At 35.8% G+C, this 230,686-nt stretch carries 217 protein-coding genes, 1 tRNA gene and 1 other RNA gene (2 of these 219 running past the window's edge); 130 read left to right on the forward strand and 89 right to left on the reverse strand.

Translation table 11 applies throughout. The features are described 5' to 3' along the window. Positions 1 to 335, reverse strand: partial view of a Crp/Fnr family transcriptional regulator gene (locus WFH39_RS03845; RefSeq protein ID WP_336688879.1) — the 5' portion only. Its footprint begins 238 nt before the window's first position; 335 of the gene's 573 nt are visible here — the first part of the coding sequence; it begins with the start codon at positions 333 to 335; its stop codon lies off the left edge, out of view. 529 nt (positions 336 to 864) lie between these two features. Between WFH39_RS03845 and uvrA (WFH39_RS03850) the strand changes: the two genes are divergently transcribed. The 8 genes from uvrA (WFH39_RS03850) (at position 865) to WFH39_RS03885 (ending at position 9,404) form a co-directional block, all read left to right on the forward strand. After that, complete coding sequence (gene uvrA / locus WFH39_RS03850) at positions 865 to 3,696, forward strand: excinuclease ABC subunit UvrA (RefSeq protein WP_336688880.1); 2,832 nt, start codon at positions 865 to 867, stop codon at positions 3,694 to 3,696. A 77-nt stretch (positions 3,697 to 3,773) separates the two neighbouring features. Beyond that, a complete protein-coding gene (locus WFH39_RS03855) occupies positions 3,774 to 5,966 on the forward strand; it encodes a hypothetical protein (protein WP_336688881.1) in 2,193 nt (730 codons plus the stop codon). Next, the gene (locus WFH39_RS03860) at positions 5,959 to 6,876 is read left to right on the forward strand and encodes a hypothetical protein (RefSeq protein WP_336688882.1); all 918 of its coding nucleotides are present in this window, start codon (positions 5,959 to 5,961) and stop codon (positions 6,874 to 6,876) included. The genes WFH39_RS03855 and WFH39_RS03860 overlap by 8 nt, the downstream gene beginning before the upstream one ends. A gap of 204 nt (positions 6,877 to 7,080) precedes the next feature. After that, positions 7,081 to 7,485, forward strand: coding sequence for a hypothetical protein (locus tag WFH39_RS03865; RefSeq protein ID WP_336688883.1), 405 nt, complete (start codon positions 7,081 to 7,083; stop codon positions 7,483 to 7,485). A gap of 144 nt (positions 7,486 to 7,629) precedes the next feature. Next, positions 7,630 to 7,764 (forward strand): bacteriocin-like protein, encoded by a 135-nt coding sequence (locus tag WFH39_RS03870; RefSeq protein WP_336688884.1) that lies wholly within the window; start codon positions 7,630 to 7,632, stop codon positions 7,762 to 7,764. A gap of 238 nt (positions 7,765 to 8,002) precedes the next feature. Further along, entirely contained in the window at positions 8,003 to 8,515 is a 513-nt protein-coding gene (locus WFH39_RS03875; RefSeq protein WP_336688885.1) for a DUF421 domain-containing protein, read from the forward strand. A gap of 2 nt (positions 8,516 to 8,517) precedes the next feature. Then, the gene (locus WFH39_RS03880; protein WP_336688886.1) at positions 8,518 to 9,012 is read left to right on the forward strand and encodes a GNAT family N-acetyltransferase; all 495 of its coding nucleotides are present in this window, start codon (positions 8,518 to 8,520) and stop codon (positions 9,010 to 9,012) included. 107 nt (positions 9,013 to 9,119) lie between these two features. Beyond that, complete coding sequence (locus tag WFH39_RS03885) at positions 9,120 to 9,404, forward strand: hypothetical protein (protein ID WP_336688887.1); 285 nt, start codon at positions 9,120 to 9,122, stop codon at positions 9,402 to 9,404. 188 nt (positions 9,405 to 9,592) lie between these two features. Here WFH39_RS03885 and WFH39_RS03890 read toward each other — a convergent pair whose 3' ends face one another. Further along, positions 9,593 to 9,907 carry a DUF4286 family protein gene (locus WFH39_RS03890; RefSeq protein WP_336688888.1) on the reverse strand — a complete coding sequence of 105 codons (315 nt, stop codon included), beginning with the start codon at positions 9,905 to 9,907 and terminating at the stop codon, positions 9,593 to 9,595. Between the two features lie 147 nt (positions 9,908 to 10,054). Here WFH39_RS03890 and gyrA point away from each other — a divergent pair, with 147 nt between their 5' ends. The 6 genes from gyrA to WFH39_RS03920 all read left to right on the forward strand — a co-directional run bounded on the left by gyrA (position 10,055) and on the right by WFH39_RS03920 (position 17,137). Then, the gene (gene gyrA, locus WFH39_RS03895; protein ID WP_336688889.1) at positions 10,055 to 12,646 is read left to right on the forward strand and encodes a DNA gyrase subunit A; all 2,592 of its coding nucleotides are present in this window, start codon (positions 10,055 to 10,057) and stop codon (positions 12,644 to 12,646) included. Positions 12,647 to 12,674: 28 nt separating this feature from the next. Further along, entirely contained in the window at positions 12,675 to 13,712 is a 1,038-nt protein-coding gene (locus tag WFH39_RS03900) for a tetratricopeptide repeat protein (RefSeq protein WP_336688890.1), read from the forward strand. Between the two features lie 582 nt (positions 13,713 to 14,294). Next, a complete protein-coding gene (locus WFH39_RS03905; protein WP_076390536.1) occupies positions 14,295 to 15,131 on the forward strand; it encodes a 1,4-dihydroxy-2-naphthoyl-CoA synthase in 837 nt (278 codons plus the stop codon). Positions 15,132 to 15,203: 72 nt separating this feature from the next. Then, positions 15,204 to 16,133 (forward strand): 1,4-dihydroxy-2-naphthoate octaprenyltransferase, encoded by a 930-nt coding sequence (gene menA, locus WFH39_RS03910; protein WP_235130707.1) that lies wholly within the window; start codon positions 15,204 to 15,206, stop codon positions 16,131 to 16,133. A gap of 6 nt (positions 16,134 to 16,139) precedes the next feature. Beyond that, complete coding sequence (locus WFH39_RS03915) at positions 16,140 to 16,421, forward strand: hypothetical protein (protein WP_336688891.1); 282 nt, start codon at positions 16,140 to 16,142, stop codon at positions 16,419 to 16,421. A gap of 29 nt (positions 16,422 to 16,450) precedes the next feature. Next, positions 16,451 to 17,137 (forward strand): metal-dependent hydrolase, encoded by a 687-nt coding sequence (locus WFH39_RS03920; protein WP_336688892.1) that lies wholly within the window; start codon positions 16,451 to 16,453, stop codon positions 17,135 to 17,137. A 105-nt stretch (positions 17,138 to 17,242) separates the two neighbouring features. On the opposite strand, the gene ffs is transcribed toward WFH39_RS03920, so the two are convergent. Then, positions 17,243 to 17,340: signal recognition particle sRNA small type (gene ffs / locus WFH39_RS03925), an RNA gene on the reverse strand. A gap of 133 nt (positions 17,341 to 17,473) precedes the next feature. Here ffs and WFH39_RS03930 point away from each other — a divergent pair. The 13 genes from WFH39_RS03930 (at position 17,474) to WFH39_RS03990 (ending at position 28,820) form a co-directional block, all read left to right on the forward strand. After that, positions 17,474 to 18,073: a DUF4199 domain-containing protein gene (locus WFH39_RS03930; protein ID WP_336688893.1), complete on the forward strand. Its 600-nt coding sequence runs from the start codon at positions 17,474 to 17,476 to the stop codon at positions 18,071 to 18,073. Positions 18,074 to 18,090: 17 nt separating this feature from the next. After that, positions 18,091 to 19,041: a glycosyltransferase family 2 protein gene (locus WFH39_RS03935; RefSeq protein WP_087710282.1), complete on the forward strand. Its 951-nt coding sequence runs from the start codon at positions 18,091 to 18,093 to the stop codon at positions 19,039 to 19,041. Between the two features lie 30 nt (positions 19,042 to 19,071). Continuing rightward, a complete protein-coding gene (locus WFH39_RS03940; protein WP_336688894.1) occupies positions 19,072 to 19,800 on the forward strand; it encodes a DUF3667 domain-containing protein in 729 nt (242 codons plus the stop codon). Between the two features lie 6 nt (positions 19,801 to 19,806). After that, positions 19,807 to 20,508 carry a GIN domain-containing protein gene (locus tag WFH39_RS03945; protein WP_336688895.1) on the forward strand — a complete coding sequence of 234 codons (702 nt, stop codon included), beginning with the start codon at positions 19,807 to 19,809 and terminating at the stop codon, positions 20,506 to 20,508. An 8-nt stretch (positions 20,509 to 20,516) separates the two neighbouring features. Beyond that, positions 20,517 to 21,125 carry a hypothetical protein gene (locus tag WFH39_RS03950; RefSeq protein WP_336688896.1) on the forward strand — a complete coding sequence of 203 codons (609 nt, stop codon included), beginning with the start codon at positions 20,517 to 20,519 and terminating at the stop codon, positions 21,123 to 21,125. 166 nt (positions 21,126 to 21,291) lie between these two features. After that, positions 21,292 to 23,007, forward strand: coding sequence for a phospho-sugar mutase (locus WFH39_RS03955; RefSeq protein WP_336688897.1), 1,716 nt, complete (start codon positions 21,292 to 21,294; stop codon positions 23,005 to 23,007). 15 nt (positions 23,008 to 23,022) lie between these two features. Continuing rightward, positions 23,023 to 23,931, forward strand: a complete 909-nt coding sequence (locus WFH39_RS03960; protein WP_336688898.1) for a hypothetical protein — start codon at positions 23,023 to 23,025, stop codon at positions 23,929 to 23,931. Positions 23,932 to 23,951: 20 nt separating this feature from the next. Then, entirely contained in the window at positions 23,952 to 25,205 is a 1,254-nt protein-coding gene (locus tag WFH39_RS03965) for a pyridoxal phosphate-dependent aminotransferase (protein ID WP_116099159.1), read from the forward strand. A gap of 66 nt (positions 25,206 to 25,271) precedes the next feature. Beyond that, positions 25,272 to 25,856 carry a hypothetical protein gene (locus WFH39_RS03970; RefSeq protein ID WP_336688899.1) on the forward strand — a complete coding sequence of 195 codons (585 nt, stop codon included), beginning with the start codon at positions 25,272 to 25,274 and terminating at the stop codon, positions 25,854 to 25,856. A gap of 32 nt (positions 25,857 to 25,888) precedes the next feature. After that, entirely contained in the window at positions 25,889 to 26,611 is a 723-nt protein-coding gene (kdsB, locus tag WFH39_RS03975; RefSeq protein ID WP_336688900.1) for a 3-deoxy-manno-octulosonate cytidylyltransferase, read from the forward strand. 90 nt (positions 26,612 to 26,701) lie between these two features. Then, positions 26,702 to 27,364, forward strand: coding sequence for an outer membrane lipoprotein-sorting protein (locus WFH39_RS03980; RefSeq protein ID WP_235130720.1), 663 nt, complete (start codon positions 26,702 to 26,704; stop codon positions 27,362 to 27,364). 21 nt (positions 27,365 to 27,385) lie between these two features. After that, positions 27,386 to 27,964, forward strand: a complete 579-nt coding sequence (locus tag WFH39_RS03985; protein WP_336688901.1) for a glutathione peroxidase — start codon at positions 27,386 to 27,388, stop codon at positions 27,962 to 27,964. A 61-nt stretch (positions 27,965 to 28,025) separates the two neighbouring features. Continuing rightward, positions 28,026 to 28,820 (forward strand): tetratricopeptide repeat protein, encoded by a 795-nt coding sequence (locus WFH39_RS03990; RefSeq protein WP_336688902.1) that lies wholly within the window; start codon positions 28,026 to 28,028, stop codon positions 28,818 to 28,820. 76 nt (positions 28,821 to 28,896) lie between these two features. Here the strand turns inward: WFH39_RS03990 and WFH39_RS03995 are convergent, their stop codons facing one another. Further along, positions 28,897 to 29,553 (reverse strand): NAD(P)H-binding protein, encoded by a 657-nt coding sequence (locus WFH39_RS03995; RefSeq protein ID WP_336688903.1) that lies wholly within the window; start codon positions 29,551 to 29,553, stop codon positions 28,897 to 28,899. Between the two features lie 92 nt (positions 29,554 to 29,645). On the opposite strand from WFH39_RS03995, the gene WFH39_RS04000 reads away from it, so the two are divergent. Further along, the gene (locus WFH39_RS04000; RefSeq protein ID WP_185204611.1) at positions 29,646 to 29,999 is read left to right on the forward strand and encodes an MmcQ/YjbR family DNA-binding protein; all 354 of its coding nucleotides are present in this window, start codon (positions 29,646 to 29,648) and stop codon (positions 29,997 to 29,999) included. Here WFH39_RS04000 and WFH39_RS04005 read toward each other — a convergent pair. After that, a complete protein-coding gene (locus WFH39_RS04005) occupies positions 29,996 to 30,916 on the reverse strand; it encodes a bifunctional riboflavin kinase/FAD synthetase (RefSeq protein WP_336688904.1) in 921 nt (306 codons plus the stop codon). The genes WFH39_RS04000 and WFH39_RS04005 overlap by 4 nt on opposite strands. Before the next feature lie 204 nt (positions 30,917 to 31,120). Between WFH39_RS04005 and atpD the strand changes: the two genes are divergently transcribed. From atpD to WFH39_RS04020, 3 genes are all read left to right on the forward strand, one after another. Next, positions 31,121 to 32,629: a F0F1 ATP synthase subunit beta gene (gene atpD, locus WFH39_RS04010; RefSeq protein WP_116099167.1), complete on the forward strand. Its 1,509-nt coding sequence runs from the start codon at positions 31,121 to 31,123 to the stop codon at positions 32,627 to 32,629. Positions 32,630 to 32,684: 55 nt separating this feature from the next. After that, positions 32,685 to 32,966: a FoF1 ATP synthase subunit delta/epsilon gene (locus tag WFH39_RS04015; RefSeq protein ID WP_336688905.1), complete on the forward strand. Its 282-nt coding sequence runs from the start codon at positions 32,685 to 32,687 to the stop codon at positions 32,964 to 32,966. Positions 32,967 to 33,046: 80 nt separating this feature from the next. Next, positions 33,047 to 33,868, forward strand: coding sequence for a hypothetical protein (locus WFH39_RS04020; RefSeq protein WP_336688906.1), 822 nt, complete (start codon positions 33,047 to 33,049; stop codon positions 33,866 to 33,868). Positions 33,869 to 34,038: 170 nt separating this feature from the next. Here WFH39_RS04020 and WFH39_RS04025 read toward each other — a convergent pair whose 3' ends face one another. The 3 genes from WFH39_RS04025 to WFH39_RS04035 form a co-directional block, all read right to left on the reverse strand. After that, positions 34,039 to 36,231 carry a B12-binding domain-containing radical SAM protein gene (locus tag WFH39_RS04025; RefSeq protein ID WP_336688907.1) on the reverse strand — a complete coding sequence of 731 codons (2,193 nt, stop codon included), beginning with the start codon at positions 36,229 to 36,231 and terminating at the stop codon, positions 34,039 to 34,041. Between the two features lie 116 nt (positions 36,232 to 36,347). Next, positions 36,348 to 37,619, reverse strand: coding sequence for an aminotransferase class I/II-fold pyridoxal phosphate-dependent enzyme (locus WFH39_RS04030; protein WP_336689057.1), 1,272 nt, complete (start codon positions 37,617 to 37,619; stop codon positions 36,348 to 36,350). Between the two features lie 75 nt (positions 37,620 to 37,694). After that, positions 37,695 to 38,732: a PLP-dependent cysteine synthase family protein gene (locus WFH39_RS04035; RefSeq protein WP_214589824.1), complete on the reverse strand. Its 1,038-nt coding sequence runs from the start codon at positions 38,730 to 38,732 to the stop codon at positions 37,695 to 37,697. A gap of 222 nt (positions 38,733 to 38,954) precedes the next feature. Between WFH39_RS04035 and WFH39_RS04040 the strand changes: the two genes are divergently transcribed. The 18 genes from WFH39_RS04040 (at position 38,955) to WFH39_RS04125 (ending at position 56,147) form a co-directional block, all read left to right on the forward strand. Continuing rightward, positions 38,955 to 42,440, forward strand: coding sequence for a protein O-mannosyl-transferase family (locus tag WFH39_RS04040; protein ID WP_336688908.1), 3,486 nt, complete (start codon positions 38,955 to 38,957; stop codon positions 42,438 to 42,440). Positions 42,441 to 42,533: 93 nt separating this feature from the next. Continuing rightward, complete coding sequence (locus tag WFH39_RS04045) at positions 42,534 to 44,021, forward strand: hypothetical protein (RefSeq protein WP_336688909.1); 1,488 nt, start codon at positions 42,534 to 42,536, stop codon at positions 44,019 to 44,021. A gap of 112 nt (positions 44,022 to 44,133) precedes the next feature. Next, on the forward strand, positions 44,134 to 44,658 hold the full coding sequence (locus WFH39_RS04050; protein WP_336688910.1) for a DUF1697 domain-containing protein: 525 nt from the start codon (positions 44,134 to 44,136) through the stop codon (positions 44,656 to 44,658). Between the two features lie 399 nt (positions 44,659 to 45,057). Then, positions 45,058 to 45,690 (forward strand): hypothetical protein, encoded by a 633-nt coding sequence (locus tag WFH39_RS04055; protein ID WP_336688911.1) that lies wholly within the window; start codon positions 45,058 to 45,060, stop codon positions 45,688 to 45,690. Then, complete coding sequence (locus WFH39_RS04060) at positions 45,638 to 46,174, forward strand: YfiT family bacillithiol transferase (protein ID WP_214589817.1); 537 nt, start codon at positions 45,638 to 45,640, stop codon at positions 46,172 to 46,174. Before WFH39_RS04055 ends, WFH39_RS04060 begins: the two co-directional genes overlap by 53 nt. Next, complete coding sequence (locus WFH39_RS04065; protein ID WP_336688912.1) at positions 46,168 to 46,629, forward strand: DUF1569 domain-containing protein; 462 nt, start codon at positions 46,168 to 46,170, stop codon at positions 46,627 to 46,629. Before WFH39_RS04060 ends, WFH39_RS04065 begins: the two co-directional genes overlap by 7 nt. Continuing rightward, complete coding sequence (gene ytxJ, locus WFH39_RS04070) at positions 46,626 to 47,003, forward strand: bacillithiol system redox-active protein YtxJ (RefSeq protein WP_214589815.1); 378 nt, start codon at positions 46,626 to 46,628, stop codon at positions 47,001 to 47,003. The genes WFH39_RS04065 and ytxJ overlap by 4 nt, the downstream gene beginning before the upstream one ends. After that, a complete protein-coding gene (locus WFH39_RS04075) occupies positions 47,003 to 47,599 on the forward strand; it encodes a Crp/Fnr family transcriptional regulator (RefSeq protein ID WP_214589814.1) in 597 nt (198 codons plus the stop codon). The genes ytxJ and WFH39_RS04075 overlap by 1 nt, the downstream gene beginning before the upstream one ends. A gap of 242 nt (positions 47,600 to 47,841) precedes the next feature. Next, positions 47,842 to 48,078 (forward strand): hypothetical protein, encoded by a 237-nt coding sequence (locus WFH39_RS04080; protein WP_336688913.1) that lies wholly within the window; start codon positions 47,842 to 47,844, stop codon positions 48,076 to 48,078. A 230-nt stretch (positions 48,079 to 48,308) separates the two neighbouring features. After that, positions 48,309 to 48,905 carry a Crp/Fnr family transcriptional regulator gene (locus WFH39_RS04085; protein WP_336688914.1) on the forward strand — a complete coding sequence of 199 codons (597 nt, stop codon included), beginning with the start codon at positions 48,309 to 48,311 and terminating at the stop codon, positions 48,903 to 48,905. A gap of 52 nt (positions 48,906 to 48,957) precedes the next feature. Continuing rightward, entirely contained in the window at positions 48,958 to 49,572 is a 615-nt protein-coding gene (locus WFH39_RS04090) for a Crp/Fnr family transcriptional regulator (protein ID WP_235130737.1), read from the forward strand. A 199-nt stretch (positions 49,573 to 49,771) separates the two neighbouring features. Continuing rightward, a complete protein-coding gene (locus tag WFH39_RS04095; protein ID WP_214589811.1) occupies positions 49,772 to 50,587 on the forward strand; it encodes a KGG domain-containing protein in 816 nt (271 codons plus the stop codon). A gap of 80 nt (positions 50,588 to 50,667) precedes the next feature. Next, positions 50,668 to 51,297: a ferritin-like domain-containing protein gene (locus tag WFH39_RS04100; protein ID WP_214589810.1), complete on the forward strand. Its 630-nt coding sequence runs from the start codon at positions 50,668 to 50,670 to the stop codon at positions 51,295 to 51,297. Positions 51,298 to 51,354: 57 nt separating this feature from the next. Then, a complete protein-coding gene (locus tag WFH39_RS04105) occupies positions 51,355 to 51,672 on the forward strand; it encodes a hypothetical protein (RefSeq protein ID WP_336688915.1) in 318 nt (105 codons plus the stop codon). A 54-nt stretch (positions 51,673 to 51,726) separates the two neighbouring features. After that, complete coding sequence (locus tag WFH39_RS04110) at positions 51,727 to 53,862, forward strand: catalase (protein ID WP_336688916.1); 2,136 nt, start codon at positions 51,727 to 51,729, stop codon at positions 53,860 to 53,862. Between the two features lie 64 nt (positions 53,863 to 53,926). After that, positions 53,927 to 54,427 (forward strand): CinA family protein, encoded by a 501-nt coding sequence (locus WFH39_RS04115; protein WP_214589807.1) that lies wholly within the window; start codon positions 53,927 to 53,929, stop codon positions 54,425 to 54,427. Further along, a complete protein-coding gene (locus tag WFH39_RS04120) occupies positions 54,427 to 55,179 on the forward strand; it encodes an SDR family oxidoreductase (protein ID WP_336688917.1) in 753 nt (250 codons plus the stop codon). Before WFH39_RS04115 ends, WFH39_RS04120 begins: the two co-directional genes overlap by 1 nt. Before the next feature lie 176 nt (positions 55,180 to 55,355). Beyond that, positions 55,356 to 56,147, forward strand: a complete 792-nt coding sequence (locus WFH39_RS04125) for a phosphatase PAP2 family protein (protein WP_336688918.1) — start codon at positions 55,356 to 55,358, stop codon at positions 56,145 to 56,147. Positions 56,148 to 56,284: 137 nt separating this feature from the next. Here the strand turns inward: WFH39_RS04125 and WFH39_RS04130 are convergent, their stop codons facing one another. Together WFH39_RS04130 and WFH39_RS04135 are read right to left on the reverse strand one after the other, a co-directional pair. Then, the gene (locus WFH39_RS04130) at positions 56,285 to 56,794 is read right to left on the reverse strand and encodes a pyridoxamine 5'-phosphate oxidase family protein (RefSeq protein ID WP_336688919.1); all 510 of its coding nucleotides are present in this window, start codon (positions 56,792 to 56,794) and stop codon (positions 56,285 to 56,287) included. Positions 56,795 to 56,932: 138 nt separating this feature from the next. Beyond that, positions 56,933 to 57,850 (reverse strand): NAD(P)-dependent oxidoreductase, encoded by a 918-nt coding sequence (locus WFH39_RS04135; RefSeq protein ID WP_336688920.1) that lies wholly within the window; start codon positions 57,848 to 57,850, stop codon positions 56,933 to 56,935. A gap of 60 nt (positions 57,851 to 57,910) precedes the next feature. Here WFH39_RS04135 and WFH39_RS04140 point away from each other — a divergent pair, with 60 nt between their 5' ends. Both WFH39_RS04140 and WFH39_RS04145 read left to right on the forward strand, forming a co-directional pair. Next, positions 57,911 to 58,537, forward strand: coding sequence for a chloramphenicol acetyltransferase (locus WFH39_RS04140; protein ID WP_336688921.1), 627 nt, complete (start codon positions 57,911 to 57,913; stop codon positions 58,535 to 58,537). 560 nt (positions 58,538 to 59,097) lie between these two features. Continuing rightward, a complete protein-coding gene (locus WFH39_RS04145) occupies positions 59,098 to 59,439 on the forward strand; it encodes a helix-turn-helix transcriptional regulator (protein WP_214589802.1) in 342 nt (113 codons plus the stop codon). A 14-nt stretch (positions 59,440 to 59,453) separates the two neighbouring features. Here the strand turns inward: WFH39_RS04145 and WFH39_RS04150 are convergent, their stop codons facing one another. Next, on the reverse strand, positions 59,454 to 60,185 hold the full coding sequence (locus WFH39_RS04150; protein ID WP_336688922.1) for an MBL fold metallo-hydrolase: 732 nt from the start codon (positions 60,183 to 60,185) through the stop codon (positions 59,454 to 59,456). A gap of 155 nt (positions 60,186 to 60,340) precedes the next feature. Here WFH39_RS04150 and WFH39_RS04155 point away from each other — a divergent pair, with 155 nt between their 5' ends. From WFH39_RS04155 to WFH39_RS04165, 3 genes are read left to right on the forward strand one after another with little or no spacing between them, the layout of a single operon-like run. Beyond that, entirely contained in the window at positions 60,341 to 61,039 is a 699-nt protein-coding gene (locus WFH39_RS04155; protein ID WP_336688923.1) for a DsbA family oxidoreductase, read from the forward strand. A 10-nt stretch (positions 61,040 to 61,049) separates the two neighbouring features. Next, the gene (locus WFH39_RS04160) at positions 61,050 to 61,631 is read left to right on the forward strand and encodes a 5'-methylthioadenosine/S-adenosylhomocysteine nucleosidase family protein (protein ID WP_116099468.1); all 582 of its coding nucleotides are present in this window, start codon (positions 61,050 to 61,052) and stop codon (positions 61,629 to 61,631) included. A 2-nt stretch (positions 61,632 to 61,633) separates the two neighbouring features. After that, positions 61,634 to 62,155: a GNAT family N-acetyltransferase gene (locus tag WFH39_RS04165; protein ID WP_336688924.1), complete on the forward strand. Its 522-nt coding sequence runs from the start codon at positions 61,634 to 61,636 to the stop codon at positions 62,153 to 62,155. Positions 62,156 to 62,173: 18 nt separating this feature from the next. On the opposite strand, the gene pdeM is transcribed toward WFH39_RS04165, so the two are convergent. The 5 genes from pdeM to WFH39_RS04190 all read right to left on the reverse strand — a co-directional run bounded on the left by pdeM (position 62,174) and on the right by WFH39_RS04190 (position 70,508). Further along, positions 62,174 to 62,818, reverse strand: a complete 645-nt coding sequence (gene pdeM / locus WFH39_RS04170) for a ligase-associated DNA damage response endonuclease PdeM (RefSeq protein WP_336688925.1) — start codon at positions 62,816 to 62,818, stop codon at positions 62,174 to 62,176. A 135-nt stretch (positions 62,819 to 62,953) separates the two neighbouring features. Beyond that, complete coding sequence (locus WFH39_RS04175) at positions 62,954 to 65,401, reverse strand: ligase-associated DNA damage response DEXH box helicase (protein ID WP_336688926.1); 2,448 nt, start codon at positions 65,399 to 65,401, stop codon at positions 62,954 to 62,956. Between the two features lie 720 nt (positions 65,402 to 66,121). After that, positions 66,122 to 67,702 (reverse strand): ATP-dependent DNA ligase, encoded by a 1,581-nt coding sequence (locus tag WFH39_RS04180; RefSeq protein ID WP_336688927.1) that lies wholly within the window; start codon positions 67,700 to 67,702, stop codon positions 66,122 to 66,124. A gap of 246 nt (positions 67,703 to 67,948) precedes the next feature. After that, the gene (locus WFH39_RS04185; RefSeq protein WP_336688928.1) at positions 67,949 to 68,965 is read right to left on the reverse strand and encodes a ligase-associated DNA damage response exonuclease; all 1,017 of its coding nucleotides are present in this window, start codon (positions 68,963 to 68,965) and stop codon (positions 67,949 to 67,951) included. 58 nt (positions 68,966 to 69,023) lie between these two features. Continuing rightward, positions 69,024 to 70,508, reverse strand: coding sequence for an aminotransferase-like domain-containing protein (locus WFH39_RS04190; protein WP_336688929.1), 1,485 nt, complete (start codon positions 70,506 to 70,508; stop codon positions 69,024 to 69,026). Between the two features lie 65 nt (positions 70,509 to 70,573). Between WFH39_RS04190 and WFH39_RS04195 the strand changes: the two genes are divergently transcribed. The 5 genes from WFH39_RS04195 to bioA all read left to right on the forward strand — a co-directional run bounded on the left by WFH39_RS04195 (position 70,574) and on the right by bioA (position 76,115). After that, positions 70,574 to 71,200, forward strand: coding sequence for a hypothetical protein (locus WFH39_RS04195; protein WP_442891696.1), 627 nt, complete (start codon positions 70,574 to 70,576; stop codon positions 71,198 to 71,200). Then, on the forward strand, positions 71,190 to 72,299 hold the full coding sequence (locus WFH39_RS04200; RefSeq protein WP_336688930.1) for an aminotransferase class I/II-fold pyridoxal phosphate-dependent enzyme: 1,110 nt from the start codon (positions 71,190 to 71,192) through the stop codon (positions 72,297 to 72,299). Before WFH39_RS04195 ends, WFH39_RS04200 begins: the two co-directional genes overlap by 11 nt. A 96-nt stretch (positions 72,300 to 72,395) precedes the next feature. Further along, a complete protein-coding gene (gene bioD, locus WFH39_RS04205; RefSeq protein ID WP_336688931.1) occupies positions 72,396 to 73,046 on the forward strand; it encodes a dethiobiotin synthase in 651 nt (216 codons plus the stop codon). Next, positions 73,043 to 74,023 (forward strand): biotin synthase BioB, encoded by a 981-nt coding sequence (gene bioB, locus WFH39_RS04210; RefSeq protein WP_235130759.1) that lies wholly within the window; start codon positions 73,043 to 73,045, stop codon positions 74,021 to 74,023. Before bioD ends, bioB begins: the two co-directional genes overlap by 4 nt. A gap of 820 nt (positions 74,024 to 74,843) precedes the next feature. Continuing rightward, the gene (gene bioA, locus WFH39_RS04215; RefSeq protein ID WP_336688932.1) at positions 74,844 to 76,115 is read left to right on the forward strand and encodes an adenosylmethionine--8-amino-7-oxononanoate transaminase; all 1,272 of its coding nucleotides are present in this window, start codon (positions 74,844 to 74,846) and stop codon (positions 76,113 to 76,115) included. A gap of 6 nt (positions 76,116 to 76,121) precedes the next feature. On the opposite strand, the gene WFH39_RS04220 is transcribed toward bioA, so the two are convergent. Next, complete coding sequence (locus WFH39_RS04220; RefSeq protein WP_336688933.1) at positions 76,122 to 76,442, reverse strand: winged helix-turn-helix transcriptional regulator; 321 nt, start codon at positions 76,440 to 76,442, stop codon at positions 76,122 to 76,124. Positions 76,443 to 76,535: 93 nt separating this feature from the next. Here WFH39_RS04220 and WFH39_RS04225 point away from each other — a divergent pair, with 93 nt between their 5' ends. The 3 genes from WFH39_RS04225 to WFH39_RS04235 all read left to right on the forward strand — a co-directional run bounded on the left by WFH39_RS04225 (position 76,536) and on the right by WFH39_RS04235 (position 78,714). Then, a complete protein-coding gene (locus WFH39_RS04225; RefSeq protein ID WP_336688934.1) occupies positions 76,536 to 77,303 on the forward strand; it encodes an MBL fold metallo-hydrolase in 768 nt (255 codons plus the stop codon). Between the two features lie 58 nt (positions 77,304 to 77,361). After that, positions 77,362 to 77,898: a GNAT family N-acetyltransferase gene (locus WFH39_RS04230; protein ID WP_336688935.1), complete on the forward strand. Its 537-nt coding sequence runs from the start codon at positions 77,362 to 77,364 to the stop codon at positions 77,896 to 77,898. A 108-nt stretch (positions 77,899 to 78,006) separates the two neighbouring features. Then, positions 78,007 to 78,714, forward strand: coding sequence for a DUF421 domain-containing protein (locus tag WFH39_RS04235; RefSeq protein WP_336688936.1), 708 nt, complete (start codon positions 78,007 to 78,009; stop codon positions 78,712 to 78,714). 180 nt (positions 78,715 to 78,894) lie between these two features. On the opposite strand, the gene WFH39_RS04240 is transcribed toward WFH39_RS04235, so the two are convergent. Continuing rightward, entirely contained in the window at positions 78,895 to 79,746 is an 852-nt protein-coding gene (locus tag WFH39_RS04240; protein WP_336688937.1) for a helix-turn-helix domain-containing protein, read from the reverse strand. 514 nt (positions 79,747 to 80,260) lie between these two features. On the opposite strand from WFH39_RS04240, the gene WFH39_RS04245 reads away from it, so the two are divergent. Both WFH39_RS04245 and WFH39_RS04250 read left to right on the forward strand, forming a co-directional pair. Then, the gene (locus WFH39_RS04245; protein WP_336688938.1) at positions 80,261 to 80,794 is read left to right on the forward strand and encodes a carboxymuconolactone decarboxylase family protein; all 534 of its coding nucleotides are present in this window, start codon (positions 80,261 to 80,263) and stop codon (positions 80,792 to 80,794) included. Positions 80,795 to 80,943: 149 nt separating this feature from the next. After that, complete coding sequence (locus WFH39_RS04250; RefSeq protein WP_336688939.1) at positions 80,944 to 81,864, forward strand: DUF3078 domain-containing protein; 921 nt, start codon at positions 80,944 to 80,946, stop codon at positions 81,862 to 81,864. Between the two features lie 87 nt (positions 81,865 to 81,951). Here the strand turns inward: WFH39_RS04250 and WFH39_RS04255 are convergent, their stop codons facing one another. From WFH39_RS04255 to WFH39_RS04265, 3 genes are all read right to left on the reverse strand, one after another. Then, complete coding sequence (locus WFH39_RS04255) at positions 81,952 to 82,767, reverse strand: ferritin-like domain-containing protein (protein ID WP_076390205.1); 816 nt, start codon at positions 82,765 to 82,767, stop codon at positions 81,952 to 81,954. Between the two features lie 24 nt (positions 82,768 to 82,791). Then, the gene (locus WFH39_RS04260) at positions 82,792 to 83,499 is read right to left on the reverse strand and encodes a ferritin-like domain-containing protein (RefSeq protein ID WP_076390204.1); all 708 of its coding nucleotides are present in this window, start codon (positions 83,497 to 83,499) and stop codon (positions 82,792 to 82,794) included. Between the two features lie 101 nt (positions 83,500 to 83,600). After that, on the reverse strand, positions 83,601 to 84,170 hold the full coding sequence (locus WFH39_RS04265) for a fasciclin domain-containing protein (RefSeq protein WP_235130769.1): 570 nt from the start codon (positions 84,168 to 84,170) through the stop codon (positions 83,601 to 83,603). 247 nt (positions 84,171 to 84,417) lie between these two features. On the opposite strand from WFH39_RS04265, the gene WFH39_RS04270 reads away from it, so the two are divergent. Together WFH39_RS04270 and WFH39_RS04275 are read left to right on the forward strand one after the other, a co-directional pair. Next, entirely contained in the window at positions 84,418 to 84,984 is a 567-nt protein-coding gene (locus WFH39_RS04270; protein ID WP_336689059.1) for an RNA polymerase sigma factor, read from the forward strand. 1 nt (position 84,985) lies between these two features. Beyond that, complete coding sequence (locus WFH39_RS04275) at positions 84,986 to 85,798, forward strand: anti-sigma factor (protein WP_336688940.1); 813 nt, start codon at positions 84,986 to 84,988, stop codon at positions 85,796 to 85,798. A 78-nt stretch (positions 85,799 to 85,876) separates the two neighbouring features. Here the strand turns inward: WFH39_RS04275 and WFH39_RS04280 are convergent, their stop codons facing one another. Then, a complete protein-coding gene (locus WFH39_RS04280) occupies positions 85,877 to 87,721 on the reverse strand; it encodes a chloride channel protein (protein ID WP_336688941.1) in 1,845 nt (614 codons plus the stop codon). 67 nt (positions 87,722 to 87,788) lie between these two features. Next, positions 87,789 to 89,066 carry an NAD(P)/FAD-dependent oxidoreductase gene (locus tag WFH39_RS04285; protein ID WP_336688942.1) on the reverse strand — a complete coding sequence of 426 codons (1,278 nt, stop codon included), beginning with the start codon at positions 89,064 to 89,066 and terminating at the stop codon, positions 87,789 to 87,791. Positions 89,067 to 89,207: 141 nt separating this feature from the next. Between WFH39_RS04285 and WFH39_RS04290 the strand changes: the two genes are divergently transcribed. From WFH39_RS04290 to WFH39_RS04300, 3 genes are all read left to right on the forward strand, one after another. After that, on the forward strand, positions 89,208 to 90,197 hold the full coding sequence (locus WFH39_RS04290) for an aldo/keto reductase (RefSeq protein ID WP_336688943.1): 990 nt from the start codon (positions 89,208 to 89,210) through the stop codon (positions 90,195 to 90,197). A gap of 279 nt (positions 90,198 to 90,476) precedes the next feature. Further along, positions 90,477 to 93,662, forward strand: coding sequence for a TonB-dependent receptor (locus tag WFH39_RS04295; RefSeq protein ID WP_336688944.1), 3,186 nt, complete (start codon positions 90,477 to 90,479; stop codon positions 93,660 to 93,662). 161 nt (positions 93,663 to 93,823) lie between these two features. Beyond that, the gene (locus WFH39_RS04300; RefSeq protein WP_214589778.1) at positions 93,824 to 94,396 is read left to right on the forward strand and encodes an OmpH family outer membrane protein; all 573 of its coding nucleotides are present in this window, start codon (positions 93,824 to 93,826) and stop codon (positions 94,394 to 94,396) included. Between the two features lie 92 nt (positions 94,397 to 94,488). Here WFH39_RS04300 and WFH39_RS04305 read toward each other — a convergent pair whose 3' ends face one another. Both WFH39_RS04305 and WFH39_RS04310 read right to left on the reverse strand, forming a co-directional pair. Next, positions 94,489 to 94,659: a lmo0937 family membrane protein gene (locus tag WFH39_RS04305; RefSeq protein ID WP_214589777.1), complete on the reverse strand. Its 171-nt coding sequence runs from the start codon at positions 94,657 to 94,659 to the stop codon at positions 94,489 to 94,491. Positions 94,660 to 94,792: 133 nt separating this feature from the next. Continuing rightward, positions 94,793 to 95,590 (reverse strand): Cof-type HAD-IIB family hydrolase, encoded by a 798-nt coding sequence (locus tag WFH39_RS04310; RefSeq protein ID WP_235130777.1) that lies wholly within the window; start codon positions 95,588 to 95,590, stop codon positions 94,793 to 94,795. Between the two features lie 153 nt (positions 95,591 to 95,743). Here WFH39_RS04310 and WFH39_RS04315 point away from each other — a divergent pair, with 153 nt between their 5' ends. Next, entirely contained in the window at positions 95,744 to 96,199 is a 456-nt protein-coding gene (locus tag WFH39_RS04315) for a PA2169 family four-helix-bundle protein (RefSeq protein ID WP_214589775.1), read from the forward strand. Positions 96,200 to 96,894: 695 nt separating this feature from the next. Here WFH39_RS04315 and WFH39_RS04320 read toward each other — a convergent pair. Continuing rightward, entirely contained in the window at positions 96,895 to 97,575 is a 681-nt protein-coding gene (locus tag WFH39_RS04320; RefSeq protein WP_336688945.1) for an XRE family transcriptional regulator, read from the reverse strand. Between the two features lie 589 nt (positions 97,576 to 98,164). Between WFH39_RS04320 and WFH39_RS04325 the strand changes: the two genes are divergently transcribed. Beyond that, complete coding sequence (locus tag WFH39_RS04325) at positions 98,165 to 98,743, forward strand: YdeI/OmpD-associated family protein (RefSeq protein ID WP_336688946.1); 579 nt, start codon at positions 98,165 to 98,167, stop codon at positions 98,741 to 98,743. A gap of 142 nt (positions 98,744 to 98,885) precedes the next feature. Beyond that, on the forward strand, positions 98,886 to 99,389 hold the full coding sequence (locus tag WFH39_RS04330) for a hypothetical protein (RefSeq protein ID WP_336688947.1): 504 nt from the start codon (positions 98,886 to 98,888) through the stop codon (positions 99,387 to 99,389). A 45-nt stretch (positions 99,390 to 99,434) separates the two neighbouring features. On the opposite strand, the gene WFH39_RS04335 is transcribed toward WFH39_RS04330, so the two are convergent. Next, positions 99,435 to 100,466, reverse strand: coding sequence for a threonine aldolase family protein (locus WFH39_RS04335; protein ID WP_336688949.1), 1,032 nt, complete (start codon positions 100,464 to 100,466; stop codon positions 99,435 to 99,437). A gap of 84 nt (positions 100,467 to 100,550) precedes the next feature. On the opposite strand from WFH39_RS04335, the gene WFH39_RS04340 reads away from it, so the two are divergent. Beyond that, positions 100,551 to 101,204 (forward strand): metal-dependent transcriptional regulator, encoded by a 654-nt coding sequence (locus WFH39_RS04340; RefSeq protein ID WP_108410401.1) that lies wholly within the window; start codon positions 100,551 to 100,553, stop codon positions 101,202 to 101,204. A 558-nt stretch (positions 101,205 to 101,762) separates the two neighbouring features. On the opposite strand, the gene WFH39_RS04345 is transcribed toward WFH39_RS04340, so the two are convergent. The 4 genes from WFH39_RS04345 to WFH39_RS04360 all read right to left on the reverse strand — a co-directional run bounded on the left by WFH39_RS04345 (position 101,763) and on the right by WFH39_RS04360 (position 106,220). Next, entirely contained in the window at positions 101,763 to 102,941 is a 1,179-nt protein-coding gene (locus WFH39_RS04345) for an aminotransferase class V-fold PLP-dependent enzyme (RefSeq protein ID WP_336688950.1), read from the reverse strand. A gap of 141 nt (positions 102,942 to 103,082) precedes the next feature. Further along, positions 103,083 to 104,222 carry a hypothetical protein gene (locus WFH39_RS04350; RefSeq protein ID WP_336688951.1) on the reverse strand — a complete coding sequence of 380 codons (1,140 nt, stop codon included), beginning with the start codon at positions 104,220 to 104,222 and terminating at the stop codon, positions 103,083 to 103,085. A gap of 10 nt (positions 104,223 to 104,232) precedes the next feature. Beyond that, entirely contained in the window at positions 104,233 to 105,147 is a 915-nt protein-coding gene (locus WFH39_RS04355; RefSeq protein ID WP_087710225.1) for a TssN family type VI secretion system protein, read from the reverse strand. A 56-nt stretch (positions 105,148 to 105,203) separates the two neighbouring features. After that, complete coding sequence (locus WFH39_RS04360; RefSeq protein WP_336688952.1) at positions 105,204 to 106,220, reverse strand: type VI secretion system baseplate subunit TssG; 1,017 nt, start codon at positions 106,218 to 106,220, stop codon at positions 105,204 to 105,206. A 210-nt stretch (positions 106,221 to 106,430) separates the two neighbouring features. Between WFH39_RS04360 and WFH39_RS04365 the strand changes: the two genes are divergently transcribed. The 8 genes from WFH39_RS04365 to WFH39_RS04400 all read left to right on the forward strand — a co-directional run bounded on the left by WFH39_RS04365 (position 106,431) and on the right by WFH39_RS04400 (position 114,397). Further along, positions 106,431 to 107,222, forward strand: coding sequence for a S1/P1 nuclease (locus WFH39_RS04365; RefSeq protein WP_336688953.1), 792 nt, complete (start codon positions 106,431 to 106,433; stop codon positions 107,220 to 107,222). A gap of 391 nt (positions 107,223 to 107,613) precedes the next feature. Beyond that, positions 107,614 to 108,480: a sigma-70 family RNA polymerase sigma factor gene (locus tag WFH39_RS04370; RefSeq protein WP_027385416.1), complete on the forward strand. Its 867-nt coding sequence runs from the start codon at positions 107,614 to 107,616 to the stop codon at positions 108,478 to 108,480. 63 nt (positions 108,481 to 108,543) lie between these two features. Continuing rightward, the gene (locus tag WFH39_RS04375; RefSeq protein WP_235130786.1) at positions 108,544 to 108,783 is read left to right on the forward strand and encodes a hypothetical protein; all 240 of its coding nucleotides are present in this window, start codon (positions 108,544 to 108,546) and stop codon (positions 108,781 to 108,783) included. 308 nt (positions 108,784 to 109,091) lie between these two features. Next, positions 109,092 to 110,339 (forward strand): hypothetical protein, encoded by a 1,248-nt coding sequence (locus tag WFH39_RS04380; protein WP_235130787.1) that lies wholly within the window; start codon positions 109,092 to 109,094, stop codon positions 110,337 to 110,339. 300 nt (positions 110,340 to 110,639) lie between these two features. Continuing rightward, positions 110,640 to 111,863, forward strand: a complete 1,224-nt coding sequence (locus WFH39_RS04385; RefSeq protein ID WP_336688954.1) for a hypothetical protein — start codon at positions 110,640 to 110,642, stop codon at positions 111,861 to 111,863. Next, entirely contained in the window at positions 111,863 to 112,657 is a 795-nt protein-coding gene (locus tag WFH39_RS04390) for an alpha-ketoglutarate-dependent dioxygenase AlkB (RefSeq protein WP_336688955.1), read from the forward strand. The genes WFH39_RS04385 and WFH39_RS04390 overlap by 1 nt, the downstream gene beginning before the upstream one ends. A gap of 13 nt (positions 112,658 to 112,670) precedes the next feature. Further along, positions 112,671 to 113,279 carry a hypothetical protein gene (locus tag WFH39_RS04395; RefSeq protein ID WP_235130790.1) on the forward strand — a complete coding sequence of 203 codons (609 nt, stop codon included), beginning with the start codon at positions 112,671 to 112,673 and terminating at the stop codon, positions 113,277 to 113,279. Beyond that, the gene (locus WFH39_RS04400; protein ID WP_336688956.1) at positions 113,279 to 114,397 is read left to right on the forward strand and encodes an FAD-dependent monooxygenase; all 1,119 of its coding nucleotides are present in this window, start codon (positions 113,279 to 113,281) and stop codon (positions 114,395 to 114,397) included. Before WFH39_RS04395 ends, WFH39_RS04400 begins: the two co-directional genes overlap by 1 nt. 468 nt (positions 114,398 to 114,865) lie before the next feature. On the opposite strand, the gene WFH39_RS04405 is transcribed toward WFH39_RS04400, so the two are convergent. From WFH39_RS04405 to kdsA, 5 genes are all read right to left on the reverse strand, one after another. Continuing rightward, positions 114,866 to 117,655: a multicopper oxidase domain-containing protein gene (locus WFH39_RS04405; protein ID WP_336688957.1), complete on the reverse strand. Its 2,790-nt coding sequence runs from the start codon at positions 117,653 to 117,655 to the stop codon at positions 114,866 to 114,868. Positions 117,656 to 117,932: 277 nt separating this feature from the next. Further along, entirely contained in the window at positions 117,933 to 118,406 is a 474-nt protein-coding gene (locus WFH39_RS04410; protein ID WP_235130793.1) for a DUF3347 domain-containing protein, read from the reverse strand. Positions 118,407 to 118,515: 109 nt separating this feature from the next. Beyond that, on the reverse strand, positions 118,516 to 118,893 hold the full coding sequence (locus WFH39_RS04415) for an HYC_CC_PP family protein (protein WP_235130794.1): 378 nt from the start codon (positions 118,891 to 118,893) through the stop codon (positions 118,516 to 118,518). 106 nt (positions 118,894 to 118,999) lie between these two features. Beyond that, the gene (locus WFH39_RS04420; RefSeq protein ID WP_336688958.1) at positions 119,000 to 121,246 is read right to left on the reverse strand and encodes a TonB-dependent receptor plug domain-containing protein; all 2,247 of its coding nucleotides are present in this window, start codon (positions 121,244 to 121,246) and stop codon (positions 119,000 to 119,002) included. Between the two features lie 235 nt (positions 121,247 to 121,481). Further along, positions 121,482 to 122,291 carry a 3-deoxy-8-phosphooctulonate synthase gene (gene kdsA, locus WFH39_RS04425; protein ID WP_271247217.1) on the reverse strand — a complete coding sequence of 270 codons (810 nt, stop codon included), beginning with the start codon at positions 122,289 to 122,291 and terminating at the stop codon, positions 121,482 to 121,484. Positions 122,292 to 122,485: 194 nt separating this feature from the next. Here kdsA and pncA point away from each other — a divergent pair, with 194 nt between their 5' ends. Then, positions 122,486 to 123,091 (forward strand): bifunctional nicotinamidase/pyrazinamidase, encoded by a 606-nt coding sequence (pncA, locus tag WFH39_RS04430; RefSeq protein ID WP_336688959.1) that lies wholly within the window; start codon positions 122,486 to 122,488, stop codon positions 123,089 to 123,091. A gap of 587 nt (positions 123,092 to 123,678) precedes the next feature. Here pncA and WFH39_RS04435 read toward each other — a convergent pair. Continuing rightward, on the reverse strand, positions 123,679 to 124,635 hold the full coding sequence (locus WFH39_RS04435) for a pseudouridine synthase (protein WP_116099480.1): 957 nt from the start codon (positions 124,633 to 124,635) through the stop codon (positions 123,679 to 123,681). A 292-nt stretch (positions 124,636 to 124,927) separates the two neighbouring features. Here WFH39_RS04435 and aroB point away from each other — a divergent pair, with 292 nt between their 5' ends. The 4 genes from aroB to WFH39_RS04455 all read left to right on the forward strand — a co-directional run bounded on the left by aroB (position 124,928) and on the right by WFH39_RS04455 (position 128,596). Next, entirely contained in the window at positions 124,928 to 125,980 is a 1,053-nt protein-coding gene (gene aroB / locus WFH39_RS04440; RefSeq protein WP_336688961.1) for a 3-dehydroquinate synthase, read from the forward strand. A gap of 270 nt (positions 125,981 to 126,250) precedes the next feature. Next, the gene (locus WFH39_RS04445) at positions 126,251 to 126,934 is read left to right on the forward strand and encodes a porin family protein (protein ID WP_214589747.1); all 684 of its coding nucleotides are present in this window, start codon (positions 126,251 to 126,253) and stop codon (positions 126,932 to 126,934) included. Between the two features lie 247 nt (positions 126,935 to 127,181). Continuing rightward, complete coding sequence (locus WFH39_RS04450; RefSeq protein ID WP_336688962.1) at positions 127,182 to 127,898, forward strand: porin family protein; 717 nt, start codon at positions 127,182 to 127,184, stop codon at positions 127,896 to 127,898. Positions 127,899 to 128,017: 119 nt separating this feature from the next. Next, the gene (locus tag WFH39_RS04455) at positions 128,018 to 128,596 is read left to right on the forward strand and encodes a porin family protein (protein ID WP_336688963.1); all 579 of its coding nucleotides are present in this window, start codon (positions 128,018 to 128,020) and stop codon (positions 128,594 to 128,596) included. Positions 128,597 to 128,668: 72 nt separating this feature from the next. Here WFH39_RS04455 and purF read toward each other — a convergent pair whose 3' ends face one another. The 5 genes from purF to WFH39_RS04480 form a co-directional block, all read right to left on the reverse strand. Then, positions 128,669 to 130,168, reverse strand: coding sequence for an amidophosphoribosyltransferase (gene purF, locus WFH39_RS04460; protein WP_336688964.1), 1,500 nt, complete (start codon positions 130,166 to 130,168; stop codon positions 128,669 to 128,671). 121 nt (positions 130,169 to 130,289) lie between these two features. Further along, on the reverse strand, positions 130,290 to 131,009 hold the full coding sequence (purC, locus tag WFH39_RS04465) for a phosphoribosylaminoimidazolesuccinocarboxamide synthase (RefSeq protein WP_214589744.1): 720 nt from the start codon (positions 131,007 to 131,009) through the stop codon (positions 130,290 to 130,292). A 32-nt stretch (positions 131,010 to 131,041) separates the two neighbouring features. Beyond that, the gene (locus tag WFH39_RS04470; RefSeq protein ID WP_336688965.1) at positions 131,042 to 131,737 is read right to left on the reverse strand and encodes a DUF3307 domain-containing protein; all 696 of its coding nucleotides are present in this window, start codon (positions 131,735 to 131,737) and stop codon (positions 131,042 to 131,044) included. A 2-nt stretch (positions 131,738 to 131,739) separates the two neighbouring features. Then, the gene (locus WFH39_RS04475; RefSeq protein WP_336688966.1) at positions 131,740 to 132,345 is read right to left on the reverse strand and encodes a SatD family protein; all 606 of its coding nucleotides are present in this window, start codon (positions 132,343 to 132,345) and stop codon (positions 131,740 to 131,742) included. Positions 132,346 to 132,471: 126 nt separating this feature from the next. Further along, entirely contained in the window at positions 132,472 to 134,337 is a 1,866-nt protein-coding gene (locus WFH39_RS04480) for an endonuclease (protein WP_336688967.1), read from the reverse strand. Between the two features lie 191 nt (positions 134,338 to 134,528). On the opposite strand from WFH39_RS04480, the gene WFH39_RS04485 reads away from it, so the two are divergent. The 7 genes from WFH39_RS04485 to WFH39_RS04515 all read left to right on the forward strand — a co-directional run bounded on the left by WFH39_RS04485 (position 134,529) and on the right by WFH39_RS04515 (position 141,552). Then, positions 134,529 to 135,668 (forward strand): acyl-CoA dehydrogenase family protein, encoded by a 1,140-nt coding sequence (locus tag WFH39_RS04485; RefSeq protein ID WP_336688968.1) that lies wholly within the window; start codon positions 134,529 to 134,531, stop codon positions 135,666 to 135,668. A 35-nt stretch (positions 135,669 to 135,703) separates the two neighbouring features. Continuing rightward, complete coding sequence (locus WFH39_RS04490) at positions 135,704 to 136,201, forward strand: DinB family protein (protein ID WP_336688969.1); 498 nt, start codon at positions 135,704 to 135,706, stop codon at positions 136,199 to 136,201. A 205-nt stretch (positions 136,202 to 136,406) separates the two neighbouring features. Then, positions 136,407 to 139,337 (forward strand): reprolysin-like metallopeptidase, encoded by a 2,931-nt coding sequence (locus WFH39_RS04495; RefSeq protein WP_336688970.1) that lies wholly within the window; start codon positions 136,407 to 136,409, stop codon positions 139,335 to 139,337. A 370-nt stretch (positions 139,338 to 139,707) separates the two neighbouring features. Then, on the forward strand, positions 139,708 to 140,175 hold the full coding sequence (locus WFH39_RS04500; protein ID WP_087710124.1) for a nucleoside triphosphate pyrophosphohydrolase family protein: 468 nt from the start codon (positions 139,708 to 139,710) through the stop codon (positions 140,173 to 140,175). A gap of 1 nt (position 140,176) precedes the next feature. After that, positions 140,177 to 140,743: a TlpA family protein disulfide reductase gene (locus tag WFH39_RS04505; protein ID WP_336688971.1), complete on the forward strand. Its 567-nt coding sequence runs from the start codon at positions 140,177 to 140,179 to the stop codon at positions 140,741 to 140,743. A 3-nt stretch (positions 140,744 to 140,746) separates the two neighbouring features. Next, on the forward strand, positions 140,747 to 141,352 hold the full coding sequence (locus WFH39_RS04510) for a DUF4230 domain-containing protein (protein WP_336688972.1): 606 nt from the start codon (positions 140,747 to 140,749) through the stop codon (positions 141,350 to 141,352). An 11-nt stretch (positions 141,353 to 141,363) separates the two neighbouring features. Next, on the forward strand, positions 141,364 to 141,552 hold the full coding sequence (locus WFH39_RS04515) for a hypothetical protein (RefSeq protein WP_336688973.1): 189 nt from the start codon (positions 141,364 to 141,366) through the stop codon (positions 141,550 to 141,552). 435 nt (positions 141,553 to 141,987) lie between these two features. Here WFH39_RS04515 and leuB read toward each other — a convergent pair whose 3' ends face one another. The 4 genes from leuB to WFH39_RS04535 form a co-directional block, all read right to left on the reverse strand. Further along, positions 141,988 to 143,109, reverse strand: coding sequence for a 3-isopropylmalate dehydrogenase (gene leuB / locus WFH39_RS04520; protein ID WP_336688974.1), 1,122 nt, complete (start codon positions 143,107 to 143,109; stop codon positions 141,988 to 141,990). Next, positions 143,099 to 143,698: a 3-isopropylmalate dehydratase small subunit gene (gene leuD / locus WFH39_RS04525; protein WP_235130813.1), complete on the reverse strand. Its 600-nt coding sequence runs from the start codon at positions 143,696 to 143,698 to the stop codon at positions 143,099 to 143,101. Before leuD ends, leuB begins: the two co-directional genes overlap by 11 nt. Before the next feature lie 331 nt (positions 143,699 to 144,029). Further along, on the reverse strand, positions 144,030 to 145,409 hold the full coding sequence (gene leuC, locus WFH39_RS04530; protein ID WP_336688975.1) for a 3-isopropylmalate dehydratase large subunit: 1,380 nt from the start codon (positions 145,407 to 145,409) through the stop codon (positions 144,030 to 144,032). Between the two features lie 30 nt (positions 145,410 to 145,439). Further along, positions 145,440 to 146,603 carry a 2-isopropylmalate synthase gene (locus WFH39_RS04535; protein WP_336688976.1) on the reverse strand — a complete coding sequence of 388 codons (1,164 nt, stop codon included), beginning with the start codon at positions 146,601 to 146,603 and terminating at the stop codon, positions 145,440 to 145,442. A 147-nt stretch (positions 146,604 to 146,750) separates the two neighbouring features. Between WFH39_RS04535 and WFH39_RS04540 the strand changes: the two genes are divergently transcribed. From WFH39_RS04540 to WFH39_RS04585, 10 genes are all read left to right on the forward strand, one after another. Then, complete coding sequence (locus WFH39_RS04540; protein ID WP_336688977.1) at positions 146,751 to 148,301, forward strand: hypothetical protein; 1,551 nt, start codon at positions 146,751 to 146,753, stop codon at positions 148,299 to 148,301. Between the two features lie 155 nt (positions 148,302 to 148,456). After that, entirely contained in the window at positions 148,457 to 150,394 is a 1,938-nt protein-coding gene (thrS, locus tag WFH39_RS04545; protein ID WP_336688978.1) for a threonine--tRNA ligase, read from the forward strand. Positions 150,395 to 150,543: 149 nt separating this feature from the next. After that, on the forward strand, positions 150,544 to 151,044 hold the full coding sequence (gene infC / locus WFH39_RS04550) for a translation initiation factor IF-3 (RefSeq protein ID WP_175608770.1): 501 nt from the start codon (positions 150,544 to 150,546) through the stop codon (positions 151,042 to 151,044). Between the two features lie 252 nt (positions 151,045 to 151,296). After that, positions 151,297 to 152,118 carry an alpha/beta fold hydrolase gene (locus WFH39_RS04555; RefSeq protein WP_116099998.1) on the forward strand — a complete coding sequence of 274 codons (822 nt, stop codon included), beginning with the start codon at positions 151,297 to 151,299 and terminating at the stop codon, positions 152,116 to 152,118. Between the two features lie 765 nt (positions 152,119 to 152,883). Then, positions 152,884 to 153,081: a 50S ribosomal protein L35 gene (gene rpmI, locus WFH39_RS04560; RefSeq protein WP_076390550.1), complete on the forward strand. Its 198-nt coding sequence runs from the start codon at positions 152,884 to 152,886 to the stop codon at positions 153,079 to 153,081. Positions 153,082 to 153,201: 120 nt separating this feature from the next. Then, complete coding sequence (gene rplT / locus WFH39_RS04565; RefSeq protein WP_029293267.1) at positions 153,202 to 153,546, forward strand: 50S ribosomal protein L20; 345 nt, start codon at positions 153,202 to 153,204, stop codon at positions 153,544 to 153,546. A 104-nt stretch (positions 153,547 to 153,650) separates the two neighbouring features. Then, entirely contained in the window at positions 153,651 to 153,893 is a 243-nt protein-coding gene (locus WFH39_RS04570) for a hypothetical protein (RefSeq protein ID WP_336688979.1), read from the forward strand. Then, positions 153,887 to 154,825 (forward strand): M20/M25/M40 family metallo-hydrolase, encoded by a 939-nt coding sequence (locus tag WFH39_RS04575; RefSeq protein ID WP_336688980.1) that lies wholly within the window; start codon positions 153,887 to 153,889, stop codon positions 154,823 to 154,825. The genes WFH39_RS04570 and WFH39_RS04575 overlap by 7 nt, the downstream gene beginning before the upstream one ends. A gap of 98 nt (positions 154,826 to 154,923) precedes the next feature. Then, positions 154,924 to 156,099, forward strand: a complete 1,176-nt coding sequence (locus tag WFH39_RS04580; RefSeq protein ID WP_336688981.1) for a M28 family peptidase — start codon at positions 154,924 to 154,926, stop codon at positions 156,097 to 156,099. Positions 156,100 to 156,180: 81 nt separating this feature from the next. Further along, entirely contained in the window at positions 156,181 to 157,098 is a 918-nt protein-coding gene (locus WFH39_RS04585) for a M28 family metallopeptidase (protein WP_336688982.1), read from the forward strand. A 54-nt stretch (positions 157,099 to 157,152) separates the two neighbouring features. Here the strand turns inward: WFH39_RS04585 and WFH39_RS04590 are convergent, their stop codons facing one another. The 27 genes from WFH39_RS04590 to amaB all read right to left on the reverse strand — a co-directional run bounded on the left by WFH39_RS04590 (position 157,153) and on the right by amaB (position 183,065). Continuing rightward, positions 157,153 to 157,293, reverse strand: a complete 141-nt coding sequence (locus WFH39_RS04590; RefSeq protein ID WP_157967267.1) for a hypothetical protein — start codon at positions 157,291 to 157,293, stop codon at positions 157,153 to 157,155. Positions 157,294 to 157,486: 193 nt separating this feature from the next. Then, positions 157,487 to 158,074, reverse strand: a complete 588-nt coding sequence (gene hisIE / locus WFH39_RS04595) for a bifunctional phosphoribosyl-AMP cyclohydrolase/phosphoribosyl-ATP diphosphatase HisIE (RefSeq protein WP_336688983.1) — start codon at positions 158,072 to 158,074, stop codon at positions 157,487 to 157,489. After that, on the reverse strand, positions 158,071 to 158,823 hold the full coding sequence (hisF, locus tag WFH39_RS04600; protein ID WP_336688984.1) for an imidazole glycerol phosphate synthase subunit HisF: 753 nt from the start codon (positions 158,821 to 158,823) through the stop codon (positions 158,071 to 158,073). The genes hisIE and hisF overlap by 4 nt, the downstream gene beginning before the upstream one ends. Further along, complete coding sequence (gene hisA, locus WFH39_RS04605) at positions 158,816 to 159,538, reverse strand: 1-(5-phosphoribosyl)-5-[(5-phosphoribosylamino)methylideneamino]imidazole-4-carboxamide isomerase (protein WP_336688985.1); 723 nt, start codon at positions 159,536 to 159,538, stop codon at positions 158,816 to 158,818. Before hisA ends, hisF begins: the two co-directional genes overlap by 8 nt. Positions 159,539 to 159,546: 8 nt before the next feature. Continuing rightward, complete coding sequence (gene hisH / locus WFH39_RS04610) at positions 159,547 to 160,125, reverse strand: imidazole glycerol phosphate synthase subunit HisH (RefSeq protein ID WP_336688986.1); 579 nt, start codon at positions 160,123 to 160,125, stop codon at positions 159,547 to 159,549. Beyond that, positions 160,125 to 161,219, reverse strand: a complete 1,095-nt coding sequence (gene hisB, locus WFH39_RS04615) for a bifunctional histidinol-phosphatase/imidazoleglycerol-phosphate dehydratase HisB (RefSeq protein ID WP_336688987.1) — start codon at positions 161,217 to 161,219, stop codon at positions 160,125 to 160,127. Before hisB ends, hisH begins: the two co-directional genes overlap by 1 nt. A 65-nt stretch (positions 161,220 to 161,284) precedes the next feature. Next, a complete protein-coding gene (gene hisC / locus WFH39_RS04620) occupies positions 161,285 to 162,310 on the reverse strand; it encodes a histidinol-phosphate transaminase (protein WP_336688988.1) in 1,026 nt (341 codons plus the stop codon). Continuing rightward, positions 162,297 to 163,589 carry a histidinol dehydrogenase gene (gene hisD / locus WFH39_RS04625; RefSeq protein ID WP_336688989.1) on the reverse strand — a complete coding sequence of 431 codons (1,293 nt, stop codon included), beginning with the start codon at positions 163,587 to 163,589 and terminating at the stop codon, positions 162,297 to 162,299. Before hisD ends, hisC begins: the two co-directional genes overlap by 14 nt. A gap of 1 nt (position 163,590) precedes the next feature. Continuing rightward, positions 163,591 to 164,448 carry an ATP phosphoribosyltransferase gene (gene hisG / locus WFH39_RS04630; RefSeq protein ID WP_336688990.1) on the reverse strand — a complete coding sequence of 286 codons (858 nt, stop codon included), beginning with the start codon at positions 164,446 to 164,448 and terminating at the stop codon, positions 163,591 to 163,593. Positions 164,449 to 164,697: 249 nt separating this feature from the next. Continuing rightward, entirely contained in the window at positions 164,698 to 165,789 is a 1,092-nt protein-coding gene (locus tag WFH39_RS04635; protein WP_336688991.1) for a glycosyltransferase family 4 protein, read from the reverse strand. Next, positions 165,786 to 166,562 (reverse strand): polysaccharide deacetylase family protein, encoded by a 777-nt coding sequence (locus WFH39_RS04640; RefSeq protein WP_336688992.1) that lies wholly within the window; start codon positions 166,560 to 166,562, stop codon positions 165,786 to 165,788. The genes WFH39_RS04635 and WFH39_RS04640 overlap by 4 nt, the downstream gene beginning before the upstream one ends. Beyond that, positions 166,563 to 167,492, reverse strand: coding sequence for a glycosyltransferase family 2 protein (locus tag WFH39_RS04645; protein WP_235130833.1), 930 nt, complete (start codon positions 167,490 to 167,492; stop codon positions 166,563 to 166,565). Positions 167,493 to 167,494: 2 nt separating this feature from the next. Further along, positions 167,495 to 168,676 carry a glycosyltransferase family 87 protein gene (locus tag WFH39_RS04650; RefSeq protein WP_336688993.1) on the reverse strand — a complete coding sequence of 394 codons (1,182 nt, stop codon included), beginning with the start codon at positions 168,674 to 168,676 and terminating at the stop codon, positions 167,495 to 167,497. Between the two features lie 5 nt (positions 168,677 to 168,681). Continuing rightward, the gene (locus tag WFH39_RS04655; protein WP_336688994.1) at positions 168,682 to 169,278 is read right to left on the reverse strand and encodes a hypothetical protein; all 597 of its coding nucleotides are present in this window, start codon (positions 169,276 to 169,278) and stop codon (positions 168,682 to 168,684) included. 77 nt (positions 169,279 to 169,355) lie between these two features. Beyond that, on the reverse strand, positions 169,356 to 170,168 hold the full coding sequence (locus WFH39_RS04660) for a 2,3,4,5-tetrahydropyridine-2,6-dicarboxylate N-succinyltransferase (RefSeq protein WP_076390279.1): 813 nt from the start codon (positions 170,166 to 170,168) through the stop codon (positions 169,356 to 169,358). Between the two features lie 522 nt (positions 170,169 to 170,690). Continuing rightward, positions 170,691 to 171,257: a C40 family peptidase gene (locus WFH39_RS04665; RefSeq protein WP_442891698.1), complete on the reverse strand. Its 567-nt coding sequence runs from the start codon at positions 171,255 to 171,257 to the stop codon at positions 170,691 to 170,693. A 430-nt stretch (positions 171,258 to 171,687) separates the two neighbouring features. Beyond that, complete coding sequence (locus WFH39_RS04670; protein ID WP_235130837.1) at positions 171,688 to 172,065, reverse strand: hypothetical protein; 378 nt, start codon at positions 172,063 to 172,065, stop codon at positions 171,688 to 171,690. Between the two features lie 27 nt (positions 172,066 to 172,092). Continuing rightward, positions 172,093 to 172,166: transfer RNA gene (locus WFH39_RS04675), tRNA-Ala, on the reverse strand. A gap of 199 nt (positions 172,167 to 172,365) precedes the next feature. Further along, positions 172,366 to 173,781, reverse strand: coding sequence for a TolC family protein (locus WFH39_RS04680; RefSeq protein WP_336688996.1), 1,416 nt, complete (start codon positions 173,779 to 173,781; stop codon positions 172,366 to 172,368). Positions 173,782 to 173,865: 84 nt separating this feature from the next. After that, positions 173,866 to 177,012 carry an efflux RND transporter permease subunit gene (locus WFH39_RS04685; RefSeq protein WP_336688997.1) on the reverse strand — a complete coding sequence of 1,049 codons (3,147 nt, stop codon included), beginning with the start codon at positions 177,010 to 177,012 and terminating at the stop codon, positions 173,866 to 173,868. Next, positions 177,012 to 178,196, reverse strand: coding sequence for an efflux RND transporter periplasmic adaptor subunit (locus WFH39_RS04690; protein WP_336688998.1), 1,185 nt, complete (start codon positions 178,194 to 178,196; stop codon positions 177,012 to 177,014). The genes WFH39_RS04685 and WFH39_RS04690 overlap by 1 nt, the downstream gene beginning before the upstream one ends. A gap of 2 nt (positions 178,197 to 178,198) precedes the next feature. Beyond that, positions 178,199 to 178,651, reverse strand: coding sequence for a transcriptional regulator (locus WFH39_RS04695; RefSeq protein ID WP_214589709.1), 453 nt, complete (start codon positions 178,649 to 178,651; stop codon positions 178,199 to 178,201). Positions 178,652 to 178,768: 117 nt separating this feature from the next. Beyond that, a complete protein-coding gene (locus WFH39_RS04700) occupies positions 178,769 to 179,281 on the reverse strand; it encodes a GNAT family N-acetyltransferase (protein ID WP_336688999.1) in 513 nt (170 codons plus the stop codon). 56 nt (positions 179,282 to 179,337) lie between these two features. Continuing rightward, positions 179,338 to 179,529, reverse strand: coding sequence for a SemiSWEET family sugar transporter (locus WFH39_RS04705; RefSeq protein ID WP_336689060.1), 192 nt, complete (start codon positions 179,527 to 179,529; stop codon positions 179,338 to 179,340). 274 nt (positions 179,530 to 179,803) lie between these two features. Next, positions 179,804 to 180,031, reverse strand: coding sequence for a DUF2007 domain-containing protein (locus WFH39_RS04710; RefSeq protein WP_076390287.1), 228 nt, complete (start codon positions 180,029 to 180,031; stop codon positions 179,804 to 179,806). A gap of 62 nt (positions 180,032 to 180,093) precedes the next feature. Then, complete coding sequence (gene lat / locus WFH39_RS04715) at positions 180,094 to 181,419, reverse strand: L-lysine 6-transaminase (RefSeq protein ID WP_336689000.1); 1,326 nt, start codon at positions 181,417 to 181,419, stop codon at positions 180,094 to 180,096. A gap of 95 nt (positions 181,420 to 181,514) precedes the next feature. Continuing rightward, positions 181,515 to 183,065, reverse strand: a complete 1,551-nt coding sequence (amaB, locus tag WFH39_RS04720) for an L-piperidine-6-carboxylate dehydrogenase (protein ID WP_336689001.1) — start codon at positions 183,063 to 183,065, stop codon at positions 181,515 to 181,517. Positions 183,066 to 183,172: 107 nt separating this feature from the next. Between amaB and WFH39_RS04725 the strand changes: the two genes are divergently transcribed. Beyond that, on the forward strand, positions 183,173 to 183,400 hold the full coding sequence (locus WFH39_RS04725) for a hypothetical protein (protein WP_185204485.1): 228 nt from the start codon (positions 183,173 to 183,175) through the stop codon (positions 183,398 to 183,400). 81 nt (positions 183,401 to 183,481) lie between these two features. Here the strand turns inward: WFH39_RS04725 and WFH39_RS04730 are convergent, their stop codons facing one another. The 3 genes from WFH39_RS04730 to ccsA all read right to left on the reverse strand — a co-directional run bounded on the left by WFH39_RS04730 (position 183,482) and on the right by ccsA (position 188,393). Then, positions 183,482 to 183,670, reverse strand: a complete 189-nt coding sequence (locus WFH39_RS04730) for an Arc family DNA binding domain-containing protein (protein ID WP_076390291.1) — start codon at positions 183,668 to 183,670, stop codon at positions 183,482 to 183,484. Between the two features lie 266 nt (positions 183,671 to 183,936). Next, on the reverse strand, positions 183,937 to 184,803 hold the full coding sequence (locus WFH39_RS04735; protein WP_076390292.1) for an SPFH domain-containing protein: 867 nt from the start codon (positions 184,801 to 184,803) through the stop codon (positions 183,937 to 183,939). Positions 184,804 to 185,147: 344 nt separating this feature from the next. Continuing rightward, on the reverse strand, positions 185,148 to 188,393 hold the full coding sequence (ccsA, locus tag WFH39_RS04740; protein WP_336689002.1) for a cytochrome c biogenesis protein: 3,246 nt from the start codon (positions 188,391 to 188,393) through the stop codon (positions 185,148 to 185,150). 416 nt (positions 188,394 to 188,809) lie between these two features. Between ccsA and WFH39_RS04745 the strand changes: the two genes are divergently transcribed. The 5 genes from WFH39_RS04745 to WFH39_RS04765 all read left to right on the forward strand — a co-directional run bounded on the left by WFH39_RS04745 (position 188,810) and on the right by WFH39_RS04765 (position 195,723). After that, positions 188,810 to 191,383, forward strand: coding sequence for an FtsK/SpoIIIE family DNA translocase (locus tag WFH39_RS04745; protein WP_336689003.1), 2,574 nt, complete (start codon positions 188,810 to 188,812; stop codon positions 191,381 to 191,383). A 63-nt stretch (positions 191,384 to 191,446) separates the two neighbouring features. Next, on the forward strand, positions 191,447 to 192,094 hold the full coding sequence (locus WFH39_RS04750) for a LolA family protein (RefSeq protein WP_185204480.1): 648 nt from the start codon (positions 191,447 to 191,449) through the stop codon (positions 192,092 to 192,094). A 310-nt stretch (positions 192,095 to 192,404) separates the two neighbouring features. Further along, on the forward strand, positions 192,405 to 193,865 hold the full coding sequence (locus WFH39_RS04755) for an LptF/LptG family permease (protein WP_336689004.1): 1,461 nt from the start codon (positions 192,405 to 192,407) through the stop codon (positions 193,863 to 193,865). Positions 193,866 to 193,995: 130 nt separating this feature from the next. Next, positions 193,996 to 194,784 (forward strand): hypothetical protein, encoded by a 789-nt coding sequence (locus WFH39_RS04760; protein ID WP_235130847.1) that lies wholly within the window; start codon positions 193,996 to 193,998, stop codon positions 194,782 to 194,784. A gap of 300 nt (positions 194,785 to 195,084) precedes the next feature. Next, the gene (locus tag WFH39_RS04765; protein WP_336689005.1) at positions 195,085 to 195,723 is read left to right on the forward strand and encodes a hypothetical protein; all 639 of its coding nucleotides are present in this window, start codon (positions 195,085 to 195,087) and stop codon (positions 195,721 to 195,723) included. A 65-nt stretch (positions 195,724 to 195,788) separates the two neighbouring features. Here WFH39_RS04765 and frr read toward each other — a convergent pair whose 3' ends face one another. Together frr and pyrH are read right to left on the reverse strand one after the other, a co-directional pair. Beyond that, on the reverse strand, positions 195,789 to 196,343 hold the full coding sequence (frr, locus tag WFH39_RS04770) for a ribosome recycling factor (protein WP_214589699.1): 555 nt from the start codon (positions 196,341 to 196,343) through the stop codon (positions 195,789 to 195,791). Between the two features lie 105 nt (positions 196,344 to 196,448). Further along, the gene (gene pyrH / locus WFH39_RS04775) at positions 196,449 to 197,156 is read right to left on the reverse strand and encodes a UMP kinase (RefSeq protein WP_040999212.1); all 708 of its coding nucleotides are present in this window, start codon (positions 197,154 to 197,156) and stop codon (positions 196,449 to 196,451) included. 263 nt (positions 197,157 to 197,419) lie between these two features. On the opposite strand from pyrH, the gene porQ reads away from it, so the two are divergent. From porQ to WFH39_RS04800, 5 genes are all read left to right on the forward strand, one after another. Continuing rightward, positions 197,420 to 198,412 carry a type IX secretion system protein PorQ gene (gene porQ / locus WFH39_RS04780; RefSeq protein ID WP_336689006.1) on the forward strand — a complete coding sequence of 331 codons (993 nt, stop codon included), beginning with the start codon at positions 197,420 to 197,422 and terminating at the stop codon, positions 198,410 to 198,412. A 95-nt stretch (positions 198,413 to 198,507) separates the two neighbouring features. Beyond that, on the forward strand, positions 198,508 to 199,182 hold the full coding sequence (gene cmk, locus WFH39_RS04785) for a (d)CMP kinase (protein ID WP_336689007.1): 675 nt from the start codon (positions 198,508 to 198,510) through the stop codon (positions 199,180 to 199,182). Between the two features lie 95 nt (positions 199,183 to 199,277). Beyond that, positions 199,278 to 199,625, forward strand: coding sequence for a YtxH domain-containing protein (locus WFH39_RS04790; protein WP_214589697.1), 348 nt, complete (start codon positions 199,278 to 199,280; stop codon positions 199,623 to 199,625). A gap of 80 nt (positions 199,626 to 199,705) precedes the next feature. Next, positions 199,706 to 200,014 (forward strand): phage holin family protein, encoded by a 309-nt coding sequence (locus WFH39_RS04795; RefSeq protein WP_214589696.1) that lies wholly within the window; start codon positions 199,706 to 199,708, stop codon positions 200,012 to 200,014. Positions 200,015 to 200,017: 3 nt separating this feature from the next. Next, on the forward strand, positions 200,018 to 200,515 hold the full coding sequence (locus WFH39_RS04800; RefSeq protein WP_336689008.1) for a phosphoribosyl-ATP pyrophosphatase: 498 nt from the start codon (positions 200,018 to 200,020) through the stop codon (positions 200,513 to 200,515). A gap of 91 nt (positions 200,516 to 200,606) precedes the next feature. Here the strand turns inward: WFH39_RS04800 and WFH39_RS04805 are convergent, their stop codons facing one another. Continuing rightward, positions 200,607 to 201,338, reverse strand: coding sequence for a TrmH family RNA methyltransferase (locus tag WFH39_RS04805; protein ID WP_336689009.1), 732 nt, complete (start codon positions 201,336 to 201,338; stop codon positions 200,607 to 200,609). Between WFH39_RS04805 and tamL the strand changes: the two genes are divergently transcribed. Next, positions 201,324 to 203,921 (forward strand): translocation and assembly module lipoprotein TamL, encoded by a 2,598-nt coding sequence (gene tamL, locus WFH39_RS04810; RefSeq protein WP_336689010.1) that lies wholly within the window; start codon positions 201,324 to 201,326, stop codon positions 203,919 to 203,921. The genes WFH39_RS04805 and tamL overlap by 15 nt on opposite strands. 49 nt (positions 203,922 to 203,970) lie before the next feature. On the opposite strand, the gene WFH39_RS04815 is transcribed toward tamL, so the two are convergent. Both WFH39_RS04815 and WFH39_RS04820 read right to left on the reverse strand, forming a co-directional pair. Next, on the reverse strand, positions 203,971 to 204,588 hold the full coding sequence (locus WFH39_RS04815) for a SanA/YdcF family protein (protein WP_214589692.1): 618 nt from the start codon (positions 204,586 to 204,588) through the stop codon (positions 203,971 to 203,973). Then, complete coding sequence (locus WFH39_RS04820; RefSeq protein WP_336689011.1) at positions 204,585 to 205,709, reverse strand: ferredoxin--NADP reductase; 1,125 nt, start codon at positions 205,707 to 205,709, stop codon at positions 204,585 to 204,587. The genes WFH39_RS04815 and WFH39_RS04820 overlap by 4 nt, the downstream gene beginning before the upstream one ends. A gap of 33 nt (positions 205,710 to 205,742) precedes the next feature. Between WFH39_RS04820 and WFH39_RS04825 the strand changes: the two genes are divergently transcribed. From WFH39_RS04825 to WFH39_RS04885, 13 genes are all read left to right on the forward strand, one after another. Continuing rightward, entirely contained in the window at positions 205,743 to 206,297 is a 555-nt protein-coding gene (locus WFH39_RS04825; RefSeq protein WP_214589690.1) for a TlpA family protein disulfide reductase, read from the forward strand. A gap of 12 nt (positions 206,298 to 206,309) precedes the next feature. Continuing rightward, a complete protein-coding gene (locus tag WFH39_RS04830; RefSeq protein WP_336689012.1) occupies positions 206,310 to 207,281 on the forward strand; it encodes an iron ABC transporter permease in 972 nt (323 codons plus the stop codon). A gap of 427 nt (positions 207,282 to 207,708) precedes the next feature. Then, the gene (locus tag WFH39_RS04835; RefSeq protein WP_336689013.1) at positions 207,709 to 208,632 is read left to right on the forward strand and encodes an ABC transporter ATP-binding protein; all 924 of its coding nucleotides are present in this window, start codon (positions 207,709 to 207,711) and stop codon (positions 208,630 to 208,632) included. Between the two features lie 165 nt (positions 208,633 to 208,797). Next, positions 208,798 to 209,247, forward strand: coding sequence for a MarR family winged helix-turn-helix transcriptional regulator (locus WFH39_RS04840; protein WP_076390553.1), 450 nt, complete (start codon positions 208,798 to 208,800; stop codon positions 209,245 to 209,247). 149 nt (positions 209,248 to 209,396) lie between these two features. Beyond that, positions 209,397 to 211,790 carry a 3-hydroxyacyl-CoA dehydrogenase/enoyl-CoA hydratase family protein gene (locus tag WFH39_RS04845; protein ID WP_336689014.1) on the forward strand — a complete coding sequence of 798 codons (2,394 nt, stop codon included), beginning with the start codon at positions 209,397 to 209,399 and terminating at the stop codon, positions 211,788 to 211,790. A 47-nt stretch (positions 211,791 to 211,837) separates the two neighbouring features. Continuing rightward, entirely contained in the window at positions 211,838 to 212,191 is a 354-nt protein-coding gene (locus tag WFH39_RS04850; protein WP_302712940.1) for a four helix bundle protein, read from the forward strand. 45 nt (positions 212,192 to 212,236) lie between these two features. Then, entirely contained in the window at positions 212,237 to 213,415 is a 1,179-nt protein-coding gene (locus WFH39_RS04855) for a thiolase family protein (protein ID WP_076390314.1), read from the forward strand. A gap of 36 nt (positions 213,416 to 213,451) precedes the next feature. After that, a complete protein-coding gene (locus WFH39_RS04860) occupies positions 213,452 to 213,811 on the forward strand; it encodes a four helix bundle protein (RefSeq protein WP_336689015.1) in 360 nt (119 codons plus the stop codon). A gap of 44 nt (positions 213,812 to 213,855) precedes the next feature. Next, on the forward strand, positions 213,856 to 215,634 hold the full coding sequence (locus WFH39_RS04865; RefSeq protein WP_336689016.1) for an acyl-CoA dehydrogenase family protein: 1,779 nt from the start codon (positions 213,856 to 213,858) through the stop codon (positions 215,632 to 215,634). A gap of 164 nt (positions 215,635 to 215,798) precedes the next feature. Next, a complete protein-coding gene (locus tag WFH39_RS04870; protein WP_336689017.1) occupies positions 215,799 to 216,116 on the forward strand; it encodes a hypothetical protein in 318 nt (105 codons plus the stop codon). 21 nt (positions 216,117 to 216,137) lie between these two features. Continuing rightward, a complete protein-coding gene (locus WFH39_RS04875) occupies positions 216,138 to 216,470 on the forward strand; it encodes a YegP family protein (protein WP_214589681.1) in 333 nt (110 codons plus the stop codon). Between the two features lie 81 nt (positions 216,471 to 216,551). Next, the gene (locus WFH39_RS04880; RefSeq protein ID WP_235130864.1) at positions 216,552 to 216,998 is read left to right on the forward strand and encodes a phosphohydrolase; all 447 of its coding nucleotides are present in this window, start codon (positions 216,552 to 216,554) and stop codon (positions 216,996 to 216,998) included. 21 nt (positions 216,999 to 217,019) lie between these two features. Next, on the forward strand, positions 217,020 to 219,071 hold the full coding sequence (locus WFH39_RS04885) for a M48 family metalloprotease (RefSeq protein WP_336689018.1): 2,052 nt from the start codon (positions 217,020 to 217,022) through the stop codon (positions 219,069 to 219,071). Here the strand turns inward: WFH39_RS04885 and WFH39_RS04890 are convergent. From WFH39_RS04890 to WFH39_RS04905, 4 genes are all read right to left on the reverse strand, one after another. After that, on the reverse strand, positions 219,068 to 219,784 hold the full coding sequence (locus WFH39_RS04890; RefSeq protein ID WP_336689019.1) for a DUF2490 domain-containing protein: 717 nt from the start codon (positions 219,782 to 219,784) through the stop codon (positions 219,068 to 219,070). The genes WFH39_RS04885 and WFH39_RS04890 overlap by 4 nt on opposite strands. A gap of 74 nt (positions 219,785 to 219,858) precedes the next feature. Next, positions 219,859 to 221,670 (reverse strand): TonB-dependent receptor plug domain-containing protein, encoded by a 1,812-nt coding sequence (locus tag WFH39_RS04895; RefSeq protein ID WP_336689020.1) that lies wholly within the window; start codon positions 221,668 to 221,670, stop codon positions 219,859 to 219,861. A 272-nt stretch (positions 221,671 to 221,942) separates the two neighbouring features. Then, positions 221,943 to 222,164, reverse strand: coding sequence for a hypothetical protein (locus WFH39_RS04900; RefSeq protein ID WP_214589676.1), 222 nt, complete (start codon positions 222,162 to 222,164; stop codon positions 221,943 to 221,945). 214 nt (positions 222,165 to 222,378) lie between these two features. Further along, positions 222,379 to 223,305, reverse strand: coding sequence for an IS1595 family transposase (locus tag WFH39_RS04905; protein WP_336689021.1), 927 nt, complete (start codon positions 223,303 to 223,305; stop codon positions 222,379 to 222,381). Between the two features lie 333 nt (positions 223,306 to 223,638). On the opposite strand from WFH39_RS04905, the gene uvrA (WFH39_RS04910) reads away from it, so the two are divergent. Then, entirely contained in the window at positions 223,639 to 226,431 is a 2,793-nt protein-coding gene (gene uvrA / locus WFH39_RS04910) for an excinuclease ABC subunit UvrA (RefSeq protein ID WP_336689022.1), read from the forward strand. Positions 226,432 to 226,566: 135 nt separating this feature from the next. Here the strand turns inward: uvrA (WFH39_RS04910) and WFH39_RS04915 are convergent, their stop codons facing one another. After that, on the reverse strand, positions 226,567 to 227,202 hold the full coding sequence (locus WFH39_RS04915) for an NAD(P)-dependent oxidoreductase (RefSeq protein WP_336689023.1): 636 nt from the start codon (positions 227,200 to 227,202) through the stop codon (positions 226,567 to 226,569). 655 nt (positions 227,203 to 227,857) lie between these two features. Beyond that, the gene (locus WFH39_RS04920) at positions 227,858 to 228,775 is read right to left on the reverse strand and encodes a ClpXP adapter SpxH family protein (protein ID WP_336689061.1); all 918 of its coding nucleotides are present in this window, start codon (positions 228,773 to 228,775) and stop codon (positions 227,858 to 227,860) included. Positions 228,776 to 229,023: 248 nt separating this feature from the next. On the opposite strand from WFH39_RS04920, the gene WFH39_RS04925 reads away from it, so the two are divergent. Continuing rightward, the gene (locus WFH39_RS04925) at positions 229,024 to 229,392 is read left to right on the forward strand and encodes a winged helix-turn-helix transcriptional regulator (protein WP_076390327.1); all 369 of its coding nucleotides are present in this window, start codon (positions 229,024 to 229,026) and stop codon (positions 229,390 to 229,392) included. Positions 229,393 to 229,794: 402 nt separating this feature from the next. On the opposite strand, the gene WFH39_RS04930 is transcribed toward WFH39_RS04925, so the two are convergent. Together WFH39_RS04930 and WFH39_RS04935 are read right to left on the reverse strand one after the other, a co-directional pair. Further along, complete coding sequence (locus WFH39_RS04930; RefSeq protein ID WP_336689024.1) at positions 229,795 to 230,295, reverse strand: endonuclease V; 501 nt, start codon at positions 230,293 to 230,295, stop codon at positions 229,795 to 229,797. A gap of 64 nt (positions 230,296 to 230,359) precedes the next feature. Then, positions 230,360 to 230,686, reverse strand: partial view of a glyoxalase gene (locus WFH39_RS04935; RefSeq protein WP_336689025.1) — the 3' portion only. Its footprint extends 36 nt past the window's final position; 327 of the gene's 363 nt are visible here — the last part of the coding sequence; its start codon lies off the right edge, out of view — the gene reads right to left on this strand; its stop codon occupies positions 230,360 to 230,362.

Below are 230,686 nucleotides of genomic sequence, written 5' to 3' on the forward strand. Positions count from 1 at the left end.
TTATTTCTTCCTTCAAGGGTAAGACTTACCACTTCACCTTCTTTCAGGCATTCGATAAACATTTTGGAATTTTGCTGTTTAAAAAATCCTATATAATCGGACATCCACCAGTCTTTTTTGGCAAACTGAAGAATATGTTCTTTGCCGTTTTCATCAATATAAAACACCTTATAGATTCCGTCAAGAACAAGAAATTCATATTTAACTTCGTCTCCGTCATGAATCAGGAACTGATTTTTACGGACTTTTCTTAAAGTGAAAAAAGTTTTAACGTATTCAAATTCTTCGTCTGTAAGCGGTGTAATGGCTTCGATATGTTCTCGCAGTCGGTTCATGATAATGCTTTATCCGGTGTAAAAGTAATTAAAATTCTGAAGAATCTGCTTGACTTTCCAATACAGAAACTGCAAGTCTGTTTACACTTTTATTTAACCCCAAAATTTACAAAAGATCTACTAAATTTTTTATTTAAAGTTGATCATTATCAATGAAAAAGCTTACTATAGTTTTTAAAAATCTTTGATTTTCATTCTTTTGAGCGCTTTGATTATTACAGAAATTCGCTTTAACATGATCTTTTATCCTTTTTGCAGTTAATTCTGAAATTAATTTAAACAAGTTTTGCTTTAAAAAGACTGATCTTTTATTTTGAAAAAACGCAATTGTAATCAAAGATTCATGAAGAGTAAATTTTTTATGGTACAATTGTCATAATAATTTTCTAAAACCATTAAAAAAACAAATGGCTTCCGAATAATTTCGCATCATTTTTGTAAGGATAAACTAACACTTTTTAACACTGAAAATTGCCAAAATTTCCGTAATTTTGCACATCGTGATTTTCAGGTAAGATCACCCCGAATTATGAGTAAATCAACAGAATATATAGAAGTTTACGGCGCACGTGAACATAATCTTAAAAACATCAATGTAAAAATTCCACGCAACGAACTGGTCGTGATTACGGGACTTTCGGGAAGCGGAAAATCATCCTTGGCTTTTGATACGATTTTTGCGGAAGGACAGCGCCGGTATATCGAAACGTTTTCTGCGTATGCAAGACAGTTTCTGGGAGGTCTGGAGCGTCCCGATGTCGATAAAATTGAAGGACTGTCTCCTGTAATTGCTATCGAACAGAAAACCACCAACAAAAACCCGCGTTCTACGGTAGGAACCGTGACGGAACTGTACGATTTCCTTCGTCTTTTGTTTGCCAGAGTTTCCGATGCGTATTCTCAGACCACCGGAAAAAAACTGGTAAGCTATACCGAAGAACAAATCTTAGAAACCATCAAAGAAAATTATAAAGGTGAGAAAATCATGCTGATGGCGCCTGTTGTAAGATCCAGAAAAGGACATTATCACGAACTTTTTGTGCAGATGGCAAAAAAAGGATACGGACAGGCAAGAATTGACGGTGAACTGCAGGACATTGAATATGATCTGAAACTCGACCGTTATAAAACCCACGATATCGACATCGTCATCGACCGCTGGATTATCGGGGAATCTGCTTCCGAAGCGAGAATGGAAAAATCTCTTCGTACGGCGATGGAAATGGGAGAGGGACTGATCGGGATTCAGAAACTGGGAAGTAAAGACATCGAATATTTTTCTAAAAATTTAATGGATGCCGAAACCGGTCATTCACTGGCTTTGCCGGAACCGAATACGTTTTCTTTCAACTCTCCAAAAGGAAGCTGTCCGAGTTGTAAAGGTTTAGGAACCATCAAGAAAATCAATACCGATTATTTTGTTGAAAATCCGAAGTTATCCATCAATCAGGGAGGTTTATTGCCATTGGAAGATTTAAAGTCTAACAAATGGGTACTTTCTCAGATCAAAAATATTTTGGAAATTTTCGGATTGGGAATGGCAACTCCGATTCAGGATATTCCGGAAGAAGCGTTAGACTACATTTATAACGGCTGTCATAAAGAATTCAACAAAGATTTAAAATACGCCGGAATTACGAAAAAAATCAAGATCAGCTTTGACGGTCTGATTCCTTTCATGGAAGAAATTATCGAAGAAAGGGAATCTTACGAAGCGATTTTGCTGGAAAGACATTTTACTACGGAAGAAACCTGTCCGGAATGTAAAGGAACCCGTCTTCAGCCTTCAAGTTTAAGCTTTAAAATCGACGGAAAGAATATTGCGGAAGTTAATGCTTTAAGTTTAATTGATTTAAAGGACTGGCTTGCTGATGTTAAGGATAAATTTTCTGAGAAAAATGCCATCATTGCGCATGAAATTTTAAAGGAAATTGAAACCAGACTGCAATTCTTATTAGATGTCGGTTTGGATTATTTGAGTCTGAGCAGAAGTTCAAAAACGCTTTCGGGTGGAGAATCCCAGAGAATTCGTCTGGCTACACAGATTGGTTCTCAATTGGTGAATGTTCTCTATATTTTAGACGAGCCTTCGATTGGGTTGCACCAGAGAGACAATGAAAGATTGATTAATTCTTTAAAGAATCTTCGGGATATCGGAAATTCTGTTTTGGTGGTAGAGCATGATAAAGATATGATTCTGGAAGCCGATGAGGTTTTGGATATCGGTCCGAGAGCCGGGAAATTTGGTGGAGAAATTCTGTGGCAGGGAAAACCGAAAGACCTGGTAAAAGCAGATACGATTACGGCACAGTATATTAACGGAAAAAGAAAAATTGAAGTTCCTGCGGAAAGACGTAAAGGAAACGGAAAAAATATTGTTTTAAAAGGAGCAAGCGGAAATAACCTGAAAAACGTAACACTGGATATTCCTCTGGGAAAACTGGTCGTGGTTTCGGGGATTTCAGGAAGCGGAAAATCGTCGCTTATCAACGGAACATTGTATCCGATTTTAAATAAACATTTTTACAGAGCGGTTCAGGAACCTTTGCCGTACAAAAAAATTGAAGGTCTTGAACACATCGATAAAATCGTAGATGTAGACCAGACTCCGATCGGAAGAACACCGCGTTCGAATCCTGCAACCTACACGGGAATGTTTACCGACATCCGAAATCTGTTTGCGGAATTGCCGGAAAGTAAAATCCGTGGTTATAAACCGGGAAGATTTTCTTTCAATGTAAAAGGCGGAAGATGCGAAACTTGTCAGGGAGGCGGTTTGAAAGTGATTGAAATGAACTTTTTACCGGATGTGTACGTTCATTGCGAAACCTGCAACGGAAAGCGTTTCAACAGGGAAACTCTTGAAGTGCGCTACAAAGGAAAATCGATTTCTGATGTATTGGATATGACGATTGATGAAGCGGTGGAATTTTTCCAGCCGATTCCGAAGATCTTTGCGAAGGTGAAAACGCTGCAGGATGTAGGTTTAGGTTATATTACGTTGGGACAGCAGTCGACCACACTTTCGGGAGGAGAAGCGCAGCGCATCAAGTTAGCCACAGAACTGGCAAAAAGACAAACCGGAAACACGTTATATATTCTCGACGAACCCACAACAGGACTGCATTTTGAAGATGTAAAGATTTTGATGGATGCGATTAACCAGTTGGTGGAATTAGGAAATTCTTTCATCATCATCGAACATAATATGGATGTAATCAAATTAGCCGACCATATCATCGACGTTGGTCCGGAAGGCGGAAAACATGGCGGACAAATCGTTGCGCAGGGAACGCCCGAGGAAATTGTGAAGTCGAAGAAGAGTCTGACGGGGAAGTTTTTGAAGAGGGAACTGGAGTAAAATTATATAAATATCTTATGGAAAACCGCAATTTATGTTGCGGTTTTTTTATTTACTTTTGGGGAAAACGAATAACTATGAGCTTTAAATTATTAGCGATTAGACCTTTGGGTGGTTGTAATCCGAAATTTCTTAAGAATTTAGAAGAAAATTGGATTTATAAGTTTTATAATGATTATAAATTTATTCAAGACAATGACGGAAATGTTACTTCTATTGAATATGATGAAACTGTACCCCAAGAACTTTATTATCAAGGTGAAAAAGAAAACACCACTAAAATAAACATCTCTGCTATCGTAGGTAAAAACGGAAGTGGAAAAAGTGCTTTGGTGGAGTTGTTAGTTGCGAGTATTCTAAAGATTTCTCTTGATATTAAAGAAAACTTTATTAATAAAGATTCTTTTGCAGAACAGGGATATTTTGAAAGCATTGATAAAAGCATAAAAGAAGATTTGCAAAATATTGATGCTGAAATTTATTTTCTGCACAATTGTTTTTCTTGTTTTCTTCAAAATAATGAGCTTGAATGTTTCAGTACAAAGGAAAGCCCTACAAAAGAAAAAATAAAAATTAGAAAAGTAAAAATCCTGAATAGTAAAATTAAAGAGATTATTGATTTTGAAGAAAATAATGAAAAGACTTTTGATAAAAAAACAGTTATAGTTAGACAAAACCTTGCATCAGGAGATTTAGAAAATCAATTGAATATTCATAGAGAAGAATTTCATTTTTTACAAGACTTTTTCTACACAATGGTTATTAATTATTCTCATTATGGTTTTAATGCCAATGAAATGGGAGATTGGATTAATGGTGTTTTTCATAAAAATGATGGCTACCAATTACCAATTGTTATAAACCCAATGAGAACTGAAGGGATAATAGACATCAACCGAGAAAAAGAACTTACTACTTCTCGTTTTTTAGTTAATATCTTACAAGAAAATGGATTAAGAACTATTTCTAAAGAAAAGAAACTTTCTTATATAAAAATTGTTTCAAATTTAAAAAAAGCAAATCTGAAATTTGATAATTATGCTATTTCATTTACAGATGAAATAAAGCAACTTTTAACAAAAGAGATAGTTAAGCTATACAATTTTGAAAGCATTCCAGACTCAAGCGGGCGATTTTATGATGTAACAATGAATTACATTATGCTGAAATTATACAAAATGACTAAATATGAAATCTTTAAAGATTTTAAAAATTGTTTTTATAAACAGACTGGTGTAACACTAACAAAATCTGACAATAATCATCTGAAAAATAGAATAATAAAAATAAAAAACAAAGAATTTATTAATTATTTAAAAGTAGTAAGAGGGGTAAACAGCCACATTACTGAAAAATTCAGACAGGCTGTGAATTTTTTACGTTTAGACTATTTGGCAGATTACAATAATGAAAGTGAAATTTTTATAGAAATAGATGAATTGTTTCAAAAAATAAATTATAAATATCAAGCAATTAGATCTCAGGATAAGAATCCAGAACTTTGGGATAAAAGCTTTGGAACAGAATATTCTTTGCCTTCTTTTTTTGATGTTAATTTTTATTTTGAAAATAACCCAAATTCAGAAAACAACTTCAATAATTTAAGTTCAGGAGAGAGACAAAAAATATTTAGCATTCATTCGGTTATTTATCATTTAAGAAATTTAAAATCTGTAAATCAAGAAAATGAATTAGATAAAGAAAAAATATTTACCCAAATAAAATATCACAATTATAATATCATCTTCGATGAAATAGAATTGTACGCGCATCCAGAATTTCAAAGGAAATTTATTAATGATTTAATATATACTATTGATGCTTTAAAATTAGGATGGAAATATGAAATAAATCTACTCTTCATCACCCATTCTCCCTTTATTCTTTCAGATATTCCAAAGCAGAATGTATTGTTTTTGGAGATTGAAAGCGGAAAGGCAAAGCCAAAAGATTTTTCTAAAATGAACACTTTTGCCGCCAATATCCACGATCTATTAGCGGACAGCTTCTTTATTGGAGATGGTTTAATTGGTTATTTTGCGAAAAAGAAAATAAAGGAAACGATAAAATTTCTTAAAAAAGAAAAATCTGAAATTAATTCCAAAGAAGAAGTTAGAAAAATAATCAAATTGATTGATGAACCTTTTATGCGAGAAAAATTATTGGAAATGTATTATGAAGCTTTTGATGAAGAAAAGTTAAAGGAAGAAGAAATGACACGGTTAGAAGAATTGGCAAAAAAATATAATAAAAAAATTACAGATGCTTAAAATAAATCCAACTCAAAAAGCATTAGATTTCCACTATAAAAAAGTTTCTAAAATTTTAGATAAAATTGGTACGAAAGAAAAGACTGAAAAGGGAGTTAAATATAAATTATGTCAAAAATTATTGGATTTTATCAATGAGCAAAAAGATAAAATTATAAACAGTAAACCTAAAATTTTATATGAAGAAATAAATTCTGGATATAATAATCTAAATTTGAATGATGAAGAACGAAAAGCAGCTAAAGTTATATTTAAATACACTTATGAAGCTTATTTTCAAAAAAAATATGGTAAAGAGTTTTTGAATTTATTGGACATTGATACTTGTGTTTATTGCAACCTAAATTATACTTTGCAGTTTGATTTAGAAACAAACCACGCAAGAGCTCAATTAGATCATTGGTTTCCAAAAGAATCTTTTCCTATTTTGGCATTAAGTTTTTATAATTTAATTCCAAGTTGTGCGTCTTGTAATCATATTAAAGGTGCAGCAAAAGACTATGATTGGTTAAAGGCATTAGAGAATCAAAATCATCCTTATATCTCTAAAAATGATTTTACTTTCAGTTATGAATATGAAAACTTTAATAATTTTGCAATGAAAATTAAAGTTGAAAAGAATTCAAAATCAGAAAAAACGCTTGCTTTTAATAAAACAAAAGAAATCTACGATGCTCATTCTGAAAAAGAACTAAAAGATCTATTGGAGCTAAGATTAAAATATTCTGAAGATTATGTTGATACTTTAGTAAACAAAACATTTAAAGGGATTACTAATGAATCTGAGGTTTATAGAATGATATTTGGCATTGAAATAGAAGAAGAAAATTACCATAAAAGACCTTTTAGTAAGTTTAAAAGAGATATTATTCATAAATTATTATCTGTGGATTATAAGACAAAAGATTGAGTTTATGAAATAATTTTCGCTTCCAATATTAAATTTTCAAAAATTTTAAAATTTTATTCAACTGAAAATCAATATTTTAAATTTCAATGTTAACTCAATGTTAACTCAATGTTAACTCAATGTGAAATTATTGTAAATTATTTTATATATCTTTGGTAAAGAAACAGTAGATAAGTTTAATATAATATTTAAAACCAAAGAGTTATGAAAAATAAAATACAGATATTAATCACTTCATTTTTTGTTTGTGGATTTATCGGACTAATCAATACAGCAAAAGCACAAACATCTGCCAATAATACAATTGAAGAAATTCAGTTAAGCAGAAGTGAAACTTTTAACGATATAAGAAGCCGTTTAATGGAAAATTTTGATCTTTCGAATACGGATTACAAACAGGGAACTGTAAACTCTGTTGTAAAATTCGATATTTCCAAGAACGGTAAAATCGTAAATGTTCATTCGAATGGTGACTGCAAAAGTGTAAGTAAAGAGATTGAAACAGTTTTAAGCGAACTGGATTATAAAGTTGACCGTAAAAAATTAAATGAAAGTATGGTTGCCTACACTTATGTGATGCCTGTAACGGTAGAAATCAACAACAGATAATATTCATAAAATCTTTTATACCAAGCCATGCAAATTCTGTATGGCTTTTTTATTTTAAGTGTAAATAATGAAAATTTTAAATGTAAAGTTGTAATAATAATTAAAAATATTCGTTTTATATTTGAATCACAAAATTAAAACAATATGAAAAATTTAAAGAAACTAAGCAAAAAGGATCTGAAATCAGTGTATGGCGGACAGCCGAAACAATACTGTGTGTACTGTGAAAGACTCAACAAAGTTGTTTGCAGTGAAGTTCCGATTGCTCAATGTCCTTAACAAATTCAGACCGCTTTATTAAGGCGGTTTTTTTATGCTTCAAATATTTTTAATACAAAGTTCGCAACAGTTGTTTTAAAATTCCTGAAAATATTTTTTGTTCGCAAAGATACTTCGAAAAACTCGGCATAAACAATTCACTCATTAAATGATAGTTGAATTTATCTGAACTTTTTATTTCCAACTTCTCCAACGGACCGTAAAAATTTATACATTTGACAGTATAATAAAAACTGTTGTGAATCCCATTTTAGATGTCGTTCTGCGCTCTCTCTGTGTTTATCTTTTCATGGTGATCGGAATCCGTGTTTTCGGGAAAAATCAGCTTTCGCAGCTTAATGCGGGAGATGTAGTCTTACTGCTTTTAATTTCCAATGCTGTGCAGAATGCCATGGTAGGACAGGATACTTCGCTTCAGGGAGGACTGATTGCTGCTCTGGTTCTTTTTGCTGCTAATTTTACCTTAAAAAGATTCATGTTCAGAAGCCCTTCTTTTAAAAGTTTTATGGAAGAAGATCCCGTTATACTTATCAAAGATGGCATTGTTGACGAAAAAGCTTTAAATAAAGTAAAAATAACTTCGGATGAGCTGGAAGAAGCGGTAAGAGAACACGGTGTCGGAGGTTTCGATGAGGTAAGACTTGCCGTACTGGAGGTGGATGGAAATATCAGTGTGGTTTCTGAGGATAATAAAAGCAAACAGACGCATTATTCAAGAATTAAAAGAAAAAACAAACGAAAATATCATTAGCCATGAACTACGAGCTTAGAGAAATGCTTCCGAAAGATGAAGCCAGAGTTTTAGAAATTTTCAGACAGGGAATCGAAGGCGGAAAATCAACCTTCGAAACAACCGTTCCGACTGCCGAAGCATGGAATATGGATTATTATAACGACTGCCGATGGGTTTTGGAAAATGAAAGAAATGAAGTTGTTGGCTGGTGTGCGCTGAAGCCTGTAAGCAAAAGAGAAAGTTATAAAGGCGTTGCAGAAGTAAGTGTTTATTTTGATAATGAGTATCAGGGAAAAGGTTTAGGATCTGTTTTGCTGAAAAAGATGATTCTGGACAGTGAAGATCATGGGTTCTGGACATTGCAGGTGAACATATTTCCGGAAAATGAAGGTGCTTTGAAAGCACATCAGAAAAATGGTTTCAGAATCGTAGGAACGAGAAAGAAAATAGGAAAGCTGAATGGCGGGTGGAAAGATGTAATTATGCTTGAAAGAAGAAGCGAGGTAATATTTTAACATAAAAAGTAATAAACTTTCTTAAATATTTACATAAAAATAATAAAAACCGATTATTGGCATCCGGATTGTAATTTTTCATGATGTAATTTGAAAAATATATATTTATGAAGATGCTGACTAAAATTTTGGGAGTATTCCTGATCGTTTTTTCCTTTGTTTTGTACAGCGCCGCACCTTTGCAGAGAGGGCACGGTCACGGAAGAGGACATGGTTATGGACACGGTCCTAAAAAACATTATTACAAAGGTCCACACAGAACCGTAGTGTACCAAAGACCTCCGAAACGTTATTATAAAAAACATTATTACAGACCTGCAAGAAGGGTATATTATGCTCCAAGACCACAAAGAATATATCCGGCAAGACCTGTAGTAATTGTTAATTTATAAATAGAATATAAGCATTGAAGAATTTCAGTGCTTTTTTTGTTAGCTACATACAGATGTGGTTTCTGAATATCGATTTATAAATAATGAATTTTAATAATTTATTTACATACAAAAGGCTGTATCACTATTGGTACAGCCTTTTTATTTTATTAAATCTCGATCTTAATCTCAATCTCAACCTTCATAATTTAAAGCCTCAATTTCTTAGGATTCAGAAAAGTATTGAAAATCATAACTTCCTGTCCGAATTTTGCTTCAATTCTTTCCGCGATGTTCTCCATTTCGCTTTTAATGAAATCTTCTCTGAGCTCATCATTATCAAAAATAAGCAGAAGATTATAGTTTTTGCCTTCTTCAATATAATCACTGTGTACTTCAGAAAGGATATATTGATTAACGTCCATCAGATTTTCCGTCATTAAAACCAAAGTTTCATCCATGTAATTTTCCCAGACTTCAAGATTATTTTTAGTGCAGTGGAACGTTATGCTTAATATGCTCATATTTTATGAATTTTTAAGATTCTATAGATAAATTTTACCGCAAAAATCGGCAAATTTTTCGTAAATTAGCCCGTTAATAAAAATACAAAAAAAATAATTTTCAGACGTATAGCTAAGGGTCTGACTATCATTATAATAAAATTGTTTATGCAAAAAGAAGGAGAAAGACTGATTCCTATCAACATTGTTGATGAAATGAAGTCATCTTATATCGATTATTCGATGTCGGTTATCGTTTCCAGAGCGTTGCCGGATGTAAGAGATGGCTTGAAACCCGTTCATAGAAGAGTACTTTACGGTATGTATGGATTAGGGGTTTTTTCTAATCGAAAGTATTTAAAATCTGCGAGAATTGTTGGAGACGTTTTAGGTAAATATCACCCGCACGGAGACTCCTCTGTATACGATGCAATGGTAAGAATGGCTCAGGACTGGAGCTTGCGTTATCCGCAGGTAGACGGACAGGGGAACTTCGGTTCCATGGACGGAGATCCGCCTGCAGCAATGCGTTATACCGAGGCAAGACTTAAAAAAATCTCTGATGAGGTGCTTTCGGATCTGGACAAGGAAACGGTAGATTTTCAGAACAATTTCGACGACAGTTTACAGGAACCGACGGTTTTACCTTCAAAAATTCCGAATCTTTTAGTCAACGGAACTTCCGGTATCGCAGTAGGAATGGCTACGAATATGGCTCCGCACAATTTATCGGAAGCTGTAGATGCAATCTGCGCTTATATCGATAACAGAGAAATTACTATTGATGAACTGATGCAGCACATTATAGCTCCGGATTTTCCTACAGGGGGAATTATCTATGGATACGACGGCGTAAGAGATGCGTTCCATACTGGTCGCGGAAGAGTAGTTCTGAGAGCAAAAGTAGCTTTTGAAGAAATCGGAAACAGAAATGCAATCATCGTAAACGAAGTGCCTTATCAGGTAAACAAAGCGGAAATGATTGCAAGAACTGCGGAACTGGTAAAAGAAGAAAAAATTCCGGGAATCTACGAAATCAGAGACGAGTCAGACAGAAGAGGTCTTCGTATTGTTTATGAACTGAAAAATGATGCGATTCCGAATGTTGTCCTGAACTTACTTTATAAATATACAGCACTTCAAACCTCTTTTAGTGTAAACAATATTGCATTGGTTCACGGAAGACCGGAGCAGCTTAACCTGAAAGACATCATTCATCATTTCGTAGAGCACAGACATGAAGTAATCGTAAGAAGAACCCAGTTTGAGCTTAGAAAAGCTAAAGAAAGAGCGCACATTCTTGAAGGTTTCATGAAGGTGATCGGTTCTCAGGATTCTTTAGATAAAGCGATTTCAATCATCCGTCACTCTGCTAATCCGCAGGCTGCGAAAGAAGGATTGATCGAAGCTTTCGAGCTTTCTGAAATTCAGGCTCAGGCAATTCTTGATTTACGTCTTGCCCGTTTAACAGGAATGGAGCTTGACAAGATCCGTGATGAATATGATGCCATCATGAAAGAAATTGCAGATTTGGAAGATATTCTGGCAAACGAACCAAGAAGATTCCAGATCATCAAGGATGAATTAACTGAAGTTAAAGAAAAATACGGAGACGAAAGAAGAACCGAGATCGATTATTCAGGAGGAGAAATGTCTATCGAAGATATTATTCCGAATGAATCTGTGGTTCTTACCATTTCCCACGCAGGATACATTAAGAGAACTTCTTTGTCTGAATACAAAATCCAGAGCAGAGGCGGTGTAGGAAACAAAGCGGCAACAACAAGAGATGCAGACTTCCTGGAATATATTGTTTCGGCAACCAACCACCAATATATGCTCTTCTTTACCGAAAAAGGAAGATGTTACTGGTTAAGAGTATTTGAAATTCCGGAAGGCTCCAAAACAGCAAAAGGAAGAGCAGTACAAAACCTTATTAACATTGAACCGGACGATAAGATCAAAGCTTACATCAGAACCAATAACTTAAAAGATTCTGAATATGTAAACCAGATGAGCGTTGTGATGGTAACGAAAAACGGAACCATTAAGAAAACTTCGCTGGAAGCATATTCAAGACCAAGAGTAAACGGGGTAAATGCTATTGAGATCAGAGACAATGACCAGTTGTTAGGTGCTTATTTAACGAATGGTACTTCACAGATCATGATCGCTACGAAAAACGGTAAATGTATCCGTTTCCCTGAAGAAAAGGTAAGAGAAGTAGGAAGAGGATCAATCGGGGTTCGTGGTATTGCCATGGAACAAGACGATGAAGCAATCGGTATGATTGTTGTAAATGATGTGGAAAAAGAAACAGTACTTGTGGTATCTGAAAAAGGATACGGAAAAAGAACTGCGGTAGAAGATTACAGAATTACCAACAGAGGAGGAAAAGGAGTTATTACACTGAATATTACTGAAAAAACAGGTAATCTTATTGCTATTCAGAATGTAACGGATGAAGACGGATTAATGATCATTAACAAATCGGGAGTTGCCATCAGAATGGGAATGGACGAAATGAGAGTGATGGGTAGAAATACACAGGGTGTAAGACTGATTAATCTTAAAAAGAATGACGAAATTGCTGCGATTGCAAAAGTAGAAATGGATAAAGATGTAGAAGACGATTCTGAAGAAAACGAAGAAGGAACTGTAGGATCGCTATTTGATAACCAGGAAAACAATACAGAAACACCTCAGGCGGAAAACGAAAATCCGGCAGAAGGAAATGAGAATTCTGAATCTGAAGAATAATATTGTACAATTAATATAAATAGTGATTATGAGAAAACTAATTTTAGGTATAGCTATTGTTGCATCTGCTTTCGTTTTCGGACAAAAAGAAGATGTTAATGCAAAACTGCAGGAAGCTAATAAAGTTGCAATGGACGCCTACAATGCGAAAAATTATGCAGCAGCGGCTCCTAAATTCATGGAAGTTTATAACTTACTGAAAACAAACGGGCAGGACAATAAAGTATATATGTATTACTCAGGATTGAATTATGCTTTGGCAAACGATATCCCTCAGGCTACAAAAATATATACAGACCTTATTAATTCCGGTTATACAGGCGTTGAAACCACCTATACTGCAAAAGACAACAAAACAGGTCAGGTGGCGAGTTATGATAAAAATACCTGGGAATTACTGAAGAAAACATCTTCAAAAGATTATTCAGACTTCAAAACAGAACAGTCTTCAAGTGTTGAACAGGATTTATATGAGACTTTGGCAACTTTATTAATCAATGCAAAGAAAAATGATGAAGCTTTAGCATTAATTGAAAAAGGACTGGCTAAATTTCCAAACAGTGCCAAATTGAAAGAATATCAGGGAAGCGCATTGTATGCATCAGGAAATACAGAAAAATTCATGACGAACCTGAAAGAACAACTAGCTAAAAATCCTAACGATGCTACCAATTGGTATAATTTAGGAGTTCTTCAGGCAAAAAATCCTGCAACAACTGCAGAAGCAATCGCATCTTTCCAGAAGGCAATCGAATTGAAACCTGATTTTGCCAATGCATATCAGAACTTAGTGTATACTGTAATCGGAGATGATGAAAAAGCTGTATCTGAAATCAATGCATTAAGAAAAACAAAACCGGATGACGCTACAAAATTAATTGAAGCGAGAAAGGAAAGATTCAATAAAGCAATTCCTTACGGAGAAAAATGGCTTCAGGCAATGCCGACAGATCTTACTGCAGTTCAGATCATGAAAGATGTTTACAACACAGCTAAGAATACAGCAAAGTATAACGAAATGAAAGCTAAAGAAGCTGAATTGGCAGCAAAACAACCTGCTAAATAATTTCAGATTCTTACAATTAAATATAAACCGGAACATTTTTGTTTCGGTTTTTTCATTCATTAGAAACAAATATTTTCTTGCTTTAATAATGTAGTATTAGATAGCTGTCATTCCGAAAGAAGCGAAGTATATTGAAGAATCTGTTTCTATTACCCAAATTCATTCTTCAAAAAAAAATCGGTTTTTGTATTGAAATAAAGTTAGTTTTCAAATATTCAGCATTCAATTTGGCTTTAGCCAAAACAGTATATTTGGTATAAATTTCTGTTATTCATAAAGAAGTATACTGTAGTGGAAAATCTATTTTTATTGTTGAGATTCTTCCTTCGTCAGAATGACAAACATAATGTATTTTCCTGTAAAAATATCCTCAGTCAATTTGCGCAAATCTCAAAAATCTGCGGGATGAAAAAGAACTCCATTATATATTGATTATCTGATTTGGTTTAAAAAACTTTGCGTTAAATAATTTCTAGCATCAAAAACAGCTGATATTTGAACCAAAATTCCCAAGATTTATCATCAAAAATCAATGTTAAAATTCTCTGCAATTCCGTATCTTTGAGAAAAATTTTTACAAAAATGATTGAGTGGAAAACCGCCAAAGAATACGAAGATATTACGTACAAAAAATGTAATGGAGTAGCGAGAATTGCTTTCAACAGACCGGAAGTTCGTAACGCTTTCAGACCAAAAACAACCTCAGAATTATACGATGCTTTTTATGACGCTTATGAAGACCCGAAAATCGGCGTCGTCCTGCTTTCAGGAGAAGGACCAAGTCCGAAAGACGGAGGTTGGGCATTTTGCAGTGGTGGAGATCAGAAAGCAAGAGGACATCAGGGGTATGTAGGAGAAGACGGAAGACACCGTTTAAATATTCTTGAAGTTCAGCGTCTCATCCGTTTTATGCCTAAAGTCGTAATCGCGGTAGTTCCGGGTTGGGCTGTTGGTGGAGGACACTCGCTTCATGTGGTTTGTGATCTTACTTTAGCAAGTGAAGAACACGCAATTTTCAAACAAACTGATGCCGATGTTACCAGTTTCGACGGTGGTTACGGATCTGCTTATCTTGCAAAAATGGTAGGACAGAAAAAAGCCCGTGAAATTTTCTTTTTAGGCAGAAATTATTCTGCTCAGGAAGCTTTCGAAATGGGAATGGTAAATAAAGTGGTTCCTCATGCAGAACTGGAAGATACAGCCTATGAATGGGCTCAGGAAATTTTAGCTAAATCTCCTACTTCCATCAGAATGCTGAAATTTGCCATGAATCTTACAGACGACGGAATGGTGGGGCAGCAGGTTTTCGCAGGTGAAGCAACACGTCTGGCGTACATGACGGAGGAAGCAAAAGAAGGAAGAAACGCATTCCTTGAAAAAAGAAAACCGAATTTCGGAGACGATCAGTGGATATCTTAATATAAGTAATTGGCAATGAGTAATGAGCAATAAAAACATTACTTATTACCAATTACTCATTACTTATACATTATGAAAGATTGGATAAAAGCCGCAAGGCTTAGAACGTTGCCGCTGTCGCTCAGCGGAATTATTATGGGAGCTTTCATTGCAAAATGGCGGCTTTATGGTGAAGGTAAAATTTGGGACTGGAGAATTTTTGCTTTGGCATTAGTCGTAACTTTATTATATCAGATCCTTTCAAACTACGCCAATGATTACGGAGACGGAATTAAGGGAACCGATGCCAAAAGAGCGACAGAAGCAGAAGCAAGAGCAGTAGCTTCAGGAAAAATTACGGCAAAACAGATGAGAAATGCAGTTATTCTTTTCTCCGTTTTATCTTTTATAGCGACAGTAGCCCTTTTATATGTGGCGTTTATTCCCAATTATATGAATGAATTTTACATATTCATCGGTTTGGGAATCTTGAGCATTTTAGCGGCAATTGGTTATACGGTTGGTAAAAAACCTTACGGATACATGGGATTGGGAGATATTTTTGTATTTATCTTCTTCGGTCTTGTTTCGGTCTGCGGAAGTTATTTCCTGTTTACCAAATCGTTCAGCTGGGATATGTTACTGCCCGGAACCGCGATCGGAATGATGAGTATGGCTGTTCTGAACCTGAACAATATGAGAGATATTGAAAGCGATAAATTATCAGGGAAAAACAGTTTTGCACTGAGAATCGGTTTCAAAAATGCAATGATTTATGAAATGATACTTTTGCAGCTTCCTCTGATTTTAATTTTGTTGTTCTTAGGAGTCAATGGTTTTTTCCAGACTCAGAATTACAAAGTGTTTATTGTGATGATCTTAATGATCCCTTTAATGAAAATCAGAAGAAAGATTATGACCGTAAAAAATCCCAGAGAACTGGATCCTTTCCTGAAACAGGTAGGAATCATGACGTTTATGATTGCAGCTCTTACTGCTGCAGGACTTAATCTGTTTGGTTAAAATAATATGACCGCTTTAAAAATTACCTCCTGTTTATCCGTAGCAGCAGCATTCATTATAATTTACAGTTTAATTAATGAAATGCAGGATGGGGCGTCACTCTCAGAGATTGCCTTTCTGCCATTTTTAATCCTGATTGCTGTTTTGGCAAACGCGGTTATGGCGGTGCTTTTTTTAGCAGGAAGAATAAAGCTGATAAAGGAATTCCTTATTATCCAGATTTTTAGCTTGATTCTTACCGGCTTCATGATATTTCAGATTTTATTTAATTCAACAATTTCAGACTAAATCAAAATATAATTTTTAAATAAATTAAAATGAAAATACAATACTTAGGACAAAATTGCTTTTTGTTCACGTACAAAGACAAAACAATATTATCAGATCCATTCTACAACTATAAAAAAGCAGAATCAGGATTCAATATTTCTGCACAGAAAATCGATTATATTTTATTGACTCACGCTCATGGAGATCACATTGCGGATGTTGAGGAAGTTTTACAGCATCATCCTGAAGCAACACTTATTGCAGTTCCCGAAATCTGCGGATACTTTAAAAATGCAAAAAATACAGACGATGTAAACTTAGGAGGGTCAGCAAAAATCGATGATCTTAAAATTTCTATGGTTCCGGCTCATCATACAAGTTCGTTTCCGGACGGAAGTTATGGAGGCGTTCCTGTAGGCTATATTTTCAGGCTTCCTGAAGGTAAAAACCTTTATATGGCAGGAGACACCGGAGTAATGGCGGATATGGAGCTGTTTCCAAGATTATACGGTAATTTAGATCTTTCCATCCTTCCGATTGGAAGTCACTACACAATGTGTCCAAGAAAGGCAGCATTTGCAGCAGCAGAATTATTAAAAACTCCAAAAGTAATCGGATGTCATTTTGATACTTTCCCTGCTATTGAAATTAATCATGAAAGTGCATTAAAGCATTTTGAAGATAAAAATGTAGAACTTGTTTTACCAAAACTGGGAGAGACGTTCGAATTTTAAATAAATGTTGGGAGGTAGTTTGAAAACAGAAATCAAAATGTTGAAGTATATAAAAACAAAAAAAGATAATTATCCAATTACCTCTCTTCAACTTAAACCAATAAAAAATGGCAAGCTACCTAAATCACACCGCTACGACCGATTACCTTTGCTGCGTTCCCACCCTGGAGGATTCTCAGGAGCTGGTTGTTTAGGACTTGCCGTTGCAAAGGTAGGAATATTTTGCAAAACTCAAAACTTTATTAAAGAAAATTAATGGAAAAAATTGGCTTGCAGAGGTAGTTTGCTGAAATTCAGACCAATAATTTTTTCAAAAATTTTCAAAAAAAATTAGATATGACGAAGAGCCCTTCCACATTAGGAATTTTACTGTTTGGCGCTACGATGATCGTTTTTTTCGTGGTGTATTACTTCTTTTCAGGAGTTAATTATTTTGATATTTCATTGAAAGCCAACGCTTTCGTTTTACCGATTCTGTATGCGGGAGCCGCATTCTGGTCGGTGAAATCGTACTGGAGCAGCCATAGAACGGTAAGCTTTAAAGAAGCATTTAAAAGAGCTTTCGTTCCCATGTTTATCGGAGGAATTTTATCCATTTTCAGCATTTATGCTTTCTTAAATTTTGCAGATACAGATGCAAAAAAACTGCTGAATTATCAGTATGTGACAAGACAGAAAGCGGAAATGGATAAAGAATATTATTCTGCAAGAAAAGTTTTAAAACACCAGAAAGACATTGATGAACTGGATAAAAAGTACAAAGAAAGGCTTCCAAGCTTCTCTCCGGAGGCGGTGAAAGGAAAAGATATGCTTACTGCAAGTCATTTTTCAGGATATTTTGCGGCAATTCTTATATTTTACGTAGTTTTGTCAGTGTTTTTCGGAGCGTTTTTCAGAACAAAAACAATCTATCAGGAAGAACAAAACCAAGAATAATTTTTTATTAAAATTAAATGAATTTATCTATAGTTATTCCGTTACTGAATGAGGAAGCCTCTCTGGAAGAGCTTTTTTCAAGGATTGATAGCGTTTGTAAATCAAACAGTTTATCTTATGAAATCTGGTTTGTGGACGATGGAAGTACGGATCTTTCGTGGAGCATTATCGAGAATCTGAAAGTACAACATCCTCAGATCCACGGAATTAAATTTTCTAAAAATTACGGAAAATCTCAGGCGCTTCATGCTGCTTTTGAAAGAACAAACGGCGATGTCATCATCACCATGGATGCTGATTTACAGGATTTTCCTGAAGAAATCCCTGAACTTTACAATATGGTTGTTCAGGATAATTACGACATTGTTTCCGGCTGGAAAAAGAAGCGTTTCGATAATGTAATGACGAAAAACGTACCGTCGAAACTATTCAATGCGGCAGCTAGAAAAGTCTCCGGTGTTTATCTTCACGATTTCAACTGTGGACTGAAAGCTTATAAAAAGCAGGTCGTAAAATCAATTGATGTTTACGGAGATATGCACCGTTACATTCCGGTTTTGGCAGCAAATGCAGGATTCAGAAGAATTACAGAAAAAGAAGTTCAGCATCAGGCGAGACCTTACGGAACTTCAAAATTCGGAACCGAAAGATTTATCCGTGGATTTCTGGATCTGGTAACGCTTTGGTTTGTAAGTCGTTTCGGGGGAAGACCGATGCATTTCTTCGGAGCGGTAGGAACTTTAATGTTTATCGTAGGTTTTCTTTCTGCACTTTGGCTGGGTGTTTCAAAGCTGATTGATGTGGCAAGAGGAATTTATGGTCATTTAATTACCAATAATCCGTGGTTTTTTATCGCTTTAACCATGATGATTATGGGAACCTTGCTTTTCGTTGCAGGATTTTTAGGTGAAATGATTATCAGAACCAACAGAGAACACAAAAATTATAATATTGACGAAGTAATTTAACGGAAAAAACAATATATTTAATCATTAAATATGAATAAAAAACGTTGTTTAAACTGTGGTCATTCGGTTTCCGATGAGTATTGTGCTCATTGCGGGCAGAAATCTGACACGGCAAGAATAACCCCGGTTTTATTCATTAAAAATGATGTTTTAGGCTCTATATGGCATGTAGAAGCAAGGTTTTTAAATACGTTGAAAGAAATTTTAATAAGACCCGGAATAACAGCAACCAACTACATTAGTGGAAAAAGAATAAGGTATTACAATTTTATTTCACTGCTGCTTATTCTTTTTGGGTTTAACGTTATTGCCTTTCATCTGTTTATTAATACGGCTAAAATAGATCTACAGGCAGAAAATTCCAAAACCATAGATTTTTTTTCAAAATATTCCAAAGCAACCTTATTGTTTTTAATACCTGTTCTTGCCTGTAATGCATGGATCGTATTCAGAAAAATAAAGTTTAATCTTGCAGAGCATTTTGTAATTGCTACGGTGAGTTTAATAGGGATTCTTGTTTTTTTTCTTACCGATGATCTCATCAGTATCATGGGAACTTACAAGCCTCTTTCAGGAATTTCTGATGGTATTGACCGGGTTTTGGAAACTGCATTTGTTTTCTTTCCTGCATTTGCTTACATTAATGCATTCAGGAAAAATTATTCATGGGCAGGGCTTGCCTGGAGACTTCTTGTATTTTATATATTAGTTCTTTCAGAGATCCTTGCCGTGATGTTGTTTATTGAAAAATTCCTATAATTTAAAATGAAAAAAATATTTTTAATCATCATAATGGCTTCTGCGGTTTCCTGCGGAAAAGTTTCCCCGAAAGGGAATATTGAAAGGAAAGACGTGGATGTTTCAGAATTTGTAAACCTCGATCTGGAAGGAAAATTCCGTGTGTTTTATGCAAGAGGAAACAAAAATTTTATAGAAATTGAAACCTATCCGAATGTTGCCGATAATCTTGATGTGGATGTAAAGGATAAAACCTTAACCATCAGAGAAAAACGAGGAACAAAAGGCGTTGACTTTTATAATGTAACGATCTATTCAAAATACAATCTGGAAAAAGTAACCGCTTCAGATTCTGTAGAAATGAATATCTCAAGCGAAATTAAAACCGATAATTTTAAGCTGAATTTAAAAAATTATGCTACTTTTATGGGTTCGGTAAATACAAGAAGGGCAGAAGTGGAAATGATGAACCGAAGCAGAGCCAATTTTCTGGGGCAAACCAAAGATGCTGTCATTAAAGTATCTGATACAGCAAGTTTAATCGCTCCTTACTGGAAAATTGAAAACCTGAATATCGACTCTAAAAACGGAAATTACGCCGAAGTAAATGTAAAAGATTCATTAAAAGGACATATTCAGAATACGGCTAAATTTGTGTATTATAACGATCCGGCTAAGGCTTTTAAAATTGATAAAAGTACAAGAGTGGAGAATAAGAAATTGGATTGAGAAGTAAGTTGGAAGAAAAAAAATACACAGCGAATAGTATTCAAAGCCTAGAAGGAATGGAGCACGTGAGACTTCGTCCTAAAATGTATTTTGAAGACTGTTTTAAAGAAAATAATTTAAATGCTCTTGTATTTGGATCTTTATGTCACGCTATTGATGAATATTTTGATGAAAATTGCAGTGAAATTATAATTAATGCTGTAGGAAACTCATTAAAAATTGAATATAATGCAGGAATGTCTTTGGAAAAATCTCGCGATTTAACTACAGCAGAATGTATTATGACCAAAATCGGCGCATGCAGTAATGAAAAGAAGCATTTGGAAGTAGGGGATGAATTTTGTCGGGTTGGAATGGCAATAATTAATGCTGTCTCTGAAAAATGCGAACTCAAGACAATTTTCAGCAGACAAGAAGGTAATTTTATTTTTGAAAAAGGAAAAACAGTATCGAAGGAAATTATTAAAACGGATAATTCTGAGGATTTTACAACAATAAGCTTTGAGATCAGCAAAGAAATTTTTGGAGATTCTGTTTTTGAATTAAATGATTTGGAATTGAAATTAAATGCTTTGAAAGAAAGACTGCCAAATTTGGAAATTAAACTTAATAAATAAAAGCTGTCATTCAGAACATAGACTGAAGATCTATGAACGAAGTTCAGATGTGTAGTGATAAATCTTTTTAAATAAAATAGATTTCTCCTTCGTCGAAATGACAAATGCTGAAACGATAAAACAAAGAAATTAAACCGGAACTTTACAAAAATTAGAAAATACAAATATGACAACATTAGAAAAAGCAAAACTTTGGTTGGGCGAAACATTTGATGAGGAAACAAGAAATGCTGTTCAGGTATTAATCGACAGCAATTCGCCTGATCTGGAAGACTCTTTTTACAGAGAACTGGAATTCGGAACAGGAGGAATGAGAGGAATTATGGGCGTTGGAACCAACCGCTTAAATAAATATACTTTAGGTCAGGCAACACAGGGACTTGCCAATTATATGTTGAAGCAGTTTCAGGGAGAAGAAATTAAAGTGGCAATTGCTTATGACGTAAGAAATAACTCGAAAGAATTCGGAAAACTGGTGGCTGATGTTTTAACGGCAAACGGAATTAAAGTATTGCTTTTCAAGGATCACAGACCGACTCCTGAATTGTCATTTACCGTGAGAAATAAAAAATGTCACGGAGGAATTGTTTTAACGGCTTCCCACAATCCGCCTGAATATAACGGTTACAAAGTATACTGGAATGACGGAGCGCAGATTGTTCCGCCACATGATGAAGCAATCATCAATGAAGTTTATTCTGTGAAATTTGAGGAAATTAAATTCAACGGAAATGATGATTTAATCGAATGGATCGGGGAAGAACAGGATGATGTGTACATTGATGCATGTATCGAAAATTCTACCTATCAGAATGTAGGAAAAGAAAATTTAAATATCGTTTTCACATCCATTCATGGAACAACCTATACAACCGTTCCGAAAGCTTTGGAAAAAGCAGGATTCAAAAAAATTGATCTTGTGAGAGAGCAAATGATCCCAAGCGGAAATTTCCCGACGGTAGATTCTCCGAATCCGGAAGAACCTGCCGCTTTGGAAATGGCAATGGATTTGGCAAAGATTACCAATGCAGACATTGTGATTGGAACAGATCCGGATGGTGACAGACTGGGAATTGCGGTAAGAAATCTTGACGGTGAAATTGAATTGTTAAATGGAAACCAAACCAATACAATCCTTACGTATTATATTTTAAACGAATGGAGAAAGCAGGACAGAATCACAGGAAAAGAATTCATCGGTTCTACGATCGTAACTTCAGATATTTTCTTCGATATTGCACAGAGATTTGGTGTAGACTGTAAAGTTGGATTAACCGGATTCAAATGGATCGGAAAAATGATCCGTGATTTCGAAGGAAAAGAAAAATTCGTTTGCGGGGGCGAAGAAAGTTTCGGTTTCATGACGGGAGACTTCGTTCGTGATAAAGATTCTTGTGGAAGTATTGTTTTAGCCTGCGAAATTGCTGCATGGTGTAAAGCGAACGGAAGAACGATGTATCAATATATGATCGAAATTTATCAGGAATTGGGAATGTATTATGAAGGATTGGTAAATTTGGTAAGAAAAGGAAGAGACGGAGCGGAAGAAATTCAGAATATGATGAAAAATTTCCGTGAAAATCCTCCAAAAGAATTGGCTGGTTCATTGGTTGAAGAAGTAAAGGACTTTAAAGAACAGACTAATTTTATCGTTTCGAAAGGTGAGAAACAAGTAATGAACGATATTCCGAAATCGAATGTATTGATTTATTACACTCAGGATGGGACAAAAGTCTGCGTAAGACCTTCCGGAACAGAACCGAAGATTAAATTCTATATTTCTGTAAAAGATTCCGTTACTTCTGAAGCAGATTTCAGAGATAAATTGAAGTCTTTAGAAGCAAAAATAGAAGAAGTAAGAAAGGATTTGAAATTAGATTAATTTCATTCGATCTTCATGATAAAAAAAAGTTTAGCGGCTTTTATTCTGTTGATTTTTATTTTTTCATGCAAAAAAGAAGCACCAAAAACTTCTACAGGAAAGATAGAAAAAAACACCGTTTCAAAAGCAGAAAAAAAAGAGGATTCGTTTAAGCCTATTGATACTGCCTGTTCTTCCAGAAATAAGACGGAAGATTATATTGCAGCGTTTCAGTGGTATCAGCAGAAAACGGAAAAAGAAATTGCTCAGAATTCACCTGAACAGAATGATAAATTATACGAAGATTATATCAGGATTCGTGAAAAATATACAGACTGTTTAAACGAAAGTCTGAATAAGATCCTTGAAGAATATGTGAATTATTATGATTCCGAAAGCAAAAGTTACAAGTTTCCTGAAAATATAAAGAAACTGATTGCCGAACTGAAAAAAGCTGATCTTGAATTTATAGAAGTAGGAGAAGGATATACAGAAATATATTCGGTTCCGGATCATTATTTTTCTGTATTTAAAGATAAAGTAACTCCGGATTATAATACGTATATCGGGCAGTTAGCGAAAGAAAGCGAAGGTCTTTATTCGGCGGATGCGGGATTGGTAATTTCATGGAAAGAGTTAGGAGAAAGGACTGTTTTTTGGGAAAATTTTATAAAAAAATATCCTAAAAGTTCATTGATTTCCAGAGTAAAAGAAATATACAATAATTATTTGTATGATTATTTATTCGGTATGGAGAATACACCAACTTACGAGTTTTTGAATGGAACCATATATGACGAAAACAGGAAAGAATTCAATAGGCTCATAAAGAAATATCCGAATTCTGCTGTAGCTAAAAAGGCAAAAGAATTAATCAGCCTTCTGGATGCAAAAGTTCCTGAAGAAGAAGTTGTAAGAAAAATAAATATTAGAAGAAAATATTAAATAAATTTAAATAAAATAAAGTGAAAGTTTCAAAATTAGCGGCGAACCTGATTGGTTCTGAAATTGTAAAAATTGGTAATGAAGTAAATGATTTAAAGGCAAAAGGAGCAGAAATCGCGAATCTTACGATTGGTGATTTAAATTCTAATATTTATCCGATTCCGGCAAAATTGAAGGAAGAAATTCAGAAAGCTTATCAGAATAATCTGACAAATTATCCGCCTGCAAACGGACTTTTATCTTTAAGAAAAGAAGTTTCCAAAGATTTAAAAACAAGATGGAATTTAGACTATTCACCCAATGATATTTTAATTACGGCAGGTTCAAGACCTTTGATTTATGCAGTGTACAAAACAATCGTGGACGAAGGAGATAAAGTAGTGTATCCGATTCCGTCCTGGAACAATAATCATTATGCTTATCTTACTTCAGCCAATGCGGTGGAAGTAAAAACCACTCCGGAAAACAATTTCCTTCCGACAGCGGATGATCTTAGACCTCATTTAGAAGGAGCAGTTTTATTGGCACTTTGTTCACCGTTGAATCCTACCGGAACCATGTTTACAAAAGATCAGCTTGCTGAAATCTGCGAACTGGTTTTAGCGGAAAACAAAAAAAGAGGTGAAGACGAAAAGCCTCTATATTTAATGTACGACCAGATTTATTCTAACCTTACTTTTGGTGCAGAACACGTAGATCCGGTTTCTCTTTTCCCTGAAATGAAAGAATTTACGGTATATATCGACGGTATTTCAAAATGTCTTGCCGCTACAGGAGTTCGTGTAGGATGGGGATTCGGTCCGGTTCATATCATGGACAAAATGAAAGCTCTTTTAACGCACGTTGGAGCTTGGGCGCCAAAACCAGAACAGGAAGCAACAGCAAAATATTACGAAAATCCTGAGGACGTAAATGAATTTGTTGAAGATTTTAAAGGTAAACTGGAAGCCAGCCTGAAAGTTCTTCACGGCGGAATTCAGGATTTAAAAGGAAAAGGACTTTCTGTAGACAGCATCGAGCCTATGGGAGCACTTTATCTTACCATTAAATTAGATTATATCGGAAAAACAAAACCGGACGGAACAGTGATTGAAAACTCTTCTGATCTTGTATTCTATTTAATCAATGAAGCAGGTGTTGCTTTGGTTCCGTTCTCTGCTTTCGGGGAAGAAAAATCAGAACCTTGGTTCAGAGCTTCTGTAGGAGGTTTGGCAATCGACGAAATTGAAGTGATGATGCCAAAACTGGAAAATGCTTTGAACGCTTTAAAATAGAATATTAAATATAATATATAGCTTCGTGAATATACTTTGCGAAGCTTTTTTTGACTTATAGCCTTAATGAGATTACCTAAAAGATACTTTCTCGAAACTAAACTTTTGAGCTATTCCACATTAGGAATTATTATTTTAGTAATTTTGAGTGTCTGGATTTCAGGAACAGGTTCTCATAGGTCTTTGTTTCAGAATTCCATTTTATCAACTTCTATTTTAGCCGTTGCTTTCTTTCTTTTTATAAGTCTGGGACTATATTACGGATTAAAGCTGAAAGAAAATGTGGGAAGTATTGTAAACAGAGAAAAAATAAAAAGTTACAGAATTAGTAAGCCAAAAGTCGATAACTTTGATTTTCCTGATATTAGCTTAATTGGAAATGAAGGTTGCGGAGAGATTATTATTTCAATAATTTTATGGATTTTGTTGTCTGTAGTTCTTATTTTTCTTCTCTATTTTCTGAGTGTTTTTTTCTGGGTTGTCATTTTACTGTTTACAGCCATGCTGTACTGGATTTTTTTTCGTGCTTTGCGGTTGGTATTTAAAAACTCAAAACATTGCAGAGGAAATCTGTTGAAAAGTTTCGGTTTCGGATTTTTTTTATTCGTTTCTTTACATTTCATGGATCTATGGAATTATTTTTTTAGCTAATTATTTAAATTAAACTCATTATTATTTTATCAATGAAAATTATCGCAGTTATTCCCGCACGTTACGAAGCAAGCCGTTTTCCGGCGAAACTGATGCAGTTGCTTGGAGATAAAACCGTTATCACAACCACTTATCAGAATGTCGTGGAAACAAATCTGTTTGATGAAGTTTTTGTGGCAACAGATTCTGAAATTATTTTTAATGAAATTACCGAAAATGGTGGAAAAGCCGTAATGACCGGACAACATGAAACCGGAAGCGACCGTATTGCCGAAGCAGTGCAGAATATCGACTGTGATATCGTGATCAATGTTCAGGGAGATGAACCTTTCCTTAAATTAGAACCTTTACAACAATTAATTGAAGTTTTTCATCAGGATGACAATCAGGAGATTTCTTTGGCTTCATTGAAAATAATACTCACTGAAAAAGAAGAGATTGAGAATCCTAATAATGTAAAAGTTATTACGGACAATAATGGTTTCGCACTGTATTTCAGCCGTTCTGTGATTCCATTTCATCGTGAAATTTCGTATAATGTTGATTATTTCAAACATATTGGGGTCTATGCCTTCAGAAAGCACGCTTTGATCCAGTTCTCAAAACTGGAAATGAAACCTCTGGAGATTTCAGAAAAGATAGAATGCATCCGATATCTGGAATATGGCATGAAAATCAGAATGATAGAAACCAATTTCGTTGGCGTAGGAATAGATACGCCGGAAGACCTTGAAAAAGCAAGAAGATTAATTTAAAAACGTGATGTAATTCACATTTTCAAATTGTTTCATTTTCAAATTTTCAAATTAAAAAAGCCTTATATTTGAATTGATAAAATAAAATTAATGAAGAAGTTACTTTTAGTATTCGTCCTGATCATTTCACCATCCTTTTTTGCGCAGACCGCCAAAGAAATTATTGATAAAAACATTGAATTATCCGGAGGATTAACCAATTGGAAACTATTAAATTCAGTATTGCTGCAGGGAAGAGTTATCCTGGGAATTAAGGATGAATATCCGATTAAAATTTATCAGCAGCGTCCGAATCTTACCAAAACCGTCATCACCATTAGCGGAAAAGATACAGCTATTGAAGGCTACGACGGATCAAAAGGATATGCAATGAATTATGCGACCAATAAAGTTCAGGAATATGCAGGATATGTCGCAGAAAGTTTCGATAATGATTTTATAGACTGGGAAAATAAAGGATTTGAAGCGAAATATTTAGGCAAAGAAGTGGTAGGAAATATTTACTGTCATAAAGTAGAATTAACGAAAAATGTTAACAAAAACATCTATTATTTCGACACAAAAAACTATATGTTGCTGAAAGAAGTGAAAAAAGATGAAACTTTATCGTATTCAGATTATAAAAAAGTCGGAAATTTATCCATGCCTTTCAGAATAGAATCTTCCAGTGCAAAAAAAGACGGAGATTATGTAATGCTCATCAACAGGATTGATATTAATAAGGTATTTCCTGCCAATACATTTAAATTTTAAATCAGACAATAAAATTTAGTTATGAAAAAGTTATTTTTAATGTTCTTATCAGTTGTTGCATTTTTCAACAGCTGCGCTCAGAAAAAAAGTGAAGAATCTAAAGCCAAAACCAAAGAACTTATGGGAAAATCAATATACGACTTCAAGGTCGATGCCTTAGAAGAGGGAAAGCAGATTAATTTTGCAGATTTTAAAGGAAAGAAAATCCTAATTGTAAATACTGCTTCAGAATGTGGATTCACTCCTCAATATGCTGATCTTGAAAAAGTTGCTGAAGAATATAAAGACAAATTGGTGGTGATAGGATTTCCTGCCAACAATTTCGGAGGACAGGAACCGGGAAGCAATAAAGAAATCGGTGCTTTCTGCCAGAAAAATTATGGCGTAACTTTCCCGATGGCTGCCAAAGTTTCAGTAAAAGGAAGTGACACTGCTCCAATCTTCCAATATTTAACAGAAAAAGATTTAAACGGAGTAAAAAATACCACCATCCTTTGGAATTTCACCAAGTTTCTGATAGATGAAAACGGAAAACTGATCGATTCCTTCGTAAGTACGACAAAACCAACAGACGAAGCGATTACAAAGTATTTGAAATAATATCAAAAAAATATATTTTTGTAAAGTGGATTTTGATCCACTTTTTTTATTTTTAAAATTTATGAAAAAACTACTAACCATTTTTATTTTGATTTTTTCAGTTAAAACATTTTCACAGGATTTTTATTTTTCCGGTAAAATGAATTACTGCACTCCGGAACATGCAGATTCTAAAAAAAACTTTGAGACCGCTTTTTTAGGATTAAAATACCCTCAGTATTATGGAGGAGTCACGGCATTACTTCTGAAAATAATAGAAAAAGATCCTAAATACTGTGATGCTTATTTTATGGCTGGATATTTTTTCAGACTGCAGGAAATGCACAAAGAAGCACTTGCTTTATATTATGTTGCAGATAGCCTCGCTCAAAATAAGGCTCCGATTTTCAAACAGAATTTAGCCATAGAATTTATGAAATTCGGAAAGGTTGACAAGGCTAGACAAAAGTATGAGGAAATGATAAAATATTTCCCCGATAATCCTGAAGGATATTATGGAATTGGCAATACTTCTATTGTTATGGGAGATTATGATAATGGGTTAAAAAATCTGAAGCAAGCCGAAAATTTATATAATACTTCAGGAAAAGTTAAGGATGATGTTATTTATATGTACGGAATGTTGTATACCTTAAAAGAAAACTATGATGTAGCTTTACCATATCTTGAAGACGTTTACTCAACATATAAAAAAGATGATGGATATCTTTCTTTATATGCACTTGCACTGATAAAAGTAGGTAAAAGTAAAAATGATGAAAAACTTATCAAAAAAGCTCAAAAAACTTATGATAAGGTAAAAGATAAAGTTATAGTTCCGGAAATCAGAAAAAAGTTAAATTCAGAGTTTGGTTAATTTGTATAACTGATTTACAAAATGTATTCGACTCTATTTGGTTAAAATTATAGTTAAATAGAGTTGAAATCAAAAGTTAATCATTACTCTTTTCCGCAAAACAGAAAATATTCCCCAGTTTTATACTTGAATAGCCATTGCTTTTAATCTTGGAAGAATTAATCATTGCTTTTGCCAGAACATCTGTCGGTAAAGGTTTCTGACTTTCTAAAAGTCCTAATTTATTGGCAAATTTAATGATACGGCTTCCTAAAACTTCTCCTGTTCTGTCAGAATCTTTTCTTTCCAGCATTCCGGGTTTGAAAATGGTTATTTTATTGAAATGGAGCTGTTTTACAGCATCTTCCAGTTCACCTTTCATTTTAGAATAGAAAATTTTAGATTGGGGATTCGCTCCGTAAGCAGAAACCAGAATATAATCGTCTACATTATTTTCTTTGGCAGCTTTTGCAAATTCGTACTGATAATCAAAATCTACTTTTCTTTGTGCTTCCTTGCTTCCGGCTGCTTTTAAAGTTGTTCCGAGACAGGAAAATGCAACATCACCTTTTACTTCACTTTTCCACTCTTCAGGTTTTTCAAAATTAACGATATGCACCTTAAGTTTATCATTTTCAATTTCAAGAGATTTTCTCACAAAAACATTTACTTCTTCAAAATCTTTATCCTGAAGTAGCTGATTCACAAGGTCTTTTCCTGTAGCACCTGTTGCGCCGATAACTAAAGCTTTCATAAAGAATTGATTTTAATTAATAATTGAAGAATTTCTCTACTAAATTTACAAAATTTTAATAATATTGAACTCTCAATTTTTAAACCAATTTAATGGACGCCAACGAAATTCTGGACTATTGTTTATCGAAAAAAGGAGTAACCGAAAGTTTTCCTTTTGATAATGAAACACTCGTACTAAAAGTAGGAACGAAAGTATTTTTATTGATGGGTCTTGAAAGACAGCCTCTCGGAATCAATGTAAAAACCGATCCGGAATGGAGCGCAGAACTTCGTGAGCAGCATCCTCAGATTACGGGCGCTTATCACATGAACAAAACCCATTGGAATTCTGTGGTTATTGACGGTTTAAGAAAAGATTTAATTCTGAAAATGATCGATCAGTCGTATGAATTGGTCTTTAAATCTTTGACGAAAAAAGTGAAAGAAGAAATTTTAAACAGTTAAAAATTAAACTCTTCCGTCAATCTTTTATCATCATCAAGTCTTTCAATTAATTTTTCAAGCCCTTCAAATTTAATTTCGTCGTGAAGAAAATCTCTGAATTTTACAGTAATTTCTTCATCATAAATATCTCCTTCAAAATCAAGAATATAAACTTCAACTGTTAATTTTTCGCCATTTACGGTTGGGTTGGTTCCAACGCTCAACATTCCTTTATGCTGTTGGTTTTTTACAAAAACTTCAACAATATAAGCTCCTTTTTTAGGCAAAAGTTTAATGGATTCCGTTTCGATATTGGCGGTAGGATAGCCAATTGTTCTTCCGATCTTCTTCCCGTGAACAACAGTGCCGGAAACAGAGTAGGAGTATCCCAACATTTCATTGGCTTCTTTAATATTTCCTGCTGAAAGTGCATTGCGGATTTTTGTAGAACTGATGTTATTCTCGTGAATATTAATGGCTTCCATCTGTTCAACTTCAAAATCCAACTCTTTTGAAAGTTTCTGAAGCAGTTCAAAATTGCCACTTTTATTTTTCCCGAATGAATGATCGTAACCGATAATCAGGTATTTTACATTCAGTTTCTCAATTAAAATCTGGCGTACAAATTCTTCTCCGGTTAAATTCCTGAATTCTTCATCAAATTCCTTTAGAAATAAATTTTCAATGTTGTATTTTTCCATCAAAAATTTCTTTTCTTCTAATGTATTGAGGAGTTTGAGATTTTCATCAGGATTAAAAACAAATCTTGGATGTGGCCAAAAAGTAAGAACGGCAGTTTCCAGATCGTTCTGTGAACCTACGTTAATTAATTCATCAATAATACTTTTATGCCCAAGATGAACCCCGTCGAACATTCCTAAAGACAGCGCTAATGGCTTCTGAGAGGTATAATCTTTAAAATTTTTGAAAACTTTCAAACCGGAAAAATTTTGACTGCAAATATAGGAAATAATGTAACAATGTATCAATATAACAGTTTACCAATATTTAATCTCCGATTATTGTTATATTGCTAAACTGATAGATTCTTATACTTATAAAAAGATATGATAAAAATCTGTTTTTTACCAATTGCAGGTTTATGAAGAATCATTATATTTGCACCAAGAAAAAATTTAGCAATGGCAAACCAAATTAAAGGTAAAATTTCTCAAATTATTGGTCCGGTAATCGACGTTGTCTTCAGTGATGTGGAAGCAGTTCCAGCGATCTATGATGCGTTAGAAATTACAAAAGAAAACGGTGAAAAAGTAGTTTTAGAGGTAGAACAGCATATTGGCGAAGATACAGTAAGATGTATTGCAATGGATGCTACTGACGGTCTTAAAAGAGGGCAGGATGTAATCGGATACGGAAATCCTATTATGATGCCAATCGGTGAGGCTGTAAACGGAAGACTATTCAACGTTGTTGGTGATGCTATCGACGGACTTCAAAATATATCCAACGAAGGTGGTCTGCCAATTCACAGACCAGCTCCGAAATTTGATCAGCTTTCAACTTCTGCTGAAGTTTTATTTACAGGTATCAAAGTAATCGACCTTATCGAGCCTTACGCAAAAGGAGGTAAAATTGGTTTGTTCGGTGGTGCGGGTGTAGGTAAAACCGTATTGATTCAGGAGTTGATTAACAATATTGCAAAAGGACACGGAGGTCTTTCTGTTTTTGCCGGAGTAGGTGAAAGAACGAGAGAAGGAAATGACCTTTTGAGAGAGATGCTAGAATCTGGAATCATCAAGTATGGTGACGATTTCATGCATTCTATGGAAAACGGAGGTTGGGATCTTTCTAAAGTGGATTTAGAAGCAATGAAAGATTCTAAAGCAGCATTCGTTTTCGGACAGATGAACGAGCCACCTGGTGCAAGAGCGAGAGTAGCACTTTCCGGTCTTACATTAGCTGAGTACTACAGAGACGGTGGAGAAAGCGGACAGGGTAGAGACGTACTTTTCTTCGTAGACAATATTTTCCGTTTTACACAGGCTGGTTCTGAGGTATCTGCACTTTTAGGTCGTATGCCATCTGCGGTAGGTTACCAACCGACACTAGCTTCTGAGATGGGAGCTATGCAGGAAAGAATTACTTCTACTAAAAATGGTTCAATTACTTCAGTACAGGCGGTTTACGTACCTGCGGATGACTTAACTGACCCGGCTCCTGCAACTACGTTTGCTCACTTGGATGCTACAACGGTACTAGACAGAAAAATTGCTTCATTGGGTATTTATCCTGCGGTAGATCCATTGGCTTCTACTTCAAGAATCCTTGCTCCTGAAATTATCGGTGAAGAACATTATAACTGTGCACAGAGAGTAAAAGAAATTCTTCAGAGATACAAAGCACTTCAGGATATCATTGCGATCCTTGGTATGGAAGAACTTTCAGAAGAAGATAAATCAGTTGTTTACCGTGCAAGAAAAGTTCAGAGATTCCTTTCTCAGCCTTTCCATGTAGCAGAACAGTTTACAGGTATTCCAGGATCTTTGGTAGACATCAAAGATACCATCAAAGGATTCAACATGATCATCGATGGTGAATTGGATCACTTACCGGAAGCTGCTTTCAACCTGAAAGGAACTATCGAAGAAGCGATCGAAGCAGGACAAAAAATGTTAGCTGATAACGCATAATAATGCTAATTGCTGATAGCCAATAGCTATTAGCCAAAAGCCAAAAGCAAATAAAATGAATATAAAAATTTTAACACCAGAATACGTAGTTTTTGAAGGAGAAGTAGACTCAGTATTATTGCCTGGAAAAAATGGTGAATTCCACATCATGCAAAACCACGCAGGAATTGTTTCTTCTTTAATCGGTGGTAAAGTAAAATTATATGCAAAATCTATCGATGAAGCCTATTCAAAATACTTTACAAAAGGAACGGACAAAGATTCTTTTTTCTCTTATCCAATCAAAAGCGGTGTTGTAGAATTTAATCATAATAAAGGAATTATCCTTTGTGAATAATTAAATGAAAAGCTAAATATATTTTCAAGAAAGTGTAACGAATTGTTACACTTTTTTTATTTTTGTATGAATTTGGTTGTATGAAGGGATTTTTAATTATTTTACTGTCTGTTTTAGGAGTATTTTTTAATGCGCAAACCGTTAAAATTAAACGAGGAATTGTTGATCTTGAAGGAGTTCATGTCGCAAAACTGTCTAATAAAGGAGGAGTGTATACTTTTATGGATCTTAAAGAAACCCCGATTTATACGATAGAATTTGTAGATAAAACGGTAGTAGATTCTGTACGGGACAGTTATATTAAGCTTAAAAGAGTTTATAATCAGGATAAAACGCTCGATCTGGACTATATTTCGCCATCTGCATTTTCAGGTGAAGAAAAATCCGCAGCTTACACTTGTGTGAAGAGTTTGAAAATTATTGATGAAAGAGGAATCAATATCAAAAACTTAGATGAACTTTTTAAAAATTCCCCTAAAAGAAAACTGGATACGAAAACGAAAGATGCTTATACCATCCGAACTAAAATTGATAAATTAAATATTACGGTCAATAATGTAGGTGAAATTTTAAGTAACGGAAAACCAGTCGGTTATTTCACTAATTTGCCGGCAAGTTTTGGTTCTGATGATACGATCACGGATAAAACTTTTGTTGATATTGAAATTTATGATGCGAACAGCAAATACATCGGAAAATATATTACGACAACCAAACAGATCAAATCAGCCGGAGGAAAAACCTTTACTCTGTACCGAGAAATGTCCGGAAGAGCATCTCTTTTAAAATTCCCCACCTACAAAGCCATTGCCGAAAGAATGGCAATAATGGATCCGAATTTTATTAAAATTCAGGAAAAAGTAATTGTGGGTGAAGTCACAAAAGACGGTGTTCAAAAATAAAATTATCAATAGGAACGGGCTTTAGCCCGTTTAACACTGATATAAATTCAATTGGCTTTAGCCAAACTTAAAAAAGGTTCATATTTTTTTTGAAGCTTTTTCTATTTTCTATTCAATTTTTTCTGTTTAGAAATTTTTAAATAAAACAAGTCTGAAATATTTTTAAAAATCTACAAACTCAAAATCACTCCATTCTCTTTCAACTGCTGCATCGGTTTAGAAAACCAGAATAATTCAAAATCTTCAAAACTTTCTTCGAATTGAGTTTTCAATTGTTGCAAAGTTGGCTTTTTTAAATTTTCAATTGGATAATCACTAAACATTTTCATGAGCCATTCTGCGTGTTCCTGCTCTAAATCTACACTTACAACATTGGTTTTTAAGTGCGCTGTAATTTTTGTATACGTATAAATATATTTCTTTTTATTTTTTACGCGATTCTCAGCGATTACGTTTTTGGCTAAAAAAAGAACTTTAGAATTTCCTTTAAAAACAAAATCATCCTCTTCCAGAAGACAGTCATGAATATAATCCGGATGAACGGTTGTTCTCGGAATTTTAAAATCAAACCATTCCTCAAGCGGAAGTTCAAAATTAATTCCGTGCATATAATTGAATAAAGATTTTTTTAAACCAAAGCTGAACTTTCCATGATCGATTCCAGTTTTGTCTGTAAAATCAACATCGTTGTTCGCAAACAGAATTTCCTGCTTAATCGGAGTAACACCAAATTCTTCAGGATTTAATCCCACTGGTGAATGCGCCGTCATCGCAAACTGATGCCAGAATCCACTCTGTAAAATTCCCATCTCAAAAAGCTGCCGAACCATTTCCAGAGAATCCACTGTTTCCTGAATAGTCTGGGTAGGATATCCATACATCAAATAAGCATGAATCATGATTCCTGCTTCTGTAAAATTTCTTGTTACTTTGGCAACCTGTTCTACAGAAATCCCTTTATCAATCAATTTCAGCAGACGATCACTTGCAACTTCCAATCCACCTGAAACGGCAACACAACCGGAAAGTTTTAAAAGAAAACACAGATCTTTGGTGAAACTTTTTTCAAAACGAATATTCGTCCACCACGTTACGACCAAATTTCTTCTTAAAATTTCTAAAGCTACTTCACGCATCAATGCAGGAGGAGCCGCTTCATCCACAAAATGAAATCCTGTTTCTCCAGTTGTCCGGATCAATTCTTCCATTCTGTCAACCAGAATTTTAGCTGAAATCGGTTCGTAAATTTTAATATAATCTAAAGAAATATCGCAAAAAGTACATTTACCCCAATAACATCCATGTGCCATTGTGAGCTTATTCCATCTTCCGTCGCTCCATAAACTGTGCATCGGATTGGCAATTTCAATTACAGAAATATATTGATCCAATTGTAAATCAGAATAATCGGGAGTTCCTATATCGGCTTGTTTGTAATCGTGTCTTGTGGAATTATTTTTATAGGAAACTTCTCCGTTTTCAATTAAAAAAGTTCTTTTGACTTCGACAGGCTCAGTCACCTTCGAAATTATATTTTGATAAAGTAATTCAATCGGAAGTTCTCCGTCATCCAAAGTAATAAAATCAAAAAACTCAAAAACTCTTTTATCTTTTAATTCTCTGAGTTCTGTGTTCGGAAATCCGCCGCCCATTGCAGTTTTAATGTGCGGATAATTTTCTTTAATATATTTCGCGCAACGAAAAGCAGAATATAAATTTCCGGGAAAAGGAATGGAAAAACAAATCAGTTTTGGCTGAACAAACTCTAATTTTTCATGAAGAAGTTTTAAAGTAAAATCATCTATAAAAGTAGGTTCGCCGCAAATTTTAGAATAAAGTTCATCAAAAGAATTGGCACTTTTTCCTAATCTTTCCGCATAACGGCTGAATCCAAAATCAGGATCAATATTTTCAACAATATAATCCGAAAGATCTTCTAAATATAAGGTAGCCAAATGTTTGGCTTTGTCCTGAAGTCCCATATTTCCGAAAGCAAATTCCATATCATCAAGCTGATTGAATCGGGAGGCTTCCGGAAGAAAGTTCATCGAACAGATTTGTCTTGCCAACGTTGGGATTTTACCCTGCAAAAAAGCAATAACCTGATCGATCGTTTTGATATATTCTTCTTTTAAAACGTAAATTCTTTGAGCATTTTCTGAAAGAGTCTGAAGATCAATTTCCTGATTAAAAATCTTCTGAAGTCCGTCTTTCGAAAATAATTCCAAAATGACCTCAATTCCCAAATCTGTCTGAAAGCTGGAAATATTTTTGGTATTCAGAAAACCTTTAATATAAGCTGTTGCCGGATAAGGTGTGTTAAGCTGTGTAAAAGGCGGAGTAATGAGAAGTAGATCTTTCAAAAGAAAATTTTTGCAAAGTTATTTTAAATATTCAGATTCTGAAAATTTATGACCGTTTAAAACAAAACCACTGATCGGATATCAGTGGTTCGTTAATTTTATATTTCTAAATCAGATTAAATTTCTTTGAAACTTAAACCTTGTTCTGCCAAAAGTTTTTGTTCCTGATCTTTGTAATAACCACTTACCAATTTATCGTGAATGGCTTCAAACGCAGCAAGGGTTTCATTAATTTCAGCATCGGTGTGAGAAGCTGTAGGAATTAATCTTAACAAGATCATTCCTTTCGGAATTACAGGATATACTACTACCGAAGTAAAGATTCCGTAGATTTCTCTTAAATCTTTTACCAAAAGAGTTGCTTCCACCGGAGTTCCCTGCATCATCACAGGAGTTACGCAAGTGTTTGTATCTCCAATGTTAAAACCTCTTTCTTTAAGACCGTTTTGCAATTTGTAAGTATTTTCCCAAAGTTTTGCTTTGATTTCCGGTCTTGTTCTTAACAGTTCCAGTCTTTTTAAACCTCCGATTACCATTGGCATCGTTAAAGATTTAGCAAAAATCTGAGATCTTAAATTGAATTTCAGGTATCTGATAATTTCTTTATCACCAGCGATGAATGCTCCAAAACCTGCCATAGATTTGGCAAAAGTAGAGAAGTAAACATCAATCTGATCCTGACAACCCTGTTCTTCACCGGCTCCGGCTCCTGTTTTTCCAAGAGTTCCGAATCCGTGCGCGTCATCAACTAAAAGTCTGAATTTATATTTTGATTTTAATTCACAGATTTCTTTTAATTTACCTTGCTGTCCTCTCATTCCGAAAACTCCTTCGGTAATCACTAAAATTCCACCTCCTGTTTCTTCCGCTACTTTAGTTGCTCTTTCAAGGTTTTTTTCAAGGCTTGCAATATCGTTATGTCTGTACGTAAATCTTTTTCCAGCGTGAAGTCTTACACCGTCTACGATACAAGCATGAGAATCAACATCATAAACAATTACATCGTTTCTTCCTACCAAAGCATCAATGGTAGAAACCATTCCCTGATAACCGAAATTTAATAAATATGCAGATTCTTTCTGAACAAAATCAGCCAGTTCTTTTTCCAATTGCAAATGCTGCTCAGTTTCTCCCGACATTGCTCTTGCGCCCATCGGATAAAACATTCCGAATTCTGCCGCTGCTTTTGCATCAGCTTCCAGAACTTCAGGATGATTACACATTCCCAAATAATCATTCGCGCTCCAGAAAATAACTTCTCTTCCCTGAAACTGCATTCTCGGTCCGATTGGTCCTTCTAATCTTGGGAAAATAAAATAGCCTTCACCATAATCTGCAAATTGTCCAAGAGGTCCTGGATTTTCTTTTATTCTGTCAAAAATATCCAACATTTTTATTAATATTTTAAGTAAAAAAGCCTTTTGCGGTTACAAAAAGGCTTGATTTGTATAAATTTTTCGTCCTTATTTAATGAATTCAGTTTTAAAAACTTCGTCGTAGTTGTGCACGCAGTTGTTTATAAATCCTTGTTCTGCCATCCACTTATCACTGTATACTTTAGTGATATATCTTGAACCGTGATCCGGGTAAATCAAAACAACTAAATCATTTTCTGAAAATTCGTGAGATTGGGCATATTGCATTAAAGCCTGTGTAACGGCTCCTGTTGTATAACCTCCCATAATTGCTTCTTTCAAAGCGATTTCACGGGTTCTGTATGCAGACATTTCGTCATTCACTCTTACAAATTCATCAACTTTATCGAAAAGAAGAGCAGAAGGGATCAAATTTTTTCCCATACCTTCAATCTGGTAAGGATGAACATCTTCTTTATGAATTTCTCCGGTTTCGTGGTAGCTTTTCAGGATAGATCCGTCTGCGTCCACACCAATGATTTTAATATCCGGATTTTTCTCTTTTAAGAATTTTGCTGAACCTGACAGAGTTCCTCCGGTTCCTGTACACGCAAAAAGGTGAGTTACTTTTCCCTGAGTCTGTTCCCAGATTTCAGGACCTGTGGTCTGGTAATGCGCATCAATATTCAATTCATTGAAATACTGGTTGATATAAACGGAATTAGGCGTTTCTGAAGCGATTCTTTTGGCAACTTCATAATATGATCTCGGATCATCTGCGGGAACATTGGCAGGGCAGATATAAACGGTAGCTCCTAAAGCTTTCAGGTAGGCAATTTTTTCGGGCTTGGTTTTATCACTTACCGCCAGAATACATTTATATCCCTTGATGATACAAACCATTGCAATTGAGAATCCTGTATTTCCTGAAGTAGTTTCAACCACCACGGAATCTTCTTTTAATAAACCTTTTTTCTCAGCGTTTTCTATAATATGAAGTGCGATTCGATCTTTTGTGGAATGTCCAGGATTATATGATTCTAACTTGGCATAAACGGTTGCAGGAATATCTTTCGTCACAGTGTTAAGCTTCACCATAGGAGTATTTCCTATTAGGCCAAGTATATTATCGTAAACATTACTCATTATTTGTTATTTTTCAATAAAAATCTGTCGGCAAAAATACAAAAAAATAAATTTATTTCTAAACTTTTGTTTGATTTCTAACCTCTAAAATAGATAAAAAATTGTTTTCTGTTGCTATCTAAAGATGAAACTTTTCAAAAAGCGAGCCAAAATCTTTAAATTTTGTTAAAAACCGTTTAAAATCATATAAAAGCCTTATTTTCGCGTAATTGATTTATTACTATGAAAAATTGGACTTTTAAGCAATGGAACACCGTTCTCGGATGGGTCGTTTTCGTCATTGCATTTTTCACGTACTTGTCCACCATAGAACCGAATTTCAGTTTTTGGGATTGTGGCGAGTATATTTCCTCGGCGGTAAAACTTGAAGTAACGCACGCTCCAGGAGCGGCTTTATTTCAGATTGTGGGTGCTGTGGCAGCCATTTTTGCTTTAGGAAAGGGCGAAAATTATTCTATCGTGATCAACGCGATGTCTGCATTGTTTAGTGCGTTTACGATCTTGTTTTTGTTCTGGACTATTACACATCTCGTAAGAAGGCTTTTAAACAAGGATTTTGATGACATTACAAAACATCAGGAGATTTCTATTCTTTTTGCAGGAGTTGTAGGAGCGTTATGCTTCACCTTTTCAGATACCTTCTGGTTCTCTGCGGTAGAAGGGGAAGTTTACTCGATGGCTTCTATGTTTATCGCACTTTTGGTCTGGTTAATTACCAAATGGGAGAATGAATATCAGGCAAAAGACAGCGAGAGATGGATTATTTTAATTTTCTTCATTCTCGGACTTTCAGTAGGGGTTCACATGATGTGTATGCTGGCGATTCCGGCAATTTGTCTTATCTACTATGCAAGAAATTATACTTTCACCTGGAAGAATTTTATCTGGGCAAATGTAATTACACTGGTAATCTTAGCCATTGTTTTCAAAGGTATTTTCCCATTAATCATGACGATGTTCGGGAAACTTGAAATTTTCTTTGTGAACGGTTTAGGTCTTCCTTTCCACTCAGGAACCATTGCTGCTTTTATTTTAATGGTTGCGATCTGCTATTTCCTGATTTCTTACGCAAGAAAGATGAAGAAAAATCTTTATCAGACAGTTGCCTTATCCATTGTTTTCATGATGATCGGTTTTTCATGCTGGATGGTTATTCCTATCCGGGCAAATGCCAATCCGCCAATGAACCTTAATGATCCGGACAACGCGATCGGAATGCTGGATTATTATAACAGAGAACAATACGGAGACTGGCCTACAATTTACGGTCAGAACTATACGGCTTTTCTGGATGCAAACGGAATTGAGAAAAATGAAGACGGAAGTTTCAAAACTCAGAAAACCGGAGAAATTTACGAAAAAGATGAGAAAACAGGAACGTACAGAAAAACGGGAGACCGATTCAATTATGTTTTCAACAAGGCTCATGTAGGTTTTATGCCAAGAATGTTCAATGAGGATAAAGATGTAATGGCAAACTACATTTCAATGTACGGTGCGCCGGATTTCACCTTTAATTACAGCAATGAAGATGTTGCAGACAGCCCTGAAGCGAAGCAGATTTTTGACGAATTAAGAAAGAAATATGAAGACGGATCTATTACGGCTGCAGACTATTTAAAAGTAAAACCATACAATTTAATTAACGTTCAGAAGCCTTCTCTGGCTCAGAATATGGATTATTTCATCACATTCCAGAACGGATATTACTTTGTAAGATATCTGATGTGGAATTACGTAGGTCGCCAGAATGATCTTGAAGGTAACATGGAAAGCACAAGAGGAAACTGGATCTCAGGAATTTCTTTTATTGATAATGCTTTATGGGGAAATCAGGATAAGATGCCTGCAAAATTCAAAAATGAAAGTACCGTAAAATTCTTCTTTTTACCTTTAATTTTAGGATTAATCGGATTCTTTTTCCAGCTTAACAGAGACTTTGGAAGATTCTATGCAATGCTTTCAATCTTTGTATTGATGAGTGTGGGAATCGTTTTCTATACCGGAGTAAAACCTTTTGAACCGAGAGAGAGAGATTATGCAATGGTAGGTTCGTTCTACGTTTTTGCCATCTGGATCGGATTGGGAGCAGGAGCAATTCTTTGGTTCTTACAGTCTAAAATAAAATCGAATGCAGCAAACATTGTTGCAGGAGTGGTTCTTCTTGGAGTTCCTTTCATGATGGGCTTCCAGAACTATAATGTACACAACAGACACGACAGATATACTTCTTACGATTACGGATATTCTGTATTGAAATCTCTGCCTAAAAATGATATTGTTTTCGTTTACGGAGATAACGATACGTATCCGGTTTGGGCAATTCAGGAGACTGAAAACTTCAGAGATGATGTAAAAGTAGTTAACTTTACCTTAGCTTCCACACCTTGGAATATCGATCAGATTAAGAGAAGAACGTACAATGCTGCTCCGGTTCCGGGAGTTTTAACGCATGACGATTACAGAGACGGTGTAAACGACCAGATCTATATGATGAAGAAGGAAGACTGGCAGGGACTTTTCTCAATGTTAAAAGAACAGGGAGCTCCGCCAACGGAATTTGCTGAATTCAGAAAATATCTTACTCAGGATTCTATGACGATGAAAGAAGCGATCAGCTTCCTGAAATATACTTCTCCGGCGAAAAACGAACTTCTTAAAATGTATTTCGGAGAAGAAAAATTCGAGAAATATAATATCTTACCTGTCAATAAATTTATTTTACCGGTCAATAAAGAAAATGCGGTAAAAGCGGGAATCATTAAAGCGGCAGATCTTCCGGAAACAGTAAATCAGATCATGATTAGTTATAAAGGAAATACGCTGTATAAAAACAATTTAATTTTACTTGATGTTTTAGCGAATTTCGACTGGAAAAGACCAATCAACTTCTCTTCGGGAGGAATCTATGACAGCGAAAATATTTTCTTCTTAGATGAATATCTTCAGTTTGACGGATTCAGCTACAGATTAGTTCCGATTCATACTCCACAATCGCAAGGCGGAGATATGGGAAGAGTAGATGCCAATTCTCTTTACAATGTGGTTAAAAACTTCAGATGGGGTAATTTTAAGAATTTAAATGCCCACTTTGACGAAACTGCAACGTCTAACATTATGAGCTACAGAGCTTCTGCAAGCAGAGCAGCAGCAGCTTTAGCAACAATGGGAGAAAAAGGAAAAGCACTGGAACTATTGGATTTAGCTTCTAAAGAAATCCCTGCTGAAAAATACAATGATCCTCGTTCTCTAAGCTCAATGGTTTACGGATATATTGTTGCAGGACAGGAGAAAAAAGGATTACAGCTTGCTGAAGTTCTGAAAAAAGGAATTTTTGAAGAATACGATTATTACATGAGCCTGAGCAAATCTGACCAGAGTTATCTGAAAAGACAGATCAGAACAAAACCAATGGAATATTCTTTAGTAATCTCTGCCGTTACGGATGCTTATTCGAAGATTGGAAAAAAAGATAAAGCGTATGATTATCTGATAAAATCCATCGAGCCGATTGATAAGAAATTCAACACTTTTGTAGAAAACCTTAAAGAAATGGGCAAAGAGAAAGCGATGAAGGAATCTGAACAGGTACAGAAGATCACTCCTTTTTACCAATATCTTTTCGATGTAATGGAACCTTTTGATTCTACTTACTCCAAAGAAAAAGAGGCACAGATCACCAATTCGATTATTAAAGCAACGCAATAATAACAAAACTTAAAACGGAACTTCGGTTCCGTTTTTTTTATATATTGGGATTCAGAAATTTTAAGATTATATTTGTGGGATCAAAGAAGCACAATGGTAGAGACGAAAAATAGCAAAATCCCGGTGTATGCTGTAATTTTTACAGTCGTTTTTAAACTTTTATTTTTACTTACCCACTACATTCAGGAGGATGCATTCATCACCTGGAGAGTCGCACAAAATCTTCTGGATTACGGAGTAATCGGATTTAACGGAGATACGAAAATATCTGCATCCACAACGCATCTTTATGTTTTTGTATCCTATCTCTTTAATTTAATTTTAGGGAAAGACAATTTCATAGAACCGCTTCTTGTATTTAATTCCATACTTTTCACGATAGGAACTTTATTTCTTTCGAATCTGGTTCTTAAAAATGTCTGGCACAAAGCTGTTTTTATCTTTTTAATAGGAATCTTACCGCCATCAATTAAAATTTCCATCCTCGGAATGGAGTACGGAATTCTTTTCTTTTTAGAAATGGCTCTGCTGTATTATGGCTTTCATAACGGTAAAAAGTGGGCTCTGATTGTATTGCCAATCCTCATTTTGTTTACAAGAATTGATACGGTTATCTTTTTGGGAATTGTGTTTTTAATCGATCTTTTGTGGAATAAAAAGATTCGGTGGACTTATATTTTAGGAGGAATTTTAGGGATTTCAGTTGTTTTGGCTTTCAATTGGCTATACTTTGGTGAATGGGTTAACAATACGATTATCGCTAAAAAACTGGCGTATGACAACCATTTTACCCTGCAACAGGATCTTGAATGTTTCAGGCTGAACTTCGGAAACTTCTGGGGAATGCTGAAACTTCCCGGAGATTTTAATCCGCTCACTGTTTTATTGCTCGTCTTTGAATTGCTGTGCTTTATTTATCTGGTAAGACAGAGAGACAGAAGAAACATTTTCTTATGGATGATCTTCATTTTCGGATGGGTTAAACAGTTCATTTTCCTTTCTCAGAAAAGTCTTTTCGACTGGTATTACTGGGTTCCGCAGATCTTACTCTTCGTGCCTGTCCTGATTTTTGTGTTGGAGCAGAAAGTAAAAAGAAATCTCTGGTTATCATTATTGGTTATCATCTATATCATTCCGATGTTAGCTTTTCAGACGGTACATTCAATTGCTACCGGAAACGGGGAATGGAATTACAGAAGGACAATCGGAACATTTTTAAACCAATATGAGAAAGACAAAAACCAATGGATTTTCCTTGAACCTGCAGGTTATGTTCCATATTTTTCAGGGTTAAAAACCATCGATGAAGTAGGTTTGGTGGATAAAAAAGTACAGGAAGAAATAAGAAAAGACAAGCCGAATTTCTGGATCAATACCGTAAAAAACAGAAAACCTAAATATCTTCTTTCTTACGACGACCTGTTTACATCTAAAAATGCAGAATATTTAAAACTTCATTATAAACTGATTAAAGAATTCCGTGTAAAGGATCATCTGAAAAGTGATAATAAGATTTTAGAAAAGATTTATATTTTAAAACCTTCCGGAACGGATTATAATTTATACGAAAGAATTGATTAATTTTAGATTTTGCTGGAAGATAGAAGTAAGGATGCAGGAAGTTTAAAGTTTATTGTAAAGACTCATTAACTCCAAAACCCTCAAGCTCTAATACGCTAAAACAACTAAAACTATGAAATACTGTGCATTTCTCCGCGGCGTCAACGTAAAAGGAACCAATATGAAAATGGCAGAAGTCTGTCAGGTTTTCAAAAATGCCGGAATGAACGACGTAGTTTCAGTTTTGGCATCGGGAAATATTGTTTTTTCATCCGATAAAAAAAGTGATGAATTAAAGCTGATTCTTGAGAAAGTGATGTCTGAACATTTCTCTTACGAAGCGTATCTGTTTATAAAATCTCAGCAAGAAACAGAACAGTTTTGGAGCGGAAATCCTTTTGAAAAGAATGATGATCTTCATGTGTATGCCTTTGCAGGAAATGATGGCGTGGAAAATATTTTAATGACAGAATTTGAAAATGCTGTGAAATCTGAAAATGAAGACGCAGAAATTGTGAATCATATTTTTTACTGGCAGGTTTCCAAAGGAAATACATTAGATTCTGCTTTTGGAAAAATTTTAGGTAAAAAAAGCATGAAAGATCAGTTTACAAGCAGAAATATCAATACTTTCGAGAAAATTTTAAATAAATTTTAAACTGATTTCCTTTACAGTTCATCAATCCTTATTGAAAATCTTTGATTTTCTTGCGCCTTAAAGAATTGAGATTAATAAGAAACTTGCGTCCTTGCGTTTTCCAACAAGAACATTTTTATTTTAAAAAAGTTTAAACAAACATAATAAGACATAAAGCTTCAATGTTAAATTGGGGCTTTTTTATTGGAAATTCTTTAATTGTCTCACAAAAATTGCATTTAAAATAAGAATAATTTGGAAAGATTCGGAGTTGTTTTTTTTATGACAATCAGACGATTAATACTATTTCTCAAATTATTAAACCTTATCTCAGTTTAGATTCACGAATTTTAAATAAATTTACAAAAACTAATATTCAAAAAAATGTCTGGACAATAATTTCAGACAAACCGGCATTTTATGAAAGAATTTACTATTGTTCGCGGATTATTTGATACACGGAAAAGATCATTAATCATTGACGACAATTTTATAAAATTTGAAAATAAAGATCAAAAGAATGATCTTTTTACCATCATCAAAAAGGAGAATATTGCCGGAATTCGTTACGGTATTCATTTCATCGACGGATATAAATTTACTATCGGAAGAGAATATCAGATTTTTATCCGAAATAAATCAGATAAAGAACTCAAAATATTTTTCAAACTTTTTTACAGAAGAAAATTAGACGAAAAACATCAGTTGTATTGTGATATTGTTGATGAATTGTGGGAAAAATTCATTAATGAAATTGTACATAATTATCTTTCAAAATATAGGAATAACGAGAAAATCAATATTTCAGGAATAGAAATTGATGAAGACAGAATCAGATTCAATAAGAAAGAAATTTTGTTTGAAGATCTGGAATTGAAACAATATCGCCATCACTTTATGATTTTCTCCAAAGAAGATAATTATAACAACAAAATGTTGTACTACTTAAAAGATAAAGATGCAGTAATTCTGTTTAGTGTATTAAAAACTATAATTAAAGATGAACAACTTAGAACAAAAGAAATTTCCGATAGGAAAGTATCAGGAGCCTGAAAATATCTGTGATGTTACACTTGATGAATATATTAAAGTAATCAAAGACTTTCCCGGAAGGCTGAAAAACCTGATCGAAAACTTTAACGACGAACAGTTAGATACCCCATACAGAGAAGGCGGATGGACAGTGAGGCAGGTTGTGAATCATCTGGCAGACAGCCATATCAATAGTTTTATGCGTCTGAAACTGGCTCTTACCGAAGATAATCCCACGATAAGACCTTACGACGAAGCAAAATGGGCAGAACTTCAGGACAGTCTCAATATGCCTGTAAAACCTGCCATGAGAATGCTGAAAGGAACGCACCAGAGATGGACAGCTTTACTGAAAAGTATGACCAATAAACAGTTTGAAAGAACTTTTCATCATCCGGAACACAATAAAGACTACAATTTAAGGAGCCATCTTGCGCTTTACGTATGGCATTGCAATCATCATTTTGCGCACATCGAAACTTTGAAGAAAGAAAAAGGTTGGTAAAAAAAAGTCTCCATAATCCTGAAGATTTTAATGAAATTGTACAGAGAATTTCAGGGCTAAAGCAAAATTCACCCAGAAAATGGGGGAAAATGGATGTCTGTCAGATGATGAGGCATTGCAGTTATGTCCTGTTAATTCCGCAGAGAAAATTACAGCTTACGCCAATAAACATTCTTTTCCGCTGGATAGGAATTGTTACAAAATTGGAAATGCAAATTTTTAATAACGGAATTCCCCGAAATATGCCGACTTTTCAAAAACTTATTGTTAATTTTGAATGTGATTTTAATTCAGAAAAAGCGAACCTCCTGAAAACGCTTGAAGACTACAAAGTAACTTTTAAGACAGGAAATTTGCCCCTTCAACACGTGCTTTTTGGACAAATGAAAGAAAAAGACTGGGGATTTTTAGAATATAAACATCTGGATCATCACTTAAAACAGTTTAGTACATGAGTTTTTTTGATAAAATATTTGGCGGAAAAGAAGATACACCGGAGCAGAAATCGTTCTGGAAAAAGATAGAATCTGAAGAAGATCTGGAAAAAGCCATTCAGGATTCTTTTCAGCACAGGATAGCAATATTCAAGCATTCAACCAGTTGCTTTATCAGCAAAACCGTGTTGAGAAATTTTGAGAAAGAAATAGAAAATCTGGATCAGAAAATAGATTTATATTACTTAGATTTGCTGGCTCACAGACCGGTTTCCAATAAGATTGCTGAAGATCTCGGAGTAACGCACCAAAGTCCGCAGCTTATTGTAATAGAAAACGGAAAGGCTGTAAACAACGCTTCTCACCAGAATATATCGGTAGACCAAATTGTATAATGACGAATATAAATAATTATCTAGCAAAAGTTTTGAATGTTCCTTTGGAAAAAGTGAATATGTGCAGCCTGCATTATGAGGTAAAAAAAGTGCAGAAAAACCAGTTTCTTTTACAGTACGGTGAAGTCTGCAGATATATTTATTTCGTGGAAAAAGGACTTCTGAAAATGTACTCCATCGATAAGAACGGCAAAGAACATATCATCCAGTTCGCGCCCGAAAGCTGGCTTACTTCAGACCGGAGCAGTCTTTATTTTAACGAAAAGTCCGTGTATTATATTGAAGCGGTGGAAGACTCCGAAGTACTGCTGCTGCATCCGGATTTTATCAATAAACTGATCGGGGAATTTCCCGACAGTCTGGAAAAAAGCGATATTCTCCTTCAGAAACATATAAAAAGCCTTCAGGACAGAATCAATTCCCTTTTGGCAGAAACTGCAGAAGAAAGATATATGAAATTCATTAAAATGTATCCGGATCTCCTGCTGAGAGTTCCACAATGGATGATTGCCTCTTATCTTGGGATTACTCCCGAAAGTTTAAGCCGTGTAAGAAAAGAACTTGCAAGGAAAAATTTCGTTCCGGACAGCAAATAATTTTTAAATGAGTCTTTTTAAACTTTTACATAACCACAAAAGATAAACTGAACTTTACGGCTGTAAATGAAAAAAGACCACAATAGCTTAATAAAAAAATGTTTTTTAATTGTTAAATAGTTGATTTTCAATTTATTATATTACCCTTATTTCGTGTGATTTTTTCTTATGACCAAGGTCATAAATACTTAACATAATATTATCCTACTTTTGAAGTATCACACCACTTAAAATATAATATTATGAAATGTATCGCATCGATTGCCCTTTTGGGCATTCTCGTATTGAGTTGTCAGAAAAAAGAAAACTCAACAACCTCTAATTCTGATTCGGGGTATGATTCGACGACTGTAACAGATCCTTCTTTAAATACTACCACGCCGATGTCTAATGATTCTATTCCAAAGAACGACAGTACAAACACCACAACACCCCGCTCCGGAGGAACAGGATCGGACAGCACACGAACTGTAAAATAATCCCCAGCAATTATAACCGAACCCGTTTTATAATTTAAAGCGGGTTTGGATTCTATACATTTAAACTATTCATAAAAAGCAATATCTGCTTAAAAGATTTAACCCATACAATGTTCAACTTCTTAATTTTTAACAGATTAAGGTTCGATTTTTGTACTGATTGAATTTATATCCAATTTTTATTTCTACTAGGAATGCTTCAGTATTAAGAAATATCAAAAACAGCTAACATGGTTATTAAAGAAGAAATTTTGCATTCAGTAGGAGCGAGTATTAAAAATTACAAACCCTCGGAAAGCATATTTACAGAGGGAAGTTATCCCGGTTATTACTATCAGATCATTAAAGGAGAGGTAAAGCTTAATAATTTTAACGAAGACGGAAAAGAGAGTATACAGACTATTTTGGAAGACGGACATAGCATCGGAGAGTCTCTTTTATTTATGGATAAACCTTATCCTGTAAATGCAGTTGCCCTTACAAACTGCGAAGTTCTGAAACTTCCGAAATATATATTTTTAGATTTACTAAAATTATATCCGGAAATATCTCAGGATATAAATGTCTTTATGTCTGAAAGGTTATATTACGGTCTGATTATGTCTCAGAATTTAGCCAGTCAGAGTCCTGCCGCAAAATTGAAAACACTCATGGATTATTTAAAAAGTTTTCAGGAAGAACAGGCTCCGTATTCCTTTATGATCCCCCTTACAAGACAGCAAATGGCTGGTCTTACCGGACTTTGCGTGGAAACTGCCATCAGAGCCATTAAGGTGATGGAGAGAGACAAACTTCTGCAAATCCGGAACAGAAAAATATTGTACTGATTATAAGGCAGATGGTCTTTTTTTTGCAGGAGAATTGTTAAAATTCTAAGATATGAAAACTATAAGCTGCATGAACATTGATCCGGAATTATTATATGAATTCGGAGCAGAAGATAGATTTTATAAAGCGAAAGAAATAATCTATAAAGAAGGAGATACAGCTTTGTATTACTACCAGATTATCAGCGGTAAAGTGAAGCAAAACAGCTATAATGAAGAGGGAAAAGAATTTATTCATAACATTTTAGGAGAAAAAAACAGCTTTGGAGACCCTATGCTCTTTTTAGAAAAATTTTACGCAATGAATGCCATCTGTATTACAGATACAGAAATTATCAGACTTCCGAAAAACAGTTTTTTGGAACTTCTCGAAAAAAATCCCAAAATTTCTTTAGAAATGAACCACTGTCTTTCCCAAAGACTCTATTTTAAAGCCATTATGCTTCAGAATATGTCTTCCTTAAACCCCGTAACAAGATTAAAAGGTTTACTGGATTATCTGAAAAGCTACCATGAAGGAGATTGCGAACAGTGTTTTCATGTAGACCTTACCAGACAGCAGATTGCCAATCTTACAGGCTTAAGAGTAGAAACAGTCATCAGAACCCTGAAAAAAATGGAAAAAGAAGGCAGTTTAAAAATAGAAAGCCGAAAAATTTTATATTAATCCTGCAATTGTGACCTCAGTCATAAAAATAAGGGATATTTCAGTTGTACATTTGAGTATATAATTCATATTCATTCTTTCAGTTCTCGATAAGAGAAACTTTAAATCTTTTTATTACTAAAACCCAAACCATTGCTGTCTAAATACTAGTCACGGCCGGCAATACACATCACTTAATATTAACATAAAAAAAACAGTTATGAACACTAGAAATTCAGGAAACCGTAGTTCAAGAGGAAATTCAGACTCATCAAGCAATCTTGAGGAAATCTATCAGTTAGGATACGATCATGGGTATAACGATGCCCAAAACGATGAAGATTATGATGATGACTTCTCAGAGTATGAAGATTACTTTGATGATGAAGACGATGATTATGAAAACAGCTACGACGACTATGATGATGAAGATTATGACGACGATGATTATGATGATGAAGATTACGACGACGATGAAGACGATAACGACAACAGAGGTCGTGGAAGAGGACGAAGCGGAAACGGAAATCAGCAGAGAGACAGCCAGGGAAGATTTACTTCAGGAAGCGGAAGAGGAGGTTCGCGCAGCGGATCGGGAAGATCTTCAGGTTCAAATTCCGGCAGATCAGGATCGGGATCGGGTTCAAGATCCGGCGGAAGAGGAAGGTCATCTTCGGGTAACTCAAACGACGATAATTATGATCACAGACATGATAATCCGGGAAGACCGAGAGGAAGCAGAAACAGTGGCGGAAGATCCGGTTCGGGTTCCGGCTCAAACTCCGGAAGATCATCGAATTCCAATTCAGGAAGCAGCAGAGGAAACTCAGGTTCAGGTTCAAGATCAGGAAACAGCAGCGGTTCAGGTCGAAGCTCCAGTTCAGGATCTGGTAACGGTACTTCAAGAAGAGGTTTCGCATCAATGAGCAAAGCCGAACGTACGAGAATCGCTCGTATGGGAGGGCAGGCTTCTCACGGAGGCGGAAGATCTTCAGGTTCCGGCAGATCGGGATTCGGAGGCAGACGTAATTCATAATTCTTTTTCAGATTACCTCTTTATTTGTGATTATGTAAAGGGGTAATCTTTTCATAAACTTAAACACCAAAAGCAAAATTATGGCAACCAAAACCACAGAAAATAAAGATAACAGCACGGTTAAAGATTCTTCGGCAACTGCAGAAACAGCAGTTTCTGCATCTAAAAAAAACATACAGGCAGATAATGCTTCCGTAAATGAAAGTGAGATGAAAAATTCTCCGCTTCATAAGTTTTTTGTTTCTGCACTTAAAGACATCTATTTCGCGGAAAATGCAATTATTGATGCCTTAGACAAAATGCAGGAAGCTGCTACAACGGAAGAATTAAAGGAAGCTTTCGAAGATCATCAGCTTCAGACGAAAAAGCACGTAAGCCGACTTGAAAAAGTTTTTAAACTGATTGATGAAACTCCCGAAAAAAAAGAATGCAAGGCAATTAAAGGAATCATCGAAGAAGGAGAGGAAATTATAAAATCTACCGAAGAAGGTTCTATGACGCGTGATGCAGCACTTATTATCGCAGCCCAGAAAGTTGAACATTACGAAATCGCCACTTACGGCGGACTTGCCCAGCTTGCCATTACCATGGGACATGATAAGGCAGCAGATCTTCTGGAAAAAACGCTTCAGGAGGAAGAAGACACAGACTATGATCTTACGGAGATTGCCGAAACCTACATCAATTTCGATGCAGAGCAAGAAGAATAATATAAATAAGCCATGTAGATTTTTTCTATATGGCTTTTAACTAAGATAATTAAATAGATGAATTGCAGAAATATTGTAAAAAACTTAGAATCCGATCATTTTACAAAAATTAAAAACAGAGGAAAATGGTTTGAAGAAGGCGCTGAAATCTATGCCAAAGAAATCAGGGAAAATATTTTTCTGCTTTTTATTGTTTTAAAAGATTCTGAAAATGAAGATATAAAGGCATTGATTGCAAAATTTTACGGTGCAGATACCATAGGAATAAGAGAACCGGAACAGATTATGTTTTATCTCTCCGTTAAATGCAAAGAAGATTTTCACTACTTCGAAAAATATATGAAAACCGAAACAGAAATGACAAAACTAAAATAGAACCGCATCCGTTTTATTTTGTCATGTATAAATAAACCACAAAATATCAGAATTATGAAAGACAAAAAACCGACAAATGATAAGCTGGATCAGCTTGCATCACACAAAACATCCAACGAAGAGACGAAACTTACCACTAATCAGGGTTTAAAGATTAACGACAACCAGAACTCTCTGAAAGCCGGAGAAAGAGGCGCCACTTTACTGGAAGATTTTATTCTGAGAGAAAAAATTACCCACTTTGATCACGAAAGAATTCCGGAAAGAATTGTTCATGCACGCGGATCGGGAGCGCACGGCGTTTTTACTTTAAAGAAAAGTCTTAAAGAATATACAAAAGCTAAATTTTTAACAGAAACAGGCAAAGAAACTCCTGTTTTCGTTCGGTTTTCTACGGTTGCAGGAAGTAGAGGAAGTACAGATCTGGCAAGAGACGTAAGAGGTTTTGCCGTAAAATTCTACACAGAAGAAGGAAATTATGATCTTGTAGGAAACAATATGCCTGTTTTTTTTATTCAGGATGCCATTAAATTTCCCGATCTTGTTCATGCTGTAAAACCCGAACCTCATAACGAAATTCCGCAGGCAGCTTCGGCGCACGATACATTCTGGGATTTTATTTCGCTGATGCCCGAAAGTATGCACATGATTATGTGGCTGATGAGCGACAGAGCCATCCCGAGAAGTTTCAGCAGAATGGAAGGGTTCGGCGTTCATACCTTCAGATTTATTAATGATGAAGGAAAAGCCCATTTTGTAAAATTTCATTTCAAGCCAAAATTGGGAGTACATTCCGTAGCATGGGACGAAGCGCAGAAAATTTCCGGAGTAGATCCGGATTTCCATAAAAGAGATCTTTGGGAATCTATTGAAAGCGGAAATTTTCCGGAATGGGATTTCGGAGTACAATTAATTCCCGAAGAAGATGAAGATAAATTCGATTTTGATCTTCTCGATCCCACCAAAATTATTCCTGAAGAAGAAGTGCCGGTAGAAATTTTCGGAACGTTAACTTTAAACAGAAATCCTGATAATTTCTTTGCTGAAACGGAGCAGGTGGCTTTTCATCCGGGGCATCTGGTTCCGGGTATTGATTTTACCAACGATCCGCTTCTGCAAGGCAGATTATTTTCCTATACAGATACACAGCTTTCAAGACTAGGTTCGCCCAATTTCCATGAAATTCCGATCAACAGATCTGTAAATACCGTTCACAACAATCAGCGTGACGGACACATGAGACAGCAGATCGTGAAAGGAAAAGTAAGCTACGAACCCAATTTCATCGGAGGAGGATGCCCTTTTCAGGCAATGATGTCCGAAGGTGGTTTCACTTCGCATCAGGAAAGAGTTTCAGGAACAAAAATAAGAGCCAGAAGCGAAAGTTTTGTAGATCATTATTCTCAGGCAAAATTATTTTACAACAGCCAGACCGATCATGAAAAAACCCATCTTCAGAATGCCCTGATTTTTGAACTGTCGAAAGTCACCATTCCGGAAATCAGAGAAAGAATGGTAGGACAGCTTAATTTCATCGACAAATCCTTAGCACAGAAGGTTGCTTTAAATGTAGGCGTTGAAGTAAAAGAGCTGGAATTCCCAAATAAAAGCCTTCCGGCAGACAGCAATCCTGTAGACCTGCAAAGTGAAGAAAGAGAAGCGCATACGAGAGCTTCTGAAGCTTTAAGCATGGCAAATACCGTAAAAAATACCATACAGGGAAGAAAAATAGGCTTTATTATTGCGGATGGAGCCGATTCTGGCACTATAAATGATCTAAAAAATAAACTGGAAAGTGAGAATGCAGTTGTTGAAATCATTGCACCCAGTTTAGCTCCGGTAAAGACGGACAGCGGATCTGCTTTAACGCCAAAGCATTCCCTCACAAGTACAGCAAGCGTATGTTTTGATGCCCTGTTCATCGGTGCAGGAGAAGATTCCGCAAAAGAGCTTATGAAAGCAGACAATAAGCACCAAGTTTTACATTTCATTAATGAAGCGTACAAACACTGCAAAGCAATTTATTTTGATGAAGGTACAGAAGCACTTTACAAAAACAGCAATGTCGGTTTAAGAAAGCATGAAGATTCTGCCATTGTAACCTGGGAAGATCCTGAGCCTGACAGTAAATTTATACAGGCAATTGCCAGCCACAGAGTCTGGGAGCTTGAAGCCGAAAGAAACACGTAATAAATTTTGATCTGAAAAGACAAAAATTAGATATACACCACAACCACATAAAATAGTAAAGATTATGGAATTTCAAAAAAACCTCTTAGATTACATCAGTCAGTCGCTGATTACCGCTGATGAAACAATTTCTGTGGTAGAGAGCGTAACCTCAGGATGTTTACAGCTTGCCTTTTCACAAATGCCCAATGCATCATTGTTTTACAAAGGCGGAATGACAGCTTATACTTTACCCGAAAAAGTGAGACTTCTGAATGTAGATCAGACAGAAGGTGAAGAATGTGACTGCGTTTCGGAAAATATCGCAGAAACTATGGCTCTTAATGTCGCAAAGTTTTTCGAATCCGACTGGTCTATTGCCACAACAGGATATTGTACGCCGATCCGTAATTCCTCATATAAGATTTTTGCCTACTTTTCTTTTGCCTACAAAGGAGAAATTGTTCTGACTAAAAAACTGGAACTTCATCCGAAAACACAGGCTTTGAACGCTCAGTTGTATTACACCGAATTTATTTTAGGCTGTTTTAAAAGTGAGATCAATCAGCTTTTAATTTTAAAATAATGAGGAAATTGAAATTAGACGGTAAAACCGTTCTTATCACAGGAGCCGACAGCGGAATCGGTAAAGCAGCTGCATTGCTTTTTGCTGAAGAAGGAGCAGATATTGCGATTATCTATCATTCCGATGAAAAAGATGCAGAAAAAGCGAAATCAGAAATTGAAGCTTCCGGAAGAAAATGTTCTGTTTACAAAGGAGATATTAATGATTATGAATTTTGTGAAGAGGTAGCCTCAAAAGTTATTTCAGAATTCGGAAAGATTGATATTCTTGTTAATAATGCCGGGACACAGTTTCCTTCAAAAAGTATCGAAGAACTCGAAGAAGAAAATATCCGGACAACATTCAATTCAAATATAATCGGTATGATTTTATTAACGAAGGTTATTTTTCCGTATCTGAAAGAGGGAAGTTCTATCATCAATACTACTTCCGCAACGGCTTATCAGGGACATCCTGAACTGCTCGATTATTCAGCAACAAAAGGCGCCATTGTTTCTTTTACAAGATCTCTGGCATTGCAGGCAAAACCTAAAGGAATCCGTGTAAATGCCGTTGCTCCGGGACCTGTAGCAACTCCATTAACCAAAGAAACTTTTGCTGAAGAGGAAGAAGATCCGGACAAACCTCCTTTTGAAAGAAATGCTACACCGGAAGAAGTTGCCTCCAGTTTCCTTTTTTTGGCAGGCGAAGAGGCTGCACAGTTTACCGGACAGGTTCTGCATCCGAACGGAGGAATCGTTGTTAACGGATAAAACTCAGCCTTATTTTATAAATTAGCTTTAGCCCACACATTTTTGTGTGGGTTATTTTATGCAATTCCCGATAAGCATGAAAATTATGTAAAACTGTATTTTAAGATTTCGCTTATATTTGAAAATAATATTATGTATATTCATACTCTGATCTTTTCATCATTAAATTTTATTATATGAAAAAATTCTTTGCAGGACTATTTTTGATTGTCGGAAGTTTTCAACTGATTTCCGCTCAGGAAGCGGACAGCCTGCAGTTTCAGGATAATGCAGATTCTGCAATGGTTCTTAAAAGTCTTCCTGAAGATAAGACGCATCAGTTCAGCTATAAAAAGCTTATCGTTCCTACTGTACTGATTTCTTACGGAATTGCCAGTCTGAGCATTGATGAACTAAAAACCCTGAATTCTTCTACGCAATACGAAATAAGCGAACATAAACCGGATCATATTAAACTGGATAATTATGCACAATTTGCTCCCGCAGTTTTAGTCTATGGTCTGAATGCTCTCGGAGTAAAAGGAAAACATAATTTCCGTGACAGAAGCATTATCTACGGAACTTCCATGATGATAACTTCCGCCATTACCATTCCGCTGAAACACGCTGTAAAAGAAGAAAGACCGGATCATTCCAACAGGCTTTCTTTTCCTTCGGGGCATACGGCAATTGCATTTGCATCGGCGCAGTTTATGTTCAGGGAATATAAAGACCACAATCTTTTGTTGGGAATTTCAGGGTATTCTTTGGCGGTTTTTACAGGAGTGTATCGGATGCTGAATGACAAACACTGGTTCGGAGATGTTATCGGCGGAGCAGGATTCGGGATTTTATCCACGGAACTCGCGTACTGGCTTTATCCGAAAATCAATAAACTCTTAGGCGGAAAGCCGGAAAAATCTCAGGCAATGATGATGCCTTACTATCAGAAAGGAAATGTAGGAATCGGGTTTGTGAAAAATTTTTAACCATCAGACAAAACAAAAGCAGTGAATTTCTCCACTGCTTTTTATTTTAATTATTAAGTCTGTTTAAACTTTTTATTTATCCGAAAAACGAACTGTGTTGATATACAAACCTTTTTTCAAATTATTTTAAACAAATTTTAAACCGTTGCTTTTCCTTCAACGCCATCAGAATTATCAGTCGTATTTCCTGTAATCGCTGCCGCTACAAAATTGAAAAGACTCACCAGTTTTCCTGCTTTCGTGTTCCAGTAATACGTTTCTTTAGGCTCTACACGGATGATGGATACATTCGGATCATCTTTTCCTTCCTCAAACCATGCTTTTGCCATTGGCGACCATTTATCTTCAATTGTCGATCGGTCTTTATAGATGGCAGCTTCTCCATACACTGAAAGATACTCATAATCAGAATTGTTCATGAAAAATAACTGTACTCTTTTATCATCCCTTATCTCAAAGTTTTTGTTGCTCGTATTGCTACTGATGAACCAGAGATTTCCTTCGTCATCGGTTTCCTGAAGCGACATCGGACGAGAATTGATCGGAAGTTGCTCCAGTTCTGTACAGAACATACAAATTCTTGCATTTTCAGATAATTCCTTAATTTTTTTAATCGCTTCCGTGTGGGTAAGATTTTCTGTAGACATAATATTATATTTTTGTGATTGATTTTCTTTTAAAACTGAATTTTAATTACGGTTGTTTATTCAAAAACCCGACCACAATTAAAAAAATCCACAGAAAAATCGGAGAAGATGATATATTTTAAGAAGATTTTTGGAGCGCTATTTTTTCAGATAATTAATGATTCCGATCACATCCTCTTTTCCAAAACCTTCATCATGAGCAGATTGATACGTTCTGATTAACGTTTCAGACAATGGAAAATCTGCCCCTGCATTCTTTGCCAGTACAATATCTTTCAGCATCAAATCCAAAGCAAAAGCGGGATCATAATTTTCTTCCGTTAAAAGCGGGGTTTTTACTTTGGTAGCGCCACTTCCGCTCGCACTTTCATTAATGATTTCCAGCATATCTTTACGGTCGATTCCCAGTTTATCCGAAAACAGAACCGTTTCCGCAAGTCCCAGATAAATTGCTGAAAGAAAATAGTTCACCGAAAGCTTCGCTGCAATTCCTTTTCCGTTTTCACCCAAATGTTTAATAGTTTTTCCCAGTTTCTGTAAATAAGGTTCCGCTCTTTTGAGATCTTTTTCTTCTCCACCCGCCATAATCAGCAGTGTGCCTTCTGCGGCAGGCTTTGTACTTCCGGCAACCGGAGCGTCAATGAAACCCGCTTCTTTTATTTTTACCGCACTCGAAATTTCTCCCGTCATTTCCGGCGAAATCGTACTCATATCAATAAAAAGTTTTTCTGAGATATCCAGCGAAAGTATTTTCTGATAAACGTCTTTTACTGCTTCGTCATTGGTAAGCATCGTAAAAATAATATCGCTGTTTTTTACGAGATCTTCCACCGTTTCATAAACAACAGAATTTTCTTTAAAATCTTCCGCCTTTGCCGGAGTTCTGTTGTAAACGGATAAAGGAACTCCCGCTTTTTCTAAATTTTTCGCCATAGGATGCCCCATATTTCCCAATCCGATAAATCCTGCTTTTTCTTTCATTTCCAATAGTTTTGTTGAATAATAATCTGGAGATTTTACTGCAAATCCTGTACAAAAATACGTTGCCGGATGCATTTATTTCCTGATAATTTTTATAATTGATAAATCTTGCAGACATTTGCAAAAAATAGAGCAGTGAAGATTATAGATATTGAGAGCTGGAACAGGAAAGAGCATTTCGAATTTTTTTCTAAAATGAAAAGCCCTTATTTCGGATTTACTTCGGAAGTGGACTGTACCAAAGCTTATGATGAGGCGAAAAAGAATAAACAGTCGTTTTTTGCGGCATATCTTTACAAATCCATGATAGCTGTAAACTCTGTAGATGCCCTGAAACTGAGAATTGTAAATGATGAGGTAATTTTATATGATAAGGTTCACGTGGGAAGTACAATTGGCAGGGAAGACGGAACTTTCGGGTTTTCATTCTTTCACTATTCTGAAGATTTTGATGTTTTCAATGAAAGACTTCAGGAACAGGTAAAAACTGTACAAAATTCTAAAGGGTTGGGAATCAGTAATGATGGTTTACCGATCAATCATATCAGGCATACTTCTATTCCGTGGACTTCTTTCAGCGCGCTGCTGCATCCTACGAATTTTGATCCTAAAGAATGCATTCCTAAAATCACCTTCGGAAAATTCAGTATCAGAGAAGGAAAAAAGTTTCTTCCGGTTTCTATAGAAGCGCATCACGGTTTGGCAGACGGTTTCCATCTCGCGCAATATTTTGAAGAATTCCAGAAACAACTGAATCTTTAATTTTTTCAGTCATTTATCCCATATTTCGTTATTAGATTTTAAACAGTCCGGACTAATTTATTTTTCCTGATCACTTTTATGTATCAAAGAGGGTAATTTTTTGATTTTCAGAATACTACAAAGGAAAAAGGTTTTTCAGTTCCGGCTTTAGACTATATTTTCATATGCAATTGATTGTAATCATAAAAAAAGATGACAAAAACTTCTAGTTTTGTTCACAGTTAATTGAAAATATCAAAAAAAATATCCCGAAAAATAAGGCTGCCCGAAGAATAACGTGGTATGTATGTGGTATTTTAATTATATAAAATTTTAATCATTTTTTCTTTCTTTGTCTTTGGCTAAAATCTTAATCGTTGTTTTCACGATATTATTTTAAGCATAAATTCAAAAACAAAGAAAAAATAAGCAAATAAATGGTATTGAAATAGTAAAATATTCACAACTGAAAAATTACTTCAACCGATAAAAAATTAACTGCGGAACCGAAGTAAAAGAGCGTAGAAATTTATGCTGAAGCTTTTTTGGAAAGCGTCAGAAATTAGTAGAGATGAGAAATTATGAAAAACGAAAAGACTGAATTCAATTTAGAAGATTTAAACCAAAAGATTTTTGTACAGGACGAGATTTTAGCATTAGCGAAAGAAAATTCGCCCCGTCTGCTGAATAAATTCAGATTGGTTGAGCCGGATTTCTTCAGTAAATTATCTGCAATCCAGCCCAATCTTAAAAACTCAGAACTTATTTTTTGTATTTATTTAAAACTGAATTTAACGACTAAAGAGATTGCAACGTATACGTTTGTAACTCCCAAAGCAATACAAAACCGTAAGAACAGGCTTCGTAAAAAGCTTAATATTGCTTCTGAGATGGATATTTATAAATGGTTTAATGATCTTTAAACCATTTTTTTTGTTTAAAATTCCAGAACAGCAGTATCCAGATCGTGGTACAATAAAACTTTCCAATGGTTTTCGATAGCTTCTTTTTCCCATTTCATCCTTAAATTCATCGCTTTTTTTCCATCAGAATCACTTTTGTAAGCCAGATGATATTTTAAATAAGATTGCTGAGGAAGATTATCTGCTCCGTAAAAAGCAGTCTCATTTTCTTCTTTCACCCAAAACACCTGCATAAAGGGAGTATGACCGCCAACAACTTCAAAGAAAATTTCGTCCGTAATATTTCCCCTGTCTTCATCCATCCAGATAATATTTTCAAGCTCGATCAGCTTTTCAAGCGTATCAAAATCAAAAGAATAATTTCCTTTATTTTCCATCGCAAATTCCAGTTCGCGTTTTTGGATGTAGATTTCCGCATTCGGAAAAGTAGATTCAAATCCGTTTTCGGTTCTGGTAATTGTGATTTCAATATGGTCTTTATGAAGATGAGAAAGCAAAACTTTGGTAATCTGTTCAGGATGAACATTTTCCCTTTCCAGAATTTCTGAAATCACCGTTTTTCCCTCTTCATTTTTCCACCCGATTCCTGCATCCAGAAGAATAGTATCTTTTTCTGTAATGATTAAAAAAGGAGTAACAGACATTCTGATTCCTTTAACTGTATCTTTATTTTCTTCAGTTAAAAGCGTAAAATCTTTGGTTTTACTGGTAGAAAAATTTCCTTCTTTCAGTGGTATGATTTTCATGGAGCAAATTTCCTGATTATTTATAAAACAATGAAATATTTCCGTCAATACCTTTCATCAGCAAAACCAATAAATATGAATACTTTTTCATCAGTAAATTGAGTATTTTTGTACTACTGTTTTAGTTACAAAACAAAATTTTTAATTTAATAAAAATGAAAGTAGAAATCTGGTCGGATGTGATGTGTCCGTTCTGTTATATAGGAAAAAACAATTTTGAAAAAGCATTGGAAAATCTGCCTTTTAAAGATCAGGTAGAAGTAGAGTGGAAAAGTTTTCAGTTAGATCCTACTTTAGACCCGAAAGAAACAAAGACAACTTCCGAATATTTTAAAGAAAAGAAAGGTTTCCCTGAAGCTCAGGCGCAGCAGATGATCGCGCAGGTAAAACAGATGGGAAGCGGAGCTGGAATTGATTTTAATTTCGAAAAAGCACTGATTACCAATACATTTTCCGCTCATAAAATTTTGCATTTAGCTAAAAAATACAATAAGGCAAACGAAATGGAAGAAGCCCTTTTCATTGCTCATTTTGTAGATGGTAAAAATGTAGGAGATGTGGAAACACTGGTTGATCTTGCCGGTTCTTTGGGGATTGATCGGGAAGAAGCTCAGAATGTTTTAGCTTCCGAAGAATATCATCAAGAAATTAGCAGAGACATTACAGAAGCGAGGAATAATGGAGTTTCCGGTGTTCCGTTTTTTGTACTGAACGGAAAATATGCCGTTTCCGGAGCGCAGCCTGCAGAACTTTTTGCCAGTGCATTGCAGCAGACTTACGATGAAACGGTAACTCCACTGCAAAATCTTTCGGATAACGGAGCTTCTTGTGATACAGACGGTTGTGAAATCTAAGCTTAATTAAATGATAAAAATAAACGACGAACTTCAGTTTTCGGTTGAAGATACCCTTTTTGTCTTTGCTTTAGATTCTGAAGCAGGAAAAGTATTTAATGATAAAAATAAACTGATTACAGGCATCGGAAAAGTAAATGCAGCAATGGAATTAACGAAAGAAATCTATCGTAAACGTCCAAAACTGATCGTTAATCTGGGTTCTGCAGGAAGTAAAAGCTTTCACAAGGGAGATGTTGTATGCTGTACAAAATTCATCCAGCGCGATATGGATGTGAGAGGACTTGGTTTCAGCCTGTACGAAACCCCGCTTTCAGGAATTCCGCCCGTTTTGGAATATGGTTTGAAAAGACACGATCTTCCAGAAGGAATCTGCGGAAGCGGCGACAGTTTCGAGATGAATCATTCCGAAACGGTGTATAATATTGTAGATATGGAAGCTTATCCTCTGGCTTTGATCGCGATGAAGGAAGAAATTCCTTTCCTGTGTCTGAAATATATTTCCGATGATGCAGGAAGCGATGCCGCAGACGATTGGGCGGTTCAGGTTCATCTTGCTTCGGAAGCGTTTAATAAAATTTTGTTTTCGTAAAAATGGAGACAATTATCATTAAAAAAGCTTCTCTCAGTGATCTTGAAATCATTCAGAAAATAGGAAAAGAGACCTTTTATGAAACTTTTGCACCTCATAACTCAGAAGAGCAGATTCAGAAGTATCTTACCGAAAGTTTTGCGGAAGAAAAACTGACAAAAGAATTAAATAACTCTCATTCTGAGTTTTATATCGCTTATGATGACGAAAATGCAGTAGGTTATCTGAAAATTAATTTTGGAAATGCACAAACCGAACTTCAGGACGAATCCTCTGTGGAAATTGAAAGAATTTATGTGAAAAGTTCGCACCACGGTAAAAAAGTCGGACAGCTTTTGTACAGCAAAGCTCTGGATATTGCCGTTTCACACCACAAAAAATACATTTGGCTGGGAGTTTGGGAAGAGAATAAACGAGCGGTCAATTTTTACAAAAAGAACGGTTTTGAAGAATTTGACAAGCATATTTTCCGTTTGGGAAATGATGAACAGACTGATCTGATGATGAAGAAAATTTTAGACTGATTTTATTTAAATTTTCTCTTAAATCTCATAAATTTCAGCATCCGTAAATACATAGAATCTTCCTTTTTTAGGGAGATTTTTTGTGTCTAAACCTGTAAACTCACTGAAAGCGGGAAGCAATAATTGATTTTCCGTAACAACAAAACACGGAAGTTTGATTTTTTTTACCACAGAATTAATGACAAATCCGGGATGAATATGTCCCGTAATCTGAAATTTTTCATTCTTTTTCTGAAAATCGTGAACGAATAAAAAATCATCAATATTTAAGGTTTCATCCCTGAAATTAAGGCAGAGTTTAGCTTCAAGTTTCTTTGAAATTTTGTCGTGATTGCCTTCTACCAGATGAAATTCGAGGTTAGGGAACTCAGCTTTCCATTCGCAGAACTTATCTACTCCGGAATTGTCTCCTGCGTGAAGCAGATCGCCGACAACAATAAATTTTTCCGGCTGAAAATATTCGATTAAAACGGATAATCGCTGCAGATCATTTTCAAAAATATGATCGGAAAGCGCAATTCCGTTTTTGCGGAAATGGGCGGTTTTTCCAATGTGAAGATCCGAAAGGATCAAGGCTTTTTCTTTTTTCCAGAATAATGCTCTCTGATTGGTTAATGTAAAGACTTCGTCCTGAATATGGATATTTTTTGTTACTATTTTCATAATTGTTTTCTGATTTCCGCTAACTTTTGTTCTGATGACTAAATTCGCAGCCCGACCTGAGTGGAGCTCTTTTTGTGCAGCATCGCGGAACAAAAAAGCGGGAACGGAGGGCGGATTAAGCTGCCCAGATAAAAATTATTTCCCTTTTTTCGCCTGCTGAATAAGTTTTTGAATTCTTGCATCCAGTCCTTCGCTGGAAAGCGTCTGTCGCAAACTGTCCACTTTTATCGGGAAACTCAGCGGGGTAAAAGTATTGGCAAATTTCAGGATTATTTTTGATTTTTCAATCCGTTTAAAGGCTTCCACCAATCGCTGTTCCTGCAATTGAGCATTAAAAACTTCTGTATATGCTTGTCTTACAAGAAAATGATTCGGATCGTAATCTTCGAGAACTTTGAAAATTAATCCTGCCGAACTTTGCAGAGATTTGTTGGAACGCTGTTTTCCTGCATAATTCTGGATCACCATTCCGGAAATAACCGCAATGTCACGGAATTTTCTTCTTGCCATTTCTGCTGAATTGATGCTGGAAATTACATCGGTCATTAGATTTTCCCTGCTCAGAATTTTATGGAGATTTTCATCATTCAGCGGAATTTCTTTGTCGCTGAACAGTTCAAAACCATAATCATTCATCGCCATTGAAAAGGAAATGGGAGCCAGTTTGGAGATTCTGTAGGCAATTAAAGCCGACATCACTTCGTGAACAAGCCGACCTTCAAACGGATACATGAACAGATGGTATCCTTCGCGGTTTTTAATGAGTTCAACCAGAAATTCGTCCTCTTTTGGGATGTGAGAACGTTCTTCCTGATTCATCAGCAAAGGATGCAGAAATTTCAGTTCTTTTTCTGAAGCTTTTGGATTAAGCGCTCCGGATAATTTTTCTCTTAAAAACTGACCTAAATTTGAGCTTAAAGGTAATCTTCCTCCCAGATAACTCGGCGCAAAAGCTTTTCCTTTGGCAGCGCGGACAAAAACCGTCATATCTTTTATCATCGCGACTTCCAGAACTCTTCCTGCCAAAATAAATTTTTCGTCTTTTTTGAGTTTTGAAATAAAATATTCTTCCACCATTCCGATATACCCGCCGGAAATAAATTTCACTTTCAGCATCGCATCGCTTACGATAACACCCATATTCATCCGGTGAAGCATGGCAATTTTTCGGGATGTCACTTTATACAAACCGTCTTCCTGAATGACGATTTTATGGAATTCTTCATAGCTTTTCAATACACTTCCGCCGATGGTAAGAAAATCCAGAATACTTTTCCATTCTTCATCCGTCATTTCCTGAAAAGCATATATTTTTTTAATTCTTTCGTACAATTCCTGCGGATAAAATCCGTCACCGACCGCCAAAGTCATTAAAAACTGAACCAAAACATCAAAACACAGAACCTGAGGATCTCTTGGCTCAATTACTTTCTGTTTTACGGCTTCTTTTAAAGCGGCAACTTCGATCAATTCCAAGGAATGTGTCGGAACACAATAGATTTTTGAAGTTTCAAAAGGGGAGTGACCACTTCGTCCTGCACGCTGCAAAAATCTTGCAACGCCTTTTGCGGAACCAATCTGAATAACGGTATCAACCGGCTTAAAATCAATTCCCAGATCCAAAGAAGAGGTGGAAACGACAGCTTTTAACTTTCCGGAACTTAAATTTTCCTCAATCCAGATCCTGAGATGAGCATCAATCGAGCTGTGATGAATGGCAATCTGCCCTGCAAAATCGGGATAGGCTTCAAGCAACAACTGATACCACATTTCACTCTGGCTTCGGGTATTCGTAAAAACAATGGTAGATTTAGATTCTAAAATGATGGGAACGATTTTATCAGCTAATTTTGCTCCTAAATGTCCCGCCCACGGAAGAATTTCCACTTCATCCGGAAAAACGGGAAGAATATCAATTTTCTTCTGTTCTTTGGCGGTAATTTTTGTTTTTTTAATGTCATACGGAATTAAAACATCCATCGCTTCATCCAGATTTCCGATGGTTGCTGTAATTCCCCAGATTTTCATTTTGGGAACATACTTAGTGAGTTGGGAAATGCCCAATTCCACCATTACACCGCGTTTTGAACCGAGCAATTCGTGCCATTCGTCGACAACGATGGTTTTCAGTTCCTTAAAAAAGCGTTCGTGATTTTTCTGCCCGAGAAGAAGATGTAAGCTTTCCGGTGTCACCACGAGAATTTCAGGCATATTTTTTACCTGCTGCTGTCGTACTTTCGGATCTGTGTCGCCATTTCTTACGCCAACAGACCAATCCAATCCGATTTCGTCAATAGCTTCCTGCATTGCTTTGGCTATATCTTTGGATAAAGAACGGAGCGGCGTGATCCAGATCATTTTTAAGCCTTTTCCATATTTTTCAGGATGGTTTAAAAAGTGGGTTAACAATGCTAAGAAAACAGAAAATGTTTTTCCGAAACCGGTCGGAGCAATGACCATTCCGCTGTAGCCGTTCTCAAATTTCTGCCACGTATCGATCTGAAATTTAAAAGGGGAATTGCCTTTGTCCGCCATCCACTGCTGAATGACTTTGAAGCCGTTGGTATTTTCGAAGTTGCTCAAGTTTTAAATTATGTTTTTTTTAACGCAATGTTCGCAAAATATTTTTAATTCTAATTCTTTATATTTTCGTTCGCGAAGGCACTTCGTTCAGCAAATGATAGCACAATTCTTAGCTGAGTGAAACGCCCTTGCGAACGAAATATATTTTCAAAGTTTTAAATAAAACCTCGTGACCTTAGCGTTTATAATTACTGTATCAATTTCTTAATCTCTTCCAAATCATTAATTTCATTCACTGTTTTATCCTTTTTAACGCAATGAGCGCGAAGATTTTTTTGATTCTAATTCTTTATATTTTCGTTCGCGAAGGCACTTCGTTCAGCAAATGATAGCACAATTCTTAGCTGAGTGAAACGCCCTTGCGAACGAAATATATTTTTAAAAGTTTTAAATAAAAACCTTACGACCTTAGCGTTTATAATTACTGTATCATTTTTTTGAATCTCCTCCAAATCATCAATTTTATTCACTGTTTTATCCTTTCGTCATCCACTGCTGAATGACTTTGAAGCCGTTGGTATTTTCGAAGTTGCTCAAATTATTGTTTTTATTTATCGCAAAGTCAAACAAAGGATTATAAAATCATCTTTTTAAAGATATACGATGGCATTTCATTTATCAAGGAAATACAAATTGTGTTTCCTTGATAAGCGAAGCGGCTTAGTTTAACATTTAGTAAGCAAAGTATAAAAAATTTTGTTTCTCCTTGCGATTAATTTATTATTGTATTAATTTTTTTATTTCTTCTAAATCATCAATTTCATCTACTGTTTTATCTTTTCGCCATCGTAAAATTCTCGGAAATCTTAGCGCAACACCGCTTTTATGACGGTTGCTGAAGCCGATTCCTTCAAAAGCAATTTCAAAAACCAATTCAGCTTTTACTGTTCGAACGGGACCGAATTTTTCAATGGCATTCTTATTAACAAATTTACTGACTTCCATAATTTCTTTATCCGTTAATCCGGAATATGCTTTGGCGATGGTGACCAGTTTATCTTCGTTTTTCACGGCAAAAGTGTAATCAGTGTAGTATGCGCTTCGTCTTCCGCTTCCTTTTTGGGCGTAAATCAGAACGGCATCAATCGTTAAAGGACTGATTTTCCATTTCCACCAATCGCCTTTTTTTCTTCCGGAATGATAAGGTGAATTTTTCTGTTTCAGCATCAAACCTTCACTGTTGATGTCCCTGGAATTTTCTCTGATTTGGTTTAATTCTTCCCAGTTTTCAAATTCTATTGATTCGGAAATTTTGATATTTTCAGGGTTTTTATTCAATAATAATTCTTCCAGCATGGCACGTCTTGCGGAGATGGGTTTTTCACGCAAATCGTTTCCTTCCAGTTCTAAAAGATCATAGGCAAAGACTTCGATCGGAATTTCGGAAAGCATTTTCTTTGTTAATGTCTTTCGATTGAGACGTTTTTGTAATTCGTTAAAATTTAAAACTTTATCGTCTTTTACCGCGAGAATTTCGCCGTCAATTACAAAATTTCCGCTCATTTGCTGAACGGTTTCTGCGATTTCGGGAAACTGTTCCGTCACCAGTTCTTCTCCTCTCGACCAAATGAAAACTTCATCATTACGCTTGATAATCTGTCCGCGGATTCCGTCCCATTTGTATTCAATCAGCCATTCATCGGGTTTTCCGAGTTCTTCCAAATCTTTTTCCAATGGATAAGCCAGACAAAAAGGATAGGGTTTTGAATTATCGGGATTTATATTTTCAGCCGAAATTAATTCCTGAAATGAAGCTTCTGTCGGCTGCCATTTTCCCATCAAACTGTGCATCAATGCGCTGGATTCTTGTCCGGAAAATTTCGTAAGAGCGTTAATCAAAGTTTTATCTGAAACCCCGATCCTGAAACTTCCACCCAATAATTTATTGAAAATCAGTCGTTCCGTATAATCCAAACCATTCCATGAATTCAGTACAAATTCTTTTTTCTCAGCGTCGGTTTTTGTTTTTAGGTTGATGATATCATTCATCCAATCTGATAAAGAACGTTCAATTTTTTCCGTTGGCGGCGGAAGAATCAGGGAAATGGTTTCGCCTAAATCTCCGACTGAAGAGTAGCTTTCCTGAAACAGCCAGAACGGTAATTCTGTGATTTCCAAAGCCCATTCTTTCATATAGTTGGTGTTCACATTCCGCTTGGGTCTTTTGCCTGTAAACAAAGCGATGAACCAGACTTTATCTTCATCAGGCGCACGTTCCAGATAATCAATGATGGCATCGATTTTTGCATTGGTCTTATTGGTGCTTTCGAGAGCATTGATAAGTTCTGCGAAATGTTTCATAAATTTTAATTGGCTTTTTTTAAACGTATGTTAACAATTTTTTTGGGCAGCTTAATCCGTCTTCAACTCCCGCTTTTTTGTTCCGCTTGGCTCCACAAAAGAGTTCCGTTCAAGCCGGGCTGCGTGCAATTCGGCGTTAATTATGATGGGCTATTAACAGGTCGCTCCTAGGGAGCTCCGCCTTATCATTTTGTTTTTTCTATTAACAGTAAGCTCCTACGGAGCTTTCCTGCATCGCTATAATTATTAGTCTTTAATAATTTCTTTCTCTTTTTCTTCCTCATCATCATCGCCGTAAAGCGTTTCCACCACATCAGATTTAATACCAATTTCATTTAGATATTTAGAAAAAACTTCGGTCTGTCCGTGCGTAACGTGAACGATTTCAGCTTCAGCGGCTTTTATAGCCTGTAACAAACCTTTCCAGTCGACGTGATCGCTCATCGGAAAACCTGCATCGGCACTCCGCCATCGTCTTGCACCGCGAACCTGCATCCATCCGGAACAAATTGCCGTTGCTGCATCCGGAATTTTTTTGATGACATTGGAATCCAGCAGAGCGGGCGGAACAATCACAATATCTCCTGCAACGTGCTTGATGCTTTCCCTGAAATCGGGAATTTCGTAATCAGGAAGTACGATTCCCACTTCTTCAAAGGCTTTATTTAGTTTTCCGATTGAGTAGTGAACGTGGATTTTTCCCATTCCTTCAACGGCCTTCATTACACGTTGTGCTTTTCCCAGAGAATAACCGATAAAAACAGAGGTTTTTTGATTTTCCTGATTTCGGAGAACCCAGTTCTGGAGTTTTTTATTCAGATCCGGAACTTCCAGCCAGTTGTAAATTGGCAGTCCGAAAGTACTTTCAGTGACAAATTCATTGCATTTTACCAGTTCGAAAGGGGTACTCAATCCATCATCCTGAACTTTATAATCTCCTGAAACCACGCTTACATAGCCTTTGTATTCCAGCCGGATTTGTGCTGAACCTATGATGTGACCGGCAGGATGAAGTGAAACTTTTACGCCGTTAATATTGATGACTTCGCCATATTCCACACTCTGAACTTCAAGATCTTCGCTGATTCTTTTGTGCAGAATAGGTTTGGTAAAATGATGGCACAAGTATTTTTTCATGCCCCAACGTGCGTGATCGGCGTGTCCATGAGTAATGACTGCCAAATCAACCGGTCGCCAAGGATCAATATAAAATTTTCCCTGTGGACAATAAATGCCTTTATTTGTGAATGTGATAAGTTTCAATGGTGCAATTTTGTTATTTTTTTACATTCAAAAATCTAACCAATATATTTAAAAATCTTTAATGAAGCATCTTTTTCACATGATCCGTTACTATTTCAACCGATTTTTCCATTTCCGTAGTATTCAGGTTTCCAAATCCTAAACGCATGGCGGTTAGATTTTTATTCTGATAAAGTAAGGTTTTAGGAATAAATAAATTGTTTTGCGCGCAATTTTTAGAAAGCTGCATTAAATTCATGGGAACCTGCCATTCTGCCCAGACCGCAAGTCCGCCCGACGGTTTTTCGAATTGTATATAATTTCCTAAATTTTGCTGAATGAGATGAATAAAATAATCTCTTCTTTCCTGATAAATTTTTAACGATTTTTTCAGATATCGGTTAATTTCTCCTTCGGCAATCATTTCACCCAAAACGTGCTCCATTAAAATATCACCCTGTCTGTCGATAATTCCCAGATGTTTTCTCATTTCAGACATCAGATTTTCGGGAGCGACAATAAATCCTGTCCGAAAACCGGGAGCCAGAGATTTTCCGAAAGAACCGATGTAGATAACCATTCCGTTCGTATCTGCGCTTGCAAGCGGAAGAAGCGGACTCTTGTCATAATGAAAATCGTAATCGTAATCATCTTCCAGAATAATAAAGCCAAATTCATTTGCAAGATTCAGCAGCTCTAATCTGCGCTGTGCGCTTAATGTAACAGTTGTGGGATAATGATGATGTGGTGTAAGATAAAGCATTCTCACTTTTTGCTGTTGACAAATTTTCCTGACTTCTTCCGTGTTAATCCCTTCATTGTCAATGGGGACTGATTTTATTTTCACTCCTGCTTTTTGAAAAATCATGTTCACCGAGAAATAGCTCAGTTCTGCAACTAAAACAATATCACCTTCAGATAAAAGAATTTCCGAAGCAATGTAAATGCTCATTTCTGTGCTTCTTGTAATGAGAAGGTTATTTTTAGAAATAGGCAATCCTCTGGATAAATTTAAATATTTTGAAAGATTTTCTTTAAAAAATTCACTTCCATCCTGATTGTACTGTCCGATTTTATGAGCTTTTCTTTTTAAGATAGAACTGTAAATTCTGGAATGCTGATCGATCTGAGTTAAGCGGATGTCGGGAATTCCGTCATTAAAAATGTATTCACAATTGGAATATTCAAAAGGATTATCTAAAATATTGGATGTTTTGAAGGTAAATCCTGTTGATTTGGGATAATTTTCGAGCTGAATTTTTTGTAAATTATTCGATTCCAAAAACTGATACTGGTCTTTTCCGATGATAAAGGTTCCTTTGTTGGGAAGACTTTCCACCCATCCTTGAGAAAACAGTTCTTCGTAGACAGAAACAATGGTATTTCTGTGAACATTCAGCATTTCGCTCAACATTCTTGTTCCCGGAAGTTTGGTTCCGAATGGCAAAAAACCACGCTGAATGGCATTAATCAACTGATTGGAAATCTGCATATAAATAGAAACTTCGGAATTTCTATTGATTTTTATGAAACTCTGATAAGGAATTTTAACCGGACTATCCATAATCTCAAAACTGGTACCATTTAACCATCCGGCAATATACTACTTTTGAACCAAAACAAAAAAGAATGGAATTGTACAGTCTTTTAGAAAAAATTGTTCAGCAAAATGAAACGCACGCAAAATGGCTGAATACGCTTTCCTTTATGGAAAATGCAGGAGCCAGAAAAATTTCGGCTTGCGAACATCCGACTAAAGTGAGTTTAATACAGCTAAAACACGCTGCGGAAGAACATCGCCATGCTTATTATCTTAAAAAGCAGATCCTGAAAATTGATCCTGAAATGTGCAAAACGTACAATAACAATGAACTTTTAGCCGCAACGGCAACGAGGCAATATCTTCATTCTCTTGACATTAAAGCGTGTAAATATCTTCAGCAGAATTTCAATCTCAACAAAGAAGAATTAAAATATGCGGCGTATCTTTTTGTAACGTATGCTATTGAGGTTCGTGCCGATGAACTGTATCCGGTTTATCAGGAAATTCTGACAAAATATACCTCAAAAATTATGGTAAAGTCAATTATTTTGGAGGAAGAAGGACATTTGGAGGAAATGATTAATCAGTTGGACGAATTTTCGGAAGACTGGAAAATTCATGCAGAAATTGTTTTAGAAATTGAAAAAGATCTTCATAACCAATGGATTGATGCCATTTCAAAAGAGATTTTACAGGTAAATTATGCTGAATAATTTTCGCCATTTTCAGGAAGCCTTAGAAAAAAGAAAAGAAAGCGGAACCTTACGGGTTTTAAAATCTCAAAAGGAAGGAGTGGATTTTTATTCCAACGATTATTTGGGATTGGCGGGAAATAAAGATTTTCAGCAGATTTTATTAAAAAAAATCAACGAAAAGCCGGAATTACTGAAAGGAAGTACAGGTTCCAGACTGATCAGCGGAAATAGTTTAACTGTTGCTGAAACAGAAGAATGTATAGCCAAAGAACATCAATACGAATCGGCTTTGCTTTTTTCTTCGGGATATAATGCTAATCTGGCTTTGTTTTCAACGCTTCCCAATCGACATGATACCATAATTGTGGATGAAAAAATTCATCGTTCTGTTCATGATGCATGTAGAATGTCGAATGCTAAAAAACTGAAATTCAGGCATAATGATGTTGATGATTTAGAAAGGATTCTGAAAAAGCAAATCGGACTTTCCTATGTTGCAGTTGAAAGCCTGTATTCGATGGATGGAGATATTGCTCCTTTGAAAGAGATTGCAAAAATCACAGCAAAATACAATGCTCAGTTAGTTGTGGATGAAGCTCACGCTTTCGGTGTTTTTGGAAACGGTTTGGTGAGTGAGTTGAATCTACAGGAAAAAGTTTCAGCAACGGTTGTAACCTATGGAAAAGCTTTGGGAACGCATGGTGCGGCGATTTTAACGAATGATTTAATTAAATCTTATCTCATCAATTTTGCATCCCCTTTTATCTATACAACTTCAGCGCACGATTTTCTATGGATGAGTATTTTTAGCGGATATGAATTTTTAAAAGCAAACAGTAGATTATCCATACAACTTCAGGAAAACATTAAAATTTTTCGTGAACAGAATTTAGCCACTCCGTCTTCTGAAAACAGTCCGATTCAGGCCATTATTATTCCGGATAATCATCAGTTGAAAACTTTACAGAACGTTTTATCGGAAAGTGGATTTTTAGCGTATGCGGTTTTCAGTCCAACTGTAAAAGAAGGAACGGAAAGACTGAGGATTTGTCTGCACAGTTTTAATACAGAAGAGGAAATTTTGACGTTAACGGGTATTATTAAAGAGTTTGTTTAAAACGTAAATATCATTCAATAGGGGAGTAATGAATCTATTGATTATCAATGAAGAATAGACTTCTCCTTCGTGAAATGACAAGAAACCATTGAAATAATGAACATTGAATTAGAAATACAAAATATGAATCAGAAAAAACTCTTCGTCACAGGAATCGGGACTGAAGTCGGGAAAACGGTTTGTTCGGCGGTTTTAACCAAATATTTTGAGGCAGAGTATTGGAAACCGGTTCAGTCCGGAGATCTGGATTACTCTGATACGATGAAAATTAAAGACTGGGTAGGAAAGCATACGGTTTGCCATCCGGAAAGATATCGTTTTAAATTGGCCGCATCACCGCATCAATCAGCAAAGGAAGAAGGAATTCTGATTGATCTGAATGAATTTAAACTTCCTGAAACGCAGAATCATTTAATCATAGAAGGAGCGGGAGGATTGATGGTTCCGCTGAATGATAAAGAATTTATTATTGATTTAATTGAAAAGCTGAACATTCCCGTCGCTTTGGTTGTGAAGAATTATTTAGGCTGCATTAATCATACATTGTTGTCTGTTTTAGTTTTAAACCAAAAGAAAATTAAACTGAACTATTTAATTCTCAACGGAAATTTTCCACCGGATACGGAAAGGGTTATTTGTGAAAATATTCCACAGGAAACTGAAATTCTAAGAATTCCTGACCTTGAAAGTATAACAGAAGAAAGTATAAAAAATATTGCAAAACAATTAGAAAAAATAGAATCATGAATAAAAATCAACTAAGAAACGACTGGACGAAGGAAGAAATAGAAGAAATTTATAATCTTCCGCTTCTGGAACTTGTTTACAAAGCTGCAACAGTTCATCGTGAGTGGCATAATCCTGAAGAAGTTCAGATGTCGACCCTGCTTTCAATTAAAACAGGAGGTTGTCCGGAAGACTGTTCGTATTGCGGACAGGCAGCACGTTATCATACGAATATTAAAGTTCAGGCTTTACTGCCGACAGAAACGGTCATTGAACACGCGAAAAAAGCAAAAGAAGGCGGCTCATCGCGTTTCTGTATGGCTGCAGCGTGGAGAGAAGTGCGTGACAACCGTGATTTCGACCGTGTTATTGATATGGTAAAAGGGGTAAATGAACTTGGATTGGAAGTGTGCTGTACGTTGGGAATGTTAACGGAAGATCAGGCAAAACGCCTTCAGGAAGCAGGTTTGTATGCATACAATCACAATCTGGATACTTCTGAGGAATATTACGACGAAATTATTTCCACAAGAACGTTCGATAACAGAATCAATACGATTAATAATGTAAGAAAAGCCGGAATTACGGTTTGTTCGGGAGGAATCATCGGATTGGGAGAAACGCCAAAAGACAGGATTTCGATGCTTTTAACATTGGCAACAATGCCGAAACATCCGGAATCTGTCCCGATCAATGCATTGGCAAGAGTAGAAGGAACGCCGCTTCAGGATAATGAAAAAACAAATACCTGGGAAATGGTAAGAATGATCGCCACGGCAAGAATTGTAATGCCTTCATCAATGGTTCGTCTAAGCGCAGGAAGAATAGAAATGACTGAATTTGAGCAGGGATGGTGTTTCATGGCGGGAGCCAACTCGATCTTTACAGGGGAAAGAGAAACGCTTCTGGTAACACCAAATCCGGGTGTTTCTGAGGATATGCAGATGCTGCAGACTTTGGGATTAAAGCCGATGATGAAGGAGAAAACGATGTGTTAAAAAGTGAATGATAAAAAGTGAATGATAAAAAGTGAATGGTGAATGGTCAATAGTCAATTTTTTGGAGTGTGAATAATAACAATTCACGATTGACAATCCAGCATTGAATTCTATTCATAGTTTTAAGTACTTATCTATCAATGAAAAAATGATTAAACGCAAAGAAAATGTTTTGTTTTTATCATAAGTAAAGCAAAGAAATTTCCGTCAGAGACGGATGATGAAGCGTTCGCTTAATGGCAGATGAAATCTGCTTTACTTTGCTTAGCTTAAATATTAACATGGAAATAAAGTCTTTGCGTTTACAATTTACGATTGACAATTCAGTATTGAATTCTATTCATACTTTCAGTACTTATCTATTAAAGTAAGAATGATTAAACGCAAAGAAAATGTTTTGTTTTATTAATAAGTATAACAAAGAAATTTCCGTCAGAGATGGATGATGAAGCGTTCGCTTAATGACAGATGAAATCTGCTTGACTTTGCTTAGCTTAAAATATTAATTTAGAAATAAAATCTTTGCGTTTACAATTGACGATTGATAATTCACAATTCAGCATTGAATTCTATTCATACTTTTAGTACTTATCTATTAAAGTAAAGAATGATTAAACGCAAAGGAAATGTTTTGTTTTAATAATGAGTAAAGCAAAGAAATTTCCGTCAGAGACGGATGATGAAGCGTTCGCTTAATGGCAGATAAAATCTGCTTTACTTTGCTTAGCTTAAATAGTAATTTAGGAATAGAGTCTTTGCGTTTACAATTGACGATTGATAATTCACCATCGATAAAATTAAACATTACGAACAATTATTTATGAATTTACAAGAGCGCGACAGAGCCGTTAACTGGCATCCTTACACACAGATGAAAACGGCAGAAGATGCAATCCCGATTGTAAAAGGAAGCGGAATTTATCTTTATGATGAAGACGGAAAAAAATACATCGATGCAGTGGCTTCGTGGTGGGTTACGCTTCACGGCCATGCGAATCCGTACATTGCACAAAGAGTTTCTGAACAGTTGAATACGCTGGAACAGGTTATTTTTGCGGGATTTACGCACGAACCAGCCATTCAGCTTTCGGAAAATTTATTAAAGTTGCTGCCTGAAAATCAGGAGAAGGTTTTTTATTCGGATAACGGTTCTACTGCGGTGGAAGTGGCGCTGAAAATGTGTATTCAGTTCTGGCATAATCAGGGAAAAGAAAAGACGAAAATTCTGGCTTTTAAAGAAGCTTATCATGGTGATACTTTCGGAGCGATGTCGGTAAGCGGAAGAAGTGTCTGGACCAAACCTTTCGGGGAAATGCTTTTTGAAGTGATCTTTATTGATCCGCCGACTTCCGGGAATATTGAAGATTTAAAAATTATTATAAAAAATCATTCTGAAGAAATTGCTTGTTTTATTTACGAACCGCTGATTCAGGGAGCCGCGGGAATGTTGATGCACAAAGCCGAAGATTTATCAGAACTGATGAAATTTTGCAGAGAAAACAGAATTTTAATGATTCAGGATGAAGTTTTTACAGGTTTCGGAAGAACCGGAAAGCTGTTTGCCGCAAATTATCTTTCGGAAAAACCTGATATCATGTGTTTTTCAAAGGGATTAACAGGCGGAACAATGCCGATGGGAATTACGACTTCTTCACAACAGATTTTCGACGCGTTTTTGTCTGATGATAAATATAAGACGTTATTTCACGGTCATTCGTTCACTGCAAATCCTTTAGCCTGTACAGCGGCTTTGGCAAGTATGGAATTGCTTTTAAAAGAAGAAACGCTGGAAAAAATCAATCTAATCAGTCAGAAACATTTCAATTTTACTCAGGTTTTAAAAAATCATCCGAAAGTTGAAAATGTGAGACAGACCGGAACGATTATCGCCTGGGAAATTAAAAATGATGAAAAAACGTCCTATTTTAACGAAATCGGGAAGGTTTTATATCGTGAATTTTTAAAAAGAGGAATCATCATGCGTCCTTTGGGAAATGTGATGTATCTCGTTCCGCCTTACTGCATTACGCCTGAAGAACTGGATTTTGTGTATCGGAATATTCTTGAAGTTTTGGATGGCTTCAATAATTAATTGATTTTAAACTCTTTGATGTTCGTTTCCCCATTGGTGAAGTTCATCGAGGATAGGACCGAGCTTTCTGGCTCTTTCCGTTAATTTATAATATACTTCCGGAGGAAAATTATAGACTTCAACCCGTTGAATGATATGATCTTCCTCCATTTGTTTGAGCTGTTCTGCCAGAACTTTTTTAGAAACTTTAGGCATTTTTCGCCATAATTCCACAAAACGGACTTCTTTTTCCTCAAAAAGATTCGATAAAATAAGCGGTTTCCACTTTCCGGAGATCATGTCTAATGTTTTTCTCAGTCCGCAGTTTTTAAATTCTTCAAATGTCATACGTTACAAAATTGTATATAGTGCACCTTTTGGTAACCATCGATTATTTAATTTCATTTAAATAATAGCTTTGCAGATACAAAATTAAAGAAAATGAAATTACAATTATGGCGAAATGCAACGCTGCTTTTAAATATTGATGGACTGAACATCTTAATTGATCCGATGTTAGGTGAAAAAGGTTCTTTGGGACAATTTCCGATGGTAGACAATGAATTATTGAATCCATTAATTGATTTACCTTTCACTGAAGAAGAACTGCAGGAAAAATTAAAAACAATTGATGCGGTAGCTGTTACACACCTTCATCCCGATCATTGGGACCCGAAAGCGATTGAACTTTTAGATAAAAATGTATCCATTATTTGTCCTGAAATCATTTCCGAACAGATTTCCGAGGCTGGATTTAAAAATGTGATTGCTTTTAACGATACAATACAGTTTAAAAATATTGAAATTTCTTTAACGGACGGGCATCATGGAACAGGGGAAATTGAAGAACAAATGGGCGTAGTTCATGGGTTTGTCTTTAAAAATGCTGAACAGTCGGTTTATATTGTGGGCGACAGTATCTGGTGTGAAGAAGTGGAACAGGCAATTAAAAAACATCAGTCGGAACACATTGTTGTTGCAGGAGGAGCCGCAACTTTTGTCGTGGGAGATCCGATTGTGATGACGAGTAATGATATTTTAAAAGTCTGTGAAACCTCACCAAATTCAAAAATCTGGGTAACACATCTTGAAAGTGTAAGTCATGCAAAAGAAGACAGAAAATTCATTAAAGAAAAAATTCAGGAGAATGGTTTGGAAGAAAGATGTTTTGTGCTGAATGACGGTGAAGAAGCTGAATTAGGTGCTTAAATTTCTTGTTTTAAGATTTGAGATTAAATCTTAATTTAGCCGGATCAAATTATAAAAGATGCATTTAGAAACAGAAAGATTACTGATTCGGGATACAACTTTGGACGATAAACAGGCAGTTTTTAATTATCGTTCTGATGCGGAAGCCAATAAATTTCAGAGCTGGATTCCGGAAACATTGGAAGATGTTGAACAGTTTATTGAAAGAAATAACAAAGAATTCAATCAGCCGGAAAGCTGGTATCAGGTTTTAATTACGGAAAAAGATACAAAAGTTGTGATCGGCGATATCGGAATTCATTTCTTTGGTGCAGAAAATTTGCAGGTGGAATTAGGAATTACTTTAAATAAAGACTTTCAGGGAAGAGGATATGCTTCTGAAGCGTTAAAAGGAGTGATTAATTTTCTTTTCAGTGATCTGAAAAAACACAGAATCATGGCTTCTGTAGATCCGGAAAACATTGATTCTCTTAAACTGATGGAACGCATTGGTTTTAGAAAAGAAGGTCATTTTGTGAAAAGTTTATTCTGGAAAAACAACTGGACAGATGATGTAATCTACGCTTTGCTCCGCGAAGAATGGATTAAAAAATAATAGAAAAACCGTTTCAACAGAGGCGGTTTTTGTTTTAAGTACAGACTTTCATGATGCGTTTTTCTTTTGCTTGGCGTATTTTTTGAACCTTGCAAAAATAAATTTTATATGTTATCCATATTTCTTTTAGAATTAGACTGGAAAGAACTTCTGATGGGGCACGAAGAGTGGTCTTTTATTCTGGAAATTATTCTCCGCACCGCCATTATGTTCATCACGATCATTATCGGATTAAGAGTTTTGGGAAAAAGGGGAGTGAAGCAGCTTTCAATTTTCGAACTTGTGGTGATTATCGGACTGGGTTCTGCGGCAGGAGATCCGATGTTTAATAAAGATGTCGGAATTGTTTCATCATTCATTGTTTTTGCCGTAATTATTCTTCTGTACACCATTGTAACCTATTTTATCGCAAAAAATAAAAAACTCGAACAGCTTATTGAAGGAAAATCCATCTGCCTGATCGAAAACGGTGAATTTTCCATTGAAAATTTTAAGAAAGAAAATCTGGGGAGTGATGAATTTTTTGCCGAATTAAGGTTAAAAGGAATTTCCCAACTTGGGCAGATTGAAAGTGCCATTGAAGAAATTTCCGGAGAAATCAGTGTATTTTATTTCGATGATGAAAGGGTAAAGTACGGACTTCCGATTATGCCGGATTCTCTGGATCATCCTTTGAAAACGATTGTTCATCCGGGATTTTATTCCTGCACGTTTTGCGGACATACGGAAGAAAAACACAAAGGTATGGCTGGAAACTGCAATAAATGTAAAAAAGATGAATGGATAGCTTCGAGCAATAAAAAACGCGTTACCTGATAAAAACAAAAAAGACTCCTTAGAAAGGAGCCTAAAAAAACACAAATGATGAAAAAAAATTATTTCGATTCACAAATATAATTAAAAAATGATTTTCAAACCTAATATTTTCAGAAAAAAAATAACATATTTTTTTCATGATGTCAATAGATAAAACTAATTGGTTTAAAATCATCTTTTTTATTTCTTTACAGGCTTTTTCTTCTTAAATGAAACAGGTGTATTTCCTGAAAGTCTCTTGAAAAAATTACTGAAATACGACACGTCTTCAAACCCCAGTTCATAGGTAATTTCCTTTACAGATTTATCGGTAAACAGCAGTAATCTCTTTGCTTCGAGAAAAATTCTCTGCTGTATAACAGAAGATGGACTCTGGCTGTTATACAGTCTGAATAAATTGGATAAGGTTTTTGGCGATTTATAAAGCTGATCGGCATAAAATTTTACAGTATGCTGAGTTTTGTAGTTTTTTTCCACCAAAAGATTAAAACTTCTGATAATATCCAGCTTTACTTCGGGAAAATCATCTTTTAAAAACTGCTTTTTTCCAAGCCTTGTAATAATAATGATGAGTCTTTTGATGAGCATCCGGATCATATCCTCCTGAATTCCGTCGATTTCCTGAAACTCCTCAATAAAAATGCTTTGTAAAAATGATAATTTTTCATGATCTTTTTCATCAACAGCAATAAACATGATGTCGGCTGAACCGTAAAACAGAAATCCGACACAGCTCACTTCTTCATCGTGCGTTTCAATACAGTAAAAATCTCTGTTAAACTGCCATGCAACGATTCGGGAGGAATCTTCAAACTGAAAAGACTGATTGACCATAAGACAAAGAACGGTTCCCGATCTAAAAATATATTCAATCCCGTCAATGATTACTTTTTGGTCTTCGCCTTTGTTCCAGGCAATGGTAAGCAGCTTTTTCTCGCGGTCTTTCCCGTAAAAATCCCGGTCGAAAAGTTCGGGATGTACAAAAAGCCGACATTCGGAGCCGGTCTGTTTATTATTTAAAGAATAAATCATTAAGTCTGTTTGAACTTCTTATTTAACCGCAAAAGTAGCAAAAGATAAACTAAACTTTTATTTAAAGTTGGTGATTATAAATGAAAAGCTTACAATAGTTTTTAAAAATCTTTGATTTTTATTCTTTTGAGCACCTGGATTATTCTGGAAATTTCCTTTATCAAGCTTGTTTAAACTTTTTTACCGCAAAAGAAGCAAAAAATTTAAACACTTTAGTTTCTTAAGTTTAGTTTAATAGTTAAATGGAAAAAAAAGTGCACCTAAGTTTTAAAAAATCAAAGATTTTTTCTCTTTGCTGACTTTTGAAATACTTTAAATCCACTAAAGTCTTTTGTCTCTCTTGCGGTTAAATTTAAAATTAGTTTAAACATTAAAATTTCATTTTAATTCAGAAAAACTTTTAAAAAAGTCAGAAAGGGAAAAAATCTAAATCTTTCGGGAAATTCTGCTATGGAATTGCCTTTCCTGAAACCGCAACTTTGCAGTGTAAAATTAATTAAACAAATTAAAAACAATGAAAAATTTTGAAGTTCCTCAAAAAGAACAAGTATCAGCAGCAAATCAGGCAATTTTTGAAAATTTAGAAAAAGGAATTGGCTTTGTACCCAATTTGTATGCAACTTTTGCCCATTCGGAAAATGCCCTTTCAACGTATATTGCATTACAAAGCTCTAAAACTTCCTTAAAAGCGAAGGAGAAAGAAGTGGTAAATCTTGTGGTAAGCCAGTTCAATAACTGTTTATATTGTTTAAGTGCTCATACAGCCATCGCTAAAATGAACGGTTTCACAGATGAACAGATTATTGAGATAAGAAAAGCAGATGTTTTATTTGACTCGAAATTGGATGCATTGGCGAAGGTAGTACAATCTGTTGTTCAAAATAAAGGAGCGATTTCTGATGAAATAAAAGAAAACTTTTTTAAAGAAGGGTATACAAAGGGAAGTCTCGTAGATGTAATTGTTTTAACAGGCGATAAAATAATAACCAATTATCTTTTTGCAGCCACTGAAGTTCCCATCGACTGGCCTTTGGCAAAAGCAATTTAATTCACATTATTTTTTTTAAAACTGTTCCTTATTGCGAACAGTTTTTTTTGTATAATGACGTAAAATAATTTCAGATAAATTCATTTAAGTTCAAAATTTTTAATAAATCATTAAATTTTATTTTTAATTTTAAACTAAAATATAAACCTATGAAAAGAAAATTACTTCCGTTTATCGTTTTGCTAGGGATTCATTTATCTGCTCAGGAAAAAAGCGAAGCTGCTGTTTCTGATACTGCAAAAGTATGGAGCATTCAGGGGCAGAATACCTTAATGCTGAATCAGGCGGCTTTTTCCAACTGGGTTGGAGGAGGAGCCAATAATGTAGGGTGGCTTGCCGGACTGAACTATAATCTTACGTACGAAAAAGGAAAAGACCTGTGGGAAAATATTATTATTCTAGGATACGGACAAAATAATACAAAAGGAGTCGGCACAAGAAAAACTCAGGATGTCATTAATCTTTCGACCAATTACGGAAGAGAATTTGCAAAAAACTGGTATATTTCTGCAGGAGCCAGTTTACAAACACAGTTTGCACCGGGTTATGCAGACGGAAATAATCCTGATGCAGCGAAAATTTCAAATTTCATGGCTCCGGGTTATCTTAATATGGGAGCCGGAGTTACTTACAGACCCAATGATAATTTTACGGCAACAATACGTCCTGCGAATGCAAGATGGACTTTTGTACTGGATAAAGATCTTCAGTATAAGGGAATTTATGGGCTGAAAAATGACGGCGATTCATCTTTATTTCAATTCGGTTTTTTGGGAACAGCTATGTACAAGCTGAAGATCATGGATAATATCACCCTGATTAATACAGGTTCCGTTTTTTCCAATTATCTGGATCATCCGGAAAGACTCGTGCTTGCCTACAGCGGAATTTTAAATATGAAAATTAATAAGTTCATTTCTACCAACGTTACTCTGGACTTATTGTATGATCATAACCAGATTGCCAAAACACAGCTAAAACAGACTTTAGGGGTTGGTTTCGCCTATAATGTTGATAATGGCAGAAAACGTTCTGACAATAAAGAAAATCAGACATGGATGAAAAAATAATTAACAGTTTTTTTTAATATTTTTAAAATCCCTTTCCGAACATTTCGGAAAGGGATTAAACAGCTAAAAATTTAAGGTAAAAACTCCTCAGACAATGAATAATGATGCAATTGCCTGGGCATCACTTCCACTTAAAATTTCGTCGTAGGCAGCAGAACCTGCAGCAGCTCCAAAAGCTGTAGCAGTATTAAAGCCAGCCTGATTTGTATTGCCTTCTCCTGCATAAACAGGGTTGGTTGCAGAAGGCATATTTCCTCCGTCTGCCAATTCTATCCATCCTTTATTCGCTCTCATTCTTCTCACCTGTGAAGCGTGTCTCGCTTCTACCGAGTGAATCTGTAATGCAGCCTGAAGAACAGTCTTGTTAGACATTACGTTTCCAGCCTGTCCTTTATACGCTCTTACTCCTGTATCTTCAAAAGCCTGCGCTAAAACCAAGAACTGATTGTAATCTGTAAAAGGTGAAAAACTTCCGTTCGCCGTAAAATCGAAGGTTGGTTTAGCTCCCGGAGTTACTCCTAAAGAAGTTAAAGTATTTTTCAGAAAGGTTACGTGTGCAGATTCATGTTTAGCGATCTGCATAAATACTACACGGTCTGCACTCGGAATTAGAGACGAAGCCGCCAATCCTAATGCATAATATTCATTTTCAAGATATTCTAAAACCAAAGCTAATTGTAATGCATCCGTTAAAGCACTTTTAAAGAATGTTGCATTTTTGGTAGTATCTGTGGTTTCAGCTTTTGCAGGAGTTGTCATTAAAGCTCCCAATCCGAAAGGTACCGCAGCAATAGCCGCTTTTTTCCCGAAAGATGAAATATTGGTAAGTGTTTCTAATCTTGATGTTTCTGTAGTGAAGAATTTATCATCAGAAAGTTTATCTAGTAATTTAAGAATATTCATAATGTAATTTTTTGAAGTGAATAATTAACCGATTCCCTGTTCTTTCCAAGTGAAAGGTGTTTTGAAAAATCCTCCTGCTGCAGATACAACTTCTTTTGGTTCTTTGGCAAGATCCAGTCCGTTAGCATCAATCACATCATCACCGGAGAAAGCCGCAGTTCCGGGGTTGATAAGGTTTCTGATCGCTGAAGCGTGTCTTGCTTCTACGGAAACAATTTTACCTGCAATTACAAGATAATCTGCATTGGTAATGTATTTTCCAGCTCCGTTATACGCTGCAACTCCCGTATCTTCCAATGCTTTTGCAGTAGCAAGCACAGAGTTTCTGTCGTTAAAATTTACATTTGGATATTGAAATTCCAGAGTAGGCAAGACGTTGGATGTTGCTCCGCTGATCGCTGCCTTAAAGAAGTCTCTGTGGATTACTTCATGATGATAAAGATCTGTAAAAAGTTGTTTTTCGGCATTTGATATTCCAGAATAGAAATTATTAACAACCTTAGTATAGAAGTCTGCTTCCAACTGTTCAAGTGCATAAGCGTAATTTAATACACCCACATCACCTTTTCCAAGGTCGAAAACGTTATTTTCAACCATATCGAAATTATCGTCATCACAACCGATCATGGTAAGGCCTGCAAGAGCAAGACCTACACCGCTCAGTTTCAAAAAATTTCTTCTGCCTGTATCCAGAGTCGCTCCCTGGTTAGACACATTAATAGTTTTTTTCATAATATTATTTTTTAGTGTAGAGATTTATTGTTAATGTGTTTTTAGATAAGTTTGAAAGAAAACAGCATAAATATTATGCTGTTTCTCACACTTAAAAATTATTATGGCATTAATACCGTATCGATAACATGAATTACACCGTTGGATTGATTAACGTCTGCAATGGTTACTTTTGCATCGTTCCCTTTAGCGTCTCTTACATAAAGATTTTTACCTTTTGCCCAGAAAGTAAGTTCTTCACCTTCTACTGTTTTCATCATTGCTTTACCGTTTCCTGCTTTTACAGCTGCCCAAACCTGTTTAGAGCTGTATTTTCCAGGTAGAACGTGGTAAGTAAGGATTTTTGTAAGCATTTCTTTGTTTTCAGGCTTTACAAGATTTGCTACTGTTCCTTTTGGAAGTTTTGCAAAAGCTGCATCTGTAGGCGCAAATACTGTGAAAGGTCCTGCTCCCTGTAAAGTTTCTACAAGACCTGCAGCTTTTACGGCAGCCACCAATGTTTTGTGGTCTTTAGAATTTACTGCATTCTCGATAATGTTTTTTGAAGGATACATCGGCGCTCCGCCAACCATTACTGTTTTTTCCTTCATTGTCTGTGCTGTTGCGTTTCCACTGAAAGCGAATGATAAAGCCACCATTCCTAAAACTGCGATTTTTGATCTTGTATTCATTTCTTTTGATTTTTAATGATAAATTATTTGATTTGTCTGTTCTTAAAATCATTTACGAACTCGGTTTTATTTTGGATTTAAAAAATTGAATAAAAATCACAATCGATTGAAAAACAGTGTATTAAATTTTGTTTTTATTTTAATATAGTGGAATATTATTCATAATCTGTTAACATATACCTACATTTAATAAGGATTTAAAAGAATTTTTAAAATTTGGTTATGATTAATATTATTGTTATTTTTGGTGGGTAAAAAATTTACTATTAAAACAAAATATTCTGAAGAGCAGCTAATCGTTTTATTAAAAGAAAAAAACGAAACCGGTTTTCATCATCTGTATGATCACTATTCAGGTGCGTTGTACGGAGTAATTCTTCGAATTGTTCAGTCTAAGGAATATACAGAAGAGATCATTCAGGACGTTTTTGTTAAAATATGGAATTCTATCCACCAATATGATGCTTCGAAGGGCAGGTTTTATACCTGGATGATTAATATAGCAAGAAATACAGCGATCGATTATTTAAAATCCAAAGGTTTTCAGAATGAACTGAAAAACCAATCGCTTCCGGATTTCGTATATAATTCTGCAGAGCTTTCAACAACCAACAACTCTTCCGATTACATCGGTTTTGCCAGTGTGCTTGAAAGTCTGGAAACTGACAAAAAGGAACTTATCGATCTCGCGTATTATCAGGGATATACACAAAATGAAATATCCGAAAAACTGAAGATACCGCTGGGAACGGTTAAAACTAAAATGAGGAATGCACTTATGAAATTAAAAGATTTGCTAAAAGATTATCAATAAATTGAACACTAAAGAATACATATCATCCGGAATCATAGAATCTTATATTCTAGGTCTTGCTTCTCCTGAGGAGGCGGGTATTTTGGAGTGTGTGATGAAAAACAATGCAGAAGTAAAAACTGCTTTTGAAGAAGCACAGAAAACACTGGAAGATCTTGCAACGGCACAGGCAGTCGCACCTCCGGCAGATTTAAAATCAAAGATTTGGAACAGAATTCAGCAGGAACAGACTGTTGAAGAAGAAGAAAAGCCTGTATTTTCTGCGGATATTCCTGCAGCAAAACCACAGGAAGAGATAAGAATTCAGGGAAATAATAACTGGAAAGTATATACCGTTGCAGCATCGGTTCTGCTTCTGGTAAGCGTTGGCGGAAATATTTTCTGGATGAACAGCCAGAAAGAGACAAAAGCAGCCATTGCAAAAATGGAGACTGAGAAAAATGCTCAGAATCTTGCAATGCAGAGAATGAATCAGAAAATGGAAATGATTTCCAATCCTGATATGAAAATGGTAAAACTGAAAGGTGTAGAAAAACACACCGATTCCAAAGCAATGGTTTTCTGGGATACCAAGACCAAAGATGTTTATCTCGATGCCGAAAGTTTACCAAAAGCTCCGGAAGGAATGCAGTATCAGCTTTGGGCAATTGCAGACGGAAAACCTGTGGATGCAGGTATGTACACTGAAGAAAAAGACAGTAAGATTGCTCTTGCCAACATCACCAATGCTCAGGCTTTTGCCATTACACTGGAAAAAAAGGGCGGAAGTCCGGTTCCTACAATGGAAAATATGTATGTGATGGGAGGAGTTTAATTCAATAAAAATTAAAATATAAAGACCGACGGAAATGTCGGTCTTTTTTGTTGATGATGAAAATATTTTTAAAAAATCCTATTCGGAATATTCTTTTAAAAGCTGTCGGTAGCTCATTAATATCGTTGATTTAGATATAAATCCTATAAATTGATTATTATCGTCTACAACTGGCAAATTCCAGACACCCGTATCATCAAAGGTCTGAAGGATCTCAAGAGGCTGATCTTCCGGACGGATAATTGCAGGAGGTGCTTTCATGATCTGAATAATTGTGGCAGAAACTTCATCATTGCTAAATAAGTAAGGTCTGATATCATCCAGTGTTAAAATTCCTCTTAAAACCTGGTCTTCATTTATTACCGCAAAAATATTTTTATTTCCGCTTTTTACCAATTCAAATAATTCAGTAACAGGAGCATTCTCGTTAATAGTCTGAGAATATCTGTCGATAAATTCTTCTGTTTTTAAAGAGAAAAGAATGTTTTTATCATGCTTATTCGTGAAAATTTTCCCCTGATCTGCCAAAGATTTCAGTTCCGGAGAAATAGGAGAGAACCATTTAGCAATCAGATAAGAAATAATGGAAACAATCATCAGCGGAATAAAAAGATCATATCCAAAACTGGATTCTGCAATCAGGAAAATAGCCGTAAGAGGAGCATACATTACGCCGCTCATGGCTCCCGCCATTCCTACCAGAACAAGATTCGTAACAGGAACTTCTGTAAAGCCAATCTGCTGACAGACAACTGCAAAAAGATAACCTACCGTTCCTCCCGCAAAAAGAGAAGGGGCAAAATTACCGCCGTTTCCGCCACTGAAAATAGTGAAAGAAGTTGCAAAAGCTTTCAGCAATAAAACCAGGATTAAAAAAATGATAATCGTAAAATCTTTGATTTCAAAATATCTGAAAAAACTGTTCTGAATAATATTGTGGGTATTTCCGTTGGTAAAAGCTTTCACCGTATCATAGCCTTCTCCGAATAATGGTGGAAAAAGCACACAAAGCAAAGACAAAACAGCTCCGCCAAACATTGCCTTTCGGAGTCTGGACATTTTCAGCCCTTTGATGAAATGTTCAACTTTTTGGGAAATCACCACAAAATATCTTGCGTATAAACCTGTAACAATTCCCAGAATAAGATAATACGGTACATTTTTATAATTAAAAGCTTCTCTTGTATAAAACCTGAAAAGGACATCTTCCTGAAGCAGAATTCTCGACAGTAAACTTCCGCAAACCGCTGCTACAACCAAAGGAATAAAGTCTGTAAAAACAACTCCCGTTAAAAGAATTTCAAAAGCAAACATAATTCCGGCAATCGGTGCATTAAAAGCGGAAGCGATTCCGGCAGTGGCTCCTGCAGCGAGTAAAAGGGTTCTTTCTTTGTAGCTGAGACGATAGGTCTGCGCAAAATTGGAACCGATGGCTGCTCCGGTTACTGCAATCGGACTTTCAAGACCTGCAGAACCACCAAATCCTACTGTTATAGCGCTCTGTACAATCTGCGAGTACATTTTAACGGAAGAAACAATGCTTGAATTCTGTGCAATTTCATATAAAATCGCACCGATTCCTTTTCTGTCCTGACCTTTAAATATCGTTAAAACGATGCTCGTCGTTAAAACAATTCCCAGAAACGGAAAAATAATATAGAATAGAATCTGGTATTCAAAATGAACTTTTGTGGTAATAAAATGGTGAATGTTATGAACAAGAGTTTTAAGAATTACTCCTGCCAAACCTGCCGAACAGCCAACAATAATTCCGGACAACACCAAAAACTGATTTCTGCTGAGTCTGTTGTTTAGCCAATGTAAAATGAGTTCGTAGCTGCGCGCTTTTTCAAGTCCATACTTCTGAAAGTCTCTTTTGAACTTCAGAAAGCTCAGAAACTTTTTCCTGTTATGAATATTCACTTTTGGGAATTTTAGACCGTAACCGAATTGTTACAGTTCCGTAAAGTTATGAAATAAATCATGAAATTTAAAATTCTGTGTGAAATGCATTTTCCTTTTTAGGTCTTAAAATAAGACGGATGGAAGGATTGTTGGTAATAAACAATCTTAACCAGTTGAAAGCCAGACGCACCCTGCTTCCAAAACTTATCAGCGGAATAATATGAATAAAAAGCCACGTTAACCATGCCATAAATCCTTTGTATGAAAACTTGGGAAGATCTACCACTGCATTAAATTTCGAAATAATTGCCATACTTCCTTTATCATTATATTTGAAAGGAGTGAGTACTTTTTCCTCTTCAATTCTTTTTAAATTTTTGCCTAAATTTCTGGCATGCTGAATCGCAACCTGAGCCAGCTGCGGATGTCCTTTCGGGAAATTTTCATCGGAGAACTGCAATGCAATATCGCCTAATGCGTAGATGTTTTTCATTCCCTGAACTTTATTATAAGCATCTGCTAATATTCTTCTTCCTTTACCTAAACTCTCTGCCGGAATTCCGGGAACTTCACGACCGATAACACCTGAAGTCCAGATTAATGTTTCTGTTTCAATGGTGTTCCCGTCTCCTAAAATTACTTTTCCATCCACATAATCCTTTACGGCTGTATTTAAAATAATTTTTACCCCTAACTTTTTAAGCTGATCGTGGGCAGCTTCCTGAGCCATCTTGCTCATCGGAGAAAGTAAAGTCGGAAGTGCATCAATTAAATAAATGCTGGAAAGGCTGAGTTTAATTTCAGGGTATTCTTTTTCAGCGATATAGCTTCCCATTTCCGCAATCATTCCCGCAAGTTCCACTCCGGTCGGTCCGCCTCCTGCAATCACAATATTCTGAAGTTTCTGTGCTTCTTTGATGTCTTTGTTTCTCGCAGCTTCTTCCAGGGTTAAAAGCATATAATTTCTTAAATAAAGTGCTTCATCTATGGTTTTCATGGGAATAGAACATTTTTTTACATTTTCCATTCCGAAGAAATTAGATTCCGTTCCCAAAGCAAGAACCAGATAATCATAATGCAGATTTCCCGTATCGGTTTCAAGAATATTATTTTCATGATCCACGTTAACAAGACTTCCCATATGGAAATTTACATTTTTATAGTTTGAAAGTAATTTCCTGAATGGATAGCTGATATTCGAAGCCTCAATAAATGATGTCGCAACCTGATAAATCAATGGCGGAAAGAAGTGATAATTGTTTTTATCCACTAAAGTAATTCTGAATCTTTTATCATTAACCAAAGATTTTATAAGATTAATTCCTGCAAAACCTCCTCCTACGATTACGATGTGCTTTTTCATATGTATGTGATTGAAATGGTAACCTATTTTATTCAATAATAAAGCCAAATGCAAGGTTTGTGGTATTTATACATAAAGATTTATGATTAAATTATCAGCACGATGTTTGTATCCTTTAGAACAACCAAATTTTACAACAATATGAAAACAGATGTTTTAAAGGAAAAACACAGGCTCGGATTAGGCGGAGTAGCCATCGGAACAGCTTTTGACAAATTAACAGACGGTGAATCCTACGAAGTTCTTCAAAAAGCATGGGATCTCGGCATACGATATTACGATACTTCACCGTGGTACGGATTAACAAAAAGTGAAAGACGATTCGGAAATTTTCTCCACGGGCAGAACAGGGAAGAGTTTGTATTATCCACGAAAGTCGGGCGTTTATTTGTGGAAGTTCCGGAAGATGAAGTTCCGCCAACGATGTGGAAAGCGCCTTTAAATTATGATTTTGAACACAATTACACAGCAGATGCCATAAAAAGGTCTATTGAAGAAAGTCTTGAAAGAACACGATTGAGCCATATTGATATTGTTTATGTACATGATTTGTCGGAAGATCAGGTGGGAGACCGTTATCCTTATTTTTTAAAACAGGCGAGAGAAGGCGCTTTTAAAGTTTTATCGGAATTGAGAGATCAGGGTGTCATTAAAGCATGGGGAATGGGCGTTAATAAAATTGAGCCGATTCTGGATTGTCTGGATTCCGCAGATCCGGATATTTGTCTTTCTGCAACGCAATATTCTATTCTGGAACATGAAGATGCGGTCGACAGACTGCTTCCAGCGGTAAGGAAAGCAGGAGTGAAGCTGGTTTCCGGCGCAGGTTATAATTCAGGTTTTATCAATGGACGAGATCGTTACAACTATAAGGATGTGATCCCGAAAGGAATGAAAGAAAAACGTGAAAAAATTGATGAAATAGCGAAAAGATACAACACAACCATTACACACGCCGCACTGCAGTTTGTTTTGGCCGCCGATGAGTTTGCCTCTATTATTCCCGGAGCAAGCAAGCCGGAACAGGTGGAAGACAATGTAAAGGCTTTGAATGAAAAGATTCCGGCAGATTTCTGGAAAGAGCTGAAATCCGAAGGACTGATCTATGAAAAAGCTCAGGTTCCTTATTAAATAAACTCCTGCTGCCTCTCGACTGAGAGGCTTTTTTTAGATAAAAATTTAAAATTAATAGAAACTTAAATAAAGATTAAAGCTTAAAACATCCATAAACAGATGTGTTTTAACTAAAAATTAAGATTTATTAAAATTAAAATGATCTATCCAAATAAATCTTTTTAATTTTTTTTTAAGAAATTATTAAGCATTTTATCATGTAATGTTATCTGTATGTTAACGCACAAGGAGTCTACTTCGGGATAATTTTGCGGTAGAATTTTGAAAGTATAAAAAATGAAAAAACTTATCTGTGCTGTAGCTTTACTCTCTTTTAGTTTAGCCTTTTCGCAGGAAACCAGTTCAAAAATTTTCGGAAGATTAAAAGGAACAACTTCCGAAATGACCATCAAAGTAATCCATATACCGACTAACAGCAGTTTCGAAACAAAAAGTAACAAAAACGGACAGTTCAGTCTGGACAATCTTCAACCCGGAGGACCTTATACCATTGAGGTAATGGATGGTGCAAATGTGGTTTATTCCAACAGCAATGTACAGCTTTCTTTAGGAAACAATGATCTTCCGGTGGTAGAAGTGGGAAGCAAAGAAAAGATTATCGATGAAGTAAAACTGACTTCCAAAAGAGCAACCGCTGCAAAATTCGGTGTCGGAATCAGTCAGGCACAGATCTCTGACCTTCCAAATATCAACAGAGGAATCCAGGATGTTACGAAGCTGATTCCCCAAAGTGCCAATAACTCCTTCAACGGAACAAATTTCCGCTATAACAACGTAACAATTGACGGTTCTATTAACAACGATGCGATCGGATTCAGCCCTTCTTTAGGCGGACAAACAGGAACTTCGGGAATGCCGGGAAGCAGCACGCGTTCGAATTCCATCAGTTTGGATGCTATTCAGGATGTGCAGGTTTACATCGCTCCTTACGATGTAAAATTAGGAAATTTTCTGGGCGGAAGTATTAATGCGGTTACCAGAAGCGGAAGCAATAATGTGGAAGGCTCTTTGTACATGTACGGAAGAAATGCAGCTATTACAGGAAATAACAGAGTGGGAGACAATTCTAAAATGCCAGGTTCTTTCGAAGATTTTATTTACGGAGGCAGAGTAGGATTACCGGTTGTGAAAGATAAACTTTTCTTATTCAGTAATATAGAATATACAAAAAGAACAGATCCTGTTTTCTATAACGCAGGAGATCAGGGAGCTCTGGTAAGTAATGATGTGGCTCAGCAAATTGCAGCTTTTGTTAAAAACAAATATGGCTTTGATGCCGGAAGTTTCAATAATTACAATAATTTTTCTGAAAGCGGAAAACTTTTCAATAAACTGGACTGGAAAATTAACGATAAACATACTTTATCCATTAAAAACAATACGGTATTTTCACAGGCTTCAAACCTTGAAAGAGACGGTGCAAACTTCCGTTTTTCAAGCATGGATTTTATTCAGAAAAATACGTCTTCTACCACAACTTTAGAGCTAAAAAGCCGTTTTAATGATAAATGGAATAACAACTTAGTTTTAGGATATTCTTCAATTCACGATTACAGAGATCCGACTTCTCAAAATGCCATGTTTCCACAGGTTGAAATTTCTTACAACGGAGGAACTATTTTATTAGGAAATGACAGGGAAGCAACGGTTTTTAATATGAAGCAGAAAACTTTTGAAATCACGGATAACTTAACGTACAAAACAGGTCATCACACGTTCTTATTAGGAACTCACAATGAATTGTACAACATCGATTACGGTTTTGTGAATGCTTTAAACGGAAGAATTTCTTATAAAAGTTTAAATGATTTTTATAATTCAAATCCTGCGAGAATCAGGGGAACGTATTCTTTAACAGGTCAAAACAGAGATGATTTGTTTAACAATCCTTATGCAAGCTATAAAGTCAATTTGTTATCAGCATATCTTCAGGATGAAATTAATTTAGGAAGATTAAGGTTAACTCCGGGAGTAAGAGTTGATTATACAGATTTACCTGATAAGCCGAGGCTAAGTCCTAAAGTAACCAGCTCTCCTGCAGATCCAAACTACGGAAATACATATACTTACACACCGCTAAGCCAGCTAACGAACAATTATCTGAACAAACCGACCATCTCGCCAAGATTAGGATTCAATTTAGATCTTACCCAAAACAGATCTTTAGTAATGAGAGGAGGTTCAGGAATTTTTGTGGGAAGAATTCCGTTTGCATGGCTGGGTTATGCTTATTATAATGACGGAGTTGGATTCGGAAGTTATGATTATAATTCGCCAACTGCCGCACAATTGGCAACAAACGGAGATCCTCTGGTAAGCTCAAATTTTCCGAAATGGCAGAATTCATCAAAAGTTCAGGTCGATTTAATTGATAATAACTTCAAAATGCCAAGAGTCTGGAGAAGTTCATTAGCTTTTGATTATACCGTTTCAGGATATAAATTTACATTAGAAGGAATTTACACAAAAGTTTTATATGATCTTAAATTCCAGCAGGTTAATAAAACGGATAACGTGACGTATTTCAGCTATGATACCAATCACGAAATGCCGGTCTACACAACAAACATCAACAGTAACTTCTCTAATGCTTATATGCTTTCCAATACAAAAGAAGGATACAGATACAATTTAACAGCCCAGCTTCAGAAATCTTATAATTTTGGCTTAAATTTCTTCGTTGCATATACGTATGGTGATGCGAAAGACATTACAAACGGGATCAGAAATTCTATGGAAAGTAACTGGCAAATGAACCAGTCTTTAACACCAAATGATCCCAAATTATCAACTTCTAATTTTGCAATTAAAAACAGAGTTGTTGCAAATGTAGGGTATACTTTGCCACTTTCTGAGTCGAACAGGTTATCGGCGAATGTTTATTTCAATGCACAATCCGGAAACCCTTTCTCTTGGGGATTTGTAAACAGTACCATTGCCAATACAGGACAGGCAGCAGGTTTAGCTTATATTTTCAAAGATGCAGCTGAAGCAACGAAATATATCGCTCCGATTAAAGACGGATCCGGAAATATTCTGGTTACTACAGCTCAGCAGGTTGCCGATTACGAGAAATTCATCAGCAGTAATACATATTTAAACAGCAGAAGAGGAAAATTCACAGAAAGAAACGGAGATTTCACTCCTTGGAATATTCAGGCTGACTTCAGAATAATGGATGAAATAAGATTAAGCGAAAAATCTAAAAATACGCTTCAGATCTCATTAAGTATCATCAATTTAACGAATTTGTTAAACAAAGACTGGGGAAAAGTTTATTTCGTACCAAATACATTCAACTCAACTGCAAGTGTAGGTTTAACGAAGGTCGGAAATATTGCCTCCGGACAGCCTTCTGCAGGAGATCCAACGTATAACTTCAGAACACCCGGGCTGCCTTACACCATCGATCAGTTTGCGTCGAGATTTCAGGCACAGCTGGGAATCCGTTATAATTTTTAACAGTATTTTCATTTCTTACATAATATAGACTTATTAGATTCTTTCAAGAAGAAGTCCGAAGTTTTTTTTTCGGGCTTCTTTTACTGTTAATATAACTAAGCATTTAGTTATATTTATTATATTTGCTGACTTTTAGAAACGAAAATAAAAATTAAATAAAGATGAAAAAGTTTATCACAACATTTTCTTTAGCGGCAGGACTTTTCCTTACGTCTAACATGGTAAGTGCACAGCAAAAAATCGGGCACGTAAATTCTGATGACATTTTTGCGAATCTTCCTGAAGCTAAAACAGCAGAAGGATCATTAGATACTTTCACAAAAACAAAGCAGGGTGAGATTGAAAAAATGATTACTTCTTACCAGACGAAACTAAAAGCAGCTCAGGATAAGGAAAAGACAATAAGTGAAGCAAATAAGGAAACTGTAATTAAGGAATTAACGGCAGCTCAGACAGAATTGCAGACTTTAGGTAAAGATATTGAATCTTCCAGAACAAAAGCTGCGCAGGAAATTTCTAAAAAACAGACCGAATTATTCGCTCCTATTCAGAAAAAGGTAAGCTCTATGATTGCTACTGTTGCGAAAGAAAAAGGATTGGCTTATGTTTTTGATATCGCACCTTCTCAGGGAAACAGTCAGGTTGCTTATATGGATGGAGGAGAAGATATTACTCCGACTGTAAAATCTAAACTTGGAGCTACAGCAACTGCTGCGAAACCTGCTTCTAAATAATTTTTCTGGAAAAATATTCATCTGAAAAATAAAAAAAGCTGGAAATTATAAATATTTAATTTCCAGCTTTTATTTCATTGTTCTACATCGATCTAATCGAGCGGCTTTCGGCCTGATATCAGATTATACAGTACCACGATAATGGCAATAACCAGTAAAACGTGAACCAGATATCCTGTACTCATTCCCGGAACGACTCCTAACATTCCTAAAAGCCATACCACAATACAAATGACTGCGACTAACCATAATATACTTCTCATAATTAAAAATTTTAAGTGATTTGATAAAGTAGATACACATATTATGCCTTTTTATTAAAAACAGCTTAAAAATATATACCACATATTATGAAAAGTGAATATTTTACTTCAAAAATAAAGGTGTAAATGAAATTTAATTCAGAACCCCAAAATGAATTAAAGCTTTTTCAATTCCATGATTGTCAACATCTTCTGTAATGTAGTCTGCAACTTCTTTTAAGCTGTCATTAGCATTTCCCATTGCAATGCCGATTTTTGTAAATTTTAACATAGAAATATCATTTCCGCCGTCTCCGAAAGACATGGTTTCTGAAACATCAATATTAAAATGTCTGCAGAAATTTTCAATTCCGGTCTGTTTACTGATGTTTCCGGGATTTACATCGGCAAAAAGCGGAGTCCATCTGGAAGATATGCTTTTCGGCATTACTTCTTTCATAAATGTGGCTTCAGCCTCCGGTTTCAGAAAAATATTAGCCTGAAGCACATTCTCAACATCAATATTTTCTTTATCATGAATGGGCGGAACAGGAATATTAATATGAGAATACATTCCCACCACTTCCGGCGTTGCATCATTTATTTCAACCTTATCTTCATACATTAAAGAATAGCTCAACGGAATATTTTTAGCATAATTAATCAGACTTTTGATGTCGGAAGGATCTATTGTATACCTGGAAATCAGTTTGTTGGATGTTGTGATACAGTATGCTCCGTTAAAAGTGATAAAGCCGTCAAACTTCAGATGATCGATATGATGCAGAGAATTGATTGATCTTCCCGTTGCTATAATTACTTTTATTCCTTTTTCTCTGAGTTTCTGAATTGCATTTTGAGTTGAAGAGGGTACTTTTCCTGTTTTAAAGCTTAATAAAGTTCCGTCTATGTCGAAAAATACCGCTTTAATGTTGTGATCTTGGGTGTTCATTGAAGTTTAATGATTTAATCGTTTAAGTTGTATAACAAAAATACAACAATATAATTTTGTTTTATGATGTCGTATTTTAATTAAAACTGAATTATTGCAGAATCTGTAAGGTATAATTCTTGTACAGTTTTTACCACACCAAAAAATAATATTATGAAAAATCAGGAAGAAATCGATCTTTTGAATGATCTCGTGCACATTACCAACGACAGAATAAAAGGTTTTGCTAAGGTGGAAGGTAAAATATGGGAAAGTTATCCGGACGTAAAATCAGAATATGCCAGAATGAATTCTCTTTCTAAGGTCATGAAAAATGAACTTATTGATCTCATCACAGAACATGGAGGAGAAGCGAACGATTCACCCTCTATCGCCGGAACGCTACACAGAACATGGATTGATATTAAAAATTCTTTTACCATTGGAAATACGGAAGAATCCACCATTGAAAACGTAATTTTCGGCGAAAAAGCAGCAATTGACGCTTACCAAAATGCAATCGACACCGGAAAACTAAGTGAAAAAAGCAGAGAAATCGTTTCAGAACAACTCAAGCATATTAAAGATTCTTATCATGAATTTAAAGGAATGAGCAATTACAAAAATTAATTGATCTTTTTAAAAGCATAAACTTTCCAAACCGGGAAGTTTTTTTAGTATAAAAATGTTGAAAAAAAAATTAGAATTGATAACTGACGGCTTTTTTTGGAGAATTCTGAGGATTAAAAATCACCAAAGATTGAATAAAATCATCTTTTTTTGATTGTTTTGGACAAATCTGACTTCTTTTATATTGAGTAGAATAGAGATAACAGAAGAGTTATTTATTATGATAAATTAATGATTATCAAAAAGATATAATTTCAATAAAAGTAAAATACATTCATTATTAAATACAGAATTAAGGCATCAAAGAAATTTAAGAAAATTTTCCATTAAATTCTTTTCTTATTATTAAAATTATTCATACATTAGTGATGTATAAAATACAGGTTTTATCATTTTATAGAATTTAGGGAATAAAATAATTAACAAAAAGTTTTATTTATTCATCTCTATATTTAATTCTGCTTTAAAATTAGGTACATGCCACTCTTGTAAAAGGGTGGTGTTTTTTTTGAGAAAGTACAAAAAAAGATACCGCTTTTTAAAGTCGAAGTAAATCTCATTATCACATTACTCGTCATTTAACAGGAACCGTAATTTAACATAATATTTCACAAAAAAATCATTCAGTTTCATGAAAATAGAGCAGTACTGAAAACCAGTACCAAGTTGCTCTATTTGGTTAAGTCTGGTTTTAATTAAAAATCTTCTGGGAAAATTCCTGTTGCATACTGCCACACTTCAACAATTTCATTCAAAGGAATTTCGTAAGGTTCGTAAAATGTATTATCTGCGGCAACTGTTAAAGAATTTTCATTTATAGATTTCAGACGTTTGTAAGTAATACCGTCGTTTAAAGTAATGAAAACGTAAGTATTACCGGATTTCAGATCATTAAGACCTTCCACATATTTTCCGATGATGTATGAACCGTTCTTAAAGGGAGGCATAGAATCTCCATCCGCAGGAAATGCCCGAAATTTTCCGTTTTTAAGAAACGGCAGAGAAATTCTCTGTAAACTTTCAATATAATCTGGGTCGCTGTAACCCGTTAAATAACCCATAGAAGCCTTCTGTGAAACAATTTCAATGCTTTCATTGCCGTTCTGATCTACCATTACAGGCAGAACAATGCGGTTATCAGGAAGTTTCAGCATATCTTCAAGTGCATGTTTTGTTAAATCTACAGACAGCAGCAGATCAATGCTAACGTTAAAAATTCTCGAAATTTTTATTAAAACATCAACCGGAGGTTTAGATTTTCCGTTTTCATAAGAACTGTATCTGGAAGCTGTGATCTGTATTTTTTGAGACAATTCGCGCTGGGTTTTTCCTAATTTGGCACGTAAAAGTCTGATATTTTCTGAAAAAATCGACATATAAAAAATTAAAGTGTAAAAATACACAAGTTTGTCCGAGAATCCTAAGTTTTAGGGCAGTTGTGGATAAATTCTTTTGAAAAAATATTTCGCTAGAGTCGGCTGTCAAACGTGAGATTAAAACTTTTAAAGAAAGTTTTGGATACAAATAATAAGGACGGATTTTGGATTAAGCATTATAGTAAGTTCTAATTTTAAAAAATCGGATCATGAAAAAAATATAGCGGATTTACCATTTCAATAAATTCCTAAAACACTTACAATTTAACATAATATAAATTATAGGATTTTTATTTATTCATCAAATAGAGTATTCTGAAATTATATTTTCTATTAATAAATTCTTTATTCATCGATATTCAGGCGTTTTAAAGCATTATTAAACAAAGCTCTACCTATGCTATCTGGATAATTTACAATGACAATTATGCGCATTAAAAAGGTATGCTTCTGTCTCGCGCATATTTTACATTTTATCTGATTTTGAGGATCTAAATAATCTTATAAACATAAACATCTTTTAGTATCGAAATCTAAAAATGAATAAATTTGATTTTGTATAAATTTGTATAACTACCAATCATAATATATGAATCCAAAAGTTGATTTCTTTTTTAATAAAGCCGGACAATGGCAGACAGAATTTGAAAAATTAAGGACAATTGCCTTGAAAACTGAGCTTACAGAAGATTTAAAATGGGGCTGTCCGTGTTATACATATGAAGGAAAAAATATTTTCCTGATTCATGGTTTTAAAGAATATTGTGCACTCCTCTTTTTCAAAGGTGCTTTGATGAAGGATGCTGAAAATATTTTGATTCAACAGACTGAAAATGTACAGGCTGCAAGACAGATTCGCTTTACAAACCTGCAACAGATCATTGATTTAGAGCATGTTTTAAACGATTATATATTCGAAGCGGTGGAAATTGAAGAATCCGGAGTGAAGGTTGAAATGAAAAGGACAAATGAATTCAGCGTACCTGAAGAATTTGCTCAAAAACTAAATGAAAATCCGGAACTTCAGAAAGCTTTTGAAGCATTAACTCCGGGAAGACAACGGGCATATCTACTCTATTTTTCCTCAGCAAAACAACCAAAAACCAGAATATCCAGAATTGAAAAATACATTCCGGAAATTCTTAACGGAAAAGGTTTAAATGATTAAATTTTTAAATAAGGCTTTTAGGGTAAAACTTTATTGTTTAGAAATTAACAATAAATCATTATTTCAATAAAATTTAAAATTAAAGTAGCTCGGAAATTAGTATTTTAGTAAGATCAATAATTTATTATAAAATGATAAGGTTATGAAAAAAATCCTTTTAATAGGCTCGTTATCGGTTATATTGCTTAACTGCAACAAAAAACCGGAAGCTCCGGCTGCTAATGAAGTTTCTGCGGATACCGCTGCGACAACAGAAAAGATTACGGATACACTGGGTGCAAAATCATTCTGTTACATGGGAGTTACCGGAAAAGATACCGTTTTTGTAAGCATTGACGATAATCTGGGAACCATCACCGGAAAAATGGCGACCAAAAACAGCGAAAAAGACAGCAATAAAGGTACTTTAAGCGGAATTAAATCTGGAGATACGCTTAAACTGACGTATGAATTTGCTTCTGAAGGGGTTTCAGGAAATAAAAACGACATCTATTTTATACAGACCAAAGACGGCTTAATGGAAGGAATCGGCGAACGGGATGCTGAAACCGGAACAAAATACGCCAGTGAAAAAAAGATAAAATATGAAGGTGGCAGAAACCTTAAAACCGCTGATTGCAATACGGTTACAAAGGCTTTAGAATAAGAAGTCTGCAATAATATAAATGCAACCAAAATCGGTTGCATTTTTTTATAATTCTTTGTTAATAATTTCAATAAAACTGTTTACGGCTTCATCATCTGTATTCCAGGAAGTGATGAGTCGGACAGCGGAAAAATGGTCATCGATTTTCTTCCAGACATAAAATTCAAACTTTTCAGATAATTTTTCAATTAGATCATGGCTCAGAATCGGGAAAATCTGATTGGTGTATGTATCAGATAAAAACTGTACTCCCCTTTCTTTCATCGCATTTTTCATCTTCATCGCCTGCGAATTGGCGTGCTTTGCCAGATCAAAGTACAGATCATTTTTCATCAGTTCCAAAAACTGAATTCCCAGAAGTCTTCCTTTGGCAAGCAACGCTCCTTTCTGTTTGATATTGAATGCAAAATCCTGCTGTAAATCTTTATTGTTGATGACAATTGCTTCCCCGATTAAAGCTCCGTTTTTGGTTCCCCCCAGATAAAAAATATCAGTCAGCTCTGCCACTTTTTCCAGCGTAAGATCGCTGATTTCGGAGGTTAAACCGTGTCCCATTCTCGCACCGTCCATGAAAAGATAAAGACCTTTTTCTTTACAGAATGTAGAAAGTTCTTCCAATTCTTTTAAGGTATAAATCGTTCCCAACTCTGTAGAATTCGATATATAAACCATCTTTGGCATTACCTGATGCGGAACGTTTCTATGATTCTCAAGAACCGGAATAATGTCTTCCGGAGTTAATTTTCCGTCTGCTTTTTCAATGCTCAGAATTTTATGTCCCGTTGCTTCAATTGCTCCGGTCTCATTGTTAAGAATATGTCCTGTCGATGCAGAAACTGCACATTGATAAGGTCTTAAAACCGAAGAAATAACGATAAGATTTGCCTGCGTTCCGCCCGAAACAAAATAGATCTCAGAATCCGGACCTGCGATTTTTTCTTTTATCAGTGCTTTTGCTTCTAAAGAATACAGGTCTTCTCCGTAACCGGCTTGCTGATCGAGATTATGCTCTGTAAGAGCTTTTAAAATATTGGGATGACAACCTTCTGAATAGTCGTTTTTGAATGAAAATTTCATAGAGTAAAATTAAAAAAGTTCGCCGAAAGTGCCTAATTTATTCATAATATTTTGTTAGATTTGTACAGAATATCATCTAACATTTTGAAAAATACATTAACAGAAGAGAATTATCTGAAAGCTTTGTTTCATCTGGTTGACCATGAGGGAAAAGTGACGATTAACGAACTGAGCAAATTTCTGAACGTAAAAATGCCCAGCGTTAACAATATGATGAAGAAATTTGCAGACAAAAGCTGGGTAATTTACGAAACTTACAAACCGCTGATTGTTACAGATAAAGGTCGTCGGGAAGCTTCTCTGGTTGTAAGAAAACACCGTCTTACAGAAATGTTTCTGGTGAAAAAAATGAATTTTGGCTGGGAAAATGTTCATGAGATAGCGGAACAGCTGGAACACGTCCACTCTACCGTTTTCTTTGACAAAATGGACGAAATCCTGGATTATCCGAAATTCGATCCTCACGGAGAACCTATTCCCGATAAAGACGGAAATATTATTGCGCAGGATTTGCAAAAGCTAAGTAACTGTGAAGTTGGTGAAACGGTTGTTTTTGCATCGGTTACACTTTCTGATGATGCTTTCTTAAATTACCTCACGGAAAGAAATTTGCTTCTGAATAAAAAAATCAAAATTATTAAAATTGAAAGTTTTGACAGATCCGTAACCATCGAAATTGAAGGAAAACAAGAAGTTTTAAGCAAAAAAGCAACGGAAAAAATATTGGTGAAGAAATAATTTTTCACCAGTAAATAAATGCTTTGAAAAGTTCATTTTGATGATTTTAAGTGTTTCTCTAAGCTTGTCGAAGAAGATAAATATTATTTTACCTGAGTTCAGGATAAGTCTTCTTAAATGCAAGGTTAAACAAAGAGATTCAATTATCAGGAATTCAGCTTTTAAGATATACAAAGGCGTAAAACTTATCAAAGTAATTCCATTTTTGTCTTTTTTAAATAAACGAAGTGCCTTTGTTTAGCTTACCAACTTTCAATAATTAAAACAAATCTTTGTTTTCCTTTGCGATAAATTAATATAATAAACTTGTTTAAACTAAAACCGCAAAAGGGACAAAAGATAATGTTAAAGCGAATTTCCAGAATAATCAAAGCGCTCAAAAGAATAAAAATCAAAGATTTTTAAAAACTATTGTGAGCTTTTTCATTGATAATGATCAACTTTAAATAAAAAAGTTAGTAGATCTTTTGTGGCTTTTGCGGTTAAATAAAAGTTTAAACAGACTTAATATTATAAATCAATTATTTAAATTTATTTTCTTATTCCGAACTGAGGTTATTATTTTAAACTATTCTTCAGAATCTCAGAAACCTTTTCAATCTCCTCCAAAGTATTGAAATAATGTGGTGATAATCTCACGATTCCGTTGATATTTTTTTTCGTAAAATCAATTAACGCTGAATTCTTATACGTTACGGAAAAGAAGACATTATTTTCTTTCAAAACTCTTTGAATATTTTCCAGATCTCCATCCGGACCGGAAAATGTAACAATGCTGCTCAGATGATTTCCCCAATCCCAAACTTTAAAGCCGCTGTCTTTGAGTCTGTTTCGTAATTCTTCAGATAAAATCTTATTGTATGCTTCAATATTATCCAATCCGATATTGTTGGCATATTGTATGGCGTGTTTAACTCCTAATAAAGAAGCATAGGAAATTTCCCAGTGCTCAAATCTTTTGGCTGTTTTAAACAATTCATAATCATTGTATTCCGTCCAGTTCGCTCCTCTCATATCCAACAGCAAAGGTGCGTAATTCTGTTCCAAAACTTTATCCGAAACATATAAAAACCCTGTTCCTCTCGGTCCGCGCAAAAATTTTCTTCCTGTTGCCGTCAGAAAATCGCAGCCTATTTTTTCGACATCAACCACCATTTGACCGACAGACTGACAGGCATCAACCAAATACAAAATATTATATCTTTTACAGATTTTGCCGACTCCTTCAACATTCTGAATCAGTCCCGAATTGGTGGGAATATGCGTAACGGCAACTAATTTCGGGCTGTATTTTCTGATCAGATTTTCAAGATCTTCAAGATCAATCTCATTGTCGGAAAGATTTCTTGTTCTGATGATTTTGATATTTAACTTTTTCTGAAGCGAAATAAAGGTAATCTGATTGGAAATATAATCATCAACCGTTGTGATAATGACATTATTTTCTTTAAAAACAATGCTTGATAATGCCTTTGCAAAGGCTTCTGTCGCACTTGTTGCAAAGGCGATATTGGAAGGTTTACAGTTAATCAGTTTTGCGGTTTCGTTATAAAATTCGTCTAATAATTCAGCATTTCTGTTGGCTACTTCATATCCTCCGAATTGTTCTTCCTGCTTTAAATAATCAATCATTGAGTCCACGACGATTGAAGGCATTAATGAAGATCCGGCATTATTCATGAAAATTTTTCCGTCCGAAAGACCTCTTATATCTTCTCTTATTTTAGCTGCATTCATTTTTTATTACTTTTTAATTCTGACGAAAGAATAATCATTTTCAATAATTTGATTTCCAAAGAAATTTAACGTCTGACAATTTTACACAAAAAATCCCGAATTTATCATATCGGGATTTGTATTTTTAAATATGTTTCGGCATTAATCCAACACGCTCCACCCTCGTTTCGGGTTATTATTATTGGACACTTCCTGCTCGTTAACGATAATATTTTCTTTTCTCTGACCAATGTAATCCAGTTCACTCAGTTTGGCAAAGATCGTTTCGAGACTTCGCAGCATCTGCTGAATGTAAAGGAACGGTTCTCCGCAATTGTGGTGATCGTAGTTGGTTTCGGCAACTATTGATAGCTGATTAAGTAAGGTATGAGGAGCAATTTCACTCCATTCAAGGCTGTAATTCAGCATTTCTTCCAATTCTGCAGGAACCAGAACCTGAGTTGCATTATACAGTCGGAGCGCGAGTTTTGCAAATGATTCAATTAAAAATACAGGCGGCTGATAAGGCGTAATATTTCTGAACTGAAAATACATATCTCCGAAAGTATCGATCATGGTATTGCACAGGAATTTTACATTTTGTGCCAATGCCGTATTCTGATTTTTATGAGATGCTTTCTGAATAATTTTAAAAGCATACTGCTGTAAATTCCCAATAGATTTTGCAAAATTGTTATAATAATCCAGCAAGGCAGGATGACTCTGAATTGATGTGCATGGCGGAATAAAGTTAGAATCCACCTGCGCGATATTTCCTTTTAAATCTACTTTCCCGATGATTAAATAATTTCCTCCCGAATAACTGCTGTTCAGGGATGTTACGGGAAGCAGTTCGATATGGTGATTCGATTGTGCATTCGGATGACGGGGCGGAATTTCCTCCGGATCGATATCTCCAAAAGGAACTTTATCAAAAGGATTCACCGAAATCAGGATGTAATATTCTCCGTCTGCCTGTTCCTCATGCATGGATTTTGCCAGAGATTTTACGCTCACTCTCCTGTCGTTCAGTTCAATTCTGTAACCCGCCATCGTAACTGCGCTGCAATGTTTGATAACCAACTGAACATCATTGGTTGCGGTATTATGAACATCAAAAATAGTTCGGTCGGTAAAATTATTCGAGATCGGTAAAAGTCCGTAATTATAGGTCGTGATTCCTAAAGAATTGGAATCTCGGATGGTATCGATTAAAAAATTATCCTGATCATTAAGATGTCTCTGGGAAACCTTCATCCCGTCAACCCAATTAATGGCAAAATGCTTTATAGGCTGTATCATATTCAATATTTTAGATGGTGTTTTGCTGTGGTTTTCTTACGCCTTCTTCTTCATGCTGGATCACTCTTTTGCAGATCACGACGTCGTTTTCAGAAATTCTGTTTTCTGTAATATCCTGATCGAAATCAATGTATTTTCTGAAGCTGAAGAATGATTTTTTGGTATAAAAGATCCAGTAATACGATTCTCTGGTTTCATCCGTAAGATGAATAACAGAATTGGGATTTTTGTGGTTATAATCGTCCACAACTCTGTAAAACCAGTCCCCGAAAGTAATTCCGGTAGGTAAAGTTTTCGCTTTAATTCTGAATCTGTTGGAATCCTCAAGATTTTTGCTTAATTCTACATTCAAAACCATTAATCTGTCGAAATCAGCCCCTTCAAAATCCGGAAGTTTCTGTTCCGGAGAATACCTCCATGTTTTATAAATATCCACCGGAATGCTGATTAACTGGACATAACAGTAATGAAAAACAAGAGGAACAATAAATATGAAAATACTCGTTGCTGCCATAATCGGATAACCGGTTCCACGACTCATCCAGCCGAAAATCAGGTAAAAAAGATACCCTCCGAATCCGATACACGTTAAAGAAAGAATCGATTCAAACAAAATACTTTTTGTGGTAGAACTGAAATGTTTTTTGAAATATCGGTCTGATAAATTAACATGAATAATCCCTAAGATAAGATAAATGATCTGGGCAATTAAATACCAGTAAGGATTGAATAAATTTCCTGCAAACCCGAAAATACCCGGAATGGCAAGGCATAAACTGCACAGCAGAACATAGATGATAATGGTTTTGATCTTAATTGCGGGTTTGTTTTTTCTGATGATTCCTAAAATGACCATCATAATAACCGCAAATAAAGGCATAAGAATATACCTTAAAAAGATTCCTTTTACTGAAGAAATTTCCATTTGTCTTTTTTCGAATTAATATTTTTCTTGGTGATTGTAAATATAGTTAAAAAAATTCACAGAAAGGTAGAGTAACCGAGCCGGTTTGCATTTCTATCATCATCTTCCAGTGCAAAAGAATAATCCTGTTTTTCTGTGATGAAATTTTCTTCCACATCCACACTTACAGGCAGGAAATAATCATACATTGCCTGCAATATTTTCCGGAACGGACTTCCGTCTATATATTTTTTCATTTCGGTGTAAGGAATTGGTCCGATGTTTATTACCCAGTTTCTCTGTCCGTCCATATGTTTTCCGCTCGGAATATAAGTAACTCCCAATCTGGAATTTCCCAGCAGCATAGAATCGTCTTCCTCTTCCACTCCGTCAATAATATTAGGGGCAAAAGTTACTTTTACAGGAGTCTGTAAAAATGCGGTCATGCAGCGTTCAAACCAGGATTTATTTCCTCTGATCTGATGAAAGAAAGGTAAAATGTAAATAAAAATACAGGCGTTTTTCTTGTCTAACTGATTAATCAAAGGCCAAAGCTCACTTACGGTTTCCAGAAGAGTATCTGTATCGCTGGAAATGTCAAAGTCAAATTCTTTCAGTAAAGCACTGATCTCCGTAAAAAATATTTCCAGCTCAAAAGGTTTGAAAAACTTTCGGGCATCCTCTTCCACTCTTTTCTGTTTGCGGATTTCGCGGACAACGGTGTCTACATTTTTTCGGGAAGCGCCTAAAGAAGGCGGATGAAAAAGTCCTTCGGGAAGATAATCATAAATCCCTTCCCGATAGGTTTCTATGGTAAAAACTTCTTCGTCAAAACCCAGATAATCGCTAGAAATACTTTTAATATCCTTTAAATAAGCACGGTCATTAATCCCGATCCTGTCGATAAAAATATTGCTTACCGCTCTGTGGTATTTTAAAAGATTAACAGCCACAGCTTCCGCTTTGAAGTCGGTCTGCAGCTTATTGTATTGCATATCTACAATATTATTCTCATACATGGTTTTTCCTGTGATTTGGCTTGTAAAAATAGTATATCTCGAATTATTGAAAAAATATTCTTCCACTAAATTCATACTAAATATACTAAATTTTCAGAATTTAAAAGAATAATATGAATCTTAAATGCGAAATTTATGAAAATTAGAACATCTAAACAGGCTTTAAAATCCGAAATAATATTAGATTATGTTTAAGATTACGTTAATTTTTAAATTCCTTATAGTAAGGCTTAACCTAAACCTTAAATTAACCGTATCTTTGACCCCTGAAAATGTTATTTTACAATGAAAAGTATTTATTCTAAAATGCTGGTTTTAGCATTCATCGCATCTTCGCTTTATTCTTATGCGTGGGGATTAACGGGACACAGAATTATTGCAGAGATCGCAGAAAATCACCTTTCCGGAAAGGCAAAAAGAGAGATCAGAAAAATGATGGGGAGAGAACGTCTTGCGTACTGGGCAAACTGGCCGGATTTCATTAAATCTGATACTACAGGAGTCTGGAAGGAAACTTCAGCGTGGCATTATGTAAACATCGATCCGCAGACGGATTTTAAAGTATTTGAAGAAAAATTGAAAGCTCAGGCGGGACCAAGTTTATACACCCAGATCAAAACATTATCCAGCCAGATCAAAGACGAAAAAACGTCTGAGAAAGACAGAAAAATCGCTTTAATTTTCCTGATTCACATGATGGGAGATCTTTCGCAGCCTTTACACGTAGGAAGAGCAGAAGATTTGGGAGGAAACAAAATTAATGTGACATATTTCGGAGATAAATCCAATTTGCACTCTGTCTGGGACGGAAAATTAGTAGATTCTCAGAAATACAGCTACACAGAATATGCAAAATTGCTGGACATCAAGTCTGATGATGAAGTAAAACAGATCCAGACCGGAACTTTAGAAGACTGGTTGTACGATTCTCACAAAATTGCCAACAGAATCTACGCACAGACGCCGAATGATTCTAAACTGTCTTACGATTATCAGTACAAATTTAATGATACAATGGAAAGACAGCTTTTGTACGGAGGTCTGAGACTGGCAAAATTGTTGAATGACCTTTTTTAAAGTGAATTGTCAATGGAGAATTTTAAAAGTCAATTTATTTTCACCTTTAAATAATAGAGCGGAACTTTTGTTTCGCTTTTTTTATTTTAAATAACAAATATTAACAATACTTGTCATGCTGAAAGCATCTAGAAAAGTATATTGAAAGATTTGTTTCTTGGTAAGATTTGAACATACATTGCGAACGCAAAAAACCTTTATGCAAAAAGTTTTTAAAATTTATTGAACCTCTAAAAGCCCTAAAATCGCTGTTCTGTGAAGTGAGAGCGATAATTTACAACTATTTTTTCAAATTAAGTTTAATTAAATGAAAATATTTTGTAACCGGTGTAACCTTTTTGCTGTTTCATACGTATAATATAATAGAAACTCTTTTTTGAGGATAAAATAGATGAGACAATTAAAAATCACTAAGCAGGTAACCAACAGGGAAACTGCTTCATTAGACAAGTATTTGCAGGAAATTGGTAAGGTAGAACTAATTACTGCGGACGAAGAGGTAGATTTGGCACAGAGAATCCGTGCAGGCGACAGAGCAGCATTAGAAAAATTAATTAAAGCCAACCTTCGTTTCGTGGTATCCGTTTCTAAACAGTACCAAAATCAAGGTCTTTCTTTACCCGATTTGATTAATGAAGGTAACTTAGGACTCATGAAGGCGGCAAAAAGGTATGATGAAACTAGAGGTTTCAAATTCATCTCTTACGCGGTTTGGTGGATTCGTCAGTCGATCTTACAGGCTTTGGCAGAACAGTCGAGAATTGTAAGATTGCCGTTAAATAAGATCGGTTCCATCAATAAAATCAACAAAGCTTACGCTCACCTTGAGCAGGAAAACGAAAGACCACCTTCTCCGGAAGAATTGGCGGAAGTTCTTGACATGAGCGAGGAAGATATCAAAGAATCGATGAAAAACTCCGGAAGACACCTGTCGATGGATGCACCTTTGGTAGAAGGTGAAGATTCTAATCTTTATGACGTATTGCGTTCAGGAGAATCTCCAAGTCCGGATAAAGACTTAATGCTTGAATCTCTTCAAATTGAGATCGAAAGAGCATTGAATACTTTAACTCCGAGAGAGGCTGATTTGGTAAGATTATACTTCGGACTGAACGGAAAACATCCGATGACTTTAGAAGAAATCGGGGAAACTTTCGATCTTACAAGAGAGAGAGTTCGTCAGATCAAAGAAAAAGCGATCAAGAGATTGAAGCATAACACCAGAAGTAAGATCTTAAAATCTTATTTAGGGAAGTAATTTTTAACGAAACAATATTACGCGGAGCTTGATTTTCAGGTTCCGCTTTTTTATTTTTGCTAAATGAATGAATCACAACTTTTTATCGGAGGAATTATCCTGATTTTTATTTTCGGGAATATATTCGTTTACTTCTTAAATAAAAATAAACAGAAACGTTTTTTTGATTTCATCAGAGACAGAGAATATACTTTAGTTCGAAATGTGGAAGCCGAGATAGAAGGCTATTCAAAAATAAGCTACAGAAAAGCAGATATTGTTTTTCTGGATGACGAAATTTTTATTCTGACAATCAATAAATAGATTATTCAGCTTACTAAAAGTTATGAGGATTTTCCAGGCGTATTCTATAAATATTCTTACGATACAAAACAAAAAGTAAAAGAACGACTTGAAATAAGGAATTCTAATGGAAGCATTAAAGTAAATCTTGATCTCAAAAACAAACATTTTGCTTTAGAGAATTATATTAACAGCCAAAATATGCATAATAATTAATTACTCATAAAACACAAATTTAATACATAATTAATCCGCCTGAAATCCGGATAAAAAAAGAATCCGATAGTTTCGCAATCAATTTGTAATTTAAAAAATTAATTAAATTAATCATGATTCAAAGAAAACTTTTCGGATGGATGCTTTTGTTTGCCTTAACAAGCATAGGATGTACAGATAATGACATCGCATCAACTTTAAAAGAAGAAAATTTATCTTCAAAAGCCAATCTCAGCAAAGCTGCTGCAGACGTAAGTGTAAATGCTTACACCGATACAAGCGCATACATCAATTCAGGTTTCAGCTTTTTAAATCCTTCACAGATTGATAAAAACCGTCAGGCAATCGGCGGAAGTGCTTATACCGAAGTCTACGGATTCAATATTCCTGAAGAAAACAGAGTGAGAGGAATCCGCTGGAATACCGATGATGAAACAACTTCGCTTTGGAGACCGCAGGGAATTTCAGGATTTACAAAAGACGGAGTCCGTTATCTTTTGGTAAGTTGGTATGCGAAAGATGAAGCTGAATTTAAAGGATCCCGAATTACCCTGATTGACATCAGTCCGAGTTCCAGTACATATCTTACCTACCGTCATATTCTTTTGGTTCAGCCTGATATTCCGGCAGGTACAACAGGCTATTCGCAGTATGGTTCTTACGCTCCGCTGAATGTTCATGCAGGCGGAATTGCCTATTTTAAAGGTAAAATCTATCTCAGCAGTACAAATTTAGGTGTTCGTGTTTTCGATCTGAATAAAATTATTGAAGTAAGTTCAGGCGACACAACCAATGATAAATGCGGTAAAGATTCTAACGGAAACCTGTTCGCTTTCAATTACAGGTACATATTGCCACAGACAGGATATCAGAAAATCAACAACGCAAATCCTTTCTCCACGATTCAGGTAAATGATGAAGGAACGCAGTTCTGGACAGGACAATATTATTCAGGCAGCGCGGATGCTTCCATCGTTCCGAAAGTATTTGGTTTTCCGGTTGATACGAACGGAAGACTTCAGAATACAGGAATTGTAACCGTGACGCCGAAAAACAGTCTTTTCACAGACAATCATGCGCATGGAATTCAGGGTGTTTTCAGAAAAGGCAACAGAACATGGCTTTCCTGTACAGGATCTCCAAGCAATTCTTACGGATCGAATGCGAGATTAGCGCGTTATACGGATGGTGCAGACGATACGGTACGTTTCAGATGGCCTTACGGAGCGGAATCTCTTTACTATGAATCTCAATATAATTACTTGTGGAGTTTAACCGAATACGAACCGAATGCAGGAGCACAAAACGGAAGTCAGGTAAACCGATGCATTTTTGCGGTTGATTTTTCCAAATACGAATAGTACAATTTGAATCTGAAATTCAAAAAAACAGATAAAGACCGTCATTTCGATGGTCTTTTTTATTCTAAAACTTGGATTTTATCTGCGATAAAATAAGCATCAATCTTTATGATTTTCTTGCTCCTTAAAGATTTGAGATTAATAAAAAACTTACGTTTTTGCATTTCCCAACAAAAATATTTTCTTTTAAGCCTCTTTAGCTTAAAAAACTGAGTGAAAATCAGTGTATTTATTCCTCAAAGGCTTTAAGATTTTAAAACATTTAAAATTTTAGCTATCTTCACTTTTCAATTGAGAAACATGAATAACCATTCAGAAGAAAACAAAATATCAAAAGATAAAAATGTTCTTGTTGTTTTAAATAACAGTCAGGAAATCAATACAGAACTTCAGTACATCATGGATCATTTCTGCGGAACCGTAGTTCATGAGCTTAGTCCGGAACTTGATCATCAAAAAATATACATCTGCGGAAATTTGGAAAATATTCAGAAAGACCATCATTTCCTGCATATCATTAAAGAATTTTCGGTGAATTTTGAAAATATCAGCGAAGAAAAATCAAAGGTTATTCAAATTGGAGAAGTTCCGGTTATTGTAAGCAATGCGGGAGTCTATTTCCGAAGAATTTTTCATGAGGAGAATATATTTGAAAAAGTAAAATCTGAACATCGTTTTCAGGAGCTTACAGAATCCAATAAAGAAGCGAAAGCTCTGAGAAAAGGTATTTATCTGAGTAAAGTGACTCATGAAGCCAATGAAAACGGAGAAGAAACGCTGCATTTTAATTTGTTGAGATGTTCGAGTAATCTTACAGGACCTACAGATAATTTCAGAGAAACCGACCGAAAAATTATTGCTCTTCTTAACGAATGTGCAAAGGAAACTTTTGAATATGAAACCGATCTTAATCACGCTTTGGTACAGATTTACGAGAACAAAAAGAAAACTTCGGATGCTGAAAAGGAAGTGAAAGCCAAAATTAAAGCTCACTCCGACAAAACGAAGGATATGCCGAAAGAAGGACTGATCGCATTCTGTACTTTTTACGACAATTCCAATTCCGAACATTTAAAACCATCGGAAACAGATCGATTTGATGTGTGCTATAAGCATACCAGCGCATTAACAAGACTCCATTTCAGGCTCAAGAAAACGGTTGAAGACGAATCTCTGGAAAAAGAATTTACGGTTACTTTATATCCGAACTCTGTGTTTATTATTCCGCTGTCTACCAACAGATTATATACGCATGAAATCCGCCCTTCTGTTTTGGGAGTCGATCAGATTCCGATAAGAATGGGATATGTTGTTCGTTGTTCGAATCTTGAGGCGATGTACAGAGACAATCAGACTTACATCAGAGAAAACGATAATTATGTTAAATTGGAAAGCATGACTCCTGAAATGCAGGCGGAACTTCGCAATTCTTATTACGAAGAGAACATGACGGAGAATAAGGTGAACTATAAAACAACCCATTTCAGCATGAATCTGGGCGATTATGAAAAACCAATCCTGTAATGAGCAGCTCCGTATTTTATAAAATCCGGCTTCCTGAAAAGCAAAATACTTTTGAAAATCTCTTGAATTCTGCGGATTTCGAAGCAACAGGAAAAGGAAGGCTCGGAAATCATCTCTTGAAAGAAGAAAACGGAACTTTTGCTGTCGTAAGAACAACAACAAGATATCAGATTCCGGCGAATCTCTTTTCTGAGGTTCATCATTCCGTGGTTGAAGAAATTAACCAAACAATTTCAGCCGAAAAAACAGATGTGCCTGAACAGCATTTTAATAATGCATTGATTGAAGTGTACGATTCTTCGTACTCGAAAATGGGGTTTCATTCCGATCAGGCTTTGGATCTGGAAGATCATTCATTTATTGCTTTGTTTTCATGCTATGAAAATCCAGATCAGTTGAAAGAAAACCAACTCAGAAAGCTTGTTATAAAAGACAAAATAACGGAAGAAGAATCTGAAATTATACTGGATCATCATTCTGCTGTACTATTTTCTGTAGAAACGAACAAAAAGTTTCAGCATAAAATTGTTCTGAATTCCAACCCTAATTCTAAAGGTTTTACGGATAACAGATGGTTGGGAATGACGTTCAGGACTTCCAAAACTTTTATCAGTTTTAAAGACAACCAACCGTATTTTTCAACCGGAGAATTATTTATTTTAGCCGATGAAGAAAAGGAAAAAGAGTTTTTCCGGCTGAGAGGAGAAGAAAACCGTTCTTTAGATTTTGTTTATCCTGATCTGTTTTTCACGATAAGTCCGGCTGATCTTTTAATTCCTGAAATCAAAAATTAAATATATACACAACATGAAAAAATTATTCTTTACTTCTACCCTGCTTTTAGCCCTGTTTTCCTGCAATGAAAGCAGATCCGAAAATAAACCTTTGGTTGAAAATGCAGTAGACAATGCGGAATCTTCTGTTTCAGGCTCCATAACAAAAGGAACAAGACTTTCTTCCCGTGAAGATGATATGGTTCATCAGATTTATGATGAATTGCTTAAAAACGATAAAAATCTTCAGGCTCTTGATGAAAAAGTAAGCATGATCGACAGCAAAACAGACGATGCAACTCTTGAATATGATGATGTCATTAGCAAATCTGAAACCTATTACAGCAATGCGGAATCTTTGGCTAAATCTGTAAGCGATTCAATATCACGAAAAGCAATTGAAGCAGAAATTAAGAGAAGTGAAGAGCAATATAATCTTAAAGTGAAGAAAATAAAAGATCTGATTGAAGAAATTACAAAAAACCGTGAAAGAATTCACGATACGTATACAATTTTCAAAATCAGAAAAACCCTTCCTGAAATTGAAAAATACCAGAATGCACATCCTTTAAAAACAGACAGTCTGGATAATTTTATCAGTAAACAGAATCAACTGCTGAGCGAATTGAAAAATCTAAAATAATGAATGAAATATCGATCATCGGAGGCGGAATCGGCGGTTTAACATTAGGAAATATCCTGAAACAACAAAACATTGATTTTACCCTGTATGAATCGGCAGCGGAAATAAAACCTGTCGGTTCCGGAATTATGATGGCAATCAACGCGATGCAGATTTTTGATAAGTTAGGCTTAAAAGAAAAAATCGAACAGGCGGGAAACAAAATTCACGGCATTTCGATTACGGATGAAAAGCTGAAACGCATCTCTAAAACCAATGTTCTGGAATTGGAAAAAAAGTACAATTCCTGCAACGTTGCCATTCACAGAGCTGATCTGCAAAAGATTTTGGCGGAAAATATAGGCTATGAAAATATTCAACTGAATCATGCACTGAACAAAATTCAGAAGAAAGAAAACTATATTCTACATTTTGAAAACGGAACTGAAACTGAAAGCAAAATTGTTTTCGGAGCAGACGGAATTCATTCAAAAGTAAGAAACCAGATTTTTGGAACCGGAACCATAAGAAATACACAGCAATTGTGTTGGCGTGGATTGGCAGAATTTGATCTTCCTGAAAATTTTCATCATGAAGCCATTGAAGCCTGGGGAAAAGGAAAACGTTTTGGGTTTGTAAGAATGACCGACCGAAAAATATACTGGTACGCTGTTATCAATAAAAACATTCATCAGAATGAAAATCAATTAGCTGAAAATTTTTACGGTTTTCATCCACTGATTCTTGAAATTATGGAGAAAACATTTCAGGAAAATATCATTTTTAACGAAATTATCGACCTCGCTCCTATTCCGAAATGGCACACGAATCATCTTTGTCTGATCGGTGACGCAGCACACGCAACAACGCCGAATCTCGGACAGGGAGCCTGTCAGTCGATTGAAGACGCTTATATTATCGGAAAGCTGTTGGAAAACCATCAGAATTTCAATGAAGTTTTTGGAAATTTTCAGAAGATCAGGAGAAAAAAAGTAGATTATGTAGTTGATACAAGCTGGAAAATCGGACAGGTTTCACAATGGGAAAAAGGAACTTTTGTAAGGAATTTCGTGTTCAGACTGATTCCTGAAAGCTTTAATCAAAAACTGGTTGAAAAAACAATTCGACTGGAAATGTAGTTTCCCATAGAGCGTTTTTTATTACATCCTAATTATTTTTAAACGTCTCCTTCATTTTGCCTGCAAATTCTTAATCTCTCTTAACTGCCTAACTGCTCTTAATGGTTATCTTTTTACAACACAATAGGCGCAAAAGTTTCTTTGAAATTATTGAGAATATTTTTCGTTTGCAAATATTCAACAAGCTCAGTAACTATTCACTCAGCGAAGATTGCCAAAGATAAATCATAAAACGCTCGCTTAATAACAGATGAAATCTGAATAACTTTGCTTATTTAAAATATTTACCTTAAAATATCAACTTTGCGTTAAAATTTTCAGTCTGAATGCAATTGAAAAATTTTAATTAGACTGTTTAATAAAGTTTCAGCAAACTTTCAGATAAATTTCATGCAGTTTATAGAAAATAAAAATCCTCCAAAATTTAAAAATCTTGAAGGATTAAACATCCTATTTTGTTATAAAATTTTAATACATAAGTGTAATTCCGGCTCCCCATCCCATTTCATTATCATAATTCCCGGAAACAGACAGCCATTTCTGTAAAATATATCGCAAACCTGTATTGAATTCGCCATCAGAATTAACCGTAAAATTTCCGCGAAGCCTTCTTGAAAGCGGGATATCTTCCCTGCTGAACTCCAGTAAAACCTTTCCGTTCTGATCCACACTTGCATCCGCTGTAATGAGCATCGGCAAAAGATACTGCATCCCGACCGTAAATGCACCCTGAGTTTTGGAAGCCTTCTGCTGTCCGAACCACGTTTTTCTGCCGTGAAAATCCATTCCCATTTCTTCTGCCATTTTTCGTTCCATAATTTCATGATTTTTCTGAATTCTGAAACCCGCATAAGGAATTGCCCACTGGAATTTTCCTAAAAATCTGCCGACTTTAAAATTTCCGTCAAAATGATCAAAATCCCAGTTTGAGTGAAATTCATTTAAGTTAGCCCATCTCGGCCCGAACATCGTCATGGATTCAGCATGTATTTTATTGCTGTTAAGATCAAGCATTGCCATTGAGCTGATCATCCTGTTATCTTTCAGAAAATTTTTCCAAGCCAGTTTTCTGTCGGGTAGTTGTGGATTCGGTTTAGAATTTTCATAGCTGAAAATTCTTCCCATTCCCGCCATCATGTGATACAGAATGTGGCAGTGGAAAAACCAGTCGCCATCCTGATTGGCGGCAAATTCAATCGTATTGGTTTCCATCGGCATGATGTCTACAACATTTTTCAGCGGAGAATATTCACCTTTGGAGTTGATTAATCTGAAATCATGACCGTGAAGATGCATCGGATGGCGCATCATTGAGTTGTTATACATTGTAATCCTCAGAATTTCCCCTTTTTTCACTAAAATTTTATCGGTTTCCGTCACCGTTTTATTATCTAAAGTCCAGAGATAATGATTCATATTTCCTTCCAGAGTAAATTTCAGTTCGCGGACGTTTTCTGTCGGAAGAATGGTTTTCTCAGGAGATTTTAACAGATTATAAGACAACCTTTTAATTGATTTTTCTTCCTTCATTTCCATCGAATGACCGGAATGCTCTTCGCTTTCCTCTTGGGTTTGGATACCCATCATTTCATTCATGTGCTTCATGGTCATTTTTCGTTGACTTTCAGGAAGTTCGGGGTACATCACTTCGCTCATGTCCATCATCTGGTTGCCCATTGTCATGTTCATCGGCTTCATATTTCCGCTCATTTCCATCATTCCGTTCATCATTTTCATGCCTTCGAAAAGCTTTAACCGTGGTAAATCCGGTGCTTCAATTTTTTCCCCTGAACCCAGCCAAAGCGAAGCATGACCCATTCTGTCCTCCGAAGTTGCCCGAAATTCAAAACTTTTATTTTCCGGAATGGTGATTTCAATATCATACGTTTCAGAGACTCCCACAATCAGTCGGTCAACTTCTACAGGAACCACATCGTTTCCGTCATTTCCTACTACTTTTATCTTTCCGCCTCCAAAATTTAGCCAGAAATAAGTGGATGAACCTCCATTTGCAACTCTCAGCCGAACTTTATCTCCAGCTTTTAAATTGGAATAAGCAGAGCTTGGCTGTCCGTTGATGAGAAATTTATCGTAGAAAACATCACTTACATCCATAGCTTCCATCCTTTTCCATTCATTCAGCACTTTTGTTCCGAAGTTTCCGGATTTTATAGCTTCCCAGTAACTCTGCACCGAATTTTTCTTAACCGCATACCAATCTGTATTTGCCATATGAAGGCGTCTTGCAATCTGCATCGGATTTTCGTCACTCCAGTCGCCGAGTAAAACAGGGATTTCCTGAGTATAATTTACTTTTGGCTCTCCTTCTCTTTTTTGAAAGACCAAAATTCCGTTCATCCCGATTTGTTCCTGCAAACTTTCGTGAGAATGATACCAGTACGTTCCGTTTTGGGAAACCTTAAATTTATACAAATGTGTTTCCCCCGGTTTAACAGGTTTTGTTGTTAAGTACGGAACTCCGTCATGTTCATTTGGTAAAATCACGCCGTGCCAGTGAAATCCTGTGTTTTCTTTGAGCATATTGTGAAGATAAATTTCGGCAGTATCGCCTTCCGTGAAATATAAGGTCGGAGCCTGTAATTTTCCGTTGACAGCAATTGCTCTGCGGTTTTTTCCTGTAAAATTTACGATTGTGTCTTTGACGTATAAATCATAACGAACCGTTTTTCCTCCAAAACTTACTCTGCCGTTTTCCGAATTTCTTTTTAAAACAGAGTTATCAGATTTTGGTTCCGGATCTGATTGATGCGGTGAATGATTTTCAATTTTTATTAAATCCATTCCGCATTTCGGACATTTTCCGGGTTTGTCTGAAATGATTTCCGGATGCATCGGACAGGTATATTTTTGAGGCTGAGATTGGATTTTTGAATGAGACTTTGGCTGCGTTAAAACTTTAGTCTCAGATGTATTTAAAACAGGTTTAGAAACATTTGATTTATCTGCTTTTTTTGCCTTTTTAGAATTGTTCTTTTTCTCAATCTTAGCATTATCCTTATTCTTAATTTCTTTTGATTTTATTTCTGTTTTCTGTACAGGTTTTGCTTCCGGCTTTGAAATAGCTTTAGGTTTTACAGAAACTACTTTTTTCCTTAAGGTCATTCCGCATTTCGGGCAGTCTCCCGGTTTTGAAGAAACGATTTCAGGATGCATCGGACAACTGAAATAGGTTTTTGTAGTCTGTGAAAAACTGAAAACAGAGAATAAAAACAGCAGAAATATTATTATCTTTTTCATAATATTTCGAAGTTTTTTAAAATTGTATAGCCTGAATTAAATTTTAAAAACTTTCATTTTGAGCGAAATGATGTGGAGTCGAAAAATCTAAAATCACTTAATTTTTAATGCAAAAACTCGCAAAGATTTTGTTGAAATTATTGAGAATATTTTTAAGTTCACAAAGGCGTTTCACTTAACTAAGATCTCAAAGTTTTGGAATACCCTTCAAATCAATCCATTAAAGTAAATTTAATTTAAGCTATACAACTTATTATATTATAGTAAAATAAGAATATTATTTAATTGTTGTCTTTACATTTCCGCAGGAAAGCATTGATTTTCCGTAGTAAGGATTTACGATTTTAGATTCGTCGCTTAACCAGCTTCCGTCTGCCATCGGACAATACTGAACATAAACCGGATTTTCAGAAACTTTGAATTCTTTTGCCAGAGCAATCATATTATCGGAAAGATTCATAAATGTTTCTCTTTGGGTACTGATGTTTCTTGCTTCAGAAATTGCAGTAGCATCTTTTCTGAGAATATTTAAATTTCCTTCAGAAACCTGTTTGTAATCAATTGTAGAAGCTGTTTTAATGAATTCCGTAGCTGCTTTTGATGTTTGATCGGCATCGTCTGAAGCCAGAGCAGATTTTATAGCAATATAATTTTGGTATAGTTTTGTAACCTGTGCATCTTTTTTAGATTGTGCTGAAATTGAAATAATTGAGAATAATGAGAATATTGCTGTAATGATATATTTTTTCATTGTTTTAAATTTTAGAATTAATTTTTAAAGAAAAAGTTGGTAAATTGATCGCGTAAAGCGACAAGCCGTGTCGTTCGTAATGATCAAAAGATCAAACGACTGATAGATTTTAAATTCTAAAATTACAATGACTGATAAAGATCGGAACGGAGCGTTTTTCCGGCGGCGCATTGATCTGAATCTGAGTAAATTTTGTAGCTGAAAAAGAATGATCTACGAAGAAAAAATCGTTTTTGTGAACGTCATGAATCTGCTTTAAAAAATCAATTTTAAGAAAATCTGACTTTTGAGAATCATCAACTTTTACAATTTTGATTTCTGTTTTACAGCAGTCTTTCTTGGTTTTTACGCCACATTTGCTGCAGACATCATCCACTTTCTGACTGATGGAAGCCAGTTCATTCATGCAATAATGAACACTGAAAACCGCTCCGGAAGAAAAACCGAAGTAGAATACAGAGAACAGGATAGCAAGAATCTTTTTCATTGAGACAAAGTTAAAAATATAAAGGTAACCTTCGTTATAAAATTATGTAAAGATGTTATAGAATTCAGGAAATAAAAAACTCCCGAAAAATTTCAGGAGTATGTATTTATTTAATTCTAAATTCAAGTTTCACATTGAAGAAACGTCCCGTTAAGCGTACAGGAACAGGATACATCAGATTGGTATTCGCATCGGTAATCCACTGATTGGAAACTGTATTTCTGATATTGAAGGCATTAAAAACCTGAACACCCAGCGTCAGTTCATCAAAATTCCCCCAAAAACCATACGCTTGATTTTTCTCTTTAGGATCAATGAAGGCATAAGAAAGTCCTAAATCTACCCTTTTATAAGACGTTAATGTTTTTTGATAGGAATATCCTGCAAGATAATCTATTTTTCTGTTTTCATCCAGTACAATCGGCGATCCTGTAGGCAATCCCATTGCGTAAGTTAAAGTAAGATTGATACGCATTTTCGGGAATCTCGGCATATAATCCTGATAGAACATCGCAAATCTTAACCTTTGATCGGTTGGCCTCGGAATGTCTCCTCTCCCATCAATATTTTCATACACTCGGGCATAACTTGCAGATAACCAGGAATCCACTCCGGGAACAAATTCTCCGAACAATCTGGTATCAATTCCGTATGCGTATCCTGAAGCATTATTTTTTCCGGAATAACGTATTCTCACGTTGTCCATGAAATATGGAATCAGATCATTCATTTTCTTGTAGTACAATTCCGTGGTCAGTTTAAACGGTCTGTCATACATCTGGAATTCGTAATCATTCGCCAGAATTGCCTGAATAGATCTTTGGGATTTTATATTTGAATTAAAATTCCCGTCTAAGTCTTTGATTTCCTTGTAAAAAGGAGCCTGATAATAGATACCTCCGGAAAGTCTGAACAACATATCGGTATCCCAATCCGGTTTGATCGCAAACTGTGCTCTCGGAGAGAAAATGGTTTCGTTATTGAAACTCCAGTGCGAAACTCTTGCTCCGGCGTTTACAAAAACTTTATTGCTTCCCCAGAAAAATTTCTGAGAATACTGCGCGTAAGCAGACATTCTTGTCGGCTGAATATCATTTTTCCCTGCAATGCTGTAATATAATTTTAGATCCGGCGGATTTCTGGGATCTAAAAGTGCGGAAATCGGCGTGCTGTATCCTGCAGAATCTACCAGTTTCCATTCGTTGGTAAGATCTTTCAGGTTTTCTTTTTCATATTTAAAGCCGACTTCAATATCTGTATTTACGTTAGGCGAAAAACGGGTTCGGAACTGTGTTCCGTAAGTTTTTACATATAAATCATTTCTTGCATGCTCTATTTGTCCGCCAGTATCGTATGAAGTAACGGGTTCTCCCGTAATCGGATCAAAAGTCTGTAAAACGTAAGCCGAGGCAATGGTATAATATTCTCTTTCACGGTTTTGGTAGGCAAAAGCGTCTAAAGTAAATCTCCATTTGTCGGATGGCTTATAATTCAGGGAGAATGTTCCCATCATATTTTTATACTTATCGTCTTCACGGCCACCATAATTTACCGTTAAATTAATCGGCTGCTGCAAAGATCCGAAGTCTACACTCCTTGCCTTCGGAATCATTTCGTAATCATTCTTGGAGTAATATCCGATGAACGAAGCCGTGAATTTCGGGCTGAAATGATAATTCAGATACGTCTGAAAATCCATGTATTTCGGATTGAAGTCTGTATCTTCTTTCAGGGTATTAAGAACAAGGTTTGTATTTCTGTATCTTCCTGAAAATAAGGCAGTAAATTTCCTGTTTCCTTCTTTGTCTTTTCCGACAGCAAAACCGGTGGATAATCTTCCTCCGATTAAACTTCCTTCTCCGGAAACTTCAAATTTTTCAGGTTCACGGTAATAGATATTTAAAGCAGATGACATTTTATCGCCGTATCTCGGCTCGAAACCTCCGGCTGAGAAATTAACGGTGGAAACCATATCGGGATTGATGATGCTTAACCCTTCCTGCTGAGAATTTCTGATGAGGAATGGTCTGTAGATCTCAATATCATTAATATAGATCAGGTTTTCGTCATAGTTTCCGCCACGAACCATATATTGTGAAGATAGCTCCGTATTGGAGTTTACGGAAGGCAGAGTTTTAAGAATTCCTTCGATACCCCCGGAAATGCTTGCCACATTCTGAGCATCTTTTGCCGAAATTTTTACGGCGGTGATATCGTTGGTTTTTCCTGTTACTTTTTTCTGGAAAACTACTTCTTCAATAGTTTCGGTCTTCACTGTATCCCTCTTTTTTTTTACCTGAGAGAATACTAATGCAGGAACCATAAGGCTCAATGGTAAAACTAGTTTTTTCAAAAGAAATGCTTTAAAATTTCAAACGTGAATATATAAATTTTATTTTAACTTATTTAAACTTTCTTTAACATTTATTGTCTGAAGTTTTCTGAAGATTTTTACCAGTTTCTGCCTTTGAAAGGCTGACTGAAATCTTAGCCCCGATTGTAATGAAAATCCTTTTTTGCAAAAAAAGATTGTAATGGAAAGCGGGAAACAGCTCCAGATAAAAAATGAAAGTTTTAAAAGAATTTAATTATAAAATCGCTTCCCGAACTCTGGTCAGTTTTTGCAGTAAATCTTCCAGAAGGTCCAGTCTCAACATATTGGCTCCGTCGGACAAAGCGGTTTCGGGAGTGGGATGCGTCTCGATGAAAATTCCGTCTGCGCCGACTGCGATTCCGGCTTTTGCTACAGTTTCGATAAGATCCGGTCTTCCTCCTGTAACTCCGGAACTTTGGTTCGGCTGTTGCAGGGAATGCGTAACATCCAGAATGACAGGCGCATAATTTCTCATGGTTGGAATTCCTCTGTAATCTACCACCAAATCTGTGTAACCAAAGGTATTTCCTCTTTCTATGATTGCCACTTTCTGATTGTCTGAGTCTGTAATTTTTTCAACGGCAAATTTCATGGATTCCGGAGAAAGAAACTGTCCTTTTTTTAAGGTTACACATTTTCCTGTTTTTGCCGCGGCAACCAAAAGGTCTGTCTGGCGAACCAAAAACGCAGGAATCTGCAACACATCTACATATTGCGCCGCCAAAGCTGCGTGCTCATTTTCGTGAATATCCGTTGTTGTAGGAATATTGAAAGTTTCCCCTACTTTTTTAAGAATTTCCAGAGATTTTTCTTCTCCGATTGTGGTAAAAGAGTCTACTCTGCTTCGGTTGGCTTTTTTAAAGCTTCCTTTAAAAATGTAGGGAATGTTATATTTATTGGTTAATTCCACCACTTTTTCGGCAATTTTCAGTGCCATGTCTTCGCCTTCGATGATGCAGGGACCGGCAATTAGGAAAAAGTTTCTGGAATCTTTGTGGTGGATATTATCTAAATACTGAATCATTTTATTTTTTGATTAAAAAGTTCAGTAAAAATAGGGAGAAAGTTCGGAAATCCGAAATTATTTGGAGGGTTTTACCGACTTCGAAACGGATAGCTTCAATAAACTTAATGCCGATTTGTCCGATAATTCTGTTTTGGATAATTTTTTGAAGCTAGGAATTCGTAGATTTATCAAAAATTTCGAGAATTTTAAATATGAAAAAAGCGTTAATAATCGTAGACGTGCAGAATGATTTTTGTGAAGGCGGAGCGTTGGCTGTTCCGGGAGCTAATGAAGTAATTCCTTACATCAATGCTCTGATGGAAGAAAACGAATACGATCAGATTGTACTTACGCAGGACTGGCATCCTGCAGATCATAAAAGTTTTGCCAGCAATAATGGCAGAAATGTAGGCGAAAGCATTATCCTGAATGGTGTTCCGCAGTTTATGTGGCCGGATCACTGTATTCAGGGAACTTTCGGGGCAGAATTCCATAAGGATCTTAACAGAGACAAAGTAACCCACATCGTACAGAAAGGTAAAAATGTAGAAATTGACAGCTACAGCGGTTTTCAGGACAATAATCATTTCATGAAAACAGGTCTGGACGATTTTTTAAAATATCATGACATCCAGTTGGTGGAAATCGTAGGTCTGGCTATGGATTACTGCGTAAAATATACCTGCACCGATGCTGTAGCCAATGGTTATGTAACCTGTCTTCACTTCAACGGAACACGTGCCGTAAACGTAAAGCCGGATAACGGAAGAGATGCCATTTATGATATGATCCAGAAAGGGGTTACGGTTCTGGGATAGTTTTTAAACACAAATTGCAATAATGCTTTTTCACAGATAGCACAATTTAATATTAAACTTAATAATGAAGTTGTTTAAAGTAAAAGAGTTTGCTCCTTTAGGAGCAGAATCTGTGTAGAAATAAGAATAAATCCGTCAATCAATCCATAGGATCGATATCTTAAATATGATAATTTTCTAAAGATAGCGTTCCTACGGAACGCAGAACGCCTTGCGAATATGGTGTCTACACAGATAAAACTCTATAGAGTTTTCTACCATTTTACTTTAAACAACTTTAATATAACTATCGCAAAGACGCAAAATATTCTTTAAATACGGTCTTTTTTTAAGGCGCAAATATTTTATCTACGATAAAATTAAGCATTAATCCTTCTTGAAAATCTTTGATTTTCTTGCGTCTTAAAGATGTGAGACTAATAAAAATCTTGCGTCTTTGCGCTTTCCAACAAGAATATTTTATTGATACAAAAGTTTAAATAAACTCATTGCGATATTTGTGAAAAAGCATTCGTGTTAAAGCAAAAAAAAGACGCTGAAAAAAAATTCAACGTCTTTTTATTTTTAGCTTAAAATTTACTTCAAAATTAAAGCATTTTAAGATTATTTACTTCCTGCTCTGTAAGGATTCTCCAGTGTCCTCTTTTGATGTTTTTCTTCGTTAATCCGGCAAACATTACTCGGTCTAAGGCTTCCACTTCATATCCTAATCTCTGGAAAATTCTTCTGATAACACGGTTCCACCCGATGTGGATTTCAATTCCCACTTCATTTTTTGGTTTTCCTTCGATGAACGAAATCTGATCTACCTCAGCAACTCCTTCATCAAGACGGATTCCTTCCGCAATAAGTTTCATATCTTCGTGTGTAAGCTTTTTATCCAGCGTAACGTGATAGATCTTTTTTGCATCAAAAGACGGGTGCGTTAGTTTTTTCGTCATGTGGCCGTCGTTCGTTAAAAGAATAACTCCGGTTGTAGAACGGTCTAATCTTCCTACCGGAAAAACTCTGTACGGAGAAGCATTTGCTACAAGATCCATTACTGTTTTTCTGGCTTTGTCGTCTTTTGTGGTAGAAATATATCCTTTTGGTTTGTTAAGAAGAACGTAAACCGGTTTTTCAGGGGTAATATTCTGTCCGTCGAAAACCACTTTATCCGTTTTCTGAACCTGATAACCCATTTCCGTCACCACTTTTCCGTTTACTTCCACCAAACCTTGCGTAATCAGCTCATCAGCTTCTCTCCTGCTGCAGATTCCGGAATTGGCGATGTATTTATTCAGACGAATCGTGTCTTTATGTACATCTTTCTCAATTTTATTAAGTCTTCTTTTCTGTACAAAAGATTTATTTTTGTCTTCCCTGTTTTCTGTTCCGGGTCTTCTTCCGTATTTCAGGCTGCCTCTTTCGTATTTATCTCTTGTATCAAAAGTATTGGGTCTGCTTCCGCCTCTTTTCGGTGCAGATTTTCCGAAAGATTTTTTTTCTTCCCCTGAACTGGTTATGAAAGGCTCTTTTTCAGTCTTTCCGTATTTCTTATCCATTCTGTCCTGATAGCTCGTACCGTTTCTCTTCGAGTCTGAATTTCGCTCTCCTGCTTTAGGGAAAGATTTTTTAAAAGGTTTTGATTCTGAAGAATTTCCAGATCTGGAAGCACGAGAATTATCAGAATTTTTCTTGGTTGAAATTCTTGGTCTCTTTGGTCGTTCTGAATTATTATTATCTCTGCTCATTCTAAAAATTTCTGCAAAGATAGTATATTTAATAACGAGTTAAAAATTAAGAATCATAACTTTGCAATATAGTTTTACATTTAACCCTACAGAAAATCTGAAAATGATAACAATATTAAACGATAATTTTTCTCAATTAAACGACTTCTTACACGAAAAATCTTTCAGCAAAATCTTTATTTTAGTTGATGAAAATACACATGAATATTGTCTTCCCATCCTTTTAGGAAATATGGAAACGGATCTCGGATTTGAAATTCTGGAGATTGAAGCCGGTGAAGAAATGAAAAATATACAGACGGCGAACCAGCTTTGGGAAATTCTTACGGAAATGCAGGCAGACCGAAAAGCTCTGGTTATTAATCTCGGCGGCGGCGTTATTACGGATATGGGAGGTTTTGTAGCATCTACTTATAAAAGAGGAATCCAGTTCATCAATATTCCAACGACGCTTTTATCGATGTGTGATGCTTCTATCGGAGGAAAAACAGGGATTGATCTGATGCATTATAAAAATATGGTGGGAACTTTTACTTTTCCTGAAAGAATTTTTGTCTATCCTAAATTTCTTGAAACCCTTCCTTTCAAAGAATTAAGAAGCGGATTTGCCGAAATGCTGAAACACGGATTAATTGCCGATAAATCTCACTGGGAAAATCTCACCCAAATTAATAAACTAGATATTGAAGGCGTAATTCCGCATATTCAGACATCAATGGATATTAAACAGAATGTTGTTCAGGAAGATTTTCACGAGAAAAATATCAGAAAGACTCTGAATTTCGGTCATACGATCGGTCATGCCATTGAAAGCTTATGTTTAAGTCAGGGAAACCCTATTCTTCATGGCGAAGCAGTTGCTATGGGGATGATTACGGAAGCGCATCTCGCTTTTCTTGAAGGTTTAATTTCTGAGGAAGATTCTGTACTTATTATAGAAAACATTCAGAAGTATTACCCTTATCTTGATATCAGCGATTTCAAAGACGAAGATATTTTCGGTCTTTTACTTAATGACAAGAAAAATGCTGACAGTAAAATTAATTTTTCTCTGCTTACCGCAATCGGAGCGTGTAATTTCGATCATCAGTGCAGTCAGAAAAACATCATTACATCCTTAGATTTCTACAGAAAACTGAATGATGTTTCATTATAACCGGCAAAAATTCAATTAAAAATTAAATATATTTTAAGAAGGTTTCTGAATTTATACTATTTCTAAACAAATGTTTAATTAAAAATTAAATTTCTGAAAATCAAATCAATAAAATAAGATCCGTTTGTTTTTACAGGCGGATTTCTTTATGACATTTATCATAATTTATTTTTTGGCAAGCAATTTGAAAGATACTCTGCGTCAAACGAAAAATTTTGACAGTAGTAAAATTTAAAATTAGAAAATAGTAAAAATTAAAAAATTAAAGTTATGAAAAAGTTAATTTTAGGAGTAGCACTTACAGCTGGTTCATTAGCATTCGCTCAGACGACGGGTTCATCTTCAAGCCCGGTAAGATTTGGTATCAAAGGTGGGATGAACGTAGCTTCTCTATCTAAAGATGCAAGTCTTGAAGACCAAAAATCTAAAATAGGATTCAACGCAGGTGTATTTGCAAACATTCCTTTAGCAAGTTCATTCAGTGTTCAGCCGGAGGTTTTGTACTCTCAGTACGGAGCTAAAGTTAAAAATACAGATGAATTTACAGCATTAGGTACAACAACAAGAAATGTTGAGTCTTATTCAACTCACTTAGATTACATCGCTGTACCGGTAATGTTCCAGTATAACTTTGTTCCCAACTTTTACGTAGAAGCAGGTCCTGAATTCGGATTCCTGGTAAGCGCAAAAAATAAAGGAGACAGAACTACTACTGTAACCAACGGTTCAGGAACAACGACTTCTTCAGCAAGCTATACAGATGACATCAATAAAGACAACCTAAACACGTTTAACTTTGGTATCGGTTTAGGAGCAGGATATTATTTCACAGATAACCTTGGTATTACTGCAAGATATGTTGCAGGTGTAACTGACGTTGCTAAAAACAGACCAAATGGTTCTGATGCTACAAGAAACAATACATTCCAGGTTGGTTTAGCTTACAAATTCTAAGAAGCTGATTCAGTAAAAACAATTTTGATTTCAATAGATAAAAAGGTCAGGTTTCATCATGAAGCCTGACCTTTTTTATTTGATCTGAATGACATTATCCAATGCATAATAATTCACTCAAAAAATTGTGAATTATTAACTTTTAAAAATCCGGAAATCCTTTATTTGGCAAGCATTTTGTAAAATAACTGTTACCTGAATGAAAATTTCAGGTAACAAAAAAGTAGTAAAATTTAAATGTAAAATTATGAAAAAGTTATTTCTAGCAATGGCAGTAACGGGAGGAGCATTTGTGTTTGCACAGGAAGTAAAAAAAACAGCTACCCCACCGATGAAAATGAAGGAGCCTGTAAGATTTGGTATTAAAGGAGCGGCAACCGCTTCCCAATTCAGTGAACAGAAACTTGCTGCCAAAAACCAGAAAATAGGATTTAATGCAGGTGTTTTCGTAAATGTACCATTATCTGAAAAGTTTGCATTACAGCCGGAAGTTTTATACAACCAGATGGGTGCAAAAAGTGTACTTTCCGATACGGAAGTTACCACAGGAGCTACCACCGTAAGAACCAAGCAGGATTACAGCACTACACTGAACTACATTTCCGTACCGGTAATGCTTCAGATGAAACCTACCGACAATTTCTATGTAGAAGCAGGTCCGGAAGTAAGTTATTTCGTAGACGGTAAAAACAAAGGTGAGCAAACTATTTCCACAACAACTTCCGGAACAACCACCACACAGACTTTATCGGCTTCAGAAAGCATTAATAAAGATGATATTAAAAAGTTCAATTTAGGTTTTGGAGTCGGTCTGGGATATTATTTTACCCGTAATCTAGGAATTAATGCGAGATATGTAAACAGTCTTACGCATATTTACAACAATTCTGATGCAGTAACCGATGCTCAGAAAAACGTAAATACAAACAGAGTATTTCAGCTAGGTCTGAACTATAAGTTTTAAATAAAAAAACAATTTTTGATTTCATAACAAAGATCAGGTTTCATCATGAGGCCTGATCTTTTTCTTTTTATTAAATTTGCAGCACTTTAATAATAAACATTCATAAAAATTAATAGACTATGAAAAAGATTTTTCTAGGACTTGCGATTACAGCAGGTACATTATCATTCGCACAGGAAAAAGCAGCAGCTTCAGCTTCACCGGTAAAATTCGGAGTAAAAGCAGGACTTAATGTATCTTCCATTAACGACAACGATTCTAAAGCAAAAGCAGGATTCTACGGAGGTTTCTTCGCAAACATTCCTGTAGCAAGTTCTTTCAGCGTACAGCCGGAAGTTTTGTATAACGGAATGGGTGCTAAAGACAAAACCTATTCTTCTATAAAGCTTAATCTGGATTATATTTCAGTTCCGGTAATGGTACAGTACAATGTTCTTCCGGATTTATATGTTGAAGCTGGTCCACAGTTCAGTTTTGCAATCAGCCAGAAATTAAAAGGAGACGGAGGTTCTGTAGATGTAGATCAGGCTTTCAAAGGTTTTGATCTTGGTTTAGGTCTTGGAGCAGGATATTATTTTGAGCAGAAATTCGGAATTACGGCAAGATATGTTGCAGGACTTACGGATATCGCAGAAAACAATACAGGTGACGCAGTAAGAAACGGCGTTTTCCAGGTTGGTGTAGCGTATAAATTCTGATCCATTTCGGATACAATAAAAAATGTCAGACTTAAATTTTAAGTCTGACATTTTCTTTTTTATGGAAATATTTTAATTGAATAATTCTATCTCCTCTCCTTTTCCTACAGGATATTCTTCGGTAAAACATCCGAAACAGTGATTGGCAGAGCCTAAAATTTCTTTCAGGTTTTCAACGCTTAAGAATTCAAGAGAATCTACTCCCAAATAATCTCTGAGTTCTGCTGTAGACATATTGGCAGAGATAAGATCGTCTTTCGACGGCGTATCGATTCCCAGGTAACAGGGAGCGATAATTGGCGGAGACACACTTCTGAAGTGAATTTCTTTCACACCTGCATCTTTAAGAATCTTAACAAGTCTTTTTGAAGTGGTTCCACGTACAATGGAATCATCAATAATCACGACTCTTTTATCTTTAATCTCGGAAATAATCGGATTTAATTTCAGGTTCACTACCCTTTCTCTCATTTCCTGAGTCGGAACGATGAAACTTCTTCCGATGTATCTGTTTTTAATTAAAACCGGACGGAAAGGAATTCCTGAAGCTTTAGAAAAACCAATGGCAGCCGGAACTCCGGAATCCGGAACTCCAATCACAACATCTGCTTCCACAGGAGCCTGATGCCAGATTTTTTCTCCGGATTTTTCTCTGATTTCGTAAACATTAATATTTTCTAAAGTAGAATCGGGTCTTGCAAAATAAATATATTCAAAAGAACAGATTCTCTGCTTTCCTTTTTCTTCATCCACCATGTAAGAATGAAGTTTTCCGGGTTCGTTTTCATTGGTATAAATAATTTCTCCCGGTAAAATATCACGAACATATTGTGCACCAACAGCGTCTAAAGCCACAGATTCTGAAGCAACAACATAAGAGTTTTCATTGATTGCTCCCAAAACCAAAGGACGGATTCCGTTGAAATCACGGAATGCAAAGAATTTATTTCTCGTCATCCCGACAACCGAATAAGCACCTTCAATTTTTTCCATGGTTGCCTTAATAGCTCCGCGAAGTCCTAAATCAAGGTTTTTCTGAATTAATCTTAAAATCACCTCAGAATCGGATGTTGCTCTGAATACAACCCCTTCAGCTTCGAGCTGCGTTTTCAGTTCTTTGGCATTGGTTAAATTACCGTTGTGCGCAATCGAAAGAATAATCTGGTCGTACTCGTTTTTCGCGAAAAACGGCTGAAAATTATATTTCTTTTTGTCTCCTGCAGTCGTATAACGGGTGTGTCCGATCGCAGAATTTCCCATAAAAGTTTCAGGATCGTGGATCTCCTTATAAACATCCAAAACGAGACCTTCATCTTTCATATTGGTGATTTTTCCGTCTTTAAGAACAGAAATACCACAAGCTTCCTGACCTCTGTGCTGTAAGGCAAAAAGACCGAACTGTGAAAGAGAAAACGTATCCAGATCATTATCAGAATACATTCCGAAGATTCCGCATTCCTCATTCGGAGCATCTAATCTTTCTTCTTCCTGCGTTCTGAAAAGATTTCTTCCGTAGGTCTGGGTTTCAAATTGTTTTAAATATTCACTTTTATGAATGTCTAAACTTTTCATTTTTATTTTTTCTAAATTTTGATGGTGGAAGCCGGGAGCTCGAAATCTGAAGTTTGTAACAAAACTTTTTTACATATTCAGATAAACTTCCGGTATCCAACTTCTGGTTTCTGCCTGATAATTATTTAGCAAGTACCGTTTTCAGTCTGTTATAGATCTCAACGTAAGCTTCGGTAACTTCACCAAGATCTCTTCTGAATCTGTCCTTATCCAGTTTCTTCATCGTATCTTTGTCCCAAAGTCTGCATGTATCCGGAGAAATTTCGTCTGCAAGGATAATTTCACCGTCTGCCGTTTTTCCTAATTCAATTTTGAAATCTACTAAGATGATGTTCATTTTATCGAAAAGATCGATTAAGATTTCGTTGATGTCTGACGTTAATTCATACATTTCATCAAGCTCTTCATACGTTGCAGCTCCTAAGAACACTGCATGGTGATCGTTGATTAGCGGATCCCCCAATTCGTCTTTTTTGTAGCAGATATCGAAGATGGTAACCGGAGATTTAATTCCTTCTTCCACTCCCAGTCTCTGCGCCATGCTTCCAGCCGAATAGTTTCTTACCACCATTTCCAGAGGAATGATGGATACCTTTTTTACCAACTGCTCTCTTTCGTTCAGTTGTTTAATGAAATGAGTCTTAATCCCTTTTGCATTCAGATATTCAAAAATAAGAGTCGTGATCGCATTGTTCATTTCTCCTTTAAGATCTACAGATCCTCTTTTCTGAGCGTTAAATGCAGTAGCATCGTCTTTAAAACGTACCACTACTTCATTAGGATTATCGGTTGCAAAAACCTGTTTTGCCTTCCCTTCGTACAACATTTCTTTCTTTTCCATTTTCTAAAATTACTTTTTATTAGATTGATATATTACTTAATTAAAATTCCTGTTAAAACCGCCATTCCAAAGCTTAAAAGGGTTCCGATCAGAACATATTCGGTTAACTTTCTCTGCTTTGCCTGAGCAAGATCACTGAATCTGAAAACAGATTTTGCAGCGACCATAAAGCCTACGCCTTCCCAATGATTCACCACAATAAAGGTGAAAACCAATAAACGTTCTAATATCCCGATATATTTTCCGGCGCTCGATAAAGATTCGGTTTGTATATTGTTCTGAGTTTCGGGAACCGGAGTCCACGAAGACAATAATATCTTGATAAAAATGGAAGCCGGTGTTGTTAAAAATAAAGCTGCCATAAGAATTTTAAGAATTTCCTTATCTTTTAAAAATTCAAAATTAAATTCCTTGAAGTAAAAGGAAATTCCTACAATCACGGCAATATGTAAAGCCTGATCGATAAAAAACCATGATTTTTTAGATTTTGCTGTCTGAAAACTAAGCTTCGCAGCGTCAATAATAAAATGTGAAACTCCGATCAGAAGTGCGATCCACCACAATTCGGTATTCCAGAGGAAAATAAAACTCAGAATCGTATGAATGAGAACATGAAGGTATAAATATCTGCTTCTCAGTTTTTTACTTTCCTTCTCTGCAACCCATGAATTTGGCTGAAGAATAAAGTCTCCAAATAAATGTGCCAATATGAGCTGAATAAAAACCATGCTTACAGTTCGGATATTTTTTTTCTGAAATATTGATTGGTTTCTACGATCAGTTCATAGTTTGCGCGCTTCAGTCTCTGGCTTACGGAAGACTGTGAGATGGCAAACTTTTTCGCAAGATCTTCCTGCGTAATGTCTCTGTTCATAATCATCTCATGGATGATTTCTGCATTGGCAACCGTCCAGGAATCAAAATCTTTGGAAGACCATTTCAGCAGAATATTCAGGTCCCGGTCTACAGAATCGTTGGATGTTTTTATGGAAACAGTATGTCCGTCGTTTTTCAGATCATTGAGCAGTCTACCTGAATGTACATAAGCAGTTCCGTTGGATTCGGTGATTTTTTCAGAAGAAAAATTCTCTTCGCCAATACCGATGGCAATTCTTACGTCTAAATTTTCCTGACTTTTTATAAGGGATTTAATGGCAAGAAAACGCCAGAATACCTCATCTATCTTACATTTGAACTGAAATTCGTCGCCTCTGTAGATTTCCCATGTATGAGGAGCACTTCCCCACTTTTCGAGAAGATTTTTAAGCTTGGTAATCCAAACTTCTGTTTCCGCGTGCTGTGAATTTATAATATCTCCGGTAATGACCGCTATCATTCTGCAAATATAAGCATTATTACTTATAAATAAAAAATATAAGCAGAAACACTTATAGATAATGATTATTAGTGAATCTGCTTATATCGATTATATATTGCTTTCCCTTTTTCGGGAGATCACAGCTTATTTTTTGATAAACGGGTAGATTTTATCATCAATTTTTAATAAATATGAACCTGTAGATAAGCTTTGTACAGAAATGCCTTTTTTGTTTTTGAAAGGATTTTGTTCGGAATAAATTATTTTTCCGGAAAGATCTAAAATCTGTGCTGATTTTACATTCTCTATTTTCCCATCAACGAAAACATTGTCATTAACAGGATTTGGATAAATTTTAAACTCATTATTTCTGGCAAGAATAGCTTCTGTGGTTGCCAGTGTTCCTAAATTCTGACAATAATTACTGGCGTAAGAATCCCATTCACTAATGCTAAAGGACGTTGTTGGCTGGTTGATATTAGATTTTCTGTACAAAGAAATATTTCCTAAAACTGAAAAATTGTTTGTACCGGAAACACCTATTGCATCCACCGTTGAGGATTTATATCTCAGTTCCAGATACTGACTTCCGGAATACGTCATCTGCGGAGCTGCCGTTACAAACTTTGCCTGATTTATTGTATAGCAGGAGAAATTGGCATCCGGATGCAATACTACAAAAGTCTCGTTATTCTGAACAATTCCTTCCAGCTCATAAGGATCTGCAAAATAATAATTTGTTCCGCTGGAAAACTGGATTGATAATCTGTAGTCACTAAGGTTTACGGGATGTCCTGTTTTATTGGTAATTTCAATCCCTTTATTATTCGAAGTTCCTTCAAGATATTTCGTTACCATCAGATCTTTAGCATAAATATCCGATGCTAAAGTGGTAACAGAAGCCGTATTACTGTCCGGAGAAAGCAGGTATCCGTTGTCGTAAGCCTTCACAGTAAAAGTATACGCTGTAGAAGGAGTAAGATGATCTACACTGAATGTTGTACCTTTCGTTGTCCCTACCAATGTTCCGTTCTGGTAGATTTTATATCCGATTACGTCCGTACTTGTACTAGGAGTCCAGCTTAAAGTTGTAAAATAAGCACTGTTTTGCGTAACGCTTACGTTTGTAGGAGTTTGTGGTGCAACAGCATCCGGAGTCTGCCCCCAGATTGTATTCACCCACGAAGGATTATCAATAAAAGGATTTCTGTTTTTCTGTATTGCATACACCGCATTATTTCTGTCGATTTCCCTTTGCGAAACAGGATCTTGCTGATGCCACTGAAGCAGCATGGCGATATAAGCGGGATCATAAGCTCTTTCCTCCGTTCCGTCCAAAGGATTGGTATCGGAAGCCGGATTGGCGTTATTATTAAAATTAAACGTTCCTAACTTGCCTTCATACCGTACTGCAAAGTATAGCAGACTTCTCGCAACATCTCCTTTAAACTCGTTAATAGGCTCATATACTCTCCCTGTATAAGTAATTCCCGGAATGGCACAATTTCCTATTCTTGAAGTATTGGTAAAAGTATAATAAATAGTAGAACCTACGATTCCATAAGGATAATTGCTTCGAAGCTGATTGATTCTTGCATCCGTTGGAACCACATAAAACAAATCTGAGTACATCGGGTAATTGCTGTAAAATGTACTTTGCGGCATCATGTGTTCTCTATTCCAGCCTTGTCCTTCTGCGGAAGCACTTCCGATGATATTCGCAGTTGTATATTCATAAGCATCCGGTCCTGTAGGAATTTCAGAATAAATATCAAGGAGAATGGTCGTATTGCTTGGTCCGTAGTCGTAATATCTATCTAAATCCGTCTGATTATAATAATTGGTGAGATCACCATAATTCCAGTTTATATTTTTCGCCGAAATGATGTCATGAAGCTTTGACTTTAAGGCGTAACCCGTCAAACCTGTCGTTCCATCGTAATACCCTGCAGGAGCCTGAGCTGCAAAATAAGATGAAATCATAATAATAGGCAGTAGAAATTTTTTCATGCTTTAAAAATTGGGTGGCTAAAATAGTAAATTAATCTGCTTAAAGTTCGGAAAATTTTATTAAAATATCATTAATTTTAAGAATATAAAAAATTGAAAACTAGATTTTTGCAGATGCCGCCTTATGTCATAAATAATTTTTTTGGGTGTTACAGCAATTTAATTATCTTTGGGAACTAACTATTATCTATATGAATACAGAGACTATTGACAACATCAAAATGATAGCGGAAACGGCAAGAGAGTTTGCTGAAAAGAATATTAGACCTAATATTATGGAGTGGGACGAAAGCCAGACTTTTCCTAAAGATTTGTTTCATGAGTTAGGAGAAATGGGGTTCATGGGGATCGTTATTCCGGAACAGTACGGAGGTTCAGGTCTTGGTTATCATGAATATGTAACGATTCTGGACGAAATTTCTCAGGTAGATCCATCCATCGGTCTTTCTGTGGCAGCACACAATTCACTTTGTACCAACCATATTTATGAATTCGGAAACGAAGAGCAGAGAAACAAATGGCTTCCTCAGTTGGCTTCCGGTAAAGTAATCGGAGCTTGGGGACTTACAGAACACAATACAGGTTCAGATTCAGGAGGAATGTCTACAACTGCGGTAAAAGACGGAGACGAATGGATCATTAATGGGGCTAAAAACTTCATCACCCATGCTATTTCAGGAGATATCGCTGTTGTAATGACGAGAACAGGTGAAAAAGGAGCTAAAAATAACTCTACAGCTTTCGTTTTAGAAAAAGGAATGCCCGGTTTTTCTTCCGGTAAAAAAGAAAACAAATTGGGAATGAGAGCTTCTGAAACGGCTGAATTAATCTTTGATAACGTTCGTGTGCCGGATTCTCACAGATTAGGTGAAGTAGGTGAAGGTTTCAAACAGGCAATGAAAATACTGGACGGAGGAAGAATCTCTATCGCCGCTTTAAGTTTAGGAACAGCAAGAGGAGCTTATAAGGCTGCTTTAAAATACGCTAAAGAAAGACAGCAGTTCGGAAAATCTATTTCAGAATTTCAGGCAGTTAATTTCATGTTGGCAGACATGGCAACAGAAATAGTCGCAGCAGAATTGTTGATCCAAAGAGCATCAACTCTGAAAAATGCTAAACAGAAAATGACAAAAGAAGGTGCAATGGCAAAATTGTACGCTTCTGAAGCCTGTGTAAGAATTTCTAACAATGCGGTGCAGATTTTCGGAGGTTATGGTTATACAAAAGATTTCCCGGTAGAAAAATTCTACAGAGATTCTAAACTTTGCACCATCGGAGAAGGAACTTCCGAGATCCAGAGACTGGTTATCGGTAGAGATATTACAAAATAAATTCTAACTAAATTATTTCAAAAAAACATCAACAAATGATTAAACAGGCATTATTAGGTGAATTTTTGCATGAAGCAGAAAACACCCGAAAACTTTTACAGGCAATTCCGGACAGTGCTTTGGATTACAAGCCGTCTGAAATTAACTGGACAACAGCACAGCTGGCTTCTCACGTAGCAGAAGTTTACAACTGGTACGACGGAACATTCAATCAGGATGTATTCGATATGGGAACATACCAATACGATAAAGGTGATATTTCCAAAGCGGAAAATATTGTTGCCAAATTTGAAGAAAATGTTGCTAAAGCGCAGAAAGCCATTGAAAGTTGGGATGAAAGCACCATGATGAACGAGTGGAAAATGGAAATGGGAGGAAATTCGATATTTCCGCCAATGCCTAAAATTCAGGTTATCCGTTCGTTTCTATATAATCATTTGTACCATCATCGCGGTGAGTTGGTAGTGTATTTAAGATCAACAGGAAATAAAGTTCCGGGACTTTACGGACCAACTGCAGATGACAAGTTTTAAAAATTAGAATTAAACTATTAATAATTCAATAGCATCCGTATTTTGCGGGTGCTATTTTCTTTTTTTGAGAAATTCACTATATGATGACATTTAATGTATTGCATAATTGTTTGATTGTATTGTCTAAATTTTTCTTAAAAAATTTTGTTTTTCGTAACGATTTTTTCATTAGCTTTGGAATTCCACAATCAAATAGAAAACTTGTATGAGAAAACAGCTATTGGTGATTGGAATGCTTGCATCAGGTATTTCATTCGCTCAGACCGATCGACTTTGGTCTGAATCGTCAAGAAAATCAGCTACTGAAATTTTTGAAAACAAATTAACCATTAACAATCCAAAAATCTATAGTCTGGATATTAATGGTTTAAAAAATGCTCTTGCTAAAGCTCCAAAAAGACTTGCAGCAGGAGAAAAGTCTGAAATTATTATCTCGTTCCCGAATTCTGAGGGAAAAATGGAAAATTTTAAAGTAAGAGAAAACTCTAACTTTGATCCTCAACTGGCAGCAAAATATCCGGACATCAAATCGTACGTTGGTGAAGGATTGGGAGACTCCGGTTCTACAGTTTATTTCAGTGTTTCTCCATTAGGACTGTCTTCTATGGAAATCTACGGAGATAAATCAGCGGTTTTCATCGAGCCTTATTCAAAAGATCTTTCAACGTATGTGGTTTACAAAAAATCCGACAAGAAAGACGATTTAAGCAAATTTGAATGTACTGTTATTGATGTTGCACAGAAAGGCGTTGCAAACACTACAAATTTAGTTGCAAGACCAAATGCAGATGATGCAAAACTGAGAACATTCAGACTGGCATTGTCCTGTACAGGAGAATATACAGCGTATTTCGGAGGAACAAAAGCGAATGCGTTAGCTGCAATGAACAATACCATGACCCGTGTAAACGGAGTTTTTGAAAAAGATTTTGCAGCAAGAATGGTTTTAATCGCAAACAACGACTCGGTAATTTACACCAACGCTTCTACGGATCCTTACTCTGCAGCAGCAAGCATGAGTAACTGGAATTCGGAGCTTCAGTCTACCCTGACTTCTGTTATTGGTGAGGCAAATTATGACATCGGTCACTTATTCGGAGCTTCAGGAGGAGGCGGAAATGCAGGATGTATCGGCTGCGTTTGTACCAATGGCTCTAAAGGAAGCGGTTATACTTCTCCGGCAGATGCAATTCCTTCAGGAGATAATTTCGATATTGATTATGTAGCGCACGAAATGGGACATCAGTTTGGAGGAAACCACACTTTCTCCATGAACAACGAAGGAACAGGAGCCAATATGGAGCCAGGTTCAGGATCAACCATCATGGGATATGCGGGAATTACTTCTCAGGATATTCAGCCGCATTCAGATGCTTTCTTCCACGCAATCAGCATTCAGCAGATTACCAATAATATCAAAGCTAAAACCTGCCCTACAAGCACAAGTACAGGAAATTCTATTCCTACAGCCAATGCAGGTCTGGATTATACTATTCCGAAAGGAACACCATTTATGTTAACAGGAGCCGGAACAGATGCAAACGGAGATTCGTTAACGTATATCTGGGAACAAATGGACAATGCGTCGTCTTCACAAACCGGAGCAAGTTCTGCGGCGAGTGCCACAAAAGCGACAGGACCTACTTTCAGATCATGGACACCGCAAACTACACCTGTAAGATATTTCCCGAGAATGGCTTCAGTTCTCGCGGGAGCTACTACAACAGCGGGATCTGAGATTACTGTTGAAGCATTATCAAACGTTGCCAGAACATACAATTTCAGATTTACCGTTCGCGATAACAGAGCCGGAGGTTCCGGAAACAATTCGGATGATGCAGTAATCACAGTAAACGGAACAGCAGGACCATTCAGCGTAAGCTCTCAAAATACCGCTACAACAGTTACAGGAGGAACTTCCCAAACCGTAACATGGAATGTGGCAGGAACAACAGCGAATGGTGTAAATGCAGCCAACGTAGATATTCTTTGGTCTACAGACGGAGGAAATACATGGACTACTCTATTGGCAGGAACTCCAAACGACGGAACACAGGCGGTAACTATTCCGAATACTTCTACAACAACAGGAAGAATTATGGTAAAAGGTTCCAATCATATTTTCTTTGATGTGAACAATGCCAACATTACCGTAAACGCAGGTTCAGGAACTTCAGATACTACTGCTCCTACTGCTCCTACTCTTGCGGCTTCAGGAACAACTTCTACAAGTACGAATCTTTCATGGTCCGGCGCAACAGACAACGTAGGTGTTACAGGTTATGATGTTTATCAGGGAACTTCATTAGTAGGTTCTACTGCATCAACTTCCTATACTGTATCAAGTTTATCACCTTCAACAACATACAGCTTTACAGTAAAAGCTAAAGATGCGGCAGGAAATGTTTCAGTTGCCAGCAACACAGTTTCCGTAACCACTTTAGCAGGAACTGCAGTTACTTACTGTTCTGCTTCAGCGAATAATACTGCTGATGAAAGAATAGGAAATGTAACGTTCGGAAGCATTAACAATACTTCAACAGGAACGGCAGGTTACGAAAACTTCACTTCAGTTTCTACAAATGTAACAAGAGGTTCTGCTTACTCACTTTCCATTACTCCGGTTTGGACATCAACCAAATATAATGAAGCTTATGCTGTTTATATTGATTATAACGGAGACGGAGATTTCGCAGACAGCGGAGAATTGGCTTGGTCTAAAACAGGATCTACCACAAGTCCGGTAACAGGATCTATCACGATTCCTTCAACAGCGACTGTAGGAACTACAAGAATGAGAGTGATGATGCAGTACAGCTCTGTACCTACATCTTCTTGTGGAACGTATACGTACGGTCAGGTAGAAGATTATACTTTAAATATTGTATCATCAGGAAGAGGAAATATTTTAGATACAAAAGATATGATTACAGATATCCGAGTGTATCCGAATCCTGCAAAAGATATTTTAAATATTTCAAATACAACGAACGAAGAGTATAAAATCTTCGACATGGGTGGAAAACTAATCAATTCAGGAAAACTTGAAAGAGGCGCAGTAAATGTAAGCGGTCTTATTAAAGGTGCTTATATGATCCAGATTGGAGAAGTCTCTAAGAGATTCATTAAAAACTAATTGCTTCACTCAATTAAGCTTTGAGGTAAAAGGCTGTCCGTTTCCGGACAGCCTTTTTTTTATGAGTCCGCCAAATAAAACACTTCCACTCTCGGCATAAATTCCAAATAGGATTAAGCTCTTAAAAATTATTTAATCACAAATCCCAAAAACATTTTCACCAAAGCTCACCATCATTTAAAATCTGAAAGATTTATGAAAGAAAAAGCATGATCTATTCCTTGACTTTTGAGATTCTTCACTTCACTTTTTAACGATGCTCGTACACTTTCAGTCTATGTTCAGAATAATATCATTGTGTAAAAAACCTAAGCCCCAATTCTTAAAATCTAAAACCCAATTGTTATCTTTGCGTAAATAAAAAATATTCATGGATAAAATTGATAGTCTGAACCAGGTAGCAGAATTCCACACCACCTTTAAAGCCCCTATTTTAGATACCCCTCAAATTCCTTCACCGGAAAGATGCAACCTGAGAGTTGAACTTCTTCAGGAAGAACTGAACGAACTGAAACAGGCAATTGCAGATAATAACATCGTAGAAATTGCAGATGCTTTATGCGATTTGCAATATGTTTTAAGCGGAGCGGTTCTGGAATTCGGACTTGGCAGCAAATTTGTAGAGTTGTTCAACGAAGTTCAGCGTTCCAATATGTCGAAAGCATGCGATAATGAAGAACAGGCACAGGAAACCGTTGAATTTTACAAAGCAAAAGACGTAGAATCATTTTATGAAAAATCCGGCGAGAAATTCAATGTATACAGACAGGCAGATCATAAAGTTCTGAAAAACAAATACTACTCTCCTGCCGATTTAAAGACAATTATTGAAAAATAGTATGAAAAAATTTATTACGAATTGTATGGCTGTTTCAGCTCTATTCATGGCAACTCAACAGCTTACTGCACAAAAAGTGGTTGTAGGACGTGAAGTTGAAACCACCGCAGACGGAAAAATGCTTTTGGGGAATCAGCTCAAAAGTAAATTTCTTGAAGCTCCTTATTCTGACTGGTATGTGAAAGAGCATGATGAATATGCTTTGGATCAGAAAGCGATCGGAGAACTTAAAAAAGCCAAGATCAACACTTACAATATCACGGTTTTCATGGGAACATGGTGTGAAGACTCTCACAGGGATTTTCCGAGACTGATGAGGATTCTTGAGGAAGTAAAATATCCGGAAGGCAAACTTACCATTATTGCAGTAAACCGTAAAAAGGAATCTCCTAACGGCGAAGAAAGCCTTTTTAACATCCAGAAAGTTCCTACCATTATTGTTCAGAAATACGGAAAAGAATTAGGAAGAATTATCGAAATGCCTACATCCGGATATATCGAAAGAGATTTGGCAGAGATCCTGAAAAAAGATGACAGTTCTGTAATTAAAGAAATTTTTGGTAAATAAGGTTTGAGAAATAGTAAAGCTTTAATATCGTTTTTGGCAGGAGCTGCACTGGTAACAGTTTTGTTTTTCAGTTCAAAGTCATGCTTTAATCTTAGTGAAAAAACTGAGAAATCAGATTATTATATTCTGACCAATCAGATTTCGAAAATGAATAAAATGGTCGTTCTTGAGCAGAATGCTTCTTCCATTCAGAAAACCAAAATGGGCTATGAATTTTTAGGCAAAGAAGTTTCCAGCAACAGCATCATTACCTATACCAAAACGAACGCACAGGTTTCTTATGATCTTAACAAGATGAAAATGGAGGTAGATTCGATCAATAAAAAATTAGTGATTACCGAATTACCCGATGCGGACATCAGAATTACGCCAAGTGTGGAAATTCAGTCGATGGACGATTCTTTTTTCAACAGAATTTCCGAAAAAGACATTAAAAACGTAACTCAGAAAGCGAAAGATACCGCTGTAAAATCCATCGATCAGAACAAGCTGAGAACGGAAGGAAGACAACAACTGATGGAAAATCTTAATAATATTTTTGTTTTGGCAAAGGCTTTGAATTACACCATAGAAGACCAGACCGGAAAGCTGGGCATTTTAGGACTATAAAATTTAAAGCTATGCATTCAGAAGAAAAAGAAAAACAGGAATCTGCAAATTCTGCAGAAACCAAAAAGCAAAATCAGGATTTTCCCGATATTCCTGCTTCATCAGAAAAAACAAATCCGTCGGACGTGGATAAAAAAGACGTTCAGAAATCTTCTCAAAACAACAAATCCGGAAAAACGGATAATACGGACGAAAAATAAAAAGGTTCTGCTCAATGAGCGGAACCTTTTTTAGAAAAAAACACAAATAAAAGTCAAATATGTAATATGAACTACAACGGTCAATCTGCTCCGCTTGTCAACTACCGTAACTATTTGGCTGTTGACTTACGAAGCAAAACTGACATATTTTTCAATGATTATCTATTATTAATCATAATTTTAACACAAAGTCCGCAAGGTTATTTTAAATACTAAGTGCTTTTAAGATATACAAAGGCGTAAAACTTATTAAAGTAATACCATTTTTGTCTTTTTTAAATAAACGAAGTGCCTTTGTTTAGCTTGCAAACTTTCAATAAATAAAAAAAATCTTTTGTTTTTCTTTGCGATAAATTGATATAATATTATAAATCAATTTTTAAATTTATTTCTTATCCCGAACTAAGGTTATAATTAATTGCAGAAAATTGATATTTAAACAATAGTTGATTTTCCGAGCTTCACATTTTCAAAATTGTAATACGATTTCTCCGAATATTTAATATAGTCTGCGATAAAACTTCCCACTTCACTGGTGGAATAAGGCTGTTCAGAATTCAGATCCACCGTAACGTATTTATTCTCAATAGCATACTCTACAGATTGTCTCAATTTTTCCGCTGCCTGCTCAAGCTTTAAATAATCAAGCATCATTGCTGTACTTAAAATGGAAGCAACAGGATTTGCAATTCCTTTTCCTTTTGCCTGCGGATAAGAACCGTGAATAGGCTCAAACAAAGCATTTTCATTTCCAATGGAAGCCGAAGGAAGCAAACCGATAGAACCGCCGATAACACTCGCTTCATCCGAAATAATATCTCCAAACATATTTTCGGTAACAATTACATCAAAATGTTTTGGGTTTAAAATTAACTGCATCGCCGCGTTGTCCACAAACATAAAATCAAGTGCTACATCAGGATACTCTGAAGCAATTTCTTTACAGACCTTTCTCCACAATCTGGAAGTATCCAAAACGTTCGCTTTATCAATTAAAGTTAATTTTTTTCTCCTTTTCTGAGCCTCCTGAAAAGCCATGTGAACAATAGGTGCGATTTCATCACGGTTGTATTTGCAGATATCATACGCATAACCCGCCTCTTCATCCGTAAATTTTTCGCCAAAATAAATTCCACTCACCAGTTCCCTGAAAATCTGAATATCCGTTCCTTCAATAATTTCCCTTTTCAAAGGACTTTTCTCAATTAAAGAAGCATACGTTTTCAAAGGTCGGATATTTGCAAAAAGCCCCAATTCTTTACGAAGTTTCAGCAACCCCTGTTCCGGACGTACTTTGGCATCCGGATTATTATCGAAAGAAGGATCTCCGATCGCCCCAAAAAGCACCGCATCAGACGCTTTGCAGATCTCCAGTGTTTCATCCGGCAAAGGATTTCCAGTCTTATAAATCGCTTCCGCTCCCATCAATCCGTATTTAAAATCAAACTGATACTGGAACGCTTCCGCGATGGAATCTAAGATTTTAATACTTTCTGCAACCACTTCCGGCCCGATTCCGTCTCCCGGAAGCACTGCAATTTTAAAATTAGTTTTCATACACTTTTTGTGTTTTTAGTTCGAATTGTTCGATCGCCTGTTTTCTGCTGATTAAAAAATCAATATCATCATACCCATTCAGCAGACATATTTTTTTATAAGAATCTATTTCAAAACTTTCCGTCTTATCATTAAAGGTAATGGTTTGTTTCTCAACATCCACCAAAATTTCTTTTTCAGGATTTTCAGTAATTTCCTCTAAAATTTCTTTTAAAAATTCCTCAGAAACTTTTACAGGCAATAATCCGTTGTTTAAAGCATTGCCCTTAAAAATATCCGCAAAAAAGCTTGAAACAACCACTTTAAAGCCATAATCCGTTAAAGACCATGCAGCGTGTTCCCGACTGCTTCCGCAACCGAAATTGTTTCCTGCAACCAGAATTTCACCACTGTATTTTGCGTTATTCAGGACGAAATCAGGATTCGGTTCATTCGTATGAACATCGTATCTCCAGTCTCTGAAAAGATTTTCGCCAAAACCTTTTTTATCAATACTCTTTAAAAATCTCGCCGGAATAATCTGATCCGTATCTATATTTTCTACAGGCAAAGGAATTGCTCTGGATTGTATAATGACTAATTTTTGCATTTTTTTTGAGCCAAAATAGTTTTAATTATTATTTTTTTTTCTTTTCAGGAGCTATTTCCCGCTATCCACTCATACTCCTCGCTCCTTTGCTTTGCCTTCGCTTGCTCCGGGGTAACCGTTTCTATCGGGGCTAAAAAAGTGAATGGTTAATTTCACTTTGTGAGTCAACAGTCAATTTCTAAAATTCACTATTCACTATTGACAATTCACTTTTAAACTTATGTGCTCTTTTTTCTATTTAAGTATTAAGCTTAAAAAACTAAAGTGTTTAAATCTTTTGCGTCTTTTGTGGTAAAAAAATTTAGACAAGTTTTAAGTAAATTCATCTCCATCAGTTTTCAAAGACGGAAATTCTTCCTTCCACAGCAACTTTTGCAGCCGTTAACGGACTTGCCAGAATCGTTCTCGCACCTTGTCCCTGTCTTCCCTCAAAATTTCTGTTCGAAGTAGAAACACAATATTCCCCTTCCGGAATTTTATCATCATTCATCGCTAAACACGCCGAACATCCCGGTTGTCTGATCTGGAAACCAGCTTCATTAAAAACCGTATCTAAACCTTCTTCAAAAATCTGTTTGGCAACCTGTTGAGAACCCGGAACAAGCCACGCGTGAACATGATCCGACTTCCTTTTTCCTTTAACATAATTTGCCGCAGAACGGAAATCTTCAATTCTCGCATTCGTACAGCTTCCGATGAAGACATAATTCACTTTAATATCAGAAAGAGCGTGTCCCGCTTTTAAACCCATATATTTTAAAGCTTTCTCTTCAGATTCGTTCTGAGGATTCGGGATATTCTGACTGATGGAAATTCCCATCCCCGGATTGGTTCCATACGTTACCATCGGATAAATTTCCGAAGCATCGAAAGAAAATTCAGCATCAAAAACTGCTCTTTCATCGGTTTTCAAAGTTTTCCAGTATTCCAGTTTTTCTTCCCATTCCTCGCCTTTCGGTGCGAAAGTTCTTCCTTTTACGTACTCAAAAGTCGTTTCATCGGGAGCAATCATTCCTCCGCGAGCGCCCATTTCGATGCTCATATTACAAACCGTCATTCTGCCTTCCATCGACATTTCTTCGAAAACATTTCCGGCATATTCACAGAAATACCCTGTTCCGCCGTCGGTTCCCACTTTTGAAATAATGTACAAAATCACATCTTTGGGCTGAACATTTTTATTTAACTCACCATTTACGGTAATTCTCATCGATTTTGGCTTATTCAGCAACAAACACTGGCTCGCAAAAACCTGCGCCACCTGACTTGTTCCGATTCCGAAAGCAATTGAACCGAAAGCGCCGTGTGTAGAAGTATGGCTGTCTCCGCAAACAATGCTCATTCCCGGCTGTGTAACACCTAATTCCGGAGCAATGATGTGAACAATTCCCTGATATTGATGTCCCAAACCATACAATTCTATGTTGTTTTTCTTACAGTTTTCCGTTAACTGCTCCACCTGATTTCTGGAGGATGCATCGCGAATCGGCTGATCCTGATCCAGAGTCGGAACATTATGATCCGCAGTTGCCACAATCTGTTTCGGTCTGAAAACTTCCAGATTTCTCGCTTCCAGTTCCGCAAAAGCCTGTGGACTGGTTACTTCGTGGATGAGATGTTTATCAATATAAATAATCTGAGGTCCGTCCGGAATCGTCTCTACAACGTGTGCATCCCAGACTTTATCAAACAGTGTCTTTTTTGTGTTCATTCTAATTTATGTAATGGAGAATCAATTATGTTACCCTATTTTTCTTGTCACTTTTTCGATCATTGAACTTAAATCGTCATTATTGACTTCTTTTTTACCGTCAGCAATTTTCAAAAACTCCTGATACAGAAAATCAAGTTCATTTTTAGTAACTTCAAAACCAATATGTTTAAATCTGTATGCCAAAGCAGAACGTCCACTTCTTGCTGTTAAAACAATGGTAGAAGCATTCACGCCCACTTCCGCAGGATCAATAATTTCGTAAGTTTCCCTGTTTTTAATCACTCCGTCCTGATGAATTCCGGAACTGTGCGCAAAAGCATTCGCTCCCACAATCGCTTTATTCGGCTGCACCGGCATTCCCATCAATTCAGAAGCCAAAACACTCATAGGATTGAGCATTTTGGACTGAACGTCAGTATATAATTCTAAATATGGATGCTGTTTTAAAATCATCACCACTTCTTCCAGTGCCGTATTTCCAGCTCTTTCTCCCAATCCGTTAATGGTGCATTCTATCTGTCTCGCTCCGTTGATGACTCCTGCAATAGAATTAGCGGTTGCCATTCCCAGATCGTTGTGGCAGTGACAGGATAAGATCACGCGATCAATGCCTTTTACATTTTCTTTCAGGTACTTTATTTTTGCACCGTACTCCTCGGGAAGACAATATCCCGTTGTGTCCGGAATATTAAGCACGGTTGCCCCTGCTTTTATCACTTCTTCGCAAACTCTTGCCAGATAATCATTGTCTGTTCTTCCTGCATCTTCCGCATAAAATTCAACGTCTTCCACATACGATTTGGCATATTTTACCGCCTGAACCGCTCTTTCAACAATATCTTCCCTGTTTGAGTTAAATTTAAATCTGATATGAGAATCCGAAGTTCCGATTCCGGTATGAATTCTCGGTCTTTTGGCGTATTTTAATGCTTCGGCTGCGGTATCAATATCTTTTTGGTTAGCTCTCGTCAATCCGCAGACTTTAGCATTTTTCACTAATTTTGAAATCTCCGAAACCGAATGAAAATCTCCGGGACTGGAAATCGGGAAACCGGCTTCAATGACATCCACTCCCAGTTCATCCAGTTTTTCGGCTATAATTAATTTTTGCTCGGTATTTAACTTACAGCCGGGAACCTGCTCTCCATCACGCAGTGTTGTATCAAAAATTTCGACTTTTTCGGATTTCATAATGAAGTTTTTACTTAATTTTGATTCAAAACTAGAAAGATGAAACGTTTATTCAGTTTCATTTTTTATAAAAAATACAATACTCAAAATATTGTATTTTAATTTCAATTATTTGATTATCATTATTTTAAATTTTAAAAATTTACAATGGCAGAATTGCATAAAGATTTTTTATTCGTACTCATCAAATCTCTGACAACTTCAGAAAAAAGGCAATTCACCTTGTATGTAAACCGTCTCGGAATTAATGCGGATGCAAAATTTCTTCTTCTTTTTTCAGAACTGGATAAGATGAAGGAATACGATGAGCATATCATCATCAACAAAAAGATTTCTACGAAACAACAGTTGTCGAACCTGAAAGCGCATCTTTACAAGCAGATTCTGGTGAGTTTACGGATGAACCCGAGTCATCAGAATTACAGAATCCAGCTGCGCGAACAGCTTGATTTTGCGAATATTCTGTATCAGAAAGGCTTGTATAAACAGGCTTTAAAAATTTTAGACAAAGCAAAACAGACCGCGTTGGAATTGGATGAAAAAAGTATTGCTTCGGAAATTATCGATCTGGAAAAAGTAATTGAATCCCAGTTTATTACCCGGAGTATTGAAGGTCGTGCCGATGAACTGATCAGACAGTCTACGGAAATCAGCAAACAGAATCATTATGCGACAGAATTATCCAATCTTTCGCTGAAACTGTACAGTGAAATGCTGACAAAAGGTTATGTGAAAAATGATGAAGACCGTGCCGAAATCATGCAGATATTCAATTCGCAGATTCAGAAAATCAATTTCAAAAAGCTGAATTTCACGGAAAAATTGTGGTATTTTAAAGCGCACGTCTGGAAAAACCAATTGCTTCAGGAATATAAATATACGTTGAAATATGCTTTTCAATGGGTGGATTTATTTTACAAAAATCCTGAAATGATCGTGAGTCATCCCGTTTGGTACATTAAAGGAAATACTTACCTGCTGAAAATCTTATTTCTTTACGGAAATATTGACATTCTTGAGGAAAGTTTTAAGGATTTTAATGAAGTGGTTCATTCTTCAAGTTTTGCTCAAAATGAAAACCTGCAATCGCTTATTTTTCTGACGCATTACAATACTTTAATGAACATTCACTTTGTGAAAGGTGAATTCTTCTCTGGTTCGAAATTAATTCCTGAAATCGAGCTGAAAATGGATAAGCTCCGGGATAAAATTGATGAGCATCATTTCATGATTCTTTATTTAAAAATGGCAGCGATGTTCTTTGGAAGCAGGAAATTTGAGGAATCCATCAGTTATTCATTGAAAGTGATCGAATCCAAAGGAAATGTTCAGGAAGATCTACTCTTCCACACCCGGATTTTGATTCTGATGGCGAAACACGAATCAGGAAACGATGAAGATTATGATGAATTTATCAAAGCAACTTTAAAATTCACCAAAAAGATGAAAAAGCCTGATGAATTTCATTTTGAAAGCATTCATTTTTTCAAAAATCTGAATAATATAACACCAGACAAACAATTGGAATCTTTCAAAAAATTTGATGAAAAATTAACTCTTTTTTCTGAAAATGAATACTACAGAAGGTCTTTGCTGTACATAGATATTCATGGTTGGGTACAGTCTAAAGTGAGAAATGTGGATGTTATTGAGATTATTAAAGAAAAGGTGCGGTACAAAAGAAAGCATCAGTCTTAATTTAACCTATTCATAATTAGAAGGTTGGTTAAACGTTAATTATTTATAACGGTATTCTGAGATTTTTCGTATTAAATCTCGTCTCAAAAATGCGTGAAAGTAGTATTTTAAATAAAAAATCCGTATTTTTGCATCTTAAAATTTCTTAGTAAACAATGATAAAAATTACACTTCCAGACAATAGTGTCAGAGAATTCGAGGCGGGAGTTACTCCGCTAGATGTGGCAAAATCTATAAGCGAGGGATTGGCTAGAAATACCATTTCCGCAGTTGTAAACGACAAACAAGTAGAGACGACCACACCTATAACCACGGATGCTGCGGTACAATTGCTAACCTGGAATGATGATCTTGGAAAGAAAGCTTTCTGGCATTCTTCTGCCCACCTTTTGGCGCAGGCAATCCTTGAGTTTTATCCTAATGCTAAGTTAACCATCGGTCCTGCCATTGAAAAAGGATTCTATTATGACGTAGATTTCGGGGACGAAAGTTTATCTGATAAAGATTTCGAAAAGATCGAAAAGAAGGTTTTGGAAAATGCTAAAAAAGGATCTACATTCTCTTTATATCCGGTTTCTAAAGAAGAAGCTTTAAAAGTGTATGCAGACAATCCTTATAAAGTGGAACTGATTTCTAATCTTAATGATGGGGAAATCACTTTCGTAACGCATGATGACTTCACAGATCTTTGTCGTGGAGGACACATTCCTAACACAAGTATTGTAAAGGCAATGAAGATTTTAAATGCTGCCGGAGCATACTGGAGAGGAAACGAAAAAAATCCTCAGTTAACGAGAGTTTACGGTATTTCTTTCCCAAAACAGAAAGATTTAACAGAATATCTTGAACTTTTAGAAGAGGCTAAAAAAAGAGACCACAGAAAACTGGGTAAAGAACTTGGAATTTTCGCTTTCTCTGAAAAAGTAGGTCAGGGATTGCCTTTATGGTTGCCAAAAGGAGCTGCTTTAAGAAAAAAATTAGAGAATTTCCTTTCTGAAGCTCAGAAAAAAGCAGGTTACGAATTTGTAATTTCTCCGCATATCGGTGCGAAGGAATTGTATGTGACTTCCGGTCACTGGGACAAATACGGAGCAGACAGCTTCCAGCCGATTAAAACTCCGAATGAAGGAGAAGAATTCATGCTGAAGCCGATGAACTGTCCGCATCACTGTGAAATCTACAAAACTTCACAATGGAGCTACAGAGATTTGCCTAAAAGATATGCAGAATTTGGTACCGTTTACAGATATGAGCAAAGTGGTGAGCTTCACGGTTTAACGAGAGTTCGCGGATTTACTCAGGATGATGCGCATTTGTTCTGTACTCCGGATCAGTTGATGGAAGAATTTAAGAAAACGATTGATTTGGTTCTTTACGTTTTCGGTTCATTAGGTTTTGCTGATTTTACCGCTCAGATTTCTTTGAGAGATCCTGAAAATAAGGAAAAATACATCGGAACCGACGAAAACTGGGAGAAAGCAGAAAATGCAATCGTAACAGCAGCAACGGAAAAAGGATTGAATACAGTGACTGAATACGGTGAAGCTGCATTCTACGGTCCTAAACTGGATTTCATGGTGAAAGATGCTTTAGGCAGAAAATGGCAGCTTGGAACGATTCAGGTGGATTATAACTTACCGGAAAGATTTGATCTTTGGTATACAGGAAGCGATGGCGAAAAGCACAGACCGGTAATGATTCACAGAGCGCCGTTTGGTTCTATGGAAAGATTCATTGCGATTCTTATTGAGAATACAGCGGGAGATTTCCCATTGTGGCTGGCTCCTGATCAGTTTATCATTCTTCCGATCAGTGAAAAATACGTAGATTATGCTAAAAAAGTTTCTCAATTACTGGAAAATCACGATATTAGCGGATTAATTGACGACAGAAACGAAAAAACGGGTAAAAAGATCCGCGATGCCGAATTAAAGAAGATTCCATTCATGATTGTAGTGGGAGAAAATGAAGAAAAGGATGGCACAATTTCTGTAAGAAGACGTAGTGAAGGCGATTTAGGAGTAATGAAGATTGAAGATTTTGTTTCTTATTTTAAAGAACAGTCAAAAACTGGATTTGAGTTTAACGCTTAAATCTAAAAAATATCATTCTAAATGATTGAAAATTATTTTTGTTCAGAATGATTGATAAAATAGAAGTTAACCAATAAAATTATAATACAATAGCACAAAGATTTAACAACAGGGGCCCACAGAGACGTCCGGTACAGGAGGACGCACACTTGATCAACGATAAAATTCGTGTGAGAGAGCTTCGTTTGGTGGGCGATAACGTAGAGCCGGGAGTTTATCCTACAGATAAGGCAAGACAGATTGCTCAGGAGCAGGAACTTGATCTTGTAGTAATTTCCGACAAGGCTGAACCGTTTATTGCAAGGATTCTGGACTATAAAAAGTTCTTATACGAGCAAAAGAAAAAGCAGAAGGAATTAAAAGCTAAGCAGGTAAAAGTAGTTGTGAAAGAAATCCGTTTCGGACCTCAGACAGATGAGCACGATTACGAATTCAAAAAGAAACATGCTGAGAAATTCCTTGAAGAAGGTTCAAAATTAAAGACCTACGTATTTTTTAAAGGACGTTCGATTATCTTTAAAGACCAGGGAGAAATCTTACTTTTAAAACTTGCTCAGGAATTGGAGCACGTTGGAAAAGTAGACCAGCTTCCTAAGCTTGAAGGAAAAAGAATGATTATGATGATGAGTCCTAAAAAACCAGCTAAATAATCTACAGCCGGATCTACGGATCTGAAACTAAAATATACAGCCTCAAATTGTTTTGAGGCTTTTATTTTTATGATTTCTAAATTCTTCATTAATTAAAATTCAATATTTTATATTAATTATTAAATATTTTTTAATTTTTACCATAGATCAAGATTATCTATTTAATTTACGACTACATTTGCTTTAGAAAAATAAGACAACAATAAGCTTATTTAAAAATTAAAATTGAATAACAAATTAAACAACAAAGCAATGAGTACATTAAAATTAAAAGACGGAACAGAAATTTTTTACAAAGATCAGGGAGAAGGACCGGTATTGATGTTTCACCACGGATGGCCTTTATCATCTGATGACTGGGATGCGCAGGTTATTTTCTTTTTACAGAGAGGTTACAGAGTAATTGCTCACGACAGAAGAGGTCACGGACGTTCCAGCCAGAATATTTACAATCATACGATTGAGCAGTATGCCTCTGATGCGGCAGAATTGGTAGAATTTCTGGATCTGAAAGATGTTGTGCATATCGGACATTCCACCGGTGGCGGTGAAGTGATCCGTTATGTAAACAAATATGCCAACGGAAGAGCAAAAAAAGCGGTATTGATAAGCGCAGTTCCTCCGGTAATGGTAAAAAGCGAAAACAATCCGGATGGCGTTCCGATGGAAGTTTTTGACAACATCAGAGATCAGACTTTAAATAACAGAAATCAGTTTTTTATGGATTTAACGGTTCCTTTCTACGGTTACAACAGAGAAGGTGCTGTAGTGAAGCAAGGTGTACAGACCAACTGGTGGAGACAGGGAATGATGGGAGGAATTGTAGCTCATTATGACGGAATCAAAGCTTTTTCTGAGACAGATTTTACAGAAGACTTGAAAGCTGTAGATATTCCGGTATTATTGCTGCACGGTGAAGACGACCAGATTGTGCCCATTGAAAATTCAGCGATAAAATCTGCTAAATTATTGAAAAACGGTAAGCTGATTACTTATCCGGGATTCCCTCACGGAATGCCTACGACTGAACATCAGACGATTAATAAGGATCTTCTGGAGTTTATTGAGGCTTAATTTTTTCGACATATAAGTAAAGCAGCAATCAGAGTATTTTGGTTGCTGTTTTTTATTTCAAGCAATTTTGCCGGAACTTTTCAGTAATTTATTCAAAAATATTTACAAAGTTTGTCATCCTAAAAAGGATTTCAACGATGCATTGAATACTTTGTTTAGATGCTTTCAGCATGACAAATAGTATGGATATTCGTTTACTATTTAACCTCATTTCAGGATAAGAAATAAATTTAATTAATTGATTTATCGCAAAGAAAAACAAGAGATTTTTTTACTTATTGAAAGTTTGTAAGCTAAACAAAGGCACTTCGTTTATGTAAAAAAGACAAAAATGGTATTACTTTGATAAGTCTTACGCCTTTGTATATCTTAAAAGCTGAATTCTTAATAATTAAATCTCCTTGTTTAACGTTGCGTTTAACAAGACTTATTTATTCCCGAATCCGGTTATTTATATTGGGAACTTCCATTCTAGCCCTGATTGGAACGACATCCTTTTTGGTTGCGGGCGGAGTATAAACTGGAGGTTTACGAACGTAGTTCAGGAGTCCACAACCAAAAAGATACAGTGGAAAGCAGGAAACAGCTTCAAAAAAAATTTATCTCACAAAAACGGTAATGCCTAAAGCTTCATCCACTTCCCTATTCTATTCAAAAAATCTTTTTCAAATCTCGAAATTTTTCTGTAATTTTGCAGACTATTATTCCGGGCAATCGGAAATAGCCAAAACAGATATTGATAACAAAACAATAAAAAGCAAAACAATGCCAAAATTAAAAACGAAATCAGGTGCTAAGAAACGTTTTGCTCTTACCGGATCTGGTAAGATCAAAAGAAAGAACGCTTACAAAAGCCACATCTTAACGAAGAAAGAAACGAAGCAGAAGAGAAATCTTACTACGACTTCTTACGTTGCTGCTGTGGACGAGAAAAGCGTATTGCGTCAATTAGCAATTAAGTAGTTTTTATAAATCTATAGTCGGTTTATAAGAATTCAAACAAATTCAACATTTTAACCCTGAAATGGAGCCACTAAGAGTAATGAAATAATTACCGCACATTTCAAAAAAACAATTTAAATTATGCCAAGATCAGTAAATTCGGTAGCTTCAAGAGCTAGAAGAAAGAAAATTTTTAAGCACGCTAAAGGTTATTTCGGAAGAAGAAAGAACGTTTGGACAGTAGCTAAAAACGCGGTAGAAAAAGCAATGCAATATGCTTACCGTGGTAGAAAAGAGAAGAAAAGAAATTTCAGAGCACTTTGGATCACTCGTATCAACGCGGGAACCAGAGAGCACGGAATGTCTTACTCTCAGTTTATGGGAGCTCTTAAAAAGAACAACATTGAGCTTAACAGAAAAGTTTTAGCAGATTTAGCAATGAATCACCCTGAAGCTTTCAAAGCAGTTGTAGATCAAGTAAAATAATGTAAAATTTTTGTTATCAATATAAGTCCCAGGTTTTTTGCTTGGGATTTTTTTATTATTTACATTTGCGTAATATTATTAAATTTATAAAATTTTCCTTTAAAGTGAAAAAAATAACTACTCTTCTGCTGTTTTCATTAGGAACATATGCATTTCAGGCTCAAAGTTTTATTCAGGCTTATCAGAACAGAGCCAATTTGGTTACCCAGACCAATATAACTACATTACTTCAGGAATTTGGGAATCTTGGCGTAAAAACAACGGGTTCTGCAGCCAACACCAATGCATTAAACTGGCTTAAAGCAAAATATCAGTCTTACGGTTATACAGCACAAGTCAGATGGTAGAAGATCCTTTCACATTTGGCTCTACAAGTTCTAAAAATTTAATCATTACCAAGACAGGAACCGTTTATCCGAATACGTACGTTATTATCTGCGGACATTACGACACCATTACAGGTCCCGGAGTAAGCGATAACGGAAGCGGAACTTCTATTATTCTGGAAGCGGCAAGAATTTTAAAAGATGTTCCGACAGAATATTCTATTAAATTCATCCACTTTTCCGGCGAAGAACAGGGATTACAGGGAAGTGCACATTATGTAAATAGTGTGGTTTTCCAGAACAGTGTCCGTCAGTTGGATATAAAACTGGTCTTTAATTTAGATCAGGTGGGTGGAAAAATAAGCAATTCTAATGTTGCCATCAACTGCGAAAGTGACCAAAGCGGGCAAACCGGAAACAATGCAGCCTCTCTTTCCGTTACACAGCAGCTTGCAGCATGTACAACGCTGTATTCACCATTACAGACAGTTATGTCGAATGCCTACTCTTCCGATTATATGCCTTTTGAAGCAAAAGGAGACATTATTACAGGATTTTACGAAACGGCAAGAAGTTATAATGAACACACCGTAAATGATACTTTTGCAAATGTAGATCCTACTTATGTTTTCAACGTAGGAAAGGCGGCTGTAGGAGCTTTACAGCATTTTGCAACAGCCTCTACAAGTTTATTGGCAACGGATGAAAAGACAGTAAATAATCTGGAAACCGTAAAGATTTATCCCAATCCGGCGAAAGATCTTTTAAATGTTGATCTTCCAAAAGACGTTAAAAACTTCAGTCTTGAAATTTCGGATATGAACGGCAGACTTGTTTTAAATAAACAAAATGAAGCTAAAGTTAATATTTCAGGACTAGCAAACGGTGTTTATATGGCAACTGTTAAAACAAAAGACCAAAAAGCGGTAAGAAAAATAATTATCGGTAAATAATTTTTATTTTACTGTAAAATTAAAATCCTGAACTTTTGTTTAGGATTTTTTTATTATTACATTTGTATACCAATCAAATTACAAAAATTAATATCAAAATGAAAAAGACTTCTACAATTCTGCTCTTTTCTTTATCGGCTTTAAGCTTCAATGCACAATCTTTTATTCAGGCTTATCAGGACAGAGCTAATATGGTGACACAGACCAATATTACAACAAACTTACAGAACTTTGCCAATTTAGGGATTAAAACCACCGGCTCAACTTCGAATAATAATACTTTCAACTGGCTTAAAAATAAATATCTGGCTTTCGGATATTCTTCAAACCAGATTTCGGAAGATGCCTTCACTTACAACGGCAAAAGTTCAAAAAATTTAATCATCACTAAAACAGGAACCGTTTATCCTAATAAATACGTTATCATTTGCGGACATTTCGACACTATAAACGGTCCTGGAGTAAATGATAACGGCAGCGGAACATCCATCATTCTGGAAGCGGCAAGAATTTTAAAAGACGTTCCTACAGAATATTCGATTAAATTCATCCATTTTTCTGGTGAAGAACAGGGACTTATTGGAAGTTCACATTACGTAAATAACGTTGTTTACCAAAATAATATTAAGAAATTAGACATTAAATTAGTCTTCAATCTGGATCAGGTTGGCGGAAAAATGGGCAATAATAACAATACGATCTATTGTGATGAAGATCAGGGAGGTCTGTCTAGCAATAATGCAGCTTCAGCAGACGTTACACAGCAATTGCGCAACTGTACCGCTTTGTATTCTCCTCTTTTAACGGCGGTAGATCCGGCTGAAGCTACAGATTATATTCCTTTTGAAAGAAAAGGCGAAATTATTACAGGTTTTTTTGAAAAAATCAGAAGTAATTATCCTCATTCTTCAAATGATACATTTGCTAATACAGATCCTGTTTATATTTACAATGTAGCAAAAGCTTCTTTGGGAGCTTTACAGCACTTTGCAGTAGCAGCAAATTCTTTACAGAAAAAAGAAGCATTACTTTCCGGAAATTCTATAGAATCTATAAAGATCTATCCCAATCCTGCGAAAGATTATTTAAATGTCGAACTTCCGGAAGATATTAAAGATTTCAGTCTTGAAATTTCAGATATAAACGGCAGGCTTATTTTAAATAAGGAAAATGAAACGAAAGTAAATGTTTCAGAATTACCAAACGGAACGTATATCGCAACGATTAAAACAAAAGACCAAAAAGCGGTAAGAAAAATAATTATCGGAAAATAATCAACGGTCAAGCAAAATCCTGAGTTTCTTTCTCAGGATTTTTTATTTCTATATTTGTAAAATAGTAAACTAATTACCAATATGAATTTCAAAAAATTAACAGCCATTTTTCTTTTTTCTGTAACAGCCGTTGGATTTCAGGCACAAACATTTATTCAGGCTTATCAGGACAAAGTTAACTTATTAAAAAAAGAAGACATTATATCCAATTTAAAGGAATTTGAGAAATTGGGTGTTAAAACTACAGGTTCTGTAGAAAATGACAACGCCCTGATCTGGATCAAAAATAAATATTTGTCTTACGGTTATTCTGAAAACCAGATGGAAGAAGATCCTTTTTCCATAGGAAAATTAAAATCTAAAAACCTTATTATTACTAAGAAAGGAACTTCATATCCGGATAAATATATTATTATTTGTGGGCATTTCGACAGTATTAACGGTCCCGGAGTAAACGATAACGGCAGCGGAACATCCATCATTCTGGAAGCCGCAAAAATCCTGAAAGACATTCCCACTGAATATTCTGTAAAATTCATTCATTTTTCGGGCGAGGAACAGGGATTATACGGAAGCAGACATTACGTTAACGATGTTGTTTATCAGAATAAAACAAGGCAGATTGATATAAAAATGGTGTTTAATCTGGATCAGGTCGGCGGGAAAAAGGGAATGTTCAATGATACCGTATTTTGTGATGAAGATCAGGGAGGAAGCTCAAAAAATAATGAAGCTTCTAAACAGGTTACCAAAGAATTGATGACCTGCACAACTTTATATTCTCCATTACAGGTAAAAATCGATCCCGCAGAAGATACCGACTACATCTCTTTTGAAAAAAAGGGTGAAGTAATCACCGGATTTTTCGAATACCAAAGAAGCGATCTTCCTCATACCGGAGATGATACTTTTGCTAATACTGATGTTCAGTATGTTTTTAATATCGGTAAAGCAGCAATCGGAGCATTGCAGCATTTCGCTGTGGCTTCGAAAAAATAGAGATAATCAAATTGTTCTAAAAAAGCCAGCCGAAAAATCCGACTGGCTTCTAATTTATCCGGCTCTTGTACCGCCTTTTGCAGTATCAGAATTGGGAGGTTTTACTTCTTTTACTTTTCCCTTTTCAGGATTAATTTTTCCTTTACTTTCCGGTTCGGTTTTGGATTGCTGATTTTCTTTGTTGTCTTCTTTCATGGGATAATTTTTTAATGAATTGTATTTAAAACACATAAGTGACAAAAATAAGCTGAAATTTCATTTAAAACAGTTTAAAAAATCTTCGATTTTATTCTTCTGATAGCTTTGAATATTCTAATTCTTGCAACATAATGGTCTTTTGCCTCTTTTGCGGTTGATTCTTAACGAGTTTAGAGATAAAAATACAACTTTACCGGTTTCTGGAAAGCAAAATTTCTTCAATATCTTTCAGTGTAAAATTCTTGGCTTTCAGTAAAATTAAAAGGTGATACAGCAGATCTGCCGCTTCATTTTTAAATAAATCATCATTGCTGTCTTTGGCTTCAATAACCACTTCTACGGCTTCCTCTCCCACTTTCTGAGCCATTTTATTAATTCCTCTCTGAAATAATGAATACGTGTAAGAACCTTCGGTTTTTTCATCAATTCTTTGGCTTATTTTTTCTTCCAGCTCATACAGAAAACCTTTAGAATCTTTATTGCCAAAACAACTGAAACTTCCGGTGTGGCAAACAACATTCGTAGGAATTGCCTTAATTAAAATCGTATCCTGATCGCAGTCTATCGCAATATTTTTAACCTTTAAAAAATTTCCGGACTCCTCTCCTTTTGTCCAGAGACGGTTTTTGGAACGGCTGAAAAACGTTACAACTCCTTCTTTTTTGGTTTTTTCAAAAGCTTCTTCGTTCATGTAACCCAACATTAAAACCTGCAACGTTCTGTCGTCCTGAATAATCACCGGAACCAAACCTTCACTTTTATTAAAATCGATATTCATCGTACTGCAACTTTTTTAATTTTCAAATTATTTTTAAGATCCTGAATCTGTACTTCTCCAAAATGGAAAATACTTGCCGCCAAAGCTCCTGTTGCTTTTGTCTGATTAAAAACTTCCTCAAAATCTTCCATTTTTCCGGCGCCTCCAGAAGCAATAACAGGAATATTTACATTTTCGGAAATTAACTTCGTTATTCTGAGGTCAAAACCGTTTTTTGTACCATCGCCATCCATTGAAGTAAGAAGAATTTCTCCCGCTCCCAGTTCTTCCGCTTTCTTTGCCCAGTCCAATGTCTTCAGATCCGTTATTTCCCTTCCTCCTTTCACATGAACCCAATCGGATCCGTCTACCAATCTTGTATCAATTGCAACCACAACACACTGACTTCCAAACTCTTTTGATAAATCCGAAATTAGTGCCGGATTTTTAACCGCCGAAGAATTGATACTGATCTTGTCTGCTCCGGCTTCCAAGAGTCTTCTTACATCTTCCACGGTAGAAATTCCGCCGCCGACTGTGAATGGAATGCTCAATTCCCTGGCAATTTTTTGTACAAGTTCCGCAAAAGTTTTCCGTTCTTCTATCGTTGCGGTTATATCCAGAAAAACCAATTCGTCTGCGCCTTCTTTTTCATATCTTTTGGCAAGTTCTACAGGATCTCCCGCATTTCTTAATCCTTCAAAATTAATTCCTTTTACCGTAGTTCCGTCTTTGATATCCAGACACGGAATGATTCTTTTTTTAAGCATTTTCAATAAAATTTTGGAGTTGCTGCAAACTGATTCTGCGTTCATAAATTGCCTTTCCGATAATTGTTCCGGAACACCCGATCTTTTTCATCTGTTCAACATCTTCAATACACGAAATTCCGCCGCTTGCAATTAACTGAACCTCTGTCTTTTCTACAATTTCTCTGTACAGTTCATTCGATGCGCCCTGAAGCATTCCGTCTTTGGAAATATCCGTACAGATCACGTTTTTAATTCCTTTATTTTTATATTGGAGAATAAAATCAATCACATCCAGTTCGCTTTCTTCCAGCCAGCCCGAAGTTTTTATCTTGCGGTTTTCGCAGTCGGCTCCGAGAATAATTTTATCGGAACCGTATTTTTCAATCAGATCAAAACAGAAATCAGGATCCTGAACAGCAATACTTCCAATCGTAATCTGCTTTGCTCCGGAACTGAAAGCTATCTCAATGTCTTCAAGAGTTTTCAGTCCGCCCCCGAAATCAATTTCCAGAGAAGTTTCTTTCGCAATGGTTTCCAAAACCTTTTGGTTAACAATATGCTTTGATTTTGCACCGTCAAGATCTACAAAATGAAGATATTGTATGCCAAAACTTTCAAATTCTTTGGCAACTTCAAGCGGATTTTCATTATATATTTTTTGGGTATCGTAATCTCCTTTCGACAGCCGGACGCATTTTCCGTCGATGATGTCTATAGCGGGAATAATTTTCATATTCAGTTTTATTGTTTTAAAAAGTTTTCCAGTAAACGGCTTCCAACATCTCCGGATTTTTCGGGGTGAAACTGCATCGCATAGAAATTATCCTTTTGCAGAGATGCACTGAACGGCAGAATATAATCGCAGACTGATGTAGTATTTTCTGATAATTCGCAATAGAAACTGTGAACGAAATACACATCGCTGTTTTCTTCAATCCCTGAAAATATTCCGGATTTAAAATCTGAAATCGTATTCCATCCCATGTGCGGAACAATATTCTTTGCAGGAAACTTTTTTACATCGATATCAAAAATTCCCATCCCGACTGTATTTCCTTCTTCATTATTTTTACACATGAGCTGCATGCCCAGACAAACGCCTAAAACCGGCTGTTTTAAAGTCGGAATTAACTGATCCAGACCTTTTTCCTTTAATAATTTCATGGTGGAAGATGCTTCACCCACTCCCGGGAAAATTACTTTGTCGGCTTTTCTTATCAGGTCAAAATCATCGGTTACCACAGATTCTACATTTAATCTGTTCAATGAATTCTGCACGGAACTGACATTTCCGCCGTTGTATTTGATGATAGCAATCATTATAAACTTCCTTTGGTTGATGGTAAATTAAAATTCTTATCCGTCTGTTTTACTGCCATTTTTACCGCTTTAGCAAATGCTTTAAACACAGATTCGATCTTGTGGTGTTCATTATCTCCTTCCACTTTAATGTTGAGATTGCATTTTGAAGAATCGGTGAACGATTTGAAGAAATGATAAAACATTTCGGTCGGAACATCGCCAATTTTTTCACGCTGAAAATCCGCTTCCCACATTAACCACGGTCTTCCTCCGAAATCGATGGCGACCTGTGCTAAGCAATCATCCATCGGAAGCAGGAAACCGTAACGTTCAATTCCTTTTTTCTTTCCCAAAGCTTTTAAAACAGCTTCTCCAAGAACAATTCCCGTGTCTTCAATAGTGTGATGCTCATCAACCTGCAAATCTCCTTTCACGTTAATTTTCAAATCTAAATTGCCGTGTTTGGAAATCTGTTCGAGCATGTGATCAAAAAAGTGTAATCCGGTTGAAATTTCAGAGGCTCCGCTTCCATCAAGATTAACTTCAATTTCAACATCAGTTTCATTGGTTTTTCTTGAAACTTTTGCTTTTCTCGGAATTTTCGTCAAAAACTGTGCAATTTCGCTCCAGCTTTCCGTCGTTAAATCGGCTTCATCATTCCGAACTTTACTGATTAATATAGATTTTGAGCCTAAGTTTTTTGCCAACTGGATATCTGTAAGCCGGTCTCCAATCACAACTGAATTTTTAAGATCGTAATCTCCGTAAATATATTTCCCCAACATTCCGGTTCCCGGTTTTCTTGTGGGCAGATTTTCGCTTTCAAAACTTCTGTCGATCAGAATATCATTAAAAACAATTCCTTCATTTTCAAAAGCTTTTAGCATTTTTTCCTGTGGTTTAATAAAAGTTTCATACGGAAAACTTTCGGTTCCCAAACCATCCTGATTGGTTACCATTACCAGTTCAAAATCAAGTTCTCTGGCAATTCGGGAAAGATTCTGGAAAACTCCGGGATAAAATTCCAGCTTTTCAAGAGAATCAACCTGAAAATCAATGGGCGGTTCTAAGATTAAAGTTCCGTCACGGTCTATAAATAATACTTTTTTCATTTTACTTTTCTTTTACTTTTTCTACACCTCACAGGTTTTAAAAATCTGTGAGGTTTCAGATTTAATTAAATACTTTTTAAGACGTTAATCAGCTTATTGTTTTCTTCTCTTTTACCCACATTAATTCTAATGCAATCCGGAATCTGCGGACTTCTTTTGCTCGTCAGAATTTCATTTTCCAGCAATTTCCGGTACACCTTATCTACGTTTTCAAACTGAATCAGGAAGAAATTTGCGTCGCTTGGAAATACTTTTTTGATGCAGTTTATTGTCTCCAATTCATCTCTTAACCAGAAAATTTCATTTAAAGTATTTTCTATATTACATTTTATAAATTCTTTATTACTAATAAGTTCCGATATTTTATCTAAACTTAAAGAATTAACATTGTACGGAGATTTCACCGTATTGATCAGTTGAATAATCTCTTCTGAAGCATATGCTATTCCGACTCTTGCTCCTGCCATTCCCCAAGCTTTGGAAAACGTCTGCAGAACGATAAGATTGGGAAACTTCTCCAACAGTTCAACACACGATTTTTTTCCTGAAAATTCAATATAAGCCTCATCCACCACAACAATTCCGTCAAAATTCTCAATGTAAAATTCAATGTCTTCAATAGAATTTCCGGTAGGATTATTAGGCGAACATAAAAAGAAAACTTTTGGTTTTTCTTCGTTTGAGATTTTTAAAAATTCTTCTCTATCAATTCCAAAATTTTCATTCAGATTCAGTTTAGCCACTTTATTTTCATTCACCGAAGCATAAAATCCGTACATCGCAAAAGAAGGATTCATCATCAGAATAGCATCTTTTTTCGGTTCACAAAAAACTTTCACGATAAGATCAATCAGTTCATCACTTCCGTTTCCGACTGCAATCTGCTTAGCCGAAACATCTTTCAAAACTGCCAATTTCTCTTTCAATTCTTTTTGAGTAGAGTCCGGATAACGGTTCATCTCTCCGAATGCGCTTTCATTTGCATCCAGAAAAACAGGATTTTCAAATGTATTGTTGTCCCTGAAACTCACATAAGGCTGCAGTTCAAGAATATTTTTTCGTACTAAATCTTTGATATTAAATTCTTTCATTCTGTTCTTTTAATCTGATACTTACTGCATTTTTGTGTGCGAATAATCCTTCTGCTTCAGCCATTATTTCAATGGTTTTTCCTAAATTTTTCAATCCCTGTTCCGACAGATTCTGGAAAGTAATTTTCTTCACAAAACTGTCAAGAGAAACCCCGCTGTAATTTTTCGCAAAACCGTTCGTAGGAAGTGTGTGATTGGTTCCGCTTGCGTAATCTCCCGCACTCTCGCATGAATAATTTCCTAAGAACACAGAACCTGCATTCTGAATTTTCGGAATAGAGTTTTCAAAATCATTGACTGCTAAAATCAAGTGTTCCGGAGCGTACAAATTGCTGAATTTCAAAGCTTCATCTATTGAATTCAGTAAAATAAAGTGGCTGTTTTTTAAAGATTCTGCCGCCATTTCATTTCTTGGAAGTGCTTCAAGCTGTTTTTGGATTTCCAGAATGGTTTCATTAAGAATTTTCTCGTCTGTGGAAAGGAAAATCACCTGACTGTCACTCCCATGTTCTGCCTGAGAAAGTAGATCTGCTGCACAAAATTCAGGAACCGCCTTTTCGTCGGCAATCACAAGAACTTCACTCGGTCCGGCAGGCATATCGATGGCAATATTATAGTTTTGCGCATATTCTTTAGCGGCAACAACATACTGATTTCCCGGCCCGAAAATTTTGTAGACATTCGGAATAATTTCGGTTCCGAAAGTCATTGCTGCAATTGCCTGAGCGCCTCCTGTCTTGAAAATCTGCGTTACTCCGCACAATTTTGCCGTATATAAAATCGCAGGATTTATATTGCCGTTTTTATCGGGCGGCGTACAGAGAATAATTTCTTTACAACCCGCTAACTGAGCCGGAATGGCAAGCATTAAAACGGTAGAAAACAACGGTGCTGTTCCTCCCGGAATATAAATTCCTACTTTTTCAATGGCTCGGTTTTCTCTCCAGCAAACCACTCCTTTTGTCGTTTCTATTTTTTCGATTGTAGGAATTTGTGAAGCGTGAAACTTGGTAATATTTGATTTTGCTTCCTGAATGGCTGTTTTCAGTTCTTCACTGATCAGATTCTCAGCGGCTTCAACTTCTTCTTCAGAAACTTTAATGCTGTTTATTTTTGCGGAATCAAATTTTTTAGCAAAATCAATCAACGCCTGATCTCCTTTGTTCTTCACTTCATCGAAAATTCCGGCAACGATTTCTGTTAATCTTTCTCTTTTTATAACCGGTCTTTTTGTTAATTCAGACCATTGTTCCCTTTCAGGATATCTTTCTATTTGCATATTAAATCACCATTTTATCGATTGGAATTATTAAAATATCCTGCGCTCCTTTTTCTTTCAGTTCATCAATCACTTCCCAGAAACGCGTTTCGTCTATCACAGAATGGATGCTGCTCCATCCTTCTTCCGCCAACGGAATCACCGTAGGACTTTTCAGCACAGGAAGCGCTTTTGAAACTTCTCCGATCTTGTCGTTCGGAACATTCATGAGAATATATTTTGAATTTTTTGCTTTAAGAACGGCTTTAATTCTGAAGAGAAATTTTTCAAGAATTCTGGTTTTTTCTTCATCCAGTCTGAATGTTTTTGCCAGAACGGCTTCAGAAGTAAGAATGGTAACGGTTTCTCTTAATCCGTTTTTGAAGAGGGTGCTTCCTGAGCTTACAATATCGCAGATTCCGTCGGCAAGACCGATGTTCGGTGCAATTTCTACAGAGCCTGAAATGATGTGAATGTCTGCGGAAATATTGTTGTTATCCAAAAAGTTTTTCAGGGTATTCGGATAAGAAGTGGCTATTTTTTTCCCCTGAAAATAAGTGATCTCATCGGTTTCAATTTCTTTCGGAACTGCCAGAGAAACTCTGCATTTCGAGAATCCTAAAGGCTGAACGATTTCAATTTTTTTCTGTTTTTCTACCAGAAGATTTTCTCCTACAATGGCAATATCCACCACTCCGTCTTCAAGATACTGAGGAATATCCGAGTTTCTGAGATACATGATTTCCATCGGGAAATTTTCTACGGAAACCTTTAACTGGTCTTTTCCGTTGTTAACAAAAATACCGCAGTCTTTTAAAAGCTGAAGAGATTCTTCGTAAAGACGACCGCTTTTCTGTATGGCTATTTTTAATTTACTCATTTTACTTTTTGTTGTGTCTGAGTAAAAAGATGGTTTGGAAATAAATTGCCCGGGATGAATTTAGAAACAAAAAACCGCCTGTTTACTCAGACGGTTTTAATTATTTTGATTTTTAACATATGTACATATCAATCAATTCCGTCTTAGCAGAGATGATGATGATAATGATGTACTGTTAAAAAATTAGGTTTCATTTTTGAAAATTGTGGTACAAATGTAGGGCTTATTTTTAAACTGCCAAAAAATTTACTAAATAATTTTTCGGTAAAGATTCATGAGGTTATTGGCAATCGGTTCGTCATTGAACTGCTGAACAAAGTGAAAACCTTTATCAGCACGGCGTTTACGTTCGGATTCATTGTCCCATAAAAATTTAATTTTAGACTGAATATCGAGATGATTTTCCGGATCTACATAGACGGAATCGGGACCGCCTGCTTCGGGAAGACAGCTTGTATTGCTTGTAATAACTACTGTTTTTGAAAATAATGCTTCAATGACAGGAATTCCGAAACCTTCGAAAAAGCTTGGATAAACGAAGATATCGGCAAGTTTGTAGATTGCAGCGAGTTCATCCATGGAAACTCCTTCGAGAAACTGCACGCTGATTTTATGCTGCTGAACAAACTGTTCTACTTTCCTGAAGTATTTTGTTTTTTTTCCGACAACGACCAACGGAATGTTGGTGTCTTTCAATGCTTTTACTATATTGAGAAGATTTTTACGTTCTTCGATGGTTCCGACATTAAGAATGAATTTTTCCGGAAGACTGTATTTTTCTTTGGTTTTTTGAATAAATTCTTCTGACTGCTGTTCTTTAAAAGCTTTGTGGCATCCCTGATAAATGACTTCGATCTTTGATTCGGGAACTTTTAAAAACTGGATAATATCGCGCTTGGTCTGTTCTGAAATGGCAATGATTTTATCGGCAGAATTGGCGGCTTTCCTGAATTTCCAGAAGTGAATTTTACGGTCGAAAAAGGAATAATATTGCGGATATCTTTCAAAAATAAGATCATGAATGGTGACAATTTTTTTGATTGATTTTTTATCCCATTTCAAAGGTAATTCGCCGGATAATCCGTGGAAAATATCGGCGTTCTGTTTCTGCGCATCCTTCCCCATTTTAAACTGTCGGGACATTTTTCCTTTGGAAGTTTCCACAAAATGAACGTTGGAATTTTCTAAAATATCCGAACCTCTTTCCGATTTGTTTTTGTTGAGCAGAATGTATTCGTTTTCAGGGAAATACTGTGCTAAAATTCTAACGAGATCACGGGAATAATTTCCTAAACCGGAAGTATTGTGAAAAAATCTTTTGGCATCAAATGCTATCTTCATGGCTGTATTTGTTTTTGAAATTCCTGAAATGTTCCGAATGAATGATTTTTACTTTTTAACCACGAAACAAATTCATCAAATCTTTCTATCATATCATTTCCGGAATTTTTTACGGTAAAACCGGGTAATTTAAAAGCTTCGTCTTTTATTTCGGCGAATTCCCACGGATGAAAGTAGATGTTGAGATATTTGTCTTTTTTCAAAACGTCTGAAGCCAGTTTTTTGTAGAAAAACAATGGAAAATTGTGAAAACTCAGCCAAAATAACGGGATTCTGAAATTGGGCGAAACGGAAGCCGGAATCTGCACTACTTTTCCTTCGTTAAAGTAGGTTCTCGATACTTTTAAATTGTTATATCTTCCGGGAAGATAGGTCGGATTGATGGAGGAATTGTAAGAATATCCTGCGTTTTCCACGGCATTTTTGCTTACAGGCATCATTCTGGGCATTCGAAGTCCTGTAACCTGTGTTGAAAACAGTTCTTCGAGTCTTTCTTTGGATTCTTTAAGGTGTTTTTCTTCAAAATCTGAATGAAACCATGTGTGAGAAGCCAATTCGTGACCTTCATTTAACAGTCTTCTGATGAGTTCTTTGCTGTTTTCCGCAAAAACTACGGTTGAAAAGAACGTTGCTTTTGCATGATGTTTTTTGAGAATATCTAAAATTCTTTCGACGCCTTTCTGTGAAATTGAGATTTGCTGTTCAAAGGAAATTTTTCCTTTGTATTCGAATGGCATATCAAATTCCTCGATGTCAAAACTTAACAAAACCATTTAAAAATTTTTATTTTTGATGATATAATTGGGTCTTTCTTTTACCTGTTTGAAAATTTTGCCTAAATAAATTCCCATAATTCCTAAAATAATCAGTTGCAGACCGCCAAAAAATACGATGGTCATAATTAATGAAGCCCAACCTGAAATTTCTGTTTCTGCCACAAAGGAATAAATCACGTACAAACCATATCCGACAATTGAAAATGCGGAAAAAAGAAATCCTAAATAGGCTGCAATATACAATGGTTTTACACTGAATGCCGTAATTCCCGTAAATGCAAAAGTGATCATTTTCTTGAGGTTATAGCTGCTTTCGCCTGAAAGTCTTTCATTGGCTGTAAATTCAATTCCGGTCTGTTTAAAGCCCATCCAGCTTGTTAAACCCCGCAAAAAGAGATCATCCTCGTTGAAAGTTCTCATGACTTCTACCGCATTCGCATCCATCAGTCGGAAATCTGAACCGCCTCCTTTTGTTAAATTAACATCGGACAAACTCGACAGGATTTTATAAAAAAAGTCGGACGTTTTTCTTTTAAAGTAGGAAATCTGCTTCGGATAGGTTCGAATTGTGAAAACAATATCGTAGCCTTCTTCCCACTTTTTAATCATTTCCGGAATCATTTCGGGAGGATGCTGAAGATCGCCGTCCATGGAAATGACCGCATTTCCGAAGGCATTATCCATTCCTGCTTTTACGGCGGGTTGATGTCCGAAATTACGTGAAAATTCAATGAATTTTACTTCGTCATATTTTGCGGAAAGTTCTTCAAGTTTCTGCTGTGTTTTGTCGCGGCTTCCGTCGTTCACGAAAATAATTTCAAATCCGTAATCATCCAGTCCATCAAAAACTTCTTTAATTTTCTGATGTACCAAAGCCACGTTTCCTTCTTCGTTATGCGCAGGAATTACAATTGAAATTTTTTTCATAATCAGTTCAGGCTATAGTCTTTTTCGAAGTCTTTTGTTACCAGTTCATAAATGATCCTGAACCAGACAACGATGCAAGGTAAAGCTTTTAGAGAATATTTAACGATATAATTCTGTTTAATAAATTTCGGAAATAAATCTGATGGCGAAAAACAGGTGAGAATAATTACGAAGATCAACATGGCATAGACAAGCGGTGTTCTTTTTTTCTGAAGGAAAAACCAGATCATCACTCCCGCAACTGCAATAATGTAGGTGGGAGATTCTGATCCTGAACTGAACAATACTAAAAAAAGAAGTGTTGAAGCGAGAATCATCAATTGATATGCATAATTCTTATATTGATTAATCCTCACATACGGCAAAAAGAACAAGGGCGCTCCGAAAGCCATAAAAGTAAGGTTGGAAATTGAAGCATCCTGCAAAATTCTTCTTACAAATCCCATTAAAGAAATATCCTGCATATTTCCAAGAACCTGATTGTCATTATTTTTAGAAATAAGAGAGTGCATCCAATCTGAATAACACTGTATTACAAATTGAGGAGTAGAATATAGCATAGGGACTATCAAACATATTATAAAAGCAGCAATCGACGCAATTAGAAATTTTGTTTTATTTTTTATGAAAAAGAACTGAGACAAGCCTACAACTCCATAAAGTTTTACAAATATCCCAATTACAATAAATATTGCAGATTTAGCTTCCTTTTTTTCATAAATAAATATTGCGGATAAAATCAAAAGTCCAACCAAAGCTATATTAAACTGTAGACTTACTGCTGCTGTAATATATTCTTGCAAACATAATAGACCGAATAATGCTTTTTTAGCATCAGAAAAAGGAAGTTTATAGATAGCATAAAGAAAAACAGCAGTGTTAGCAATATTCCACAGAGAAATTCCTAGCCAGTCGGGCATTATTGCAAACGGAGCAATAATAAGGCTAAAAAATACACCATAATGATTCATGTCGAAATACCGCTCAGGATACTGCAGGTAGAGATTTTTCTGCTCAATGGTATTCACGAAAACATTTTTGAAGATCAGATAATTGTTAATCGCCTGTGGTCCTCTGAAATATTTAGATAACGCCGTTGCAACAGCTATAATAAGATAAACCCCAAATATGTATTTAGGGTTTAAAATAATTGATAAGAATTTATTTTTGAAGCTTTCATTCATAGCATCTAAAAAATATTTATATATGAAAGTTTGATATTATTTTCCATATCCTTTCGAAATAAATGTTGTGTTATCCAAAAATATTTATGAATACTTTCTTTATTACTTTTAAAGATCGAATCATAAAATTTATCATCTTTAGAATAATCTATATTACTTATAATTTCAAAACAGATTCCGTCAACAAGATCACCATTACTTAAAGACTGTATTTTTACTGTCATACTATATGTATTACCGTCACTATGTTGAAGAACCGCTTCTGTATTGTCGTTTTCTTTCAGATTTTTAAAATTAATTTTTTTTAAAAGCTTTCTAAAAACATCAGAAAATATTTTATCCTTATTTAATTCATAATCTTTTTCTAAAAGACCCGAATCAGATGAATCAGAATAAATATCACGGCTGTAACTCCAAATATCAACACGATTTGTTTCAATTGGAAATTCTAGGAAGTTCTGAATATCATTATCATTGAGTAAAGCTTCTCTGAATTTTTCCAGATTGTTAATTATGATTTCATTTTCAGTCGCTGTAGAATGTAGAGGACTTTTACTATCTACTATTTTGCTCTTTTCATTTTTCTTACTATTATATTCCAAAAAATACAGTTTAAATGAAAAAAATATTAGTCCAAAAATGAAAATTAACAAAATAATTTTCCTAAACCTTTTCTGCATTAAACAGCAACATTATTCTCTCTCAACGCATCATTCAAAGACGTTTTTTTGTCTGTAGATTCCTTTCTTTTTCCGATAATCAATGCACATGGAACCTGATATTCTCCTGCAGGAAAAGTTTTGGTATAACTTCCCGGAATAACTACTGATCTCGCAGGAACTCTTCCTTTGATCTCAACCGGAGTTTCACCCGTTACATCAATAATTTTTGTAGATGCCGTTAAAACAACATTAGCTCCCAAAACAGCTTCTTTTTCAACATGCACTCCTTCTACAACGATGCATCTTGATCCTACGAAACAATCGTCCTCAATAATTACCGGAGCAGCCTGAAGCGGTTCTAAAACACCACCGATACCAACACCACCACTCAGGTGAACGTTTTTACCGATCTGTGCACAGCTTCCAACTGTTGCCCAAGTATCTACCATGGTTCCGGAATCTACATAAGCACCAATGTTTACGTAAGACGGCATCATAATAACTCCCGGCGCAATATAAGCTCCTTCTCTTGCGATTGCATGCGGAACAACTCTTACTCCTTTTTCAGCGTAGTTTCTCTTCAAAGGCATTTTATCATGAAATTCGAACGGACCGACTTCAATCGTTTCCATTTTCTGAATCGGGAAGTACATTACTACTGCTTTCTTCACCCACTCGTTTACCTGCCATCCGTTTTCTGTAGGTTCTGCGGTACGAAGTTCTCCTTTATCCACCAAAGAAATCACCTCTCTAATCGCCTTCTGACTGTCTTCATTCTGCAATAGTTCTCTGTTTTCCCAGATATTTTCAATAGTTTGTTGTAACGACATGTTTATTATTTAATTTAAATTGAAAAATTATACGCTGCCAAAGATACAAAAAAGATCAGCAAAACCTTTTGAAAGTATTTTGTTTAGAATGATTTTAATATTCTGGATTCTTTAAACAATGTTTTAATTTAATTGCATAAGCCACATGCGATTTAAGCAAATCAAAACCGGCTAAAGCAGAAATGTATGATATGTTTTGGCTAAAGCCAATTGTATTTTTAATTATTTTAAAATGGGCTAAAGCCCATTCCTATTGATATATTAGATAGCATGAAACGCTATCTTTAGAACATTGCCGCATTACAGATATCAATCCTACGGATTGATCGTTGGTTTCTTTATTACTATTTCTACATAGATTCTGCTCCTAAAGGAGCAAAACTCTTTTACTTTAAAAATCTTATGTTTTTAAGTTATACAATACCTTTTTGTTTATTAAGGCAACACAAAAAAAGTTGTAATATTTTGATTATCAGAAGATATTGAAATTCCTTTATTTGCAAAACAGCTAAGCAACTTAAATTATAGAACTCTCTGCGCGTGAAGATAGGCTTTGTTCCAGTAGGTTTCATTTAAGGAAGAAATGATAACGCCTTTTGATGTGGAAGCGTGAATAAATTTGACTTCTCCGTCACTTCCGATATCATGAACAATTCCGACGTGTGAAACTCTGCTTCCTCCTGCTGTCGCAAAAAACAGAAGATCTCCCGGTTTTACATCTTTGATGTCAATCTGAGATCCTGCTTCTGCCTGATCTGCGGATCTTCTCGGAAGTTTGAAATCATTTTCCTCAAAAACTTTTACGGTAAATCCAGAGCAATCGAAACCTGAAGAAGTGTTTCCGCCAAATTTATACGGCGCACCTAAATATTTTTCTGCGTCTTTCAGGAGTTCGTTGATGGATTTTGAAATTTTTCCGTCAAATCTGGAATCAAGTTTTCTGAGATTTTCAGATTTTGCAACGGTTTTTGTAACCGGAGGTCTTTTTACAACGTTTTTTGAACTTCCGCAGGAAATGATAAATACGGAAAAAAGCGATACAATAAATATGTTTTTAACAAACTTTTTTTTGCCTAAAAATCTATCCATCATATTTCCCTGAATTTTACAATCTATACAAATATAATAAAATTATGCTTTCAAAGAGCTGAAGTAAGAAATACCACAAAAATTTTAAGACTGTTCATTTGAATGATATTATTTTTTTAAACTCAAAGAATGCGAAGTTTTCTTTTTAAAATTGTCTGTTGATTTTTAGCCTAACAAAGACATTAGATGTTTAAACTTTTTACCACAAAAGATGGAAAATATTTAAACACTTTAGTTTTTTAAGTTTAATACTTAATTGAAAAAAAAGAGCACATAAGTTAAAAAAATCAAAGATTTTTTCTCTTTGCAGACTTTTAAAATACTTTAAATAAATTCAATAAAGTCTTTTTCATATAACCGCTGCTTAAAAACTTAATAAAAAAAGCCATCCTAGAAGGATAGCTTTATTATATTGTATGTAAAAATCTTTTTATTTTGAAGTTTTAGCACCTTTCCAGGTTCCGGATCTTGTAGGCGTAGGAACGGCATTAGACCATGTTCCTGTAGCTTTTTTGTCTTCTCTTGTGAAAGTTCCTCTGAATTCGCCATCTTCAGGAAAACCGATCGTTGCAACAAGATCTCCTGATTCGCTAAGATGTCCTGAAATATAATAGTTTTCTGTTGTCTGATCAGAATGTAATGTTCCGGTTACTTTTCCGTCGGTAGCTACCACTACATTCCAGTCGCCTTTTTCGGTTCCTTCGTACGTTCCCGCCCAGGTTCCGATGAAATCATAAATCGTATCTTCATCTTTGCCACAACCAACGAATAAGAAAGCTGTTAATAAAAGTAAAAATATTTTCTTCATAGTTTACAAGTAGTTAAACAATTTTTGTGGAGGATATGGGACTCGAACCCACCACCTTTAGACTGCCAGTCTAACGCTCTAGCCAGATGAGCTAATCCCCCTCTCGTTTTCTTCAAAATTCCGAAGCCGTACAAAAGTAAGTATTTAAACCACATATACAAACATTTTATTACATTTTCTTTAAAAACTGATGGAAATATCTGTAAATATTTTAGCAGAAATGAATTTTTTAAGACCAAATAAAAAACGCATACTGAAATAAATCCGTATGCGCTTTCTTTTTACTTTTATAGTCAGAGTTTATTTCCAACCGCCGCCGAGAGCCTGATAAAGTTCTACTCCGGCTTTCATTTTACTGTACTGTGCATTGGCAATATTCAATTCTGCATTTAAAGAATTGACACTGGCATTGAGTACTTCAAGATAATTCGCCATTCCGTAGTTTACTAATTCCTGAGAATAGTTTACAGAATTTTTATAATTCACCAGTTCTTTCTGTTTTAAATCGATGTACTGATCCTGAACGGAATAGACTCTTATGGCATCAGAAACTTCTTTTCCTGCGTTAAGAATGGCTTTTCTGAAATTCAGATAGGCTGTTTCCTGATTGGCAAGGCTTACTTCGTAATTGGTTCTGATGGTTCTTTTATTCAGAACCGGCTGCGCCAAACCGCCTACAACACTTGCAAACAGTGAATTTACACTGAATAAATGGTCGATATCCAAAGACTGAATTCCTCCGTTTCCTGTAATTTTTAATGTAGGATAAAACTGGGCTTTTGCAGAATTTGTAAGTTCAAAAGCATTCATTAAATTATATTCTGCTCTCATAACATCGGGTCTGTTTGCGAGTAATTGAGCGGGATATCCCAGTTTTACATCAATCGGAACAGTCTGGGCTGTTAGCGTAGACCTTTCAATTGCATGGGAAGGTTCTCCCAATAAAAGGCTCATGGTATTTTCCAGCAACTGAATCTGTGTATCAATATCAATCAACATGGATTTTGCATTATACACCAACGCTTCACTCTGCTGAACAGCCACTTCCGTTAAAGTTCCTGCCGTTTTCAGGGCTTTTGTAGTTTCCAAATTCTGCTCACGGACTTTGATGGTTTCTGTAATGATTCTTTTCTGCTCGTCAAAAGTCAGTAGCTGATAATATGCAGATGCAACTGAAGCCACAAGGTCACTTTTTACTGCTTTATGTGCTGCAACCGTTCCTAAATATGACGCCAGCTGAGCTTTTTCCTGCGCCTTTAATTTTCCCCAAAGATCAGCTTCAAAACCGATGCTTGCGGTAATATCGAGCTGATTGATGTATCTTCTGTCACCAAACAAACGTCCTGTCTGTGTATTCAGCGACTGGGTCTGGAAAGTGTAACCGGGACCTACAGTTACCGTTGGTTCATATGCCGCTTTGCTTTGTTTTAAATAAGATTCTGCTGAATTTATGCTTTGCAAAGCAATTCTTATATCCAGATTATTTCCCAGAGCTTTCGCAATATGTCCCTGAAGTACAGGATCTGTGAAAATCTCTTTCCAGGAAACATTCGCGATATTGGTGCTGTCTGCAGGAAGCATATCTGTACGGTAGAGTTTTTCGTCCACCACATTATCCGGTCTGTGGTATTCTTTTCTCGCCATACAGGATGATACTGTGGCAAGAACAGCGACTGAAAATATTATTCCTTTTATGATGTTTAAAATACTCTTCATTATTTGAAGTTTAAGGTTTAAAGATCAGGGCTTTAAGTTTGTAGTAATTTAACTTTAAATCAAAAACCCTGAACTCACTTAATTTTATTCTGCTAAATTGATTTCTTTCGGTTTGATCGGTTTTACTTTCTCCTGTAAATATTCAAAAATGACATATAAAACAGGGATCACGAAAAGTCCTAAAATAGTTCCTATCAACAAACCTATTGCTGCTCCTGTTGCGATGGATCTGTTTCCTACTGCTCCGATTCCGCTTGCCAGAACCAATGGCAGTAAACCGAAGATAAAGGCAAATGAGGTCATCAGAATAGGTCTTAACCTTGCTTTAGCGGCGTTAATTGCCGACATAACGATGGTTTCACCGTGATGTCTTCTCTGAACGGCAAACTCTACAATCAAAATGGCATTTTTTGCTAATAATCCCACCAACATAATCAGGGCAATCTGGAAATAAATATTGTTTTCCAAGCCCATGATTTTCTGTCCGAAATATGCTCCCATTACTCCGAGAGGAAGAGAAATCACAACGATTAAAGGAAGAATATAGCTTTCGTACTGTGCAGAAAGGATAAAGTACACAAAGATCAAACTCAATCCAAAAATTAATATCGTCTGAGATCCTGAACTTAATTCTTCTCTTGACAGTCCTGTAAATTCTACATCATAATTCTGGTTCAGGGTTTCTTTTGCCACCTGCTGTACCGCTGAAATAGCATCTCCAGAACTGAATCCTGCGGAGTTGGCTCCTGTAATTTTTACCGAAGTAAAGAGGTTATAACGGCTTACTGACTGTGGTCCGTACGCTTTAGTGAGTGTTACAAACTGTGAAATCGGTGACATTGCTCCAGAACCTGTTTTTACATACAGTTCATTGAGATTTTCAATATTCTGTCTGTTTTCAGGAAGCGCCTGAACCATTACCCTGAACTGCTTTCCGTATTTGGTAAAATCTGCAGTATAAATTCCTCCGATATATCCCTGCATTGTTGCCAGAATATCACTTACGGAAACACCCAGCTTTTTAGCTAAAGGAACATTGATCTTCATTTCATACTGAGGATATTTTGTATTGAACGATGTCTGGGCAAAGTCAATTTCCGGTCTTTCAATCAGTTTTCCGATAAATTCATTGGTTTTTGCGTCTAAATCTGCATATTCTCCTCCGGATTTATCCAAAAGAACCATCTCGAAACCGGCACTGTTACCAAAACCGGGTACACTTGGCGGCTGGAAGAAAACCACTTTTGCATCCGGAACTTTTCCTGAGATTCCAAATAATTTTTTCGTAATATCTTCAGAAGTCTGTCCGTCTTTTTTACGCTCTTCAAAAGGTTTTAGTTTAATGAAAGCCAAACCGTTGTTGCTTCCGTTTCCGGATAAAAATCCTCTACCCGTAGAAATCGTAACATTCTGTACTCCCGGAACTTTTAAAGCATTTGCCTGAAGGGTTTTCAGAACATTGTACGTTCTTTCCATAGACGCTCCCGGAGGAAGCTGAACATCGGTAAAGATAATTCCGCGGTCTTCCGTAGGTACAAAACCTTTTTTCATCGTTGAACTTGCCCAATATAAGATCCCTCCAGTTACGGCAAAAATAATCAGCGTAACCCATTTATGTCTCAGCAGGAATACAAATCCTCTTCCGTAACGTTCTGTTGTTGTTTTAAAAGCGATATTGAATTTATAGAAAAACTTCTGAATGAAATTTAAATTCTTATATTCTTTATGGTGCGCATCGTGAGGTTTTAAGAATAATGAACATAAAACCGGACTTAATGTTAATGCATTGATCGCAGAAATAATGATCGCTACAATAAGAGTGATCCCGAACTGCTGATAAAAAACTCCGGTAGGACCTGTAATAAACGTTACCGGAATAAATACAGATGCCATTACCAAAGTAATTGAAATAATTGCTCCTGTAATTTCGTCCATTGCTTCCACGGTTGCTTTTTTCGCATCCGAAATACCGTGTTCCATCTTCGCGTGAACGGCTTCGACGACGACAATCGCATCATCCACAACAATACCGATGGCAAGAACTAAAGCGAACAACGTTAACAGGTTTAATGAATATCCGAATAAATTCAGGAAGAAAAAGGCTCCCACAATAGAAACCGGAACTGCAATTGCCGGAATTAAGGTAGATCTAAAATCCTGCAGGAAAATATATACCACGATGAAAACTAAAATAAACGCTTCAATTAAGGTATGCACTACCTTTTCAATAGATGCATCAAGGAATTCGTTCGTATCAAAATTGAAAGTATATTTAATTCCCTGCGGAAAACTTCCTTCTGCCGATTTCAGGTAAGACTTGATGTTTTTAATAATCTCCTGCGCATTGGAACCCGGTGTCTGGAAAATCCCCATACTGATGGAAGGATTGTTTCCGTTTTCCCCGATTCCCGTGTAAGACTGTCCTGCCAGTTCTACCTTAGCAACATCTTTTAGCATTAAATTCTGTCCGTCCGGTAAAGATTTAATGATGATATTATCGTACTGTTCCTTATCGTTGAATTTCCCTACATATTTAATGATATATTCGAAAGAACTTCCGCTGTTTTGTCCGATAGAACCTGCGGCAGCTTCTCTACTCTGCTCATTGATGGCATTGGTAACATCGGTAGGAGTTAATCCGTAAGCTGCCATTTTGGAAGGATCCAGCCAGATTCTCATAGAGTAGTTTTTACCTCCGAAAACATTGGCATCTCCTACTCCGTTAATCCTTTTTAAGTTTGGAATAACATTGATGTTCAAAAAGTTCTGAAGATATACGTCATCCAGATCTTTATTCTCAGAGTAGAAAGACATATACATCAGGGCACTGGTCTGCTGTTTTTGGGTAACAACCCCGGAACGTGTCACTTCACTCGGCAGTAAAGGGGTGGCTCTCGTTACACGGTTTTGTACGTTTACCGCAGCAATATCCGGATTGATTCCCTGCTTAAAAAACACCTGAATCTGTGCAGAACCGTCATTTCCGGCAGATGAAGTAATATAATCCATTCCTTCCACCCCGTTGATCTGTTCTTCCAGAGGAACAACCACACTTTTCATTACGGTTTCTGCGTTGGCTCCGGTGTAGTTTGCCGAGACACTTACCGTCGGCGGCGCAATATCAGGATACTGCGTTACGGGTAACGAGATCAGTCCTAAAACACCGAGAATCACAATTAAAATTGAAATTACGGTGGATAAAACCGGTCTGTTGATAAAATTTTTAATCATTAGAATTTCGGTTTTATAGATTGAACAAGACTATCCATTTTTACAGGTTTCTTTATCACGGCTGTTCCCGGTTTCAGACCTCCGATTCCTGCTGCAACTACAATTTCACCTTTGTTCACTCCTGATTTTATCAACGCCATGTTGTCGATTCTGTCAATAACATTAACCACTACATTTTTTGCAGTGTCTTTATCTACTTTATATACGTAAACAATTCCCTGTTGTTCGTAAGTTGCACTTTCCGGAACTACCAGAACATTATCGTAACGTTGAGGGAATCTGATGGTTCCGCTGTTTCCGTTACTTAAAAGTTTCTGTGCATTGGTAAATCCTACTCTGAACTGGATTGTTCCGGTTGTAGGATCAATCTGTCCTGTAATGGCTTCAATTCTGCCCTTTTCAGGATAAAGACTTCCGTTCGCAAGCTGTAATTCCACCATCGGAAGATTTTTTATTTTTTCGGGCATGGATGGACCCGGAGATTTTTCAAGGAAATCAAAGTATTCTTTTTCATTCATTGAAAAGTAGGCGTAAATCTGAGAAGTATCTGAAATGGTGGTTAAAGGAGTCTGGTCTGAAGGGCCTACCAAACTTCCCACTTTTAAAGGAAGCTTTCCGATTACTCCGGAAATCGGGGCACGAATAACAGAATATTCGATATTGGCTTCTACTCCTTTATAATTGGCAACTGCCTGACTTTTTGCAGCCTGAGCCTGTTTTAGCTGTGCCTGAGCCTGCGCTAAATTTGCCTGTGCGGTCTGTAACTGCACATTGCTGATGATATTTTTCTGAACCAGCGGTTTAAGTTTATTTACTTCAACATTTGCTGCCGCTACAGAAGCCTGCGCCGCAGCGATATTGGATTCCGCAGCACTGATTCCTGCTTTTGAAGCCGCTGCATTTTCGTTCAGAATATTGGTTTCCAGACGGAAAAGCGGCTGTCCTTTGGTTACGTATTGTCCTTCATCTACCAAAACCTGAGTAATATACCCCTGAATTTTAGCGCGGACATCGTTATTAACTTTCCCCTGAATGGTAGCCGGAAAGGTTTGATAGCCTACTATATTTTTTGCCTCCACATTCACCACAGGATAGGGTTTCGGGCCGTCCTGCTTCGGGGCTTCTTTTTTGCAGGCTGTTAAAGAAAGAGCCGCAACAGAAAGTATAACTAGCTTATTATTCATTTCTATAGTTTATTAAGTGATTCCTGAATATTTTTAATGTTCCTGTTTAAAAGAGCTTTATAAGCTTCCATCTTTTCATTGTAATCGTCATGATTTTTTTTAAAATTGTCTAAATCATCCAGTAGTTGTAATTCGTCTTGCATTTTTTGAACTATTTTTTCAAATCTTATCTTCTTATAACCATCATTGATGAAAAAATACCGTTTTCTCTCGTCCATCTTGTTGTGATCTACGATGAGTTCTGCGTTCAGCAGTAAAGAAATACTTGTAGAAACCGAACTTTTGCTCGCGGAAAGCACTTCCACAAACTCATCAAAAGTAATGCCCACTTTATCATAATCGAATAAAAGATAGGCGTAAATCTTTGAAGCTAACGGCGGAAGGCTGAAAACGGTACCGTAGAACTTTACGGCATTCTGAAAAATTTTTTCATCAATTTCTATACTCTTATGCATTGTATATAAATTTGAAGCAAATGTAAAAATTAGTTCAGAACTAAACGAACAAACCTGATAGAGTTTATAAATATCAGGCTTTTTAAAATTTCAATGAAAACGGATTTAACTTTCAGACTAAAAAATAATCTTTTCAAAGGCTTTTCTTACACCTCCTGCAAGAAATACTTCCCCACAATAGCTGTAACCTTTGCTTTCGAGGATTTTCAGCATCGGGATATTATCAAAATTGGTATCCACTTTTATGCTTTGAATTCCGTGTGATCTGGTGAATTCTTCAATATGGTCGAAAAGAATTTTTACCATTCCCTGTCCTGCAAATTTTTCATCAACAGCCACTCTGTGAACGACAACGAATTCTCCATTACTGAGCCAGGCTCCTTCAATGGTACTGTAAGCAGGTTCATCATTCAGGATTAAAGCAACGTAAACAGCAATTTCTCCATCTGCCGTCATTACATACCCGAAACCTTTTGCAATATCGCTTACTACGGTTCCCAAATTCGGGTAACCTTCCTGCCATTGCGTACTTCCGTCTTTTCTCCTTCTTTCGATTGCCTGCTGCAAAATGTTCCAGATTATATCTCTGTCTTCAATTTCTGCTTTTCTCAGCTTAATTTCCTGTGCCACGTTGTTATATTGATTTTAAGTTTGTTTGTCCTTTTATTTAATTATTAAGAACTTCTTCAGTTTTTTCTGTATTTTATTTTAAGGAATATCATGACAATCAGCATGATTAACATTAAAACATTAGTAATCCAGAGAGGTTCTGCATCTTTCATTACTCCGTAAACTGCCCAAAGCAGAGCATTCAGGGTAAGAAATGATAAAGTAACCATGGAAAGATCTTTTCCGGATTTTGTCTTCCATAATTTTATGACCTACGGTAAAAAAGATATGGATGAAATTAATGCGCCCGAATAACCAATTATCTGTTCTATCATACTGCTTTTTTTTGAATTATAATCTAATATACTAAAAACAAAATAAAGCTTAAACGTTAAACCTTGTATCTTATTTATAAAAACTAGACTATTATTTCAAAAAAATACATTTTTTTCTGATAGATCTTCAAAGAAAAAAACCGAAAACTAATTTAAATTAATTTTCGGTTCGAAGTAGTAAAATTTAAAATTATGAAATTGTTTTTTATTAATTTTCACTTTGCTGAAGATAAGCATCGATAATTTCAAATGCTTTTTTTTCATCTTCAAGTTTAACCATTACTTTCAGCGATGTCGCCGTGGGCGTGGTTGTAAAAGTAAGGTAATTGTTTTCTACTGAATTTTTAATCTGCGCATCGTCCAGTTTAGACTTTATCAATTGGATTTCTGCAGGTTTGTCACTTTCAAAAACTGATACTCTTGTACTTCTTTCCATATTCTGTCTCGTTTGAGTATCTAAATATATAACGTTTTTTTGAAAATTACAAATTTCAGCTTTTAAATTTTATTAATATTATTTTCGATTTTATCTAAAGCGATCTGAATTTCTTCTTTAGTAACGTTCAGATGCGGTCTGAAGCGAAGTGACTGATCTCCACATGAAAGGATGATCATTCCGTCGTTCCAAAGCTCGTCTCTTAATGCATTTCTCTGCTCAGAAGTCGGAAGATCAATGGCACACATCAATCCTCTTCCTCTTGCATTGGATAACTTTTCAGGATATTTTTCAGCAAGACCGATTAATCCGTTCAGCAAATATTCTCCTACAACTCTCGCATTTTCTACAAGATTTTCTTTTTCAATAACTTCCATTACCAACTGGAAACGAAGCATATCAATAAAATTTCCTCCGAAAGTGGAATTGATTCTTGAGCTTTCTCTGAAAACATTGTTCGGAACTTCATCAAATTTTTCTTTATTGGCTAAAACTCCGCAAACCTGCGCTTTTTTACCGAAAGAAATCATATCCGGTTTCGCTGTAAAATGTTCAAATGCCCACATTTTACCTGTAATTCCGATACCGGTCTGAACTTCATCAAAAATTAATAAAATATCATGCTGATCGCAGATTTTTCTCAGTCCCAATAAAAATTCGTCTCTGAAATGGTTGTCTCCTCCTTCAGCCTGAATCGGCTCGATGATGATACATGCCACTTTATCCGGATTCATTAAAATTGCTTCTTCGATATTTAATAAAGCCAGTCTTTCGTTTTTAATGGTTTCTTCCAAATTCTCTTCCGTGATCGGGAAAGTAAGTTTAGGATTTAGGATTCTTGGCCAGTCGAACATCGGGAAATACTGATATTTTCTCGGATCTGAAGTGTTGGTTAAACTTAAAGTATACCCGCTTCTTCCGTGGAACGCCTGTCTGAAATGGATGCAGATTCCCGCTTCCAGATCAAGACCTTTTTCGAAATTTTTACGCGTTTTCCAGTCGAAACACGCTTTCAGGGCATTTTCTACTCCTAAAGTTCCGCCTTCGATAAAGAAAGCATACTGCAATTCTTCAGGAATTACCACTCTTTCAAAAACTTCTAAGAAATGTGCATATTCCTCAGAATACACATCTGCCAAAGTGGGTTTGTTGACTGCCATTTTTCCCAGCCATGCCGATTTTTCAACAATATAGGGATGATTGTAACCGATGGATGCCGAAGCAAACATAGAAAACATATCTAAATATTCTCTGTCTGTAAGTTTATCATACAGCCATGAACCGTGGGATTTTTCAATATCCATCACGAAATCGAAACCATCTGCCAAAACGTGTCTGCCAACGGTTTCTTTTACTTTATTTGCTTTTATTTCAATTGTCTGTTCCATTTTTTAAATAAAAATCTTAGGGGTGATTTAAAATTTAATAATAATTTGAGACTTAAAAATCTGTTTCCAAATTTTTAAACTCATGATGTTAGTTTTTAAAGGTCAAACTTAATTCCTTGTGCTAGAGGTAAGTTTGTAGTATAATTAATCGTGTTGGTCTGTCTTCTCATATAGTACTTCCAAACATCCGATCCGGACTCTCTTCCGCCTCCGGTTTCTTTTTCTCCACCGAAAGCTCCGCCGATTTCTGCACCTGAAGTTCCGATGTTTACGTTGGCAATTCCACAGTCTGAACCTGCATGAGAAAGGAATAATTCTGCTTCTCTTAAATTCTGCGTCATGATTGCAGATGACAATCCTTGAGGAACATCATTCTGAATAGCAATTGCTTCTTCTAAAGTTTTGTATTTAATTAAATATAAAATAGGTGCAAAAGTTTCGTGCTGAACGATTTCGTAAGAATTCTTTACTTCAGCGATACATGGTTTTACGTAGCAACCCGATTCGTATCCTTTTCCTTTAAGGACTTCACCTTCCACGATGAATTTTGCGCCTTCTTTTTTACCTTTTTTGATGGCTTCCTGATACATATTTACCGCATCGGTATCGATAAGCGGTCCCACATGATTCGTTTCATCCAGAGGATTTCCGATTTTCAATTGTCCGTACGCTTTTACCAGTCTGTTTTTCACTTCATCATACACACTTTCATGAATAATCAGTCTTCTTGTGGAAGTACATCTCTGTCCTGCTGTTCCTACAGCTCCGAAAACTGCTCCGATAATCGACATATCAATATCTGCATCTTTAGAAATAATGATGGCGTTGTTTCCGCCTAATTCAAGGATTGATTTTCCGAATCTTTGCGCAACATTCGCTGAAACTATTCGTCCCACTCTTGTAGAACCGGTGAAAGAAACTAAGGCGACTCTCTTGTCATCTACTAATTTCTGTCCGATTTCATGATCTGCAACCAATACGCTGGAAATACCTTCGGAAAGATTATTTTCCTTTAACACTTCGTTCATGATGTTTTGGCAGGCAATCGCGCAAAGCGGTGTTTTTTCTGACGGTTTCCAGATCGTAACGTTACCGCAGATCCATGCCAAAGCTGTGTTCCATGCCCAAACCGCTACCGGAAAGTTGAATGCGGTGATGATTCCCACGATTCCCAATGGATGATACTGCTCGTACATTCTGTGCCCCGGTCTTTCCGAGTGCATTGTGTACCCGTGAAGCTGTCTTGAAACTCCTACTGCAAAATCGCAGATATCAATCATTTCCTGAACTTCTCCAAGACCTTCCTGCAGGGATTTTCCCATTTCATAGGAAACCAGTTTCCCCAAATCGTCTTTGTACTGTCTTAATTTCTGACCTAACTGTCTTACAATTTCCCCTCTTTTAGGAGCCGGAATCAGTCTGAATTCTTTAAAAGCTTTTTCAGCCGTCTCAATTACCTTGTCATAATCAGATTCTCCGGAAGTCTTCACTTTAGCAATCAGATTTCCGTCCACAGGAGAGTAACTTTCGATGGTTTTCCCTGATGCAAAGTATTTTCCGCCTACTGAAGTTCCCTTATTTTCATCCTTAATTCCTAGATTTTTGAGTGTTTTTTCGATCCCAAAATCCTTTACTTTTTTAGACATAAAAATTTTACTTTTCGTTTCCTCTAAAGATAGAAATATTATGCGAATCCCAAAATTTTAATTTTTTAACAATTTTTTATTTGGACTAATTATAAACATAGTTATCTTTGTATAGGAATCATTTTATTTCAGGAATGGAAAATAATAAGATTAATAACGAACCTGCCACAGAGGAAAAAAAATCCTCCAGATGGAAAAGTCTGGTAAAGAAATTCGGGATCGGCGGAATTATATTTTTTACCGTCAAAGGAATCATTACCTCTACGCTGATCTATTTTCTGGGAAAGAATTTCTGGACGGTGATCTCCGATTATATTACCGGAATTTTTGATTAATTGATTGATATATAGATACAAAAAGCTGAGAAATTTCTCAGCTTTTGTTTTGGATTCAAGGTCATTCGGAATGACCATATTTTATTCTTTCTTTTTCCTTCCTGAATTAATCAGGCTCTGATGCAGCAAATACTCAATCTGTCCGTTTACACTCCGGAATTCATCATTTGCCCATTTTTCCAGAAGCTTGAAAGTAGACTCATCAATCCTTAAAACAAAAGATTTTTTGCCTTTATTTTCGGAAGGATTCTGAGCTTTTTCTGATTTCATTTTTTCTATTTTTCTTTTGCTTAATTTGTATTTAACGCAAAGTGCACAAAGATTTTTCTGAACTACTTTATGTTTTTATGTTCGCCAAGGCGTTTCACTCAGCAAAGATGTAAGGTTATATAGCCATTCAGAACAGAGCACAGTAGAGTGAAAATCTTTTAAATATAAATCTTCCATTTTGCTCAAATTGACGTTTCTAATGCTATTCTTCTAAATACACAACTTAGATTCCTACGGAATGACAAATATTGCGAAAATTTTAATTATCAATTATACAAAGTTCCGGCATTTAAAATGGGTTGTGCCGCTTTTTCACCGCAAAGAACCACCATTAAATTGCTTACCATGGCTGCTTTTCTTTCGTCATCCAGTTCTACAATATTTTCTTCCGAAAGCTTTTTGAGGGCTAAATCTACCATTCCTACGGCTCCTTCCACGATCTTTGTTCTCGCTGCTACAATTGCTGTTGCCTGCTGTCTCTGCAGCATTGCTCCTGCGATTTCTGACGCGTAAGCCAAATGTGAAATTCTTGCTTCCTGAATGGTAATTCCGGCTTTTGAAAGTCTTTCGGTAAGCTCCTGCTCTAAGATTGCATTGATCTTTTCACCGCCTTCTCTTAAAGTAATCGGCGCATGATCGTCTTCTAAATTGTCGTAAGGAAAACTCATCGCCAAATGACGTACCGCGGCTTCACTCTGCATTTTCACAAAATCTGAATACCTTTCCACATCAAAAGCGGCTTTGTAGGTATCTCCCACTTTCCAGACAATTACTACCGCAATTTCTATAGGGTTTCCCATCTTGTCATTTACTTTCAGAGTTTGTCCCTGAAGATTTTCAGAACGGAGACTGATTTTCTGTGAGGAATATAAAGGATTGATAAAAAACAGGCCGTTGTCTTTTACGGTTCCAACATATTTTCCGAAAAAGTTCAGCACTCTGGAATGATTCGGCTGAATAATCATTAATCCTTTCATAAAAAAGCAAAACAGAATAAATGACAATAATGATAAAACGACAAGCGTAACACTGTTATCGACACCGATTGCAAATAAATAAACGGAAACGGCAAACAATCCAAGACAAATGACCAAAGTAAGGTATCCCGACATTGGTTTTAAGATTTTTTCCATGATATTAAATTTTAATTTGATATTATTTTGATATCATAAAGGTATAACTTTTTTCACATGAAAAATCTTTTATTTTAAAATTTATTTTGACTTGTCGGTTCAATTCTAAGCAAAAAAAATCCCTGAAAAATTAATTTCAGGGATTGTATGTATGATATTTTATTGATTATCCGTTATTAGTAATACTGCTTTTTAACGCAAAGGATCGCCAAGATTCTTTTTATATACTAACTGTTTTTAAGTTCACAACGCTACTTCGACAAGCTCAGCATAAACTATTCACTTAGCAAAGAACTCAAAGGTTTTTTAGTTATGTCAAATTACGGATAATCATTATCTTAAATTTATTTTTTATTTAAAATTCTGAACTTGTAATAAGATGCGGCTGATAAAAGTGCCATTGTTGCGAGTCCGATGTAAACCCAAGCCGGAACCGGAACCGGATCTCCCGCTGCGTAAGAGTGAAGTCCGCTCAGGTAGTAATTTACTCCGAAATACGTCATGACCATCGAGCAGAATGCAAACATCGTCGCAACGTGGAATGCCCATCTGCTTCTTAATCCCGGAACCAGTCTCATGTGAAGAACAAATGCATATACCATAATGGAAATGAATGCCCATGTTTCCTTCGGATCCCAGCTCCAGTATCTTCCCCAGGATTCGTTTGCCCAGATTCCTCCTAAGAAGTTTCCTACGGTTAATGCAAACAGACCTATGGTTAAAGACATTTCAGAAACGATTACCAGTTCTTTCAACGTTGTATCGTGATGTAATTTATAGGTTTCTTTATTGGAAATGATATAAAATACCAAACTGATTACTGCAATGATCATCGACAGTGCAAAGAACCCGTAACTTGACGTAATAATCGCAACGTGAACAATCAGCCAATAGGATTTCAATACAGGAACCAACGGCGTAATCTGCGGATCAAGCGCCGAACCTCCGTGAGCAAATCCCATCATAATAACAGCTACCATAAATCCGGCTGCAGGAATTAAGGCATTGGAATTTCTGTAAAGTAATAAACCTGCTGTAATTCCTACCCAAGAAATGAAAATAATGGCTTCATACCCGTTACTCCACGGAGCGTGACCGGAAATATACCATCTTGCCACTAAACCAAGGAAATGGAAAAGATATCCTACAATTCCTAAAACAATGATAACTTTAATTGCTTTGTTTAAAACTTTTTTAGACTTAAATAATTCAACAAAACCTAAGATTAATAGCAATCCTCCGATTAATGTGTAGAAGATCAATAATTTGAAGTTGATGTTCACTTTATTCATAAACACCTCAAGATCAACTTTAGATTTTGCAGGAACAACAGCTTTCCCCCATTTTTGCTGATATTCTGAAAGTTTCGCCAGTTGCGCATCTGCTTTTGCCCAATTTCCTGATTGCTGAGCCTGCAAAACTTCTGCAAAGTATGGCCCCATAACCTGCTGAGATTCCATATCCGGTTCCATTTTCTGATCCAGCCATGAATGCCATGTGTGATTGGCGTCATTCTTTACCGGAACAATTCTCATAAACTGACCACTGAAAAATTCGTTGAAGATCTGAACTCTTTCGTTTACCGCAATCACTTCTTTATCATAATTGGTTTGTTCAGCCGGTTTTTTACGGAACGCAGTGTTGTAATCGCTTTCAAGGATATATCTTAAATTTCCGTTCGCATCGGCAGGGAAAAGGTTCATTAAAGAAGTATATCCGTCTTCGTCTGCTTTGGTTTTATTTTTCAATTCGTCTCCGCCTTTTGTTCCCACTTTAATCATCGGAACCATCGTCCAGCTTGGCGTATCGATATTCACTGATAAAAACCACTGGTTTGCTGTTAAAGATTTTCCGTCTGTTCCTTTAAACTCGTCTTTTTTATAGAGCTTTCTCAACACGTCAAGAGCTTCCGTATTGATCGGAACGATTCTTCCTTCAAAATTCTGCACCAAAAGATATCCGAATTTATCGGCATGTTCTGCACTGATTTTATTTCTTGCAATAATTTCATCGGCAGAAACCACTTTCATTTTTGTAAACGGCTGCGCTCCCTGTGGTTTTAGAGTTTCTGAACCCTGAGCGTGACTGTGATTATCACCTTCCACATGGATGTGTTCCCTGCTTCCGTCGGTTGTGCCATGTGTCTCAATTTTCTGAGCATTTAAGCCGAAACTCAACAATAATAAAATTACGGCTGCTGCTTTCTTTTTGTTAACATCTTTCAGCATTTTGTTTAATTTCCAGAAGTGGGTTCCTTTCCAGAAGAACATAAAGAACATTCCCCCGAATAAGAATGTATACCCGATATAGGAAATCAAAGTTCCCCAATAATCGTGGTTTACGGAAAGAACGGTTCCCATTCTGTCCGGATCGAAACTCGACTGGAAGAAACGGTAGCCTTTATGATTCAGAACGTGGTTCATATAGATTTTAAAAGGAGTCTGTTTTCCTTCATCAACAATTTTAATGTGACTTTCGTACGCACTCGGAGAAGAACTTCCCGGATAAGTTTCCATGATGAAATCATCCAGTTTCAGCGAGAAAGGCGTATTGTAAATTTTAGGACCAAAACCAATCATGATGTTCAGTCCGTCCATTGTTACCTGTTTGTAAGCATTCGGATTTCCTTTTTCAACCGAAAGATCTACCAGTTGCTTTGTTTTAGGACCCTGAAGTTCTACCGTTAACATATCCGGAACATTCTGATCTTTCTTTCTGTCGCCTTCAATCGCCAACAGTTTTCCTTTTTTAAGACCTTCCGGAACAACTAATTTTAATTCGTTGATAGAATATAGACTTCTCAAAGCCAAAGGCTGGAATTCATCTTTCACCGTTGTTCCCGTTGCCTGAGTTGCCATCGTCATATAACTTGCATCCACAGGAGTTTTGATGAACAGTTTTCCCCCTTCGTTTTTAAATTCAACGGCTCCTTCAATAGCTCTGTTGAACGTTACCAAAGTTCCGTTGATTGATTTTGTTTCGCCCGGCTTGATGAAAATATTCTGTCTTCCGGTTTGTCCTGTGGAAACCAAATGAAGATATTCTGCCCCATTCTGATCAGCCAGAAGACTGTCTTTTTTTCGCTGAACATATTCTTTGGCAACTACTTTCACCTGCTTTCCGTGGAAATCGTAGGTTGCTTCCAGATCTTTGTGTAAAGGAGACATTAAGTAAGGAATGTCTTTATAGTTAAGAACATCGCCTTTCTCTTCAATCTGCACTTTCAGGAAGTTTTTATCCGTTACGATTTCATTGGATGTTTCCCCTTCACGAATGTTCATTGTTCCTTCAAAACTGATGTATCTTGTGATTGCACCACCGATGAAGATCAGTACAAAAGCAAGGTGAAACACCAGAACCGGCCATTTTTCTCTCTTCCACAGTCTGTATCTTCCGATATTTCCGATGAAGTTGAGAATGAGCAGGAACATGATAAGTTCGAACCATTTCGCTTCGTAAATTAACGCTTTTGCTGTAGGAGTACCGTAGTCGTTTTCCAAGAACGTTGCATAAGCCATCGCAAATGCATACACCAGTAACAATACAGCCATTGTCCTGGTCGAGATAAGAATATCTTGCAGCTTCTTCATGATTTATATACTTGACATGCAAAAATAAGGATGATAAACCACAAAGACTCCAAAAAAAACTGTCATTTATCAGTTGAGACCGCTTTTAATCTTATTTTTATTGATTCTTAATAAGCAAATTTCCTTTGAGGAAAATTCAAAATGGTAAAAACGTCAGAATTGAATTTATAAAAGCTATACTATTGATTGACAAGCTCTATTTATTCAGCATTCATAATTTTTATTTGATTCAAATTTTCAAAACAACAAAAAATGATGAATTATTTTTTTCCAGTTCATTTTATTTTAAATATTTTTAATCATTAAAACCAAATCAATCTAAATTTCTTTTAAAATAAGGGAAAAATTAGTTATTTTTTTAAGCTTATGCGCATCCGTTTAATGTAAGAAAAACATTAAATTTGCCAATTGACATTATGAATAAAAACACACAAAACAAACCGACTGAATCGCCTGATAAAGGCAAATTTTTATCTAAGCCAAGAGTATTTTTCGGGCTTACTTTCATCCTTTTTTCTGTAGTGCTTACTTTTTCGTTCATTTCTTACCTTATGAACTGGAAGGCAGATCAGAGCCAGGCTGGAACGATGCTCGATAAAACAATAAAATCTTCCAATCTTTTCGGAAAGCTGGGCGACTGGCTCGGAAATATTTTTATTTTCGAAAGTATTGGGGTAGCTTCATTCATCATTGCCTTTTTATTTATGGTTTTCGGAACCGTTATTCTGAAAAAGAAAATGTTCAAACCTTGGAAAACGGTAGGTCATTCCCTGTTTTTCATTTGCTGGCTTCCGATTCTGTTTGGAGCAATTACTAAAGGACAGGGTGTTTTAAGCGGAGTTTACGGATATCAGATCATGGAATCTCTGAATACAATTATTGGTTCTTATGGTCTTTGGCTGGTTTTAATTGCAAGCATTGCTTTGTATTTTATTTTAGAGTTTAATCTTCGTCCCAGTTCAATTAAGTCTAAATTAAATGACATCAACGAAAACACCATCGGAAAAGTAAGATCGATGATGCCGAATTCTGATGAAAATTTTGAAGCCGATGAAGAACTTATTGAGGAAATTGAAACGGCAGAACAGGAAGAAGAGCAACCCAAAATAAAAGTAACGGAAGTTGTAGAAAAACCGGCTCCCAAAATAATGGAGCCAGAACCTGTAAAAGTTCCGAAAGGTTTTCCGGAAGTTCCGGTATCCAGCAATCTGGATCCGATTGTAACGCCGAATAAAACTTCTTTTGATGAGGAGCCTAAAAATGATTTTTCAAATTCCATTAATTTAAATCTTGACTCCAGACCTAAAGTTCCGACTTCGAGTCCGGAACAGGCTTTTGATATGACGCCTTCTATTCCGGTAAGCACAGTTACTGCGGCTGCACCTCAGGAAAATATCAAATTTAATGTAGAAGTAGCTCCGGTTATCGATATTCTTGATGATTCCGAAAGACAGTCTCAGGAATTGGTAGATAAACATGGATTGTACGATCATAAACTGGATCTTGCCAAATTCCAGATGCCGCCTGTTGAATTGCTGAAAGATTACGGAAACGAAGAAATTTCGATCAACAAAGACGAATTAGAAGAAAACAAAAATAAAATTGTCGGATTACTGAAAAACTTTAACGTAGGAATTGCCGAAATTAAAGCAACGATAGGACCGACTGTAACCTTGTATGAAATTGTACCGGAAGCGGGAATTCGTGTAGCAGCGATTAAAAAACTTCAGGATGATATCGCCCTGAATCTTTCTGCTTTAGGAATCCGTATCATTGCACCGATGCCCGGAAAAGGAACCATCGGGATTGAAGTTCCGAGAAAAAATCCAACGATGGTTTCCATGCGTTCAGTGATTGCTTCGCAGAAATTCCAGAATACAGACATGGATCTTCCTGTGGTTTTCGGAAAGACTATTTCAAACGAAATTTTCATGGCAGATTTATCCAAAATGCCTCACTTATTGATGGCGGGAGCAACAGGACAGGGTAAATCGGTCGGGATTAACGCGATTCTTACTTCCCTCCTGTATAAAAAACATCCGAGCGAACTGAAATTTGTAATGGTAGATCCTAAAAAAGTGGAACTTTCATTGTATTCAAAAATCGAAAGACATTATCTTGCTAAACTTCCGGATGCAGAAGAAGCGATCATTACAGACACGAATAAAGTAATCAACACGCTAAATTCTCTCTGTATTGAAATGGATACGAGATATGATCTGCTTAAAAATGCGTTCTGCAAAAATTTAAAGGAATACAATAAAAAATTTGCGGAAAGAAAACTGAATCCGGAAAACGGTCACCGTTACTTACCGTACATTGTTTTGGTGGTTGACGAATTTGCAGATTTAATTATGACTGCCGGAAAAGAAGTTGAATTACCGATTGCCAGATTGGCTCAGTTGGCAAGAGCGGTGGGAATCCACTTAATTGTTGCTACACAAAGACCTTCCGTAAATGTAATTACAGGTATGATTAAAGCGAACTTCCCTGCAAGAGCAGCGTTCAGGGTAATTTCCAGTGTGGATTCCAGAACGATTCTGGATTCTCCGGGAGCAGATCAGTTAATTGGGAAAGGAGATATGCTTTATTTTAACGGAAATGAAATTTTAAGGCTTCAGTGTGCTTTTGTAGATACTCCGGAAGTGGAAAGACTTGCAGAATTTATCGGGGAACAAAAAGGATACGCTTCCGCATTTATCCTTCCGGAATACGTTTCTGAAGATTCTACCAGTACAGTGGGAGCTTTCGATCCGAATGAAAAAGATGCTTTGTTCGAAGATGCAGCGAGAATTATTGTTTCTACTCAGCAAGGTTCTACTTCCATGCTTCAGAGACAACTGAAACTGGGCTACAACAGAGCGGGAAGAATTATGGATCAGCTGGAAGCCAGCGGAATTGTCGGCGGATTTAACGGGGCAAAAGCAAGAGAGGTTCTCATCAGTGACCTTCATTCTTTGGAACAGTTTTTGGAAGATCTGCGCAGTTAAAGAGAAATTTCAGTTTAACTTTTAACATTAAAGAAAGTCTAAAGATTAAAGAATTTAATAAAAATGAAAAATATTATTTCAAAAGTTATAGTAAGCAGTTTGGTAGTTGGAGCGGTCGGATTTACGAATGCACAGAAGATTGATGCAAAGGCAAAAAAAATCCTTGATGATATTACAGCTAATTATAACTCTAAGAAAAATTCGTACTTCAAATTTTCGTTCGGAAGCGGAACCAACGGAAAAGTAGATAAATCGGAACCCGGAATTTATTACGCTGCGGGAGATAAATACAAACTGAAGATCATGGAAACGGAGCAGATCTTCGACGGAAGCAAAATCTATAACATCAATACAGAAGATATGGAGGTTACGGTAGCGAAACCCAACGGAAGCAGCTCTATGTTCTCCCCTATCAACTATCTTTCTACTTACAGAAAAGATTATAATGTAACGTACGGAGGAAAGAAAAATGTAGATGGCGTAAATGCGGATTTCATTAAATTAACTCCGGTAAAATCCAACGGAATTAAATATGTGTATCTTTTTGTAGATTCTGCTAAAAAACAGATGGTAAAACTGGAACAGCACGGAAACAATAAAGACCTTGCCGTAATTGCGATTAAAGAATACAAGGAAAACCAAACACTGGATCCGGGAATGTTTACGTTTGATAAAAACAAATACAAAAATTACCTGATCACAGAACTTTAAAAATAATCAGCAGATAAGCGGATTTGCTTTTAATTAAACTTGTCTAAACTTTTTTACCGCAAAAGATGCAAAAGATTATAATACTTTAGTTATTAAGTTTAATACTTAAATGTAAAAAGAGCACATAAGTTAAAAAAATCAAAGATTTTTCTCTTTGCAGACTTTTGAAATACTTTAAATAAACTCAACAAAGTCTTTTGTCTCTTTTGCGGTTACATTTAAAATTAGTTTAAACAAACTTATTATAAAAATTTCATAAAATATAAGAGCTGCAAAGAAAACTTTGTGGCTTTTTGTTTAATTTTGGCGAATGTTAAAAATACTAGACCGATATATTATAAAAACCTTCTTCGGACCGTTTTTCTTTATATTCAGCGTATTGTTTTTCATCTTTATTGTGAACATTATCTGGATTCAGCTAGGTCAGTTTATGGGAAAAGGACTGAGCTACTGGCAAATCATGAAACTTCTTTTTTACCTCGGGGTAAGTGTAATCAGTATGGTTTTACCACTCACGATTCTTCTTGCGAGCATTATGTCTTTCGGGGAATTCGGGGAACGGTATGAACTTGCCGCCATGAAAGCGGCGGGAATTTCGCTCACCAGAGTAATGATGCCACTTTTGGGAGTAACGGTTGTACTTTCCATTATGCTGTATTTTTTCTCCAACAATATCATTCCGGATTTTCAGAGGAAGGCGAAAAATATGCTTTTTAATATTGCACAGACCAAACCTGCCCTGAATTTCACACCGGGACAGTTTATCGATCAGATTCCGGGAAACATGGTGAAATTCGATAAAATTTATGGTAAAAATGATGAAAATATAGAAGGTGTTTTTGTTCATAAGAAAGCAAGTTCCTATGAAAATCAGCAGACCGTAATTGCCCAGAAAGGCGTTTTTGCTCCGGCAGAAAATACAAATTATTTAAAACTTAAATTGTTCAACGGATTTGTTTATGAAGATAATTTTGCCGGAAAAGGAGAAAATGTCCGTTTAAAACAGCCCGATCAGGTAATTAAATTTGATACGTTAACGCTCCACTTCGACGTAAGTGAGATTATTAACAAAGCCATTGAAGAGGAAAAAATTACAGACGATTACCGTTTTCAGACCTTCAATGAACTGAATACAACGATTGATAAAACGAAGAAAGACAATCAGAGATTCTTCACTAACGTAAGCAACGACGTTTTGGGACAGACCAATTCTGTGGTAAGTTATATGGACACCAAACAGAACAGTGCAAAGGCAAAACCGAAACAGAGCATTAAGCTTGATACGGTGAAAGGAAATAAAAAACTGGAGATCATCGATAATGCTTATAACCGTCTCGATAATCTTAAAAGTACGCTTGAAGGAAAAAATAACGAGATTGATCCCGGAGTAAAATACTACAGCAAAGTCGTGATTTATCAGCAGAGAATTGTAACCTATTCTTTTACCTGCATCATTTTCTTTCTGATCGGCGCAAGTTTAGGTTCTATCATCAGAAAAGGAGGAATGGGACTTCCTGTAGTGATTGCGATTGTTATTTTCATTATTTTCTACGTGATTAATGTAGGCTTTGAAAACATGGCGTGGTCCGGAAAGATCAATCCTTATCTTGCAGCATGGGTTCCAAATCTGGTTCTGTTTCCTTTTGGAGTATGGATGACGTACAAAGCTCTTACGGATTCTCAACTGTTTGATGCAGAGAAATACAAAGCAGCTTTCAAACCTGTTCTTAAACTTTTTGTAAAGAATACAGAACACAAAAGGTATCAATAATAGATTAAAACCTGTAAATATAAAAGATCCGGAATTTCTCCGGATTTTTTTTGTGGTATGTTAAAAAACGAATTTCAATTTCATTTTAGCTGTAAAAAATTATCTTTGTCAAAAATTATAACAATTCTATATGAGAAAATTATTATTGATTGGCTTATTCAGTATTGTTTCTTTCAATGCGTATGCGCAGGAAGACAATACGGAATATGAAATGAGAATCGGGGAAAAGCCGGGTTACATTATTGATAAAAGCGGAAAAAAGATCGAAGGTATCGTAAGACTTGCCGGAGATGAAATGAATCCGTGGACAAATCAGAAAAAAGTGAAATTCATTGCGACTTCGGACGTTGACAATTCAAAGAAAAAGCAAAAATTCAAAACGTATGATGTAGATGATCTTAAAGGTTATATGGCGATCGATAACAATACGGAAAGAGTTTTCGAGACCATAAAATACACCAACACGAAAGAAGCGTACAATACGCAAAATGGAGGTTTAAGCGGTGGTCTGAAAGCTTTCAACAACCTGACAAAAAGCAATCAGTTTGCAGAAGTTGTGGCAGACGGAAAAATTAAAGTATACAAAGTGTATGGTTTCCCAACTACTTTCTCAGCAGGCGGACAAATCGCTGTTGCAGACGAGGAAAACAAAAGAATGAGAGAAAATCCGGCTTATGTTTATTCTAAAAAAGGCGGAAAACCGGAGGAACTGAATGTTGCAAAAGCAAAGATTATTACCGCAGACTGTCCTGTTGTAAAAGCTAAAATAACAAAAGGAGAATACGGTTCTTTGAAAAATGATACCAAAAAGAGATCAGGTTTAGGAAAATTCATCCGAAATGAAATCGACAATGCAATGGCTGATAATCTTTCGATCGTGAATGAAGTGATCTACGATTATAACGAAAATTGTAAATAATCAATTAAAATATTTTTTAAACAGCAGTTTCAGTTTGGAGCTGCTGTTTTTATTTGTGAGTTTTTTAATAAAAATATTCCTGTCGGAAAACGAAGACGTAAATCTTTATTAGTTTCAAATCTATAAACTGCAAGAAAATCAAAAATTTTCAATAAGGATGATGCTTAATTTTATTTTAGATAAAATCTTTGCGCTTTTAAAACAGGACAGTATTTAACGAATATTTTCCACCTTTGCGATGGTAACAGTGATTAAGTTTTGCGCATATTTTTTGCAGTACGAGTAAACAAAATCATTTTTATGAAAATACTTCTTTTGACTTTAAGTTTTCTTGCCATTGTTTCCTGTAAGAAAGAAAATGCAGAAACCATTCAAAATAATTCAGGCACTGATAATATAACGATAAATAAATCTTCGGAAAAATCAAATGATTCCATTACTTCCGTTGAAGATATAAAAAAAGAATATGCAGCCGTAAATAATCTTTTGTCTGCAAAACAGCTGGACTCAACGAAATTCACTTATAACTGCAACGAAAAGGAAGGTGAAGTAATTTTATATTATGAGAATAAAGATCTCAGAATGGTTAAAGATTTTTATGCAGAACACAGTCACTTCTCTTCATCCACAAAATATTATGTAAAAAACAACAAAGTATTTTTCATCTTTAAAGAGGAAACAGCATGGAATTTTGATGAAGGAGGAACGCCGGAAAAACCAGAAACAAAAGATGATATCAATGAAAAAAGAATCTACGTTTTAAACGATAAAGCCATTCAGTGTCTCGAAAAAAATTATACGATCCGTTCAAAAGGCAATAATAAAAATTCTGATTCGGTTTGGAATAAAGAGACAAAATGCAATATTGCTGAGCTGATGAAAAATTATAATTTAATCCTTAAAAATAAAGACAGAAAAGGAGAAATCAATTGTTTTTAAACTGTACCCAAAACAAAAGCGGCTTCAAAAATGAAACCGCTTTTTATATTTTCAGGAGCCGAAAATTATACTTTCATAATTTCAGCTTCTTTTACTTTAAGATGCTCATCGCAAGCTTTTACATATTTGTCGGTAAGCGTCTGAATATCTGCTTCAATACCTTTAATGATGTCTTCAGAAACTCCTTCCAGTCTTTTAAGCTCTTTCAGACCGTTTTGTCTTGCGTTTCTTACAACTACTTTCGTGTCTTCTGTTTCAGACTTAGCCTGTTTTGCCAGTTCACGTCTTCTTTCTTCCGTTAAAGGCGGTACATTAAGGATAATGTTGATCCCGTTATTAGAAGGGGCAAAACCTAAATTGGAATTGATGATTGCTTTTTCAATATCATTAATGGCTTTTGCGTCCCAAGGTTGAATAGAAATCGTCATTGCATCGGGAATAGAAACATTGGCAACCTGATTAATTGGAGTTAATGCTCCGTAATATTCCACCATAACATCCTGAACCATTGTTGTAGACGCACGTCCCGCTCTGATTCTCTGAAATGCATGATCCAGGTGCTTAATAGCTGCTTCCATGTCCTGCTGTACAGACTCTACTATAAGATCTAATTCTTCCATTATATAATAAAAATTTGATAAGTTACACATATGTTAATGATAAGTAATAAATAATTGGTAATGAGTAATCTTTAAAACTTTAAACTCAAAACCCTGAACTTACTATTACAAATCAACTAAAGTACCCACATTTTCGCCGTCAACAATTTTCTCCAGATTTCCGTCTTTGTTCATATCAAAAACAATAATCGGCAGTTTGTTTTCGTGGCTTAAAGTAAATGCCGTCATATCCATTACCTTCAGATTCTTCGCATAAACTTCGTCGAAAGATAGTGAATTATATTTTACCGCGTCTGCATTTTTTTCAGGATCGCTGTCGTAGATTCCGTCTACTCTTGTTCCTTTCAGAATAACATCTGCACCAATTTCGATCGCTCTTAACGTTGCAGCAGTATCTGTTGTAAAATACGGGTTTCCGGTTCCGGCTCCGAAGATCACTACTCTCCCCTTTTCAAGATGTCTTACCGCTCTTCTTTTGATGAATGGTTCTGCCACTTTATCCATTTCGATGGCAGATTGCAGTCTTGTTTTAATTCCCGCATCTTCCAGAGCACCCTGCAAAGCCATCCCGTTGATTACCGTAGCAAGCATTCCCATATAATCTCCCTGTACTCTGTCCATTCCTTTTGCAGCTCCTGCTACACCGCGGAAAATATTTCCTCCTCCGATTACGATGGCAACTTCACAGCCTTTTTCTACCACTTTCTTAATTTCTGCAGCATATTCCTGTAGCCTTTCATTATCAATACCATATTGTCTGTTTCCCATTAAGGCTTCACCACTCAGTTTCAGAAGGATTCTTTTATATTTCATTGTATGTAAATAACTTTTTTTCGTTAGATTTATATGTCTAAAAATTTGACTTTGCAAATATAATCATTAATGGGGTTGATTTTTACTTCTGCATTAAATTTTTAAATCTTATCCCGGAAGCGGTTTGTAATACCTTGGAACTTACCTGATCCCTTCAATAAGTCTTCAATTTTCACAAAACTTAAATATTTAAATATAAATAATGTGAGAAATATTTTGAAAAGTACGAAAAAGGATTATTTTTGCATTACTAATAAACTGAGTTGAAGAAAATTGTTATTTTTTCATTATTTCTGTCAGGAATTGTTTCTTATGCACAAACAGGAACAAACGTTTATCCATTCTTAAATATTCCTGTTTCAGCGAGACAGGCTGCTTTGGGAGGAGATGCAATTTCTGTGAGAGATCGTGATGTTTCCTTTGCTATTGCAAACCCCTCATTACTGAATAAAGATTCCGACAACCAACTGTCTGTAAACGCAACGGCTTACCTTGCAGATTCCAAATACGGAACAATAGCTTATGCAAAAGACTTTGATAACGGCCACATGGCGACCATCAATGCGAGATATATGAGCTATGGGGATATTCCACGAACAGACGACAGCGGTTTCGAGAACGGAACTTTCAATGCTTCGGATGTTGCCATCGGAGCAGGATATGCCTATCAGTTTGAAGAAGACTGGACGATTGGAGGTGGATTGAATTTCATTACTTCTAAAATTGACACCTATACTTCTTCTGCCATTTCAGGAAATGCAGGAATTACCTACCACAACAAAAAAAATAAGGAAACAGCATCTGTTGTTTTCAGAAATTTCGGTTATCAGTTCAATTCTTTCAACGGAACAAGGGAAAACCTGCCATTCCGTGTAGATTTGGGATATACAAGAATTTTAAAAGTAATTCCTTTGGCGGTTACCATTACGGCGCATGATTTACAGGAATTTAATATTTCTTCCCAGTATAACGTTAACGGACAGGAAGTAAATACAGGCAGAAAAATCGCCGATCACTTCTCTATCGGGGCAGAATTGTTTCCGGAAAAAGGATTCAACATCAGACTAGGATATAATGTAAAGAGAGGGAATGAACTAGCCGTTGCAGATCAGAGAAATTTCTCAGGACTTTCGGCAGGATTCGGGATTAAAATTGCCAGATTCCGTGTAGATTACGCACATGTAAGGTATCATAATTCTGCGAATGTCAACCAGATAGGAGTTTCTATCGATCTTACAAGTCACGCAGGATACTAATTGTTAATCATTTTCAAAACAAAATAAATATCAGAAACCTCAAGAAAAACTCTGAGGTTTCTTGATTTTTAAGAAAAAATCTTGAAATTTGCAGAATGAAAAAACCTGTAATAGCTATCGACGGCTACTCATCTACCGGAAAAAGTTCAATTTCTAAAGTCATTGCTGCAAAGCTGGGACTTATTCATCTCGATACAGGTGCGCTTTACAGAGGAGTAACATGGTTTGCTCTTCAGAATTGTTTAAATGACAGCGGAACCATTGATCTTGAGAAATTATTCTCTTCTCTGGATCAGGTGGAACTAGAATTTAAAAATATTGATGGAGAACTGGTTCTTTTCCTTAATCATATTGATATTTCAAAAGCGATACGGACTACCGAAGTTTCGGAGAATGTAAGTTTCGTTGCCAAACAGAAAGAAGTGAGAGATTTTCTCCTGCAGTCTCAGCGCAATCTGGCAGAAAAAGGAGGCATTATTATGGACGGACGTGACATCGGGACAGTAGTTCTGCCAAATGCAGACTATAAATTTTTTCTTACCGCAAGTATTGATGAAAGAACCAGAAGGCGTTATCTGGAACTGCTTTCTTTAGGAATCGAGGCGAATGAACAACAGGTGAAAGAAAATCTTATAGAACGCGACAGAATAGACAGCGAGCGGGAAATTGCCCCACTAAAGCAGGCAGAAGATGCTATTATTATTGACAATACAACGATTTCTAAGAAAGAAACCATTGATGAGATTTTATCTCACATCAGAAAGATTTAACATTTTTTAATAGAAGTCTTTCTCCTTTGGTATGTTAATTGTACATTTCAATATAAGTAAAAAGCTAATATTATTAACTATTAAAAAAAACGAAAATGTCTAAAAAAAACAATACAGCGGGTATTTTGGCAGGACTTCTTGCAGGTGCTGCGGCGGGTGTTATCTTAGGAATGCTTTATGCTCCGGAAGAAGGTAAAGAAACCAGAAAGAAGATTAAAACTAAAGCAGAAGATCTTAAAGATCAGGCTAAAAATAAATACGGTGAAGTTTCCGAAAAAGTAAAAGACCAGTACAGCAATATTTCTTCTACTTTTAAAGAAACAGCAAACAGCGTTGCCAATACTGTGAAAGACGGATATGATAAATACAAAGATCAGATCGTTTCTAAAACTGCAGACGTAGTAAAAAATGTAGAATCTGAACTGAATGATCTAAAACAATAATATAGTTTATTTTTTAGGTAAATTATGAGAAGGAACTTTATAAACGAAAGTTCCTTTTTTTGTAACTTTAAAGAAAAACAATGATTGAAACTATTAAAGAATACGCTTCCAAAAGGATCGATCTCCTGAAAATTGAAGCCACCGAAAAATCCTCTCTTTCGGCAGGAATGATCACTTATTTTGTGGTTTTACTGGTCGCTTTTGGTTTTTTCATCATTCTGTTCAACTTCGGAATTGCCTTTCTTATCGGTAAAGCATTGGGCGATCAGTCTTACGGATTCCTTATTGTTGCCGCTTTTTATCTTTTAACCATGATCCTTATTGTGATGTTTAAAAAGAAAATCGTAAATTATGTGGCAGATCAGGTAATTAAATTTTTAAATCATTAAACTATGAGCAGAAAGTATGAAAGCTTAGAGGAACTGAGAAGAAAGAAAAAGCTGCTGAAGCAGGAAATAGACGGTCTGGAAGATCTCTTAACCTTCAAAAATACAAAGGAAAGTCTGAGTGCTTTTACCAATGGTTTAACAGATCAGTATCTGCAGGAAAAAGTAGATGAGGATGGTGACGAAAAAGTAGTTCTTAGAAAAGATGTTATCGCCAAACAGATTACTTCGGAAATTAAAGGAGCCTTAATCAATAAAAATACAGCAATGGGAATTGCAAATTCCGCATTTAAAGGAGATGCTGCTGATATTATGATTAATCTTGCGGTAACCACACTTGTCGGAAATTATGCCAGAAAAAACTTTAAAAGTTCAAACTGGAAAAAGAAATTAATCGGCGCAGCCATGATTTATCTTGCTCCCGCCGCTTTAAGATTTGTACGAAAGAAACTTGAAACCTATCAGAAAAATAAAAGTGTTTCCAGCATGGAACAGCTTATCTAAAGTTTGCGGGTTTTAGAGTTTTAGAGTCAGAGATTTTTAAAGGGTTATAAAAAACTCAAACACTCCCACTCTAAAACTCTATTACTCAAACTTACTCTCCCATTCTAAAAAGCTGCCCCAGAATAATACCTGCAGCCATTGAAACATTAAGACTTTCTGTAGACTGCGATTTTCCGAATCTCGGGATCATGACACTTTTATGAAGCAGTTTTTCCGTTTCCGGACGCATTCCGTTGCCTTCATTTCCTAAAATTAAATTCATTTTTTCAGGTCTTTCGAAAGCATAGATATTTTCACCGTCCATATCGGTTCCGATATTGATATTTCCTGTTTCGGATAAATATTCAGGCAGGTTAGTATAAACTATATTTACTCTGGTAAAAGAACCCATACTTGCCATAATAACTTTAGGATTGTAAAAATCTACGGTATCTTCACTGCAGATAATCTGCTCGATACCGAACCAGTCTGCAAGACGGATAATCGTTCCCATATTTCCGGGATCTTGAATTCCATCCAAAACTAACTGGAGATTTTTGTCCTCCGTTTTTTGTTCCGGATTAAGATAACAGACCGCCACAGAATCTTTTGGATTCTGCAGAAAACTGATTTTTTTCAACTCATTTTCAGAGATATGAGTTACCGGAGCTTCCATACGGTCTAATTTTTGCGGATCCGTAGAAAATATTTCTTTAATTTTAAATCTGGAATCAGGAAGTTCACGGATGATTTTATTACCTTCAACCAAAAACAAATTGTATTTTTGCCTGAACTTCTTTTTATCTAAAGACTGTAAAATTTTTATTGTATGAGCTGTAAGCATTATAAGAATTCTCCTCAAAAGTATTATAAAATTATATCATTTGCAACATTTGTAGGTCTCCTTTATGCTTGTAGTACCACCAAAAAAGTTCCGAATGGTGAATATCTGCTGGTAAAGAATAATTTTCAGTTTGAAGATAAAAAAGAATCTTTCGATGGTGAGCTTAAAGATTATGTTCAGCAGAAGCCTAATAAAAGGCAGCTTCTTTTCATGCCATTAAGCCTGTGGCTTTACAATGCCGCCAATCCCAAATACGACACGCTTCTTAACGAGTACATGACGTATCCTAATGAATTGAGAAATCAAAAACTCAGAGATTCTCTTTTCATCAAATACAATATGAAAAACAGCGTCGGCAAAAGTCTTTTCTTCGACAGACTTTATCACAACTGGGGTTCTGCTCCTGTAATTCTCGACCAGACAAAAACTTCAAAGAGTGCCGAGTCTATTAAAAAAAGAATGACGTACCGGGGTTATTGGGATGCAGATGTAAAATTTAAACATGAGCTTGATTCTTCAGCCAAAAAAGCTGCGGTTAATTATTTTATCACGCATAATCAGCCAACTTATATTAAGGATTATTATTACAATATATCCGATCCTAATATTAAAAGTATCTATCAGCAGAAAATCCGTGAAACTCTTGTAAAAAAAGGTCAGATTCTGGATCAGACGATTTTAGAGAAGGAAGTAAGCAGGATTAATGATGTAATGCGGGAATACGGATATTACCGTTTTAACAGTCTTGGCGATGAGGTAGGTTTTGTGGCAGATTCTCTTAAAAGTACAAAGCAGGTTCCGCTGGTTTTGGAAATCCGAAAAGATTCTCTGGACAGTCCATACAAACAGGCAACCATCGGAAATATTGATGTTGCTATTGTAGATGAAGCAAAAGATTTCCCGAATAATACAAGAAAAGACAGCTTAAGAGGAATCCGTTTTCATAAAACAGATAACAGCTACGATTCCCGTTCTATCTGGAGAGCTATTATCATAGGAAATAAGCAGGTTTACGACCAGAAAAAATTGGATCTTACCAAAAGAAATATTCTGGCGATGAATAATTTCAGTATTCTGAAAGCCAGAGATTCATTAAGAAGAGGTGGTACTTCCAGCCCTAATGACAGTATTGTAGATGTAACCTACATCTTAAAACCGCTTCCGAAATATGATCTGAAAGTGGGAACAGATTTAAATTACTCTGAAGTATTGAATTTTGGAATTTCTCCTTCTGTTGACCTTACGACAAGAAATGTTTTTGGCGGAGCGGAAAACCTTACCACAAGTCTTTCCGGAACTTTCGGACGTATTGTAAACCCGAAAAATATAGACAACAGAATCTGGGCATACGAAATCTCAGCACAGGCTTCGTTAAATTTCCCGAGATTATTGCTGCCCTTCAATTATTATAAACTGATACCCAAAAGATACAGCCCAACTTCTTCCATTACTCTGGGAGTTTCAGATCAGAGCAATATTGGTTTGGGAAGACTTAACTTTAATACCGGTCTTAATTATCTGGCAACGGTAAATGATAAAGTAACACACAGACTTACGCTGTTTAATACACAGCTGAGTTTAACGAAAAATAAAGACGCTTATTATGATTATTTTGTAAATGACAATGCCATCCGCGAAGAGTTCTTTGCCGATTATTTTGCTTACAAACCTTCTGTAGCAAACGATTTTAAAGCAGGACTGCTTACCATTGATCAGGTTTCCCAGAAAATCATAGCAGATACAGATTACCTTAATGGACTGGATCAGCAGGGAGTTGACCGATTCGTAGCGTTTGTGGGAACTTTGGTAAATAAAGACCGACAGACTCAGGATGTATTAATTTCTTCTTTCATCTATAATTTTATTTATAACGAGATAGGAAAAAAAGATTATCCAAATGCTTTTTATTTTAACGGAAAAATAGAATTAGCGGGAAACATCTTTAGTATTTTTAATCAGAAAAGAAGTGACGGAGGTGTTGTTACCAGTCCGGAAAGAACCATTTTCAATATTCCGTATGCTCAGTTTGTTAAATTTGATTTTGATTTCAGAAAGTATTTTAAATTCGGAAACAATACTTTAGCACTTCGTCAGTTTGTCGGAATTGGAATTCCTTATGGAAACTCTTCAAATATGCCTGTTATCCGTTCTTATTTCAACGGTGGTCCGAATGACATCAGAGCTTGGGTTCCTTTCGGAGGATTGGGTCCTGCCGATTCGCAGGTGGATGAAAGAGTGCGTACTTATATGACTGATAATTTAAAACTGACCACAAATATCGAATTCAGGATGCCTTTTAATGATATGTATGAAGGTGCTATTTTCACAGACATCGGTAACATCTGGAGTCTTAAAAATTATAACAACGGATACGGAGATGAGTTTAAATTTAACAAATTCATCAGACAGGTAGGTGTAGGAAGCGGTTTTGGTTTAAGAGTAAATATTGCTTACATAAAACTCAGACTGGATCTCGCTTATAAAATATATGAACCGAACAAGCCTGAAGGCGACCGATGGAGACTAAAACATCTGCAGCCGTTTAAACCAACTTTAAATATCGCTTTCGGATATCCATTCTAAAACGTATAACAGGTAGTATCTCTAAATGATATTGCCTGTTTTTTTTTATTTAATCCGGCGAAATTCCTAAAGCAAAATATACCACTGCAACCGTTCTCGCAAGAATTTCTCTGAACTGATTTCTGTAATAACTTTCAGGTTTGGTAACGTCCTGTGCATCAAAACCCAGTGCGTTCATATTGTTATTTCTGGCAAATAACAGAGCCCGGAGATTATGAAATCCCTGAGAAACAATAATTACATTGTCTTTTTTGTAAACATCTTTACAGCGGAGAATACTTTGATAGGTGTTAAAACCTTTCGGATCTTCCATAATAATTTCCTCCGGAACACCTTCCTGATAAATAAGATATTTTTTCATTGCTGCAGGTTCGTCATATCCTTTACTCTTCTCACCACTTACAAGAATTCTGCGGATTTTACCGTGATGATAAAGCAGTGCAGCCGCATCCATTCTCTTTGTAAAATAAGGATTGGATAAACCCGATCTCATTTTAGGAGAAGTTCCCAGTACTAAAGCAACTTCCCTTGGAGGAATTTTTGAAATTTTAGTGTAGGTTCTTCCGTCAGTAAGGGCAAAAACCCATGCATTGGCAAGACATATCAACAGAATTCCAATTTCTATTGATATGAATATCAGGTTAAATATGTTTTTTATTATTCTCAAGTAAGATCAAAGTTAAGCTTTATTTTCTTGCTTTTTGCAATCGACATACAAGCTAAGATATGTCCTCTCTCCTCTTCATTTTCCGTTAAATATTCATTTTCAAGCAATTCCACTTCTCCTTCTTCTAAAATACACTCACAACTTCCGCAAATTCCCGATTTACAGGAATACGGAACCTGAAATTTCTGTATAAGAAGCTGCTGCAGAATTCTTTCTTCATTAGTGGGAAGTATGGCAGAATATTCATTTCCGAGCATTTTAAATTCCAGTTCCACATTTTCTATTAACGGAAATTCTTTTTCTACAGGATAAATATCGTCATTAAATTCTTCAAAAAGTTCAAAATGAATATTTTTTTTCGGAATTCCGTGATGATAGCATGCGTTGGCAAGTGTTTTAATCATCTCTCCCTTTCCGCAGATCAGCACTTCATCTACAGCATCCCAAATGGTAGATTCTTCATCCGTATCATCCAGATGAAGGATCTGGTTGATGATGAGACTTAATTTTTTATCATCCAGCCTTCCATGAAAAAAACTGTTGGCGGTTTTCTCTCGGGAGAAAAAATAAAAAATCTGCAACCGTTCTCCGTGCATTTTAGCGAGGCGATCCAGTTCATTTCTGTAAATGAGATCTTCAGAGCTTTTATTTCCAAAAAATAAAAACAACCTGGTTCTCGGTTCGTTATGCAGGATATTTTTAAAATGACTTAAAATTGGGGTAATTCCTATTCCTGCCGCAAATCCTACAATGGTTCTGAATTCGCTGGGCTTTGAAATAAGTGTAAATCTTCCACCCGGTTCACTTACCAATAATTCATCGCCTTCTTGATAATTTTGAAACAGTTGTGAAGCAGCTCCTTCCGGAGAATTCATCTTTATGCCCAAAGCAATTTTATGTTCGTACGGAGCGGAAGTCATCGAATAGTCATTAATAATTTCTTTACCGTGAGCCTGAAATCTGACACTGACAAACTGACCGGCATCAAACCTGAAATTTTCTTTCAGATTCTCCGGAATCCCGAATTCCAGAGAAAAAGTATTTTTGGTCAGTTCTTCCTTTTTCGCTATTTTTAACCAATGAAACTGTGTAAGTTTCCCTTTATAGATTTGTTGTTCCATAACTTCAACTCAAAAATAGATAAAAAATAATTTATGAAGAAGATAATTTTATCCACGCTTGTAGTTTTTTCATTAGCAAGCTGTAAAAAGGAAAACCAGAAAAATGAAGAAAATGTAGCAACAACAGATTCTACAGCAGTTTTACAGAAAGAAGAAACTCCAACAGCTCAATTCAAAGAAATTTCTCAACAAAATCTGGTTGAGAATTTATCTAAAAAGAATGACACTTTATATGTTACCAATTTCTTTGCAACCTGGTGCGGACCCTGCATGATGGAAATTCCTCATTTCAAGAAAAAAATAGAGGAATTAAAGGGTAAACCTGTAAAATTTACTTTTGTAGATATTCTTGATAAACCGGCATGGAAAGATAAAGTACCTGCTTTTGCCAAAGAAAATAATCTGGAAAATTATATTGTTTTAGTAGACGAATCTAAATTTGATGATACCTTTTTCGGTAATTTCAAAACGTGGAAAGGAAACGGAATTCCATTTACTCATTTCAGAAAAGGCGATAAAACAGAAGAAGTTGAAGGATCAATGTCTGAGGAAATGCTTAGCGAAAAAATCAATTCTTTATTAAAATAAACTTCAGACTTTATGTCAGACAAGTTTAAAATCCTGTGTTTGGTGCTATTGATTGCCATTATTTTGGCAACGGTTATTAATCTGAATACAGGATTTTTAAGTTTACATTTTCAGGACTTTTGGGGAGAATCTTCCAACAGCCAGATTGCGGAAATTCGTGTCAATCGGGTTTTGGTAATGCTTTTGGCAGGAATTTCTGTCCCTACTTCAGGTTTTCTGATGCAGGAATATTTTCAGAATCCTCTTGCGGGACCCGATATTTTAGGAATTACTTCCATTGCAAGTTTGTCGGTGGCATTTTACATTTTTTTTTCGCACGATTTAATTATCCCTGAATTTCTTCAGAACAGTTTTTTAAGCTTTGCAGCCATTGGCGGAAGTCTTTTACTGATGGTGATTCTTCTTTCCATTTCCAAAAGATTTCAGGATAAATCTTATCTTATTATCTTTGGATTTCTGGTTTCGGCTTTTGCAGGAGCCATTGTTTCTCTTTTGCAGTTCTATGGAGAAGATCAGAGTCTGAAAAACTATATTTTATGGTCTTTCGGAGCCAATAATATGGTTTCAAGAAATCAGATTTATGTTTTATCGGTTTTAGTAATAATCGGCTTGTTTGTCTGTTTTAAAACCATAAAACCATTGATAGGAAATTCGTTGGGAACTTCATACGCACAAAGTCTGGGCGTTAATCTGAATCAGCTTAAACTGTTTATTATCGCTGCTTCTTCCCTTCTTTCGGCTTCAGTAACCGCTTTTTTAGGTCCCATTTTATTTATCGGAATTATTGTCCCCCATTTCAGCAGACTGATCTATAATCCGGCAAAGCTTTGGCAGCAATGGATTTTAAATATGATGCTGGGAATGCTGATGATGCTTTTTTTCTCCATCATCGCAGAAAAAACACAGATTCCTTTAAATGTTATAAGCTCCGTTTTCGGAATTCCTGTAATTTTGATGATGCTTTTGAAACAGAATAAAGTGTAAATAGTGAATAAAGTAAATAAGAAAATTGTCAATTTTTAAGGAGCAAATAACAATGCATTATAATTTTTATCTATAACAAATCTAAACTAACTTTGTAGAGATGCTTTGACTCCGTCGAACAGACCTATAAATAAAATATGAATATAAGAATAACACAAAAACAATTAATAATTGCGAACATAATCTTGTTTGCATTAAGTTATTTATTCTTGGAGTATTCGAAAATGTTTAGAATGAGTAAGGAAAAGCATTGGATATATTCATCCGGACACAGCTGGTGGATAACAATCGCAGTACCATTAACGTTTTTTGGATCGTTAATCTTAGGAGTTTATAGTTTATGGAAAACTAAAGAGCATAAATTTTTATATTTTATTTCCAGTTTAATTCCTCTTATCTTATTTATTATATTTATTTCTGTTTAAAAATGCACCTACAAATCAAAAAAGCAAACATTGGCTATCATAAAACCTTAATTTCAAATGCAACAGCTCATCTGAAATTAGGAGAAGTATGCCTTTTGATTGGTAACAACGGTGTAGGAAAGACAACCTTAATCAAATCTATTTTACATCAGATTCCTCTTTTAAGCGGAGAAATATCAATCCATAATAAAAATGTAAAAAATCTTTCTGTTAAAGAGATTGCAGAACAGATTGCGGTTGTCTTTTCAAGTTCGGTTATTCCGCCGAATTATACAGTGGAAGATCTAATTTCTCTCGGAAAATATATTTACTATCCTTTTTATTTTGAACTGAAAAAAGAAGACAGAGAAGAAGTTTCGCATATTATTGAGGAACTCGATCTTGTACAGTACAAAAATACTTTGCTTAAAAATCTGTCAGACGGAAATCTTCAGAAAGCATTTATCGGAAGAGCCATCACACAAAACGCGCCCATCATTATACTGGATGAACCGACTACACATCTGGATGAAAAAAACAAAATTATCATTCTCAAAACCCTTAGGAAATTAGCCAAGGAGCACAATAAACTAATTCTCTTTTCGTCTCACGACTGGCGGCTTGCCAAGGAATTTGCGGACAAAATCTGGTATGTAAAAGAAGGCAGTCTGTTTTCCGGAATTGTGGAAGATCTTTTACTTCAGCACGATGAATTAATCAATCCTTCGCTGTTTCAGATTAATGAAAATTTTGTTGCTCCGAAAATTATTGCCTCGGATGCGTATAAAGAAATGCTGTATTCTTTGCTGCAAAAAAACTTTCAAAAAGATCTTTCTTCTTTAAAATTTGAATTTCAGGATAACTTTTGGAACATTACTTGTCATTCAGAATCTTTTCAATGCGAATCCTTTGAAGAAATCATTAAATTATTGAAAACCATTCATTAATAGCCGTATTTTTTTGAATATATTATATACTATGCATGCATAGTATTATGCTTGTCATATAATTTAATTATCTGATTATCATTTATTTAACAAAATTTAACGTAAATAAATATTATGCATGCATAATATTTACTAAATTTGGATTATAACCATTCGGCAAAAATGATGGATAACAATAAAGAAAAAATAGAAAACGTAGATCTTATTTTAAAACAGACATGGTTAGCTGTTTCTAAAATGTATACCGAATTAGCTCAGGAGCACGATTCGACGGCGGTTCAGGCGCTTACTCTTTTAAAAATTGATCCTAAAGAAGGTACAAGAAGTACAAATCTGGGTCCGAAAATGGCAATTGAACCTACTTCCCTTACAAGAATTATTAAACTACTGGAAGATAACGGATATATCTATAAGGAAAAAACAACAACTGATAAAAGAGAAGTCATTATAAAGCTTACAGATAAAGGTCTGAACTCCAGAAATCTTTCTAAGGAAGTTGTGGTAAATTTCAACAAAAGGGTAATGGAAAAAATCTCTCCTGAAAAGCTGGACACTTTCAAAGAAGTGATGAGTGAAATCATGAAAATAGCAACCGACTTAAACAATAAAAAGTAAATTCTGATGAAGAATAATTTGTTTGAAAGTTGAAGCCTTCATGAAAAATAATGAATTAAACAGTACAAATAATAAATTAAAAAGTACAAATAATAAATTAAATAAACCGTCAGGTTACAACTGACCAATAATAAAATAAATATAATCAAATGAAAAGAAGAATCAAACACGTTACAGTTCTTGGTTCAGGAATTATGGGAAGCGGTATTGCAGCACACTTTGCCAATATTGGTGTAGAAGTTTCGTTGCTGGATATTGTTCCTTTTGAACTTTCTGAAGCAGAACAGAAAAAAGGTTTGACCAAAGATGACAAAGCGGTAAGAAACAGAATCGCTTCAGAAAACTTTGAAAAACTTAAGAAAGCAAGTCCGGCTCTACTCTACTCTCCGAAATTCGCAGACAGGATAAAGGTTGGAAACTTTGATGATGATTTGCCAAAAATAAAAAATACAGACTGGATTATTGAAGTTGTGGTTGAAAGACTGGATATCAAAAAATCGGTTTACGAAAAAATCGAGCAGTTCAGGAAACCGGGAACATTGATTTCTTCCAATACTTCCGGAATCCCTATTCACCTTTTAACAGAAGGAAGAAGCGAGGATTTCAAACATTACTTTGCAGGAACACACTTCTTTAATCCTGTAAGATATCTCCCTCTTTTAGAGATCATTCCTACAAACGATACCGCTCCTGAAGTTATTGACTTCTACATGAATTACGGAGCAAAATTCTTAGGAAAAACAACCGTTTTAGCAAAAGATACTCCTGCATTTATCGCCAACAGAATCGGCGTTTTCTCTATGATGGATCTGCTTCACAACGTTCAGAAATTAGGGCTAACCGTTTCCGAGGTTGATAAATTAACAGGTCCTGTGATTGGCCGTCCGAAATCTGCGACCTTCAGAACAGCGGATGTTGTAGGTCTTGATACATTGGTAATGGTAGCAAACGGTGTTCGCCAAAGCGGATCTGAAGCCAATGACTTCAACAATGTTTTTGCCCTTCCGGATTACATCCAGAAAATGGTTGATAATAAATGGTTAGGATCCAAAACAGATGGAGGTTTCTATAAAAAAGTTAAAAATGAAGAAGGAAAATCTGAAATTCATGGATTAAATCTTGATACGTTAGAATACGAACTTCAGGGCAAATCTTCTTTTGCGACTTTAGAATTAACTAAAAATATCGATAAACCGATTGACAGATTCAAAGTATTAATCGGTGGAAAAGATAAAGCGGGAGAATTGTACAGAAAATCTTTGGGAGCATTATTCGCCTACGTTTCTCATAAAGTTCCTGAAATTTCCGATGAGGTTTACAAAATCGACGATGCGATGAGAGCAGGTTTTGGTTGGGAAAACGGTCCTTTTGAAATCTGGGATGCTGTAGGCGTTCAAAAAGGTATTGAACTGGCTAAAGAAGCAGGTTACGAAGTTTCAGACTGGGTGAAAAACGTTGAGTCTTTCTATAAAGTAAATGATGAAGGTCAGAGTATTTATGTAGATAAAAACTCAGGTGCTTACGACGCCATTCCGGGACAGGATTCTTTCATTATTTTAGATAATATCAGAAAAAATAAAACGCTGTGGAGCAATTCCGGTTCTGCAATACAGGATTTAGGCGACGGAATTATCAACTTTGAAATCCGTTCCAAAATGAATTCTTTAGGAGGTGAAGTTCTGGATGGATTAAACAGAGCAATTGATTTAGCTGAAAAAGAATATGACGGATTGGTTGTAGGAAATCAGGGTACCAATTTCTCTGTTGGGGCTAATTTAGCTATGATTTTAATGATGGCTATCGAGCAGGATTGGGATGATCTGAATATGGCGATTGCTTACTTCCAGAAATCAATGATGAGAGTTCGTTACTCTTCTATTCCTGTTGTTGTTGCTCCTCACGGAATGACGCTTGGTGGAGGTTGCGAAATGACGCTGCACGCCGACAGAGTGGTTGCAGCAGCAGAAACATACATCGGATTGGTAGAAACCGGAGTGGGTGTAATTCCCGGCGGTGGAGGGACCAAAGAACTAACGTTAAGAACTTCGAGAGAATTCCACAGCGATGACGTTAAAAATAACAGACTTCGAGAAGCTTTTATGAATATTGCGATGGGTAAAGTAGCAACTTCAGCTTACGAAGCCTACGATATGGGAATTTTAGAACATGGAAAAGATATTGTTTCCGTAGATAAGAGAACCCAGATTAAAACTGCGAAAATGCTGGCTAAAAGTTTAGCAGAACATGGTTATACGCAGCCTATCGAACAAAAAGTGAAAGTTTTAGGTAAAGACGCTTTAGGAATGTTCTACGTAGGAACAGACCAGATGTTAACCGGAAATTATATTTCTGAGCATGACAAAAAAATTGCAGATAAGTTAGCCAACGTAATGGTGGGTGGAAATCTTTCTGAACCAACGGTTGTAACGGAGCAGTATCTATTGAATCTCGAAAGAGAAACATTTTTGCAGCTTTGCGGGGAAAGAAAAACACTGGAGAGAATTCAGTATATGTTACAGAATGGTAAACCGTTGAGAAATTAGATTTATCTGTAAAATGTAGAGAGTATTAACGTAAAAAGTATTTTAATATGCATGATTTTCGGCAACTTGAAGTTTGGAAAAAATCAATTCAACTTTGCAAAACATATTATTTTTTTTCAAAAGAATTTCCAAAAGACGAATTATTTGGTCTTATATCTCAATCCAGAAGATCGTTATATTCTATTCCTTCAAACATAGCTGAAGGTGCTGGAAGAGATACTAAAGCTCAGTTTTCACATTTTTTAAATATTGCTTTGGGTTCTTCTTTTGAATTTGAGACTCAAATCATAATCGCCAAAGAATGTGAATTTTTTCCGGAGGATAAATTTCAAAAGACTCTTACTGAAATACAGTATATCCAAAATATGATTATTAAACTGAAAAAAGTTTATTCAAGTTAAAACTTAAATACATTGTACATCATACAATAATACATTATACAATTTATGAAAACAGCATATATAGTAAAAGGGTTCAGAACTGCCGTTGGAAAAGCGCCAAAAGGAAGTTTAAGATTCACCAGACCCGATGTAATGGCGGCAACCGTAATTGAAAAATTAATGGCTGAACTTCCGCAATTAGACAAAAACAGAATCGATGACCTTATCGTAGGAAATGCGATGCCGGAAGCTGAACAGGGCTTGAATGTGGCACGTCTGATTTCTTTAATGGGTCTTAACACTGACAAAGTTCCCGGAGTTACCGTAAACAGATATTGCGCTTCCGGAAGTGAGGCGATTGCGATTGCTTCTGCAAAAATTCAGGCAGGAATGGCAGACTGCATTATTGCAGGAGGTACAGAATCCATGTCTTACATTCCGATGGGTGGTTACAAACCGGTTCCTGAAACTCAGATTGCCAAAACAAACCCTGATTATTATTGGGGAATGGGTTACACGGCGGAAGAAGTTGCCAAACAATATAAAATTACAAGAGAAGAACAGGATCAGTTTGCGTTTGAATCTCACATGAAAGCTTTAAAAGCAAATCAGGAAGGGAAATTTAAAAATCAGATCGTTCCGATTCCTGTTGAATATAATTTCTTAGACGAAAACCAGAAAATGCAGACTAAAAAGTTTGATTTCTCTGTTGATGAAGGTCCGAGAGCGGATACGTCACTTGAAGGTCTTGCGAAATTGAGACCAGTTTTTGCCAACGGAGGAAGTGTAACTGCCGGAAACTCATCTCAGATGAGCGATGGAGCGGCTTTTGTAATGGTCATGAGCGAAGAAATGGTAAAAGAATTAGGACTTGAACCTGAAGCAAGACTTGTTGCTTATGCAGCAGCAGGATTGGAACCAAGAATTATGGGAATGGGGCCAATTTATGCAATCCCGAAAGCTTTAAAACAGGCAGGTCTGGAATTAAAAGATATTGAGCTTATCGAACTGAACGAAGCATTTGCCTCACAATCGGTTGCAATCAAAAAAGAACTGGGTTTAAACCCGGATATTTTAAATGTAAACGGTGGAGCCATAGCTTTAGGTCACCCTCTTGGATGTACCGGAACAAAATTAACGGTTCAGCTTCTTGACGAAATGAGAAAACGCGGAAATAAATATGGTTTGGTTTCCATGTGCGTTGGAACAGGACAGGGAGCAGCGAGTATTTTTGAACTTCTTTAATTAATTATAGATTTTAAATTATAAATTTTAGATGAAATGAGTTTTAAGGAAGACAATTTGATTCAGATTAAGACATTTGAATTTGCATTGAAAATTATTAAATTTTATATCCAGTGCAAATCTCAGAATGAATTTATTCTATCAAAACAAATTCTTCGTTGCGGAACTTCAATTGGAGCCAATGTTGAAGAAGGAGTTGCAGCTCAATCTAAAAAAGACTTTATTTCCAAACTTTCAATTGCAAACAAAGAAGCACGGGAAACCAGATATTGGCTGAGACTTTATCAGTCTTCAAATTTAGTTCAAATCGAAATTGATTCCTATTTAAAAGAAATTGAAAGTATCATTAATATTTTAACAAGATCATTAAAACTTCATCTGAAAATTTATAACTGAAATCTAATTTAAAATTTATAATCTAAAATTTAAAATAAACAATAATGAGCAATATAGTAAAAGGTGGAGAATTCTTAATTAAAGAAATTCCTGCAAACGAAATTTTCAGTCTTGAAGAACTGAATGAAGAACAAAAAATGCTTCGCGATTCTGCGAAAGAATTTATAGACAGAGAAGTAGTTCCGCAAAAAGAACGTTTCGAGAAAAAAGATTATGCATTTACCGAAGAAGTAATGCGTAAGCTTGGAGAAATGGGATTATTGGGAATTGCCGTTCCTGAAAATTACGGAGGTCTTGGAATGGGATTCGTAACAACCATGCTTGCCTGCGATTACATTTCAGGAGTTACAGGTTCATTGGCAACAGCTTATGGAGCGCATACAGGAATCGGTACCCTTCCCATCGTTCTTTACGGAACAGAAGCTCAGAAACAAAAATATCTTCCGGATTTAGCAGCGGGAACAAAATTCGGTGCTTATTGTTTGACTGAACCGGATGCAGGTTCTGATGCCAATTCAGGGAAAACAAGAGCAAAATTGTCTGAAGACGGAAAACATTACATCATCAACGGACAGAAAATGTGGATTTCCAATGCAGGATTCGCCGATACTTTTACTTTGTTTGCCAAAATTGATGATGATAAAAACATCACAGGTTTCGTGATCAACCGTTCAGAACTGGAAAATCCTGAAAGCCTTACTTTTGGTGAAGAAGAACACAAATTGGGTATTCGTGCCTCTTCTACGCGTCAGGTTTTCTTTAATGATATGAAAATTCCTGTTGAAAACCTTTTAGGAGAAAGAAACAACGGATTTAAAATCGCTTTAAATGCGCTGAATGTCGGCCGTATCAAACTAGCGGCAGCTTGTCTTGATGCACAAAGAAGAATTTTAAATCATTCTATTCAATATTCCAATGAAAGAAAACAGTTCGGGGTTTCTATTTCAACTTTCGGGGCGATCAGAAAGAAAATTGCTGAAATGGCAACCGGAGTTTTCGTGAGTGAAGCAGGATCTTACAGAGCTGCAAAAAATATTCAGGATAAAATTGATGAACTGGTTGCTGGAGGAATGGATCATCAGGCTGCTGAACTGAAAGGAGTTGAGGAATTCGCGGTTGAATGTTCAATTCTTAAAGTTTTCGTTTCAGATCTTGCGCAGCATACTGCCGATGAAGGAATTCAGGTATACGGAGGAATGGGATTCTCTGAAGATACTCCGATGGAAGCAGCATGGAGAGATTCAAGAATTTCAAGAATTTATGAAGGTACCAACGAAATCAACAGATTATTAGCGGTTGGAATGCTCATCAAGAAAGCGATGAAAGGAGAATTAGACTTATTATCTCCGGCAATGGCAATCAGCAAAGAACTGATGGGAATTCCTTCATTCGAAGTTCCGGATTATTCAGCTTTCATGAGCGAAGAAAAAGCAATTATTGCGAATCTTAAAAAAGTATTCTTAATGGTTTCCGGAGCTGCACTTCAGAAATACATGATGGATATAGAGAAACAGCAGCATTTATTGTTAAACGCTTCCGAAATTCTTAATCAGATCTATATGGCAGAATCTGCAGTTTTAAGAGCAGAAAAACACTTCTCTCCTGATTCTGTGGAAGCTGCAATGGCTCAGCTAAACCTTTACAAAGCAGTTGAAAAAATCATCGTGGCAGCAAAAGAAGGAATTGTTTCTTTTGCAGAAGGTGACGAGCAGAGAATGATGCTTTCAGGATTAAGAAGATTCACGAAGTATACCAACCATCCTAATGTGGTTGCACTAACGGAAAAAGTAGCCGCTCATTTTATTGAAAAAGGAAACTATTAAAAATAGTTTGATGCAATAGAAAATCCCGAAAATAATTTCGGGATTTTTTTTATTAAAAATATTATGGAAGTAATAAAAAATAATATTCAATTGTCTTTTCAATATTATTTTTAACCATTTTAAAATTCAATTATTTTTTATACTTTTAACAAAAATACAAAAAAATGAAAATAACATTATTAGCAATTCTATTGTTTTCAGCATCACTTACGGCTCAACAAAAGATTAGAAAACAATTAATTCCAAGAACAGATTCTGCCGGAATTTATAAAATTGATTCTAAAGAGATCCAGCCCCCGCAAAAAGCAGATAAAAAAAATCTGTATAAAATGCCTTCTGCAAAACCTAAAGAAGGTACAGAATATTCCAGCCTAAAAGATCAAAGACAGGATAAAAATGATTACAGAATGCTGAATTCTATCTCTCCGGAAATTCCGGAAAAAGAAGAGATCACAAAACAGGCTCCGTCATCATCAAAATAAACAAATCTTAAAATTATACACATGGGAAAATTTATTATTTCTACAAGAAAAAACGGTGAATTTCAATTTAATTTAAAAGCCGCAAACGGACAGGTTATCCTTTCCAGCGAAGGCTACAGTTCTAAAGCTGGTTGCCAGAATGGTATTGAGTCGGTAAGAAAAAACGCTCAGGACGATTCTAAATTTGAAAGGCTTACCGCAAAAGACGGACGTTCTTATTTTAATCTTAAAGCAACAAACGGGCAGATTATCGGAAGCAGCCAGATGTATGAATCTGATAACGGCATGGAAAAAGGCATCGAATCCGTAAAAAACAATGCGCCAAACGCATCTGTGGAAGAAGAGCTTGATTAAAAAAGATATCATAAAATAATTTTTGTAAAATGTCTCAGAATGTTGAGGCATTTTTTATTTTTGTACTCTACTTTACATAAGATGACAAAAGAAGAAATGCTCCACAGAGCAATAAAAATAGCCGATAAGGCACATAAAGGACAAACCGATAAATATCATGCACCTTATATTGCACACGTAATGCGGGTAATGGAATACGGAAAAACACTGGACGAAAAAATTGTAGGGGTTTTGCACGATGTGGTGGAGGATCATCCTCAGGAATTCAGCCTTGATTATCTGAGAGATCAGGGATTTCCCGAATATATTATTTTTGCGATAAGCTGTCTCACCAAATTCGATCCCAATGAAGAATATGATGATTTTGTACGAAGAACAGAACGTTCTCCTCTTGCGGTTGCCGTAAAACTGAATGATCTGCGTGATAATATGGATCTTAGAAGGGTAAACAGAGAACTTACTTCCAAAGACATTAAGAGATTTAATAAATACCTGAAAGCCTATCATTATCTGATCGAGAAATACTAGAAAATTATAAAAAAACACACAATGACTAATAACCTGCCTCCTATTTCATCGGCTTACCGTTCTAAGCTGATTTCTGCTGTTATATCAATATCCGTATTCTTTATTGTTTATTTTATCCTGATTCTCATATCGCTGCTGCTGATTTTCCTGCTGGGGTATGGAGCGATAAATCTTGTAACATTTCATCCCAGCTATTTTACTGCTATTATTGCTTTGGGGATGATAAGTATCGGGCTTATTGTTTTTTATTTTTTAATAAAATTTATCTTCATCAGGAAAAATTACAGTACAAAACATTTAATAGAAGTAGACAGAAAAACTCAGCCGGAACTGTTTGCCATTATTGATGAAATTATTCTGGAAACAAAAGTAAGCAGACCGGGAAAAGTTTTTCTGTCGCCGGAAGTAAATGCAAGTGTAAGCTACAATTCTCTTTTCTGGAGCATGTTTTTGCCTGTTAAAAAGAATCTTACCATTGGAATCGGGCTGGTAAATTCCTTAACTGTAGGTGAACTTAAAAGCGTTTTAGCGCATGAATTCGGACATTTCTCACAGCGAAGTATGAAAATCGGAGGATATGTAAATCAGGCAGAAAAAATTATTTTTGATACGGTTTACAACAATAAAGATTTTGAAAATTCGATCAGACAAGGATCAGGACAATGGGCATTTCAGCTTGCCGGATTAATTTCTGTAGCTTTCATTAATGTCTTTCAGTTTATTTTAAAGATCTTTTCAGATTTTCTTTTTAAAAACAATGCTTCATTGCGAAGAGAAATGGAGTTTCATGCGGATGCAGTGGCGACTTACGTTACTAATCCGAAAGAGCAGACTTCATCTTTATTAAGGCTGGATTTAAGCAATGCGGCGTTCAACAGTTCTTTTATGTTTTATGCAGAGAGCGGGAATAAATATCTGCCTGAAAATTTATTTGAAAACCAAAGTTTGCTGATGAAGATTTTCGGTGAAAGAAACAATCATTTATTTGAGCATGATCTTCCGAAAATAGATCTTGAAGATATTACCCGATATAATAAGACAAAAGTAAAAATTGAAGATCAATGGTCTTTTCATCCCGAAACGGATAAAAGAATTGAAATGATCTGGAAAAATCAGACAAAAAACAATCCTGAAAATAGCGACCTCGCAAAAAATATAATCCGCGGATATACGGAAATATGCAGGATTCTGACAAGCAAATATTTAACGCTGTACAATATTAAAAATGTGGGTGAAGTTATTGGTAATAATGATCAGTTCCTTCAGCTTTACAATGAAAAATATCCTTACAGACTGATAAATTCAGCATTCAACGGATATTATGAAAGTCACAATCCTGTTTTGGAAAACATTGATGAACTTATAAAAGATACTGGATTGGTAGAAAAAGAAGACTTCTTCAGCGATCAGTATGTTTCTCTGGTTTATGAAAAAGCAGGAACAGAAAGCGATTTGTATACTTTGAATTATCTTGCTGAAAATCCTAAAGCTGTTAAAACCTTTACCTACATTGGAAAGCTGTACAAATCCAGAGAAGCAAGACTTTTGGTTCCTAAGATTAAAGAAGAATCCGGAAATCTGAATAAGCAGCTGTTAGAAAATGACATTCGTATTTTCAGATACTTTTACAGCATTGCTGATGATCATGAAAAGGAAATTTTAGCAGCTAAATACAGAAAATTTGCTTTGCTGGATAAAGAGTTTGATATTTTCCAGAATTCCATTAACAATTTTACGCCTCATCTGGAATTTATGATGGTTACTTTGCCGTTGGAGGAAATCCGTAAGCACAGAGCAGTCTTACTAAAGAACGAAAAACCGTTTAAAGATGTTTTGAAACATTTCATGGAAGAATCTGCCTACAAAGACTTTTTAACGACTGAAAATAAGCAGCTTCTTAAAGATTTCATCAGTTCCGAATATATTTATTTCAATCATGACAAATACATTCAGAAAGAAGTGGATGTTTTATTTTCTTTAATTAACGAATATCAGGCAATAATCAATAAAATTTACATTGATTTTAAAGAAGAGCTTATTGAATATCAGAAAAGACTGGAAAAAGTACATTAATCCGCTCCGGGATAATCAAATGTTTTAACTGGATGTTTGGTTCCGTCGATATTAATGTTTAAAGCAACATACAGGAAATGAAAATTCTGGTTTGAGGAAGCATTGAATTCTCTCTGCCAAAGATATCCTGCAGCAACTCCCACACTATTATCGATCTGATAACCACCGCCGACATACACTCTGTTTCTTGCGAAAGTAGGTTTCGCAGGGCTCACAAAGAAAACCTCATCGTATGCATTGGCAAAAACAGTTCCTTTCTTTACTTCTTTTGCATTAAGGGGAACACTTACATTCAGACGGTAACGGTAACGCATTCTTTCGGAATTTTTGTCAGACTGAGGTTCGTGAAACCATGATTTTTCTGCACGGAATCTGTTTTCGAACTTTACAATTCCTTTTTTAACATCGATTACGTCCTGTAACCACACACGGAACTCTTCTTTGTTGATAGAATGGTCTTTATAGGTTGCATATCTTCCCATTCCGATGAAAGGCTTATGATTTTTGGTAAGATTATACCCCAATCCTCCTTTTATTTCGTAGTAATCGGGGTATGTAAATTCTTGAATTCCTCTTGACTGACCTTCCAGATAAAGAAAAAATTTAGGATGAAATTTGTAAGTGATGGTGACTGCATTGAAGCTGGAAATATGTTCCTGTGCTTTAAGAAATGTAACACCTAAAAGTAAACTCAAACTCACAAACAGTTTCATCTAGTAAAATTTTTGCAAATGTAAATGAATTAACAATTTCGTAATATTAACTTTCATTCATTATTAATTAACATTTACTTAATATTAATATTGTAAGAAAAACCAATGTGGAACCATCTTTGCGGCATTTGTACACCGAAAGTTTCTGTATATGAAGTATTTGTTAAATTATTAATTAAAACATACACGGAAAAATCTTTTTTGGCAAAACTCAGTTTTTCGTCAAGAAGATTATAGCTTCCATTGTTCAGTCTTTCATTATAACGGTAAACCACTTCATTGGTAAAGTTTTTCAGGAATTTTGTTTCCAGCTTTGTAATAAACTGATGTTTTAAATTATCCAGAACATATCTTGCCACAAAATTACCAGACTGATTCGCTTTGTTGTCCAGATACGTGTAACCGACTGTATATTTCAGCCATTCATTTAATCTGTGATTCAATTCCGCTTCAATTCCTTTTAAGGTGGTATCTCCTATGTTCTGTGCATACCAGACCGCGTCATTCGGCTTAATTTTAGTCCAGTCGATTGCATTTCCGGAATCCCGAAGGAATCCGCTCACTTTTGCCAGAATATTTTTTGTCTGATACTGATATCCCAATTCTGCATAAACCGCACTTTCAGGTTTCAGATTCGGATTTCCAACCTCTGTTTTGCTTACATAATACAAATCTGTGAAGGTAGGAACCCTGTGAACTTTTGCAATATTTCCGTAAATTTTATTGTTTGGGTTAAAGCTAAATCCTACATCCAAACCGGGATAAAAAAAGTTTCCTTCATTGGAATAATTTGCCCAGGAAATTCCGGGACTGATGTTTAATTTTTTGTCGAGTAAAGAAAAATGATGTTCAAAGAAAACCTGCGATACAAAACGGTTTCTTTCTCCCAGATTGTTGCTTACCAGAAATTCTTTCCTTAGTTCTACTCCTATTCCTGTTGTTCCTAATCCCCAGTCATAAGTAGAATTTACTTCTCCTCCTACATTATTTCCGATGTGCATATTACGGTAAATTTCAGGCTTCTGCCTGTTGAAAAGATACATATCCTGTCCTCTTCTCCAGTACACATTTGAGCTGAGTTTTAATTTCCCGAATCTTTGCTGATGGGCTAAACTTACAATTGAAGCCTGCGTTTCTTCATACTGTTCCGTAGCCGCTTTTGAGGCATAAAAACCATTTGCTCCGAATTTCTTCTCAGAAAAACCAGCCTGAAGTCTGATATCACCTTCTTTTATATTCAGTTTACTTTGATAAAATACATTTCTGATCTCATAATCTGTATTATACATATAGCCTTCTGAACCTGCAGAATTAGCCTGTAAAGAATTGGAAAATTTTTCATTTCCAAGCTGTGCGTTCAGACCAAAACCGTAAGTTTTATAATCTCCTCCTTCTGCGCTTATCTTTACTCTTTTTCCCGGATTTGTTTTTGTAATCACATTAATTACTCCGGCATAGGCATTCTGCCCGAATCGTCTTGCTGCAGGACCTTTGATTACTTCAATTCTTTCGACATCATCAAGATCAACAGGAAGATTCATGGAGTTATGTCCGGTCTGCGAATCATTCATTTTGATTCCGTTAAGAAGCAACAGAACCTGTTCAAAAGAGCTTCCTCTAAAGCCGATATCACTCTGCACACCATTCGCTCCTCTCCTTCTGATATCCATTCCCGGAACCTGCTGAAGAATTTCATCGATGCTTTTTGCAGGAGAATTCATGATGTCTTCTCTTGTAATGATCGTGATATTCTGGTTGGCTGTTTTGTAAGGTGTTGAAATAAGTTTTCCCTGAACCTCAATGGTCTCAATATCGGTTGATTTTTCCTGTGCGTGCGTAAAGCAGAATGTTCCTACAAGAAAAACAGGAAGTATTTTTTTAATCATAATCAGTTTTATTCTCAGTTAGTTTCGTCAGCGCAAAAGTACTGGAGATCATGAAGAATGACAAATGATAGTTGTCATAAAAAAAGATGCGACAGTAATATCGCATCCTGGGAAGTAATTTCGTTATCTTTTTCTCATTAAATGTGTAATAAGATCTCTGAATAATTTTCTCATTTCTATATTACATATTTATGACTGCAATTTTAACAAATTTTAAAATAAAAAGCAATACCACAAACTTAAAAAAACTTATCTTTCAGAAATATAATCTCTTATTTTTTATTTTTAAAAATATTTTTTATCGTATTATCAAAGTCTGATACTAAAGATACGTCTTCAGCTTTTATAAACTGTAACTTTTTAACAAGGATAATACGGCTGACATCAATTTTCAAATCGGGATGATTCTTTTTAATATCTGCTACATCAAAGTATTCTTCCTCCTTAAAAAAAATACTTTTTATTTTTTTTTGTTTTAATAGTTCAGGTAACATATTTCAAGTGTTAAAATAGTCATTATTTATGTTTTTCTGAAAGAAAACTTATTTTTTTATCAGCATTTTTTTACATCTAAAAAAAGAAACCAATCCCCATCAGAACATATATAAATCACAAATTTATGATTTAAATATAAGACTTAATATGGCATTCCGTAAAATTACCCGAAAACAATGATTCGTATACAAAATAATTAATAATAATTGTTTTTTATTTAATAAGATCTTCGTATTTGGTTCTAACCGTGCATTTTTTGAGCAGATATGTAAATTTTTCGTTGCTGGATATATATCTCAAGTTGAACTTATAAATAAATTCATTTACATATTTTTGAAGATGCTTCTTAGATACAAAGTTATAAATTCCAGAGACAGAATTTTTAAGAATTTTCCAGCAACCTTCAATCGTATTGGTATGTATAGATTTATCTTCAGAATTAACATATTCTTTTTTGGAATGATCAACAACCAAATGAAAATACGATGTACCCAACCCTTTATATCCGCACCATTCATCACTTATCAATCGGGTATTTTCAGAAATTACATATTGATAGATAAACGGCTGAATACTGGCTTTTTTGGTGTCATTTACAACGTATGCATTCATTTTACCACCTCTCTGCAGCATCCCTACAACAGGAACTTTATCCGGAAAATTACGGTTTTTAGAATATTCTACTTTTTTATGACGGTGCCTGTTTCTGTTCTTGCCGCCAATAAATGTTTCGTCACATTCCACATCTCCTGTAAGTTCATTATTATTTTCAATGCCGAAACATTCACGTATACGGTGCGACAGAAACCATGCTGTTTTCTGCGTTACTCCGATATCCTTTGCAAGCTGAACAGAACTGATCCCTTTTTTTCCGGATGTAAGGAGCCATATCGCCAAAAACCATTTCTGCAGGCTGATTTTAGTATTTTCAAACATGGAACCTGTTTTAACATTAAAATATTTTCCGGTGTTCCTGCATTTGTAGCGATTTTTACTGCATTTATACACTTTAGAAGCGGAGTCGAACGGACTTTCAACAATTCCGCCCCATCTCATTTGTTCAAGATACTCAATGCAGACCTGCTCGGAAGAGAAAGTCTGTATTAACTCCAGTATAGAATTGAAATTTGTGTTAATCATGGTATTGCAATATTAGCAATTATTTAAACGAACAGTTTTCGAGCATATTATTAAATTTTAGTTAAAGTTTCTATATTTTTCTAAAAACAGGCAGCATATTCCTGAAAATAGCTGAGCATACATTCAAATACAAAAGGCTGTGGTGTAGGATTGTACATACTTACCTTTCTTCATCCGTTTTTCAAAGAAGTGAGAATTAAAATTAATTAAGAATTATAATACTCTTCAGAATATATAATATTAAAATTCACACTGTGTAGAATTGTAAATAGTCACCATAGAGTACATTCAATCCGATTAAAAATTCGTAATTTTGTTAGTCTTAATTTTACTATGGCTCATACAACAGATATAGATATTAAAAAACAGATTTTCGTTAAGAATGCACACCTTAACAATCTGAAACACATAGATGTTCTTATCCCGAAAAATAAACTGATCGTTATTACAGGAGTTTCCGGAAGCGGAAAATCTTCACTGGCTTTTGATACGATTTATGCGGAAGGACAGAGAAGGTATGTAGAGAGTTTAAGCTCTTATGCACGTCAGTTTTTAGGAAAACTCGAGAAACCTAAAGTTGACGATATTAAAGGATTGGCTCCTTCCATTGCCATCCAGCAAAAAGTAATTTCTTCCAATCCCCGATCTACAGTAGGAACTTCTACCGAGATTTATGATTATATGAAACTTCTTTTCGCGAGAATCGGGAAAACGTATTCGCCGGTTTCGGGTGAAGAAGTGAAAAAGGATTCAGTTTCTGATGTGGTGGATTTCATTAAATCTTCAAAAAAAGAAACTTCGTTTCTATTAACGGCTCCTTACGATTACGATGCCGGGAATTTTAGCGAAAATTTAAATGTTCTGAAATTAGCAGGTTTTACAAGACTTGAAATTAATGGGAATGTTGCAGGAATCGAAGATCTGGAAAGTTTTGGTTTTACCCCAGAAAAGGGAATGGAAATTAATCTTGTGATTGACCGTTTTACTTATGAGGAAGATGAAAGCTTTTTACAGCGTTTGGCAGACTCTATTCAGATGGCTTTCTATGAAGGTCGCGGATATTGTTCGTTAAAAAATGTAGATACCGGAAAAGTAAAAGAATTTTCAAACAAATTTGAACTGGACGGAATCGAGTTTTTAGAACCAAATGTTCATTTTTTCAGCTTTAATAATCCTTACGGAGCCTGTCCCACTTGTGAAGGATACGGAAAAGTGATCGGAATTGATGAAGATTTAGTTATTCCCAACAAAACACTATCTGTTTTTGAAGATGCGGTTGCTTCATGGAAAGGCGAAAGCATGAGCGAATGGAAAAAGGATTTCATTAAAAAAGCAAAAGATTTCCCGATTCATAAGCCATATCATCAGTTAACCAAAGACCAGAAAAAATACCTTTGGAAAGGAGACGGAAAAAGCACGTTTCCATCGATTGACAATTTCTTCAAAATGCTTGAGGAAAATCTGTATAAAATTCAGTACCGTGTCATGCTTTCACGTTATCGCGGAAAGACTCTTTGCCCGACTTGCGAAGGCTTGAGATTGCGTGAAGAAACGAGCTGGGTGAAAATCGACGGACATAACATCCAATCAATGATTGAACTTCCTCTGGATGAACTTTTTCCTTTAATTAAAAGCTTAAAATTATCTGATCACGATCAGGAAGTTGCCAAAAGATTATTGTACGAAATTACAACCCGACTGGAGTTTTTACTGAAAGTAGGTTTAGGATATTTAACCTTAAACAGAACATCCAACACGCTTTCCGGCGGAGAAAGTCAGAGAATAAATCTAGCAACAAGTCTGGGAAGTTCTTTGGTGGGTTCTATTTATATTCTGGATGAACCTTCCATCGGACTGCATTCAAGAGATACGGAAAACCTGATTGAAGTTTTGCAGAATCTCCGTGATCTTGGCAACACCGTAATTGTTGTGGAACATGATGAAGACGTGATGAAAGCGGCAGACTATATTATTGATATTGGTCCTGAAGCCGGCTATCTTGGCGGAGAATTGGTTTTCGCAGGAGATTACAAAGAATTGAAAGATGCAGATACATTAACTTCAAAATATCTTACCGGAAGACTGGAAATTGAAGTCCCAAAAAAGCGGAGAAAAGGAAAAGAATGGATTCATATAAAAGGAGCAAGGCAAAATAATCTTAAAAATATTGATGTAGATGTTCCTTTGGAAAATCTTGTTGTAATTTCGGGAGTTTCCGGAAGCGGAAAATCGACTTTAATGAAGGAAATCCTTACCAATGACATCCAGATTCAGCTTGGAATGGGAGGTAAAAAAGGAGATTATGATGCTGTGGATTTTCCGAAAAAACTGATACAGCATATTGAACTCATCGACCAGAATCCTATCGGAAAGTCTTCAAGATCCAATCCTGTAACGTATCTTAAAGCCTACGACGACATCCGAGATCTTTTTGCCAAGCAGAAAGTTGCCAAAATGATGGGGTATAAACCTAAACATTTTTCCTTTAACGTAGATGGCGGAAGATGCGATGAATGTAAAGGAGAAGGCGTTATCAACGTTTCCATGCAGTTTATGGCAGATATTGAACTGGAGTGTGAAGTTTGCAAAGGAACCCGTTTCAAAAGTGAAATTCTGGAAGTAAAGTACGACGAGAAAAATATTTCAGACATTCTTCACATGACTGTGGATGAAGCACTTGAATTTTTCATAGATAATAAAGAAGAAAAAATCGCTACCAAATTAAAACCATTACAGGACGTAGGTTTAGGATATTTGCAGTTGGGACAGAGCTCTTCTACCCTTTCCGGTGGTGAAGCACAGCGTGTAAAACTGGCTTCGTTCCTTGTAAAAGGAGTTACCACAGATAAGACCTTATTTATTTTTGACGAACCTTCAACAGGGCTGCATTTCCATGATATTCAGAAATTGCTAAAGTCTTTACAGGCATTAATTGATCTGGGGCATTCTGTGATTGTAATTGAACATCAACCTGATATCATTAAATCCGCAGATTACATTATTGATATCGGTCCGGAAGCAGGAAAACATGGCGGTGAAGTCGTTTTTACCGGAACACCGGAAGAACTGGCAAAAAATAAAAAATCTCATACAGCAAAGTATATTAAAGAAAAGCTGGAGAATTAAAATAAAACAGAGAGCTTTTTACTCTCTGTTTTTTTATTTGAAGATATTTAAGCTCTCACATTCAATTAAGAAAATTATCAGATCATAAACTGTGTTAAACCTTATACTCCTTAATTAAAATCTTATTGATCAGATTTATATATTATACAAAAACGGACTCTGCTTACAAAAAGTCTGATCATCCATCTGAGAAATTAAAAATTTTGCCAGATCTGTTGCGGAAATTGTTTCACCTTTACAATCCTGAAGACTTGTTTCTGTAACAAAACTTTCATCAGTCAGATTAATTAAAGGAAGCCTTACCAATGTCCAGTTCAGATTGCTTTCATTCAAAAGCTCATATTCTTTTTGCTTATCGGTAGTTGTTTCGGGATAATTTTGATACATCCAGTCGGTTGCCATTTTCACCTTTTCATTTTTGTGATCAAATGGTGTATTTACATTCAGTCCTGTTGTAACGATATAACGCTTGATTCCGTAGGAATTCATTGCTTTAATTATATTACCTGTTGCGTCGCTGAAAATTGATTTTTCGCCGACTGATTGTCCTAATGTACTTATCACTACATCACAATCTTTAATTAAATGATGAACAGCTTCAGAATTTCTGACGTCACCTTTCACAATATTAATCAAAGGATTTTTAAGAGTAAAATTCTCAGGATTCCTTAATAACATTCTGATGGGATATTGTTTATTTAAAAGACTTTGAACAAGAAATTTTCCCGATTTTCCTGTTCCGCCGATAACGGCTATTGTATTTGTATTCATGATATTCTCTTTATAATGCAAAAGCAAAATTGTTAATGTACAATTGCTTTTTAGGTTTAAAAAAACGATTTATGGGTTCAAGGATTTTGAACCATAGGATTTTCAGGCTTTAATATTATCCTGAAATATTGGGCGTTATTTATAAAGAGATTTTGATGAGATAAAGATAGGAATTTTTCAATGATGAGAAGATATTTAATGCAAAAAAGTAACAAAGATCTGATCTTCTGTATCAAAAAAATAAAATCTACAGGAAGGATATAAGAACAAAAAGAAGACCATAAATCAGCTTTTGGAGATTATTTAACAAAAAAATAATATCACAAATTTATCAATCAAAAAATATAAATTTTAACATTTAGTGTATTGTCTGGCAAACATTTTATTCCTACATTTACTATGAAATACAACTGAAGTGGAAACATATTTTGCTTTTTTCAATTCTGAAATCGCAATTAAATTTATAAAAATTTAAGCACAGCATCGTCGGCTGTGCTTTTTTATTGTTGTCTAATTAAAAAAATGAGATGTATTTATCTACTGGATCTGCTCCTAAAGAGCAGATTCTTTTACATTGATAATAAAGGCAAAAAATCCGGAAATTCAATAAACTTCCGGATGTTAAAAAAAACTTGCTAAATATTAATGAAATTAATTATGATTTAAGGGTCCACATAGAACCGTTTTTGGTGGTCAGCTTTTCTAGTTTTCCTTTCTCTGAAAGCTCGTTTAACAGTCTTTCACTTTCCTTTCTGGGAATTCCCGATAATTCTGAAAATTCCTTTGCAGAAAGCGAATTATACTTTTCAAAAAGATTCTCCCAGTTTTTAGAGTACTCAGATTTTTTGGTGTCCGAATTCACTCGCAGAACAGCCGTTTCATAGAATGCGTAAGGTTTAGAACCGTACACAATTTCTCTTTTTCCTGCATCATTGGTAAAAAACATCGTAGGAAAACCGCGAACTCCCATCTCTCTTGCCAGCTTCAGATCTTCCTGAAAAAGCTCTTTTGCTCTTCCTTCAAAGTCTTTTTTCAGCTGATCTGTATTTAATCCTGCTTTTTTTGCTGCGGTTACCATATGCTCCCATTTTGCAATATTTTTTTTCTTCAAAAATACCATTTCACGAAGCTCTCTCAGGAAATCCAGTGCTTTTTCTCTGTCCTGCATCTGCGCAGCTTTAAAAGCGATAGAAGGAGGATAAGAAGAGTCAAGCGGATCCTGCAGCCAGATATCGCCGTCGATAGGCATATCGTAATAAAGACTTACTTCATCCCAATGATGCGCAACATCAGAAGGTTTGCTGATTCCTCCGCTGTTATAGCTCCAGTCCGGAAGAAGCCCTCCCATTCTGTATTCTATATCTACGTTATCTCCGTATTCCAGTTTTAATTTTCTCAACTGAGGTTCAATTCCCCAGCATGAAGAGCAGATTGGGTCTGTAAAATAAATAACTTTTACAGGTTTTTCGTCAGTCATTACATCAATATTCCCAATTTCAAACTTTTCTCCGGGAACTTCACAAACTCCTGTCGCAGGATCGCATAATAGAGGATTTGTAGATCTGTTTTCCATTTTTTTACTTTTATCATTCTGTCCGTTACAACTGCTTAAAGCTGCGGTGAGGAACATAAATGTTAGTATTTTATTGTTTATCATTTTTTGCGATGATAAATATTTTACAATTTTTTAATGTTACCACAAATCTAATATATAATCATCATACTCTGGTAATGGATTTCCTTTTAGAAACTGGTTTCCTCGAGGAAACTACCTTTCTGTTTTTTTATTATCTTTACAGCATTATAATTTATTTTGAAATCATGAAAAAAGAAGCTAACCTGAATATTACTCCTATCTGTAAAAACCGTATGAACGCCATTAAAGATTCAATGGAAATTTTATCCGGAAAATGGAAATTTCATATTCTCGGAACTTTAATGCAGAGCGAAAAAATGCGTTTTATGGATCTTTTAAGAGAAATTGACGGTATTGCAGCCAAAATGCTTTCAAAAGAACTTCAGGATATGGAAATCAACCATCTCATCAAACGTACTGTTCTGGACACAAAACCTGTAACTGTAGAATATGAAATAACCGAATATGGGAAAACCATTGAGCCGATTATTGATGAAATTGCCAAATGGGGAATTGAGTACAGGAAATCTTTATATCAAAAAACCGACAAATAGTTTCTGCCGGTTGAAAAAACAAAAATTGATATGGATATGATTGATATGTGTTTTAGTGCTTTGATTTTTTATTAAACAAATTTATATTTATTTAGACTTAATAAAAATAATATTTGAATGACATTTGTCACTTTATAGAAAATCGTGCAAATTAAAGTTAAATAGGAACTTGCTTAAACTAATTTTAAATTTAACCGCAAAAGATATAAAAGACTTTATTGGATTTATTTAAAGTATTTCAAAAGCATGCAAAGTGAAAAATCTTTGATTTTTTTAACTTATGTACTCTTTTTCATTTAAGTATTAAACTTAGAAACTAAAGTGTTTAAATCTTTTGCCTCTTTTGTGGTAAAAAAGTTTAAACAAATTTTAGGTGTTTTAGCCGTTGGAAGTTACAATATTTTAACTTCGGGAAAGCTGATCTAATTTTTTAAGCAATGTCGGAATTCTGAAATTTCCGTGCATCTGTTCAACTTTTTGTTTTATTTGATCTACATCTGCTCCTTTTGCAGTCAGAAATAAGGGAGTATTACTTTCTCCACGATAAACCGCTCTTCTTCGTGAATCCGGACTGTTAAAACCGTTCTTTGCAATTCCGACCACCGGAAATTTTTGGTCTAAAGCTTCATAAAGATGTCCTCCAAGTCCTATTTTTCCTTCTTCATCTAAAGTTACGTAGCCATCTATAATGATAATATCACCTTCTTTAAGGTCTATTTGATGTAAAAGACTGAGAATACATGGTAATTCTCTTTTATAAAAGGCTCCGCTTTCGTACTCTGAGGTAATTGTTGTTTTCTCTGTGAAAATTGCTGTTCCATGTTCAGAATCCCAATCCTGAAAGGCTAAACAAACTGTATGGGCGTAGTCATCGTAATAATACGTATCGAAAGCGTAAATCATTCTTCGTCTTGTCGTTGATTATTGTTTTTAAATAATGGTAAAATTTTCTCTTAACTCCAATTGATTAGAAAAATTCTCCGAAATGCCACAGAATTCCACAAGGATCATGCACAAAACATTCTTTTCCCCAGTCCATCGTTCTCACGGGCAATATTCTTACTTTTTCATATTTTTCAGTAAGATGCAAACTGATAAGTTCCTGATAAAATTTGTCTGTATCTTCAACTTCCACAAAAAGCATGGTATTATCAATCCAGTCTTTTACATAGGCATCCTGGAGATAAAAAGCGGCTCCGTTCCATTTAAATAAAGACATTTTAGCGTCCAGAACCACTTCTTCAAAACCCAGATCACGGTAGAAACTCCTGCTGGTTTCAAAGTTTTCAGAACC

The organism is Chryseobacterium sp. MMO-72, from assembly GCF_037146035.1.
Taxonomy (GTDB): domain Bacteria; phylum Bacteroidota; class Bacteroidia; order Flavobacteriales; family Weeksellaceae; genus Chryseobacterium; species Chryseobacterium indicum.

What these genes read in the sequence shown, in the direction of transcription:
- ccsA (WP_336689002.1), bottom strand. Translation starts at nt 188,393, where the DNA reads ATGAAGAAGCTGCAAGATATTCTTATCTCGACCAGGACAATGGCTGTA.
- WFH39_RS04120 (WP_336688917.1), top strand. Translation starts at nt 54,427, where the DNA reads ATGAGGAAATTGAAATTAGACGGTAAAACCGTTCTTATCACAGGAGCC.
- ytxJ (WP_214589815.1), top strand. Translation starts at nt 46,626, where the DNA reads ATGAGTTTTTTTGATAAAATATTTGGCGGAAAAGAAGATACACCGGAG.
- WFH39_RS03905 (WP_076390536.1), top strand. Translation starts at nt 14,295, where the DNA reads ATGATTGAGTGGAAAACCGCCAAAGAATACGAAGATATTACGTACAAA.
- hisIE (WP_336688983.1), bottom strand. Translation starts at nt 158,074, where the DNA reads ATGAATATCGATTTTAATAAAAGTGAAGGTTTGGTTCCGGTGATTATT.
- WFH39_RS04890 (WP_336689019.1), bottom strand. Translation starts at nt 219,784, where the DNA reads ATGAAACTGTTTGTGAGTTTGAGTTTACTTTTAGGTGTTACATTTCTT.
- WFH39_RS03940 (WP_336688894.1), top strand. Translation starts at nt 19,072, where the DNA reads ATGAATAAAAAACGTTGTTTAAACTGTGGTCATTCGGTTTCCGATGAG.
- WFH39_RS04580 (WP_336688981.1), top strand. Translation starts at nt 154,924, where the DNA reads ATGAAAAAGACTTCTACAATTCTGCTCTTTTCTTTATCGGCTTTAAGC.
- WFH39_RS04915 (WP_336689023.1), bottom strand. Translation starts at nt 227,202, where the DNA reads ATGAATACAAATACAATAGCCGTTATCGGCGGAACAGGAAAATCGGGA.
- bioD (WP_336688931.1), top strand. Translation starts at nt 72,396, where the DNA reads ATGAACATTGAATTAGAAATACAAAATATGAATCAGAAAAAACTCTTC.
- WFH39_RS04130 (WP_336688919.1), bottom strand. Translation starts at nt 56,794, where the DNA reads ATGTCTACAGAAAATCTTACCCACACGGAAGCGATTAAAAAAATTAAG.
- WFH39_RS04765 (WP_336689005.1), top strand. Translation starts at nt 195,085, where the DNA reads ATGAAAATACTTCTTTTGACTTTAAGTTTTCTTGCCATTGTTTCCTGT.
- WFH39_RS04040 (WP_336688908.1), top strand. Translation starts at nt 38,955, where the DNA reads ATGAAAAATTGGACTTTTAAGCAATGGAACACCGTTCTCGGATGGGTC.
- WFH39_RS03885 (WP_336688887.1), top strand. Translation starts at nt 9,120, where the DNA reads ATGAAGATGCTGACTAAAATTTTGGGAGTATTCCTGATCGTTTTTTCC.
- WFH39_RS03960 (WP_336688898.1), top strand. Translation starts at nt 23,023, where the DNA reads ATGATAAAAAAAAGTTTAGCGGCTTTTATTCTGTTGATTTTTATTTTT.
- leuC (WP_336688975.1), bottom strand. Translation starts at nt 145,409, where the DNA reads ATGAACACAAAAAAGACACTGTTTGATAAAGTCTGGGATGCACACGTT.
- WFH39_RS04660 (WP_076390279.1), bottom strand. Translation starts at nt 170,168, where the DNA reads ATGTCGTTACAACAAACTATTGAAAATATCTGGGAAAACAGAGAACTA.
- WFH39_RS04860 (WP_336689015.1), top strand. Translation starts at nt 213,452, where the DNA reads ATGAGTTTTAAGGAAGACAATTTGATTCAGATTAAGACATTTGAATTT.
- WFH39_RS04095 (WP_214589811.1), top strand. Translation starts at nt 49,772, where the DNA reads ATGAACACTAGAAATTCAGGAAACCGTAGTTCAAGAGGAAATTCAGAC.
- WFH39_RS04395 (WP_235130790.1), top strand. Translation starts at nt 112,671, where the DNA reads ATGAAAAAATTATTCTTTACTTCTACCCTGCTTTTAGCCCTGTTTTCC.
- purF (WP_336688964.1), bottom strand. Translation starts at nt 130,168, where the DNA reads ATGAAAAGTTTAGACATTCATAAAAGTGAATATTTAAAACAATTTGAA.
- WFH39_RS04485 (WP_336688968.1), top strand. Translation starts at nt 134,529, where the DNA reads ATGAATACAGAGACTATTGACAACATCAAAATGATAGCGGAAACGGCA.
- bioA (WP_336688932.1), top strand. Translation starts at nt 74,844, where the DNA reads ATGAATTTACAAGAGCGCGACAGAGCCGTTAACTGGCATCCTTACACA.
- WFH39_RS04670 (WP_235130837.1), bottom strand. Translation starts at nt 172,065, where the DNA reads ATGAAGAAAATATTTTTACTTTTATTAACAGCTTTCTTATTCGTTGGT.
- pyrH (WP_040999212.1), bottom strand. Translation starts at nt 197,156, where the DNA reads ATGAAATATAAAAGAATCCTTCTGAAACTGAGTGGTGAAGCCTTAATG.
- WFH39_RS04750 (WP_185204480.1), top strand. Translation starts at nt 191,447, where the DNA reads ATGAAAAATATTATTTCAAAAGTTATAGTAAGCAGTTTGGTAGTTGGA.
- WFH39_RS03915 (WP_336688891.1), top strand. Translation starts at nt 16,140, where the DNA reads ATGACCGCTTTAAAAATTACCTCCTGTTTATCCGTAGCAGCAGCATTC.
- WFH39_RS03870 (WP_336688884.1), top strand. Translation starts at nt 7,630, where the DNA reads ATGAAAAATTTAAAGAAACTAAGCAAAAAGGATCTGAAATCAGTGTAT.
- WFH39_RS04825 (WP_214589690.1), top strand. Translation starts at nt 205,743, where the DNA reads ATGAAGAAGATAATTTTATCCACGCTTGTAGTTTTTTCATTAGCAAGC.
- WFH39_RS04360 (WP_336688952.1), bottom strand. Translation starts at nt 106,220, where the DNA reads ATGAATTTAGTGGAAGAATATTTTTTCAATAATTCGAGATATACTATT.
- WFH39_RS04375 (WP_235130786.1), top strand. Translation starts at nt 108,544, where the DNA reads ATGAATGAATCACAACTTTTTATCGGAGGAATTATCCTGATTTTTATT.
- WFH39_RS03970 (WP_336688899.1), top strand. Translation starts at nt 25,272, where the DNA reads ATGAGATTACCTAAAAGATACTTTCTCGAAACTAAACTTTTGAGCTAT.
- aroB (WP_336688961.1), top strand. Translation starts at nt 124,928, where the DNA reads ATGATAACAATATTAAACGATAATTTTTCTCAATTAAACGACTTCTTA.
- WFH39_RS04220 (WP_336688933.1), bottom strand. Translation starts at nt 76,442, where the DNA reads ATGACATTTGAAGAATTTAAAAACTGCGGACTGAGAAAAACATTAGAC.
- gyrA (WP_336688889.1), top strand. Translation starts at nt 10,055, where the DNA reads ATGCAAAAAGAAGGAGAAAGACTGATTCCTATCAACATTGTTGATGAA.
- WFH39_RS03890 (WP_336688888.1), bottom strand. Translation starts at nt 9,907, where the DNA reads ATGAGCATATTAAGCATAACGTTCCACTGCACTAAAAATAATCTTGAA.
- WFH39_RS04015 (WP_336688905.1), top strand. Translation starts at nt 32,685, where the DNA reads ATGAATATAAAAATTTTAACACCAGAATACGTAGTTTTTGAAGGAGAA.
- WFH39_RS04830 (WP_336689012.1), top strand. Translation starts at nt 206,310, where the DNA reads ATGTCAGACAAGTTTAAAATCCTGTGTTTGGTGCTATTGATTGCCATT.
- WFH39_RS04820 (WP_336689011.1), bottom strand. Translation starts at nt 205,709, where the DNA reads ATGGAACAACAAATCTATAAAGGGAAACTTACACAGTTTCATTGGTTA.
- WFH39_RS03995 (WP_336688903.1), bottom strand. Translation starts at nt 29,553, where the DNA reads ATGAAAGCTTTAGTTATCGGCGCAACAGGTGCTACAGGAAAAGACCTT.
- uvrA (WP_336688880.1), top strand. Translation starts at nt 865, where the DNA reads ATGAGTAAATCAACAGAATATATAGAAGTTTACGGCGCACGTGAACAT.
- WFH39_RS04475 (WP_336688966.1), bottom strand. Translation starts at nt 132,345, where the DNA reads ATGATAGCGGTCATTACCGGAGATATTATAAATTCACAGCACGCGGAA.
- lat (WP_336689000.1), bottom strand. Translation starts at nt 181,419, where the DNA reads ATGGAACAGACAATTGAAATAAAAGCAAATAAAGTAAAAGAAACCGTT.
- WFH39_RS04165 (WP_336688924.1), top strand. Translation starts at nt 61,634, where the DNA reads ATGGAGACAATTATCATTAAAAAAGCTTCTCTCAGTGATCTTGAAATC.
- WFH39_RS04415 (WP_235130794.1), bottom strand. Translation starts at nt 118,893, where the DNA reads ATGAAAAAGATTCTTGCTATCCTGTTCTCTGTATTCTACTTCGGTTTT.
- WFH39_RS04665 (WP_442891698.1), bottom strand. Translation starts at nt 171,257, where the DNA reads ATGGATAGATTTTTAGGCAAAAAAAAGTTTGTTAAAAACATATTTATT.
- WFH39_RS04315 (WP_214589775.1), top strand. Translation starts at nt 95,744, where the DNA reads ATGAAAAATCAGGAAGAAATCGATCTTTTGAATGATCTCGTGCACATT.
- WFH39_RS04135 (WP_336688920.1), bottom strand. Translation starts at nt 57,850, where the DNA reads ATGCATCCGGCAACGTATTTTTGTACAGGATTTGCAGTAAAATCTCCA.
- WFH39_RS04505 (WP_336688971.1), top strand. Translation starts at nt 140,177, where the DNA reads ATGAAAAAATTTATTACGAATTGTATGGCTGTTTCAGCTCTATTCATG.
- leuD (WP_235130813.1), bottom strand. Translation starts at nt 143,698, where the DNA reads ATGCAAAAATTAGTCATTATACAATCCAGAGCAATTCCTTTGCCTGTA.
- WFH39_RS03920 (WP_336688892.1), top strand. Translation starts at nt 16,451, where the DNA reads ATGAAAATACAATACTTAGGACAAAATTGCTTTTTGTTCACGTACAAA.
- WFH39_RS04495 (WP_336688970.1), top strand. Translation starts at nt 136,407, where the DNA reads ATGAGAAAACAGCTATTGGTGATTGGAATGCTTGCATCAGGTATTTCA.
- WFH39_RS04105 (WP_336688915.1), top strand. Translation starts at nt 51,355, where the DNA reads ATGAATTGCAGAAATATTGTAAAAAACTTAGAATCCGATCATTTTACA.
- WFH39_RS04710 (WP_076390287.1), bottom strand. Translation starts at nt 180,031, where the DNA reads ATGGAAAGAAGTACAAGAGTATCAGTTTTTGAAAGTGACAAACCTGCA.
- WFH39_RS04680 (WP_336688996.1), bottom strand. Translation starts at nt 173,781, where the DNA reads ATGAAGAGTATTTTAAACATCATAAAAGGAATAATATTTTCAGTCGCT.
- WFH39_RS04090 (WP_235130737.1), top strand. Translation starts at nt 48,958, where the DNA reads ATGAAAACTATAAGCTGCATGAACATTGATCCGGAATTATTATATGAA.
- WFH39_RS04855 (WP_076390314.1), top strand. Translation starts at nt 212,237, where the DNA reads ATGAAAACAGCATATATAGTAAAAGGGTTCAGAACTGCCGTTGGAAAA.
- hisA (WP_336688985.1), bottom strand. Translation starts at nt 159,538, where the DNA reads ATGAAAATTATTCCCGCTATAGACATCATCGACGGAAAATGCGTCCGG.
- WFH39_RS04900 (WP_214589676.1), bottom strand. Translation starts at nt 222,164, where the DNA reads ATGTTACCTGAACTATTAAAACAAAAAAAAATAAAAAGTATTTTTTTT.
- WFH39_RS04240 (WP_336688937.1), bottom strand. Translation starts at nt 79,746, where the DNA reads ATGATTTATTCTTTAAATAATAAACAGACCGGCTCCGAATGTCGGCTT.
- WFH39_RS04755 (WP_336689004.1), top strand. Translation starts at nt 192,405, where the DNA reads ATGTTAAAAATACTAGACCGATATATTATAAAAACCTTCTTCGGACCG.
- WFH39_RS04575 (WP_336688980.1), top strand. Translation starts at nt 153,887, where the DNA reads ATGGTAGAAGATCCTTTCACATTTGGCTCTACAAGTTCTAAAAATTTA.
- hisF (WP_336688984.1), bottom strand. Translation starts at nt 158,823, where the DNA reads ATGCTTAAAAAAAGAATCATTCCGTGTCTGGATATCAAAGACGGAACT.
- WFH39_RS04540 (WP_336688977.1), top strand. Translation starts at nt 146,751, where the DNA reads ATGGCAGAATTGCATAAAGATTTTTTATTCGTACTCATCAAATCTCTG.
- rpmI (WP_076390550.1), top strand. Translation starts at nt 152,884, where the DNA reads ATGCCAAAATTAAAAACGAAATCAGGTGCTAAGAAACGTTTTGCTCTT.
- WFH39_RS04370 (WP_027385416.1), top strand. Translation starts at nt 107,614, where the DNA reads ATGAGACAATTAAAAATCACTAAGCAGGTAACCAACAGGGAAACTGCT.
- WFH39_RS04230 (WP_336688935.1), top strand. Translation starts at nt 77,362, where the DNA reads ATGCATTTAGAAACAGAAAGATTACTGATTCGGGATACAACTTTGGAC.
- leuB (WP_336688974.1), bottom strand. Translation starts at nt 143,109, where the DNA reads ATGAAAACTAATTTTAAAATTGCAGTGCTTCCGGGAGACGGAATCGGG.
- WFH39_RS04000 (WP_185204611.1), top strand. Translation starts at nt 29,646, where the DNA reads ATGGACGCCAACGAAATTCTGGACTATTGTTTATCGAAAAAAGGAGTA.
- WFH39_RS04585 (WP_336688982.1), top strand. Translation starts at nt 156,181, where the DNA reads ATGAATTTCAAAAAATTAACAGCCATTTTTCTTTTTTCTGTAACAGCC.
- WFH39_RS04110 (WP_336688916.1), top strand. Translation starts at nt 51,727, where the DNA reads ATGAAAGACAAAAAACCGACAAATGATAAGCTGGATCAGCTTGCATCA.
- WFH39_RS04840 (WP_076390553.1), top strand. Translation starts at nt 208,798, where the DNA reads ATGGATAACAATAAAGAAAAAATAGAAAACGTAGATCTTATTTTAAAA.
- thrS (WP_336688978.1), top strand. Translation starts at nt 148,457, where the DNA reads ATGATAAAAATTACACTTCCAGACAATAGTGTCAGAGAATTCGAGGCG.
- WFH39_RS04645 (WP_235130833.1), bottom strand. Translation starts at nt 167,492, where the DNA reads ATGAAAAAAATTTCAATTGTAATTCCTGCGCATAACGAAGAAGGAAAC.
- hisB (WP_336688987.1), bottom strand. Translation starts at nt 161,219, where the DNA reads ATGAAAAAAGTATTATTTATAGACCGTGACGGAACTTTAATCTTAGAA.
- WFH39_RS04455 (WP_336688963.1), top strand. Translation starts at nt 128,018, where the DNA reads ATGAAAAAGATTTTTCTAGGACTTGCGATTACAGCAGGTACATTATCA.
- kdsA (WP_271247217.1), bottom strand. Translation starts at nt 122,291, where the DNA reads ATGATTCAGTATTTAGATAATATCCACCACAAAGATTCCAGAAACTTT.
- WFH39_RS04055 (WP_336688911.1), top strand. Translation starts at nt 45,058, where the DNA reads ATGAAAGAATTTACTATTGTTCGCGGATTATTTGATACACGGAAAAGA.
- WFH39_RS04355 (WP_087710225.1), bottom strand. Translation starts at nt 105,147, where the DNA reads ATGGAAATTTCTTCAGTAAAAGGAATCTTTTTAAGGTATATTCTTATG.
- WFH39_RS03900 (WP_336688890.1), top strand. Translation starts at nt 12,675, where the DNA reads ATGAGAAAACTAATTTTAGGTATAGCTATTGTTGCATCTGCTTTCGTT.
- WFH39_RS04260 (WP_076390204.1), bottom strand. Translation starts at nt 83,499, where the DNA reads ATGAAAAAAACTATTAATGTGTCTAACCAGGGAGCGACTCTGGATACA.
- WFH39_RS04190 (WP_336688929.1), bottom strand. Translation starts at nt 70,508, where the DNA reads ATGGATAGTCCGGTTAAAATTCCTTATCAGAGTTTCATAAAAATCAAT.
- WFH39_RS04535 (WP_336688976.1), bottom strand. Translation starts at nt 146,603, where the DNA reads ATGAAATCCGAAAAAGTCGAAATTTTTGATACAACACTGCGTGATGGA.
- WFH39_RS04050 (WP_336688910.1), top strand. Translation starts at nt 44,134, where the DNA reads ATGAAATACTGTGCATTTCTCCGCGGCGTCAACGTAAAAGGAACCAAT.
- WFH39_RS04150 (WP_336688922.1), bottom strand. Translation starts at nt 60,185, where the DNA reads ATGAAAATCATACCACTGAAAGAAGGAAATTTTTCTACCAGTAAAACC.
- WFH39_RS04895 (WP_336689020.1), bottom strand. Translation starts at nt 221,670, where the DNA reads ATGATTAAAAAAATACTTCCTGTTTTTCTTGTAGGAACATTCTGCTTT.
- WFH39_RS04020 (WP_336688906.1), top strand. Translation starts at nt 33,047, where the DNA reads ATGAAGGGATTTTTAATTATTTTACTGTCTGTTTTAGGAGTATTTTTT.
- WFH39_RS04125 (WP_336688918.1), top strand. Translation starts at nt 55,356, where the DNA reads ATGAAAAAATTCTTTGCAGGACTATTTTTGATTGTCGGAAGTTTTCAA.
- WFH39_RS04145 (WP_214589802.1), top strand. Translation starts at nt 59,098, where the DNA reads ATGAAAAACGAAAAGACTGAATTCAATTTAGAAGATTTAAACCAAAAG.
- pdeM (WP_336688925.1), bottom strand. Translation starts at nt 62,818, where the DNA reads ATGAAAATAGTAACAAAAAATATCCATATTCAGGACGAAGTCTTTACA.
- WFH39_RS03880 (WP_336688886.1), top strand. Translation starts at nt 8,518, where the DNA reads ATGAACTACGAGCTTAGAGAAATGCTTCCGAAAGATGAAGCCAGAGTT.
- WFH39_RS03865 (WP_336688883.1), top strand. Translation starts at nt 7,081, where the DNA reads ATGAAAAATAAAATACAGATATTAATCACTTCATTTTTTGTTTGTGGA.
- hisD (WP_336688989.1), bottom strand. Translation starts at nt 163,589, where the DNA reads ATGCAAATAGAAAGATATCCTGAAAGGGAACAATGGTCTGAATTAACA.
- WFH39_RS04295 (WP_336688944.1), top strand. Translation starts at nt 90,477, where the DNA reads ATGAAAAAACTTATCTGTGCTGTAGCTTTACTCTCTTTTAGTTTAGCC.
- purC (WP_214589744.1), bottom strand. Translation starts at nt 131,009, where the DNA reads ATGGAAAAGAAAGAAATGTTGTACGAAGGGAAGGCAAAACAGGTTTTT.
- WFH39_RS04115 (WP_214589807.1), top strand. Translation starts at nt 53,927, where the DNA reads ATGGAATTTCAAAAAAACCTCTTAGATTACATCAGTCAGTCGCTGATT.
- WFH39_RS04350 (WP_336688951.1), bottom strand. Translation starts at nt 104,222, where the DNA reads ATGATACAGCCTATAAAGCATTTTGCCATTAATTGGGTTGACGGGATG.
- WFH39_RS04805 (WP_336689009.1), bottom strand. Translation starts at nt 201,338, where the DNA reads ATGCTTACAGCTCATACAATAAAAATTTTACAGTCTTTAGATAAAAAG.
- WFH39_RS04920 (WP_336689061.1), bottom strand. Translation starts at nt 228,775, where the DNA reads ATGGAAAACAGATCTACAAATCCTCTATTATGCGATCCTGCGACAGGA.
- WFH39_RS04290 (WP_336688943.1), top strand. Translation starts at nt 89,208, where the DNA reads ATGAAAACAGATGTTTTAAAGGAAAAACACAGGCTCGGATTAGGCGGA.
- tamL (WP_336689010.1), top strand. Translation starts at nt 201,324, where the DNA reads ATGAGCTGTAAGCATTATAAGAATTCTCCTCAAAAGTATTATAAAATT.
- atpD (WP_116099167.1), top strand. Translation starts at nt 31,121, where the DNA reads ATGGCAAACCAAATTAAAGGTAAAATTTCTCAAATTATTGGTCCGGTA.
- WFH39_RS04410 (WP_235130793.1), bottom strand. Translation starts at nt 118,406, where the DNA reads ATGAAAAAATATATCATTACAGCAATATTCTCATTATTCTCAATTATT.
- WFH39_RS04760 (WP_235130847.1), top strand. Translation starts at nt 193,996, where the DNA reads ATGAGAAAATTATTATTGATTGGCTTATTCAGTATTGTTTCTTTCAAT.
- WFH39_RS04180 (WP_336688927.1), bottom strand. Translation starts at nt 67,702, where the DNA reads ATGAAACATTTCGCAGAACTTATCAATGCTCTCGAAAGCACCAATAAG.
- WFH39_RS04035 (WP_214589824.1), bottom strand. Translation starts at nt 38,732, where the DNA reads ATGAGTAATGTTTACGATAATATACTTGGCCTAATAGGAAATACTCCT.
- WFH39_RS04245 (WP_336688938.1), top strand. Translation starts at nt 80,261, where the DNA reads ATGAAAAATTTTGAAGTTCCTCAAAAAGAACAAGTATCAGCAGCAAAT.
- WFH39_RS04845 (WP_336689014.1), top strand. Translation starts at nt 209,397, where the DNA reads ATGAAAAGAAGAATCAAACACGTTACAGTTCTTGGTTCAGGAATTATG.
- WFH39_RS04905 (WP_336689021.1), bottom strand. Translation starts at nt 223,305, where the DNA reads ATGATTAACACAAATTTCAATTCTATACTGGAGTTAATACAGACTTTC.
- WFH39_RS04435 (WP_116099480.1), bottom strand. Translation starts at nt 124,635, where the DNA reads ATGGATAAGAAATACGGAAAGACTGAAAAAGAGCCTTTCATAACCAGT.
- WFH39_RS04300 (WP_214589778.1), top strand. Translation starts at nt 93,824, where the DNA reads ATGAAAAAGTTTATCACAACATTTTCTTTAGCGGCAGGACTTTTCCTT.
- WFH39_RS04265 (WP_235130769.1), bottom strand. Translation starts at nt 84,170, where the DNA reads ATGAATACAAGATCAAAAATCGCAGTTTTAGGAATGGTGGCTTTATCA.
- WFH39_RS04310 (WP_235130777.1), bottom strand. Translation starts at nt 95,590, where the DNA reads ATGAACACCCAAGATCACAACATTAAAGCGGTATTTTTCGACATAGAC.
- WFH39_RS04735 (WP_076390292.1), bottom strand. Translation starts at nt 184,803, where the DNA reads ATGGAAAAAATCTTAAAACCAATGTCGGGATACCTTACTTTGGTCATT.
- WFH39_RS03930 (WP_336688893.1), top strand. Translation starts at nt 17,474, where the DNA reads ATGACGAAGAGCCCTTCCACATTAGGAATTTTACTGTTTGGCGCTACG.
- WFH39_RS04800 (WP_336689008.1), top strand. Translation starts at nt 200,018, where the DNA reads ATGAGCAGAAAGTATGAAAGCTTAGAGGAACTGAGAAGAAAGAAAAAG.
- uvrA (WP_336689022.1), top strand. Translation starts at nt 223,639, where the DNA reads ATGGCTCATACAACAGATATAGATATTAAAAAACAGATTTTCGTTAAG.
- WFH39_RS04195 (WP_442891696.1), top strand. Translation starts at nt 70,574, where the DNA reads ATGGAATTGTACAGTCTTTTAGAAAAAATTGTTCAGCAAAATGAAACG.
- WFH39_RS04045 (WP_336688909.1), top strand. Translation starts at nt 42,534, where the DNA reads ATGGTAGAGACGAAAAATAGCAAAATCCCGGTGTATGCTGTAATTTTT.
- WFH39_RS04445 (WP_214589747.1), top strand. Translation starts at nt 126,251, where the DNA reads ATGAAAAAGTTAATTTTAGGAGTAGCACTTACAGCTGGTTCATTAGCA.
- WFH39_RS04255 (WP_076390205.1), bottom strand. Translation starts at nt 82,767, where the DNA reads ATGAATATTCTTAAATTACTAGATAAACTTTCTGATGATAAATTCTTC.
- WFH39_RS04690 (WP_336688998.1), bottom strand. Translation starts at nt 178,196, where the DNA reads ATGAATAATAAGCTAGTTATACTTTCTGTTGCGGCTCTTTCTTTAACA.
- WFH39_RS04060 (WP_214589817.1), top strand. Translation starts at nt 45,638, where the DNA reads ATGAACAACTTAGAACAAAAGAAATTTCCGATAGGAAAGTATCAGGAG.
- WFH39_RS04390 (WP_336688955.1), top strand. Translation starts at nt 111,863, where the DNA reads ATGAGCAGCTCCGTATTTTATAAAATCCGGCTTCCTGAAAAGCAAAAT.
- WFH39_RS04870 (WP_336689017.1), top strand. Translation starts at nt 215,799, where the DNA reads ATGAAAATAACATTATTAGCAATTCTATTGTTTTCAGCATCACTTACG.
- WFH39_RS03985 (WP_336688901.1), top strand. Translation starts at nt 27,386, where the DNA reads ATGAAAAAGTTATTTTTAATGTTCTTATCAGTTGTTGCATTTTTCAAC.
- WFH39_RS04790 (WP_214589697.1), top strand. Translation starts at nt 199,278, where the DNA reads ATGTCTAAAAAAAACAATACAGCGGGTATTTTGGCAGGACTTCTTGCA.
- hisG (WP_336688990.1), bottom strand. Translation starts at nt 164,448, where the DNA reads ATGAGTAAATTAAAAATAGCCATACAGAAAAGCGGTCGTCTTTACGAA.
- WFH39_RS04085 (WP_336688914.1), top strand. Translation starts at nt 48,309, where the DNA reads ATGGTTATTAAAGAAGAAATTTTGCATTCAGTAGGAGCGAGTATTAAA.
- WFH39_RS04515 (WP_336688973.1), top strand. Translation starts at nt 141,364, where the DNA reads ATGCATTCAGAAGAAAAAGAAAAACAGGAATCTGCAAATTCTGCAGAA.
- WFH39_RS04730 (WP_076390291.1), bottom strand. Translation starts at nt 183,670, where the DNA reads ATGAAATCAGAAAAAGCTCAGAATCCTTCCGAAAATAAAGGCAAAAAA.
- WFH39_RS04400 (WP_336688956.1), top strand. Translation starts at nt 113,279, where the DNA reads ATGAATGAAATATCGATCATCGGAGGCGGAATCGGCGGTTTAACATTA.
- cmk (WP_336689007.1), top strand. Translation starts at nt 198,508, where the DNA reads ATGAAAAAACCTGTAATAGCTATCGACGGCTACTCATCTACCGGAAAA.
- WFH39_RS04500 (WP_087710124.1), top strand. Translation starts at nt 139,708, where the DNA reads ATGGATAAAATTGATAGTCTGAACCAGGTAGCAGAATTCCACACCACC.
- WFH39_RS04450 (WP_336688962.1), top strand. Translation starts at nt 127,182, where the DNA reads ATGAAAAAGTTATTTCTAGCAATGGCAGTAACGGGAGGAGCATTTGTG.
- WFH39_RS04080 (WP_336688913.1), top strand. Translation starts at nt 47,842, where the DNA reads ATGAAATGTATCGCATCGATTGCCCTTTTGGGCATTCTCGTATTGAGT.
- WFH39_RS03980 (WP_235130720.1), top strand. Translation starts at nt 26,702, where the DNA reads ATGAAGAAGTTACTTTTAGTATTCGTCCTGATCATTTCACCATCCTTT.
- menA (WP_235130707.1), top strand. Translation starts at nt 15,204, where the DNA reads ATGAAAGATTGGATAAAAGCCGCAAGGCTTAGAACGTTGCCGCTGTCG.
- WFH39_RS04745 (WP_336689003.1), top strand. Translation starts at nt 188,810, where the DNA reads ATGAATAAAAACACACAAAACAAACCGACTGAATCGCCTGATAAAGGC.
- WFH39_RS04225 (WP_336688934.1), top strand. Translation starts at nt 76,536, where the DNA reads ATGAAATTACAATTATGGCGAAATGCAACGCTGCTTTTAAATATTGAT.
- WFH39_RS04305 (WP_214589777.1), bottom strand. Translation starts at nt 94,659, where the DNA reads ATGAGAAGTATATTATGGTTAGTCGCAGTCATTTGTATTGTGGTATGG.
- WFH39_RS04885 (WP_336689018.1), top strand. Translation starts at nt 217,020, where the DNA reads ATGACTAATAACCTGCCTCCTATTTCATCGGCTTACCGTTCTAAGCTG.
- hisH (WP_336688986.1), bottom strand. Translation starts at nt 160,125, where the DNA reads ATGATTGCTATCATCAAATACAACGGCGGAAATGTCAGTTCCGTGCAG.
- WFH39_RS03860 (WP_336688882.1), top strand. Translation starts at nt 5,959, where the DNA reads ATGCTTAAAATAAATCCAACTCAAAAAGCATTAGATTTCCACTATAAA.
- WFH39_RS04490 (WP_336688969.1), top strand. Translation starts at nt 135,704, where the DNA reads ATGATTAAACAGGCATTATTAGGTGAATTTTTGCATGAAGCAGAAAAC.
- WFH39_RS04380 (WP_235130787.1), top strand. Translation starts at nt 109,092, where the DNA reads ATGATTCAAAGAAAACTTTTCGGATGGATGCTTTTGTTTGCCTTAACA.
- WFH39_RS04835 (WP_336689013.1), top strand. Translation starts at nt 207,709, where the DNA reads ATGCACCTACAAATCAAAAAAGCAAACATTGGCTATCATAAAACCTTA.
- WFH39_RS04880 (WP_235130864.1), top strand. Translation starts at nt 216,552, where the DNA reads ATGACAAAAGAAGAAATGCTCCACAGAGCAATAAAAATAGCCGATAAG.
- WFH39_RS04925 (WP_076390327.1), top strand. Translation starts at nt 229,024, where the DNA reads ATGAAAAAAGAAGCTAACCTGAATATTACTCCTATCTGTAAAAACCGT.
- WFH39_RS04470 (WP_336688965.1), bottom strand. Translation starts at nt 131,737, where the DNA reads ATGGTTTTTATTCAGCTCATATTGGCACATTTATTTGGAGACTTTATT.
- WFH39_RS04345 (WP_336688950.1), bottom strand. Translation starts at nt 102,941, where the DNA reads ATGAATGCAGCTAAAATAAGAGAAGATATAAGAGGTCTTTCGGACGGA.
- WFH39_RS04685 (WP_336688997.1), bottom strand. Translation starts at nt 177,012, where the DNA reads ATGATTAAAAATTTTATCAACAGACCGGTTTTATCCACCGTAATTTCA.
- WFH39_RS04235 (WP_336688936.1), top strand. Translation starts at nt 78,007, where the DNA reads ATGTTATCCATATTTCTTTTAGAATTAGACTGGAAAGAACTTCTGATG.
- WFH39_RS03990 (WP_336688902.1), top strand. Translation starts at nt 28,026, where the DNA reads ATGAAAAAACTACTAACCATTTTTATTTTGATTTTTTCAGTTAAAACA.
- WFH39_RS04100 (WP_214589810.1), top strand. Translation starts at nt 50,668, where the DNA reads ATGGCAACCAAAACCACAGAAAATAAAGATAACAGCACGGTTAAAGAT.
- WFH39_RS03855 (WP_336688881.1), top strand. Translation starts at nt 3,774, where the DNA reads ATGAGCTTTAAATTATTAGCGATTAGACCTTTGGGTGGTTGTAATCCG.
- WFH39_RS04200 (WP_336688930.1), top strand. Translation starts at nt 71,190, where the DNA reads ATGCTGAATAATTTTCGCCATTTTCAGGAAGCCTTAGAAAAAAGAAAA.
- hisC (WP_336688988.1), bottom strand. Translation starts at nt 162,310, where the DNA reads ATGAAAGAATTTAATATCAAAGATTTAGTACGAAAAAATATTCTTGAA.
- WFH39_RS04335 (WP_336688949.1), bottom strand. Translation starts at nt 100,466, where the DNA reads ATGAAATTTTCATTCAAAAACGACTATTCAGAAGGTTGTCATCCCAAT.
- WFH39_RS04650 (WP_336688993.1), bottom strand. Translation starts at nt 168,676, where the DNA reads ATGAATGAAAGCTTCAAAAATAAATTCTTATCAATTATTTTAAACCCT.
- WFH39_RS04405 (WP_336688957.1), bottom strand. Translation starts at nt 117,655, where the DNA reads ATGAAAAAGATAATAATATTTCTGCTGTTTTTATTCTCTGTTTTCAGT.
- WFH39_RS04365 (WP_336688953.1), top strand. Translation starts at nt 106,431, where the DNA reads ATGAAAAGTATTTATTCTAAAATGCTGGTTTTAGCATTCATCGCATCT.
- WFH39_RS04155 (WP_336688923.1), top strand. Translation starts at nt 60,341, where the DNA reads ATGAAAGTAGAAATCTGGTCGGATGTGATGTGTCCGTTCTGTTATATA.
- WFH39_RS04160 (WP_116099468.1), top strand. Translation starts at nt 61,050, where the DNA reads ATGATAAAAATAAACGACGAACTTCAGTTTTCGGTTGAAGATACCCTT.
- rplT (WP_029293267.1), top strand. Translation starts at nt 153,202, where the DNA reads ATGCCAAGATCAGTAAATTCGGTAGCTTCAAGAGCTAGAAGAAAGAAA.
- WFH39_RS04250 (WP_336688939.1), top strand. Translation starts at nt 80,944, where the DNA reads ATGAAAAGAAAATTACTTCCGTTTATCGTTTTGCTAGGGATTCATTTA.
- WFH39_RS04555 (WP_116099998.1), top strand. Translation starts at nt 151,297, where the DNA reads ATGAGTACATTAAAATTAAAAGACGGAACAGAAATTTTTTACAAAGAT.
- WFH39_RS04930 (WP_336689024.1), bottom strand. Translation starts at nt 230,295, where the DNA reads ATGATTTACGCTTTCGATACGTATTATTACGATGACTACGCCCATACA.
- WFH39_RS04285 (WP_336688942.1), bottom strand. Translation starts at nt 89,066, where the DNA reads ATGAAAAAGCACATCGTAATCGTAGGAGGAGGTTTTGCAGGAATTAAT.
- WFH39_RS04330 (WP_336688947.1), top strand. Translation starts at nt 98,886, where the DNA reads ATGAAAAAAATCCTTTTAATAGGCTCGTTATCGGTTATATTGCTTAAC.
- WFH39_RS04590 (WP_157967267.1), bottom strand. Translation starts at nt 157,293, where the DNA reads ATGAAAGAAGACAACAAAGAAAATCAGCAATCCAAAACCGAACCGGAA.
- WFH39_RS04385 (WP_336688954.1), top strand. Translation starts at nt 110,640, where the DNA reads ATGAATAACCATTCAGAAGAAAACAAAATATCAAAAGATAAAAATGTT.
- WFH39_RS04795 (WP_214589696.1), top strand. Translation starts at nt 199,706, where the DNA reads ATGATTGAAACTATTAAAGAATACGCTTCCAAAAGGATCGATCTCCTG.
- WFH39_RS04320 (WP_336688945.1), bottom strand. Translation starts at nt 97,575, where the DNA reads ATGTCGATTTTTTCAGAAAATATCAGACTTTTACGTGCCAAATTAGGA.
- WFH39_RS03955 (WP_336688897.1), top strand. Translation starts at nt 21,292, where the DNA reads ATGACAACATTAGAAAAAGCAAAACTTTGGTTGGGCGAAACATTTGAT.
- WFH39_RS04325 (WP_336688946.1), top strand. Translation starts at nt 98,165, where the DNA reads ATGAATCCAAAAGTTGATTTCTTTTTTAATAAAGCCGGACAATGGCAG.
- frr (WP_214589699.1), bottom strand. Translation starts at nt 196,343, where the DNA reads ATGGAAGAATTAGATCTTATAGTAGAGTCTGTACAGCAGGACATGGAA.
- WFH39_RS04875 (WP_214589681.1), top strand. Translation starts at nt 216,138, where the DNA reads ATGGGAAAATTTATTATTTCTACAAGAAAAAACGGTGAATTTCAATTT.
- amaB (WP_336689001.1), bottom strand. Translation starts at nt 183,065, where the DNA reads ATGTCTAAAAAAGTAAAGGATTTTGGGATCGAAAAAACACTCAAAAAT.
- WFH39_RS04850 (WP_302712940.1), top strand. Translation starts at nt 211,838, where the DNA reads ATGCATGATTTTCGGCAACTTGAAGTTTGGAAAAAATCAATTCAACTT.
- WFH39_RS04635 (WP_336688991.1), bottom strand. Translation starts at nt 165,789, where the DNA reads ATGAAGATAGCATTTGATGCCAAAAGATTTTTTCACAATACTTCCGGT.
- bioB (WP_235130759.1), top strand. Translation starts at nt 73,043, where the DNA reads ATGAATAAAAATCAACTAAGAAACGACTGGACGAAGGAAGAAATAGAA.
- pncA (WP_336688959.1), top strand. Translation starts at nt 122,486, where the DNA reads ATGAAAAAAGCGTTAATAATCGTAGACGTGCAGAATGATTTTTGTGAA.
- WFH39_RS03945 (WP_336688895.1), top strand. Translation starts at nt 19,807, where the DNA reads ATGAAAAAAATATTTTTAATCATCATAATGGCTTCTGCGGTTTCCTGC.
- WFH39_RS03935 (WP_087710282.1), top strand. Translation starts at nt 18,091, where the DNA reads ATGAATTTATCTATAGTTATTCCGTTACTGAATGAGGAAGCCTCTCTG.
- WFH39_RS04075 (WP_214589814.1), top strand. Translation starts at nt 47,003, where the DNA reads ATGACGAATATAAATAATTATCTAGCAAAAGTTTTGAATGTTCCTTTG.
- WFH39_RS04640 (WP_336688992.1), bottom strand. Translation starts at nt 166,562, where the DNA reads ATGGTTTTGTTAAGTTTTGACATCGAGGAATTTGATATGCCATTCGAA.
- WFH39_RS04480 (WP_336688967.1), bottom strand. Translation starts at nt 134,337, where the DNA reads ATGAAAAAATTTCTACTGCCTATTATTATGATTTCATCTTATTTTGCA.
- WFH39_RS04865 (WP_336689016.1), top strand. Translation starts at nt 213,856, where the DNA reads ATGAGCAATATAGTAAAAGGTGGAGAATTCTTAATTAAAGAAATTCCT.
- WFH39_RS04695 (WP_214589709.1), bottom strand. Translation starts at nt 178,651, where the DNA reads ATGCATAAGAGTATAGAAATTGATGAAAAAATTTTTCAGAATGCCGTA.
- kdsB (WP_336688900.1), top strand. Translation starts at nt 25,889, where the DNA reads ATGAAAATTATCGCAGTTATTCCCGCACGTTACGAAGCAAGCCGTTTT.